General features: G+C 40.9%; 238 protein-coding genes, 1 pseudogene, 1 riboswitch and 2 other annotated features (2 of these 242 running past the window's edge). Of the genes and pseudogenes, 94 read left to right on the top strand and 145 right to left on the bottom strand.

The window, feature by feature from the left end; all coding sequences use genetic code 11:
• The 6 genes from AC3E6G_RS03125 to AC3E6G_RS03100 all read right to left on the bottom strand — a co-directional run.
• Positions 1-157: the 5' portion of a prephenate dehydrogenase gene (locus AC3E6G_RS03125; RefSeq protein ID WP_125330032.1), read on the bottom strand. The gene continues 950 nt to the left of window position 1, outside the view; the window shows 157 of its 1,107 coding nt (coding positions 1-157); its start codon is at positions 155-157; its stop codon lies beyond the left edge, outside the window.
• 12 nt (positions 158-169) lie between these two features.
• Positions 170-1,336 (bottom strand): chorismate synthase, encoded by a 1,167-nt coding sequence (aroC, locus tag AC3E6G_RS03120; RefSeq protein ID WP_285338744.1) that lies wholly within the window; start codon positions 1,334-1,336, stop codon positions 170-172.
• A 20-nt stretch (positions 1,337-1,356) separates the two neighbouring features.
• Positions 1,357-2,421: a 3-dehydroquinate synthase gene (gene aroB / locus AC3E6G_RS03115; protein ID WP_125330034.1), complete on the bottom strand. Its 1,065-nt coding sequence runs from the start codon at positions 2,419-2,421 to the stop codon at positions 1,357-1,359.
• 101 nt (positions 2,422-2,522) lie between these two features.
• Positions 2,523-3,398, bottom strand: coding sequence for a shikimate dehydrogenase (gene aroE, locus AC3E6G_RS03110; RefSeq protein WP_061564083.1), 876 nt, complete (start codon positions 3,396-3,398; stop codon positions 2,523-2,525).
• Positions 3,388-4,065, bottom strand: coding sequence for a type I 3-dehydroquinate dehydratase (gene aroD / locus AC3E6G_RS03105; RefSeq protein WP_048716962.1), 678 nt, complete (start codon positions 4,063-4,065; stop codon positions 3,388-3,390). Before aroD ends, aroE begins: the two co-directional genes overlap by 11 nt.
• Positions 4,062-5,225: a class I SAM-dependent rRNA methyltransferase gene (locus tag AC3E6G_RS03100; protein WP_125330037.1), complete on the bottom strand. Its 1,164-nt coding sequence runs from the start codon at positions 5,223-5,225 to the stop codon at positions 4,062-4,064. Before AC3E6G_RS03100 ends, aroD begins: the two co-directional genes overlap by 4 nt.
• A gap of 242 nt (positions 5,226-5,467) precedes the next feature.
• On the opposite strand from AC3E6G_RS03100, the gene AC3E6G_RS03095 reads away from it, so the two are divergent.
• Positions 5,468-7,654, top strand: coding sequence for an LTA synthase family protein (locus AC3E6G_RS03095; RefSeq protein WP_285338743.1), 2,187 nt, complete (start codon positions 5,468-5,470; stop codon positions 7,652-7,654).
• A gap of 183 nt (positions 7,655-7,837) precedes the next feature.
• Here AC3E6G_RS03095 and pulA read toward each other — a convergent pair whose 3' ends face one another.
• From pulA to AC3E6G_RS03075, 4 genes are all read right to left on the bottom strand, one after another.
• Positions 7,838-10,135 carry a type I pullulanase gene (pulA, locus tag AC3E6G_RS03090; protein ID WP_285338492.1) on the bottom strand — a complete coding sequence of 766 codons (2,298 nt, stop codon included), beginning with the start codon at positions 10,133-10,135 and terminating at the stop codon, positions 7,838-7,840.
• A 76-nt stretch (positions 10,136-10,211) separates the two neighbouring features.
• Positions 10,212-11,180, bottom strand: a complete 969-nt coding sequence (locus tag AC3E6G_RS03085) for a diacylglycerol kinase family lipid kinase (protein ID WP_125336048.1) — start codon at positions 11,178-11,180, stop codon at positions 10,212-10,214.
• A gap of 8 nt (positions 11,181-11,188) precedes the next feature.
• Positions 11,189-13,147 (bottom strand): NAD-dependent DNA ligase LigA, encoded by a 1,959-nt coding sequence (ligA, locus tag AC3E6G_RS03080; RefSeq protein ID WP_285338490.1) that lies wholly within the window; start codon positions 13,145-13,147, stop codon positions 11,189-11,191.
• A gap of 142 nt (positions 13,148-13,289) precedes the next feature.
• Entirely contained in the window at positions 13,290-13,799 is a 510-nt protein-coding gene (locus AC3E6G_RS03075; RefSeq protein ID WP_125330041.1) for a QueT transporter family protein, read from the bottom strand.
• Positions 13,797-13,932, bottom strand: a riboswitch (PreQ1 riboswitch). Its footprint overlaps the gene before it by 3 nt.
• Positions 13,933-13,960: 28 nt before the next feature.
• Between AC3E6G_RS03075 and AC3E6G_RS03070 the strand changes: the two genes are divergently transcribed.
• A complete protein-coding gene (locus AC3E6G_RS03070; protein ID WP_048688108.1) occupies positions 13,961-14,398 on the top strand; it encodes a GtrA family protein in 438 nt (145 codons plus the stop codon).
• A 55-nt stretch (positions 14,399-14,453) separates the two neighbouring features.
• Here the strand turns inward: AC3E6G_RS03070 and AC3E6G_RS03065 are convergent, their stop codons facing one another.
• The 12 genes from AC3E6G_RS03065 to AC3E6G_RS03010 all read right to left on the bottom strand — a co-directional run bounded on the left by AC3E6G_RS03065 (position 14,454) and on the right by AC3E6G_RS03010 (position 26,114).
• A complete protein-coding gene (locus AC3E6G_RS03065) occupies positions 14,454-15,161 on the bottom strand; it encodes a B3/B4 domain-containing protein (protein WP_285338489.1) in 708 nt (235 codons plus the stop codon).
• Positions 15,158-15,622 (bottom strand): MarR family winged helix-turn-helix transcriptional regulator, encoded by a 465-nt coding sequence (locus AC3E6G_RS03060; RefSeq protein WP_490700438.1) that lies wholly within the window; start codon positions 15,620-15,622, stop codon positions 15,158-15,160. Before AC3E6G_RS03060 ends, AC3E6G_RS03065 begins: the two co-directional genes overlap by 4 nt.
• 116 nt (positions 15,623-15,738) lie before the next feature.
• Positions 15,739-16,707, bottom strand: coding sequence for a YihY/virulence factor BrkB family protein (locus tag AC3E6G_RS03055; RefSeq protein ID WP_048789125.1), 969 nt, complete (start codon positions 16,705-16,707; stop codon positions 15,739-15,741).
• Positions 16,708-16,795: 88 nt separating this feature from the next.
• Positions 16,796-17,656: a methionyl aminopeptidase gene (locus AC3E6G_RS03050; RefSeq protein ID WP_490700437.1), complete on the bottom strand. Its 861-nt coding sequence runs from the start codon at positions 17,654-17,656 to the stop codon at positions 16,796-16,798.
• 18 nt (positions 17,657-17,674) lie between these two features.
• Positions 17,675-18,952: a CBS-HotDog domain-containing transcription factor SpxR gene (spxR, locus tag AC3E6G_RS03045; RefSeq protein ID WP_006596063.1), complete on the bottom strand. Its 1,278-nt coding sequence runs from the start codon at positions 18,950-18,952 to the stop codon at positions 17,675-17,677.
• Complete coding sequence (locus tag AC3E6G_RS03040; protein WP_490700436.1) at positions 18,945-19,496, bottom strand: GNAT family N-acetyltransferase; 552 nt, start codon at positions 19,494-19,496, stop codon at positions 18,945-18,947. The genes spxR and AC3E6G_RS03040 overlap by 8 nt, the downstream gene beginning before the upstream one ends.
• Before the next feature lie 12 nt (positions 19,497-19,508).
• Positions 19,509-20,771 carry a UDP-N-acetylglucosamine 1-carboxyvinyltransferase gene (gene murA / locus AC3E6G_RS03035; RefSeq protein WP_061564092.1) on the bottom strand — a complete coding sequence of 421 codons (1,263 nt, stop codon included), beginning with the start codon at positions 20,769-20,771 and terminating at the stop codon, positions 19,509-19,511.
• A 240-nt stretch (positions 20,772-21,011) separates the two neighbouring features.
• Entirely contained in the window at positions 21,012-21,218 is a 207-nt protein-coding gene (gene copZ / locus AC3E6G_RS03030) for a copper chaperone CopZ (protein WP_490700435.1), read from the bottom strand.
• Positions 21,219-21,266: 48 nt separating this feature from the next.
• Entirely contained in the window at positions 21,267-23,495 is a 2,229-nt protein-coding gene (locus tag AC3E6G_RS03025; protein WP_490700434.1) for a heavy metal translocating P-type ATPase, read from the bottom strand.
• Positions 23,492-23,926 carry a CopY/TcrY family copper transport repressor gene (locus AC3E6G_RS03020; RefSeq protein WP_490700433.1) on the bottom strand — a complete coding sequence of 145 codons (435 nt, stop codon included), beginning with the start codon at positions 23,924-23,926 and terminating at the stop codon, positions 23,492-23,494. Before AC3E6G_RS03020 ends, AC3E6G_RS03025 begins: the two co-directional genes overlap by 4 nt.
• Before the next feature lie 305 nt (positions 23,927-24,231).
• Positions 24,232-25,422, bottom strand: a complete 1,191-nt coding sequence (gene metK / locus AC3E6G_RS03015) for a methionine adenosyltransferase (RefSeq protein ID WP_490700432.1) — start codon at positions 25,420-25,422, stop codon at positions 24,232-24,234.
• Positions 25,423-25,616: 194 nt separating this feature from the next.
• Entirely contained in the window at positions 25,617-26,114 is a 498-nt protein-coding gene (locus tag AC3E6G_RS03010) for a hypothetical protein (protein ID WP_490700431.1), read from the bottom strand.
• Positions 26,115-26,347: 233 nt separating this feature from the next.
• Between AC3E6G_RS03010 and AC3E6G_RS03005 the strand changes: the two genes are divergently transcribed.
• Genes AC3E6G_RS03005 through AC3E6G_RS02990 form a run of 4 tightly spaced genes read left to right on the top strand, consistent with a single transcriptional unit; the run spans position 26,348 to position 29,294 of the window.
• Complete coding sequence (locus tag AC3E6G_RS03005) at positions 26,348-27,028, top strand: amino acid ABC transporter permease (RefSeq protein WP_048688074.1); 681 nt, start codon at positions 26,348-26,350, stop codon at positions 27,026-27,028.
• Entirely contained in the window at positions 26,988-27,665 is a 678-nt protein-coding gene (locus AC3E6G_RS03000; RefSeq protein WP_490700430.1) for an amino acid ABC transporter permease, read from the top strand. The genes AC3E6G_RS03005 and AC3E6G_RS03000 overlap by 41 nt, the downstream gene beginning before the upstream one ends.
• A gap of 1 nt (position 27,666) precedes the next feature.
• Positions 27,667-28,425: an amino acid ABC transporter ATP-binding protein gene (locus tag AC3E6G_RS02995; protein ID WP_129269452.1), complete on the top strand. Its 759-nt coding sequence runs from the start codon at positions 27,667-27,669 to the stop codon at positions 28,423-28,425.
• An 11-nt stretch (positions 28,426-28,436) separates the two neighbouring features.
• Positions 28,437-29,294: a cysteine ABC transporter substrate-binding protein gene (locus AC3E6G_RS02990; RefSeq protein WP_006596048.1), complete on the top strand. Its 858-nt coding sequence runs from the start codon at positions 28,437-28,439 to the stop codon at positions 29,292-29,294.
• Between the two features lie 41 nt (positions 29,295-29,335).
• On the opposite strand, the gene AC3E6G_RS02985 is transcribed toward AC3E6G_RS02990, so the two are convergent.
• From AC3E6G_RS02985 to AC3E6G_RS02955, 7 genes are all read right to left on the bottom strand, one after another.
• On the bottom strand, positions 29,336-30,829 hold the full coding sequence (locus AC3E6G_RS02985) for a hypothetical protein (protein WP_490700429.1): 1,494 nt from the start codon (positions 30,827-30,829) through the stop codon (positions 29,336-29,338).
• Positions 30,830-30,920: 91 nt separating this feature from the next.
• A complete protein-coding gene (locus AC3E6G_RS02980) occupies positions 30,921-31,388 on the bottom strand; it encodes a deoxycytidylate deaminase (RefSeq protein WP_023023644.1) in 468 nt (155 codons plus the stop codon).
• Between the two features lie 133 nt (positions 31,389-31,521).
• Positions 31,522-31,881, bottom strand: a complete 360-nt coding sequence (rplT, locus tag AC3E6G_RS02975) for a 50S ribosomal protein L20 (RefSeq protein WP_000124834.1) — start codon at positions 31,879-31,881, stop codon at positions 31,522-31,524.
• Between the two features lie 49 nt (positions 31,882-31,930).
• Positions 31,931-32,131, bottom strand: a complete 201-nt coding sequence (gene rpmI, locus AC3E6G_RS02970; protein WP_001125942.1) for a 50S ribosomal protein L35 — start codon at positions 32,129-32,131, stop codon at positions 31,931-31,933.
• Between the two features lie 33 nt (positions 32,132-32,164).
• Positions 32,165-32,695, bottom strand: a complete 531-nt coding sequence (infC, locus tag AC3E6G_RS02965) for a translation initiation factor IF-3 (protein ID WP_006597373.1) — start codon at positions 32,693-32,695, stop codon at positions 32,165-32,167.
• Positions 32,696-32,710: 15 nt separating this feature from the next.
• Positions 32,711-32,841: a sequence feature (ribosomal protein L20 leader region), on the bottom strand.
• Positions 32,842-32,861: 20 nt separating this feature from the next.
• Positions 32,862-33,545 (bottom strand): (d)CMP kinase, encoded by a 684-nt coding sequence (gene cmk, locus AC3E6G_RS02960; RefSeq protein WP_061564101.1) that lies wholly within the window; start codon positions 33,543-33,545, stop codon positions 32,862-32,864.
• 10 nt (positions 33,546-33,555) lie between these two features.
• On the bottom strand, positions 33,556-33,999 hold the full coding sequence (locus AC3E6G_RS02955; RefSeq protein WP_048688049.1) for an SAG1386/EF1546 family surface-associated protein: 444 nt from the start codon (positions 33,997-33,999) through the stop codon (positions 33,556-33,558).
• A gap of 45 nt (positions 34,000-34,044) precedes the next feature.
• Here AC3E6G_RS02955 and AC3E6G_RS02950 point away from each other — a divergent pair, with 45 nt between their 5' ends.
• Entirely contained in the window at positions 34,045-34,242 is a 198-nt protein-coding gene (locus tag AC3E6G_RS02950) for a ferredoxin (RefSeq protein WP_006596042.1), read from the top strand.
• Here AC3E6G_RS02950 and AC3E6G_RS02945 read toward each other — a convergent pair.
• The 24 genes from AC3E6G_RS02945 to AC3E6G_RS02830 form a co-directional block, all read right to left on the bottom strand.
• Entirely contained in the window at positions 34,239-34,727 is a 489-nt protein-coding gene (locus AC3E6G_RS02945) for an EbsA family protein (RefSeq protein WP_048688043.1), read from the bottom strand. The genes AC3E6G_RS02950 and AC3E6G_RS02945 overlap by 4 nt on opposite strands.
• A 129-nt stretch (positions 34,728-34,856) precedes the next feature.
• Positions 34,857-37,379 (bottom strand): LTA synthase family protein, encoded by a 2,523-nt coding sequence (locus tag AC3E6G_RS02940; protein ID WP_490700428.1) that lies wholly within the window; start codon positions 37,377-37,379, stop codon positions 34,857-34,859.
• Positions 37,376-39,127 (bottom strand): rhamnan synthesis F family protein, encoded by a 1,752-nt coding sequence (locus AC3E6G_RS02935; RefSeq protein ID WP_490700427.1) that lies wholly within the window; start codon positions 39,125-39,127, stop codon positions 37,376-37,378. Before AC3E6G_RS02935 ends, AC3E6G_RS02940 begins: the two co-directional genes overlap by 4 nt.
• A gap of 1 nt (position 39,128) precedes the next feature.
• The gene (locus AC3E6G_RS02930) at positions 39,129-40,478 is read right to left on the bottom strand and encodes a glycosyltransferase (RefSeq protein WP_490700426.1); all 1,350 of its coding nucleotides are present in this window, start codon (positions 40,476-40,478) and stop codon (positions 39,129-39,131) included.
• 12 nt (positions 40,479-40,490) lie between these two features.
• Positions 40,491-41,714 carry an ABC transporter ATP-binding protein gene (locus AC3E6G_RS02925; protein ID WP_490700425.1) on the bottom strand — a complete coding sequence of 408 codons (1,224 nt, stop codon included), beginning with the start codon at positions 41,712-41,714 and terminating at the stop codon, positions 40,491-40,493.
• Positions 41,714-42,520: an ABC transporter permease gene (locus AC3E6G_RS02920; protein WP_490700424.1), complete on the bottom strand. Its 807-nt coding sequence runs from the start codon at positions 42,518-42,520 to the stop codon at positions 41,714-41,716. Before AC3E6G_RS02920 ends, AC3E6G_RS02925 begins: the two co-directional genes overlap by 1 nt.
• A complete protein-coding gene (locus AC3E6G_RS02915; RefSeq protein ID WP_490700423.1) occupies positions 42,520-43,461 on the bottom strand; it encodes a glycosyltransferase family 2 protein in 942 nt (313 codons plus the stop codon). Before AC3E6G_RS02915 ends, AC3E6G_RS02920 begins: the two co-directional genes overlap by 1 nt.
• Positions 43,458-44,606, bottom strand: a complete 1,149-nt coding sequence (cps2T, locus tag AC3E6G_RS02910) for a beta 1-4 rhamnosyltransferase Cps2T (RefSeq protein WP_490700422.1) — start codon at positions 44,604-44,606, stop codon at positions 43,458-43,460. Before cps2T ends, AC3E6G_RS02915 begins: the two co-directional genes overlap by 4 nt.
• A 107-nt stretch (positions 44,607-44,713) precedes the next feature.
• Complete coding sequence (rfbD, locus tag AC3E6G_RS02905) at positions 44,714-45,565, bottom strand: dTDP-4-dehydrorhamnose reductase (RefSeq protein ID WP_048716879.1); 852 nt, start codon at positions 45,563-45,565, stop codon at positions 44,714-44,716.
• A gap of 64 nt (positions 45,566-45,629) precedes the next feature.
• A complete protein-coding gene (locus AC3E6G_RS02900; RefSeq protein WP_490700421.1) occupies positions 45,630-46,556 on the bottom strand; it encodes a glycosyltransferase family 2 protein in 927 nt (308 codons plus the stop codon).
• A gap of 92 nt (positions 46,557-46,648) precedes the next feature.
• On the bottom strand, positions 46,649-48,163 hold the full coding sequence (locus tag AC3E6G_RS02895; RefSeq protein WP_490700420.1) for a DUF2142 domain-containing protein: 1,515 nt from the start codon (positions 48,161-48,163) through the stop codon (positions 46,649-46,651).
• Positions 48,160-49,314: a glycosyltransferase gene (locus AC3E6G_RS02890; RefSeq protein WP_201037159.1), complete on the bottom strand. Its 1,155-nt coding sequence runs from the start codon at positions 49,312-49,314 to the stop codon at positions 48,160-48,162. The genes AC3E6G_RS02895 and AC3E6G_RS02890 overlap by 4 nt, the downstream gene beginning before the upstream one ends.
• A 4-nt stretch (positions 49,315-49,318) precedes the next feature.
• The gene (locus tag AC3E6G_RS02885) at positions 49,319-50,578 is read right to left on the bottom strand and encodes a lipopolysaccharide biosynthesis protein (RefSeq protein ID WP_201037160.1); all 1,260 of its coding nucleotides are present in this window, start codon (positions 50,576-50,578) and stop codon (positions 49,319-49,321) included.
• Positions 50,571-50,912 carry a DUF2304 domain-containing protein gene (locus tag AC3E6G_RS02880; protein ID WP_070589284.1) on the bottom strand — a complete coding sequence of 114 codons (342 nt, stop codon included), beginning with the start codon at positions 50,910-50,912 and terminating at the stop codon, positions 50,571-50,573. The genes AC3E6G_RS02885 and AC3E6G_RS02880 overlap by 8 nt, the downstream gene beginning before the upstream one ends.
• 1 nt (position 50,913) lies before the next feature.
• Positions 50,914-51,612 carry a glycosyltransferase family 2 protein gene (locus AC3E6G_RS02875; RefSeq protein ID WP_490700419.1) on the bottom strand — a complete coding sequence of 233 codons (699 nt, stop codon included), beginning with the start codon at positions 51,610-51,612 and terminating at the stop codon, positions 50,914-50,916.
• Between the two features lie 160 nt (positions 51,613-51,772).
• Positions 51,773-52,789: a UDP-glucose 4-epimerase GalE gene (galE, locus tag AC3E6G_RS02870; protein WP_490700418.1), complete on the bottom strand. Its 1,017-nt coding sequence runs from the start codon at positions 52,787-52,789 to the stop codon at positions 51,773-51,775.
• 177 nt (positions 52,790-52,966) lie between these two features.
• Positions 52,967-54,037 carry an ABC transporter substrate-binding protein gene (locus tag AC3E6G_RS02865; protein ID WP_342992034.1) on the bottom strand — a complete coding sequence of 357 codons (1,071 nt, stop codon included), beginning with the start codon at positions 54,035-54,037 and terminating at the stop codon, positions 52,967-52,969.
• Complete coding sequence (locus AC3E6G_RS02860) at positions 54,034-54,807, bottom strand: ABC transporter permease (RefSeq protein ID WP_048687979.1); 774 nt, start codon at positions 54,805-54,807, stop codon at positions 54,034-54,036. The genes AC3E6G_RS02865 and AC3E6G_RS02860 overlap by 4 nt, the downstream gene beginning before the upstream one ends.
• Complete coding sequence (locus AC3E6G_RS02855) at positions 54,804-55,610, bottom strand: ABC transporter permease (RefSeq protein ID WP_048687974.1); 807 nt, start codon at positions 55,608-55,610, stop codon at positions 54,804-54,806. Before AC3E6G_RS02855 ends, AC3E6G_RS02860 begins: the two co-directional genes overlap by 4 nt.
• The gene (locus AC3E6G_RS02850) at positions 55,591-56,748 is read right to left on the bottom strand and encodes an ABC transporter ATP-binding protein (protein WP_048789149.1); all 1,158 of its coding nucleotides are present in this window, start codon (positions 56,746-56,748) and stop codon (positions 55,591-55,593) included. The genes AC3E6G_RS02855 and AC3E6G_RS02850 overlap by 20 nt, the downstream gene beginning before the upstream one ends.
• Before the next feature lie 206 nt (positions 56,749-56,954).
• Entirely contained in the window at positions 56,955-57,857 is a 903-nt protein-coding gene (gene murB, locus AC3E6G_RS02845; protein WP_125335874.1) for a UDP-N-acetylmuramate dehydrogenase, read from the bottom strand.
• A gap of 134 nt (positions 57,858-57,991) precedes the next feature.
• Positions 57,992-58,918 (bottom strand): hypothetical protein, encoded by a 927-nt coding sequence (locus AC3E6G_RS02840; RefSeq protein WP_490700417.1) that lies wholly within the window; start codon positions 58,916-58,918, stop codon positions 57,992-57,994.
• 157 nt (positions 58,919-59,075) lie between these two features.
• Entirely contained in the window at positions 59,076-59,951 is an 876-nt protein-coding gene (gene thrB, locus AC3E6G_RS02835) for a homoserine kinase (protein ID WP_061564118.1), read from the bottom strand.
• Position 59,952: 1 nt separating this feature from the next.
• Positions 59,953-61,239 (bottom strand): homoserine dehydrogenase, encoded by a 1,287-nt coding sequence (locus AC3E6G_RS02830; RefSeq protein WP_490700416.1) that lies wholly within the window; start codon positions 61,237-61,239, stop codon positions 59,953-59,955.
• Between the two features lie 246 nt (positions 61,240-61,485).
• Between AC3E6G_RS02830 and AC3E6G_RS02825 the strand changes: the two genes are divergently transcribed.
• A complete protein-coding gene (locus tag AC3E6G_RS02825) occupies positions 61,486-62,376 on the top strand; it encodes a polysaccharide deacetylase family protein (RefSeq protein WP_048687954.1) in 891 nt (296 codons plus the stop codon).
• Positions 62,377-62,434: 58 nt separating this feature from the next.
• Here the strand turns inward: AC3E6G_RS02825 and AC3E6G_RS02820 are convergent, their stop codons facing one another.
• The 8 genes from AC3E6G_RS02820 to AC3E6G_RS02785 form a co-directional block, all read right to left on the bottom strand.
• Complete coding sequence (locus AC3E6G_RS02820) at positions 62,435-63,391, bottom strand: ABC transporter permease (protein ID WP_048687951.1); 957 nt, start codon at positions 63,389-63,391, stop codon at positions 62,435-62,437.
• Between the two features lie 2 nt (positions 63,392-63,393).
• Complete coding sequence (locus AC3E6G_RS02815; RefSeq protein WP_048687948.1) at positions 63,394-64,449, bottom strand: ABC transporter permease; 1,056 nt, start codon at positions 64,447-64,449, stop codon at positions 63,394-63,396.
• On the bottom strand, positions 64,442-65,974 hold the full coding sequence (locus AC3E6G_RS02810) for an ABC transporter ATP-binding protein (RefSeq protein WP_195549969.1): 1,533 nt from the start codon (positions 65,972-65,974) through the stop codon (positions 64,442-64,444). Before AC3E6G_RS02810 ends, AC3E6G_RS02815 begins: the two co-directional genes overlap by 8 nt.
• A gap of 137 nt (positions 65,975-66,111) precedes the next feature.
• Positions 66,112-67,167, bottom strand: a complete 1,056-nt coding sequence (locus AC3E6G_RS02805) for a BMP family lipoprotein (RefSeq protein ID WP_195549970.1) — start codon at positions 67,165-67,167, stop codon at positions 66,112-66,114.
• A 78-nt stretch (positions 67,168-67,245) separates the two neighbouring features.
• On the bottom strand, positions 67,246-67,635 hold the full coding sequence (locus tag AC3E6G_RS02800; RefSeq protein WP_048687941.1) for a cytidine deaminase: 390 nt from the start codon (positions 67,633-67,635) through the stop codon (positions 67,246-67,248).
• Positions 67,622-68,284, bottom strand: a complete 663-nt coding sequence (gene deoC, locus AC3E6G_RS02795) for a deoxyribose-phosphate aldolase (protein ID WP_125329941.1) — start codon at positions 68,282-68,284, stop codon at positions 67,622-67,624. The genes AC3E6G_RS02800 and deoC overlap by 14 nt, the downstream gene beginning before the upstream one ends.
• 22 nt (positions 68,285-68,306) lie before the next feature.
• Complete coding sequence (locus tag AC3E6G_RS02790) at positions 68,307-69,584, bottom strand: pyrimidine-nucleoside phosphorylase (RefSeq protein ID WP_490700415.1); 1,278 nt, start codon at positions 69,582-69,584, stop codon at positions 68,307-68,309.
• Complete coding sequence (locus AC3E6G_RS02785; protein ID WP_414297965.1) at positions 69,581-70,174, bottom strand: class I SAM-dependent methyltransferase; 594 nt, start codon at positions 70,172-70,174, stop codon at positions 69,581-69,583. The genes AC3E6G_RS02790 and AC3E6G_RS02785 overlap by 4 nt, the downstream gene beginning before the upstream one ends.
• Before the next feature lie 95 nt (positions 70,175-70,269).
• On the opposite strand from AC3E6G_RS02785, the gene coaA reads away from it, so the two are divergent.
• From coaA to AC3E6G_RS02770, 3 genes are all read left to right on the top strand, one after another.
• A complete protein-coding gene (coaA, locus tag AC3E6G_RS02780) occupies positions 70,270-71,190 on the top strand; it encodes a type I pantothenate kinase (RefSeq protein WP_236127898.1) in 921 nt (306 codons plus the stop codon).
• A gap of 106 nt (positions 71,191-71,296) precedes the next feature.
• Positions 71,297-71,545 carry a 30S ribosomal protein S20 gene (rpsT, locus tag AC3E6G_RS02775; RefSeq protein WP_023023719.1) on the top strand — a complete coding sequence of 83 codons (249 nt, stop codon included), beginning with the start codon at positions 71,297-71,299 and terminating at the stop codon, positions 71,543-71,545.
• A 65-nt stretch (positions 71,546-71,610) separates the two neighbouring features.
• Positions 71,611-72,141 (top strand): DNA topology modulation protein, encoded by a 531-nt coding sequence (locus AC3E6G_RS02770; protein WP_236127897.1) that lies wholly within the window; start codon positions 71,611-71,613, stop codon positions 72,139-72,141.
• Positions 72,142-72,167: 26 nt separating this feature from the next.
• Here AC3E6G_RS02770 and AC3E6G_RS02765 read toward each other — a convergent pair whose 3' ends face one another.
• Positions 72,168-72,746 (bottom strand): TetR/AcrR family transcriptional regulator, encoded by a 579-nt coding sequence (locus AC3E6G_RS02765; RefSeq protein WP_236127896.1) that lies wholly within the window; start codon positions 72,744-72,746, stop codon positions 72,168-72,170.
• A 127-nt stretch (positions 72,747-72,873) separates the two neighbouring features.
• On the opposite strand from AC3E6G_RS02765, the gene AC3E6G_RS02760 reads away from it, so the two are divergent.
• On the top strand, positions 72,874-73,716 hold the full coding sequence (locus AC3E6G_RS02760; protein WP_490700414.1) for a DegV family protein: 843 nt from the start codon (positions 72,874-72,876) through the stop codon (positions 73,714-73,716).
• Between the two features lie 196 nt (positions 73,717-73,912).
• Here the strand turns inward: AC3E6G_RS02760 and AC3E6G_RS02755 are convergent, their stop codons facing one another.
• The 3 genes from AC3E6G_RS02755 to AC3E6G_RS02745 all read right to left on the bottom strand — a co-directional run bounded on the left by AC3E6G_RS02755 (position 73,913) and on the right by AC3E6G_RS02745 (position 77,973).
• Entirely contained in the window at positions 73,913-75,559 is a 1,647-nt protein-coding gene (locus AC3E6G_RS02755) for a hypothetical protein (protein WP_490700413.1), read from the bottom strand.
• Positions 75,549-76,292 (bottom strand): ABC transporter ATP-binding protein, encoded by a 744-nt coding sequence (locus tag AC3E6G_RS02750; protein ID WP_195563168.1) that lies wholly within the window; start codon positions 76,290-76,292, stop codon positions 75,549-75,551. Before AC3E6G_RS02750 ends, AC3E6G_RS02755 begins: the two co-directional genes overlap by 11 nt.
• Positions 76,293-76,398: 106 nt before the next feature.
• Positions 76,399-77,973 carry a M20/M25/M40 family metallo-hydrolase gene (locus AC3E6G_RS02745; protein WP_490700684.1) on the bottom strand — a complete coding sequence of 525 codons (1,575 nt, stop codon included), beginning with the start codon at positions 77,971-77,973 and terminating at the stop codon, positions 76,399-76,401.
• Between the two features lie 442 nt (positions 77,974-78,415).
• Between AC3E6G_RS02745 and AC3E6G_RS02740 the strand changes: the two genes are divergently transcribed.
• Positions 78,416-79,867, top strand: coding sequence for an alpha-amylase (locus AC3E6G_RS02740; protein ID WP_414288631.1), 1,452 nt, complete (start codon positions 78,416-78,418; stop codon positions 79,865-79,867).
• Between the two features lie 363 nt (positions 79,868-80,230).
• On the opposite strand, the gene trxA is transcribed toward AC3E6G_RS02740, so the two are convergent.
• From trxA to AC3E6G_RS02680, 12 genes are all read right to left on the bottom strand, one after another.
• Positions 80,231-80,545 (bottom strand): thioredoxin, encoded by a 315-nt coding sequence (gene trxA / locus AC3E6G_RS02735; RefSeq protein WP_006595996.1) that lies wholly within the window; start codon positions 80,543-80,545, stop codon positions 80,231-80,233.
• A 93-nt stretch (positions 80,546-80,638) separates the two neighbouring features.
• Positions 80,639-83,710, bottom strand: coding sequence for a CocE/NonD family hydrolase (locus tag AC3E6G_RS02730; protein WP_490700412.1), 3,072 nt, complete (start codon positions 83,708-83,710; stop codon positions 80,639-80,641).
• 112 nt (positions 83,711-83,822) lie between these two features.
• On the bottom strand, positions 83,823-85,823 hold the full coding sequence (locus AC3E6G_RS02725) for a peptide ABC transporter substrate-binding protein (RefSeq protein ID WP_490700411.1): 2,001 nt from the start codon (positions 85,821-85,823) through the stop codon (positions 83,823-83,825).
• Between the two features lie 109 nt (positions 85,824-85,932).
• The gene (gene trpA / locus AC3E6G_RS02720; RefSeq protein WP_490700410.1) at positions 85,933-86,718 is read right to left on the bottom strand and encodes a tryptophan synthase subunit alpha; all 786 of its coding nucleotides are present in this window, start codon (positions 86,716-86,718) and stop codon (positions 85,933-85,935) included.
• Positions 86,719-86,720: 2 nt separating this feature from the next.
• Positions 86,721-87,923 (bottom strand): tryptophan synthase subunit beta, encoded by a 1,203-nt coding sequence (trpB, locus tag AC3E6G_RS02715; RefSeq protein ID WP_490700409.1) that lies wholly within the window; start codon positions 87,921-87,923, stop codon positions 86,721-86,723.
• Positions 87,920-88,501, bottom strand: a complete 582-nt coding sequence (locus tag AC3E6G_RS02710; protein WP_490700408.1) for a phosphoribosylanthranilate isomerase — start codon at positions 88,499-88,501, stop codon at positions 87,920-87,922. Before AC3E6G_RS02710 ends, trpB begins: the two co-directional genes overlap by 4 nt.
• Positions 88,488-89,255, bottom strand: coding sequence for an indole-3-glycerol phosphate synthase TrpC (gene trpC / locus AC3E6G_RS02705; protein ID WP_048714840.1), 768 nt, complete (start codon positions 89,253-89,255; stop codon positions 88,488-88,490). Before trpC ends, AC3E6G_RS02710 begins: the two co-directional genes overlap by 14 nt.
• On the bottom strand, positions 89,252-90,256 hold the full coding sequence (gene trpD, locus AC3E6G_RS02700) for an anthranilate phosphoribosyltransferase (RefSeq protein WP_414297974.1): 1,005 nt from the start codon (positions 90,254-90,256) through the stop codon (positions 89,252-89,254). The genes trpC and trpD overlap by 4 nt, the downstream gene beginning before the upstream one ends.
• Before the next feature lie 64 nt (positions 90,257-90,320).
• Entirely contained in the window at positions 90,321-90,887 is a 567-nt protein-coding gene (locus AC3E6G_RS02695) for an aminodeoxychorismate/anthranilate synthase component II (protein ID WP_006595988.1), read from the bottom strand.
• Entirely contained in the window at positions 90,884-92,239 is a 1,356-nt protein-coding gene (gene trpE, locus AC3E6G_RS02690; RefSeq protein WP_490700407.1) for an anthranilate synthase component I, read from the bottom strand. The genes AC3E6G_RS02695 and trpE overlap by 4 nt, the downstream gene beginning before the upstream one ends.
• 490 nt (positions 92,240-92,729) lie before the next feature.
• The gene (locus tag AC3E6G_RS02685; protein ID WP_490700406.1) at positions 92,730-93,767 is read right to left on the bottom strand and encodes a M42 family metallopeptidase; all 1,038 of its coding nucleotides are present in this window, start codon (positions 93,765-93,767) and stop codon (positions 92,730-92,732) included.
• Positions 93,768-94,092: 325 nt separating this feature from the next.
• Positions 94,093-94,701, bottom strand: a complete 609-nt coding sequence (locus tag AC3E6G_RS02680; RefSeq protein ID WP_490700405.1) for a hypothetical protein — start codon at positions 94,699-94,701, stop codon at positions 94,093-94,095.
• Between the two features lie 236 nt (positions 94,702-94,937).
• Here AC3E6G_RS02680 and AC3E6G_RS02675 point away from each other — a divergent pair, with 236 nt between their 5' ends.
• Positions 94,938-95,633: a VIT1/CCC1 transporter family protein gene (locus AC3E6G_RS02675; protein ID WP_490700404.1), complete on the top strand. Its 696-nt coding sequence runs from the start codon at positions 94,938-94,940 to the stop codon at positions 95,631-95,633.
• A gap of 29 nt (positions 95,634-95,662) precedes the next feature.
• Here AC3E6G_RS02675 and AC3E6G_RS02670 read toward each other — a convergent pair whose 3' ends face one another.
• The 27 genes from AC3E6G_RS02670 to trpX form a co-directional block, all read right to left on the bottom strand.
• Positions 95,663-96,202, bottom strand: coding sequence for an NADPH-dependent FMN reductase (locus tag AC3E6G_RS02670; protein ID WP_048789175.1), 540 nt, complete (start codon positions 96,200-96,202; stop codon positions 95,663-95,665).
• 147 nt (positions 96,203-96,349) lie between these two features.
• Positions 96,350-97,201: a VOC family protein gene (locus AC3E6G_RS02665; protein WP_490700403.1), complete on the bottom strand. Its 852-nt coding sequence runs from the start codon at positions 97,199-97,201 to the stop codon at positions 96,350-96,352.
• A 181-nt stretch (positions 97,202-97,382) separates the two neighbouring features.
• Positions 97,383-98,480 (bottom strand): HigA family addiction module antitoxin, encoded by a 1,098-nt coding sequence (locus tag AC3E6G_RS02660; protein ID WP_490700402.1) that lies wholly within the window; start codon positions 98,478-98,480, stop codon positions 97,383-97,385.
• Positions 98,473-98,811, bottom strand: coding sequence for an addiction module toxin RelE (locus AC3E6G_RS02655; protein WP_490700401.1), 339 nt, complete (start codon positions 98,809-98,811; stop codon positions 98,473-98,475). Before AC3E6G_RS02655 ends, AC3E6G_RS02660 begins: the two co-directional genes overlap by 8 nt.
• 153 nt (positions 98,812-98,964) lie before the next feature.
• Positions 98,965-101,094 (bottom strand): AAA family ATPase, encoded by a 2,130-nt coding sequence (locus AC3E6G_RS02650; RefSeq protein ID WP_490700400.1) that lies wholly within the window; start codon positions 101,092-101,094, stop codon positions 98,965-98,967.
• A gap of 33 nt (positions 101,095-101,127) precedes the next feature.
• Positions 101,128-102,324: a restriction endonuclease subunit S gene (locus AC3E6G_RS02645; RefSeq protein ID WP_490700399.1), complete on the bottom strand. Its 1,197-nt coding sequence runs from the start codon at positions 102,322-102,324 to the stop codon at positions 101,128-101,130.
• The gene (locus AC3E6G_RS02640) at positions 102,317-103,921 is read right to left on the bottom strand and encodes an HsdM family class I SAM-dependent methyltransferase (protein WP_490700398.1); all 1,605 of its coding nucleotides are present in this window, start codon (positions 103,919-103,921) and stop codon (positions 102,317-102,319) included. The genes AC3E6G_RS02645 and AC3E6G_RS02640 overlap by 8 nt, the downstream gene beginning before the upstream one ends.
• Complete coding sequence (locus AC3E6G_RS02635; protein ID WP_490700397.1) at positions 103,921-106,983, bottom strand: type I restriction endonuclease; 3,063 nt, start codon at positions 106,981-106,983, stop codon at positions 103,921-103,923. The genes AC3E6G_RS02640 and AC3E6G_RS02635 overlap by 1 nt, the downstream gene beginning before the upstream one ends.
• A gap of 195 nt (positions 106,984-107,178) precedes the next feature.
• The gene (locus tag AC3E6G_RS02630; protein WP_490700396.1) at positions 107,179-107,544 is read right to left on the bottom strand and encodes a TIGR02328 family protein; all 366 of its coding nucleotides are present in this window, start codon (positions 107,542-107,544) and stop codon (positions 107,179-107,181) included.
• On the bottom strand, positions 107,545-107,922 hold the full coding sequence (locus AC3E6G_RS02625) for a YbgA family protein (protein ID WP_490700395.1): 378 nt from the start codon (positions 107,920-107,922) through the stop codon (positions 107,545-107,547). It abuts the gene before it with no gap.
• Between the two features lie 217 nt (positions 107,923-108,139).
• Positions 108,140-110,008: an ABC transporter ATP-binding protein gene (locus AC3E6G_RS02620; protein ID WP_490700394.1), complete on the bottom strand. Its 1,869-nt coding sequence runs from the start codon at positions 110,006-110,008 to the stop codon at positions 108,140-108,142.
• Positions 109,998-111,746: an ABC transporter ATP-binding protein gene (locus tag AC3E6G_RS02615; protein ID WP_490700393.1), complete on the bottom strand. Its 1,749-nt coding sequence runs from the start codon at positions 111,744-111,746 to the stop codon at positions 109,998-110,000. Before AC3E6G_RS02615 ends, AC3E6G_RS02620 begins: the two co-directional genes overlap by 11 nt.
• Before the next feature lie 284 nt (positions 111,747-112,030).
• A complete protein-coding gene (locus AC3E6G_RS02610; RefSeq protein WP_490700392.1) occupies positions 112,031-113,794 on the bottom strand; it encodes a glycerophosphoryl diester phosphodiesterase membrane domain-containing protein in 1,764 nt (587 codons plus the stop codon).
• Between the two features lie 258 nt (positions 113,795-114,052).
• Positions 114,053-115,198 carry an FtsX-like permease family protein gene (locus AC3E6G_RS02605; RefSeq protein WP_490700391.1) on the bottom strand — a complete coding sequence of 382 codons (1,146 nt, stop codon included), beginning with the start codon at positions 115,196-115,198 and terminating at the stop codon, positions 114,053-114,055.
• A 3-nt stretch (positions 115,199-115,201) separates the two neighbouring features.
• Positions 115,202-115,882: an ABC transporter ATP-binding protein gene (locus AC3E6G_RS02600; protein WP_414325822.1), complete on the bottom strand. Its 681-nt coding sequence runs from the start codon at positions 115,880-115,882 to the stop codon at positions 115,202-115,204.
• Positions 115,879-116,454 (bottom strand): TetR/AcrR family transcriptional regulator, encoded by a 576-nt coding sequence (locus AC3E6G_RS02595; protein WP_490700390.1) that lies wholly within the window; start codon positions 116,452-116,454, stop codon positions 115,879-115,881. The genes AC3E6G_RS02600 and AC3E6G_RS02595 overlap by 4 nt, the downstream gene beginning before the upstream one ends.
• A 148-nt stretch (positions 116,455-116,602) precedes the next feature.
• A complete protein-coding gene (locus tag AC3E6G_RS02590; RefSeq protein WP_490700389.1) occupies positions 116,603-117,526 on the bottom strand; it encodes an aldo/keto reductase in 924 nt (307 codons plus the stop codon).
• Positions 117,527-117,629: 103 nt separating this feature from the next.
• Entirely contained in the window at positions 117,630-118,844 is a 1,215-nt protein-coding gene (locus AC3E6G_RS02585; RefSeq protein WP_490700388.1) for an ABC transporter permease, read from the bottom strand.
• On the bottom strand, positions 118,841-119,734 hold the full coding sequence (locus AC3E6G_RS02580) for an ABC transporter ATP-binding protein (RefSeq protein ID WP_490700387.1): 894 nt from the start codon (positions 119,732-119,734) through the stop codon (positions 118,841-118,843). Before AC3E6G_RS02580 ends, AC3E6G_RS02585 begins: the two co-directional genes overlap by 4 nt.
• 11 nt (positions 119,735-119,745) lie before the next feature.
• On the bottom strand, positions 119,746-120,468 hold the full coding sequence (locus AC3E6G_RS02575; protein ID WP_490700386.1) for a DUF3169 family protein: 723 nt from the start codon (positions 120,466-120,468) through the stop codon (positions 119,746-119,748).
• Between the two features lie 53 nt (positions 120,469-120,521).
• Positions 120,522-120,731 carry a helix-turn-helix transcriptional regulator gene (locus tag AC3E6G_RS02570; RefSeq protein WP_003002675.1) on the bottom strand — a complete coding sequence of 70 codons (210 nt, stop codon included), beginning with the start codon at positions 120,729-120,731 and terminating at the stop codon, positions 120,522-120,524.
• A gap of 13 nt (positions 120,732-120,744) precedes the next feature.
• Positions 120,745-121,053 (bottom strand): hypothetical protein, encoded by a 309-nt coding sequence (locus AC3E6G_RS02565; RefSeq protein WP_048789197.1) that lies wholly within the window; start codon positions 121,051-121,053, stop codon positions 120,745-120,747.
• A gap of 235 nt (positions 121,054-121,288) precedes the next feature.
• Entirely contained in the window at positions 121,289-123,694 is a 2,406-nt protein-coding gene (pheT, locus tag AC3E6G_RS02560; protein WP_490700385.1) for a phenylalanine--tRNA ligase subunit beta, read from the bottom strand.
• A 172-nt stretch (positions 123,695-123,866) separates the two neighbouring features.
• Positions 123,867-124,382, bottom strand: a complete 516-nt coding sequence (locus tag AC3E6G_RS02555; RefSeq protein WP_048691034.1) for a GNAT family N-acetyltransferase — start codon at positions 124,380-124,382, stop codon at positions 123,867-123,869.
• A 2-nt stretch (positions 124,383-124,384) separates the two neighbouring features.
• On the bottom strand, positions 124,385-125,431 hold the full coding sequence (gene pheS / locus AC3E6G_RS02550; RefSeq protein ID WP_048691032.1) for a phenylalanine--tRNA ligase subunit alpha: 1,047 nt from the start codon (positions 125,429-125,431) through the stop codon (positions 124,385-124,387).
• Positions 125,432-125,744: 313 nt separating this feature from the next.
• Entirely contained in the window at positions 125,745-126,164 is a 420-nt protein-coding gene (locus tag AC3E6G_RS02545) for a hypothetical protein (protein ID WP_048714892.1), read from the bottom strand.
• A gap of 123 nt (positions 126,165-126,287) precedes the next feature.
• Positions 126,288-127,268, bottom strand: a complete 981-nt coding sequence (gene trpX, locus AC3E6G_RS02540; protein WP_373689710.1) for a tryptophan ABC transporter substrate-binding protein — start codon at positions 127,266-127,268, stop codon at positions 126,288-126,290.
• Positions 127,269-127,422: 154 nt separating this feature from the next.
• Positions 127,423-127,657: a binding site (T-box leader), on the bottom strand.
• 179 nt (positions 127,658-127,836) lie between these two features.
• Between trpX and AC3E6G_RS02535 the strand changes: the two genes are divergently transcribed.
• Positions 127,837-129,498 carry an Rqc2 family fibronectin-binding protein gene (locus AC3E6G_RS02535; RefSeq protein ID WP_048714896.1) on the top strand — a complete coding sequence of 554 codons (1,662 nt, stop codon included), beginning with the start codon at positions 127,837-127,839 and terminating at the stop codon, positions 129,496-129,498.
• A gap of 35 nt (positions 129,499-129,533) precedes the next feature.
• Here the strand turns inward: AC3E6G_RS02535 and budA are convergent, their stop codons facing one another.
• The 3 genes from budA to AC3E6G_RS02520 form a co-directional block, all read right to left on the bottom strand.
• Positions 129,534-130,250 carry an acetolactate decarboxylase gene (budA, locus tag AC3E6G_RS02530; protein ID WP_048714898.1) on the bottom strand — a complete coding sequence of 239 codons (717 nt, stop codon included), beginning with the start codon at positions 130,248-130,250 and terminating at the stop codon, positions 129,534-129,536.
• 149 nt (positions 130,251-130,399) lie between these two features.
• Positions 130,400-131,638 (bottom strand): tetratricopeptide repeat protein, encoded by a 1,239-nt coding sequence (locus AC3E6G_RS02525; protein WP_023027056.1) that lies wholly within the window; start codon positions 131,636-131,638, stop codon positions 130,400-130,402.
• A complete protein-coding gene (locus AC3E6G_RS02520) occupies positions 131,628-132,797 on the bottom strand; it encodes an AI-2E family transporter (protein ID WP_048691022.1) in 1,170 nt (389 codons plus the stop codon). The genes AC3E6G_RS02525 and AC3E6G_RS02520 overlap by 11 nt, the downstream gene beginning before the upstream one ends.
• A 175-nt stretch (positions 132,798-132,972) precedes the next feature.
• On the opposite strand from AC3E6G_RS02520, the gene AC3E6G_RS02515 reads away from it, so the two are divergent.
• Complete coding sequence (locus AC3E6G_RS02515; protein WP_042361161.1) at positions 132,973-133,983, top strand: lactonase family protein; 1,011 nt, start codon at positions 132,973-132,975, stop codon at positions 133,981-133,983.
• Positions 133,984-134,059: 76 nt separating this feature from the next.
• Positions 134,060-134,245, top strand: coding sequence for a hypothetical protein (locus AC3E6G_RS02510; protein WP_023023803.1), 186 nt, complete (start codon positions 134,060-134,062; stop codon positions 134,243-134,245).
• 103 nt (positions 134,246-134,348) lie between these two features.
• Here the strand turns inward: AC3E6G_RS02510 and eno are convergent, their stop codons facing one another.
• Positions 134,349-135,653 carry a surface-displayed alpha-enolase gene (eno, locus tag AC3E6G_RS02505; protein WP_048691017.1) on the bottom strand — a complete coding sequence of 435 codons (1,305 nt, stop codon included), beginning with the start codon at positions 135,651-135,653 and terminating at the stop codon, positions 134,349-134,351.
• A gap of 186 nt (positions 135,654-135,839) precedes the next feature.
• Between eno and AC3E6G_RS02500 the strand changes: the two genes are divergently transcribed.
• Positions 135,840-136,283, top strand: a complete 444-nt coding sequence (locus AC3E6G_RS02500) for a DUF1694 domain-containing protein (RefSeq protein ID WP_154853371.1) — start codon at positions 135,840-135,842, stop codon at positions 136,281-136,283.
• A gap of 59 nt (positions 136,284-136,342) precedes the next feature.
• Here the strand turns inward: AC3E6G_RS02500 and AC3E6G_RS02495 are convergent, their stop codons facing one another.
• The 8 genes from AC3E6G_RS02495 to AC3E6G_RS02460 all read right to left on the bottom strand — a co-directional run bounded on the left by AC3E6G_RS02495 (position 136,343) and on the right by AC3E6G_RS02460 (position 147,361).
• Positions 136,343-137,461 carry a glycerate kinase gene (locus AC3E6G_RS02495; RefSeq protein ID WP_023027061.1) on the bottom strand — a complete coding sequence of 373 codons (1,119 nt, stop codon included), beginning with the start codon at positions 137,459-137,461 and terminating at the stop codon, positions 136,343-136,345.
• A 96-nt stretch (positions 137,462-137,557) separates the two neighbouring features.
• Positions 137,558-139,282, bottom strand: coding sequence for a septation ring formation regulator EzrA (gene ezrA, locus AC3E6G_RS02490; protein WP_023027062.1), 1,725 nt, complete (start codon positions 139,280-139,282; stop codon positions 137,558-137,560).
• 86 nt (positions 139,283-139,368) lie between these two features.
• Positions 139,369-141,318 (bottom strand): DNA topoisomerase (ATP-hydrolyzing) subunit B, encoded by a 1,950-nt coding sequence (gyrB, locus tag AC3E6G_RS02485; protein WP_023023814.1) that lies wholly within the window; start codon positions 141,316-141,318, stop codon positions 139,369-139,371.
• Between the two features lie 12 nt (positions 141,319-141,330).
• On the bottom strand, positions 141,331-141,894 hold the full coding sequence (locus AC3E6G_RS02480; RefSeq protein ID WP_490700384.1) for an HAD-IA family hydrolase: 564 nt from the start codon (positions 141,892-141,894) through the stop codon (positions 141,331-141,333).
• Between the two features lie 178 nt (positions 141,895-142,072).
• Entirely contained in the window at positions 142,073-142,630 is a 558-nt protein-coding gene (locus AC3E6G_RS02475; RefSeq protein WP_490700383.1) for a DJ-1 family glyoxalase III, read from the bottom strand.
• Position 142,631: 1 nt separating this feature from the next.
• Positions 142,632-143,876, bottom strand: coding sequence for an FtsW/RodA/SpoVE family cell cycle protein (locus tag AC3E6G_RS02470; protein WP_343093773.1), 1,245 nt, complete (start codon positions 143,874-143,876; stop codon positions 142,632-142,634).
• 16 nt (positions 143,877-143,892) lie between these two features.
• Positions 143,893-144,900 carry a YeiH family protein gene (locus AC3E6G_RS02465; protein ID WP_023023822.1) on the bottom strand — a complete coding sequence of 336 codons (1,008 nt, stop codon included), beginning with the start codon at positions 144,898-144,900 and terminating at the stop codon, positions 143,893-143,895.
• Position 144,901: 1 nt separating this feature from the next.
• Entirely contained in the window at positions 144,902-147,361 is a 2,460-nt protein-coding gene (locus AC3E6G_RS02460) for a bifunctional DnaQ family exonuclease/ATP-dependent helicase (protein WP_490700382.1), read from the bottom strand.
• 159 nt (positions 147,362-147,520) lie between these two features.
• Between AC3E6G_RS02460 and AC3E6G_RS02455 the strand changes: the two genes are divergently transcribed.
• Complete coding sequence (locus AC3E6G_RS02455; protein ID WP_490700381.1) at positions 147,521-148,162, top strand: MBL fold metallo-hydrolase; 642 nt, start codon at positions 147,521-147,523, stop codon at positions 148,160-148,162.
• 37 nt (positions 148,163-148,199) lie between these two features.
• On the opposite strand, the gene ftsX is transcribed toward AC3E6G_RS02455, so the two are convergent.
• The 3 genes from ftsX to prfB all read right to left on the bottom strand — a co-directional run bounded on the left by ftsX (position 148,200) and on the right by prfB (position 150,949).
• Complete coding sequence (ftsX, locus tag AC3E6G_RS02450) at positions 148,200-149,126, bottom strand: permease-like cell division protein FtsX (protein WP_048789353.1); 927 nt, start codon at positions 149,124-149,126, stop codon at positions 148,200-148,202.
• Positions 149,119-149,811 (bottom strand): cell division ATP-binding protein FtsE, encoded by a 693-nt coding sequence (ftsE, locus tag AC3E6G_RS02445; protein ID WP_006595938.1) that lies wholly within the window; start codon positions 149,809-149,811, stop codon positions 149,119-149,121. The genes ftsX and ftsE overlap by 8 nt, the downstream gene beginning before the upstream one ends.
• A 42-nt stretch (positions 149,812-149,853) precedes the next feature.
• Positions 149,854-150,949, bottom strand: a protein-coding gene (gene prfB, locus AC3E6G_RS02440; protein WP_111674402.1) for a peptide chain release factor 2 whose coding sequence is annotated in 2 segments (ribosomal slippage) — positions 149,854-150,876 and positions 150,878-150,949 — 1,095 coding nt in all. Because the reading frame shifts where the segments join, the coding sequence is not laid out codon by codon here.
• Positions 150,950-151,146: 197 nt separating this feature from the next.
• Between prfB and AC3E6G_RS02435 the strand changes: the two genes are divergently transcribed.
• Positions 151,147-152,004, top strand: a complete 858-nt coding sequence (locus AC3E6G_RS02435) for a metallophosphoesterase (RefSeq protein ID WP_154853398.1) — start codon at positions 151,147-151,149, stop codon at positions 152,002-152,004.
• Positions 152,005-152,062: 58 nt separating this feature from the next.
• Here AC3E6G_RS02435 and AC3E6G_RS02430 read toward each other — a convergent pair whose 3' ends face one another.
• From AC3E6G_RS02430 to AC3E6G_RS02420, 3 genes are all read right to left on the bottom strand, one after another.
• On the bottom strand, positions 152,063-152,731 hold the full coding sequence (locus AC3E6G_RS02430) for an MIP/aquaporin family protein (protein ID WP_490700380.1): 669 nt from the start codon (positions 152,729-152,731) through the stop codon (positions 152,063-152,065).
• A 123-nt stretch (positions 152,732-152,854) separates the two neighbouring features.
• Positions 152,855-155,539 (bottom strand): cation-translocating P-type ATPase, encoded by a 2,685-nt coding sequence (locus AC3E6G_RS02425; protein ID WP_490700379.1) that lies wholly within the window; start codon positions 155,537-155,539, stop codon positions 152,855-152,857.
• A gap of 194 nt (positions 155,540-155,733) precedes the next feature.
• The gene (locus AC3E6G_RS02420; protein WP_061564180.1) at positions 155,734-156,117 is read right to left on the bottom strand and encodes a YwiB family protein; all 384 of its coding nucleotides are present in this window, start codon (positions 156,115-156,117) and stop codon (positions 155,734-155,736) included.
• A gap of 110 nt (positions 156,118-156,227) precedes the next feature.
• On the opposite strand from AC3E6G_RS02420, the gene AC3E6G_RS02415 reads away from it, so the two are divergent.
• Genes AC3E6G_RS02415 through AC3E6G_RS02400 form a run of 4 tightly spaced genes read left to right on the top strand, consistent with a single transcriptional unit; the run spans position 156,228 to position 160,735 of the window.
• Positions 156,228-157,538: an HD domain-containing protein gene (locus AC3E6G_RS02415; protein ID WP_006595932.1), complete on the top strand. Its 1,311-nt coding sequence runs from the start codon at positions 156,228-156,230 to the stop codon at positions 157,536-157,538.
• On the top strand, positions 157,528-158,337 hold the full coding sequence (yidA, locus tag AC3E6G_RS02410) for a sugar-phosphatase (RefSeq protein WP_219074461.1): 810 nt from the start codon (positions 157,528-157,530) through the stop codon (positions 158,335-158,337). Before AC3E6G_RS02415 ends, yidA begins: the two co-directional genes overlap by 11 nt.
• Positions 158,337-159,551, top strand: a complete 1,215-nt coding sequence (locus AC3E6G_RS02405; protein WP_219074462.1) for an aminoacyltransferase — start codon at positions 158,337-158,339, stop codon at positions 159,549-159,551. Before yidA ends, AC3E6G_RS02405 begins: the two co-directional genes overlap by 1 nt.
• A gap of 8 nt (positions 159,552-159,559) precedes the next feature.
• On the top strand, positions 159,560-160,735 hold the full coding sequence (locus AC3E6G_RS02400; protein WP_490700378.1) for an aminoacyltransferase: 1,176 nt from the start codon (positions 159,560-159,562) through the stop codon (positions 160,733-160,735).
• 232 nt (positions 160,736-160,967) lie between these two features.
• Here AC3E6G_RS02400 and tpiA read toward each other — a convergent pair whose 3' ends face one another.
• From tpiA to ftsW, 4 genes are all read right to left on the bottom strand, one after another.
• Entirely contained in the window at positions 160,968-161,726 is a 759-nt protein-coding gene (tpiA, locus tag AC3E6G_RS02395; protein ID WP_006595928.1) for a triose-phosphate isomerase, read from the bottom strand.
• Between the two features lie 163 nt (positions 161,727-161,889).
• Positions 161,890-163,086 carry an elongation factor Tu gene (tuf, locus tag AC3E6G_RS02390; protein ID WP_048717371.1) on the bottom strand — a complete coding sequence of 399 codons (1,197 nt, stop codon included), beginning with the start codon at positions 163,084-163,086 and terminating at the stop codon, positions 161,890-161,892.
• Between the two features lie 311 nt (positions 163,087-163,397).
• The gene (gene ppc, locus AC3E6G_RS02385; RefSeq protein ID WP_490700377.1) at positions 163,398-166,223 is read right to left on the bottom strand and encodes a phosphoenolpyruvate carboxylase; all 2,826 of its coding nucleotides are present in this window, start codon (positions 166,221-166,223) and stop codon (positions 163,398-163,400) included.
• Between the two features lie 28 nt (positions 166,224-166,251).
• Positions 166,252-167,490 carry a cell division peptidoglycan polymerase FtsW gene (ftsW, locus tag AC3E6G_RS02380; protein ID WP_125329837.1) on the bottom strand — a complete coding sequence of 413 codons (1,239 nt, stop codon included), beginning with the start codon at positions 167,488-167,490 and terminating at the stop codon, positions 166,252-166,254.
• Positions 167,491-167,746: 256 nt separating this feature from the next.
• On the opposite strand from ftsW, the gene AC3E6G_RS02375 reads away from it, so the two are divergent.
• The 3 genes from AC3E6G_RS02375 (at position 167,747) to AC3E6G_RS02365 (ending at position 169,808) form a co-directional block, all read left to right on the top strand.
• A complete protein-coding gene (locus tag AC3E6G_RS02375) occupies positions 167,747-168,610 on the top strand; it encodes a GH25 family lysozyme (RefSeq protein ID WP_048789341.1) in 864 nt (287 codons plus the stop codon).
• A gap of 86 nt (positions 168,611-168,696) precedes the next feature.
• Positions 168,697-169,170: an aminoacyl-tRNA deacylase gene (locus AC3E6G_RS02370; RefSeq protein ID WP_048689458.1), complete on the top strand. Its 474-nt coding sequence runs from the start codon at positions 168,697-168,699 to the stop codon at positions 169,168-169,170.
• A 14-nt stretch (positions 169,171-169,184) separates the two neighbouring features.
• A complete protein-coding gene (locus AC3E6G_RS02365) occupies positions 169,185-169,808 on the top strand; it encodes a histidine phosphatase family protein (RefSeq protein ID WP_490700376.1) in 624 nt (207 codons plus the stop codon).
• 36 nt (positions 169,809-169,844) lie between these two features.
• Here AC3E6G_RS02365 and lysS read toward each other — a convergent pair whose 3' ends face one another.
• The 4 genes from lysS to AC3E6G_RS02345 all read right to left on the bottom strand — a co-directional run bounded on the left by lysS (position 169,845) and on the right by AC3E6G_RS02345 (position 174,695).
• The gene (gene lysS / locus AC3E6G_RS02360; RefSeq protein ID WP_061564191.1) at positions 169,845-171,335 is read right to left on the bottom strand and encodes a lysine--tRNA ligase; all 1,491 of its coding nucleotides are present in this window, start codon (positions 171,333-171,335) and stop codon (positions 169,845-169,847) included.
• A 183-nt stretch (positions 171,336-171,518) separates the two neighbouring features.
• On the bottom strand, positions 171,519-172,859 hold the full coding sequence (locus AC3E6G_RS02355; RefSeq protein WP_140814174.1) for an ABC transporter permease: 1,341 nt from the start codon (positions 172,857-172,859) through the stop codon (positions 171,519-171,521).
• Positions 172,859-173,554 carry an ABC transporter ATP-binding protein gene (locus AC3E6G_RS02350; protein ID WP_006595919.1) on the bottom strand — a complete coding sequence of 232 codons (696 nt, stop codon included), beginning with the start codon at positions 173,552-173,554 and terminating at the stop codon, positions 172,859-172,861. The genes AC3E6G_RS02355 and AC3E6G_RS02350 overlap by 1 nt, the downstream gene beginning before the upstream one ends.
• On the bottom strand, positions 173,538-174,695 hold the full coding sequence (locus AC3E6G_RS02345; protein ID WP_490700375.1) for an efflux RND transporter periplasmic adaptor subunit: 1,158 nt from the start codon (positions 174,693-174,695) through the stop codon (positions 173,538-173,540). The genes AC3E6G_RS02350 and AC3E6G_RS02345 overlap by 17 nt, the downstream gene beginning before the upstream one ends.
• A gap of 200 nt (positions 174,696-174,895) precedes the next feature.
• On the opposite strand from AC3E6G_RS02345, the gene gorA reads away from it, so the two are divergent.
• A complete protein-coding gene (gene gorA / locus AC3E6G_RS02340; RefSeq protein WP_125335995.1) occupies positions 174,896-176,245 on the top strand; it encodes a glutathione-disulfide reductase in 1,350 nt (449 codons plus the stop codon).
• 211 nt (positions 176,246-176,456) lie between these two features.
• On the opposite strand, the gene AC3E6G_RS02335 is transcribed toward gorA, so the two are convergent.
• Together AC3E6G_RS02335 and AC3E6G_RS02330 are read right to left on the bottom strand one after the other, a co-directional pair.
• Entirely contained in the window at positions 176,457-177,188 is a 732-nt protein-coding gene (locus AC3E6G_RS02335; protein WP_048717387.1) for a cyclase family protein, read from the bottom strand.
• Between the two features lie 338 nt (positions 177,189-177,526).
• Complete coding sequence (locus AC3E6G_RS02330; protein ID WP_006597402.1) at positions 177,527-177,739, bottom strand: YdbC family protein; 213 nt, start codon at positions 177,737-177,739, stop codon at positions 177,527-177,529.
• A gap of 90 nt (positions 177,740-177,829) precedes the next feature.
• Here AC3E6G_RS02330 and AC3E6G_RS02325 point away from each other — a divergent pair, with 90 nt between their 5' ends.
• A complete protein-coding gene (locus AC3E6G_RS02325) occupies positions 177,830-178,159 on the top strand; it encodes a hypothetical protein (RefSeq protein ID WP_040803002.1) in 330 nt (109 codons plus the stop codon).
• A 41-nt stretch (positions 178,160-178,200) separates the two neighbouring features.
• On the opposite strand, the gene AC3E6G_RS02320 is transcribed toward AC3E6G_RS02325, so the two are convergent.
• Together AC3E6G_RS02320 and AC3E6G_RS02315 are read right to left on the bottom strand one after the other, a co-directional pair.
• Positions 178,201-179,487 carry a peptidase U32 family protein gene (locus tag AC3E6G_RS02320; RefSeq protein ID WP_048789336.1) on the bottom strand — a complete coding sequence of 429 codons (1,287 nt, stop codon included), beginning with the start codon at positions 179,485-179,487 and terminating at the stop codon, positions 178,201-178,203.
• 162 nt (positions 179,488-179,649) lie between these two features.
• On the bottom strand, positions 179,650-180,579 hold the full coding sequence (locus AC3E6G_RS02315; protein WP_006597381.1) for a peptidase U32 family protein: 930 nt from the start codon (positions 180,577-180,579) through the stop codon (positions 179,650-179,652).
• 131 nt (positions 180,580-180,710) lie between these two features.
• Here AC3E6G_RS02315 and AC3E6G_RS02310 point away from each other — a divergent pair, with 131 nt between their 5' ends.
• Entirely contained in the window at positions 180,711-181,007 is a 297-nt protein-coding gene (locus AC3E6G_RS02310; protein WP_125329830.1) for a DUF3270 family protein, read from the top strand.
• Between the two features lie 375 nt (positions 181,008-181,382).
• On the opposite strand, the gene AC3E6G_RS02305 is transcribed toward AC3E6G_RS02310, so the two are convergent.
• The 7 genes from AC3E6G_RS02305 to AC3E6G_RS02275 all read right to left on the bottom strand — a co-directional run bounded on the left by AC3E6G_RS02305 (position 181,383) and on the right by AC3E6G_RS02275 (position 187,081).
• Positions 181,383-181,814, bottom strand: coding sequence for a YtxH domain-containing protein (locus AC3E6G_RS02305; protein ID WP_490700374.1), 432 nt, complete (start codon positions 181,812-181,814; stop codon positions 181,383-181,385).
• 15 nt (positions 181,815-181,829) lie between these two features.
• The gene (locus tag AC3E6G_RS02300; protein WP_006595909.1) at positions 181,830-182,213 is read right to left on the bottom strand and encodes a DUF948 domain-containing protein; all 384 of its coding nucleotides are present in this window, start codon (positions 182,211-182,213) and stop codon (positions 181,830-181,832) included.
• 11 nt (positions 182,214-182,224) lie between these two features.
• Positions 182,225-183,007, bottom strand: coding sequence for a prolipoprotein diacylglyceryl transferase (gene lgt / locus AC3E6G_RS02295; RefSeq protein ID WP_156676627.1), 783 nt, complete (start codon positions 183,005-183,007; stop codon positions 182,225-182,227).
• Positions 183,004-183,936 carry an HPr(Ser) kinase/phosphatase gene (hprK, locus tag AC3E6G_RS02290; protein ID WP_061564198.1) on the bottom strand — a complete coding sequence of 311 codons (933 nt, stop codon included), beginning with the start codon at positions 183,934-183,936 and terminating at the stop codon, positions 183,004-183,006. The genes lgt and hprK overlap by 4 nt, the downstream gene beginning before the upstream one ends.
• 243 nt (positions 183,937-184,179) lie before the next feature.
• On the bottom strand, positions 184,180-184,455 hold the full coding sequence (locus tag AC3E6G_RS02285; protein ID WP_048689503.1) for a PspC domain-containing protein: 276 nt from the start codon (positions 184,453-184,455) through the stop codon (positions 184,180-184,182).
• Between the two features lie 60 nt (positions 184,456-184,515).
• Positions 184,516-184,968, bottom strand: a complete 453-nt coding sequence (locus tag AC3E6G_RS02280) for a SprT family protein (RefSeq protein WP_490700373.1) — start codon at positions 184,966-184,968, stop codon at positions 184,516-184,518.
• Positions 184,955-187,081, bottom strand: coding sequence for a Tex family protein (locus AC3E6G_RS02275; RefSeq protein WP_490700372.1), 2,127 nt, complete (start codon positions 187,079-187,081; stop codon positions 184,955-184,957). Before AC3E6G_RS02275 ends, AC3E6G_RS02280 begins: the two co-directional genes overlap by 14 nt.
• 119 nt (positions 187,082-187,200) lie before the next feature.
• Between AC3E6G_RS02275 and AC3E6G_RS02270 the strand changes: the two genes are divergently transcribed.
• The 64 genes and pseudogenes from AC3E6G_RS02270 to AC3E6G_RS01955 all read left to right on the top strand — a co-directional run bounded on the left by AC3E6G_RS02270 (position 187,201) and on the right by AC3E6G_RS01955 (position 224,562).
• Positions 187,201-187,347, top strand: coding sequence for an SPJ_0845 family protein (locus AC3E6G_RS02270; protein ID WP_185761534.1), 147 nt, complete (start codon positions 187,201-187,203; stop codon positions 187,345-187,347).
• The gene (locus AC3E6G_RS02265; protein ID WP_490700371.1) at positions 187,344-188,249 is read left to right on the top strand and encodes a permease; all 906 of its coding nucleotides are present in this window, start codon (positions 187,344-187,346) and stop codon (positions 188,247-188,249) included. Before AC3E6G_RS02270 ends, AC3E6G_RS02265 begins: the two co-directional genes overlap by 4 nt.
• Entirely contained in the window at positions 188,246-189,061 is an 816-nt protein-coding gene (locus AC3E6G_RS02260) for a TIGR03943 family putative permease subunit (RefSeq protein WP_048717404.1), read from the top strand. Before AC3E6G_RS02265 ends, AC3E6G_RS02260 begins: the two co-directional genes overlap by 4 nt.
• 165 nt (positions 189,062-189,226) lie before the next feature.
• Positions 189,227-190,693 (top strand): glucose-6-phosphate dehydrogenase, encoded by a 1,467-nt coding sequence (gene zwf / locus AC3E6G_RS02255; RefSeq protein WP_490700370.1) that lies wholly within the window; start codon positions 189,227-189,229, stop codon positions 190,691-190,693.
• A 131-nt stretch (positions 190,694-190,824) separates the two neighbouring features.
• Complete coding sequence (locus tag AC3E6G_RS02250) at positions 190,825-191,469, top strand: Imm43 family immunity protein (RefSeq protein ID WP_140814183.1); 645 nt, start codon at positions 190,825-190,827, stop codon at positions 191,467-191,469.
• Between the two features lie 16 nt (positions 191,470-191,485).
• Complete coding sequence (locus AC3E6G_RS02245) at positions 191,486-192,169, top strand: hypothetical protein (protein WP_490700369.1); 684 nt, start codon at positions 191,486-191,488, stop codon at positions 192,167-192,169.
• A 238-nt stretch (positions 192,170-192,407) separates the two neighbouring features.
• Positions 192,408-192,965 (top strand): hypothetical protein, encoded by a 558-nt coding sequence (locus AC3E6G_RS02240; protein ID WP_490700368.1) that lies wholly within the window; start codon positions 192,408-192,410, stop codon positions 192,963-192,965.
• 168 nt (positions 192,966-193,133) lie between these two features.
• Positions 193,134-193,538 carry an immunity 22 family protein gene (locus tag AC3E6G_RS02235; RefSeq protein ID WP_490700367.1) on the top strand — a complete coding sequence of 135 codons (405 nt, stop codon included), beginning with the start codon at positions 193,134-193,136 and terminating at the stop codon, positions 193,536-193,538.
• Between the two features lie 360 nt (positions 193,539-193,898).
• Positions 193,899-194,528: an RHS repeat domain-containing protein gene (locus AC3E6G_RS02230; RefSeq protein WP_490700366.1), complete on the top strand. Its 630-nt coding sequence runs from the start codon at positions 193,899-193,901 to the stop codon at positions 194,526-194,528.
• Entirely contained in the window at positions 194,528-194,860 is a 333-nt protein-coding gene (gene imm45 / locus AC3E6G_RS02225; RefSeq protein ID WP_490700365.1) for an Imm45 family immunity protein, read from the top strand. The genes AC3E6G_RS02230 and imm45 overlap by 1 nt, the downstream gene beginning before the upstream one ends.
• 402 nt (positions 194,861-195,262) lie before the next feature.
• Positions 195,263-195,934, top strand: a complete 672-nt coding sequence (locus AC3E6G_RS02220; protein WP_490700364.1) for a growth inhibitor PemK — start codon at positions 195,263-195,265, stop codon at positions 195,932-195,934.
• 316 nt (positions 195,935-196,250) lie between these two features.
• Complete coding sequence (locus AC3E6G_RS02215; RefSeq protein WP_490700363.1) at positions 196,251-196,667, top strand: CTP synthase; 417 nt, start codon at positions 196,251-196,253, stop codon at positions 196,665-196,667.
• 194 nt (positions 196,668-196,861) lie between these two features.
• On the top strand, positions 196,862-197,080 hold the full coding sequence (locus AC3E6G_RS02210; protein WP_490700362.1) for a bacteriocin immunity protein: 219 nt from the start codon (positions 196,862-196,864) through the stop codon (positions 197,078-197,080).
• Between the two features lie 126 nt (positions 197,081-197,206).
• Positions 197,207-197,791, top strand: coding sequence for an SMI1/KNR4 family protein (locus tag AC3E6G_RS02205; protein WP_490700361.1), 585 nt, complete (start codon positions 197,207-197,209; stop codon positions 197,789-197,791).
• A 177-nt stretch (positions 197,792-197,968) separates the two neighbouring features.
• On the top strand, positions 197,969-198,052 hold the full coding sequence (locus AC3E6G_RS02200) for a hypothetical protein (protein WP_490700683.1): 84 nt from the start codon (positions 197,969-197,971) through the stop codon (positions 198,050-198,052).
• Positions 198,053-198,073: 21 nt separating this feature from the next.
• Positions 198,074-198,562 carry an RHS repeat-associated core domain-containing protein gene (locus AC3E6G_RS02195; protein WP_490700360.1) on the top strand — a complete coding sequence of 163 codons (489 nt, stop codon included), beginning with the start codon at positions 198,074-198,076 and terminating at the stop codon, positions 198,560-198,562.
• On the top strand, positions 198,555-198,800 hold the full coding sequence (locus tag AC3E6G_RS02190) for a hypothetical protein (RefSeq protein ID WP_045615782.1): 246 nt from the start codon (positions 198,555-198,557) through the stop codon (positions 198,798-198,800). Before AC3E6G_RS02195 ends, AC3E6G_RS02190 begins: the two co-directional genes overlap by 8 nt.
• A 403-nt stretch (positions 198,801-199,203) precedes the next feature.
• The gene (locus AC3E6G_RS02185; RefSeq protein WP_490700359.1) at positions 199,204-200,043 is read left to right on the top strand and encodes a DUF2750 domain-containing protein; all 840 of its coding nucleotides are present in this window, start codon (positions 199,204-199,206) and stop codon (positions 200,041-200,043) included.
• Positions 200,044-200,114: 71 nt separating this feature from the next.
• Positions 200,115-200,240: a hypothetical protein gene (locus tag AC3E6G_RS02180; RefSeq protein WP_490700358.1), complete on the top strand. Its 126-nt coding sequence runs from the start codon at positions 200,115-200,117 to the stop codon at positions 200,238-200,240.
• A complete protein-coding gene (locus tag AC3E6G_RS02175) occupies positions 200,237-200,737 on the top strand; it encodes a hypothetical protein (RefSeq protein ID WP_490700357.1) in 501 nt (166 codons plus the stop codon). Before AC3E6G_RS02180 ends, AC3E6G_RS02175 begins: the two co-directional genes overlap by 4 nt.
• Before the next feature lies 1 nt (position 200,738).
• Complete coding sequence (locus AC3E6G_RS02170; protein WP_296004914.1) at positions 200,739-201,125, top strand: SMI1/KNR4 family protein; 387 nt, start codon at positions 200,739-200,741, stop codon at positions 201,123-201,125.
• Between the two features lie 223 nt (positions 201,126-201,348).
• Positions 201,349-202,200 carry a hypothetical protein gene (locus tag AC3E6G_RS02165; RefSeq protein ID WP_490700356.1) on the top strand — a complete coding sequence of 284 codons (852 nt, stop codon included), beginning with the start codon at positions 201,349-201,351 and terminating at the stop codon, positions 202,198-202,200.
• 175 nt (positions 202,201-202,375) lie between these two features.
• Positions 202,376-202,720 carry an RHS repeat-associated core domain-containing protein gene (locus AC3E6G_RS02160; RefSeq protein ID WP_490700355.1) on the top strand — a complete coding sequence of 115 codons (345 nt, stop codon included), beginning with the start codon at positions 202,376-202,378 and terminating at the stop codon, positions 202,718-202,720.
• 343 nt (positions 202,721-203,063) lie between these two features.
• Positions 203,064-203,492, top strand: coding sequence for a hypothetical protein (locus AC3E6G_RS02155; protein ID WP_490700354.1), 429 nt, complete (start codon positions 203,064-203,066; stop codon positions 203,490-203,492).
• A gap of 358 nt (positions 203,493-203,850) precedes the next feature.
• Positions 203,851-204,309, top strand: coding sequence for an RHS repeat-associated core domain-containing protein (locus AC3E6G_RS02150; protein WP_490700353.1), 459 nt, complete (start codon positions 203,851-203,853; stop codon positions 204,307-204,309).
• Between the two features lie 108 nt (positions 204,310-204,417).
• Entirely contained in the window at positions 204,418-204,870 is a 453-nt protein-coding gene (locus AC3E6G_RS02145) for a hypothetical protein (RefSeq protein ID WP_490700352.1), read from the top strand.
• A gap of 95 nt (positions 204,871-204,965) precedes the next feature.
• Positions 204,966-205,292: an RHS repeat-associated core domain-containing protein gene (locus AC3E6G_RS02140; RefSeq protein WP_490700682.1), complete on the top strand. Its 327-nt coding sequence runs from the start codon at positions 204,966-204,968 to the stop codon at positions 205,290-205,292.
• Positions 205,293-205,350: 58 nt separating this feature from the next.
• Positions 205,351-205,551, top strand: coding sequence for a hypothetical protein (locus tag AC3E6G_RS02135; RefSeq protein ID WP_490700351.1), 201 nt, complete (start codon positions 205,351-205,353; stop codon positions 205,549-205,551).
• 2 nt (positions 205,552-205,553) lie between these two features.
• Positions 205,554-205,955: a hypothetical protein gene (locus AC3E6G_RS02130; RefSeq protein WP_490700350.1), complete on the top strand. Its 402-nt coding sequence runs from the start codon at positions 205,554-205,556 to the stop codon at positions 205,953-205,955.
• Between the two features lie 43 nt (positions 205,956-205,998).
• Positions 205,999-206,361 (top strand): cytochrome C biogenesis protein, encoded by a 363-nt coding sequence (locus AC3E6G_RS02125; protein ID WP_485772181.1) that lies wholly within the window; start codon positions 205,999-206,001, stop codon positions 206,359-206,361.
• Between the two features lie 134 nt (positions 206,362-206,495).
• The gene (locus AC3E6G_RS02120; protein WP_490700349.1) at positions 206,496-207,059 is read left to right on the top strand and encodes a DUF4303 domain-containing protein; all 564 of its coding nucleotides are present in this window, start codon (positions 206,496-206,498) and stop codon (positions 207,057-207,059) included.
• A gap of 169 nt (positions 207,060-207,228) precedes the next feature.
• A complete protein-coding gene (locus AC3E6G_RS02115) occupies positions 207,229-207,477 on the top strand; it encodes a hypothetical protein (protein WP_490700348.1) in 249 nt (82 codons plus the stop codon).
• 303 nt (positions 207,478-207,780) lie between these two features.
• Positions 207,781-208,479: an RHS repeat-associated core domain-containing protein gene (locus AC3E6G_RS02110; RefSeq protein WP_490700347.1), complete on the top strand. Its 699-nt coding sequence runs from the start codon at positions 207,781-207,783 to the stop codon at positions 208,477-208,479.
• A 31-nt stretch (positions 208,480-208,510) separates the two neighbouring features.
• Entirely contained in the window at positions 208,511-209,047 is a 537-nt protein-coding gene (locus tag AC3E6G_RS02105; RefSeq protein ID WP_490700346.1) for a hypothetical protein, read from the top strand.
• Positions 209,048-209,651: 604 nt separating this feature from the next.
• Positions 209,652-209,936, top strand: coding sequence for a type II toxin-antitoxin system RelB/ParD family antitoxin (gene relB, locus AC3E6G_RS02100; protein WP_490700345.1), 285 nt, complete (start codon positions 209,652-209,654; stop codon positions 209,934-209,936).
• Positions 209,926-210,279 (top strand): annotated as a pseudogene (locus AC3E6G_RS02095) (type II toxin-antitoxin system RelE/ParE family toxin). The gene relB and the pseudogene AC3E6G_RS02095 overlap by 11 nt, the downstream one beginning before the upstream one ends.
• A 397-nt stretch (positions 210,280-210,676) precedes the next feature.
• Positions 210,677-211,252: a hypothetical protein gene (locus AC3E6G_RS02090; RefSeq protein WP_490700344.1), complete on the top strand. Its 576-nt coding sequence runs from the start codon at positions 210,677-210,679 to the stop codon at positions 211,250-211,252.
• Between the two features lie 280 nt (positions 211,253-211,532).
• A complete protein-coding gene (locus AC3E6G_RS02085; protein ID WP_490700343.1) occupies positions 211,533-211,883 on the top strand; it encodes a hypothetical protein in 351 nt (116 codons plus the stop codon).
• Positions 211,884-212,111: 228 nt separating this feature from the next.
• A complete protein-coding gene (locus AC3E6G_RS02080) occupies positions 212,112-212,504 on the top strand; it encodes a hypothetical protein (protein WP_490700342.1) in 393 nt (130 codons plus the stop codon).
• A gap of 42 nt (positions 212,505-212,546) precedes the next feature.
• The gene (locus AC3E6G_RS02075; protein WP_490700341.1) at positions 212,547-212,729 is read left to right on the top strand and encodes a hypothetical protein; all 183 of its coding nucleotides are present in this window, start codon (positions 212,547-212,549) and stop codon (positions 212,727-212,729) included.
• A 33-nt stretch (positions 212,730-212,762) separates the two neighbouring features.
• Positions 212,763-213,062 carry a MafI2 family immunity protein gene (locus AC3E6G_RS02070; RefSeq protein WP_490700340.1) on the top strand — a complete coding sequence of 100 codons (300 nt, stop codon included), beginning with the start codon at positions 212,763-212,765 and terminating at the stop codon, positions 213,060-213,062.
• A gap of 225 nt (positions 213,063-213,287) precedes the next feature.
• Positions 213,288-213,545 (top strand): RHS repeat-associated core domain-containing protein, encoded by a 258-nt coding sequence (locus AC3E6G_RS02065; protein ID WP_490700339.1) that lies wholly within the window; start codon positions 213,288-213,290, stop codon positions 213,543-213,545.
• Between the two features lie 69 nt (positions 213,546-213,614).
• Positions 213,615-214,067, top strand: a complete 453-nt coding sequence (locus tag AC3E6G_RS02060; protein ID WP_490700338.1) for a tetratricopeptide repeat protein — start codon at positions 213,615-213,617, stop codon at positions 214,065-214,067.
• A gap of 68 nt (positions 214,068-214,135) precedes the next feature.
• Positions 214,136-214,720 carry a hypothetical protein gene (locus AC3E6G_RS02055; RefSeq protein WP_490700337.1) on the top strand — a complete coding sequence of 195 codons (585 nt, stop codon included), beginning with the start codon at positions 214,136-214,138 and terminating at the stop codon, positions 214,718-214,720.
• A 23-nt stretch (positions 214,721-214,743) separates the two neighbouring features.
• On the top strand, positions 214,744-215,148 hold the full coding sequence (locus tag AC3E6G_RS02050; protein ID WP_490700336.1) for an NTF2 fold immunity protein: 405 nt from the start codon (positions 214,744-214,746) through the stop codon (positions 215,146-215,148).
• A 59-nt stretch (positions 215,149-215,207) separates the two neighbouring features.
• Positions 215,208-215,411 carry a hypothetical protein gene (locus tag AC3E6G_RS02045; protein WP_490700335.1) on the top strand — a complete coding sequence of 68 codons (204 nt, stop codon included), beginning with the start codon at positions 215,208-215,210 and terminating at the stop codon, positions 215,409-215,411.
• Between the two features lie 36 nt (positions 215,412-215,447).
• Complete coding sequence (locus AC3E6G_RS02040; protein WP_490700334.1) at positions 215,448-215,708, top strand: hypothetical protein; 261 nt, start codon at positions 215,448-215,450, stop codon at positions 215,706-215,708.
• Between the two features lie 45 nt (positions 215,709-215,753).
• A complete protein-coding gene (locus AC3E6G_RS02035; protein ID WP_490700333.1) occupies positions 215,754-215,876 on the top strand; it encodes a hypothetical protein in 123 nt (40 codons plus the stop codon).
• Between the two features lie 46 nt (positions 215,877-215,922).
• Complete coding sequence (locus AC3E6G_RS02030) at positions 215,923-216,123, top strand: RHS repeat-associated core domain-containing protein (protein ID WP_490700681.1); 201 nt, start codon at positions 215,923-215,925, stop codon at positions 216,121-216,123.
• A 343-nt stretch (positions 216,124-216,466) separates the two neighbouring features.
• Positions 216,467-216,856, top strand: a complete 390-nt coding sequence (locus AC3E6G_RS02025; RefSeq protein ID WP_490700332.1) for an ankyrin repeat domain-containing protein — start codon at positions 216,467-216,469, stop codon at positions 216,854-216,856.
• Positions 216,857-217,241: 385 nt separating this feature from the next.
• The gene (locus AC3E6G_RS02020) at positions 217,242-217,718 is read left to right on the top strand and encodes a hypothetical protein (protein WP_490700331.1); all 477 of its coding nucleotides are present in this window, start codon (positions 217,242-217,244) and stop codon (positions 217,716-217,718) included.
• Between the two features lie 71 nt (positions 217,719-217,789).
• Positions 217,790-218,104, top strand: a complete 315-nt coding sequence (locus AC3E6G_RS02015) for a hypothetical protein (protein ID WP_490700330.1) — start codon at positions 217,790-217,792, stop codon at positions 218,102-218,104.
• 228 nt (positions 218,105-218,332) lie between these two features.
• Positions 218,333-218,782, top strand: coding sequence for a hypothetical protein (locus tag AC3E6G_RS02010; RefSeq protein ID WP_490700329.1), 450 nt, complete (start codon positions 218,333-218,335; stop codon positions 218,780-218,782).
• A gap of 97 nt (positions 218,783-218,879) precedes the next feature.
• The gene (locus AC3E6G_RS02005; RefSeq protein ID WP_490700680.1) at positions 218,880-219,404 is read left to right on the top strand and encodes an RHS repeat-associated core domain-containing protein; all 525 of its coding nucleotides are present in this window, start codon (positions 218,880-218,882) and stop codon (positions 219,402-219,404) included.
• 19 nt (positions 219,405-219,423) lie between these two features.
• Complete coding sequence (locus AC3E6G_RS02000; RefSeq protein WP_490700328.1) at positions 219,424-219,786, top strand: hypothetical protein; 363 nt, start codon at positions 219,424-219,426, stop codon at positions 219,784-219,786.
• A 350-nt stretch (positions 219,787-220,136) separates the two neighbouring features.
• Complete coding sequence (locus AC3E6G_RS01995; protein ID WP_490700679.1) at positions 220,137-220,205, top strand: hypothetical protein; 69 nt, start codon at positions 220,137-220,139, stop codon at positions 220,203-220,205.
• 198 nt (positions 220,206-220,403) lie between these two features.
• Entirely contained in the window at positions 220,404-220,778 is a 375-nt protein-coding gene (locus AC3E6G_RS01990) for an ankyrin repeat domain-containing protein (protein WP_490700327.1), read from the top strand.
• Positions 220,779-220,847: 69 nt separating this feature from the next.
• Positions 220,848-221,615, top strand: a complete 768-nt coding sequence (locus AC3E6G_RS01985) for a hypothetical protein (protein ID WP_490700326.1) — start codon at positions 220,848-220,850, stop codon at positions 221,613-221,615.
• A 196-nt stretch (positions 221,616-221,811) separates the two neighbouring features.
• A complete protein-coding gene (locus tag AC3E6G_RS01980; protein ID WP_490700325.1) occupies positions 221,812-222,327 on the top strand; it encodes an SMI1/KNR4 family protein in 516 nt (171 codons plus the stop codon).
• Between the two features lie 354 nt (positions 222,328-222,681).
• The gene (locus AC3E6G_RS01975; RefSeq protein WP_490700678.1) at positions 222,682-222,903 is read left to right on the top strand and encodes an RHS repeat-associated core domain-containing protein; all 222 of its coding nucleotides are present in this window, start codon (positions 222,682-222,684) and stop codon (positions 222,901-222,903) included.
• Between the two features lie 60 nt (positions 222,904-222,963).
• Positions 222,964-223,224, top strand: coding sequence for an AHH domain-containing protein (locus tag AC3E6G_RS01970; protein WP_490700324.1), 261 nt, complete (start codon positions 222,964-222,966; stop codon positions 223,222-223,224).
• Between the two features lie 14 nt (positions 223,225-223,238).
• The gene (locus AC3E6G_RS01965) at positions 223,239-223,694 is read left to right on the top strand and encodes a hypothetical protein (RefSeq protein WP_490700323.1); all 456 of its coding nucleotides are present in this window, start codon (positions 223,239-223,241) and stop codon (positions 223,692-223,694) included.
• A 159-nt stretch (positions 223,695-223,853) separates the two neighbouring features.
• Positions 223,854-224,174, top strand: a complete 321-nt coding sequence (locus AC3E6G_RS01960) for an RHS repeat-associated core domain-containing protein (protein WP_490700322.1) — start codon at positions 223,854-223,856, stop codon at positions 224,172-224,174.
• Between the two features lie 55 nt (positions 224,175-224,229).
• Positions 224,230-224,562 (top strand): hypothetical protein, encoded by a 333-nt coding sequence (locus AC3E6G_RS01955; RefSeq protein WP_490700321.1) that lies wholly within the window; start codon positions 224,230-224,232, stop codon positions 224,560-224,562.
• 311 nt (positions 224,563-224,873) lie between these two features.
• Here the strand turns inward: AC3E6G_RS01955 and ftsY are convergent, their stop codons facing one another.
• The 4 genes in view from ftsY to smc are tightly spaced (each overlapping or abutting the next) and all read right to left on the bottom strand, a layout consistent with a single transcriptional unit that may run on beyond the window.
• A complete protein-coding gene (ftsY, locus tag AC3E6G_RS01950) occupies positions 224,874-226,544 on the bottom strand; it encodes a signal recognition particle-docking protein FtsY (RefSeq protein ID WP_490700320.1) in 1,671 nt (556 codons plus the stop codon).
• Positions 226,544-227,365: a Cof-type HAD-IIB family hydrolase gene (locus AC3E6G_RS01945; protein ID WP_490700319.1), complete on the bottom strand. Its 822-nt coding sequence runs from the start codon at positions 227,363-227,365 to the stop codon at positions 226,544-226,546. Before AC3E6G_RS01945 ends, ftsY begins: the two co-directional genes overlap by 1 nt.
• The gene (locus tag AC3E6G_RS01940; RefSeq protein ID WP_490700318.1) at positions 227,362-228,159 is read right to left on the bottom strand and encodes an HAD family hydrolase; all 798 of its coding nucleotides are present in this window, start codon (positions 228,157-228,159) and stop codon (positions 227,362-227,364) included. The genes AC3E6G_RS01945 and AC3E6G_RS01940 overlap by 4 nt, the downstream gene beginning before the upstream one ends.
• Positions 228,149-230,686, bottom strand: partial view of a chromosome segregation protein SMC gene (gene smc / locus AC3E6G_RS01935; protein ID WP_490700317.1) — the 3' portion only. Its footprint extends 1,008 nt past the window's final position; the window shows 2,538 of its 3,546 coding nt (coding positions 1,009-3,546); its start codon lies beyond the right edge, outside the window; it ends in the stop codon at positions 228,149-228,151. The genes AC3E6G_RS01940 and smc overlap by 11 nt, the downstream gene beginning before the upstream one ends.

Here is a 230,686-nt window from a genome sequence, read left to right as displayed (position 1 = left end):
CCTCATCCACTAAGCCATTCTTAAGTGCAATATCCCGTGAGGCCTGACTGCGATTATAGCCTAGTAAAGTCACTTGCGGATGAGCTTTCCGGATCCCCATGGCTAACGAAGCGCCAATCAGTCCTAGACCGACGATATAAACAACCTTTTCTTCCATCTATTTCTCCAGTTAGAAAGCTTTGGTATAGGCCCGATGACGCTCGACAGCCTCCTTCAATTCTTCCAGATTATCAGAAGAGAACTTGTCCAAGACTTCTGTGGCTAAAACCGTTGCCACCACAGCTTCCATGACAACTCCTGCAGCCGGAAGTGCTGTTGGATCACTCCGCTCTACCGTTGCCTTATACGGTTTGTGCGTTTCAGTATCGACACTCATGAGGGGTTTATAAAGGGTTGGGATTGGTTTCATAACACCACGGACGATAATCGGCTCTCCATTGGTCATACCGCCTTCAAATCCACCCAGATGATTGGTTCGACGAGTATACCCATCCTGCTCAGACCAGAGAATTTCGTCCATGACTTGACTGCCTTTTCGACGACCTGCTTCAAAGCCTAGCCCGAACTCTACACCTTTAAAGGCATTGATAGAGACAACCCCTTGAGCGATCTTGGCATCCAATTTCTTATCCCATTGGACAAAAGAACCCAGACCGACAGGCACACCACCTACAATCGTTTCGACGATCCCTCCGATGGTTTCCCCTTCTTTCTTCACGCTATCGATATAGGCCTTGATTTCCTCTTCTCGCTCTCGATTAACGATGGAAACTTCTGATTGAGCGACCGCTTCCTTGATTTGGGAAACTGTTAGATTTTCCGGAACCTCTACTTCGATGCCACCGAAATTGACGATATGGCTAGCTACTTGAACCCCAATCTCTTCCAATAGACGTTTGGCTACTGCACCAACTGCCACTCGCATGGTTGTTTCCCGAGCGGATGAGCGTTCCAAAGAATTTCGTAAGTCATCGAAACGGTACTTGATTCCGCCGACCAAATCAGCGTGGCCTGGACGAGGCTTGGTAATTTTCCGGAGCCCCTTCTTCTTTTCCTCCACATCACTGACAGACATGATCTCCAGCCATTTTTGATGGTCTAGATTGGTGACATTCAAAGTGATAGGACCTCCCATGGTCAAGCCATGGCGAACACCAGAGGTGATCTCGACTTGATCGCTTTCAATCTTCATCCGTGCTCCACGACCGTAGCCACCCTGGCGACGTTTTAGTTCGACGTTGATATAATCAGCTGTCAAAGGGAGCCCTGCTGGCACTCCTTCGATAATAGCTGTAAGTCGAGGTCCGTGTGATTCTCCTGCTGTTAAATAACGCATGGTATCTCCTTTGTCGCTTTCTAGTGTAAGAAGTCTCTCATTTCTTCCAACGGAACTGGATGGATTTGACAAGTCCCAATTTCAGGTACCAAAACGAGTTTCAATTGATTGCCCCTCGCCTTCTTGTCCAAGGTCAAGGCCTGATAAAGCTTTTCCTTATCCCAAGTATGGAATTCTACTGGTAAGCCAAATTTTTGACACATTTGGCAAATAGCCTGCGTTAAACCGGCTTGAACCAATCCCTTGGCTTCTGCAACCTTAGTAACTTGCACCATTCCTATCGCAACGGCTTCTCCGTGCATGACCTGGCCATAACCGGCTGTTGCTTCGATCGCATGACCAAGGGTATGACCGAAATTCAAATAAAGACGAATGCCCTGGTCTAACTCATCTTCGACGACCATCTTGCGCTTGACTTGACAGGAATGGGCAATCAGGGATTCTGCATGCTCATAAATAGACTCAATGGAGCCATCCATTTGATCCAGTTCTTCCCATAAGGCAGGATCTTCGATGAGACCGTACTTAATGACTTCCCCCATGCCCTCGATCAACTCGCGCTTGCCAAGAGTCCGCAGCACTTCAGGGTCAATCAATACCCCATCCGGTTGGGCAAAAGTTCCTACCATGTTCTTTGCATAGAGTGTATTGACTCCGGTCTTACCTCCGATAGAGGAGTCAACCTGAGCCGTCAAACTAGTCGGTACTTGGACGAAATGAATCCCCCGCATATAGGTGGAAGCCACAAAGCCTGCTAGATCACCGACAACACCACCCCCAAGAGCGAGAATGCCGTCTGATCGTGTCATCCCATTTTTCGCTAAAAATTCATAGACTTTCTGAACGGTCGTCAGATTTTTACTAGCTTCTCCTTCTAGGAACTCATAGCTAATCACTGTAAATCCTTCACTTTCAAGGCTTTTTACCACCTGACTTGCATAAAGAGACCCTACATGGTTGTCTGTTATGATTGCTACTTTTTGAGCTTTCCATAATTGACTGAGCCAGGTTCCAACCTTTTGGATCGCTCCATTCTCAATGACAATCTCATAACCATTCTTTGGTAGATCTACATTCACCTTCATAAGGATCTCCTTTCAAATCAATGTGAAAAAGATTACAATTTCACTATTGTATAAAAATAGAAAACAGAGCATACTTGATTAAGTTTTTCTGTTTTCTTCCATCATTTTTCTAATACATAATCTGGGTATTCCAATTTCAAAGCTTGCCAGACTTCCTCTTCTGGGAATGTTTTATCCGTCATCAGTTCAAAGGCAACAGCAGCTTGATGGAAGAGCATTCCCAAGCCATTTAAGGTTTGCGCCCCTTGTTCTTCAGCTAATTGAAGAAATGGTGTCTTGGCAGGAAAATAAGCTAAATCAGCCACTAGACAACCTTTAGGAAAGCTAAACTCTTTCGGAATAGGGAGAGAAGACCCGTCCATTCCTATTCCTGTAGCATTGATCAATAAATCCGTCCCCTCTATCGTTGCATTCAACTGATCCCGACTGGATAAGTCATGAAGGACAATTGAAACATCAAGAGTTTCGGATAGTGGAGCAAAGATAGCCTGATACTTATCTAAACTTTCTGGACGAACAAATAAATGAATCTCGCCAACTCCTTGCCGAATAGCCTCTACAACAATAGCAGTCGCAGCACCACCCGCACCTAAAAGAACGAGTTTCTTATTCATTATCGAAAAAGTCTTAGGAAGACTCTTTAGAAAACCAAGTCCGTCTGTGTTGTAGCCTGTTAAACGACCATCTTTCTGAACAATCGTATTGACCGAACCAATAAGCTGTGCGCTTCCATCTACCTGATCTAAAAATGGCAAGACCTTTTTCTTGTAAGGCATGGAAATATTAGCGCCCAACATATCCAGTACCCGTAACTGTTGAAGACTTTGTTCGACTTGTTCTTCTTCCACTTCCCAAGCAAGATAGACTACATTGGTCGCGGTTAGTTGATAAGCCTGATTGTGAATAAAGGGTGAGATACTATGACGAATGGGCTTGGCAATCACGGCCGCCATTCGCGTATAGCCATCAATCTTCATCTAAGATCTCCCGAATCTTGTGCATGCTGGACAAGCTAATTTGTCCTGGTGCACTTTCCACTCCTACACTAGCATAGGACCAAACAGAACCAGTTAAATCGGCAGCGATGCGAGAGATTCGGCCGATTTTCCCCATAGAAATGGTAACGAACTCTTGTTCTGGATTTAGCGTCTTAAAGCCACGTGTATAGTTCATTAGGTCCAGAACATCCTGCTCGGTATGAGCCATCACTGATACCTTGACCAATTTCGGTGTAAAGCTGGTTAATTCAGACATAATCTCCATCATATTCTCAGGAGTTTCCTGGAAATTATGGTAGCTTAAGCAAAGATTGGAATAATCCATCATCTGATTAAATTCGGCCTGATGACCAAAGTACTCAAAATCGACATAATCCGGATGGTAGATGTTGTTGATATCATGGATAAGCGCTACGTACTCTTCACCAGAAAGCTCAATTTCTCCTCCCTGCTCCCGTGTCCGTAGCGTAAATAAAATTTCACGCCCTGCAAATTTTTCAAAGATGGCAGGCGCCACTTGTAAGATATCATTCTTATCCAAATAATCCGCACGCCATTCAATGACATCTGCATCCTGATAACGACTGGCATCAATGGCCTGTGCTTCTTCAAAATTTCTTGGCATTACAGAAACGACTAATTTCATTGATCCACCTTAATCGTAAAAACTTTCAAGTAATTACTACTTTCTTCCCTTTCATTGTATCGAAAATCAGCTGGAAGTCCCACTTCACTGATAAAGCGATGCTTTTGGCCTTTGAAGCCCTTTTCAATTTCTTTCTTAAATTTATCCCGACTGACATTGGCAGCATTCGTACTTGCAATCAAAATACCTTTTGGTTTCAAGATCTCTAGGGACTGCTCGATTAGTTTGTGGTAATCCTTCGCAACTGAGAAGATACGCTTCTTATTGCGAGCAAAACTCGGAGGATCTAAAACGATCACATCATAAGTCAAGCCATGACGCTTGGCATACTTATAATAATCAAAAACATCCATGACGATAAAGCGGTGCTGGTCCAATGCTAGACCATTTGCCACAAAATGAGCTTCAGATAGTTCGCGACTCCGCTTGGCCAGATCAACAGAGGTTGTTTCTACTGCTCCGCCCATGGCCGCTGCTACCGAAAAAGCCGCCGTGTAGGAAAACATATTGAGTAAGGATTTACCTGCAGCTAAGCCATCTACTAAGCTAGCACGCACATCGTGTTGGTCCAAGAAAATTCCTGTCATCAAGCCATCATTCAGAAAGACTTGGTAGCGAACGCCGTTTTCCAAAATCAAAAACTGCTCTGGAGCTTCTTGACCAAAAAGATGGGCTGACTCGTAACCTGGATCCTTGAAACGGATTTTTTCATATCCTCCCAAGACCTCTGGAAAAACTTCTTGAAAAGCTGCAACAAGCAACTCTCTGATTTGATAAACAAAGGCATTATAGATGGAAAAGACAGCATAATCTCCATAGAGATCAATGGTTAAGCCACCAAATCCGTCGCCTTCTTGATTAAAAATTCTAAAAGCTGTATCCAATTCCGACTGATAATAAGACTGGCGCTTGGACTTGGCCTTAGCAAATAGCTGACTAAAGTAAGCCTGATCCAAGGTGATTTTCTTGGTAGAAATGACCCAACCAAGACCCTTGTTTTGCTCTGAAAGATAGCCTGTCCCTAAAAAATGACCCGAAGCTGTGACCAGCTCAACCACCTCATTGTCAAAGGGGAGTTGCCCAAAATCACTCTTCTCTAAAATCTTATAACCTTTATGGATTTTTTTCTCAACTTGTCGGTTAATTGTCAGCTTTTTCATACTTCTATTGTATCAAAATTTTCAAAAATTCACAAAGTCTCCCACTTAAGAATCCTATTATTAAGGAAGTATTCACCATCTTTTTAAACAATCGCACTTCTTTTGTTTAGCTAATGATTACCAATATCAATCATACTCTTTTTTAACATCATTATTTACTTGCTTTATTTTCAAAACGTTTTAAATTATGGTATACTGTTGTAAGAAAATTTTTAGGAAATAAGGCAAGGAAGTATATTTTTGTGAAAAAAATTACCAAAACGATACTCGATGCTATGAGTACCAGACTAGGATTTGTCTTTACCCTACTGTTGCTTTATTGGTTTAAAACCATGTGGGCCTATGCAGTAGACTTTAATCTAGATATTCAAGGCTTTTATCAGGTTTTTCTTGCAGTGATTAACCCGATTCCACTCAGCCTCTTATTCATCGGTCTCGCTTTTTATATTAAGAGAACCAAACTCTTTTACATGCTATCTTTTAGCATCTATGTTATTTTATTTATCTGGTTGATTTCCAACTCGATTTATTATCGTGAGTTTACAGACTTCGTAACAGTCAACACCATGCTGGCATCTAGTAAAGTTTCTGCCGGTCTTGGAGCTGCAGCCTTAGAATTGTTCCGTCCCTGGGATATTATCTATGTTTTAGACTTCCCGATTCTAGCTTTCCTCTTCTTAAAGAAATTGGTCAAACTAGATCGCCGTCCCTTTAACAAACGGGCAAGTTTTGCAGTGACTTCGCTCTCTGCTATGCTCTTCTCGGCCAATCTTTTCTTGGCGGAGATTGACCGTCCGGAATTGTTAACGCGTGGCTTCTCCAACTACTATGTGGTTCGTGCGCTTGGTTTACCTGCCTTTTTGGGTTACAGTGCCAACCAGACCTACATGGCCAATAAAGAACGCTCAAAGGCTTCTGAGGTTGACTTGAAGCCAGTTGAAGAGTATGTTGCTAGCCATTATGCTCAACCAAACCCTGAAACCTTTGGTCTCGCCAAGGGACGAAATGTTATCTATATCCATTTGGAAAGCTTCCAACAATTCTTGATCGACTATAAATTGAAAGTCGATGGCAAAGAATACGAAGTGACCCCTTTTATCAACTCGCTCTACCATTCAAACGAAACCTTTTCATTTGCCAATGTCTTTAACCAGGTAAAAGCTGGCAAAACATCGGATGCAGAGACCATGATTGAAACGGGCTTGTTCGGTTTGAACCAAGGTTCCTTTATGGTGAACTACGGTGGGACCAATACTCAGCAAGCAGCTCCTTTCATTCTTTCAAAGAATGGCTACCAATCCAGTGCTGTTTTCCACGGAAATGCCGGAAGCTTCTGGAACCGTAATACAGCCTACAAACAATGGGGATACCATTACTTCTTTGATGCCTCTTATTTTACCAAGCAAGATGATACCAACTCCTTCCAGTATGGACTCAACGACAAGATCATGTTGAAGGATTCTATCAAGTACTTGGAACACATGCAACAACCGTTTTATACTAAGTTCATTACCGTTTCCAACCACTATCCTTATACGACGAGTCTGATTGGTGACGAAATTGGCTTCCCTCTTGCAGAAACCCAAGATGAAACGATTAATGGCTATTTTGCAACAGCCAATTATCTTGATTCATCCATCAAGGCCTTCTTCGATTATCTAAAGGCATCTGGCTTATACGAAAATTCTATTATCGTTCTTTATGGAGACCACTACGGTATTTCTAATTCTCGCAATCCAGCTCTAGCTCCTTTGCTTGATAAGAACTCTGAGACTTGGTCAAGTTATGATAATGCTATGTTGCAACGGGTACCTTATATGGTGGTCGTGCCTGGCATGAACAAGGGGAAAGTCATTGAGACCTATGGTGGAGAGATTGATATGCTTCCAACATTGGAACACTTGTTAGGAATTGATTCTAAGAACTTCCTTCAAGTGGGTCAAGACTTGTTATCTCCAAATCATAGCCAAATCGTAGCTTTCCGTTCTGCTAACTACTTTGTGACTCCTGAGTATACAAGTTACAGTGGCCGGACCTATTACACCAAGACTGGTGAAGAAATCACCAATCCAGACGAATCAACGAAAGAGCAACTGGATAAAATCCGTGAGGCAGCTAATTTACAACTCAAGATTAGTGATAGTATCCAAACGGGGGACCTCTTACGATTCTACACTGGAAATGATCTTGGTAAAGTCAACCCGGATGACTACTCCTACAACAACTCGATGAAAGCATTGAAGAAAATTGAAAAAGAAAAAGGGAATTCCTCAACCAGCCTCTATAGCCAAAAAGGCAATCAATCAACGGTTGATCTCTTCAAAGCACCAAGCTATAAAGATCTCCACCCTGAACAGTTCAGTTCTTCTTCTTCGAGTGAGGATTCCAACTCAAGTAGTTCTAGCTCATCTTCATCAGAAAAAAAATGAGAGTGGGACAGAAATCGGTAATTCGTTAGAATTCGATTTCGTCGTCCCACCTCCGCACAGTTGAGTAGGGCTGTAAAAGCTGATGAAATCAGCGTAGTAGAGCCCACTCAACCACTGCGTCTTGCTCGACAATCCAAAGACAATTGAGAGGCTAGGACTTTTGTCCCAGCCTCATTTTTTTATTTATTTCTTCCATTCAAATATGGAAGCTGTTAAATTCTCAACATAGAATGGACGTTTATTTCGACTATTTCCAACAAGGAGCTCAAGATGATCTGCATTCTGGAGATAGAATGGTAGTCCACTGGTGTTAAAAATGACATAGTAGTGTTTGTCCCAATTTAATTCAAAGACAACAACACCACTGCCCATATCTGCTGTATGCACGAAGACATGTTGATAAATCTCCTCATAAGATTCGAGGGACAAGGCAGGTAGGGTCTTCTTCAAATGAATGATTTGACGCACATATTCGATTGTATCCTTGTTGACAGATACTAAATCCCAATCGACTTGGTTGACGGCATCTGGCGCATTATAGGAATTCATAGCCCGTTCTCGATCTTGAGGTGTCACTTCCCCATCTTCGCCCGTTGCAACTAGTTTGGTTCGTAGGAACTCTTGTCCAACCTGCATAAAGGCCATCCCTTGGAAGAGGAGATTCATGGCTGTCGCCATTTCTACCTGCTTCTTAATTTTTTCCTGAGAATCATTTGGGTGGACATAAGAAAGTAAATCGTAGAGGTTATAGTTGTCATGGGCTTCTACATAGTTGAGGACCTGGCTTGGAGTTAGGAAGGATCCCAACTCTGCACTTCCAAGTACGGAGCGCGCAATGATATCTTCTGTAGACTTGCGACTGACATACCCACGTTTGATGGATCCGAAGACTTCAGCTCCCTTTATGGCATCTCGAGAGGTATCATTAAAGAAACCGACTTGGGCCATTTGATAAGCATTGTCCTTTTTGGCCTTATCTTCTGGAGCCAATCCTGTCCCCATATCCCAACCTTCTCCATAAAGGAGAATCCGTGGATCAATTGCGTCCATGGCTTCACGGATTTCATTCATAGTATCCACATCGTGAATCCCCATTAAGTCAAAGCGGAAACCGTCAATCTTATATTCTGTTACCCAATACGTCAAGGAATCAATCATGAATTTGCGGTACATCTCATGCTCACTGGCCGTCTCATTCCCAACTCCTGTACCATTTTGGAAGGATCCATTTGGATTCATCCGGTAGTAATAATCAGGAACGGTTGTTTGGAAAGCTCCATCTTCTGTCGAATAGATATGATTATAGACCACATCCATGACTACCGAAATACCCGCTTCATGATAGGCGTGTATCATTTCTTTTAACTCACGCATGGTGGTCTTAGGATCGTGAGGTTTGGTCGAGTAACTAGTCTCTGGAGCAGAGTAATTCTGCACATCATAGCCCCAATTGTAGAGGACATTCCCGTCTTCATCATAGGTCTTATAGCGGTCGGTCACTGGTTGCAGTTGGACCACATTGACCCCTAATTCCTTGATATAGTCAAAGGCTGTGGCATCCCCTTGGGCGTTCTTCGTCCCAGTCTGGTAAGCTCCTCGGTAGGTTCCTCGATAGGCTTCATCCACACCGGAAGTCGGAGAGATGGTCAAATCCCGGACGTGCATTTCATAAACAACCGCCTGACAAGGATTATCCAGACGCCAGTCAGCCTTTTCATAAGCTTCTGACTGAAAGGCAGGGAAGATGCAATCCTGATGAGAAAGAATGGCAGACTTTTTCCCATTTTCACTGGTAGCGATCGTATAAGGATCACGCGCAATCTCTGTATGGTAATCAAAATAAACCTTATACTGATAGGCTAGTCCACTGAGGTTTCCCATGACATCTGCATACCAGACACCACAGTTATTGCGAACATGGTCGCTAGATTCTCTCAGACCACGAACCATTGGGACAATCTTCCAGACCTTGCTGTCATTGGCTACAGAATCATAGATGAGAAGGTCTACTTTATTGGCAGTAGGCGCCCAAAGTTTAAAGCGGTAATCATCATCTTGCTGGCGATATCCCAACCAACCCTGATAGCCCCATTTGGCATCAAATTCTTGATAGTGCGTCGCCATATCAAAAGCGCGTGGCTTCCGACGGCTGTATTCATGACTGGTCATTGCAGCCTGCAAGGAATAATAAACGGTGTCATCTCCTTGAATCAACCAGACTTCCCGCACTTTCCCTTCTGGTAAAAGCTCAATATGGTATTCATCCGACTGACTAAGCCAGTTTCCTTCCTTGATGATGACATGGCCACTGTGTTGAGGTGTCTCACAGTTATAAACTAGGAGCCCCTCAACTCCAAAATAATCGAGCTTGGAGAAAGAGACTTCCTCTCCCCATACTCCTTCATGCCACTTCCACATATCACGGGCAAAATAATCACCTACGGGATGATGGTAGTGGATTTTCACTTGATACTGATGCATCGTATTGTATTTCCTATTTCCTAATTAACTATGTATGAAGAAACTGGCATTACCCACTCTCAGCAATGATTCTCCATTATTCTTCTGATTTATATTCTGAACGGACCAGAGCATCGTCATTAATTTCATCGATGTTGGCAAAAAATTCTAAGTGATTGTGGAAAACTTCCAGTTCTACCGGTGTATCTCCGCCGTATTCGCCATCTAAATTAATCTTGAACTCTTCTTTCTGATCCAAAACTTCAATTTTTAATTTAGAGGTCTTGAGGTATTCAATATTTGAATCATTAACGTGTTTCCCACCATTTACAGCTTGCATAATGAGAGACAGCATTTCAAATAATTTAGCTGTTTTGACTAAGATCAAGGTAAAGTTCCCATCATCAAGTTTAGCATCTGGTGCCACACTTTCAAAACCACCGATTGAATTGGTCAAAGCCACGAAGACAAGCGAAACTGGTCCAACATAGACCCCATTGTCGTGTTCAATCCGTACCTTGCGGGTTTTATTTTTAGGAAATTTTTTCACAGCTTCGGCCACATAAGCAAAGTAGCCATAGCGTGATTTCACTTCACTTGGAACGCTAAAGGTTAATTCGGACAAGGTTCCTGCGGCAGCAATATTGATAAAATATTTACTTCCGTAAGCACGGCCAATGTCCATTTGAATAGTTTGGTTCTTCTCAATGATCCGTGCAGCTGCGACTGGGTCTCCCATCGGAATCTTCAGAGCACGTGCGTAATCATTGGTTGTACCAGTAGGTATAAAAGCCATTTTTGGACGATGTTCAAGGCTAGCAACCCCATTGACCACCTCATTAATGGTTCCATCTCCTCCAGCAGCAACGATCAAATCAAAACCGGCTTTTGCAGCTCGCTCTGCTTCTAACTGGGCTGATAAGGGCTCAGGAGTGGTCTGATAGGCACTTGTTTCGTAGCCTACATCCTCTAACACATCCAAGACTTCTGCGATGTTCTTTTTAATGATTTCCTGACCAGAAGTCGGATTATATATCACTCGTGCTTTTTTAATCTTATTTTCCATACATGCCTCTATAAACTTTCAAGCCAGGCTTCATCCTGTATTTCAATCGATAATTCCTGCGCTTTGCTTAATTTACTTCCCGCATCGCTACCTGCAACTAATAGGTCTGTTTTCTTGGATACGGAGCCTGTGACTTTAGCCCCTAAGGCTTCTAATTTAGCCTTAGCTTCCGAACGTGTCAGACGTTCCAGTTTACCGGTTAAGACAACTGTTTTACCAGACAATGGTGCATCTGCTGCAACCTTTTGTCCAAGGTAGTCTAAGTTTACCCCAGCATCCTTAAGCTCTTCTAAAAGAAGTTGAGAGCCTTTTTGGGCAAAATAACGCTTGAGACTTTCAGCAACCACCATTCCTAAACTGTCTATCGCCGCAATCTTTTCAACCTCTGCATCTGCTATAGCTGGAATGGAATGGAATTCCTGGAGCAAGAGCTGGCTAGCCTTACTTCCCACATGACGAATTCCCAGACCAAATAATAGTTTTTCAGCAGAATTCCCCTTCGATGTCTGGATAGCATCTACTAATTTCTGGGCAGATTTTTCTTTAAATCCATCCAATTGTAAGAGATCATCCACAGTCAGGCGATAAATACCTGCTACATCTTGAACCAGTTCTTTAGCAAACAGTTTTTCAACCACTGCTGGCCCCAAGCCAGTAATGTTCATGGCATCTCGGCTAGCAAAGTGAGCTAGGCCTTCCTTGATTTGAGCAGGACAACGGGGGTTGATACAACGCAAGGCCACTTCATCTTCAAAATGAAGGAGCTCGCTCTCGCAACTCGGACAGTGACTCGGAATCTCTAATCTCTCTTCCGATACGCGCTTATCCATGACAACACGCAAGACAGCTGGAATAATGTCCCCGGCCTTATAAACAATAACCGTATCGTCCTTGCGGATATCTTTCTCAGCAATGTAATCTACATTATGGAGAGTAGCACGACTAACAGTCGTCCCTGCTAACTGAACTGGCGTCAAATTAGCCGTTGGTGTCACCACTCCAGTCCGACCGACTGTCCAATCAACTGACAAGAGTTTTGCTTCCTTCTCCTCAGCTGGGAATTTGTAAGCCACTGCCCATTTGGGAGCCTTGACGGTAAAACCAAGTTCTTCTTGAACAGCTAGATCATTTACTTTAATCACGACCCCGTCGATATCATAAGGAAGCTGGTCTCGCATGGCTGCCACTTCTTGAATATAGGTCCAAACTTGCTCGATACTAATCGCTGTCTTGTGATGAGGATTGACGACAAAACCGAGTCCGTTTAATTTGGCTAATACCTTCTCTTGGGTCGCTTGGTCAGTAGGACTAGCTTCCTGATAGAGGAAGGTCGCGAGCCTGCGCTCCGCAACAATCTTCGTATCCAACTGTCTTAGAGTACCGGCTGCAGCATTTCGAGGATTCGCAAACTCTGCTTCCCCATTTTCTTGACGGGACAAATTTACAGCATCAAAAGACGCACGGGGCATATAACATTCTCCGCGAACGGTTAATGTAAGAGGTTCCGGTAAAACTAGAGGAATATCGCGAACTCGCTTGAGGTTCTCGGTAATATTTTCTCCAACACTCCCATCCCCCCGCGTAGCACCTGTTTCGAGGACGCCATCCACATAAGAAAGTGAAATAGATAGACCATCTATTTTTAACTCACATACATAGGTGACAGATGGAAATTCCTTTCGAACCCGTTGGTCAAAGGCCACCAATTCTTCATAAGAAAAGGCGTCCTGCAAGCTATAAAGCGGGTAAGTATGCTGGTATTTTTCAAATCCTGTTAGAATCGTCCCTCCTACTCGGTGTGTTGGGCTATTCGCTTGGATCAGTTCTGGATAGGCTTCTTCTAATTCTACAAGTTCTCGGTATAGACGATCATATTCTTGATCAGATACCGAGGGAGCATCTTTGGTATAATATTCTTCCGCATATTGGTTGAGTAGATTTACTAACTCTTTTATTCTGGTTTCCATACTTCTATTTTACCATAAAAACGCTTTACTGTGCCCTGTCTGACTACTTCCCACTAGAAAAAAAAGCATTTTTTTACTACCCGTCCGAAATCCTACTTCAATGAGCAAAAAAAAGCCTGAAGCAAGGCTTCAGACTCTTAATTTATTGAGTTAAATCAATATGATTTGAAATTCTTTTGATCAGAATCGCTCCGACAATCAGAGAAGCAAATTCACCCAAACCAGTAGTCAACCAATTCAAGAAGAATGGTGTTTCGTTTATAATATGCAATTCTAAGGCAATCGTGAACATAGAGAGGGCAAAGAAAATTGAAAATAAGAAATGATCCTTGCGAATCCATCCATTAAAGAGCTCTTCCTTTTCAAATCGTTTAAATAAGTAAACCCCAAGTGTTACGAAGACCAAGGTAGATCCACCACCAACGATCAAATCGACAATTCCGTAACTCATGAAGTTAGAAATCATACACCCAATGGTAACAGACCAAATGTATTTTCGATTGTAGAAAGCCATGAAGTTGAGCATTTCAGAAACACGGAATTGGATCTCATTGCTTCCGATGGCATTCAATGGGGGCGTAATGGTCAAGGCCACATAGAGAGCTGCAACTAGGGCAATCTGTGCCAAGTCACGAACAGTATAGTTTTTCATCGTTTTCTCCTTTAGCGGTTTTACCGCGTCTAATATGCTTGGTGAAAGAAGCTAAGCACCAAGGGTTGATCTTTGCCGATGACCCAAACTAATAGATTTCAAAGCAACAAATCAACTTTATAAGTATAGCATAAATAAGGAAATTATGATAGACTAATTGTATGAAAAAACTACTTAATCGAATCTTTGATAATGAAATCTTAGCCTACCTGATCTTTGGTGTTGCTACAACGATTGTTTCTGTTGCTACTCGGCTAATTGTTTTCCAACTGACAGACCAGGAACAACTAGCTACCTTGATTGGAAATATTGCAGGAATACTTTTTGCCTTTGCTACCAACGATACCATTGTCTTTAAACAAGAAAGAAAAGGCTGGTTGAAACGGTTAATTGTCTTCTCTTTTGCTAGAATGGGGACACTCGTGCTGGACCTCCTGATGACTACCATCTTTGTGACCCAGTATCCACAAATCATTGGTCAGTTTGTCAATATGAATCGGACGGCTATCAATACCATCGAAACCTTTGCCGCCCAATTTATGATTGTCATTTTGAATTATGTTTTCAGTAAACTATTTGTCTTCCGAAATAAGAAGTGACATCTCATTATACACAGAAAAACCGTCAGAACTCTTATGGCTCTGACGGTATTTTTTATACTTCCAGACTAGCTTCTTGGGCGCTCAAATAAGAGATTTTTCCTTCCACACCAAAATACTCCTTGACCAAGCCTTTTAATTCATCCATCGCTTCTTTGGCCCGTTCTGCTTGCTCTTCAGTCACTGCCTCCATCACAAGAATAGCCTGTCGCGTTTCTTCTGTCAGCATGGTTCTTTGGGCTTCCCGCCAGTTTAAACAACGGCAAACAGCACCTTCTTGATCATAATAAATGATCTCTTCCGGCAAAGCCGGAGCATCTTCCTCCGCTCCTAGTGGAAAGAATGGCTCTCCCCCCTTAGCTTTTCCTAAGGATAAGCCTCCAGCTAACTTTTCCATATCCTCACCACCACAGGGGATAGCATAGGCTAGCGAAACACTATTGTAGAGATCAACCAAAGGATTAATGGGATAAAACTCCCGTCCTTGCGATACACGTTTCAGTAATGCTTCGATTGACGAACGAGCTCCTTTTTTGGTCTTAAATTTTGTAAATGCCTGACGCCATTCCTGAACGACTGGACTAGCAGTGAACTGATCTTCATCAATATATTCTTTTGATCGTGCGACTCCCTTGTCGAGCAAATCCTTAAAATATGGATCCTTGCTCTCATCAACATGATTGTCGATACCTTCTACTGTCATCACCACTACTTGTGCTTGGGGAAATAAGTCCCAAAACTCTTGATCTACTGTAAATTTCATTTCTTTTCCTCACTATAGTTTCTTTTTTGACCTTTTTTCACTAGCTCCCAATCCGCTGCTACGTTTTCTCTCATTTTAGCAAGCCATTCTTCTAATTGAAGGATTTCTGCCTTTGAAAAACCTTTTAAGGCAGTCTTTTCAGAATAAGTATGCTCAGCAAGGATAAAAGGATAAAGTGCTTGACCCTTTTCCGTCAGGATCCATTTTTTTATCTTTTGATTGGAAGGATCAGTTAATTCTCGGATAAATCCTTTATCAGCTAATTTTTTAACAGAGCGGGCTACTGTTGAGCGGTCCACTTTTAATAAATCGGATAACTCCTCTTGAATAATTCCTGGTTGCTCCCCAATCCGTACTAAATATAAGTATTGGCCTCTTGCCAGTTCCAAGTCTCGGAACTCAATATTGGCAATCGAATCTAAGGCTCGGGCTATGATGCCAATCTCTCTTAGAACCTTCATCTGCTCCTCCTTTCCTTTATAAGGAGTCTATCACATTTTTATTGCAAATGCAACTAAATAAACATAAAACAAAAAGCCGGCTGAAAACCGGCTTGTTCCTATTTTATTCTTTAACATCACTCCTGATTTTTTCTCAAGTTTTTAAGATGGAAACGACGCTTGAATGACGCCTCTTTTTGGTGAAAAGCTACTTTAGATGACTTGTACTTGGCTACCACATCCCCGTCTTTTGTTTCAAATCTCGCTTCAATGGCATATTGAATACTAGCATTTAAGATACAGCCAATAATCAATACTTTAGCTACCAGGATAAACCAGAACATAATGACCGCTAAAAGGACTGACCCGAAGAAACGAGCATCTAGGAAACTCGTAATGTAGTGATCAACATATTTCCAGAAAATATTCAAGGTCAAATAAAGGACTGCTGTCACAAAGATGGCTCCTGGAAAGACATAGCGAAACTTAGGAATTTTGATATTGGGAAGAGTGTAATAGAGCAAGAGCAAGGTTAAAAAGAGCAGGAAGTAAACCGAAGGTCCTGAAATATTTAAGAGGCGAAGGTAGATACTTTCATCAAACTTGAAAATTTCATAGACGGAACGAATAATCATCCGGCCAAACATAGTAAGAACCAAAGATAGACCAAACAGACCTTGCAGAGCAAAACTAATCAAAATACTGAAGATTCTCGCCCAGATAATCCCCCTCTCCTTCTCCACTCCATAACTTTTATTGAAGGCTCTCTGCAGGTAAGCGATACACTGTGAGGAGACCCATAAAGCCGAAATGATGGAGAAACTAAGCAAACCAGTAGACGGCTTGGTAAGCACCGATGAAATAACTTGCAAGACAATGCGGTACATGGAGGCAGGTAATACTTCACGCAAGGTTAGCAAAATCTGAGTCGGACGAATCTGGAAGTAAGGAAGGATATTGGCTGCAATCAACAATAAAGGGAGAATGGAAATCAATAAATAATAGGCCACTGCTATACTTGTGATGTCCGATTCAGAGGCCATATAAAAGCGCAAGAACCCCTTAATAAACGGTCGTTGGCCTAGCCATTTTAGAAACTTTTTCATATCTATCCTCCCCTAAACAAAGTCATAAAAAGAGAAAAGAGCGAAACCGTTATTTATCTTCAGCTCCATTCTTTCCTCTCTACTTGTTTTAATAGGTTCCTTCTTCGCCTTGACTGGTCAAAATAACCGGTCCATCTTTCGTAATAACAAACTGATGTTCGTACTGACAAGAAAGTCCACCGTCAAGGGTTTTGTGGGCCCAACCTGTCTTCATATCTGTATCAATCTCCCAAGTTCCGGTATTAATCATCGGTTCAATAGTCAAGACCATCCCTTCACGTAAGCGCAAGCCACGTCCTGCACGTCCGTAGTGGGGTACCATTGGTTCTTCATGCATGGTTGGTCCTACACCGTGACCGACCAAATCTCGTACTACACCATAGCCTTTGCTTTCAGCATATTCTTGAATCGCTGCTCCAATATCACCCAGACGATTTCCGACAACCGCTTGTTCAATCCCCTTATAGAGGCATTCTTTGGTGACATCCATGAGATCTTTGACCTCTTGGGAAACATTACCAACTGCATAGGCCCAACAAGAATCAGCCAAACCACCAGAGTAGTTTTCTGTAAACTTTTTCACCTGTGCAACATTATCAAAGTCTAATTTTGAGACATCAACAACAGACTTGTCTAAGGGTTCAGACAAGACCATATCCACCTTTAAGAGGTCACCGTCTTTTAAGACATAGTGACGAGGAAAGGCGTGAGCCACTTCATCATTGATCCCACAACATGTCGCATAGGGATAGTCCATCAAACTTCCTTCTACACCGATCTGAAGGGGCAAGACATTGGCTTCTTTACAGCGACGTCGAACATACTCTTCTACTTCCCAAAGATCGAGACCTGGTTTGATCAAATCCCGAAGGCCAATATGGATACTAGCAAGAAAGTCTCCTGCACGGTCCATGGCTTCGATTTCACGCTGTGATTTCAATGTAATCATCTATTTCCTACTTCCATTCTAATTAATTTTCAAAGTGACGGTGGCCTTCGTAACTAACTGTAAATTCAAATACAAATCAAAATCTATAATAGCCGATCGTCTAGTCTGTCGGACAATACGCGTTTCAATCCGCAAGGTATCGTCCACTTGAACAGCTTGGAGGTAATAGACCAAGAGCTGTTCGATAATTAAATTTTTTCCAGAATTCATCATGAGCTGGCGAGTGACTGTTGTTAGAACTTCAGTGAGAACACCATTCGAGAGAACACCACTCTTTTCTAACATACTTGGTTCAACCGTCAATTCAAAATGATTGGCTTGCAAAACTACTTTTTGACTGATTTGTTCACTAAAGGTTGGCAAGCCCGACAATTGCTCCTTGCTCATCCGGTCCATGACCGCACGACGAGTAATAACCCCTAATAGGGTCTGATTGCTGCGAATAACAGGGATCATCTCAAAATCTTCTGCAATCATGCGTTGACTGACATTGGCGATACTAGAGGATAGGTTTGTCGTAAAGACGCTACGGGACATGACCTTGTCCAGAGTTGTCTGGGGCGTCTTGTCTCCTGCATCTCGCATGGTCACCACTCCAACAACCATCTGGTGTTGATTGACTACAGGAAAACGACTAAACCGGCTTTTTCTTACCAAGTCCAAATAATCTCGTACGGTATCTGTTTCCCGCAAAAAACCGTATTCATGCATGGGCGAATAGACTTGTTCGACCGTTAAAATATCCGTTTTAATTTGCATGTTGGCGAGAGCACGGTTGATCATGGTCGCCACGGTATAGGTATCATGCTTGGTACGTAAGATAGGAGTTTGACCACTGCGACCCAGTTCCAAAATAGAAGGATCGACGTCAAAGCCACCGGTTACAAGAACAGCATTGTCGTGTTGGAGGGCGAGACGTTGGATATTGGTCCGGTCTCCCACAATGAGGAGTCCACCTTCAGAGACATAATCTAAAATATGCTCTTCTGTCATGGCCCCGATATAAAACTTGTTGAACTCTCGTTCCAGCCCTTCTTTTCCTGCCAAGACTTCCGAACCGGTAATTTCTACAATCTCTCGGAAAGTCAGATGTTCTAGGACAGCCTTTTTGGACTTGACACGAACTGTCCCACTACGAGGTCTCGTTTCAACAATTCCACGATTTTCAGCTTCTTTAATCGCCCGATAAGCGGTCCCATCACTCACCTGCAAATAATTCGAGATACTTCTCACACTGACACGTTTGCCAATCGGTAGTTTCTCCAAATAATCTAAGATCGCTTGGTGTTTACTCATTGAGATCTCCTCTATCTATGCAGAACTCGTAATAATCCCGCATCTTTCGGGTATAGCGGTCACTTCCCTTGAATTGCCGTTTCAAACTATAACCGGCATGTAAAGCCACCTGTTGACTGGCAATATTTTCAACATGGGTAATGATTCGGACTTGTTTGAGATGAAATTCCTGGAAGGACAAGAAGGTAATTTCTTTGACAACCTCTGTCATGAGGCCTTTGCCCCAATAATCCTTGTGTAAGAAATAACCAAGTTCAGCTTCTTTCTTAATTTCATCCAATTTTTCAAACTTAATCGATCCAATCACACGGTCTGTTCCCTTGTCACAAATCGCCCATATTCCTAAAGGATTCTTTAGAAAATAATTCGCCAAAACATACTGGCATTCCTCTAGGGACGTTTGTGCTGGGAAAATAAAAGGCAAATTCTCTGGATTGGAGGATATGGTATAAAAGTCAGCGGCATCACTATATAGAAAGGGCCTCAAGAAGAGGCGCTCTGTTTCAAAACATGAAAATGCTGCTAGTTGCGTCCAAATGTTCATAAAAATCGTTCGTTATGCTTCATCAATCAGCTCGATGTCAGCTCCCAATTGTTGCAATTTTTCAATAATATGCGAATAGCCACGAAGGATAAACTCAATATTGGTAATTTCCGTTCTACCCTGAGCCATCAAACCGGCAATCACCAAGGCAGCCCCTGCACGCAGGTCTGTCGCCTTAACTGGAGCTCCTGTTAATTGGTTTGGTCCTTGGTAAACAATGCGATCACCAACTGTTTCAATGGTCGCTCCCATGCGCATCAATTCAGCCACATGGTTGACCCGCTTTTGATAAATGGTATCTACGATGCTTCCCTTTCCATTAGCGGTCAAGAGCAAAGGAGTCAAGGGTTGTTGCAAATCCGTTGCAAAGCCAGGGTAAGGAGAGGTTTTAATGTGAACAGCTTTCAGATTTTCTTGCTTTTCAACAAACACACTATCCTCAGAAATCGTCATCCGAACGCCCATTTCTTCCAACTTAGCGATAAAGCTTTCTAGGTGTTCGTAGAGGACATTCGTAATTTGAATCCCTTCTCCCACAGCAGCAGCAAGAGCGATATAAGTCCCTGCTTCGATGCGATCGGGGATCACTTGGTGACGCGTCCCGTGGAGATAGTCCACTCCTTCAATGGTAATGATATCTGTACCCGCACCACGAATGTGTGCTCCCATATTATTGAGAAGGGTCACGACGTCAATGATTTCAGGTTCACGAGCAGCATTTTCAATAACGGTACGACCTTCCGCTTTAACAGCTGCTAGAATGGTATTAATAGTTGCTCCAACGCTAACCGTATCCATATAGATAGCTGCGCCACGAAGACGCTGTCCATTTGTGGAAAGGTTCATACTCGAACCATCCATAGTCATCTTAGCACCCATCGCCTCAAAGGCTTTCAAATGCAGATCAATGGGACGTGGACCTAGATCACATCCACCTGGTAGACCGACAGTTGCCTGGCCATAACGTCCCAAAAGACTTCCGTAGAAATAGTAAGAAGCGCGAAGACTGTTGATCTTTCCAAATGGCATTGGCATATCTTGTACACCACGTGGATCGATAATAAGAGTCTCCCCATCTCGCTCCACCTTTGCCCCCATGAGGGTCATGATGTCAATCAAGCTAGCCACATCTGAAATATCTGGAACACCATCAAGGGTCACAATTTCGTCTGCTAAAATAGTTGCTGGAATGAGGGCCACCACGCTATTTTTTGCACCACTAATGGTCACCTCACCTTTTAAAGGGCGACCACCATTAATTATAATTTTTTTCATGTAAATTTGTATAAGCTCTTTCAATCATTCGGTAAAAAATTACCGCATCTATTATATCACAAAAACGCTTCATTTTCCACTACTTCTTATCCTTTGATCGGTCAATCCAATCCTTAGAAAACCTCAACTATATGTTTTACTATTTTTTTATATTTTTAGTTGCAAGCCTATTTTATTTATGTGTTCTCTTGTTGTTTTTTTAAAAAAAAGGCAGCCCTTTTCGGACCGCCTTTTCTGAGTTTATTTCACTTCATTTCCTAATTCATATTTAGTTCCTTTTAAAGCTCGACTCAAGGACCATTTCCAAGGTTTCCCTTCAATAGTTACTTGTTTTTTCTCTAAATCAACTTTTACTTCTTCTACACCTTTTACAGCAGATAGTTTTTCAGTGACAGCATTGGCACATCCTTGGCATTTCATTCCAGTAATTTCATATGTTTTTGACATAATTATTTTCCTTTCTTTTACTCGAGGAGGTAATTTTTCTCCTAGTTCTTACAATTTTTTTCTCTTTAATCTTAGAGCATTCAGTACAACCGATACTGAACTAAAACTCATGGCTAGACCTGCTAACATCGGGTTTAAGAGCGGGCCACCAAAGAGATAGAGAAGCCCCATCGCCACCGGAATGGCTAAAACATTGTAGATAAAGGCCCAGAACAAGTTTTCCTTGATGGTCTTAATCGTGTAACGACTAATTTCCAAGGCTCGGACGACATCCATCAATTGCGGTTTCATGACGACGATATCGGCACTTTCCATAGCGATATCTGTCCCAGATCCCATGGCAATCCCGATATCCGCAGTTGCAAGAGCTGGTGCATCGTTGATTCCATCTCCCACCATGATCACAGACTTGCCTTCTGCTTGCAAATCTTGGATCACCCGTGATTTTTCTTGAGGAAGGACTTGACTGATGATCTGCTGGATTCCAGCCTTCTTGGCAATCGCTCGAGCAGTCCGTTCATTATCCCCAGTCAGCATGATGACCTCCTTGCCCATTTTTTCCAGGCTAGCAACCATTTCTAAACTATCTTCCTTAATCCGGTCTGCTACCCCAAATAGGGCCAAGAGTTGTCCATCTTCAGCTAAGAAAATCGGGGTTTGTCCATCCTGAGTTAAGTCCTCCAAGTCAGCCTTGGCAAGATGAATATCGATTCCTTCCTCATCCATGAGCGTTTGATTCCCAGCCAGATAAACCTTCCCACCATAGTTAGCAATGAGGCCCCTTCCTGTTAGACTAGAGAAGTTTTCCATCTCTAATAAGTCTATATGCTCTTCTTTCGCAGCATCCAAAATAGCTTGTCCTAGTGGATGTTCGGACTTGGCTTCCAGAGAAGCTAGGACTTGTAAGGCATGGTTCGTTTGACCATAGGTATAGGAAGAAGACAACTGAGGTTTACCTTGAGTGATGGTCCCCGTTTTATCGAAGACCAAGACTTGCGCTTGGTGAGCTAACTCAAGGACATCCCCCCTCTTGTAGAGGATTCCATGCTCTGCCCCTAAGCCTGTGCCCACCATAATGGCTGTCGGAGTCGCCAAGCCTAGGGCACATGGACAGGCAATGACCAAGACACTAATTGTTACCGTCATAGCAAAGGTGAAGGTCTCACCCATGATGAAGTACCAAAAGAGGCCTGATAAGAGGGCAATCCCCATGACTACTGGGACAAAGACCCCTGCCACTTGATCCGCAATCTTGGCAATCGGTGCTTTGGTTTGTTGGGCATCTTCCACCAGCTGAATGATTTGTGCTAGTAAGGTATCCCGACCAACTTTCTCAGCCCGATAAACCAAACTACCTTGTCCATTAATGGAACCAGCGTAAACTGGACTGCCTTCCGTTTTTTGGATGGGGATAGATTCACCCGTCAGCATGCTTTCATCAATGGCTGATTGTCCGGAAACCACATGCCCATCAACGGCTATTTTTTCACCTGGTTTGACCAGGATCTGATCTCCAACGACCAAGTCTTCTACAGGTAGTTTCACTTCCTTTCCATCACGTAGGACTGTTGCCTCTTTAGCCGCCAGATGCATGAGCTTTTTGATGGCTTGAGAAGTACGCCCTTTTGATAGCGTTTCAAAATACTTACCCAAAGTAATTAGGGTCAGGATCACGGCTACAGATTCAAAATAAAGCTGGTGCACGTGATGATGGTGGCCAAGCAAAATGTGATAAGTCCCATAAAGACTATAAAGAAAGGCTGCACTAGTCGCTAAAGCCACCAAAGCATCCATATTGGGATGGCCTTTTAGAAGGGTTCGGAAGCCATTTTGATAAAAGGCTCGACCGAAAACCATCACAGGGATGGTCAAGGCCAAAAGAACAAGAGTATAAACCACTGGTGCTTGATCAGGTGAAACAAATGCAGGTGCCGGTAGGCCAATCATGGGCCCCATTGCTAGATAAAAGAGAGGCAGGGTGAAGACGGAAGACCAAAAGAGGCGTTTTCGGATCAATTGTAGCTTGTCACCTTCTCGCTCTTCTTGGCTCTTAGCTGTATCTGGATTGTATACTACTGCCTCATAACCGGCATCCGCTACCGCTTTTGAAATAGCCTCTGGACTCAAAGGTTTCCCCTGATATTCAACCGTCATTTTTTCAGTGGTTAGGTTCACTGTCGCTTTTTCAACACCGTCCAGATGGTTGACAGCTTTCTCAACATTGATGACACAGGATGCACAGGTCATCCCATTGACAACAAAAGTTTCTTCTTTCATATCTCTTCCTCCACATGACTGGCACAGTGACACTGGCCAGGTTGGCAATCACATTGAACCCGCTCCACGCTCACTTTCGAAGCCAGGAGGTCTTGCAACCCCTTCATTTGCTCCTCGGTCATAGGAGTTTGCTGGATTAATCGTTCTAATATGTGACCATGCTTGGTCAAGCAGATCTTACTTAAAACTTCATTGACAGCTGTAAAATTTGCCTCTTCTTCATTGAGGATGGCCTGATACAAATAGGTCCGACCTTCTCTTCGGCTTGTCAAATAGCCCTTATCTGCTAACCGTCCCAAGAGGGTTTTCACCGTCGAAGCTGACCAGTCCTGCTTGGTGGAGAGAATCTTGGTTATTTCAGTAGAAGTCGCTCCCCCCTTGGTCCAGAGAACTCTCATGACTTCCCATTCCGCACTTGAAATCTTTGCCATTCTTTTACCTTTCTAGCTCTCATCAAGAACAATTGATTTACATTTGTAGTTTCATTATACACCTTCCATTTTGCTTGTCAATCATTTTGTTTACATTTGTAGATTAATTTCATAAAAAGATAGTGGGACAGAAATCGGTAATTCGTTAGAATTCGATTTCGCCGTCCCACCTCCGCACAGTTGAGTAGGGCCGTTAAAGCTGATGAAATCAGCGTAGTAGAGCCCACTCAACCACTGCGTCTTGCTCGACAATCCAAAGATAATTGAGAGGCTAGGACTTTTGTCCCAGCCTCCTTTCTATCTCATTAGTTAACTGCTTCTTTCAAGGCTTCTACCTTGTCCAAACGTTCCCATGGTAGATCGATATCAGTACGTCCCATATGTCCATAAGCCGCTGTTTGACGGTAGATTGGACGTTTGAGATCCAGCATTTGGATAATTCCTGCTGGACGAAGGTCAAAGATTTGACGAGCTGCTGCTTCTAATTTGCTTTCAGCGACTGTTCCAGTACCGAAGGTATCAATACGAACAGAGACAGGTTGAGCAACCCCAATGGCATAAGCCAATTGCACTTCTGCTTTCTTAGCAAGACCTGCCGCTACGATGTTTTTGGCAATGTAGCGAGCTGCATAAGAAGCAGAACGGTCTACCTTAGTGGCATCTTTACCAGAGAAGGCACCACCACCGTGACGTGAATAACCACCATAAGTATCCACGATGATCTTACGACCTGTCAAACCGGAGTCCCCTTGAGGCCCACCAATAACAAAGCGACCAGTTGGATTGATGAAGAATTTAGTCTCCTCATCTAGATAAGAAGCTGGAATCACTTCTTTGATGACCTTGTTAATCACATCTTCATGAATTTGTTCATTGCTTACTTCTGGATCGTGTTGGGTTGAAATAACGACCGTATCCACGCGCACTGGCTGGTCATTTTCATCATACTCAACCGTAACTTGCGATTTGGCATCTGGTCGAAGGTAGCTAATTTCACCCGACTTACGTAGCTCTGCCAAACGACGAACCAACTTGTGGCTGAGTGAAATTGGTAATGGCATGAGTTCTTCTGTCTCATCCACCGCAAAACCAAACATGAGACCTTGGTCACCAGCTCCAATCAAGTCAAGTGGATCTTGATCCGCATTCCCACGAACTTCCAAGGCTTCATTAACCCCTTGAGCGATATCAGGTGACTGTTCAACAAGTGATGGGTGAACTCCCACCGTCTCCGCTGAGAAACCATACTCAGTATTGGTATAGCCGATCTCTGCAATGGTATCACGAACCACACGGTTGATATCCACATAAGCAGTCGTTGAAATCTCTCCAAAGACATGAACGGAACCAGTATAAACAGCTGTTTCTGCAGCCACGTGTGCTTCTGGATCTTGCTCTATAATAGCATCCAAAATAGCATCTGAAATTTGGTCTGCAATCTTATCTGGATGCCCCTCAGATACTGATTCAGACGTGAATAATTTACGTTCTGACATAAAAATGTCCCCCCTTAAAAAATAATCGTTATAGAGTTACAAAGAACTGGTAGATGCTTTCTACCACCTTATCGGGACCATATAACCTAACTATTATAACACGATTTTGCACAAGTATTCCTTTTTTTATTAAAAGAAAAAGATATAGTTTGAAACTATATCTTTTGAACTTAACTGCTATCCAACTCTAATCCTTACAATAGCAAAGTGCCTATTAAGACAAGAATAGTGGAAATGATAGATGGAATTCGAAATAGGAACCAATCCGGATCACCAGCCAAAAACATGGAGATGAAAAAGAAAGCTACAGAGACAAATAGAATCTCCTTACTGGCGAATATCCTTCCAATGCCAAGCAGGACTGTGGCAATAATATAAGAAATCAGATGTAATCCCAAAAAGAATAGGAAGGCAATTGCCCATCCTCCTACCATCAGAGCACTGCCTATAAACAGTCCAAGATAGCCGATGTTTAGGAAAAATACAAAAGTTAGAAGCCCTGTATTAGGAGCAGGTTTTTCTACACCTGGTGCCATCATAGGTGGCTGAACTGGCTTTTCTTGGCCTTGATCCGTCATTAGTGGCTGAACTTGTTTTTCTGGACCTTGTTCCATCGTTGGTGACTGAACAGCCCCCTCAGGTATATTATTATGCTCTTGGTTTGATTGATACTTTGGATCTTGGTCAGTCATCGGTATTCCTCCTCTTTTACAAGCTTAAGTTATTTGGCGTTTCTTACACCTATTATACCGCATTTGATGATTCATTTCATCGGCTATGATGAGTGATAAATTTTATCTATCAGTTTGATAAATTATCCATATTATTCAAATGATTTTTTTCGTGTTACAATGACTGTATTATTTTCTAATCAGTAAGGTAGCATTTCTTTTTTCCTTGCTCATTAGAGAGGAGGAAATCATTTTTGGATTGGTCAATTGTTGAACAATATTTTCCACTCTACCAGCAGGCCTTTTTCTTGACCTTACACATTGCTGTATGGGGAATTTTAGGTTCATTTCTTTTAGGACTGATTGTCAGTATCATCCGACATTATCATCTACCGATTTTAAGTCAACTAGCTGGCTGTTACATCGAACTTTCTCGAAATACACCGCTCTTGATTCAGCTCTTCTTCCTTTACTTTGGTTTACCAAGGATAGGTATCGTCCTTTCTTCAGAAGTCTGTGCAACCATTGGTCTCATCTTTTTAGGTGGTTCCTATATGGCTGAGTCCTTCCGAAGCGGTCTAGAAGCAGTCAGTCAAACCCAGCATGAAATCGGTCTCTCCATTGGGCTAACACCCAGACAGGTCTTTCGCTATGTGATCCTACCACAAGCAACCGCAGTGGCTCTGCCTTCCTTTAGTGCCAATGTCATTTTCCTGATTAAAGAGACTTCTGTATTCTCTGTAGTCGCTTTAGCTGACCTCATGTATGTAGCAAAAGATTTGATCGGGCTCTATTACGAGACAGACATCGCCCTGACCATGTTGGTCATTGCCTATCTGCTTCTCTTACTACCGATTTCACTTCTCTTTAGTTGGATAGAAAGGAGATTACGCCATGCAGGATTCGGGAATCCAAGTACTCTTTCAGGGAAATAATCTCCTTCGGATACTCCAAGGCTTGGGCGTGACCATTGGGATTTCCATTATCTCTGTCTTCCTATCCATGATCCTTGGAACTTTACTCGGAATCGTGATGACTTCTCATTCAAAAGTCATTCGTCTGCTCACTCGCTTTTATCTGGAATTTATCCGGATCATGCCCCAGTTGGTCTTGCTCTTTATCGTATACTTCGGTTTGGCCCGCAATTTCAACATCAACATTTCTGGTGAAAGTTCAGCTATTATCGTCTTTACCCTTTGGGGAACAGCTGAGATGGGAGATTTAGTCCGAGGGGCTATCACTTCTCTTCCAAAACACCAGTTTGAAAGTGGACAAGCCTTAGGATTAAGCAAGGTCCAACTATATCGCTACATCATCATCCCACAGGTTCTCAGACGATTGCTTCCACAAGCTATTAACTTGATTACCCGTATGATAAAGACAACCTCCTTAGTGGTCCTCATCGGAGTTGTAGAAGTTACCAAGGTCGGCCAACAAATCATTGATAGCAACCGCCTGACCATCCCAACCACTTCTTTTTGGATTTATGGAACCATTTTAGTCTTGTACTTTATTGTCTGCTTCCCTATTTCCAAATTAGCAGGACAGTTAGAAAATCACTGGAGGAATTAATATGTCTGAAACCATTTTAGAAATCAAGGACCTAAAAAAATCCTTTGGAGACACTCCTATCCTCCAAGGGCTTTCCCTCAAGGTTCAAAAAGGGGAGGTCGTAGTGATCTTGGGTCCTTCCGGTTGTGGTAAGAGTACCCTCCTTCGATGTATCAATGGCTTAGAAACTATCCAAGCTGGCGATATCCTCTTGGATGGTCAATCCATTACCAAGAATCAAAAGGACTTCCACCTGGTCCGCCAAAAGATTGGGATGGTCTTCCAAAGTTATGAACTCTTCCCCCATTTAGACGTCCTCCAAAACCTGATCCTAGGTCCGACAAAAGCTCAAGGACGAGCTAAAGAGGAAGTCATCAAGGAAGCAGAAGAGTTACTGGAACGGGTCGGTCTCTTGGAGAAGAAACATAGCTACGCAAGGCAGTTGTCTGGTGGACAGAAGCAACGGGTAGCCATCGTCCGCTCCCTCCTCATGCATCCAGAAATTATCCTCTTCGATGAAGTGACAGCCTCTCTAGACCCTGAGATGGTCCGGGAAGTCCTAGAACTCATCAACGACCTGGCCCAAGAAGGACGGACCATGATTCTGGTGACCCACGAGTTACAGTTCGCACAAGCCATTGCTGATCGGATCATTTTCTTGGATCAGGGCAAAATTGCCGAAGAAGGAAGTGCTCACTCCTTCTTTACCAACCCACAAACCCAACGAGCACAAGAATTTTTAAATGTATTTGACTTTAGCCAATTTGGCTCATATCTATAAAGGAGATTTTTATGAAATTCATTAAACCAATTTTAGTTCTTTTTACCTTCGCTCTCGCTTTGCTCTTTATCACTGCATGTGGCTCTAGCAAGTCATCATCTTCTTCTACCGGCTCTAAAGCACGTACCATTGAAGAAATCAAGAAAAGTGGCGAGCTTCGTATCGCAGTCTTTGGAGACAAAAAACCTTTTGGTTATGTTGATAATGATGGATCCTACCAAGGTTACGATATCGAACTAGGAAACCAATTAGCTAAAGACCTTGGTGTCAAACCGAAATATGTATCAGTGGATGCAGCTAACCGTGCGGAATACTTGATCTCCAATAAAGTGGATATCACATTAGCCAACTTTACCGTTACTGATGAGCGGAAGAAACAAGTAGACTTTGCCCTTCCTTACATGAAGGTTTCACTCGGTGTGGTGTCTCCTAAAGATAAGGTCATCACTGATGTGAAACAATTGGAAGGAAAAACCTTGATCGTAACCAAGGGAACTACTGCTGAAACCTACTTTGAAAAGAACCATCCAGAAGTGAAACTTCAAAAATATGACCAATACAGCGATGCCTATCAAGCTCTCCTAGATGGGCGTGGCGATGCCTTCTCAACAGACAACACAGAAGTCCTTGCTTGGGCTCTTGAAAACAAAGGATACGAAGTTGGAATTACTTCACTTGGTGATCCAGATACGATCGCACCAGCGGTTCAAAAAGGAAACAAAGAACTCCTCGATTTCATTAACGATGACATTCAAAAGCTTGGAAAAGAAAACTTCTTCCACAAAGCTTATGAAAAAACTCTTCACCCAACATATGGAGATGCTGCAAAAGCAGATGACCTCGTTGTTGAAGGTGGCGAAGTGAAATAACAAATAAAAACTCTATCGCAATGATAGAGCCTTTTTTCTTATCAAAAACTATTTTCCTTAGTATCCTTTGGTCGTTTCACCCAAAAGAAAGCACCCAGTAGGACATCGATGGCTAAACAGAAAGAGAGGACCTGTAGTGGCCACAGCAAGCCATAAACAGCTGATAGACCGTAGAAAATACATGCTGATGCCCAAAGTAGTCGAGATCCTATCGCCAAAGCGAACTGGGTTGAGGCAAAGCCTATGGTAAATAAGATCAAATGGATACTCGTTGCATAAAAAATCATGAAGGCAAAAGGGCCGGTCAAGATGAGTCCGACGATGCCCAAGCCATAATAAGCAAGACCTAGCCATTTTGGAAGAGCAAAGAGATAAGAATAAAGAGACGATGCATTTCCTTCCTTGCTTAATTCACCGTTAACAGGCTCTCTGGATGTCTCAAGTGACTGCTGGCTATTGTTGTCTTGCTCAACTGTCACTTCCACTGTAGGCCTTTCTTGCCCAGCCACTAAGCCCTTTGTTACTACTCTTTCACTTCTATCACTCGATTGGTTCCTAAATAACATAACAAGAGGAGCGATGACTAATTTTTCTTTCATCAAGACGAATACATTAGGATAGCCGTATCGTTTTGGGTAAGAAAGTAAATCGGATAATAAGGAAGAAGATTCCTTATTTCCGGAGCTCACTTCATCCGAACCTCTTTGACTTTCTAACCGCTCAGCTACCTCTTCTTCATCCCCACTTGCAACACCTTCTTGGTCCGAAAGGGCGCTTAACCGTGCCCCAAAGAGCTTCTGCAAACTTTCCTTCTGTCTATATACCAGATAAAGAGAAATAACAGAATGGTAAAAAGGAATGAGTGAAGTCGTCTTTAAAACGAGGAGATCTATCAAGACAGAAGGAAGATAGTAACAAGCATAAAGGCAACTGAGCACAAATAGGACCTTCTGATTCTTAATGATGAGGAAACTGGACAACAAGATGACAAGCAGAACTTCTTGGTCCACACCTTCAAATAATCTCCAGTAAAAGTCAGATTTTGAATGATCCAGTATATTCCACAAGCGTAGGACAACAGGAATCCGATCTACCAATTGTAAGATACTGATCTCCAAGGAAACCAACGGAACGATTGGATACCAGGTTCCTTCCTGACCAACCAAAGAACGAAGACGAGGCCACTCCAACTTATTGATCATTATCAGGACAATAACTAAGGTTGGAAGTTGAGAAAGTCTCATCACCACCTCAGTACCAAACAAAGTAATAGGAACCTCTTGTGGCCAAAAGATGCTGAGAACTAGGAAGAGAGCATAGAGAAGAAGCCCTTCCTGCTTCCCCCGGTCTTTCCAGATTTTTACTGTGAGAAAGACTTGAATAAGTAGCCATAAAAGAATCTGAAGGATTGACAACCAGATAATAGGGGGATTCTCTCCGCTTCCAGGCTCTCCGGATAAGAGCATAAATACTTGAAAAAGAGCTCCAAGAACCTGGACTAGTAAGAGAATTGGGTAGCAAATTTTACGGTTCATCACAATCTCCTTCCTCTAGACGAATCAGTGAAGCATGAACTCAAAAACGAGCTTTCTTTTTAATTGTAGCTAGTGAGACAACAAGCCATTCTTAAATAAAGTCTGCCTCTGCAATAGCTTCTTTGACCACTTCCAATGGAAGATGGACTAGCTCTACTTCTTTTTCACGGTAGAGATACTCGGCATACTCATCGATGCGGTATTGATGGATATAAACCACCCGCTTGCAGCCTACTTGAAGCAGCTGCTTGGTACAGTTGAGGCAAGGGAAATGGGTCACATAAGCTGTGAAACCTTTGGGAATCCCTCGTTCCGCTCCCTGTAAAATCGCATTGACCTCTGCATGGAGGGTCCGAACACAGTGTCCCTCCACCATGAGGCAGTCATGATCCAAGCAATGCTCCGTACCAGAGACAGAGCCATTGTAACCCGTCGCAACCACCTTATGATCCTTGACCAATACAGCACCCACCTTGGCTCGCTTACAAGTTGCTCGATTTGATATTAACAAAGCCTGTGCTGCAAAATACTCATCCCAGGCTAATCGTTTATGTCCCACAGTCTTGTCCTCCTTCATAAACATTCTAAATTTTTTTCATTATAGCACGAAATCAGCAAGAAAAAAAGATAACACTGTCACAGCCGATTCCTTCACTCAAAGAAAAAGAGATCCATGCGGATCTCTTTATTAATTATTTACCAAGTTTTGCTTTAGCTGCATCTGCAAGAGCTGTGAAAGCTGCTGCATCGTTAACAGCCAAATCAGCAAGCATTTTACGGTTAACTTCGATCTCAGCCAATTTCAAACCATGCATCAATTGTGAGTATGAAAGTCCGTTCATACGAGCTGCCGCATTGATACGTGTGATCCACAATTTGCGGAAATCACGTTTCTTTTGACGACGGTCACGGTATGCATAGTAGTAAGAGTTCATTACTTGTTCTTTTGCAGTACGGAACAAGATGTGTTTAGCTCCATAGTAACCTTTAGCTAATTTAAGAATACGTTTACGACGTTTGCGTGATACAACGCCACCTTTAACACGTGCCATTTATATTTCCTCCAATATTTCCTAGAATTCTTTACTTACAAATACGCGATTATTTCAAGCGAGTAAGCATTGCTTTGATACGTTTGAAATCTCCTGAATGCACCATAGATGCTTTACGAAGATGACGACGTTGTTTCTTAGTTTTTCCGTGGAAACGGTGAGAAGTGTAAGCACGGAAACGTTTAAGTCCACCAGAACCTGTACGTTTGAAACGTTTAGCTGATGCGCGATGTGTTTTTTGTTTTGGCATGATATTTTCTCCTTTTTTTAACTTTCTGACAGATTATTTCTTGTCAGTTGCTGGTGCCAACTGCATGAACATTTGACGACCATCCATTTTAGCACGTTGTTCGATGATAGCAATATCTTGAGTTGCTTCAGCGAAGTCGGCTAAAACTTTTGCCCCAATCTCTTTATGGGTGATCATACGACCCTTAAAGCGAATGGAAACCTTCACTTTGTTCCCTTTTTCAAGGAACTTGCGAGCATTGCGAAGTTTTGTATCGAAATCACCCTTGTCAATAACTGGGCTCAAACGAACTTCTTTCACGGTCACAACACTTTGTTTTTTGCGTTGTTCTTTTTGTTTCTTCTGGTACTCAAATTTGAACTTACCGTAGTCCATAATTTTCGCAACAGGAGGTTTAGCTTGAGGTTGAATGAGAACCAAGTCCACATTAGCGTCGTCCGCAAGTGCTTGCGCTTCACCAAGTGGTTTGATTCCCAATTGTTCGCCCTCAAGACCGATTAAGCGAACTTCACGTACACGAATTTCATCATTGATGAATAAGTCTTGCTTTGCTATGGTTTTCACCTCTTTTTTTATTTTAGAGAAAAACAAGAGCGGACTTGCTAACGCAAACCCGCACTACATGATTATATTTCATTTCTGAAACTTGATCCGTAGGGGCCAGACAACGTTAGTCGCAAGGCGAGAAGTTCTCACTTCTGCTTTTCTCAACTTTTATATGATATCAAGTTTATGATGGATTGTCAAGGATTTTTTTTGCTTTTTCTTCAATAAATGCAACCACTTGATCAATCCCGACACCAGTCGTATCAAAATGAATGGCATCTGCTGCTGGTTTTAATGGCGAAACCTCTCGGTGACTGTCTTTATAGTCCCGCTCAGCAATTTCTTTTTTCAATACTTCTAAATCTGTTTCAATGCCCTTGCTCAAATTTTCCTTATAGCGGCGTTCTGCACGTTCTTCTACAGAAGCCACTAGGAAAATCTTCAATTCTGCATTTGGTAAAACAACCGTTCCAATATCACGACCGTCCATGACGATTCCACCTTGAGCAGCAATCTGTTGTTGCTGGGCCACCAAGCGCTCACGGACAGGAGCTAAGGCAGATACCCAAGAGACATTGTTGGTCACTTCATTGTCACGAATTGGATGGGTCACATCGACATCAGCTACGAAGACTAATTGCTGGCCGTCTTCAGAGCGACCAAAGCTGACAGGATATTGGTTCAGTAGATCAACCAACTGGTCAACATCTTCTTCAGTCAGATCATGACGAAGAGCTAAATAGGTCGCTGCACGATACATGGCACCTGTATCGAGATAAGTGTAGCCTAAATCTTTAGCAATAATCTTAGCAACAGTTGATTTCCCACTGGATGCAGGACCATCAATTGCGATTTGAATTTGTTTCATAGTCTATCCTTTATCGAATTTTGACCACATCACCTGGATTCGCATACCAGGAACCAGTAGACATGTGAGATGGATTCAATTGCTCCAATTGGGCGATCGAAATTCCAGCACGTGCCGCAATCGCTGCCTCTCCTTCACCAGCAAGAACTGTGATAGTCTCTTCTCCTGACTCATCATCACTTGAAGCTTCTGAACTTTTTGCTACAGGAGCTGCACTACTAGATGAAACGACTGTTGTTTCACCATTGTAGAAACCGCTCATTTGTTTCTTCTTATCGCTTCCACCTGTAGAAAGGTAAACTAAGAAGCAGACCATCGCTACAATAATAATAAAGAAAATAATCGCCAAGATGGTTAACAAGCGATCAGCTTTTATTCCATTCAATTTGTTTGTTCGTTTCAATGTTTCTTCTCCATCATCATAAATCTCTTCTTCCCATGGCTCTTTCGGCATAACTTCCTCCTTGTGTTTTCCTGTTAAAATCATTACAATATAGATATGAAAATAACCTTAATACCTGAACGTTGTATCGCATGTGGCCTTTGCCAAACATATTCGGACATTTTTGACTATCACGATAATGGCATCGTTAAGTTCGCCTCTGAGGATGAACGATTGGAAAAGGAATTTCCTACCGATGCTTCTATCCAAGAAGCGGTTAAAAATTGTCCAACCCGAGCTCTTATCAAAGATTAAGAGCTTTTTTCATTATCTGCATAGTAGAGTTGATAATAGTCCACATGGATAAAGTTATCTGTCAACTCAATCTCACCCTTAAAATGATCATTCAAGGCTAAGGCATTGATAAAGTATTTTTTGGGCCACTTACGCATACAGAAGGTCCGACTTCTTGATCCATCGTTGAAAATCAACTTGATGGAATTCTTTGTAACTTCCACTTTTTCAATCGATGAAATCGGAACTTTTATAGGAGTTAATGGATTTGCCGTGATAATCCGTAAAAACCCATCATCGTATATGGTAAAATAGCGATGCACTCCTACAGCCAGCAAGGCCATAAAGAGAAAGAATGAAAAGAGTACCACCGTCGGGATACTGGAACTCTCATACATCAGAGCTAGTCCAATAAAGACGGGTATAACCGATAAAGACCAATAGGTAATTAGCATGGATAAATCAGGCTGCCAATGGTATCGGATTTTCCCAAAAATCTTAATCATATGCGGAACCCCCTTCTACTAGTTTAGCATAAAATCAACAAAAATAGAACAGGAAAGCCTGTTCTATTTTTAATAATTTTAGTGATCAAATCACTGAATGACAGATTGATGAAAGCTGGTCTCTTTCCATTAATTTTTCGCCGATGGTACCTCGAAGAAATCTTTGGATAGATAGCCTTTACCACTGATCAAATCATATTCCACCATCTTCAAATCTTCAGCAATCTCTCTCGCTTCTCCTTCTAAAGCTTTTTTGTCAACACTTGCTTTCTTCAAAACTTCCGTCAAGAGAGCATAGTAAGGTGAGACTTTAGAGTTGGTCTGTTCAAAGACCATAGCAGAGAAATCACTTGAATTGACTAAAGGATAGTCTAATTTAGGAGTCTCAAAATTACTCCAAATAAAGTAATCCGTTTGGTATTGACCTTCTGGATAGTTCTTAAAGGCAGATTCTGGATACAAACCAGGCAAATGATCCCCATAGAAGACAACTGTAATCTTTTTATCGATTTTGGATAGCTTTTCTAGGAAATCTTGGGTGGCTTTGTCAGTTTGGTATAGTAGACGACTGTAGAAGGTTAGTTTAGAGTTCTCCTCGTCGCTAAATCCATTTCCTTTTGCATCCAAAGTTTCTGGATTAGCTTCTAACCAAGGTGAATGATTCTGCATAGTCATTACTGAAAAGAATTGTCCCTTTTGAGGAGTTATATTTTCTAGTACTATACCGTAGGTAGACTCGTCACTTGGACTAATCCCTTCTTTTCTATATTTGATTCCCTTTGTATTCGTCGTGATAAAATCCTTAAAATCTAGTCGAGAATAGACGATATCTCTCGAATAGTTTGACTTCCCAGCGAGATGGATTGCGATCTTTTTCTTCGTTTCATAAGAATTACTAATTGAGGGAACATTATGAATTTTTGGAAATACCTCCGTATACAAAACAGATACTGTTTGAGAAATATTATAGAAAGGTAGACCCGTCAATGTCTGAAATTCCATATTGGCAGTTCCACCACCATATCCATCTGATTGCATTTGACCACTCGTGTGGTTACGCATAACGTTCTCAATATTAGGAATTGGATTTTGAGTTAATTCAACTCCTTCAATTTTTCTCGGATCTGAAAAACTTTCGCTTAAGACGTAAATAACAGTCTGATCATTCAAATAGTTTTGTCTCTCCTTATTTATACCATTAGCTAATTCATTGTACTTCGCTTCAATCTTAGCTATACGATCTTTTGAATAACCTTCAGGCTTCTGAATAACTTCCGTCGTCAATTGGTTCATCCAAACATATGTAAGTCCTTTATAGCGAGCATTGGAGGTATTCCCTAACCAATCGATATCTTGATAATTATTGAGGGTGCTTATTATCGGAACATTCGATTTAATTTTCCCATTTTCTTTATCAGAAAAAACAGATGATACGTTTATAAATAAGAGAAACATTGATAATACAAGTAGAACTTGTGCTTTCCAAGAAGAAATAATTTTTCCTTTGAAAAAGTACCTCATTCCAAGAAGAGAAAGAACCACAATTGCTACTAATCCACCAATTGCATATATTATTTGAGAAGTATCAACAAAACTGAGTAAGGTAACTGGCTTGGATAACCAATTCAAATCACTTGGTAAAACTGGCTCATTTCTCATCCCAAATTTAATAAAATTTGCAATGACAAAAGATACAGATACCAGTAAAATCAAACAAGAGGCTATCCAATACTGGTTGATAGCAATATAGACAAATAAGATGATTGCTGTCAGCACTAAAATTTGGAACAAGATCGCATCTGGTATTGTAAAATGTATTCCTAAAAATGGTTCTGTTCTTCCTAAACTAAATTGAAGAAAATAATTTAGAACAATTGCAATTGTTACGCTTGAGAAGAACGCTAATGATAAACTAGACTTATTCTTAACAAAGTCTCTCTGACCTTTTGTATAGAAAAAACCAAATATTGAAAGAATCGGGAAAGCAAGCATTAAAAATTCGTTTGTCATCCAAAACTGTTGAGCGGAATATTTACCTATTTCTAATGCTTTATACAAAAAGTTATCAGTTCTATAAATCAATAACGAGAAATTCTTATCTGTTACGATAAATGTTATTAGAATCTGTGACAGTATAATGTATTGATAGTTATCTTTTATTTCATCTAAATTCTTTTTTCTAGAAAACAATCCATCCGAATGATACCTATATAGAACAAGAATCATTGTTATAAAAAATAGCGTACCGACAACTACAAAGGAATTCGTTCTAAAAAATGGATTTTTTTGAAAGTTCCAGACCTTGTATTTGGGATTGTTAAGAAACAAAGTAATTTCCGTAATATAAGAAAGTACATTATAAATTAAGTAACTAATCAGTAATTTTAGAGGAAACCATTTTTTAAAGTTAAAATGTGACATTAATGCAATTAACAATAAAAAACTAATTCCAAACAATAATCCCAAATAGTTGACATACTTAAGTACAGTCCCAGTCGCTTTGTTATGTAAGGCTAAATTATTTTGTGCTAAGTAAAAATTAAAAAAGAAAAATAAGACAAACGTGATTGCATAATAAAATTGAGTCCTTGAAATATTATTTTTCAAGTTTTTTAAAAACCTTTTAAAATTAAACTTCTTTTTTCTTTTCATGCCTTCGCTTTCATAATCATTCTTTTTATAATGTATTTGATTGCCCGTGCTGGCCCGATCACGATATACTTCAATGCTCCTTTAATTCCACCGATTTGATTAAAGTCCACAAAGGTATGTGGTTGGAGATCCTCCCGATTATTCAACTGCTTATTATCGATAAATGATGTGAGAACATGTGGGTTTTGGGAGATCCTAAAATCATACTTTTGATCCCAGGCAATGTAGACTAATAAGCGTTCAATCGCATGAAGGATCGAATTTTGAGGAAGAGGTTCAGCTGGAACATCTGCTGCTGTCAAATTCAAATCAAAGAGTGGTTTCAAAGCATCGTACTTAAACCAAACAAAGGTCCCATAGCTCATAACAAAAGTATTGAGATTTTTGAAATCAATTGTCTTGGTCGCTCCCATCCGTTGCCAGAGCTTGTTCATCTCTGGTGAAATGAGGGCTTCATTCCAGGCTACCACTATTCGATTGTATCGGAAGAAGGTTGGAATATCTGCGATGGTGATTCCAACTTTTGGATTGGCCTCCATATTGGCAAGGATTTGATCCGCTGGCTTCACCAGCATCTCAATCAATTCTTTGCGCCAAGATTCACCCGCCCAAAAATCTGCTTCTTTGGATTTCTTGGTATGGAAATGACCAACATAATCATATTGAGAAAGTTGCTCTTTTAAGAGCAGCATTGGCAACACATCTCGTCCAATGTTTCCAGTCACCACAACCGTCGCATCTTGTGCTCGATTGGAAAGAATTTGCTCAATAGCCTGCTTCTTCTCTTCTACATCCGTCGTGATCCACAAATCGTAAGAGAACTGAAAGGCTTGAAAAACATCTAGAAATTCTTCCAAGAGGTCCACATAAAAGACATGGAGATGAACTGCAACTTTTTTACCGAAATCTCCAGCTAATTCTTGGTTTTTCAAGTACTTACGTGACAAGAGATAGGGATAGTCCGGACGGTCAATCATAGACATGTGGTTGAGAATCAATTCTAATGGATAGTCCGATACACGCTCCAATTCATCAAAAATATAAGGCATGATTCCTTCATTGTTTGCAATGGTTTTGACTTTGATGAAAGGAACCTTATGATTGAGAATCGCTGTAGGATTGTAATAAGAAAAGTCTGGATAGAGCATCCCAGTTGTATCTTCATGTATGGTATCAAAGACCGTCTTATAGTGAAAACCTGCATCCAAGAAATTCGTTGTTACCTTGGTTTCATAGTTATCAATCACATCTTGAACATTGGTGAAGTCCTGAACACCTTGCCAAAATTCATGGAAGGCACTAGATATCAGCACCTGTTTTTTAAAGCTAAGATAATAACTCTGAATATGCTCGTTAAAATCCTTGTCTTTCCGGTAATTGGTCATTCCCCAGAAATCCACTTCATTATCATTTTCAAACCGCTGATAGATTGGTTCTAGATCCCAAAGAGGTCCAAAGCAGGTATCATTCATGAGGGTAACCGAATCAAAATGAGCCAGTTGATCAAAACCGACTGTCTTCATTCCATCCCGCCAAGCAGCGAAATCAAAGCCACTATTTTGACGCTCTAGAATATCGTCTACCAACTGTTGGGAAGACAAATGATCCTTCACATCTTCTGGTAGCTGACTATTAGAGATAAAGACCACCCGTGAATACAAGGGACGAATTTTTTCTAATTGGTAGAGTACATGCCCACTAATAAAATTAAACTTATTGTAGTGAACATATAAAAGTAAACGTTGCATATTATTTCCTTATTCTTAAGAATTTCAAGATCTTTGTTGGAATGGTCCAACGGCGTGAATGGATGACTGTATTATATGCTTCTTTCGTAGCTTGTAACTCTGCCTCAAGATTTTTCAAACTATTTTGACATTCTAACATTTCGGCAGCAAAAACTTTTCCAATATAATCCGGTGCAGAAGGATTATCTATAGAAATTATCTTATAGTTTAGTTGGTATACCTCTTCTGGCTCAACATCATAAATCAGTTGTGGATCAGGCTCGCTAAAAAGATAATAGCCGTTAGAGATGACACCATTCGTATAGACTGGGGAAATAAGCTTCCCTCTTGTATCTCTTAATTCAACCTCAGAGTAGTAACTGGGCCGTTCCGAAAGATCCACACGAATAACCGACGTTCCGTTTGGAATATCGATGTTGAAACTATCTTCTTTTTGAAGCAGTTTGGTCATGGTACGATCTTCCGAATAGGTGTTTTCTTCATCTCCCAAATAAATCGTAACAGATTCCATCCCAATATGTGAAAGGGAGTCCATTGGTTTAGATAAGCGAATCTCGTATGTATTAGTGCGATCTAAGAGAATTTTTGTCATCTCTTTAAAATCTGCATTTGGATATTTATCCAGATAGGTTAATTGAGTTTGCAGTAGCTTATGGAAGCGACGTTCCAATTTTCTAAAATCACAAGGACGAGAATCCGATCCTTGGTTGATAGTATAGGCAACCGTTACTTCATCCAGATAGGCTAAAGAAGTTCGTTGAAAGAGTTCCAGTTGTAGATTAAAGGTATCGTCTGATGTCGTAAGATCTAGCTCTTGATTAACTTCTAGCATCAGATCTCTATCTACTAGCCATGTAGAGGCCATGGTAAAGCCTCTAGTCGCAAGCATTATTTCGTAGGTATCTGCTAATGGAATCGTATGATTAGCAAAGCCAGCCTTAGAAACAAAATTGCCACGCTCATCATAGATATCAAAATCAGTATTGGACCATTTGCAATCCGGTTTACTTTCTAATAAGTCAACCTGTTTCTGCAGTTTTAAAGGCTCCAACCAAAAATCATCTCCGTCACAGCGGGCAATATACTTTCCACGCGCTTCTTTACAGATAGAGACCCAGGTTTTAGAAATTCCCTGATTTTCATCCTGATAAAAAGCACGAATCAAATCAGGATGGCTAGCCTGATAATCAGCTATGATTTTACGAGATCCATCAGTTGAGGCATCATCCACTAAAATAATCTCAAAAGAAAACTCTGTTTGTTGGGCTAAGAAGCTGTCAATTGTCTTCTTTAGCCAGGGTTCTTTATTAAAAACTGTACAAATTATCGAAACAAAAGGCGTCGTTTCCATATCTCCCTCAGTCTAGTCAGTCATTGACCATGTTCCATTGCGTTGGATTAAGCCACTTGCTGCATCCATTGCTGATTTATCATCCAAAGCTATATCATCTCGATTGATAAAGATTAGTGGGGTTTGTGTAGCATCTGAAAAGGCCAGCATCTGTCCTTCAGCATCCCGTACTGTCACTTCTAATTTCATTTTCAAGTCATTCACTGTTGGAAGGGAACAAGTGTAATGAACTGTTTTATGTCCAGCCCCACTCATCAGCTGATCCATAGAATTATCATTATAGATCCAAATGTTCCGATCGATATCTGTTAAAGAAAGTGCGATATAGGTCTGGATATCTTCAAGTACATCAAAATCAATTTGGAAGTGAATCGTATCTTGGGGGCGTAATTTGTTCGAACTTAACAACTGAAGCTGAAAGTTTTCAACCAATACTTGATCTTCATGGTTGGGATTAGCAACTCCACTAGCTTCTCCTCCCTGTTGCAAAGGAGCTGTATTATCAAAACTGTACTGATTGGCAACATTTTCTGGACTGCCTAAAGCCTTCACCAATCCATTTTCAATCAAAACAGCCTTGTTACAATATTTCTTGACGGCCCCCATATCATGGGTAACCAGGATAGTAGTTTTCCCTGATTTTTTGCGTTCTTGGAAGTAATCGTTACACTTGCGTTGGAAGGCTTCATCTCCTACTGCAAGGACCTCGTCCAAAATCAAGATATCGCCTTGGGCCTTAATGGCAACCGAAAAGGCTAGACGAACCTGCATCCCTGATGAGTAGTTCTTTAGCTTCTGGTTCATGAATTCATGCAACTCGGCAAAGTCTACGATGTCATCATACATGGCATCAATTTCAGCTGTTGAGAAGCCTAGCATGGCCCCGTTCATATAGACATTTTCTCGACCTGTCAGTTCTGGGTTAAAGCCCACTCCAAGCTCGATAAAGGACACCAGTTTCCCATCGATGGTGACAGTACCTTTTTCTGGCACATAGATTTCTGAAATAATTTTTAAGAGAGTCGATTTTCCAGAACCATTTCTTCCCAGGATCCCGAAAAAATCACCTTTTTCTACTTCAAAAGAAATATCCTTAAGAACATGTTGTTCTTTGTATCCTTTGATTCCTTTGAAGCGATTGACCAGGGCAGTTCGAAGACTATTGGTTGCCTCTGTTGGCAACTTAAAGTACTTGCTGACATGGTCTACTTTTACTGCAATTTGTTTATCTGTCATTAGAGAATCTCCGCAAATTTCTTAGCATGTTTGTTAAAGTAAGCAAAGCCAGCAACAAAAATAAGAATTGGTAAAACATAAGGAATCAGAACCAAGAACTTATTTTCTACCAAAAGCCAGACTGGGGTGTTGGCCTTATCAATCAAGAAGTATCGCATGTCTTGAATAATTTGGGCCAAGGGATTCATCATGACCAACTTAGCCGCCCATGGATTGCGGTCTGCAATAAAGGTAATCGGGTAGATAATTGGCGTCGCATACAAGCCTGCTTGCAGGAGTACTTCCCATACTTGACCAAAGTCACGGAAACGAACAAAAAATGTCGCTAAGATCAATGCGCATCCTGTCGCCATCAAGAACAACTCAAAGAACAACGGAATCACCATCAAAACTGTCCAAGAAAATGTCACCCCATTAAAGAATGAAAAAATCAAGACCACTACAAGGTTAATAACAAAGTTGATGGCTGCTCCTGAAATTGCAGACAAGACAATGATATGTTTGGAAAAATTCAACTTCCGCAATAGGTCGCCTCGACTAACAATCGACACCATCCCCATGGATGTTGCTTCTGAGAAGAAGCCCCATATTACATTGGCCAACAAGAGGGCAACTGGAAAATGAGGCACATCTCCACCCAAACGTAAGAAGCGGATGAAGACGACATACATGATCGTAAAGGTCATCAAGGGCTTTAAAATCGACCAAAGATAACCGATCGCTGATCCTTGGTAGCGTAATTTAAAGTCTGTTTTGATTAATTCTCTTAATAAAATTCGATTTCTCTGACTAAAAACGTCAAACATTATTTTTTACCTCGATATGCAAACTTTGTCAGAATCAAGCTGGTAAACACAACCGTATGAAAGGCTCGGTTCTTACGGTAACCATACTGACGAATCCGTCTCAGGCGTTCTTTTAGTGGAACATCCATAATGGTGACAAAGTTTTCAATGATTTCTTTAGTTTGGGAACTGACAGGCAGATCCAATAGATTTTTTGCTTGTTCTTGACTGGACTCAATGAGATTCCAATATTTAGCAAAAAGAATATAAGGGCGAACCCAATTTTTAACCCGTTTTCTAAGGGTACGAGCCCCCAGAACATTGCTACTGTGCTGCCGGTACAATTCTGTCGGCTGATCGATATAAATTAGATTTCCAAAGGCAGTTGCCAACAAGGCCAAGTACCAGTCATGCATAAGGAGCGCATGTTTTTCTTGGCCTGTCCATAAGTCAGCCAACGCGTGGTTAATCATGGCTACACCACCCGTTACCGTATTTTCCGTCAGCTCTTGAATCAGTTCTGTATTGGCATGATCAGACTGGGTGCGAATCATACTCTCATGCTGCACGTTCAAGTTTTCATCGACCACTTTTAAATCTGTGTAGACCAGCAAAGGCACTTCTTGAGGGTGCTTGGCCGCTTCTGCTATTTGAAGAGCAATTTTTTCAGGAAGCCAGACATCATCTTGGTCACTGAAGCAATAAAGATCTGCTTTTTCATATTTCAAGAGGGCGTGGAAGCTCTTGATGACACCAAGATTTTCGATAGCACCTTGATTGATAAAGCGAATGCGCTCATCCTGGGCCACCAACTCTTGAATGATCTCCACCGTACCGTCGGATGACCCATCATCCCGGATCAAGAGTTGCCAATCCTGATAAGTCTGGTCTTGGATACTTTTGACCTGTTCTTTTAGATACTGTTCACCATTATAGGTGGACAACAAGATATTTACTTTCATGATAAGAATAATTCCTCGTACTCACCTACAATTTTTTCCCAGGTAAAGTTTTGCTTCATATTGGCCTTGGCACGTTGACCCCATTCAGATACATCTTCTAAAGAATCAACCTGGTTGATCAAATGCGCCAAATTCCCAGCTTCTTTGGTCCAATATTGAGCTGTGTCCTTGGCAACCGTTTGGTTAAAGGAGACTCCTAAAACTAAATTCAGATCCGTGTGAGCAAGAGCCTCTAAGAGACCCGGATTGGTTCCGCCCACTTCATGACCATGGATATAGGCAAAGGCTTCTTTACGGATATACTTCAAGAGGTCTTGATCATAGACCGTTCCAACAAATTTGACGCGTGGATCCTGATCAAATCCAGTCCGAGCTCGCAACTCTTCAAAATAAGAATTGCCTTCATGGTTACAAATAATCACCAAATCCCGCTTGCTTGAAGAGGCTATAAATTCACGAATGGCGGTCTCATAATTATTCTCTGGGACAAAGCGACCCAAAATTAGGAAATAGTTTTTCTCCTGAGTCTGCCACTTGTGATAGAATTCTCGGACCTTATTATCCTGACTGGTCAGGCTGGTCGGAGACAAGTCCGTCCCATAGGCAATATAGGTCGTCTTGGACCAAGGATAGGCTTCCTTGATATAGGACTCAATACCAGGGTTGTCTGAAATCACCAAATCCGCATGGCGTGTCATGATCTTTTCAGAATACTTGAGATAGGCTTGAATCGGTTTAGCCCACTTGGCTCGCTTCCACTCCAGTCCATCTGGATTTATATAAAATCGGCCGCCTATCTTATGGATCTTACGAGCAAAAGGCGCCACAAAGGCTCCGATGGTATTGCCCAAGACGTAAAAAATCGGCTGTTCAATTTCTTGTTTCTTAATGACCTTCAAGGCATAGTTGATGGCCATCGTATCATAGGCGATGACACGCGCAGGCCCAAGCTTGGGGGCTTTAATCGTAAAACAATCGACACCCTTGTAGTCAAAATGTTGATAAGCTTGATCATTAGAAAGGCAGGCAACATGGTACTGGATTTCCGAAGACACTTGATGGGAGACTAATTGGTCCACAAAAGTCTCAAAACCGCCATATTGAGCCGGAAGACCACGACTTCCGATAATAAAAACGTGTTGCATAATATTCCCTTTCTAACAATTTACAGTCTATTCAATTATACCATTTTCTAGGCTTTTTGCCTAATGCAAACAGAAAAGCGACCCTTAAGGGTCGCTTCAAATTTCTCTTATTTCACTTCTTGTTTATAGAACTCTTTCAAGGCATCTTGCCAAGTTGGAATAACGAATCCTGTAGCTTTCGCTTTTGCCAAGCTCATCGTTGAGTTCAGTGGGCGTTTTGCCTTAGCTGGGAATTGGCTAGAATCCACTGGTTTCACTTCAACATCCGTATCTTTGAGGATTTCAACTGCAAAGTCATACCAAGTTGTATCTTCTTTCGCATCGTTAGACAAGTGGTAATAACCATATTCTTTACGATTTTCAGCCAAATAGGTCATAAATTCTGCAAGAGTACGTGTCCAGGTTGGACGACCATGTTGGTCATTAACAACTGTAAGTGTTTTGTGAGTCTTCGCAAGGTTTTGCATCGTAAAGACGAAGTTTTTACCATAATTTCCAAAGACCCAAGCTGTACGGATGATATAGAAGTTCGAAACATGCTTCTCAACCAATTCTTCCCCCATACGTTTTGTACGACCGTACTCAGTTTGAGGATCTGGTTGATCGTCTACTTCCCATTCTTGTCCAACTGGCTTATTCCCATCAAACACATAGTCCGTAGAAATATAGACTAGGGTTGCCCCATGTTTTTCAGACGCCTTCGCTACATTTTCCGTACCAGTCACGTTAATAGCATAGTCCAACTCTTTCCCTTCATCTTCAGCAGCATCAACTGCCGTATAGGCAGCACAGTGATAGACTAGAGTTGGCTTCACTTGCGCAAAAACCTCATCTACTTTCTCTGCATTTGTGATGTCCATTTCAGCTACATCAACAGCTACATATTCTTCATTTCGTTCATCTAACAAATGGCGAAGCTCCGTTCCAAGTTGACCATTTGCACCTGTAATTAAAATCATGGTAATTTCCTTTCAAATGCTTTTTCCCTATCATTATAGCAAAAAAAGCAGAAGTTTTCTGCTTTTACTTGCTTTTCTCTTTGATGACATAGATTGGACGTTTCTTGGTTTCCATAAAGATTTTTCCGATATATTTTCCTAAAATCCCAATGGTTAGCAATTGGAAGCCACCAAGGAAAAGAATCACTGTCATAAGGGATGGCCAACCTGAAGTAGGATCCCCAAAGACTAAGGTTCGGATTACAATCAGAATCACCATGATAAAAGCCAAAATCCAAGATAACAGTCCACCAATAAAGGCAATATTTAGTGGGGCATCTGAGAAGTTAACGATCCCTTCGATCGAGTATTTGAACAGAGACCAAAAATTCCAAGATGTCTCTCCTGCCACGCGCTCTACATTTTTATATTCGAGGTATTCTGTCTCAAATCCAACCCAGGCGAAAATCCCTTTTGAAAAACGATTGTACTCGGATAACTCCATAATGGCATCAACCATGGGACGCCGCATCAAACGGAAATCACGAGCTCCATCAACCATTTCCACTTGGCTGATATGATTAATCAATTTATAAAACATCCGTGCAAAGAAGGAACGAATCGGTGGCTCCCCATCACGTGTCACCCGACGGGTGCCGACACAGTCCAGAATTGACAGCTGATCCAACTTCTGCTTCATTTCGATTAATAGTTCAGGAGGATCTTGTAGATCCACATCCATAACGGTAACATAATCTCCTGAAGCATGCTGAAGTCCTGCATAGAGAGCAGCTTCCTTCCCAAAGTTCCGTGAAAAAGAAAGATAGTGGACACAAGGATTCAAGAGATTGAGTTCTCGTAAAACATCTAAGGTTTTATCAGAAGACCCATCATTAATAAAAATATATTCAAATTCTTCTCCCATCGCTGTCCGAACACGTTCCATCTCTTCATAAAATAATGGGATCGATTCTTCTTCATTAAAACACGGGACTACAACTGATAGTGTCATTTAACTCTCTCCTTGATTTCTTCATCTTCTATTGTAACAAAAAACTAGGGTTTCCCCTAGTATATCATTAAAACAATCAATAAAACAGTAAATTAGTAGTATTGACTGATAGTTGTAATAATTGAAACAAGAATAAATAAAGAAGCAATGTAGGTATAGGTAAATTCTACTTTATTCTTATCGTATTCAATAGGTTCTGATCTATTCTGATTCCAAAACAGCCTTCTTGAAAAATCAGTAATACAACCAAGGAGGACAAAAACACCTGAAAAATATCTGCCCTGAATCCCTTTAATGGAAATATCAGCAACCTCACCCCACATTAGATAAGCTGTCATTAGGATTCCGAAAATAATTCCCATCGAAACAAGTATTACTCCAAACTTTGTAAATGGTTTTATCGGTTTTCCATTTGGAAGCACAAATAGAGCAACAGATAAGAAAATCAAATAGAACCACATAAAAGCTTTCGTATCATAGGTCAGCCAACCAAAAGTAAACAAGGATTGCAGTTTAAATGGAATAAAATTCACAACTTCTTTAATCATCATTCTAATAAAATCTGAGAAATGATGCATTGTAAAAATAATCTTTTTCATTGGATTAATAGCTGGATTCGGATGAACAATCGTTGCATTTATCCCACTTGTCACTTTCAACCAAATCACACTGGTTAAAGCGACAATAAAAATAGAACCAACAATCAAAAGATACTGTTTTTTATTTAGTTTCTCTTTGGGCAAAAAAACTAATAAACAAACTAGTAACACATATGGTAATTTTGAAAAAGCAATTAAAATACATAAAAAAGTATAGATTAATAAATCTCTATTACTCACTCTCTCTTTTTCAAAATAGGACAGGAATAATCCAACAACTAAAAAGATAAGACCATTGGCAAAAGCATCTTGATTAAATGATGCAGAAATATAAATATTGATAGGAATAATAGTTAATAGAGAAAAAATTAATTGCTTATCACCAGATTTTTTTATAGCAAATCTAACAAGTAAGGCAAAAACTAGTAAATTGAAAAATCTACCTAGAAAAATTGAACTGAATACACTTAGATGTAAGAGACGCGCTATAAGAATTCCTAATGTTTGGGGTAAATAACTTACAAATGAATAGCCATTGGTATTACCTAAATTAGAATATACTACCTGTTTGTCAGATAATTGTTTCTCTTCCAAATCAGTTTGTAATAAAGGCTTCTTAAATTCTTCTTCAACTTCAGATATATCCGATGACACTTTCATCTCTTCTACTGATGAAGGCAAATATAAATGTCCATCACTAATATAAAGAGCTCTAGAATAATGAAAATTTTCATCTGGTGTATCCATATTCGGGGTATAGACACAAAAAATTAGTCCAGTAAATAAAACTACTGAAAAAATTTTATTGTATAACTTAATATCTATTAGTGATAGAAGGGTGAAAATTCCTCCAACAATAACAAATGTTTTAATTGGCGCATTATTAAATGGACCATCGAAATAAAAATACGTTCCAAATATCAGAAACCAGATAAGCAAAATATAAAATTTCTTTTGCCAAATATTGTGAAAGAAATCAGAACCATTTTTTAAAAGTAGATTTGTCATGTAACACCTTTCTTTTCTTCTAACTGCTGAAACAGATCATACCACTTTTGAATGATAATATCCTCTGCATAAGTCCCTATGACATATTCACGTCCTCTTCTTCCAATGTCCTCTAGAAAAGCAGGATTGGTTAGAAAATACCGCATTTTAGTTGCTAACTCCTCAATACTTGGATCAAAGAGCATCTCAGGCGTATCAGTTTGAAGTTCAGCAACTCCTTGTGAACAATTATAAGTTAATACTGGAGTACCTAAAACCATTGACTCAACAACTGACATACCAAAAGCTTCAGATTTAGAAGTTAATAAGGTAAACAATGACTCCTGATAAACTTCTTTAACCTGGGTTGTTTTCCCTTTTAAGATAATACGTTTTGTCATTCCTAATTTATCTATGAGTGACTGGAGACTTTCCTTCAAATTACCAGATCCGTATATATTAAAAACAACATCAGGAAATTCATCTGCCACTTGTGCAAAGGCCTGAATTTGATGATCAATTTGCTTGACCGGATCTAGCCGACCTACAAAAGAAATCACTTTTGACTTCTCTTGATAATCATTTTCTGATTCTCCTATATATCTTGGTAGTGGATTTGTAATCGCAACAAATTTTTCCAATGGAATATTGTAATGATTGCTAATCACTTCCGAATAAGAATCCGATAAGAACATTATACAATCCAATTTCGGATATTTATTTTTAATAATATATGGATAAACTTTATAAATTCCCTTACATTCCAATACAAAATCAGCAGAAGAATGCATTTGTCCAATGAAGAAAGCACAATTAGAAAATTTCTTCAAACTTTTTTCCATCAAAAGATAAACAATTGGGTTTGCTAAAATGACCATTGGATTCTTTGATTGTGACAAAAGTACAGTTAATTCTTTTTCTAATTTTTTTGAGTAATACTTTTCTTTTAAGAATAACCACGGCTTTTCAAAGAAAATATCCTCCTGATATAGAAGAATTTCATGATAATTCTTTTGTACCTTCTCATACTTTTCTTGTGATTGAACAGCACAGCCGACAACCGTCACTTTGTTTCCATCTTCAGCAAAACGTGTAGCGAGCTGATCAACTACACGCTGAACACCACCGATTCCACCTAAATGGTGAGTGACAAAAATAATATCTCTTGTCATTTTCCTATTTCTTTCTTGATTTTATAATACTAAAGATTGTAAAACTTCCCATTACATAAACTAACATAGCAATGCAAAAACTAATTGAGGCTCCCATAATCTGATACTTATTAACCAGCTCATTTGTTATCAGTTTAGTAACTATAAACATTAGGGTATACACGGATAATAAATAATAGTGTTTTCTCATGATAATTAAGATATTTTCGAGTATAATCGAAAATGAATACAAGACACCTGAAAAAACGAGAATAGTCAGTTCTATCTTATATTTTAATAGATCTATTCCAAATATTAAACTTAGAACATTGACACCTATTAAATAAGCAAAAAAAGTAATAACTATCCCTATTAAGAGAGTAAAATTCACTATTTTGAAGAACATTTTGTAAAATATCTGAAACTGTTTCTTCTGCCACAGTTCAGCCATTTGAGTAATGAGAGGTCTTACTACCAAAATGCAAAGACTCATAAAAAACACTGGCATAAACAGGATATTGTAATCCCTTTGAGCACCAGTCTCGACTATACCTTTAGCATAAGCACCAGAAATCGATAACTTCGCCTCATTAAAAACAAGTGTCAATAAAAACCCATAAATAAATAATGAGAAACAAATTTTAATAATTTTTAAGGATTCATCAAAAATATCCCTTGAAAAAATATGAATAAAACTCACCCTGTCAAACAATTTGAAATGTGCATAATCATAAACAAATACAAAAAACAGATTGATGAAAGCTAGGACTATCAGAGTCAAAACCATAGAATGAGACAACAAGAGTCCGAATAAAAGAACGAGTACACTTAAAGTATATCGATAAACCATGGCCTTCCCTGCAATATCTAAACGACCATGTTGCTGAAAATAACCTTGGAATAGGTCCGAAAAAGCATCTGCTACACGATACACAATAATCCAAGTAATAATCATCACAGAGCTATTAGTAAAATCATAGTTTATTATCCTCAAGTAAGGAAATAAAGTAATCAACATCAGGACAACAGTCAGCAATCTTGTAAAAAAGTAAGCTGAAAAAGGATGACTTGAGTTGACATCAGTGGCTTGATAGTTTCGAACTTGAAATTGTCCGATAATAATCCATAAATTACCAATTGAGGTAGCTAGACTAAATTGGTCTGCCACCTCACTGGTTTGCATTCTAGATACAATTAACAAATATAATACCGAGACTGCTGCTGCCGCAAAATTTCCTAGCAGGTTCCATATGTAAATACTTTTTTGAGAAGGAGTATTATTCATCTTTCTCCTCATTCTTGTTTAAAGCGATAACTTGGACAAGATTTTTAAACTTGGTATCTAACTTTGACAACCGTACAGTTAATTGGAACTGATTCATTAATAACAAGAAAATAATAAAAAGAAAAATAAAATTAACAGCAGATGCAATTCCTAAGGATGCTGCAATAAACTCTGCTAATTTTGGAAAAATACTAAAAACTAATAAAATTAATGAAAAGAAAATCCAAAACAAGGCATCATTAATCTGTACGCGAGATTTTCTAATGTTCTGAAGGATAAACCCACATGTTCCTAATGAAACAACAACTAATACAACTTGAAACCAGATTGACATTCTATTTTCCTCTCTCTCTAAAATTCTGAATAAATAGAATAGATACAAACATGTGAATCATGTACTTAATGGAGCGTGAAAAAGTTAGATAACTTTCTCCCGCTTGTCTCTCTTCCATTCGAACTTGAACTTCTGAAATTGGAACACCATTCCTTAATAGATAAGAAACAGTATCTGGTTCTGGACCATAGTTAATATTTTTTGCAAAAACTTGTATTAAATCTTTAGAAAACATTCTCATTCCAGATGTCGGATCATTAATGGTTTTTCCAGTTGTCAATTTAATAGCAAAACTTATAAGGGTATTCCCTAACATACGAAACGAATTTGGTCTTTTCTCAGTTACAAAGCGAGAACCGATGACCATTTTATTCCCTTTATCAATTCCATCTTCTAAAGCAGCAATATACTCTGGAAGATGCTGACCATCTGCGTCAAATTGAACTGCTTTTTCATAGCCATTTCGATAAGCATATAATAATCCTGTTTGAAACGCTCCAGCTAAACCGAGATTAACTGGTAAATCAATAATATTATATCCATTTTTATGGCAAATTTCAGAAGTTCGGTCTCGAGAACCGTCGTTGATAATCACATAATCGTACTGAGGATAATTTTGGATAATATTATCCACTACCGTTTGAATAGAACCTTCCTCATTATAAGCAGGTATAATAATCAATAAATCTGAGGATTTCAATCTCCCTCGTCCTCCATTACAATTCTTTTTAACCATTATACAATAAGAGGCCTTTTTTATCTACTAATCTCAGAATTTTATACCATCAATAACAATTATTTTAAGCATAAAAAAGCTTGATATTAGTTACAAATATCAAGCAGTTAGTTAAATTTAGGTTTTATTCAAATCCATTTGGATGTTTACTCTGCCATCTCCAGGCATCTTGGCACATCCGATGAATATCAAATTGAGCACTCCACCCTAGTTCTTCATGTGCTTTGGATGGATCTGCATAACAGGTTGCGATGTCACCAGGTCGTCGATCAACAATCTTGAATGGAATTGTTTTTCCTACAACCTTCTCCATATTTTGAATAATTTCTAACACAGAGTAGCCTCGACCCGTACCCAAATTATAAATGTTCAGACCTGAACCCGAGGCAATTTTTTGTAAAGCCGCAACGTGACCTTTCGCCAAGTCTACCACATGGATATAATCGCGTACACCAGTACCATCTGGTGTTGGATAATCGTTCCCAAATACACTAACAGACTCTAACTTTCCTACTGCTACTTGTGTTACATATGGTAATAGATTATTTGGAATACCATTTGGATTTTCACCAATGTTCCCACTTTCATGAGCTCCAATTGGATTAAAGTAGCGCAATAATACGATATTCCATGAAGGATCCGCTTTGTAAATATCTTGAAGGATTTCCTCAATCATGAGTTTCGTTCTACCATATGGATTTGTAACAGATAAAGGAAAATCTTCCAAGATAGGAACAGTATGTGGATCTCCATAGACAGTTGCTGATGAACTGAAGATGATATTTTTACACTGAACCTCTTCCATCACCTGAAGCAAAGTCAACGTTCCACTAATATTATTTTCATAATAAGTGAGTGGAATTTGAACTGATTCTCCAACAGCTTTCAACGCAGCAAAGTGAATCACACCAGTCGGTTTTTCTTTTAGAAAAATCTCTAGAAGTTTTGATTTATTTCGAATATCCTCATGATAAAACGTAATAGATTTGTCAAGGATTTTTTCTACTTCCTGTATACTTTTCTCGCTACTATTTACTAAATTATCAACGATGACAACTTCATGACCTGCATTGACCAATTCAATGATGGTATGAGAACCGATAAACCCAGCCCCACCAGTTACTAATATTTTATGATGCATATAATCTATCTCCCGTCTGAATCAACTTTTTTCCATTATCCCACATTTATAAAAGAATTTCAAAATTTATCCTATAATAATCTTTTTATTTTCTAGTTTATAAAAAACAAGCTTATAAAACCATAAATAGGCATATAAGCTTGTTACTAGTATATACGACAGAATAGAAATTCCATCCTACTTCCGATACATCTTCACTTGTAGGTAGAGATCGTTATAGACGCCCAACCACTTCTTGCCAAGTTGTTCGTAGACTTCTAAGTTCTTTAGCGTGTCATCACTTGGATAGAAGGCTTGGTCCTCTTGGACCTCTTTTGGTAGCATCTTCTTAGCTTCTTTGTTCGGTGTGGAATAACCAACATAGAGAGCATTCTTATATGCATTTTCTGGGCGAAGCATAAAGTTGATAAAGGCATAGGCTGCTTCTTTATTCTTCACCGTCTTTGGAATGACGATGTTGTCAAACCAAAGGTTGCTGGCTTCTGATGGGACGACATAGCGGAGGTCCTCATTGGCCTCTAGCATTTGACTGGCTTCACCGGAGAAGGTCACCCCAATAGCCGCATTGTTCTGGATCATGTAGCCTTTCATTTCATCGGCTACAAGGGCCTTGATATTGGGCATCAAGGTATAAAGCTTATCAACAGACTCTTGCAATTGCTGAGGATCCTTGGAGTTGAGGCTGTAGCCTAAGCTATTAAGTCCAATCCCCATGACCTCACGCGCCCCATCGTACATCATAATGTCATTCTTGTACTCTGGTCTCCATAGATCAGCCCAGTGTTCTGGAGCTTTGTCGACCATCTTGGTGTTGTATATGATACCAAGGGTCCCCCAGAAGTAAGGAACTGAGTACTGATTGTCCGGATCAAAATCCAGGTTCAAGAAGCGTGGGTCGATATTGTCTAAGCCTTTCAGTTTAGACTTATCTAATTTTTCAAGCAAGTTTTCGTCCATCATCTTGGCGATCATGTATTCACTTGGAATCGCTATATCGTAAGCCGTCCCCCCTTGCTTGATCTTGGTGTACATGGCTTCATTGGAATCAAAGGTATTGTATTGGACTTGAATGCCTGTCTCCTTGGTAAATTCCTTGAGCAATTCTGGATCGATATAGTCTCCCCAGTTGTAGATGACCAGCTTGTCACTGTCTTTTGGATTGGTCTTGGCTTCAAGACGGGCACTTAGTCCCGCTAACACGAGGATGACCACGACAATCCCTAGCAAGAATGAATAGAGTTTTTTCATACTGTCTCCTCCTTCTCTCTAGTGATGAAATAATAGCCGACCACCAGTAAGATACTGAAGAGGAAGACCAAGGCAGAAAGGGCATTGATATTCAATGAAATCCCTTGACGAGCCCGTGAGTAGATCTCAACAGACAAGGTTGTAAAGCCGTTCCCTGTGACAAAGAAGGTCACCGCAAAGTCATCCAAGGAATAGGTAAAGGCCATAAAGTAACCAGCGATGATGGCAGGTGTCAAATAAGGAAGCATGATTTCCTTCAACATCTGTACCTGAGTAGCTCCTAGGTCATAGGCCGCATTGACCATATCACGGTTCATTTCCTTCAAGCGTGGCAAGACCATCAAGACCACGATTGGAATAGAAAAGGCCACGTGACTCATCAAGACAGAGGCAAAGCCCAGCTGGAACTTGATGGTCGTAAAGAGGATCAGGAAGCTAGCCCCGATCATCACGTCAGGTGCCACCATAAGGATGTTATTGATGGACAAAAATGGTCCTTCAAACTTCTTCTTAGACTGGTAAATGTAGATCGCCCCAAAGGTCCCAATAATGGTCGCAATCAAGGCTGACAAGAAGGCTAAGAGGAAGGTCTGTGAGAGGATCAACATGAGACGCGTATCCTCAAAAAGACTCTGGAAATGCTCCAAGGTAAAGCCTGTAAAAGCATTCATATCCCCGCCAGCATTAAAGGCATAGGCAATCAAGTAGAAGATTGGCAGATAAAGGAGAAGGAAAATCAATCCTAAATAGATACGTGAAATCTTTTTCATCGTTCACTCCTTTCTCTCGTTACCCACATGACTAAGAGCATAGCAAGGATCAAGACTACCCCAATGGTGGATCCCATTCCCCAGTTTTGCGTCGTAAGGAAGTGCTGCTCGATGGCAGTCCCCAGGGTAATAACTCGGTTTCCTCCAATCAAACGCGTCAACATGAAGAGACTCAAACTTGGAATAAAGACTGACTGGACACCGGAGCGAACCCCGTTCATAGACAGTGGGAAGACAACTCGACGGAAGGTATCCCACTTGTTAGCTCCTAGGTCATAGCTAGCATTGATGAGGTTTGGATCCAAATCATCCAAGACATTGAAGATTGGAAGGATCATAAAAGGCAACTCAATGTAACTAGCAACAAAGATGAAAGAAAAGTCCGTAAAAAGGATCTGTTGCGGACCAATTCCGATGAAACTTAAGAATTGGTTAATAGATCCCCCTTGACCAAAGATCCCGATAAAGGCATAAGCCTTGAGCAAGAGGTTGACCCAGGTTGGAAGGACAATCAGCATGAGCCAGAGTTGGCGATGCTTGAGCTGGGTCAAAAAATAAGCTGTCGGATAAGAAATCAAGAGCGTCACAAAGGTGACGATTCCAGCATAGAGAATGGAGTTAAAACTCATCTTGAGGTAGGTCCAATTCTGCGCTGTAAAAAAGGTTTGGTAGTTCTCTAAGGAACCCTGTCCCTGGACATTGACAAAGGATTGCCAAATAATCAAAACTACAGGAGCCAAGACAAAGAGGAGGATCCAGAGAAAGTAGGGAACCACAAAGAGGTTAGAGGTTGTTTTCTTCATCTCTTTCCTCCTCGATGGCATTGATCAATCCAGCTTCTTGCTCTTCCACTTCGACGTACTCTTCGATCCGAGCATCAAACTCTTCTTCCGTTTCATTGAGACGCATGACGTGGATATCTTCTGGCTCAAAGTCCAGACCGATTTCCTCTCCTACGATAGCCTTACGGGTTGAGTGGATCATCCACTCATTGCCCAATTCATCATAGGCGATGATCTCATAGTGAACCCCACGGAACAGTTGGGTATCTACTTTCACCTGGAGCTTGCCTTCTTCAGGCAGTGTAATCTGCAAGTCTTCGGGACGAATCACGACTTCGACCGGTTCGTTTGGTCTCATCCCTCCATCGACTGACTCAAAACGTTTACCATTAAACTCTACTAAGTAGTCTTCAATCATGATCCCTGGAAGGATGTTGGACTCACCGATAAAGGTCGCAACAAAATGGTTAATGGGCTCATCGTAGATATCGACTGGCGTCCCTGATTGGACGATTTCTCCTTCGTTCATGACAAAGATCCAGTCACTCATCGCTAGCGCTTCTTCCTGGTCGTGGGTTACAAAAACAAAGGTAATACCCAAGCGTTGTTGCAATTCACGGAGCTCATACTGCATGTCAGTCCGTAACTTCAAGTCAAGGGCAGACAAGGGCTCATCCAAGAGGACTACTCGCGGTTCATTGATAATCGCCCGTGCAATGGCTACCCGCTGGCGTTGACCACCAGAAAGTTTCTGGATGGACCGTTTCTCAAAGCCTCCCAATTGCACCATCTTGAGGACTTCTGTTACTCGTCTCTCGATTTCAGACTTGTCAACTTTCTTCAAACGGAGAGGGAAAGCAACATTCTCAAACACATTCATATGTGGGAAAAGGGCATAGGATTGGAAGACGGTATGGACATCCCGTTTGTTGGTCGGTACATCATTGATCCGAACACCATCCAAGAGGACATCTCCTGTCGAAGCGTCTAACAAACCAGCAATGATGTTCAGAATCGTTGATTTACCAGATCCTGAAGCACCGAGGAGGGTATAGAATTTCCCTTCTTCCAACTCAAAGTTGATGTCTTTGAGAACCACTGTATCACTGTCTTCAAATACTTTTGAGACATTTCTAAACTCAATAATTGGTTTTTTCAATTCACATAAATTCCTTCTTTTTCATGCGTTTCCTTCTGAGACCAACCAACTAGTCTCATAGGCTGACGAGCGAACCCGTCAGACCACCAACACCTCTCGGGGACTTATAAGACTGCCCCACCTATTTTCGGTATCGATAGGCACTCACCCCCCTTCTAAAGTAGGACGGGTCTACCCTAGAGTAGCCCCTATTCCATCTCGAACCGTTAATCTTTCCCAATAATACGGACTTCGCGCTCCAAGGTCACCCCAGCTGATTTTTCAACTGTCGCAATGACATGGGCAATCAAGTCTTCATAATCTTTGGCAGTACCATGATCGACATTGATCATAAAGCCGGCATGCTTTTCAGAAACCTCCACACCACCAATTCGATGCCCTTTCAATCCTGCTTCACTGATCAATTGACCCGCAAAGTGCCCGACTGGTCGTTTAAAGACCGAACCACAAGACGGATACTCAAGTGGTTGCTTAAGCTCACGCAAATGAGTCAGGCGAGCCATTTCTTGATCGATCTGATCATAATTGCCAGGTGCTAAGGCAAACTTAGCCGAAATCACCACGTCACCAGTCTCTTGGATCTTGGAATGGCGATAGCCAAAAGCTAATTCTTCTACTGTTAAGGTTTTAATTTCTCCTTCTGGCGTCAAGACCTTACACGATTGGAGAATATGGGCAATCTCACCACCATAGGCGCCAGCATTCATATAGACTGCTCCACCGATGCTACCTGGAATCCCACAAGCAAATTCAAAGCCTGTTAAGCTATGGTATCGGGCTACATGAGTCACATCGATGAGCTTAGCTCCTGCCTCTGCTTCAATCACATAGCCATTGACACGGATGTCATGGAAATGATCAAACATGATCACAAAACCTTCAATCCCACCGTCACGGACGATAATATTGGAAGAATTCCCCAAGACCATCCAAGGAATTTCCTGAGCATTAGCAAAGGTGACAATTCGTTTTAATTCATATTGATTGCGAGGGAAGGCTAAATAATCTGCCGCTCCTCCAACCTTGGTATAGGTATATTGTTTGAGTGGCTCATTGAACAAAATTTCAATACCAGCCAACTCCTCTTTGATTTGCTTTAGGATTTCCATCTCACAACTCTCTTCTATACGTTATCTTATCCATTATAACAAAAACCAGCTCACTTTTCGACTCAGAAGTAAAAAAACAGAAGCAGTCAAAGGACCGATTCTGTTTTAATTTTTTTAAACAATTGTTAATTTAATTAGCCAATCTTACGTGCAATGCCACGTGATTTTTGAGTAGACAAGGCTGAGCTAATCGCTCCCCATGCTCCAATACCCGTAAATACAGCCAGCAAGAGGAAGTTAATGAAATATTCTTGTGGAGCATCCCCATTTAAGACTGTCGCGTTAACCGCATCAAAAGAATCAGCGAAGCTCAATTCATATTCACTCATAAGATGTAGAGTATAGTCAAATTGGTGAACTAATACAATGGTCAACAACATCAGAACTGTTGAGATCACAGCACCTTTTTTGCTAAATTTCTTTCCTAAGATCTCATAACCTTTGACAACGCAGACACCCAGAACCAAGCCAGCGATATAGGATACATAGCCCATACGAGCGATAAATAGTGCTACTGCCCCTCCAATAATGGCCCCAATAAAAGCTCCTACTGTTCCAATAAGAACATTTTCTTTCTGACTATTATACGAATCGGTTTCAATCTTTAGTTGAGTACTTAACTCTTTAAAGCATTCTTCGTTCATCAAGAAGAGGGAGTCATCGATTTGGTAGAGACCAACCAGTCCTTTTTCACCAGAGTAGCCACAAACAGTGTAGAATCCATTGGTTTGTAGGAATTGCAATATTTCTGTTAAGGCTTGACGAATGTTTTCAATTGTTTTTGCTTTAGTCATTCCAGCTTTAGCAGTGAAAGTTGTGACATATTGGTTGAGGCTGATGCTCTTCAAAACAGAAGAGTCTTTCACCATTTGATGCAATTGAGCAGCTGCTTCTTCTGCATCATCACGCGACACAGAAAGCGCAATGGTAAAAACATTTTTTGTGTCTGTTTCTCTCAGTAAGAAGAAATAACCAGAGTTTTCCCCATAAATAGATGATGTTTCAGGATCATACTGGAATCCAAGTTCCGTAGCAAGTTGATGACGTTCAAAGTCTTTCATTAGAATTACAATCTCCTTTACAATTCTATCTATCTTTCGAATAATTGTTTATTATCCTAAAATAATTTGATAGACAAATGATTTATAGAACTATTTTATCATAGATAAATAAAATTAGATAGACTAATTTAGCCTATCTAATCATTTTTTTATTAAATCAAGATTCGCTGTTCTCTACCTTCACACCAGTTGTGTCAATATTTAAAGAGAAGACCTGACCATTTAAGCCCTTAGATTTTAAGTCTTTGGCAAAGGCTTCTGCATGTTCAACAGGGAGCAAGGTCATAATAGTTGGACCTGCACCAGAAAGGTAAGTGGCATAAGCATCGTGTTGATGTGCAACTTCTTTCACCTGAGGGAACTCTGCAACCAACTGTTGGCGGTAGCGTTCATGGAAGCGATCTGCTTCAATAGCTTTTCCTGCGACTCTCAAGTCTCCCTTAGCAAGGGCAGCAATGGCCACGTTTGCGATTGAACTAGCTGCAACAGCCTCCTTATAAGTCCATTCACTTGGAAGGACATTTCGGCTATCACTGGTCTTGAGTTCGTAATTCGGAACAAAGGCTACCAAAGCACATTCAGGGAAGGAAAGGACCAAATGATTGGTCTGCTGATCCACATAGCTCGCTACGACCAGATTTCCAAAAATGGCTGGCGCTACGTTATCTGGATGGCCTTCGATTTTTGTCGCAATTTCTAGTTTATCTTCATCACTTAGGGATAATTTGCCCAGTTGATTGGCCAACTCAATCCCCGCTACGATAACAGAGCTGGATGACCCCAAACCACGCGCCAAAGGCACTTCACTGGTCATCTTGAGACGATGAGGAGCCATATCTGGCGCAACTTGGAGAGCAGTTTGAAGCAAGAGATTCTCTTCATTGCTTGGTATCTCCTCCCCCAAGTCATGTTCAATCCACCAGTTTTCTTGCGCTTCTAGCACATCAATGGTCAAATAGCGAGTCACGGCAATCCCAACAGAATCAAATCCTGGACCGACATTGGCACTGGTCGCTGGTACTGTAATTCTCATCTTATTCTCCCAATACTTTAAAGGTATTCAACAAGGTAAAGTCAGCTTCAGCATCAATTTTCTCAATGATGTGGTGCAATTGTGTTTGATTCAATTGGTGAGTGATAATCACAACACGAGCCACAGAATCTTTGGCACCTGCTTGGAGAACCTGCTTAAAGGAAACATCTTCTTGGTTGAAAATTTGTGCCAACTTGAGCAATTGTCCCTTCATATCTGGAGTTTGAATAGAGAAGTAATAATCACTCTTCACATCTTCTGGTTTAGCCAATTGCACAGGACGGCTGTATTCGTTAAAGGCTTTTCCAATTGTTCCCTCATTGAGGCGACGAACAATGCGAATAATGTCAGCGACTACACTAGTGGCTGTCGGTTTTTGACCTGCACCAGGACCATAGTACATGGATTCCCCGATTCCAATAGACTCCACATAAACGGCATTCATGACACCATTCACGCCAGCTAGTGGATGTGCTTTTGGTAATAAGGTTGGAGTTACTTCTGCTGAGAGACCAGAGGGAGTTTCTTCGATAGATCCCACCAATTTGATTACATAGCCTAAACTTTGAGCCACAGCAACATCCTCAGGAGTAATGTTGCGGATCCCCTTATGACCTACTTGGTCAAACTGAACGTTCATCCCAAAAGCAAACTGGCTCAAAATCACCATCTTGTAGGCTGCATCAATCCCATCTACGTCATTGGTTGGATCACTTTCCGCATAGCCCAACTCTTGAGCCTTAGCTAAAGCATCTTCATAAGACCAGCCCTCTTCGACCATCTTGGTCATCATAAAGTTGGAGGTTCCATTGACCACACCGAGGACGCGAGTCACTTTATCTGCAGCGAGAGAGTTAACCAAGGTCCGAAGAATTGGAATTCCACCAGCTACTGCTGCTTCATAATAGAGGGCAACGCCATGCTCCTTGGCAATCGCAATCAACTCAGCTCCATGAACTGCAAGCAAATCTTTATTAGCTGTTACGACATGTTTTCCAGCTTGAAGAGCACGTGTAATAAAGGTCTTAGCTGGCTCAATTCGACCCATCAATTCAACAACGATGGCAATGTCTTTGTCTTCAATGATCTCATCAACATTGGTCACAAAGTTATAGTCATGACCAGCAGCTAATAAGCGGGCTTTCTCTTCTTCATCTTTGACAAGAACTTTAGCTACTTCAATTTCAGACTGAGCAGCTTGGAAGATCTTATCACCATTTTCTTTTAATAGAAACGGCACACCACTTGCTACCGTCCCAAATCCTAGTAAGGCAATTTTTACAGACATGTTGGTCTCCTTAAAATCTAATATAGTCTATTATATCAAAAACTAGCCCCTTCTGACTAGTTCTATGGTTCTCTTCCACTAGAAGAATACTTCATTTTCAGATTTAAACCTCCACATCAACTCACTAGCAAACCATGCCTTCAAAAGTCAAGGAGATTTCCCAAAATTTTACTCTATTTGTTACTTTGTCTTGAAGAGATTTCCTGCCCCTATGATATAATGATAATGAATTAGAAAGGGGTCTCTATGAATCACCGAAAAAGACGTGTCCCAAAGAAAATACGATTGCTACTAATTTTAAATGCTTTTCTGCTATCCTGCATCTTTATTTTAGGCTTTCTCCTATTAAAACGAGCTACTAGTACTCCCGTTGCTGACAAGCAAGAAACAAATACAAGTCAGACTGTGAATCAGCAAGGCTCCACCACTAAATGGGTAAAACAAGATCAACCTGTAAAAATTCCAATTCTCATGTACCACGCTGTTCACACGATGGCTCCCTCTGAAGAAGCCAATGCCAATCTCATCGTGGCACCAGAAACTTTTGAGAGTCATCTCAAAGCTCTTAAAGAAGCCGGTTACTATACCTTGACGCCTGAAGAAGCTTATCGGGCACTTACTAAAAATGAACTGCCTGAAGGGAGAAAAGTCGTTTGGTTGACCTTTGATGATGGAATTGCAGACTTTTATACCATTGTCTATCCTCTCCTAAAAAAATACCAAATGACCGCAACCAACAATATCATTACTTCCTTTTCTGACGAAGAAAGACCCAGTGTTTTAACCTTCGATCAGATCAAAGAAATGAAAGCGCAAGGTATGACCTTTGAAAGTCATACTGTATCTCACCCAGACTTGGCTCAATCAGATATCTCTCGTCAGGAATCTGAACTCGCAAATTCCAAACAAGTACTAGATAAGAAACTCCATCAAACCACTACCACCATTGTCTACCCTGCTGGTCGCTACTCTGATGTCACCATGGAACTAGCAAAAAACAATGGCTACAAAATGGGCTTAACGACCAATAATGGACTAGCCAGTCTAGACGATGGCCTCTACTCACTAAAACGCCTGCGGATCTTACCGACTACGACAGCAGAAAACCTACTTGCCGAAATGCAACCTTATCCATAAACATGTAAAAAGCACGAGTCCGAATGACTCGTGCTTTCTTTCTCCATAATGGAGGCTTTTATTTCGATTTGATGTAGTTCACACCATCTGCTTTCGGAGCAACCGACTTACCAAAGAAGGCTGCTAAGACGATGATGGTCAACACATACGGAGCAATACGGAGGTACACTCCTGGGATGTGGGCAAGGAAAGGAATCTGCGTAGACACAACCGCCAAGGCTTGTGAAAGTCCAAAGAATAGACTGGACAGCATGGCTCCGATTGGGCTCCATTTACCAAAGATCATTGCCGCTAGGGCGATAAATCCAGGTCCCACAATGGTAGTGGCAGAGAAATTGACAGAAGCAGATTGTGCATACAAGGCACCCCCAACTCCTCCTAAGAATCCAGAGATGAGCACACCATAGTAACGCATGAGGTAAACATTGATACCGAGAGTATCCGCAGCTTGAGGATGTTCACCAACTGAGCGAAGGCGAAGACCAAATTTCGTTTTAAACATGATAAACCATGCTACAAATGAAAATGCAATCGCTACATATCCCATTAAGCTAGTATTCTTAAAGAAGATATCGCCAATAACAGGAATATCAGACAAGAAAGGAAAATCAAATTTACCAAATGATAAATCGATATTGTTGGTTTGACCTTTTCCGTAGATGGCTTTTACCAAGAAGACGGCTAAGGCAGGAGCCAACAAATTCAATACCGTACCACTCACCACATGGTCAGCACGGAAGTTAATAGTCGCTACCGCATGGATGGCAGAGAAAATAAGACCAACCAAACCTCCTGCAAGGAGAGAAAGCCAGATTGTCATGCCTCCAAGAGAGCCAGCAAAAGTCAAGTTAAACACGACTCCTGTGAAAGCTCCCATAACCATGATTCCTTCCAAACCGACATTAACGACACCAGCATGTTCGGAGTAGGCACCTCCGATACTAGTGAAAATGAGGGGAGCAGCATAGACTAGCATATTCGATACAAGAATCGTTAGTATAGCAACAATATTCATCCTTACTCTACTCCTTTCATTTGTTTTTTAGGCTTGATGTATTTTTCGATAATATAGTGAGCACTTACAAAGAAGATGATCGAAGCTGTCACAATATTGACAAGTTCTGGTGGAATAGTCGCTGTGGTCATACCTGGCGCGCCTGTTTGCAAGGTTCCAAGCAAGAAGGCAGCAAAGACAATCCCAATAGGGGAATTGCTAGCAAGGAGAGCCACTGCCATCCCATTAAATCCAACAGCCAAGGAACCAGCTTGAACATAAACGTTCTGGAAGGTACCAATCCCTTCTACAGCTCCTCCAATCCCACAAAGGGCACCTGAAATCACCATGGAAAGGATGATGGTACGTTTAGCTGACATCCCTGCATAGTCTGAAGCATTCGGGTTAAGACCAACGGAACGGATTTCAAAACCAAGTGTTGTTTTCTTAATAATGAACCAAATAACTGCAACAGCAATCAAGGCGATAAAGATACCGATATTCATCCGTGACTTAGTCAATTCTGTCAAGAACCCGAGGCGGTAACTTGCATTTGCTCCTACTGTGATACTAGATTCAGAATCGACCATGAACTTTTTAGGGAAGTTCCGGATAATTTCATTTCCAGCAAACAGTACGATGTAGTTCATCATAATAGTAACGATGACTTCACTCGTCCCCAAAAATGCTCGCAGAAGTCCTGGAATTAAACCAATGAGACCACCGGCAATTGCAGCCACAAGGACCGTCAAAGGAATCATTAGGATACGCGGAATATCTGGGAAGGACAAAGCAAACCATACTGCCGCAATCCAACCAGCTAAGGCTTGTCCTGGTAAGCCGACATTGAAAAATCCAGCTCGACTGGCTACCGCAAATCCGAGAGCGATCAAAATCAGTGGCCCCATTGTACGGAAAATTTCACCCACATTTTTAATGGAACCAAAAGCTGTCTTGAAGAGTTCTTCATAACCCCAAAGAGCATCATAACCAAAGATCCACATGATAATGGCTCCGAGGATGATTCCTAGGATTACAGAAATAAAAGGAATAGCAATTTGTCTTGTATTTTTATTCATTTGAAGCCTCCTTGATTTCTCCACCAGCCATTAGAATACCAAGCTCTTGTTTGTTGGTCTCAGATGGCTTCACAATACCTTGGATTTTTCCATCATGAATAACAGCAATCCGGTCTGATAGATTTAGAATTTCATCTAATTCGAAGCTGACAACGAGGACGGCTTTCCCTTTATCACGTTCACCAATCAAACGTTTATGGATGTACTCAATCGCACCAACGTCCAATCCACGTGTCGGTTGGCTAACGATCAACAAATCTGGATTCCGATCAACTTCACGAGCAATAATGGCCTTTTGTTGATTTCCTCCTGATAGAGCACTTGCTGGCACAATCTCGTTAGCTGCACGAACGTCAAATTCTTCCATCAACTTGCGGGCATAGGAATTAATTTGATTGTAATTCAAAACACCATTTTTGCTAAGTGGTTCTTTGTAGTAAGTTTGAAGTGCGATGTTTTCAGAAAGCATCATTTCGAGCACAAGACCATCACGATGACGATCTTCAGGCACGTGGCTGACATTCATTTCAGTAATCTTACGTGGGGAAAGGCCAACAACTTCTTGTCCCTTAATTTTGATACTACCTGATTTGACTTTACGGAGTCCGGTAATAGCCTGAATCAATTCACTCTGACCATTCCCATCAATCCCGGCAATCCCGACAATTTCGCCTGCTCGAACATCAAGAGATAGCTCTTTGACCGCAGGAACACCACGGTTTTCATTCACGACTAAATCAGAAATTGCAAGAACCACTTCTTTAGGCTGTGCTTCTTCTTTTTCTGTTACGAAAGAAACTGAGCGCCCAACCATCATTTCTGCCAAATCTTTATTGGTAGCACCTTCGATGCCAACGGTTTGAATAGATTTCCCACGACGAATAACTGTGACACGGTCTGCAACGGCACGAATTTCATCTAGTTTGTGAGTGATAAGGATAATGGATTTTCCTTCTTTAACAAGGGTTTTCATGATATCCATCAACTCCAAAATTTCCGCAGGAGTTAGCACTGCTGTAGGCTCGTCGAAAATCAGAATATCAGCTCCGCGATAGAGCGTCTTCAAGATTTCTACACGTTGTTGAGCACCGACAGAAATATCTTCAACTTTTGCTGTAGGATCCACAGCCAAGCCGTAGCGTTCTGATAACTCAAGGATATCTGCATTAGCCTTTTTCAAATCTAATACACCTTTATTAGTAAGTTCGCTACCAAGAATGATATTTTCAGCAACAGTAAAAGCTTCTACCAACATGAAGTGCTGGTGAACCATCCCGATCCCTAGAGAAGCAGCCTTTGAAGGAGAATCTAGTTTTTCAGACTTCCCATTGACCACAATTTCTCCGCTCGTTGGTTCCAAAAGGCCAGCCAACATATTCATCAGGGTTGATTTCCCAGCTCCATTTTCACCAAGAAGTGCATGAATTTCACCTTTACGCAATTCGAGGTTGATTTTGTCGTTTGCGACAAATTCACCAAAGATTTTGGTAATTTCACGCATCTCAATGACGTTTTCGTGTGCCATTCGAATATTCCTTTCTAGAAAACTATATTTTATTTCAGTAGGACCTGCTAAACAAGTTAGTAAGTTCTATTGAGACAAAATGTCCCAACACCTCATAAAAAAGCGACCCAAGAAGGATGGATCGCTTCTGGAAGGTTTTATTTCTCAGGTGCTTTTACACTACCATCAATAATTTGTTTTTTAGCATCTTCTACTGCTTTCTTAGCATCTTCAGAAAGATTTGAAGTTGTCAAATCAACACCACCATCTTTCAAACCAAATGTAATTACTTTTCCACCTGGGAATTTACCGTCAGCAGTTTGAGTTGCGATTTCTTGAACAGTTTTACCAACTTGTTTCAAAGTAGAAGCCAATACGAAGTTAGATTCTTTACCATCTTTTGAAGTGTATTTACCTTCGTCAACTTGGTCACGGTCTACACCAATAACCCAAACTTTTTCGTCATCATTTTTCTTCTCGTTCAAGTCTTTTGCTTCCTTGAAGACACCAGCTCCTGTACCACCAGCAGCTTGGTAAATGACGTCAGCTCCTGCAGCGTATTGGGTCGCTGCAATAGTTCTACCTTTTTCAGGGTTGTTGAAGTCTTCAGCATATTGGACATCTACTGAAATGTCTTTGTTTACAGACTTCACGCCTGCTTCAAATCCTTTTTCAAAACGAGTGATAACTTCACCACGTGCTCCACCGATGAAACCAACTTTGTTAGTCTTGGTAGTTTTGGCAGCAGCAACCCCTGCAAGGTATGCAGCTTCATTATCCGCAAAAACAGCAGATGCCACGTTCTTCTTATCACCAACAACAGAGTCAATGATAACGTAGTTGATATCAGCATTTTCATCTGCAGCAGCTGTAACAGCTGGAGCAAGTTTGTAACCAACACCGTAAACTAATTTGTAGCCGTTTGTAGCAGCTTGGCTAAAGTTATTCGCAAAATCTGCTTCACTTGTAGATTGGAAATAAGTGAATCCGTTATCTTTAGAAAGACCGTTTTCTTTACCCCAAGCTTGTAGACCTTCCCATGCAGATTGGTTGAATGATTTATCATCAACACCACCTGTGTCAGTAACGATAGCAGCTTTTAAATCAGTTTTTGCATCTGAAGAATCTTTGCGAGACGCACGATTTCCACATGCAGCAAGTCCGATTGCAGCGACAGTTACTAGACCTAGGCCTAACCATTGTTTCTTGTTCATTTCTGAACCTCCTAAATAAGATATGCAACTAAGTTGCGGATTAATGAAAGGGTCAATAGACCGCCTTTACAGATGTTACTAGGTAAGATCTGTAAAGGAATATGGAAGCAATTCCTTGACCGTCATCACGACCGTCGATTTATCTTTGGCTACCAGAGTAACCGGTAGGTCTGGCTCGAAAAATTCAGCCATCACCTGGCGACAAGCACCACAGGGTGAAACTGGTTTTTCCGTCTGACCATAAATAATTAATTCCTTAAATGAACGCTCTCCTTCTGAAACAGCCTTAAAGATGGCTGTCCGCTCGCCACAATTGGTCAAGCCGAAGCTCGCATTTTCAATATTGACGCCTGTATAAATCTTCCCCTCATCTGTCACAAGAACAGCTCCAATTGGAAAATGAGAATAAGGTACATAAGCATTCTCACTTGTTTTTACAGCTAGGTCAATCAACTCAGTAGTCGCCATGGGCTATTTCTCCCTTCATGATGGCTACTCCAGAGGAAGTGCCGATTCGGTTAGCACCCGCTTGGATCATGGCTTGTGCATCCTCATAGCTACGAGTACCTCCAGATGCTTTCACTCCCATATCCGGTCCAACAACCTGGCGCATGAGGGCAACATCCTCAACAGTTGCTCCTCCAGTAGAGAAACCAGTTGAAGTTTTGACAAAGTCTGCTCCTGCCAATTTGGCAATCTGGCAAGCCACTACTTTTTCAGTTTCAGTTAACAAGCAGGTTTCGATTATCACTTTTACCAAGCGATCACCACTTGCATCTACAACAGCCTGAATGTCCTCTTCTACTAATGTCAGATTTTTTGATTTCAAGGCACCGATATTGATGACCATATCAATCTCATCGGCTCCATTTTGGATGGCATTTTGAGTTTCAAATGCTTTAACAGCTGGTGTATTTGCGCCAAGAGGGAAACCAATCACTGTACACACTTTTACATCTGAATCCCGAAGTCCTTCTGCAGCGAAGTTGACCCAGGTCGGTTGGACACAAACACTTGCAAAATCATATTCTTTCGCTTCTTCGATCAAAGCCTCGATTTGTTCTTGTTGTGCATCAGGTTTTAATAATGTGTGGTCAATATATTTGTTTAATTTCATTAATAAATCTCCCCCAAATGAATTACGAAACAATTTCAATAATTTCTGAAACGCTTACAACCTTGTCTAGTATTTTAACATTTTTTTGGAATTCTGCAATGGTTTTTTGACTAATTTCTAAATTTGTATAAATAGTTGCAACAAGGTCGCCTTTTTGAACAGGATCCCCAACTTTCTTAGCAAAAACAATCCCTGTTTCATAATCTAAATCATCTGATTTGACTGCTCTGCCAGCCCCAAGACGCATAGCGAAGAGTCCGTGTTCCATCGCAGGCAAGGCTGCAATATAGCCATCCTCTTCTGCATAGACAGGCACTTGTTCTTTTACCTGAACTGGACGATAGAGATCGTCTAAATCTCCACCTTGAGCAAGGACCATTTCTTCAAACTTCTTCAGAGCTTTGCCGGCTGTCAGATGCTGCTTGATTTCTTCCAAGCTGGCCGTCACCCCACCAAGTTCCAGCATAATTTGAGCCAATTCACAAATGAAGTGAGTCACATCTTCTCTGCCTTTGCCTTGAAGAATATCTAAGGCTTCAAGAATTTCGAGACGGTTCCCGATGCTGGTTCCTAAAGGCTGGCTCATATCTGTCAAGACAGCAATGGTCTTACGACCAACAGCATTACCAAGATCTACCATGGTACGAGCCAGTTCACGCGCCTCTTCAATGGTCTTCATAAAGGCCCCTTCTCCAACGGTGACATCGAGAAGGATGGCATCCGCTCCAGCCGCAATCTTCTTACTCATGACAGAGCTAGCAATCAATGGAATTGTATCAACCGTCGCTGTTACATCCCGAAGTGCATAGAGAAGCTTATCCGCCATGACCAATTGGTCCGACTGTCCAATGACAGAAAGGCCAATCTCTTGTACTTGTTTAATGAACTCTTCCTGGGTCCGCTCAATTTGGAATCCTTTAATGGATTCTAGCTTATCGATGGTCCCCCCTGTATGTCCAAGACCACGACCGCTCATCTTGGCAACTGGGACGCCAAAACTAGCCACTAGAGGTGCCAGTACAATTGTTACTTTGTCCCCTACACCACCTGTTGAGTGTTTGTCCACCTTGATGCCTTTAATAGCGGAAAGGTCGAATTGCTCCCCTGTCTCCACCATCTTCATGGTCAAATCTGAAATTTCTCGGGTCGTCATCCCATTGAAATAAACCGCCATAGCAAAGGCAGCCATTTGATAATCAGGTACTGTTCCAGCCACATAGCCTTCGATCAACCAATGAATCTCATCTTTACTCAACTCAATGCCATCACGTTTTTTCTGAATGATATCTACAGCTCTCATGTGACTTTTTCACTCCTTAAAATATAATAACCTTTGTCTTTTTTGAGGATTTCACAATTCCCAAAGACTTCCTCCATTTTGGCCTTCGCACTTGGAGCTCCCTGTTTTTTCTGGATGACAATGGTTAAGTCTCCACCAGGATTCAAATGGTCAAAACTCCCAGAAAGCACTTCATGAACTACCTTTTTCCCAGCTCGAATGGGAGGGTTACTGATAATATGATCAAAACTTCCCTCAACCTGATCATAAACATTGGATTGGAAGATCTTTGCTTCAACTTGATTTAAATCTGCGTTTTTCTGAGCTAGATCTAAAGCCCGTGTATTGACGTCTACCATAGTCGCATGGATCCCTTGGGCCTTGACCAAAGAAAGCCCAAGTGGCCCATAGCCACAACCGACGTCTAAAATCGACTCCCCTTGCTGAAAAGACAGACAAGACAAGAGGACCTGGCTCCCAAAGTCGATCATTTTCTTACTGAAAACGCCCGCATCCGTCAAAAATTTCATCTGCTCTCCTAGAAGGACCACATCTAACTCGTGGATATCATGTTGGGCATCTGGATGTTCATCATAGTACATTTTACTCATATTAGCATTATAGCATAATTTAACCTATTTTTAAATCGTTTACAGAAGATCTCAAAACTGATATACTAAAGGTCACTATGGAGGAAAGGCTTGTAATGGAAAAAGAATTTCTACACTTCGAAAAAATCAATCGACAAACTTGGCAAAATCTCCACCGGAAATCAACCCCTCCTCTGTCTGAAGAGGAATTGAATTCGATCAAGAGTTTTAATGACCTCATTAGTTTACAAGATGTGACAGACATTTATTTACCGCTGACACACTTAATTCAAATCTACAAAAAAGCGAAAGAAGATTTAGCATTTTCTAAAGGTATCTTCCTCCAACAGGAAAGTAAAAAACAGCCCTTCATTATCGGGATTTCAGGGTCAGTAGCTGTCGGCAAATCAACGACGAGTCGTCTCCTTCAAATCCTTCTTTCTCGGACCTTTTCTGGTTCCACTGTTGAATTGGTCACTACAGATGGCTTCTTGTATCCCAACGCTACCTTGATTGAACAAAACATCCTCAATCGCAAGGGTTTCCCTGAAAGTTATGATATGGAGCTCCTTTTGGATTTCCTCAACCAACTCAAAAATGGTCAAAGCTATCAAATCCCTGTCTATTCTCACGAGATTTATGATATCGTCCCTGACCAGAAGCAAACCATCCAAGCTGCGGACTTTATTATCATTGAAGGGATCAACGTCTTTCAGAATCCTCAAAATGATCGGCTTTATATGACTGACTTCTTTGACTTTTCCATCTATGTGGATGCTGAGGTTGCCAATATTGAGTCCTGGTATATCGATCGCTTTAAAAAGTTGTTAGACCGTGCGAAAGATGACCCAAGCAACTACTACCACCGCTTTACCAAGCAGCCTGAAGAAGAAGTCCTCGCCTTCGCTCATCAGGTATGGGAGTCGATCAATCTCTTAAATCTAAAAGACTATATCGAGCCCACCCGGAACCGAGCTGAACTGATCCTACACAAATCTGCCAACCATGAGATCGACGAAATCTATCTCAAGAGATAAGAGTTTTAAGACAAAATGATCTTTCAAAAATAGCGATTCGAAGAAAAATTAGTTTGGGCTTGTCAAAAGAAAAGTTTTCAGATATAATAAGAGAGTTAGATTATCATTGGAGGTGAAAAAATTGGCAAACATTAAATCAGCTATCAAACGCGCTGAATTGAACGTTAAACAAAACGAAAAAAACTCAGCTCAAAAATCAGCTATGCGTACTGCAATCAAAGCTTTTGAAGCAAACCCATCTGAAGAACTTTACCGCGCTGCTAGCTCAGCTATCGATAAAGCAGAAACTAAAGGTTTGATCCACAAAAACAAAGCTAGCCGTGATAAAGCACGTCTTGCAGCAAAACTTGGCTAATCAAGCATTGCATACAAAATGAGCTCCTCGGAGCTTTTTTTGTTGCTTCCAAATGAGGAGAAGATATGAAAATTATGATTATCGGCTATTCAGGGTCTGGTAAGTCAACTTTGGCGGAAAACCTAGCTCACTACTACTCCATTACTAAACTCCACATGGACACTCTTCAATTTCAACCGGGTTGGATAGACAGTGACCGGGATTGGATGGAGCAAGAAATGAAACAGTTTCTCAGCGAGCATAAAGACTGGGTCATTGACGGCAATTACTCTTGGTGTTGCTATGAGGAGAGAATGGAGCAAGCAGACCAGATTATCTTTCTCAACTTCTCTCGTTGGAACTGCCTCTATAGAGGGTGGAAACGATACCGCCGTTATAAAGGTCGGGTCCGTGAGAGTATGGCAGCAGGCTGCCCTGAACGCTTTGACTGGGAATTCATCCGTTGGATTCTCTGGGATGGACGAACAAAAACTGCCAGAGAGAGGTATCAAAACATCCACTCCACCTACCCCGAAAAATTCATCTCTCTCAAGAATCAAAAGGAACTGGACCGTTTTCTAGATAACGTAAAAAATGATCTACTGGAATCGAAGTAAACACTCGATCTAGTAGATCATTTTTCTTATTTTCTTTTCTTTTGAGGAAACAAGGGAAGACCTAAGGAAGCCATCTTCTCCGCCGGCACCTTCATGCCATCCTTAATCCACTTGGCTAGGACAGAGACAATAGCTGAGCTGAGGAAGGAATTCAGATAACTAGCTGGGCCTTGTGAGGATTTTTGACTTTTACTCCTCTTTTCCAGAAATTCATAAACGGCCTTGGTGAGCAGTTTCTCAAAATTATAATCGACGGCCAAGCTGATAATGCGGGCTTCCTTCTTGGCCTCTTTAAAGAGATAGATCCAAATCTGGTACAAATCGGTCTTAAAATTATAGCCTTCTAAAGACTTGGTAATCTTCGAAACAGTTGATTGGAAGATGGATTCGAGCAATTCTTCTTTTGACTCATAATTTCGGTAAAAAGCTGCGCGAGAAACTCCTGCTCTCTCCACCAATTCTGAAATGGTAATCTTTTTCAAGTCCTTTTTATCCAACAACTGAAGCAAGGAAATCTCCAAGGATTCGCGTGTGATGGCATTGCTTTCTTGGTTAGACCGTTTTAAATTTTCTAAGGATTTTTCGGATATCTTTCTTTCTGCCATAACACTTACTTTCTATCTGTATCATCTGAATGTATCTGCTTTCAGAGAATGCAACTTCATGATATAATTGTAAAAAAAGACTAACTACTTGTCAATGTACAATTTTTTACATTTTGAGGTAATAAAAATGAAATGGAAAATTATTGCAGATTCTGGCTGTGATTATCGTACTTACGAAAGTGCTGCACCAGATACCAGCTTTGTTTCAGTGCCCCTTACCATTCAGATTGGTGAGACCATTTATACAGACGACGCTAATCTGGATACAGATAAAATGATGGAAGATATGTATGCAACGACTACTGCTTCCAAATCAGCTTGTCCTAGTCCTGATGACTATATGAGAGCCTTTGAGGAAGCTGACAATATTATCGTTGTTACCATCACTGGTACTTTGTCTGGTAGCCACAATAGTGCTCAAGTCGCTAAAAAACTTTATCAAGAAGATCATCCGACTACCAACATTCACGTGATTGATAGCTTATCAGCTGGAGGTGAAGTGGATCTACTCGTTCGTAAACTTCATCAACTCATCGCTCAAGACCTTGACTTTGATCAAGTGGTCGAAGTCATCACCAAATACCAAGAAAAAACCAAATTAATCTTTGTCCTTGCTAAAGTCGATAATTTGGTCAAAAATGGCCGACTCAATAAAATTATCGGAACAGTTGTTGGCCTCTTAAACATCCGAATGGTTGGCCAAGCTAGCGATACTGGAACCCTTGAGCTCCTCCATAAAGCCCGTGGCCAAAAGAAAGCCATTTCCACTACTTTTGAAGAAATGCTTAAAGCTGGCTATAAAGGTGGACATATCACCATCGCTCACCGTCGCAACGAAAAATTCGTAGAACAACTCTCTGCCTTGGTCCATGAAAAGTTTGCCAATGCGGATATCGAAGCTCTTCCGACCTCAGGCCTCTGCAGCTTCTACGCTGAAGAAGGTGGCCTCTTAATCGGCTATGAAATTTAAATCAACATAAAAAGAGGCTGGGACAAAAGTCCTAGCCTCTCAATTGTCTTTGGATTGTCGAGCAAGACGCAGTGGTTGAGTGAGCTCTACTACGCTGATTTCATCAGCTTTTACAGCCCTACTCAACTGTGCGGAGGGAGGTGGGACGACGAAATCGAATTCTAACGAATTACCGATTTCTGTCCCACTCTCTTTTTTATTCACCAATTTCTTGGTTAAATTTGTAGAAAGTACCTTTATAAATAAAGTAAGTCGCAAGAGCACCTATACCAGCAATGAGAAGATAAATCACACTAGCAATCAGGGTGGTAAAAGCCACAGCGGATAGATAGAAGGCAAAGCCTATCAGGACTAGCATAACGATAATAAAGACGAAGATCAATAGTCCTCTCAGGGCTGCATTTCCTCTATTACGGTTCATCAGGTCTGTTACAGTCGACCAATTAGTCGTTAAGAGCTTGTAGTCACGTCGAAAAGCAATCACACTCAAGCTCAAACTGGTCAAAAACCAAATCAAAAGCATGGCTAGAAGGGAGAGGGGATGGACACCAAAGTAACAGGACACCCCTACCAAAAGCACAATCGGCAAAGCAGACTGAACCGAAAAGAGAATCCAAAATTTCTTCAAACAATAGCGTTTGAAGTCAATCGGAAGGGCACGAAGATAAGCGAAATTTTCCCGTTCCAAAGAGATCCCAATACTGGTCAAGCTTTCCACAGAGTTGAAGACTCCAATCATGAAAGCGATGAGGGATAAGGGAAGTAAATATTGGGGTGTGACGTAGTTTTCAATTTGAAGGGAAGCTCGCGACGCTCCTAAAAACAAGCCAAATGTGAAAAGATAAGGGAAAATCGCCATCATGAAGATGACTTGCGTCAGCAAGGTACCATCACTTAGAAGCCGTTTATGATAGGAAACAGTAAAGCGATGGAAGGCCTTCTGATCTCCCACCTTCATCTGACTCACCCGCTCCTTAACCGCATGGCTGGAAGAAACCTCAAGGGCAGCATCATAAAAATGAGGCAAGACCTGACTTTTGACCAGCCAAATGAGAACCGATAGAAGCAGAATCCAAGCCAAGATCCCAAGCAGAGCACCTGAATCCAAAGGATTCAAAATAAAGGTATGGAAGACCTCTATTGGAGGAAAAATGCTAGGTTGAGTGACCAAATCACCAGCTACCGAGTGCTCTGACTGGAGCATATTGATATAGAGGTAAGCTCCAATGGAAATGAGACTACTCAAGCCAATGATGAGGTTAGACACCAAACTCGTGTGCTTCTTAAAGATAGCTGATTTGGTAATCAGGTGGGATAAGAACAAGGTGCCCAAAAAGAGGATGGAGAGGAGAATCATGGCACAAAGAAGGCCAAGAAGAAGCCCTACCAGAATATTTCCCCCTGCTTGGATGGGCAGAATGATGAAATAACTGATCATTGGAAGCAGGGCCATCAAGAGCACTAGAATGACCGAGATGCTCTTTCCTGCAATCACTTCTGCATCCGAAAAGGCATAGGGACGATAAAATTGCAAATCCTTGCTCTCGTAAAAGACATTGTAAAAACTCATCAAACCTTGAGATATGGCTAAGAGCGCAAAGAGCGTAATCATATTGACAAAGGGACCAGAGCTAGAGACAAAATCATTGGCACTCGAGAGAATCCCAAAGAGGAAAAGATAAAGGAGACCGATAAAAATATAGGTCCGAATGGACTGAGCGGAAACATTGACCTTCCTAGTCGGATCCTTCTCCTGCTTTTTACGAAATTTCGCTAATTGGGCCGGCTGAGTAGCATAAATGATGTTGACATCCACTAGGCGACGAACCATCTTAAGACGCATCTGGACTCACCTCTTCTCTTCGACCAGCCAGTCCAAGATAGATGGACTCTAGGCTTTGTTCTGGGTGTTGCCCCTTCAGCTCCTCGATAGTTCCATAAAAGATGAGGTTCCCCTTCTTCAGGATGGCAATCTTATCACAGAGTTGCTCTGCCACTTCGAGGACATGGGTAGAGAAGATGACGGTATTTCCCTTATCCGCATGCTCCCGCATCATCTGCTTCAAGTCGTAAGAGGCTTGGGGATCCAAACCAGTCATGGGCTCATCTAGAACCCAGATGTCTGGATCAGATAGTAGAGCCCCGATAACAAATACCTTCTGGCGCATTCCATGAGAGAAAGACTCGATGACTTCATAGCGATGACTAGTAAAGTCAAAAAGGTGGAGCAAATGATCCAAGCGCTGATCACATTCCTGCTGGCTCATATCATAGGACGTGGCAACCAACTCCCAAAATTCATTGGCCGTTAAACGAAGAAAGAGATCTGGTGAATCAGCTACATAGCCAATTTTCTTCTTTATTTCTAGGCGATTGCTATAGAGGTCCTTTCCATCTACTAGGATGCTACCGGTCGTTGGGGTGATGACACTGACTAGGCTCTTAATGGTCGTTGATTTTCCGGCTCCATTATGGCCAATCAAGCCGACAATCTGCCCATCTTCAATGGTCAGATTCAAGTGGTTCAATGCCAGATGCCCATCGTAATCTTTTGTGACTCCTTGAAATTCAATCATAGATTCTCCTTCTCCTATTCCACTTCTCTAATAAAAGAAAATGGTTTATTCATATTGCCTATATTTTATTCCTCTTTTCCTCTTTTGTCAATGGAAAACTCAAGTATTAAAGCAATTCCTCAAAACGGTAGAGAAGGCCAAATAGATAGTTAGGGATGGTCTCCAGGAGATCCCCCTTAAAGACCCGCTCTCCTCTTTGATGGAGTTCTTTGCCCCAAGGCCCTAAATTGACCGCAGGCACTTGGATCTGTGCAATGTTTTCAAGATCCAACTCGTAAACTTGAGAGGGGGTAGCTAAACTATCCAATACGACTTGATAGCTTGCTAGATCTCTCTCCAAGGCACAATAACTGGTGTCGCAAATGCCCATGAAATACTCTTCCACCTTCAGTGACAAGCCCTTGCTTTCTAAATAGTGGCGGTAATCATCTACAAGGCTACCAATTTTTAGACTGGTATTCGGTAAAGACCGACAATTCATAGAAGGGTAATAAGGTGGGGCAAAGCCAATGACAACTAATGGAGCTTTCTCACCTAGGAAGTTTAAGTAACCTTGGATCTGCTGGATAGCAATGGTCTGATAGCCGACTCCGGCTAAGAAATCTTTGTAAGCTCTTTGCGCACACTGGTCTTGGAAGCTTGAAAATCCTTCCTTTATTTGGCAACGATCCAGCAATTCTTGATAGCTAATCACCCTTGGTTGAGAGATCACATGGTCTTGTCCTGCTTGGTCCTGGAGGGACAGGTATTTGACATAAAACTCATCGACCGCTTCCTGGCTCAACTCTATGATGCGTTGCAACAATTCTTGAGGGGTCTTTTTCAGATGTAGCACACTGAAATAGCCAGCAGCATGAAGGACAGTCGATACATCATATTGATCCTTCAAATCTCGCAGATAAGACCAAGAAGGAAGAGGAGATTGCTCTCCCAGCGCTTGGTCGGATAGGTCTGGATGGAGGTCCAATTTCGATGCGACTGCTATGAGGAGAGAGAGGGCGTTGATTCCTTTGAGAGGTTCCTTCATGTGGGATAAGACTCCCTGGGTGACGACGACTGGCATGAGCTTGCCGACCGTTCCGATGTGCAGGACCTTCTCCTTGTCACTAGTGGCTTCAAAAGGCTCTGAATCCACCGCTAAGACATAATCTAAGTCAAACTCTTCTTTTAACTGACAAAGTAGGCCCAAGGCTCCTCTCATCCCACGTGAATAGGACTCCTCATCTCCCACAGATAGGTAGAGGAGGTTGACCTGACCCCCTTCTGGATCGGAGGCGTAGGCTTCTAAGACACACAGTTGGAGCGCTAAAGCCGCCTTCATGTCACAAGAACCTCGTCCAAATTGCCATTGGCCAGAATCTAGGTCCTCCTGCATTTCTGATCGAAAATCAATGCCCTTCAAGGCTTGAACCAGTGCCTCGGAATCCAAAGCTATAGGGGCTAGGGGACCGTAATCTTCTAGATCTACCGTATCGTGGTGGTGAAAAAGGATCACTGTCTTTTTCTTGCCCTTATCGACCAAGGCCCAATTGACACTGCGATGAAGATGGTCATTGGGAAGAGGGTGGCGACCAAAGTGCTGGGGGTGACTCTTGAAATATGGAATAGAGCCAATTCGTTGGTCTAGATAGTCTTCTATCTCCCTTTCTGTCTCGGTATTAGTAAAGCTCGGTATGGACATTGCCTCATGAAAAATGATGGCGATTTGTTCTTGGAAATGTTCTATGGATCTCAATGGAAGCCTCCTTTTAGTAATAATAGATATCTCTCCTAGAATGAGTCTATAAGACCTCAATTATGGGACTTTCAACCAGCATTCAAACAGAATAACAACTAAACTGACAGCAGGGAAGATCCTACAGACATTCCTTCCTGTCAATCAAATGATGAAGACACTTCTTCGACTTATAGTCCCTTTTTAGACAGATTGAATCAACTTGAACAAAACCGAAAAAATAGTTCCTATTCATGAGGGCAAATTCCCCATTTTTCTCATGCGAGAGCTTGTTTCCAGCACATTTTTCTTTCATCTAATAAAGACAGCGTTTTCGAGAGTGCAAACCTTTGCCCTATCCTGTCATTTTTGGTAAAATAAGGCATTATTCACGAAAGATGAGAACAAAATGGAAAATCAAACCTTAATGCAATATTTTGAATGGTACTTACCCTCGGATGGTCAACACTGGTCCCGCTTAGCTGCAGATGCCCCTCACCTGGCAGACTTGGGCATTCGTAAAATCTGGATGCCACCTGCTTTTAAAGCGACATCTGCCAATGATGTCGGCTACGGCGTCTATGACCTCTTTGACCTTGGAGAATTTGACCAAAAAGGGACTGTCCGCACCAAGTATGGATTCAAAGACGACTACTTGCAAGCCATCCATGCCTTAAAAGAAGCTGGAATTCAGCCCATGGCCGATGTGGTGCTCAACCATAAGGCAGCAGCCGATGGCCTTGAAAAATTTGAAGTAGTCGAAGTGGACCCTAACGATCGGACCATCGTCTTGACTGAGCCTTTTACTATCAAAGGATGGACCAAATTTACCTTTGATGGTCGAAATGGAGCCTACAATGACTTCCACTGGCACTGGTACCACTTCACCGGTACCGACTACGATGCTTCCCGCAATAAAAGTGGGATCTACCAGATCCAAGGGGACAACAAAGGCTGGGCTCAGGATGATCTGGTCGACAGCGAAAACGGAAACTACGATTACCTCATGTACGCTGATATTGACTTTAAACACCCAGAAGTGGTCGAAAACCTCAACCAATGGGCTGAATGGTTTATTGAAACAACTGGGGTGCAAGGCTTCCGACTAGATGCGGTCAAACACATTGACTCCTTCTTTATGAAGAACTTCATCCAGCAAATCACAGACAAATATGGAGACGATTTCTATGTATTTGGTGAGTTTTGGAACGGGGATGAACAAAGCAACAATGACTACCTAGCTAGCATTGACTATCAGTTCGACTTAGTCGACGTTGCCCTCCACCAAAATCTCTTTAGAGCTAGCCAAGAAGGGGAAAACTTTGATTTAACCACTATTTTCAATGGTACTCTCGCAAGCAATCATCCAGAAAGTGCTGTAACCTTTGTCGATAATCACGATACCCAGAGAGGACAAGCTTTAGAGTCCACTGTTGGTGAATGGTTCAAACCTGCCGCTTATGCCCTCATTCTCCTACGCGAGGCTGGACTTCCATGTGTCTTTTACGGAGACTATTACGGGATTTCAGGAGACTTTGCCCAGCAGGATTTCCAAGCCGAGCTTGATCAACTCCTTCGTATCCGCAAAGACTTATCCTACGGTGAACAAAGGGATTACTTTGACGATCCTAACTGCATTGGTTGGACTCGCTCTGGAACGGAAGAGTCTGCTCCTATCGCCTGCGTGATTTCAAATGCGGCTGCATCTACCAAACGCATGGAAATCGGCCAAGCATATGCAGGACAGACCTACTACGATGCCCTAGGAAATTACCAAGAATCCGTTCAAATCCAAGAAGACGGCTGGGCTGATTTCCCAGTCTCAGAACGCTCTGTCAGCGTATGGATTTTGGCAGACTAACTAGAAAATTTAATTGACTGAAGAGGCTGGGACAAAAGTTCTAGCCTTTCAATTGTCTTTGAATTGTCGAGCAAGACGCAGTGGTTGAGTGGGCTCTACTACGCTGATTTCATCAGCTTTTACAGCTCTACTCAACTGTGCGGAGGTGGGGCGACGAAATCGAATTCTAACGAATTACCGATTTCTGTCCCACTTTCTTATATTTTATAGCAAACCACAGGTTCATTCTAACACCTTAGGAAAGCACTGTCAATTCCTTATTTTATTCTGTTAACAAATTCATAAAAAGAAAAAAACTCGCCCACTTCCATCATCGGAAATGAACGAGTTTGATTCGCTAAGAAGCCAAGAGCTCCTTTTATCTTAGCTTAATTCCGCAACAATCGCTTTGAGTTGTTCTTTGGTGTGAACACCAGCGACTTGTTTCACCACTTGGCCATCTTTCTTGAACAAGAGTGTTGGGATAGACATGATGCCAAAGTTACGAGCAGTGTTTGGATTTTCATCCACATCCATCTTAAAGATTTTCAAGTCATCTTCATGGATCTCTTCTGCTAACTGTTCCAAGATTGGGGCCTGCATCCGACAAGGACCACACCAAGTTGCCCAGAAGTCGACCAAGACCAAGCCTTGGCTAGTTTCTTGTTCAAATGTTGCATCTGTTAGTACGTGTACCATAGTTCCTCCTTTGATCAGTGCTTTCCACTAATCTCTCATTGATAGTTCTATTCTACACCAAAATTCTAGTTTTTAGAAATATTTGCTACGTTCTCAGCCTTGGACATCTTCTTTCTTTTTCTTCCAGAAAAGAAGGCTAGACAAGAGGAGGGTACTTAGGGCATATAGGCCAAACTGACTTTCTTGCTCACCTGTTTGAGGAAGCTGACCTGCTTTTTCTTGCGCTGCAACAACTGCTTTACCCGTCTCATAGACAAATGTTTGTCCATAAGCAACAGATAGAGATTCTGGTTTTGCAGTTTCTTTCTCAGCCGTTTTGACGAGAGGACGAAGATTTGTACCAGCAGGAATCTCTGATCTACCATATTTTTCAGGCTCTGGAAGGACTGGCAGATGGTATTCTTCGATGGAATGAACCGCTGGTTCTACCAATTTGGCTCCTTGAATCTCTGGAAGGGCAGCATATGCTGTATCAGCTACGTTAGGAAGATAAGTAGCTACTTGCGAACGCGTCCCTTCTACAATCGGAATGCTCGCACGGATCGAATCTGTCTTGAAGGTGACTTCGTATGGATTTTCCACTGTTAGATCTGATGGATCATAGGTATTGAAGACTAGGGCTAGCTTGTGGCCCTTTTTAACCGTGTAGAGGTTTGGTTGGAGATGGACCGTATAGTCGTGGAATTCTCCAACTTTTGGCTCGATACTATTTCTTGAGCTAGCTGAATCATAGCCAGACTCAGGGTTGGCCAGGTTGATCCATCCTTTGGCAATGACCTTGTATTTGGTCTTAATGGTCTCAAACTCTGCTACAGAGAGATTAGAAAGGTTACTTCCCATCCAGAAGCCGTCTGCTTTTTTATCTGCTTTGACGCCACCGTTGCCGACCACATCAAATTCCTCATCAGAGACGTCGACTAAAAGGGCATTGATCTGAAAGTTTTTGCCTTTCCCCTTAGCCAGGGCTGCCTTGAAGTGCACAGGGATATGCCCTTTGATGGTAGTATCTTCTGTCACCTCTGACACAAAGGTCATGTTGGCTTTTGAAGAAGCTTGGCTCACAGTTTCGTTGCGTTTAGCAATCTCTATGCCAGCTCCTGCGTAGTCGCTTGAAATCGTCTCTTCCAAGCGTTTCGACTGGGCATTGAGGAAGAGGCGTTGTGAAGTCTTCCAGTTATCATAAGTGGTCCACTTGCTTGGGTCATAGTTGTTTTGAGCCAAGACAGCTGGTAATTTGTCAACTTGATTCTCTACCCCGTACAAGTAATGACTAAGCCAGGTATTCAAAAGATCATAGAAATCTTGGCCATTGGCCTGAATACCATAACCACGAGACATGGCTGCTGGATAGACGTGGTCTCCCTGGTGGAGATAGAGCTTGACATCTTGGCCTGCCTTCTTGAGGGCATCGTACATGAGTTCAAAATGCTTGGTTTTAACGTTGTCATCATTCAAGCCATGAACCAAGAGGGCACTGGTCTTGAATTTTTCAGGATGAAGGGTATAATCCCGCTCCTTCCAGACATCGCTGTAATTGCGTTCATGCGCATTTTGATCCTTGTTGAGCTGGTTGATATAGTTGGCATAATTTTGCCAAATACCTGCCCAATCGTCTTGATCAAGCATCCGCGTGCTAACGTAGAGGGAGAGCCATGAAAGGTCACTATAAGGTGCATTGCCAAACTGGGTTCCTTGGCTATTGAAATAATCATACCAAGAGGCGATTCCTGCTGCCGGAACGATAGTCTTTAGGCCTTCTACGCCTGTCGCTGCCACACCAAAGGTCGTGGTTCCAGCCCAGGATAGACCGGTCATAGCAACATTTCCTGTAGCCCAGTCTGCCTTGATTTCGACATTGCTGGTCTTATCGGTGTAGGCCTTGCGTTTGCCATTGACCCACTCGATAATATTCTTAAAGGCATTGATTTCGAGATCAGATCCTGTAGTGTTAAATCCTTCTGATCCCTTGGTACCAAGTCCTGCACTGGAGATAAAAGCATAGCCTCTGACCAAGAAATAGTCGTACCAGTTGAGATTTTCGTAGTCATAGATATACTCGTAGGGACTGTAGTAATACCAATCCGAAGCCTTGGCCTTCTTAGCCGCTTCTACTGTTGACGAGTTTCCAACTGCCTGACGTTTAGCCGGTTGCTTCCGCAATTTCTTCATATCATAGGAGCCATCTGTCGGTAAGCCCAAACTTTCAAGGGTCACATAGTTCTCATCCAAGGTTCCTGCTACATAAGGACGTGCTTCCAGAATGGTCGCCGCCTTAAAGTCTCCCCTGGCAACTGCCTTAGGCAACTGGACAATGGCCTTGACTAGGTCAGGCTTGCCATCCGCATCTGTATCGTAATCGGTCTCCACATAGACTGGGAAGCGGACGATTTCGCTATCCTCATAGTGATAGTCTTCATCTGATTTTTCCCCAGTTGTATAAGGGAAGATGGGTTGAGCCCGCCCATTTAAAAAGAGAGGAGCTTTCTTCTCAGAGCGATAGGCATCATAGAGTTTCTTAGCAATGCTATACATATTGGTCAGCTCTTCTTGACTGACCTTGCGGTTCAAGTCCTCTTGAGTACTGATCATTCCTAGACTCTTAGCAAAGCGTTCCCGATCCGCAGCCGATTGACCGACCTGTTTGGAATCCGTCGCAGCCCACTGAAGCAATTCATCAACAGCATTTTGAACCGTTAATTCCTTATCCTTGAGCTCACTATTTGCCAGGCTACCTGTATAAGAAGTTAAGGCTTGTCCTGTAGCTGGTGTTGATGTTCCCGTCGAAGCCGCTGGACTAGCTGGGACACCTGCCCCCTGAGGTGCCTGTGGGTGGTTTGTTTTCTCAGTTACCGTCACGGTCTTTTCTTGTTCGACTGGCTTGTCAGCCTTCTCCGTCTCCGCCGGAGCAATTGGACTCGGTCCTGCAGGTTCAGGAGCCTCTACTTCCTTCTTAGGTTCCACACTTGGAGCGGATGTTGCTTGATCTGCTTGAGATTGGGAAGCTGCTCCTTCAGAGGTTACAGGCTCCGGAGCCACCTGAGTCACCACTTCTTTTGTTGGAGAAAGCTCTGGTAGGTTCTCATCTGCTGCTACCACTTGATTTAAGACAAAGGGAGCTAGCAGAAGGCTTGAAGCCACCATGGACACCACTGTTTTCTTTTTCATAAAAGAGACCTCACTATTTTGTAATCAATACAACTATTATACTATGTAAGCGCTTTTATAGCAAATCCTGAACAAGAAAAAAATCGAGGCAAAGTGCCTCGATAAAAGATGCTTATTTCACATGATCTTTTAATTCTTCTTGAGCTTTTTTGTTTGACTCTGCTTGCTCTTTCTTCCATTTTTCAAGAGCTTTGTTGTAGTCAGCAGTTGTTACAGCCTTGTCTTGAAGCTTCATGCCTTTATAGACAACATTGTCCTTACCTTTACCACCAGTCCAAGCAAATGGTGCTGAGAATGGTTCTACACGAGTCAAGAATGGACGACCAGTCTTTGATGTTGTAGGAATTACCAAGGCACTATCTGTCAACCAAGCTTGAGCTGCAGCATATTTCTCATAACGTTTGTTAAGGTCTTTTGTTTCAGCTCCTGCTTCTGTTACCATCTTCTCAAAGTCGTAGAGACCAACCTTCTTAGCTGCTTCATTGTTTTCACTTGGGTCAAATCCAAGGAAAGTCTTCGTATTTTCACCAGATGAAGCTTTCAAGATATCCATGTAAGTTGATGGGTCTTGATAGTCAGGGCTCCATCCAACGTTATCTGAGATATCCCAGTCTTCGTCTTCTGCTTTAGCAGCAAAGAGGGTTACGTTCAAGAGATCTTCTTTTGATACCATATGGATATCGACAACGACGTTTTCTTTTCCAAGTGTACTTTCAACTGATTGTTTGAAGGATTGAGCACGTTGAACCTTAGATTGAGTCGTTTGGTCTACTGGCATATCCAAGTGGATTGGGAATTTCACGCCATCTGATTCAAGTGCAGATTTCGCTTTGGCAAACTCTTCTTTGGCTTGTTTTTCGTTGTAAAGACCATTTTGACCATCGTCAAGATTTGCATCTTTCCACTCGTCTCCATAAGTCACCAACTCAGATTTAACCATCTCACCGAAGGTCTTGCCATCAGCTTGAACGAATGTAGGTGGGATGTACAAGTTACGGATTAGTTTGCTTGCTCCATCTTTACCATTTGCTTGGGCAGCATAGGCTTCACGGTCAAAGGCAAAACTAATCGCTTGACGGAAGTCTTTGTTCAAAAGGGCTTTCTTAGTAGATGATTTTTCTTCATCTGTTGTTTTTGCAGTGTACTTGTAAGACTGACGATCGATGTTGACACCGATAACGAAGGTGCTGGCATCTTGTGGAGTGTAGATGATTTCATCTTTAAACTTCTTAGCTTGGTCTGTGAATCCAGGTCCAGTTGGGAACAATTTAGCAAGGCTAAGAGCGTTGTCCTCAAATGAGTTCGCCAATTTACTTTGGTCTTGACCATCATAGTATTCTAGCTTAACATCTGTGATGTGAACATTGTCTTTATCCCAGTAATTTTCATTCTTGCTCATCTCGATAGATGATTTAGAAGTGAAGCTCTTCAAGATGTATGGACCATTGTAAAGAAGAGAGCTAGTGTCACTTGCTTGGGCAAATTTATCCCCTTTTGATTCAACGAATTTTTCGTTGATTGGGAAAGTGATCCCAAGAGTCAACTTAGAATTCCAGAAAGGCTCTGCCTGGTTCAAAGTGATTTGAAGGGTATGATCATCGACTGCTTTAATGCCTACATCTTTGAAGTTAGAAGTCTTACCTTCAACATAATCATTCAAGCCCTTGATAGAGTTTTGAATGATGTAGAGCATTTCAGACTTGTGGTCAGCAGCATACTTGATTCCTGCAACGAAGTCATCAGCTGTCACGTCCGCATACTCTTCCCCTTCTGAATCATACCATTTGGCATCATCACGAAGTTTGTAAGTATAAGTCAAGCCATCTTCTGAAACTGTCCAATCTTTAGCAAGTGAAGGAATCAAATTTCCATACTTGTCGTTCTCAAACAATCCATCGATCAAGTTTCCTGTGATTTCGTGGGTTGCAGCTTTACCAGATGTGATGTAGTTCAAGTTTTCAGGTTCTGTCTCATAGACGTAAGAGAATTTTTGACCTGCTTCACTTGATTTTGAGCTTGAGCTTGATGATTTAGAACCACCAGAACATGCTGCAAGAATACCTGCTGAAAGAAGAGCTACTCCTGCAAGAGCAATGACATTTCTTTTTTTCATAGTTTACTCCTAATAAATTTTTAAGGTTGTCTTAAGATTATACCACAAAGATTTTCAGAAGAGAAGTAATTTTCTGAAAATTTATTAAATTTTGTAATTTTTCTTATCCTTAGCATTTATTAACATGTGAACCATAGTCTACAAAGGCCTTGACTTCGCTGGTTTTGCCCTCATGAAGGTCCCGAACAATTTTCGAACCCACGATGACCCCATCCGATACCTGATTAAAGCGTTGGATGTCTTCTTGGGTGGAGACCCCAAATCCTGTCAGAACTGGAATAGTGGCCAGGTCTCTCAAGGCCGCCAAGTGCTGATCCAAGTCGTCACGGTAGTTGCCCATCTTTCCAGTAACCCCATTGATGGCTACCGCATAGATAAAGCCTTCTGCTTCTTGGATTAGAGACTTCTGACGTTCGATGCCTGTGGTCAAGCTGACCAAGGGAACAAGAGCAATATCACTCCCTTCCAAGTAAGGTGCTATCATATCGGCATGTTCATTTGGCAAGTCGGGAATGATCAAACCTTTGACGGAGGTAGAAGCTAATTCTTTTATGAAGGCTTCAATCCCATATTGGTAGACTGGATTGATATAGGTCATGATGACCAGGGGAATCTTGGTTTCTTGTTCTTGAAGTTTTTTTACAATAGCAGTTAAGGTCACTCCCTTGGCCAAACTGCGTTGTCCAGCCATCTCGATGACTGGCCCATCCGCTACAGGGTCCGACCAGGGAATCCCCACTTCAATAGCCGATGCTCCACTTTCTTCCAAGAGCTGGATGGTGTCAAAGAGGCCATCTAGTCCCTTCTCATGATCCCCCGCCATGATGTAAGGGACGAAAATTCCACGCTTGCTGTCTTTAATGGCTTCTAAATGCTGTGTTAGTGTTTTGGTCATCTCTACTTCCCTTCTGCTTCAAACCGTTCTTTCACCTGCATGACATCCTTGTCTCCACGACCAGATAGGCAGATGATGAGAGTTTGGTCCGGAGTCATTTTTGCTGCGACTTTTTGCGCTAGAGCGATAGCATGACTGGACTCCAATGCTGGAATGATTCCCTCCAAACGAGAGAGCAACTTAAATCCTTCGAGGGCTTCTTCATCCGTGATGGAATCATAGCTTGCCCGGCCAATTTCATTAAAATAGCAATGCTCTGGCCCAACACCAGGATAATCCAATCCAGCAGAGATAGAGAAAGCCTCCATGATCTGTCCATGGGCATCTTGAAGCACTTCCATCAAGGCTCCGTGAAGGATTCCTGGACGACCTTTGGCAAAGGTTGCTGCGTGTTTGTCCGTATTCAAACCAAGACCAGAGGCTTCCGCTCCGTACATGGCTACAGATTCGTCTTCTACAAAGGGGTAGAACATACCAATGGCATTGGAGCCTCCACCGATACAGGCTAGGACCGCGTCAGGAAGTTTTCCATCTGAGACTTCAGCAAACTGACGTTTGGCTTCCTTACCAATCACGGATTGAAAATCTCGGACAATCTCTGGGAAGGGAGCTGGTCCAAGGGCAGATCCCATGATGTAGTGAGTATCATCAATTCCAGCTACCCATGCACGAAGGGCTGCATTGACCGCATCTTTCAGCACGCGCGATCCGTCTGTCACACTATGGACTTTTGCTCCTAAGAGCTCCATCCGAAAGACATTGAGGGCTTGGCGTTTGACATCTTCTTCCCCCATGTAGATGGTACACTCCATCTCGAAGAGAGCCGCTGCCGTCGCTGTCGCCACCCCGTGTTGACCAGCTCCTGTCTCCGCGATAATCTTCTTCTTGCCCATCCGTTTAGCCAGCAAGACCTGACCAAGGGCATTGTTAATCTTGTGAGCCCCTGTATGGTTGAGGTCTTCCCGTTTCAGGTAGATTTGCGCTCCACCGATGTGCTTGGAAAGACTTTTTGCATGGTAAAGGGGAGTCTCCCGACCTACATAATTCTTGAGCAAGTCATCCAATTCCGCTTGAAAGCTTGGATCTGCTTTGGCTTCTCGGTATGCCTGATCCAGTTCGATCACGGCTGTCATCAGGGTTTCTGGGACAAACTGGCCCCCAAATTTTCCATAAAACCCTTTTTCATCCGGTAGTTGATAGTTCATGCTTTCGCTCCTTCTATAAATGCTTTTATCTTTTCTATATCTTTGTGTCCGTCTGTTTCGACCCCCGAAGAGACATCCAAGGCATAGGGCTGAAAGGTCTCTCGAGCTTGGTGGACATTGTCCACTGTCAAGCCCCCTGCAATAAAGAAATCCTGCTGGATCTTCTGATCTTTCAGCAAGTCCCAATCAAAGGTTTGCCCACTCCCAGCTTCTGGAGCATCAAAGAGTAGATAATCTGCCTGGCTTGACACTTGGTCTTCCTGATTACTGAGCTGGATCGCTCGAATGACGGGAACTGAAATCTTTGGTATCAGAGCTTCATCAAAATTCCCATGAATCTGAACGATATCTAAGGGAACCTGAGCAATGGCTTGCTCCAAGTCCTCTAGACTGGGTGAGACAAAGACTCCAACAATTTTGGTCTTGCCAGTCACCAGTCTCGCCAATTCGTGGGCTTGCTCCAGACTGACTTGTCGCTTGCTCTTAGCGAATACAAAGCCGATATAGTCTGCTCCTGCTAGGACAGCCGTCTCCACGCCTTCCGCTGTAGACAGGCCGCATATTTTAACCTTTGTCAATTTGTAACTCCTTGACCTTTTCTGCTACATCTCCTGCTGTCATGAGGGCAGTCCCTACCAAGATCCCATTAAAGTAGGGAGCGACAAGAGCCGCATCTTCCCCATCAAAAATAGCAGACTCCGATATATAAACTGGCTGGTCTTTCAAATGCGTGGACAATTCAAGACTAGTATTCAGATCCGTTTCAAAAGTGACCAGGTTCCGGTTGTTGACCCCGATGATGTCCGCTCCGATTCGATGGGCGATTTCGAGCTCAGCTAAGTTATGGGTCTCTACAAGCACTTCCAAACCTAGTCCCGTCGCAAAGTCGTAGAGTTCTTTGAGCCGGGCTTCTGGCAGGGCTGCGACAATCAAGAGAATGACCGTCGCTCCGGCATTACGAGAGCGAACGATTTGCTTCTCATCGATGATAAAGTCCTTGGCCAAGGTTGGAATCGACACCTGGGAAGAAATCTCACGAAGGTAGTCTAGATCTCCCTTGAAAAAGACTTGGTCCGTCAGGACTGAGATCATGGCTGCCCCGTTTTCTTCATAGGTCTTGGCTTGAGCGACAATATCCACATCCAAGTTAATATCCCCCATACTAGGGCTGGCTTTCTTCACCTCAGCGATGATTTGCAAGTGCTCTTGATGACTCTTGAGAAAATCATAGAGACGGTAGGTCTGACGAAGAGGCTGGAGGTCTTCCATGACCAGTTGCGCCACTTCTTTTTCTTTTTGTTCTAGGATTGTCGGTAGAAAGGCTTTACTCATACTTGAACCTCTTGTAAGTGTTGCAATTTAGCAAGGGCAGAACCATCCGCTATCAATTGACGCGCAAGCTCTACACCTTCTTTGATGCTTGCGACTTTTCCATTGGCATAAAAGCCAAGACCAGCATTGAGAACTGTCGTTTCCAGATAAGGGCTGGCCTCATTCTTCAAGACACTGAGGAGAATTTCAGCATTTTCCTTGGCATCGCCACCAGTTATTTCAGACAGCTCCACCTTGTCCATCCCCAGATCTTCATAGGTAAAGATATGCTGGCTGATCTTGCCGTCTTCTAGGAGAGTATAGGTATTGGTTCCATAAAGAGCTGCTTCGTCCATATTGTCAGGACCAGTGATGACGACGGCACGTTTGCGCCCCAACTGCTGGATGGCACGCGCGACAATTTCTTGCAATTCGACACGGTAGAGCCCCATGAGTTGGGTTTCTAGATCTAATGGATTGGCAAGAGGACCGACCAGGTTCATAATAGTTGGAATCCCCATCGCTTGACGAGCAGGGCCAATGAAGCGCATAGCCGGATGCATGGTTTGCGCAAAGATAAAGGCCAAGCCAACCTCGTCCAATGCTTTAGAGAGGGTCTCTGGCGAGGCTGCCACGTTGATGCCCAGCGCTTCTAGGACATCCGCAGATCCTGACTTAGAAGAAACAGAGCGATTGCCGGCCTTGGCCATGCGGATCCCTCCCGCAGCCAAAACGAAGCAAACGGTCGTCGAAATGTTAAAGCTATAGGATTGGTCACCGCCAGTCCCACAGTTACACATGGCATCTGAGAAAGTCTCTGGCAATACCGTCGCATGGGCCTTTAAGGCGCGTACAATTCCGGTAATTTCGTCTGCTGTTTCTCCCTTGGTTTTGAGTCCCATCAAAAAGGCAGCGATTTGACTTTCTGATAGTTGGTTTTGCAAGATTTGATCAAAGACTTCTTGGACTTGCTCTTGCGTCAAGTCTTGGCGATTAGAGATTTGTAAGAATAGTTCTTTCATAAGGGTTTCCTCTTGTCTTTTCTATACGTTTCAATAGAAATTTTAGCTGCTTGGAACTGCTGGTCTAATCTAGGACGAGCTTCACAAAATTTTCGATCATTTTTAGACCATCTGGACTGCCGATACTCTCAGGATGATACTGAAGTCCGTAGATAGGCAAGCTCTTGTGTTGGATGGCCATGATTTCTTGGTCGTCCGTGGTAATGGCTGTTACCTCAAATTCTTCTGGCATTTGGTCAACGACGATAGAATGGTAACGCATGATGGGCACATCATTTTCAATGTCCTTGAAAATGGGAGATGGCGTTTCAAAGGTAATCTGACTTTGTTTGCCATGCATGACATTCTTAGCCAGGCGCAACTTGCCACCAAAGGTCTCCGCCAGGGCTTGGTGACCTAAGCAAATCCCCAACATCGGCTTTTTACCTGCAAAGTCTTTGATCATGGCTTCCATTTTCCCAGCATCTGCTGGCCAGCCTGGACCTGGGGAGAAGACGAGAGCATCTGCCTCTTCCGCCTGCTCATACAAGCGCTCATCATCATTTCGCAAGACCTCAACCTCTGTAAAAGTTCCCAAGTATTGGGCCAAATTATAGGTGAAGGAATCGTAATTATCCACTAATAAAATCATTGAACATCTCCTATTCTTGTCATCGATTTTGCCTTGTTAATCGTTTCGTAAAATTCATTCTCCGGAACACTGTCGTAGACAATCCCTGCTCCTGCTTGGACGAAGGCCTTTTGATTCTTGAGGATCATGGTCCGAATGGCAATGGCGAAGTCCATATCCCCTGTCGCTGATAGGTAGCCGATAGCCCCTGCATAGACGCCACGTTTTTCCTGTTCCAATTCATAGATCCGACGCATAGCCCGAATCTTAGGAGCTCCAGAGACTGTCCCAGCTGGCAAGGTGGATTTAAGGGCATCGAGAGCTGTTAGGTGTGGCAGGAGTTGCCCCTTGACCACACTGGTCAGGTGCATGACATAGCGGAAATACTCGACTTCCATATACTTGGTCACTTCGACCGTCCCGTTTTGAGCGATTTTCCCGATATCATTGCGGCCCAGATCCACTAGCATGCGGTGCTCGGCTGTTTCCTTGATATCGTGAAGGAGTTCATGAGCCAGAGCTTGGTCCTCTTCTTCCGTCGCTCCACGAGGTCGGGTTCCAGCGATTGGATTGGTGGTCACCTCTCCCTTCTTCACCGATACCAGGCTTTCAGGACTGGCCCCAATAATCTGGTAGTCGCCAAAGTCATAGAAATAGAGATAGTTAGATGGGTTGGTCACGCGCAAATTTCGGTAATAATCCAAGGGATCACCTTCAAAATCTGCTGAGAAGCGTTGACTGAGGACACATTGAAACATATCACCTTCACGGATCAGTTTCTTGGCCTTCTCCACCATCTCCATAAAGACTTCCTTCTCGATATGGTTGGTGAAGTGCAGGGCCTGCAAGGCCTGAGGAGTGAACTCGTTGGGCGCTTGGGTTTGCAGATCAGTTACTACTTGACCCAGTGATTGGCGGACCGCGTCATTGCTCCGCCCAGAGTAAATATTGTCTTCTACTACATAGACTTTTTCCTTCTTGTGGTCAAAAATCAAATAAGACTCGTAGATGAAGAAATGCATATCTGGTGTCCCGATGGTATCCTGAGGAATGGATCCAATCTCCTCATAGACTCCAATCATATCATAACCCGCAAAACCGATGGCCCCACCAGCGAAAGGAAGATCAGACGTCAGTCCCTTGACTGTTACCTGGTGGAGGTAGTCAAAAGGATCTTGCTCCAGCACCTTACCATTCTCATACAGGATGCCATCCTGATAGGTCACCTCAAATACTGGATTATAGGCCACGATAGAAAAGCGGGCATTCTCCTTTTCACGCGGGATCGACTCAAGGATGACCTTATGGTCACCTTGGACACGCATGTAGGCTAGAATGGGGGTTAAGGTATCAGCTGGTAAAATTTTTTTCATAGGAATTCCTTTCTTTTCCTAGGGACGAAGCGATGCAAGTCCTGATCCAAGCACATCCAATCCTCTTCGAAGTTAGCAAGCTGACCAACTTCAACAGAATACAAAAAACCTCACAGAGTAACACTCTGTGAGGGCATTAAATCAGGTTTAACACGGTACCACCTCAGTTAATGGTCAAAAGGGTAGAAAGCGACCATTATCTCTATCTCCTCTAACAAGGAGTCGCACGATAAGGGGTGCCTACCGAGAAGAATATGTGTTATCCTCTCCTACTCTAAACAATCAGCCCAATGTTCACTAACTCCGACTACCTGCTCACAATACCCGCAGGCTCCCTGAAAATCTTAGACTAGTTACTTTCTGATTTACTACATATTTTACTACATTTTTTGGGGATGTCAAGAATTTTTTGACAGTTTATCCTAAAAAATCTACCCAGTCAACTGGACCAGGCAGATTCAATCCTATGTTTTAACCTTGAAAACGAAGTTTATTTGACCAAGTCGCTTTTGAGATAGGCGTCGACCATACGCTCTGTCGCCACCACAGAATCCACGTGGGTCCGCTCATAAGAGTGGCTAGACTCGATCCCTGCTCCGAGAAGGCCATGCTTGACTTCTGCTCCTGCGCTCATGGCTGCAGAGGCATCCGAGCCATAGAAAGGATAGATGTCCAGTTTGTAAGGGATGTTTTGCTCCTTGGCCAAGGCCACCAAGTGTTGGCGGAAACCATAGTGGTAAGGACCAGAAGCATCTTTGACACAGATAGAAACCGTGTATTCGTCTGTCTGCTGGTCATCTCCCATAGCCCCCATATCGACTGCCAAATATTCTACCGCTTGAGCTGGGATGCTGGAGTTAGCCCCATGTCCCACTTCTTCAAAGACAGAAAAGGCAAAGTGAGTCGTCACTGGTAGGGTCACTCCTTCTTCCTTGTAGACGCGAAGGAGATTAAGCAAGATGGCAGCGCTGACCTTGTCATCCAGGTGACGAGACTTGATAAAGCCCGTATCTGTGACGATGGTCCGAGCATCAAAGCTGATAAAGTCTCCCACTTCAATCCCCAAATCACGGGTTTCTTTTTCAGAGGTCACTTTTTCATCCAAGCGCACTTCCATATTGTCCTGGGTCCGCTCCACTGTCCCCGCATCCTTGTAGACGTGGCAAGAGGTTTGGTGGACAAGGATGGTACCGGAGTGGGTCTTACCGGTATTGGCTACATGGACGGTACAGTTTTCCCCTTCGATCATGTTCCAAGGGAAACCACCGATGCGATCTAGCTTGAGACGGCCATCTGGTTTCACAGCACGGACAATTGCTCCCAAGGTATCCACATGGGCCGTGATATAGCGATGTTGCTCGTCATTCACACCCTTGAGGACGACGGTTACGCCTCCTTTAGCTGTCCGAACAGGGCTGTAGCCTAGGTCTGTCAAAGTCTTGACTAGGTAGGTCGCCACTTCTTCTGTAAAGCCTGTCGGAGATGCGATGGCTGTGAGTTCTTTTAGATATTCGACTGTTTGATTCATGAATTTCTCCTTCAATAATCTGCTAGTACGATTATAGCACGACTTCTCCTAAAAGACTAGCTCAGATAGAAAGCAAAAAGAGGCTGGGACAAAAGTCCTAGCCTCTCAATTGTCTTTGGATTGTCGAGCAAGACGCAGTGGTTGAGTGGGCTCTACTACGCTGATTTCATCAGCTTTTACAGCCCTACTCAACTGTGCAGAGGCGGGACGACGAAATCGAATTCTAACGAATTACCGATTTCTGTCCCACTCTCTCTTTCTTTATTTCTTTTCAGATCCAATCTGTAGCTGTAGAAACTAAGTCCTCACAGAGAAGACAGGGGCCTTAGCTACTCAAACCTCCAACAAACTTATAAGCAGTTACCAAAGCATTTGTCATGGTATCACGGGTTGCTTTGAAGGCCTCAATAAAGGCTGCACGGTGCTCTTCTGGGAAAAGCGTTGTATCATCTCCAAATTGAGCAAGTGTTTCATTCACAGAAGCCAACTCTTCATCCATCTTCTTGATACCAGGTTCTATGGTCTTGAAGTAAGATTCTTGTTCAGATTTTGGCAACTTTTCTCCCAATTCATTGGCATGCTTCTTATAATTTTCAGCTAGTTTAGCATAAAGCGCCTTGATTTCCCCAATGGTTTTCGCATTTTCAATTTCTTGATCCGTTACCAAAACAACTTCTGGAGCTGTTGCTTGAGCACCAGAGCCTGATGTAGACTGGCTGGAAGAGCTACTTGTATCATCCGTCAACTCAAATTTCTTTGAAGAAAATGATTTCTTCTTAGATGAGGATGTTTTCTTAGAGGAAGAAGATTTCTTTTCCACCTTGCTAGAAGATTTCTCTGAAGAAGCCTCTGGTTTTGCAGTTTGATTTCCCGAACATGCGACCAAGGTCAAGACTGAAAGCAAAGTGATTCCACTTGCGACTAATTTTTTCATGGTTGACTCCTATTCATAATTCATTTATAGAATTATATCTAAAATTATTTCGATTGTCAAAGCATTATAATATCTTAGCTCCTTCTGCTGACGGTACATTTTTTAAGATGAGATAGGCCTTCTATCCTCTATAGTCCTTTCTTAAATTGTCGGACTTTTATCATTTAGGACAAAAGACTTGCTAAACTAATTAATTTTAATTATAATCATTCTAAATAATAAATCAGGAGACAAGTATGGCTGAAACAAAACATGGCATTGATGCTTCATTTAACGATCGCTTAAATATCTTACGGGCTGGAGTGCTGGGTGCCAATGATGGCATTATCTCAATCGCTGGAGTTGTTATCGGGGTTGCCAGTGCGACCAGCAATCTATGGATCATCTTCCTATCTGGCCTCTCTGCCATTCTAGCCGGTGCCTTCTCTATGGCGGGTGGTGAATACGTATCTGTATCCACCCAAAAGGATACTGAAGAAGCTGCTGTGAGCAGAGAACAAGCCCTTCTGGACCGTGATCCAAAAGCTGCACGCGACTCCCTCTACGCCGCCTATATTCAAAATGGGGAATGCGAAACGGCTGCTCAAATCATGACCGAGCGGGCCTTTCTCAAACACCCTCTCAAGGCCTTGGTGGAAGAAAAGTATGGCCTGGAATTTGAAGAATTTACCAATCCATGGCATGCGGCTATCTCTAGCTTTGTTGCCTTTGTCCTTGGATCTCTTCCTCCTATGCTGTCCATTCTTCTCTTTCCCAAAGAAATCCGAATCCCCGCAACGGTGATCATCGTAGCTCTTTCCCTATTTTTTACCGGCTACACTAGTGCCAAGCTCGGAAAAGCCCCTACCAAGCAAGCCATGATTCGTAACTTGGTCATTGGACTACTTACCATGGGTGTTACCTATCTCTTCGGACAACTGTTTAGTATCTAAAAAAGCTGAGACTTCTGTCTCAGCTTTTCTTACGCTTCCAATAAAGCTTGGGCTTGTTTTTCCAATCCTGCGATTGCTTCGTCTGTCAAGACCAATTCACCTGTTGCCCAGGCTTCTGGGTTAACGGTTGTTCCTGTGAAGTCACCCACTACTTGTGTACGAACGAATGGTAAGAGGGCTTGGTAAGCCGCAAACATTGGCTCGTGTCCTGCATTAGCGACCGAAGAGACAGTTACAATCTTGTCTTGGAGGGCAGATGGGCCACGAGTTTCTGATAGGTCCAGGGCACGGCTGAGCCAGTCGATCAAGTTTTTCACTACACCTGGAATGGCAAAATTATAAACTGGAGAGAAGATCCAGATGGCATCTGCAGCAAGGACTGCATCACGCGCCGCTTGCACTGCTGGCAAGGTTGGTGTTTCTAAATCTTGGTTCATCATTGGGATGTCCTTGTAGTCCAAGTAAGTTACTGTTGCTTTTCCTTCAAGAAGGCTTTCTGCTTTCTTAGCCATTTGGTGGTTGAATGATCCTTGACGAAGAGATCCGACGATAAATAAAATGTTTTTCATAGATGTTTCCTCTTTCTGTTGTAAGTTTATTTATTACAAAAACTATTATACACGTCCTAGATGTAATGTCAAGGGTTACAACTTGGATTATCACTAATTTTTACTATTTTTATTTTTTCTCTCAAAAAGACAAATTTATCAAGGTTTCTAACCCTTTCTGACATGGGTCACAATCCCATCTGGGTCTGTGAACTCGAGCTCACTTGAGGTCAACCAGGTGACAGGTGCCTCCTGCTCTTTTGCTCGCTCTGCGATGGCAACCAGGTCTTCTTTCTTTTCTACTTGGACAACGTAATAGGCGAGTCCAGGAAGTTGGGCTTGCCGTTTGGCTAAGTGCTTGCCACCCCATTCATTGACTGCTAAGTGATGGTGGTAGTCTCCAGAAGCAATCCAGCTGGCTGATGGAATAGTGAACTTATCGGTGAATCCCAGCACCTTTTGGTAAAAGGCGGACGCTGCTCGACTATCCCTTACAGAGAGGTGGATATGTCCCATGCGGGTATAGGCCGCTATCTGGAAAGGCTCCACCTTGCGCCCCATTTCATAGATCTCTTGGGCAGATAGTTCCTCTGTCACCCCGATGATGCGACCATCCTCACGGATATCCCACTCCGCCACTGGCTTATCCCGGTAGAGCTCAATGCCATTGCCCTCTGGATCCTCGAGATAGAGAGCTTCACTGTAGCCATGGTCTGCAGCCCCGACAAAGGGAACGTTCAGCTCAGCCATATGCTTGAAGACATCCGCCAAGTCCTCCCGACTAGGTAGGAGAATGGCCATGTGATAAAGACCATAGCTAGCCTTAACGGCTTCGGTCCGGTCCGTTTGGATGAGATGGACCAAGGGCTTTCCTCCAGCCCCAAGAAGGACCTCCTCCTCGGTCTGAGACAGAATCACCAACCCCAGAATTTGGGTGTAAAAAGCAGTCTGGCGAACCAGATCCTTCACATTGAGCACAGCTTCTGCCAAGTAAATCTTGCTATTGTATTCGTAAGTCATAGGTGTCTCCTTTTCGGTTTCATTTTGTTGTAACTTTTTATATTACATCATTATACACTCTTTTTCCAAAGAAGCAAGAAAACAACTCGACAGAAAAACCTCCTTAGAAAACTAAGGAGGGTGAGGGTTTGATAATCTTTGACTAAATAGTTTACAGTCACATCAAGACACAATCCCCTATTCAGTCACCATGTACTTGAACAAAGTAATAGTTCACCTTCAACTCTCTAAACTGCTCATATCCAAGGTACTGATCCTTCTGCAAGCGACCTAAAACAATACTAGGATGAATATCTATCTCCTCAGCAAAGCGTAGAATATCCGATTTATCAAAGTTTCCTTTTTTTACAAAAGCTTCATAGTCTTTGGGGTTAATCAAAAGATCTTTTGCAAACCGATCTGCCTCTTCCTCAGAACGTCGGTAAGATTCACTATTTCCATCATCAGATGAAAAATCATTCTCTAGAATATGTCCTATTTCATGAAAAAGTGAGAACCAGAAAATATCGGATGCTTTGTTTCGATCCGTCAGTAAAAGCAAGGCACTACCATTTCCAAATTTTTTTGTAGCACCATTTAGATTGGCATTTGGTAAAGCAGGTAGACCGACTAGGACAACACCACAGTCTAACAAGATATCAGACAAGCGCTGAGGGAAGACTTCAGGGTCTTGTCTTGTCAACTTTCTCAAATCAGGCAAGCTTCTTTCTAGCTTTCTACGATTAAGCTTGGTAGTTGTTGTATCACGTGCTTTTTTAGACGCCAACTCCAGCATGATATTGGAGTTCACTATACTTTTAGTCGTAAACTCACGCGTATTCCGATAGCTGACTAGATGGTTAAAAGATGTAAGGTTTTCTAAACTTGCCACACCGAGAATCTTGCGAAGCTCGACAATCTTCTCCTTTAAGCTATAGCGTTTATCTGGAACGTAGCCTTCTGCCTTAAAATACTTGAAATCAATCATCTCACAGATTTCTTTCTCACTACCTTCTTCTAGCTCTTTTTGTTCTACAATCTCTGCAACTTTTACATCATAAGCATTCTGAAGATTGAGCCAGGTTTGCATGGAAACTCCGCTTAGCTTGGCTAACTTATGTGCCGTTTCTTTACTAATGGACTCCTCTGCATTGACGAGCTTGCTGACAGTCTTTGCTGAAACTCCTAAACGCTCCGCAAATTCCTTCTGCGTCACATTGTAATCTTCGATTAACTCACTGACATACTGACCTGGATGAAAAGCAATCAGGTCTTTGTACTCAACAATTTTATTACTCATAGTGATTGCTGACCTCCTCTATTTTTAGGATTTCGATTTCAATGGGACTGGAAAAGACCTTTTCTATATCCTCTTTACGAAAACCCACAATCAACCGATAGGAACTTTTCCGACCATCTATATCTATAGCAAACTGTCCCTGTCTCTTTCCCTTGAGTTGGTGAAAGTGGTATTTAGGAAAAGCAGTCACACTGGCCAAAGAATCTGCTGCTTCCAAAAAGGTAATCAACTGATGCAACTTTACAGCAGCCCTATCCGAAAAATCCTTTTTCGCTCGCCTTAGCTCTGTACACTGCTTTTCAACAGTTTTATTTGTAAAGATAAGCTTCATATGTCCCTTTCTGTTCATTTTGAATTACCTTTTAGGTAATTTCATTATACCATCTTTAGACAATAAAAACCAGCCAAAAGTTGATTTAGCTGGGATTTCAAATTTCTATATTTAAAATTAATTAATAATTGAGAGATAATTTTTAAGTAATAGTTATTCTTCATTCGATACTATCCAGTATTTTTCAAAATGTGGCTGTGCATTATTGCTACGGAAAATAGCACTGACTTTTGAAATAATATCTTCCTTAGTTTTTCCATTTAATTCAGCCTCTAAATCGTCAATTGAATGTGAATTAACATCAAATAATTTTTTAGCCTCAGCATCACTTTTAAATAAGACACTAGGAGATATGTTATTGAACTTCGAAAAAGTTTCAAAAATTCGTCGAATAGGATTTAACATAAAATTTGGTTTATCCTGTTGATAAAGCCATCTCAACTCTGTCCAGAGAGCATCATAACTAGTTTTTAAATCTTCATTTTGAGTTTCAATTGGGTCAATTTTACTTTTCCCATTAATCTTTTTAAGATGTAAAGTCAACTTAGTCGAAGGTGCCTTCCTCCACCAATCATATCTTACATTTAGGTAGAAATGAATATTATGAGTTAAAATAAATAACTGTCGATTATCAGATAAATTAGTTATCAAATCTTGCAAATACGATATTATTAAATATTGAGTCGTATCATCATTAGAATTCATAGGATCATCAAAAACTATAACTTGTGGCTTTTCTGACATTTTTGAAGGATTATCCAGATCTGCTAAAAACCACAAAAATGAAACTATATTTTTTTCTCCCGTACTTAATGTATCTACATCTCGTGTGCTACCATCAATATTTTTTATCATATATTGACCTTTTTGTTCACCTGATACTAACGCTAACTGAAAGGAATGGTTGCCTAGACTTCTTAATGTTTTGTTAATTCTCTCTGCAGCAATACTTTCGTCTACAGTCTGGGAAATAAGGTCATATTTTTGCTTTCTTAAAGTAAGCAAATTATTTTGATTGGTTTGCAACTCATCTGCTAATCTATTCTTTTCTATATTTAACTCGTTCAATTTGGATGACTTTTGACTATATTCGTTCTTAGATAACTCTCCATTTACCAAGTTAAGTCTCAACCTTTTTTTAGCATTTTCCTTTTTATTTGATAAATCTTGTCCAAATCGTTTGTTTTCCTCATAAACCTTATCATACTGTTTTGTAATAGATAAAAAGCTATCAGGTAACTCATAATCTATCTCAGGCATTGCTGTAAAGATATCAGATTTGCGTCTACTCAAATTCTCAATAAGGAAATCTAGAAAATAAGTATTTGATTTGGTCAACTCCAATATTGAAGTATTTAAATCTGAAATTTGGTTATGATACTCTGGATAAAAGTTAGATGGATTGATCAATTTAGTTTTGTCAATTTCATCTCTTTGATTTTTTAAACGTACGATAGCATGCAATAATCTTGACTCAAATTTCTTAACATTATCACTAAAGAAATGATTTAATTTGTCCAAACGTTGATCAGAAATTGGATTGTTGCAAAACGCACAAACATCTCCTTTATTATGATAGTTCATACCTTGTCTAACCCAGTTTTGTTCTTCAATTGTTGAAAATTCTAGTATGATACTTTTTGTTAGTTCTGTTGTGATAATTTCATTTGTAGCTTTTAAAAATCCACTTACATTAATATTTGGAAATGATTGTTTTGATTCGTTCTTAATCTCTTCTTGATTAATCAATTGTTGAAGTTGTTCTGTCTCAGTATCACTTAAGGAAACGCTAGTAACACTTTTATCAATACTTTCTATATCCTTTTTGAAGTCTCGAATATCATAATTAACTCCGGTTAAATCAGTATACGTTCTTTTTAGCTTACTAGCTGAGGATCTACAATTATCATTTATAGATTTATTTTGTTCCTCATATTCTTTTTCCTTAGCTTGATATCTAGCGTAAAGATTTTCTGGTCTGCTCTCATTAGCAATAAGTTCATTCTCTAATTCAGAAATTTCAAGATTTACCTGATCAATTTGAGGTTGTATACTTGCATTTTCTTTTCCTAACGAAATAGCGTTTAATACTGAATTTTCCGCCACAGAATCAAATCCTTGAAAAATTCGTACATCATGAGTATCGTGGAATGAATCAGATATTGTTTGAGTGATTGTTGATTTTCCTGTTCCGTTTTTTCCGTAAATGAAATTCTTTTGCTTTAATCCGCTATATGTAGTATCAATAAACCGATCTGAAGGGAGTTGCAATTCGGTAATCATTATTTCTCCTTTATTTACTTATCTACAACTGATCTACTCCACCTTCACCTGTCCATTCATCAGCATTGGTAAGAGCCAATCACGCAGTTGGGTGAGTTCTTGGTTTTCAAAAATATTGTTCTTAATCTTTTCATAAATAACATTTGCTTGTATTTCAAATTTTGACGATACTTCTTTATCAGGAACTATAACAATTTTCTCTTTTAAAAATTTGAAATGCCTAGCATATCCATAATTTGATAAATCAAAATCTTCAATCATGTGATAAAGTAATACATTTGAAATATTCTCATTATTTGAAATTAAGACTTGAGTGCCATCAGCTCCTCTGGCATAATCAAAATTTATATATTTTACAACCCTAGTGTGATCACCAAATATTACATGTCCTTTTTGAGGTTGGATTAAACCATTCTCATTATTCGTAAAACCTGAAATATATTTTTGACTCTGATCGATAACAGGTATTTTTCCTATAAATTCAATAGAATTATTTTCAATTTTTTCCGCTTTAGTAACTTTATCTAATAAGTTACCAACACTCTCCACTCCCCACCCTTCTGGGATTTCGCGTTTGAGTTCTGGGTGATAGACCATCTTTCCGCCAGATGATTTGTAGGGTTTGCCATTCGGATCTGGGAAATCAAACTGCACAAACCAGTAGTCATAGAGGGTCTTAGCCATGGCTTCCAACTCTTGGTTGATTTGGTTGTTTAAAAGAATCTTTTTATCAATTGAAGATAGTAGTTCAACTATCTTATCCTGATACTTTTTTTCAGGAACTTTGATTCTCATTTTTGATAAATAGTCAATATTTATATTATCTTGGATACTTCCACTAGCAGATTTTTGAATTTCTTTCTTAATATATTCAAAAAAATAGTAAACAAATAATTCACTACTTTTTTCAGGATTTGCATTAAATCCCACAATGCTATCTGGGAAACACATTGGATAAGATAAAATTGCTGTTTCAGCAATATTAGCCGCTATAGTGATGCAGAGTGTACCAGCTGGCCATAACTTACTTTGTTTTAACCCAAAATCATTGTAATACGAATCGTTTTTAGTTATATAGAGATTTGCAGCTTTAACGTCACCTGTTTGTACCAAAGGATATGTGCCACCTTCAAATAGTTTAGCATCATTCCTAGGTCTATGTTTCGATTTACCTCTGCTAAATGTCCCTAGTTCAGATAAACTTGTTATTTCCCAAGTAAACTCACTCATACCTAATCCCCTTCATCTGCTTCTCTATCTCCTGCTCCAAGGCATGCGATTCCTGGAAGAGGTCTGAGAGTTTGTTTTGAAAGGCGGTCATCTTAGCTTCAAACTCTTCTGCTGTGATATCTACATAGTCGATCTTGATGTCAAAGTATTGACCTGCGCTGAGAGAGTAGTTTTTCTCCTTGATTTCCTCATAAGAGACAGTGACAGAAAAGTCCTCGACGGCTTCTTTCTTGATAAAAGTCTCGATGATCTTCTGCTCTTCTTCTGGAGAGAGCACGGTCTTTTGGTTCTTGCCTTCCTTGGCCTTGGTTCCCAGGTTTGAGGCATCGATGAGGACGACATCGCCCTTATTTTTCTTATCGATAAAGAGGATAGAGACGTTGGTTCCTGTCGTCGCAAAGATATTAGACGGCATAGAGACAACACCTGCCAGCATTTGATTATCCACCAAGTGTTGACGGATGGTCTTGTCAATCCCTGACTGGGCCGTGATAAAGCCTGTCGGCAAGACAACTGCTGCTTGACCGTCTGGTTTCAGGGAGTAGATGATATGCTGAACAAAGAGCTCATAAATCGCCATCTTGTCCTTAGACTTGGCTGGAACCTTTGGCACACCTGCAAAGAAACGCTCACTGGCTTCTGGCAAGGTTTCCACTTGGTCACGCCACTCTGAAAAGTCCAGCTTGAAAGGAGGGTTAGACACGATATAATCCATCTTTTCAGGATGGCGATTAGCGATGATAGTATTTCCCTGCACGATATTGTGAATCGAATGCTGTAGTCCGTTCAAGATGAGGTTGAGACGGAGGAGATTAGATGATTTTTGCGAGATATCCTGACTATAGACAGTGGTCTTATCCACACCGATACGACTAGCCAGATTCATAAGCAAGGTTCCAGAACCTGCTGATGGGTCATAGATACGCACGTTTGAGGGTTTGTCATCTCCCACCAAGATATCCGCGATAATCTTAGCAACAGAGTGGGGTGTGTAGTACTCAGCATACTTGCCACCACCATCTTTATTGTAGTCCTTGATCATGTACTCAAAGAGGGTTGAGAAAAAGTCAAAGCCTTGTGAAAAAATGGTCTCATCAAACTTAACGCGAGCAAGAAGATTGATGATAGTCTTTGCGACTTCGTTACGTTTACTGCTATCTGAAATGGTATCCGTAATCAGACGCTCATCAAAGAGACGGATAGCTGTGTCGCCGTCTGTATGTACAGAGAAGATATCGTTATTGTCAATAGCGATTTGGTTTAGGCTATTTTCAAAAGTTTCGTAAAAAGTCGGCTCATTTTGCTGACGGTGAAGGGTTTCGATCAACTGGTCTGGCTTGAGCCAAGCGGTGCTGGTACCGATATCCTCCAAGAGCCAGTCGTAGTCTTCCTCACTCATAGCCAACAAATTTTCATAGGTGTTGGACTCATCTAGGACCTTGGCTTGATACAAAAACTTGTCGTTTAAAAATTTGTAGAGGAAGGACTGGGTGAGGAGTTTGTACTCACCCGCTTCTCCTCCTAGTCCCGCGTGGGTAAAGACAGCTTTCAAATCATCTACCAAGTCTTGGACTTGGACTTTGTATGTTTCATTCATTAGTGTTGGTATTCCTCTTCATATCCTTCAAATAGTGACTCGACGATATAATTAAAATCCTCTCTTGTCAAATTACTTGCAGATTGGTTGGTTTTCATTTCAATCCGAGCTTCTTCTCGAATCATTTTTTTGAGGAAGTCCTCGTTATCGAGCACTCCTTGGTTCTGACCAATTTTATAGTCTAGTCTTACTTTAGAACCCTTAATGACATGGTAAATAGCAGGAAAATCGCTAACCGTGGTTGAGTTAGTCACGTGCTTGTAGGAACGAGCTGCCATCTCATCTCCGTTAAAGTTCATGGTCAACCGTCTCATACGAGTATGATAGTCCTCCACAGACTTAAAGAGTTCTTCGTAGTCTTTTTGGGTTTCCTTAATATTCTCCATGGTGAAGCCTTCTTGCCCATGGATCAGGTGTTTTTTCATGATGCGCTGGAATTCTTCGTAGAGAGAGACCCACTCAGGATCCTTTTCATCACGCTGGTTTTTTATCCCACTTGCCACTCGACGTTTCAAGTCTTCCAGGTCATTAGCTGCTAGGCGGAGTTCTTCTTCTGCAATCTTGACAAAGCTAAAGCTGGTTTCAGACATGGCAAGATTTAAAAGAGTCCGGCTAGAGAAGTCATCTGGTTTATCGATCAGAGATAGTGTCAGCATCCGTCTAGAGAGGATATTGAGCAGGATTGCAATCTGAGCGATGTCAATCTGCTGGAGCAGGTGTTCGTAGCCAAGGAGGCGTGCGATATTGTAGTACTGCTTGATAGACTCCAAGGCCTTACGAAGATCGATTAACTGCTTCCTATCCTTGATATCGTTGATGGCTTGGGAGAAGTACTCTAGATTGTCCGTTGGATAGTCGATGAGGATATGCTCGGTCTTGCTCAACTCTTCAGAAATCTCTTCTGCTGACACAAAGAGAGAGCCAAAAACATTCTCGCCCTTTTCTCCTGTCAGGGTTGTATCATATTCTTGGTTGAGCTCTTCCAGATAGGCGCGATTGGTCTTGTCAAACTCCTTGGAAATATCCGCAAAGTCGATGACATAGCCAAAGAGGTAGTCCTTGTAAGGACGATTGACACGGGTTAAAGTTTGTAAGAGATTGTGTGCCTTGATCTTGCGTCCTAGATAGAGACGCTTGAGACGAGGTGCATCAAAACCTGTCAGGAGCATAGAGTAGACGATGATAAGATCAATCTTGCCTTCCTTGTAGGCATCTACCTTGTCCTTCTTCTTTTCCTTGTCTCCCTCATCATGGAGGATGAGAGCGGAAGTCAAGGTGGTTGAGCCAGCTTTGCGTCGTTCTTCTAATTGCTTTTCAAGCTCACGCGCTTGCTTGGACGAGTCACAGACAATCATGCCACCGATGGTCTGGTCATCAAATACCAAATCACGCGCACGATTAAAGTCCTCGATGATAAAGTCTAGCATAGGCTCCACATAGTGAGGATGGGCAAAGATATCTTCCTTGGATAAGTCGCCACGTTGGATTTCTTCGTTGATAGATCTGAGATTATCTTTATACGAAGTCTCGATATCTTCTCGCATCAAGCGTAGGGTAAAGCCGTCATCTATAGACTGGTTGTAGTAATATTTGTGGATATAGTCCCCAAAGATATCACGTGTAGTCGCATGACTTTCCTTGGTCTTGCCATCTTTCTTATAGGTGATCAATGGCGTTCCCGTCAATGCAATCTTAATGGCCTTGGTATCTGCCTGATAGAGATTTGGCAGGTAGGAACCACGTTCATTGTATGAACGGTGGGCTTCATCGATGAAGTAGATATTTTGACGATTGAGATCATAGCCAGAGCGGTCTGTCAGATCTGAATCATCCTTAAACTTATGAATATTGACCACAGCGACATCATAGCCATCTTGTTTTTGATTCAGTTCTTGTGGGTTATTGATGCGCTTAACCTTGAGACCTCGTTTGGTGAATTCCTTAAAGGCTTGGTCTGCCAAGTCCAAACGATCGACAACAAAGTAAAACTGAGGAACGATACCCTCTTTTGAGAAATAGTTGGTTAGATAGCGGATATTAAAGAAGGCCAAGGCAGTCTTACCTGAACCTTGGGTATGCCAGATAACCCCTTTCTTGACACCTTTTGCGATCGTTTCTTCGATAGCGCGTGTCGCAAAATACTGAGGATAGCGCATGACGTGCTTCTGCAATTGGATCTGCCCATCCTTGCTTTCTTCTTCGACATAGACCAGACCAAAACGAAGCATAAAGAGCAGACGTTCCTGCTGATATAAAGAAGTCAGGAAGGCATTGCAAGGAGTATCAGGGTTCAGGTTTGTTGTAAACTCTGGTTGAGACTTAAGGGCAAAGTGCTTCATATCTTCTAGGACAAAGTCGATTTGCTCCTCGGTTAGCGTAGTAAGGGAATGAAGGAAATCTTCTTCTCTTTCTTCCTTGAAAGCATTAAATTTGGTTTTTGAATAGGCGTTTGAACCGTAATAAGAACCCTGTTTTTGCTGACCTTGTCCACTGATATACGCTAAGTTATCAGATAAGGATATCAACTGGGTGATATTGTTAAAACGACGGAATTTACGGTTTTCAAAACGGTATCTGGTTCTGTCCTGCTCTGACTGAATTCCAGTCTTGCCATCACGAATCGCATTGGGCTGTTTCACTTCGATATAAGAAAGAGGCAGACCATTGACAAAAATAACGATATCCGGACGAAATTCATCCTGACCATTTTGACAAGTAACTTCAAGCGCCAGATGGAAGGTATTGGCTTCAGGATGCTCCCAGTCAATATAAATGGCATCTTCCTGACCTTGCAGACGTTTAAAGAAAGAACGTCCCAAATCGTTTTGATCTAGTTCCAACTTGATATTGGCTAGTTCTCTCTCAAAGTCATCCTCTGACAAGTAGTTGTTAAATTTTAAAAATTGTTTCTTAAAAACAGATACAAGAATGTTGGTATCTAGATCTCTTTCTGCAATCTCTTTCCCATTGCGAGGAAGATAGGTATAGCCCATACGCATGAGATGCAGAGCTGCTGGTATTTGTACCCTGGTTAGTTCAGAAAACTCTTTATGTCTTTTCATATATCATCCTATTTAAGCTGTGCTGCTCCGATCTTTCAATCTCAAGTTCTGGAGTTGCTTCTGCCTTCATCCCTCTATCCTTTTCCTGTACATAATCTCCTATTATTATAGCATGTTTGGGAAAGAAATTAACGCTTTCAAAGCATTTTGTTGGTTTTTCGCGTAAAAAAACGAACCTAGTCTGGTTCGTTTTTCTTAGTCTAGTTGGATTCCTTTTTCTGCTAGATTCTCCAGGCATTCTTGGAGGTAAGTAGCCTGGTGCTCGGGATAGATGGGGGTGCTCAAGGCTTCCTCTTCCAGTTCTGAATAAACTGGGCAGGTCTTGCCTCGGTAGGTCGACTCCCACCACTCTGGGCTGACCTTGTAGCCACGAGCCGTCATCTCCTCCATGATCAGGCAGTGATAGGCATAGAGGCGATAGGGCGAGTAGTCAAAGACATAGTTGACCGTCGCGTGCTTCTTGCCCCAGCCATTGCCTCGAAGGGCGCAGCATTCCCGATGTTGGCCCAGGAGCTGGGGACGAGGGAGTTTGGGAATCAAGTCTTGGTGCCAGAGTCTCATCTATTGACCTCCTAGTAGCGTCGAGTCTTGTAAGTAGCGATTAGGATAGCGTTCCAATAGCTTCTGGATCCCCTTGATCAGATCCTCTTGGCTAGCTTGCCCATGCTGGTATTTCTCAAGGAGCAGCATGAAGTCTGACTTTTCCTCTGCAGTCGTCTGCTTTTTGAAATAGCCCCAGATATGCTGAAAGGCATTAGAGACCTGGCCACGATTTTCCGGCAAGGCCAGCGCTTGCTGGATCAGGTCCTCGACGTGGCTGACCTCCACCTGGTCTTGCTTGAGGTATTCCCGGATCTCCTTGTAAATGTTGCTGGAATGACTCAGCACCAGGTATTTATTTTTCGCCCATAGGACTTGACAGTGATGTTTTTGATCCACTCTTGTCTCCTTTTGATCTTCTCTATGAATAGTCCTCCCATTATACCATGGAAATGGGTGAAGTCATAAAAAAGCGGACCAACTGGCCCGTTTTTTCTCTCCGCTTTATTGATTATAGGAAGGCTTTTAACTGTTCTATTTGGTCTTCACCTAAGGAAAGTTTCAGAGACAACATCATCCATAAGCAAAAAGCCTGAGCCAACGCTCAGACTTTTTGTTAATCAATTTCAAGACCACCAGTATAGAGGCGGTAATAAGTCCCACGTTCTGCCATCAAGGAAGCGTGGTTGCCTCGCTCGATGATGCGTCCCTTGTCCATGACCATGATCACGTCCGAGTTGACGATGGTTGAGAGACGGTGGGCGATGACAAAGACGGTCCGTCCGGCCATCAAGCGATCCATCCCCTCTTGGACCATCTTCTCTGTCCGTGAGTCGATCGAAGAGGTCGCTTCATCAAGGATCAAGACCGGCGCATTGGCCAAGGCAGCACGCGCAATGGCGATCAGCTGACGTTGACCATTGGATAGACCGGCTCCATCATCGTTCAAGACGGTATCGTAGCCTTGGTCCAAATGTTTGACGAAGGAATCCACATTGGCAATGCGGGCTGCTTCCAAGATTTCCTCCCGGGTCGCATCTGATCGACCATAGGCGATATTTTCTGCGATGGTTCCAGTGAAGAGGTGGGTATCCTGCAAGACGATCCCCAGCGAACGACGGAGCGAAGCCTTCTCGATCAGCTTCACATCGATCCCATCATAGGTGATAGATCCTGATTGGATATCGTAGAAACGGTTGATCAAGTTGGTAATGGTGGTCTTCCCTGCTCCTGTCGCGCCGACAAAGGCCACCTTTTGTCCCTTGTCTGCGTAGAGGTTGATATCGTAGAGGATTTGGTTCTTCTCATTGTAAGAGAAGTCTACATTGGTAAAGACGACATTTCCGACCAGTTTGACCAGTTCGTAGTCGCCATTTTCCCGAGGGTGTTTCCAAGCCCAGAGGTTGGTCTTCTTATCAGTGATCACCATGCGGCCATCGACCTCTTCATAGTTGACCAAGGTCACTTTCCCTTCATCCACTTCGACTTCTTCATCCAAGAGATCAAAGATCCGATCTCCCCCAGCCAGAGCCATGAGGACAAAGTTTAACTGTTGCGATACTTGGGTAATTGGTCCGTTGAAGGATCGGTTGAGCTGGAGGAAGGCCATGAGGCCACCGATGGTAAGCCCACTGATGCCATTCAAGGCGAAGATCCCTCCGACCAATGAAGTCAAAACGAAGGAGACATTTCCCAGGTTCCCCAAGACAGGCATCAAGACATTGGCATAGCGGTTGGCCTGATAAGATGATTCAAAGAGCTGGTCATTGATCCGCTCAAAGGCTTCGATGCTTTCCTCTTCGTGGACAAAGGCTTTGACTACCTTTTGACCTGACATCATCTCTTCGATAAAGCCATTTTCAATCCCTAGATTCTTTTGTTGGTCAGCGAAATAGCGACCAGACTTACCAGAGATCTCCTTGATGACATAGGCCATGACTCCGACCATCGAAAGAACGAGAAGAAAAAGGAGAGGGCTAATCATGATCATGCTGACGGCTACACCGATGATGGTGATGGCTGACTGCATGAGTTGTGGGATAGACTGCTCGATCGCTTGGCGAAGAGCATCGATGTCATTGGTGTAGATAGACATGATATCCCCGTGCTGGTGGGTATCAAAGTACTTGACAGGGAGCTTCTGCATACGAGCAAAGAGCTGGTTCCGCAGCGAGCGCAGGACATCCTGAGACACTGTCGCCATAATGAGGGAGAAGCCATAGTTGGCCAAAACTCCCACCACTCCAATCACAGCTAATGTCGATAAGAAAGTTAAGAGGGGGCCAAAATCCTTGCTTCCACTATCCAGCATGGGTTGGATGTATTGGTCCACCAAGGCTCGGATGGAGGACGTAATATAGACCGTAGAGAGGGAGGCTGTCACGATGAGGGCAGCTGCTAAGAGAAGGACGAACTTATACTGTTTCCACATATAGTCTAGCAAGCGTACGAGAGAGCCCCAGCTAGCTTTTTTCTTATTCTTCATCTGCTTGTCCTCCTTTCCCTTGGTTTTGCATGTCATAGACTTCACGGTAGATGGCATTGCTCTCGATCAAGTCTTGGTGACTACCGATCGCATCGATCTTCCCATCATTCATGACCACGATCCGATCTGCATCTTGGATAGAAGAGATCCGTTGGCCAATGATGATCTTGGTCGTGTCCTTGAGACTAGTCGCTAGACCTTGACGGATCAGACTATCCGTTTTGGTATCGACAGCTGAGGTCGAATCATCCAAGATCAAGATCTTCGGATTCATCAAGAGAGCGCGGGCGATACAGAGACGTTGGCGCTGACCACCTGAGACATTGGCACCACCACGTTCAATCATGGTATCATAGCCATCCTTAAAGTTCTGGATAAATTCATCCGCTTGAGCGATCTTACAAGCTTCTATGATTTCTTCATCCGTCGCGTTCTTATTTCCCCAGCGCATATTTTCCTTGATGGTACCAGAGAAAAGGACATTGGTCTGAAGCACCATGGCAACTTGCTTGCGCAAATAGTCCAAATCATAGTTTCGCACATCCTGACCAGCGACCTTGACGCTACCAGACTCCACATCATAGAGACGAGGGATGAGCTGGACCAGACTAGACTTACCAGAACCAGTCCCTCCAATGATTCCGATCACTTCACCCGAGCGAATGCTGAGGTTGATATCGGACAAGACATGGGCCTTGTCGCCATTTTCATCTGTGTAGGCAAAGTCCAAATGGTCGAAGGTAATCGATCCATCCGCTACTTCTGTCAGACCATTCTCCGGAGAGACGATGGTTGACTCTGTCCCAAGGACTTCATTGATCCGCTCTACAGATGCCATAGAGATCGAGAGCATCACGAAGATCATCATAAACATCATGAGGGACATAAGGATGGTCATGACATAGGCAAACATAGAGGTCAGCTCACCAGTCGTGAAGCTTCCACCCACAATGAGTTGTGCCCCAATCCAAGAAATCAAGATAAAGGAAGCATACAAGGAGAGCATCATGGCTGGACTACTCAAAATCACGATGCGAATAGCCTTCATGAACATGTTGTAGATCAAGCGAGAAGCTTTCTTAAACTTGACCGTCTCTTCTTCTTCCTTGACATAGGACTTGACCACGCGCATGTTGGTGATGTTTTCCTGGATGCTGTTGTTCAAGTTATCATAGGCATCAAAGACCTTGGTAAAGAGTGGATAGACGATCTTTGTGATCACACCTAAGACCAGCCCCAAGAAGATAGTAATCCCTACAAAGATACTAGCCATTTGCGGATTGATCAAGTAGCTGGCAACAATGGCAAAGATCAGATTGAGCGGTGCACGGACACAGATCCGGATGACCATCTGATAGGAGTTCTGCACATTGGTCACATCCGTCATCATCCGGGTTACCAGACCACCTGAGGAGAAACTATCGATGTTTTCGAAGGAGAAGGTTTGGATCTTCTTGAAGATTGCCTTCCGTAGATTCTTGGCAAATCCTGCTGATGCAAAAGCCCCGTAACGAGCCGACTGCATCCCACAGAAAAGAGAGAGAAAGGCGAAGACCAACATGAGGAGACCATAGGTAAGAACAGTGGTCATATCCCCCTTCTGAACCCCCTTGTCCAGAAGCGTCGCCATAATGAATGGAATAGAAATCTCAAACATGACCTCAAAGACCATATAGAGTGAGGCTAAAATTGAGGGTTTCTTATATTCCTTGATTTCAGCAATCAATGACTGAAGCATAGATACCTCCTAAAATACTAGTTAGTAAAGTTTTCTTTAGCAAGACGTCCATTTCCGAACAAAGAAACAGTCCCTCGGTCTGAAAGGATTGCACCTACAAAAGAAAGCTATAGAAAGAGAAAGCGCCCTGACAGCGTTACTGTAGGGACGACTTTCATTATTTATACTATTTAGTATAGAGGAATATGGGAGAAAAATCAAACATTTAGTCATCCTCTCCACAGAATATTCCGATTTGACCATCTTGAAGCCCAGTTGGCTAGAGTTCTATTTAAACTGTATTCCTATTCACTGGTACTGAGAGATACCAAGCTCAAGAAGCGATCAAAATAGGTCTTGTTCTTCTTCAAGTTTTTCTTCAATCTTTGTGCCTCTGCGACTTCATCCGTGATGATCCCATCGACCGGCCGTTGAAGATAGGCCGTTAACTTTTCTTCGTCATTGATGGTCCAGACATAGAGCTCTTTTTTCATCTCATGGGCCTGGGTTACCAAATCCTCCTGATAAGAAAAGTCTTCGATCGCAAAGAAATCGACTGAGGTGTTTTTAAATTGTCCAAATTGAATCGGAATGACATAGCCGGTCTTGATCTCCGGAGCTTTCTTCTCCACCTTTTCCATCACCGACAGATCCAAGGACATAGCTGGATAGTCCTTATCAACTCCCAACTCCTTCATCTTTTTGACGAAGAGATCCACGTAGTTTTTCGGTTCTGCACCGTGAGGCTTGAGCTCGACCAAAAGCGGCATATGCAGCTCCTTAGCCCGTGTGACAAACTCCTCAAAGGATGGGATGTGACTGGTATGACCATCTTGCTGGATCTTCAATCCCTGCACCTCAGCTAGGGTCATATCTTTGACATCCTTGTCTACTCCAGCCAAGCGTTTGAGATTGTAGTCATGCATGACGACGAATTGATTGTCCTTGGTCAAGAGGATATCCATCTCGACATAAGAAGCCTTCACCTTGGCAGCTGCCTCGAGTGCTTCGAGGGAATTTTCTACTCCCTTGGCCACATAACCACGATGGGCTACGAGTTTGATCTGGTCATTTACCTCTAAGGTCGCTAAGTCAAATGCTGCCATCCCTGACTGAGCCAAGAGGAAAAGTAAGGTCAGGACAAAGAGCCCCTTCATCTTGCGAGAGCCTCGAGTCTTGATGACCGAGCGACTTGGAGCCTCCCAGCCATTGTCCAGGATGATTCCCAAGATTCCCAGTTTAGACATGACAGAAAAGAGGAAAATGTAAAGGCGGATTAAGACCAAAAAGATGGTCTGCACCCAGATATGCTGGCCCGTTTTGTCCAGTTGACTAGACGCAAAGACAAGGCCAAGAATCAAGAGAATTCCTGTCACAGAGAGGATAAACTCAAAGGAAAAAATCCGCAGGATCAGGCGAATCCCACCTTTTCTAGTCATCTCCCAACTCTTGCGCATGGCAACGCCAAAAGGCAACTCTTCAATCACGATATTGGGCACCGTATAGATGAGACGCAGATTGAGATAGATCAGAAGCACTTGGACTAGGAAGAGGCCGATAGCCCCAGCGGTGGTCTTGCTAAACTCCCCTGTGATAAAGTTCGGAATATAGAGACCGTCCGTCAGAGTGGAGCCAATGAAGAGACCCGCTACAGGCAGAGTCAGAACCATATAAAAGAGAAAATGCAACAGGTTCCAACCGCTAAAATCCTTTAAGCGACCAAAAGACTGGCGAAAAACCTTTTTAAAAGAGAGGTGCTGATCCGTACGAGACAGATAGATCAGGGCGATCATGGTCCGCATCTCCAGCATAAAGAGAAAGGCGAAGACAATGGCAAAGAAAATCAATGCCACTAGACTCAATGGATTGGTCAAGGTCGTGAGGATATTGTTCTTGTCAATGTTGGACTCACCCGATAAGAGGAGGGCCAGTTGAAAGACCCAACTCAAGGCCGCAGCTCCTATACCAACCACAAACTGCAAAAGGATACCCACAGAGATAAAGGACCATTTGTTGCGCCAGATTAAGTAAAAGGCCCCTTTCAGGTCCTGCCAATAACTCCGTTTCATGCTGTCTCTCTTTCATTTCTTTTATTCCCCTAGAATAGCGGAAAAGCCTCTCCCTGTCAATGATTCTACAAGAAAAAGGCTGGGACAAAAGTCCTAGCCTCTCAATTATTTTTTGATTGTCGAGCAAGACGCAGTGGTTGAGTGGGCTCTACTACGCTGATTTCATCAGCTTTTACAGCCCTACTCAACTGTGCGGAGGTGGGACGACGAAATCGAATTCTAACGAATTACCGATTTCTGTCCCACTCTCTTTTCTATTTATTCAGCTAAGAGCACTTCTTTGATGGTTTGCTTTTGGAGTTTTCTGTTGGATAGATAAAAGAGGCTTTCATAAACCACAGCAAAGCCAATCAAAGTCCAGAAGCACACATTCCCATCAAAGTGATGCTCAATCTTTTCAGGAACGGTGTCTTTGATCACACCAATCAAAATTTCCATGATGCCGTATTGATAAGCCGTCCCAAGGGCAAATCCTAAATAAGCCCAAAAACGATAGGGAGCGAGAATATGACCTTGGCATTCACGATCAGTGTAGCCAAATGCCTTCATAAGAGCCAAGGTTTCGCGACTTTCAGAGACCACAATTCCCAATGACAAAAAGAGAATCGAGAAAGAAAGGATCAAGCCAATCATGATCATCATGGTTTGGATGATGTCATCTGTGTAATCCTTGAGGCCAAAGGACAATTGAACCATGGCCGCAAAACACATGGAGCCAAAGACCACAAAAAACAAGATAGATTTTCTCCCCCAAATCAGTGATGAGGACAGCTCTTTTAGGAAGGCCTTCTCTTTCTTAGGAGCCCTCTTTCTCCTTTGGGCCTTGATTGGTGTTGGAGATTTTTTCAATAAGCGAAGTGCTGGCGTTTGTAATTGTCTTCTAGCATAGCCAATCGCGAGAACCATAAAGAAGCTCGTTGGCAGGATCACCAAAGCAAGCAAAAGCTGCCAATGAAAATGAATGGTAATTCCTGGCAGGATCCCCTTTTCATTTCGAAAGTCATAAAAATGTCCCATCATGAGAAAGGAAGCAAAATAGCCAAGAAGCGCTCCAGCTCCAAAACTGAGCCCAAAGGCCCAAAACCGTTTCGCCAACTGGCCATTGTTGTATCCCAAAGCCTTTAAAATCCCTAATTGTTCCTTGTGGTCATCGACAAATTGTTTGATATAAAAACACATGAGAAGGATCGACGTCAAGGACAAGACGACCCCACTGACCATGGCCACCATCCAGGAAAGCGAAACCTGGGCATCATAGTAGGTCGTAATCATGGGATTGGTTTTAGAAATCTCCAACTGCTCGATATCCAGATAAAAATTCAAGAAGAGATTGGCCACAAAGACCGCACAAGCTCCGATGATACTGACGACAACTAATTTTCGAATATCTTTTACTGAAAACATGGCTTACCATCCAATCTCATAGGCATTCTGAGGCTGATCGTTGGTCACAACTTGGGTAATCTTGCCACTATTGACGCGAATGATGGTTCTGCCCATATCCGCAATATTTTGGTTGTGTGTCACCATGATTAAGGTAAAGCCTAGCTTTTCCTTCAACTTCCAGATATAGTCGAGAATTTTGCGCCCTGTTTCTTCATCCAGGGCCCCCGTCGGCTCATCTAAGAAAAGAATCTCTGGCTTTTTGGCCAAGGCACGGGCAATGGAGACTCTCTGCTGTTCCCCACCAGACAATTCACTTGGATACTTGTCCAGCTTATCACCAAGCCCCAAATCCTCGATAATCTGCAAAAAATCATGATTGCTTGCCAGGTCAGCTCCCATCTTTACATTCTGTCTAACCGTCAGATTCGGTAATAAATAATACTGCTGAAAAATAAAGGCTATCTTCTCACGTCTAAAGGCTGTCAATTGAGCATCAGTGAGTTGAGACAAATCCTGTCCTTGAATGAGAATATGCCCCTCATCTACCTTTTCTAATCCGGATAATACGTTTAAGAGGGTTGACTTTCCTGATCCAGAAGGACCTAGGATAACCACATCATCCTGGTCTTGAATCTGCAAATCAATCCCTTTTAAAACCTTGGTTTGACCGTAACTTTTGTGAACATTTTCTAGTTGAATCATTTCTTTCCTACCATTTCTTTGATGAGAGATTGACAAACTTCTGTCAATAAACCAATCACTTCTTCCATGCTGAACTGATAAATACCAGAAGCAACCATAGAGGCCATTCCGTGTGAGTAGATAAATAAATGCTGGTACAGGCGACTAGCCTCCTCTAACGTCAAAGGATAGTCTGCGACAATCGAATCCAGAACTAATTGGTAACTATGATCCTTCATGGGAAGAAAATCTTGAAAGCGACGAATCGGATCTTTGCTAGGATTTTGGAAAAGCAATTGAAAGAGTTGGGGCTCTTTTGAGGCGAACAGGATATAAGCAATCCCTACAGAACGGAAGGGCTTCTCATCTTCTAAAGCCTTTCGTATATACTCCACCACTACCATTTCCGCAGCAACAACAACCTCTGCTTGTAACTCAGCCATATTAGCAAATTGCCCAAAAATGACCCTTGGCGTGGCTCCCAGTTTCTCTGCTAAAGCTCGAGCCGTCAAACTAGCCAGGCCCTCTTCTCTCACCAATTGTAAAGCCGTCCCAATGATAGTCTCTTTACTAAATTTAACCTTTGGTGGCATAAGACTCCTTTCGCGCAACAGTTGTTACGCAACATATGTTGCATAAAGAATACCATAACAAATTAAGACTTGTCAAGAAAAATCTGTAAAATATAAAACAAAAAACCAGCCCACTGATAGGAGTGGAGTCTGGTTTACTAACAAGATTCTAAGGCAAATCATTGCCCGCCGCCAAGTAGATTTGGTACCATTCCTTGCGGGTTAGGGTCACTGTTGCTGCTTTCCCCGCTTCAAGGACATGCTGGGGTTTGGTCGTTCCGATGACTGCCTGTATCTTACCCGGATAGCGGAGGACCCAAGCAAGGGCGATAGCTGTCGGAGTGACCTGATATTTCTTCGCCAAGTCATTGAGGACATGATTGAGGGCCGCAAACTCTTCCTTGCCGACAAAGTTCCCCTTAAAATAGCCATGCTGGAGGACAGACCAGGCTTGAATCACCGTATCATTTAAGCGACAATACTCAAAGACGCTGCCATCTCGCATGGCTGCTTTAGGCCCTTCCATATTGACATGAAAACCAGCTTCAAAGCTCGGTGTAAAGGCGGCACTCAACTGCAACTGGTTAACCTTGAGAGGTTGTTTGACTGCCGTTTTGAGCAATTCCATCATCATGGGATTTTGATTGGACACCCCAAAATGACGGACCTTGCCCGCTTGCTCCAAGTGATCAAACGCTGCCGCCACTTCTTCCGGCTCCATGAGGGCATCCGGTCGGTGAAGGAGGAGACTGTCTAAGCGCTCGATCTGCAGACGATTGAGAATACCATCAACGGAATCCAAAATATAATCTTTGGAAAAATCAAAATAGGTAAAGCCGTCTTTGCGAATGCCACACTTGGACTGAATCCACATCTGGTCCCGAAGATCCGGACGACGCTTGAGAACCTTCCCCAGCAGGACCTCACACTGGCCATCGCCATAGATGTCCGCCAGATCAAAAGTGTTGATCCCAATCGACAAGGCCGCCTCCACCAAGGCCTCCACTTCATCTTCACTCAACTGACTGATCCGCATCATCCCAAGGACAATCGTGGACAGACGCTCATTTTCAGCAAACTCAATATAGTTCATGTCCGCCTCCTTTTCATTCTTCCTTCATTATAAAGGAAAGAAGATCAAACAGCAATGATTTCACAAAGTAAAACACCTTCAGCATCTACTGAAGGTGTCTCTTTTAACGATAGCTCAAGGCTTTTTTAACTGTTTTGACCAAGCCTAGGTCATCCGTTTGTAAGATGAGGCTAGAATAGATTTTTCCAATGATCATGGTGCCGAGGAGCGTGAAGGCCAAGGCGATTCCGAATGAACCCCATGATTCAAGTCCACTTGCATAGCCATTGATCGTACGGAATGGCATGAAGAAGGTTGAAATGAATGGAACGTAAGATCCAATCTTCAATAGTGGGACATCTCCTGCGCTACCCAAGGTAGTCACTCCAAAGAATCCAACCATCACCAACATCATCAGAGGAGAGAGGGCCTTCCCTGTATCTTCTGGACGAGCAACTGTTGAACCTAGGAAAGCTGAGAGTACCACGTACATGAAGATTCCAAGAATGATAAAGAAGAAGGTATTCAAGGAAATGGATTGTCCAATATGTTGAGTAATAGGAGAGTCTGGAGATAAAACATCTTTCACAAGCGGAATGGAATCTCTAAAGATCCAAACGCCTCCCAAACCTACTGCATAGATACCAATATGGGTAAAAATCACTCCGAATAGACCAATCATACGAGCATAGAAATAGTGAGTTGCGCGAATGCTTGAGAAGACCACTTCCATGATCTTGGTTCCTTTTTCACTGGCTACCTCTTGGGCAGTGATACTTGAATAAAAGATTAGAATCATGTAGAGAAGAAAACCGATTCCTCCAGCTACCATGGTCTGCACCATTTTCAATCCTTCTTTTTTCTCATCAATTTTTTCAGTCAATGAGACCTGTTGAGAAAGGGCTGTTAACTGCTCCTGGCTTAAGTCTGCCTTAGAAACATTGAGCATTTGTTGCACCTGACTCAATTTTGCCATGACGATTGATTTGAAATCTGGCTTCATGGCATCCTCACTCTGGTAGCGAGCCTCTAGCTGGCCATCCTTTTCTTCAACTGTGAGGATTCCCTTGATTTCTTCCTCTTTCATGGCCTTTTTAGCTGCTGCTTCGTCCTTATAGTCAAAGGTCAAGCCATCGGTGTCTTTCAATCCTTCCTTGACAGGAGCTTGATCTGTAATCAAGGCGATGTTGCTTTTAGCAGAGGTAGAAGAGCCAACGAAGTAGTTTATTCCAATCGTCAATCCAATGAAGAGAAAGGGAGAAAGAACCATCAGGAAAAAGCTCCATGATTTCACTTGGCGTAAATAAGTTTCTTTGATAACAATCAGCATCTGTTTCATACTTCTACTCCTGATTCTAATTTAAAGATTTCATCAATGGTTGGGGCTTGTTGGTCAAAGGTTGCTAGATAGCGACCCTTGGTCAACTGGTCAAAGAGGTCTGGACCTGCTGTCTCATCATCCAATACCAACTTCCATAGACCTTGCTTGGTCATAGTCACTTTAGTCACATGAGGCAAGGCTTCCAACTCCTCTTTACTGAAGTCATTGGATACGAAGAGACGAGTCTTGCCAAAGCTATTACGAACTTCTTGTACGGGACCTGAGAGAATCACTGATCCATCACGGATCATGACCAACTCATCACAGAGTTCTTCTACATTGGTCATGACATGGTCTGAGAAGATAATAGTTGCACCGCGTTCTTTTTCTTCAAAGATGACCTGCTTGAGGACTTCTGTATTAACAGGATCCAGTCCACTAAAAGGCTCATCTAGGATGATCAATTTCGGCTCATGGATCATGGTAATGATCAATTGCACCTTTTGTTGATTCCCTTTTGAGAGGCTCTTGATCTTATCGGTTAATTTTCCTTTTACTTGGAGTTTTTCCATCCAGATTGGAAGTTTCTCCTTGACCTCAGCTGTTGACATGCCTTTGAGATTGGCAAGGTAACGAACTTGCTCATAGATGGTCAACTTAGGCATGAGGCTCCGCTCTTCTGGCAGGTAACCAATTTCCTTATAGGTTTCCTGACTGATTGCTTGGCCATCCAATTGGATATCTCCGCTGTAGTCAAGGAAGCGGAGGATACTATGGAAGATGGTAGTCTTCCCTGCTCCGTTCTTCCCGATCAAACCTAAGATGGATCCTTTTTTCGCAGTCAAGTCAATTCCGAACAAGACTTGCTTCTTGCCAAAACTCTTTTCTAAATTTCTGATTTCTAACATAGAAAACTCCTCTACTCTTTATAATAACGTTTGGTAATCTTGTACTGAGAGACCAAGATATAGACATAAATCAGTGATACAACTACTAATGCTAACAAGATATCTGCCTGGAAAGTAATGCCAACTAAGAATATCACCATCAAGGAAATCGGTAAGACATAATTGCTTAACTTGAAGACAATATCGTAATTCTCCTCATAGCAAATTTGTTTCTCTGCCTCATCCATCATGCTCATTATTAATTCACGGACTTCTGCCCCACTAGCATTGCGTGGGATTGCTTTTCCATAAATCTGTTTGAAGGTTTTTCGAAACTGATGTTCAAGCCCAAAAGTAAGAAGGAGCAAGACAAGGAAAATAAGCGGGATGGTGTATTTCCCAAAAACACCTGTTAGTTTTTCTTCATAGACTAGTTTTTGGCAAGAAAAGTAAATCACTAATAGATAAGGAACAATCATGACGCCTTTGAGAATCGTGGCCATGTCATATATTCTTCTCGTTTGGCTTTCATAACGGTAGGCTTCGTCTTCATCTTCTGTCTCCTCCATCATCTGATAAGACTGGCGGGACAACAAGAGATAAGTAGACGCAATTCCGAAGCTCACCAGATATAAAATGATTGACCCTATATAGAGCATATCTCGATCAAATAGCTTTTGGAATTCAATAGGATGGTCTGAACCAAAAAAACCTATCAAAAAGCCAATGATTAATCCTGAAAGGATCCAGGCCATATTTCTCCAAAAACGAAAACGGGCTGACCTTTCTTTATACTTCTTTTTCACTTTTATTCTTCTCCCTCTACTAGACTAAAAACATTCTCCACCGGTTCCTTGAAAATTTGGGCGATGGTGATAGCAATGATAACCGAAGGGGTGTATTCCCCTCGCTCCAAGAGACTGATGGACTGGCGCGAGACCCCTGCTAGCTTAGCTAGCTCGGATTGGTTGAGCCCATCACGCGCCCTCAGCTCTTTCAGTCGATTTTTTAAGATCATGGCTTTCGCCCCCTTATAGTTGAATACCTTGAATATCTTCGATGCGAACTAATTTGAATTCCTTCTCTTTTTTCTTATTCTCACGGCTCAATTTGACCCAATCTTCATCGATATCCGTAATTTCATATTCGGTTCCAAAACCATTCACTGTAACCGTGACCGTTTGGCCTTTCAATTCTTCTAAAAGTCTAGACATGTCTTGATTTCCTTTCACCTGTTTTTCTAATCTTTTGATGCGCTTGTTCAACCTTTTAATCTTCTTTTCTGAGCTTGTATAAAATATAACCAGAAAAGGGATAATGAGAATCCAAATGGCGTCCATAACAACTCCTCTTCTTCTTTCAACTGAAATCATTGTAACACTTCTTTTTCTTTTTGACAAGTATATTTTTCAAAAAAATAAAAATATTTGTCAAAAATAGAAAGATGTTTGACACAGATATTTTGAGTACTTAAAGGAATTTCTCTATTTTAATAGGGTTTCAAGGCCTATAACTTGCAAATCCTGTAAGAAAAAAACAGCTGAGAAATTCTCAACTGTTTCATCTTTTTACAATTTAACGCACTTCTGCGTCTACTTTTTCTTCAAGTGATGCTTGGATTTTTTCCATGTAGCGTGCGACTTCTTCGTCGGTCAAGCTATCTTCTGGATTTTGGAAGGTCAAGCTATAAGCCATGGACTTCATTCCGATACCCAGTTTTTCACCTGAGAAGACGTCAAAGAGTTTGATATCTGTCAAACGTTTCACGCCTGCAGCTTGGATGGCATCGACCACTTCTTGGTGAGTCACTTCTTCTTTGAGGAGAAGGGCGATATCACGGCTGACTGCTGGGAACTTCGTAATTTCCACAAATGGAGCGGCTGGTTGAAGAGCTGCTTCGATAGCTGAAAGGTTAAGCTCAGCTACATAAGTTTCTGGAATATCATAAGCCTTAGCCGTCACAGGGTGTACTTGACCGAGGAAACCAAGAACTTGATCCCCGAGTGAAATCAAGGCTGTACGTCCTGGATGGAGGCTAGCGATTTCAGAGGTTGCTGTATAAGTCACTTCAAGACCTAAGCGAGCAAAGAGAGCTTCCAATATTCCCTTAGCATAGAAGAAATCAACTGGTGTTGCTGTATTTTGGAAGTCTTTTTCAGCGACTAAACCTGTCAAAGCAAAGGCAAAGCTGTTGATTTCGTTTGGCAAGTCTTCTTTTGGATTACCCGTTTGCTCGAAGACTTTTCCAATCTCATAAAGAGCCAAGTTTTTGTTCTTACGCGCAACGTTGTAGGCAACTGTATCCAAAATACCTGAAACCATATTTTGACGGAGAACTGAACGTTCCACAGTCATTGGCCACATAAGTTCTGTTAGGTTGCTTGGTGCAGTCGTAAATTCAACGGCTTTTTCAGGAGTTGTCAGAGCGTAGGTAATGATTTCAGTCAAGCCTGCCCCTTCAGCAATCGTCCGAACTTGGCGACGGAGTTTTTGTGTCGCAGTCAATTCACCTGCTGTCCCATCGTCTTTTGGAAGACTGGTTGGCAAGCGGTCATAACCATAGATACGAGCGATTTCTTCAAATAGATCCGCTTCGATGGTAATATCCCAACGACGGCGTGGTACGCTGACAGTGAAGGCTTCTGCATTTCCAGAAAGACCAAAACCAAGACGACGGAAGACATCTTCGACATCTGCGTAGGAAAGCTCTGTCCCAAGGACACGGTTGACGTCTGCAAGGGTTGAAGAAACTTCTACATCTGAAGTATCAAGCTGGCCTGCTGAAACGATGCCCTTACGCACGGTTGCACCTGCAAGCTCTGCTATCATGCTTGCTGCCGCATCAAGAGCTTCATTGACTGCTGCCACATTGATGCCTTTTTCAAAACGAGAAGATGATTCAGAACGAAGGTTGAGACGACCGCTGGTCTTGCGGATAGATTTGCCATTGAAGACAGCGGCTTCAAGGACGACACGACTAGAGTTTTCAGAGATTTCCGTCGCTTGTCCACCCATAACACCTGCAAGGGCTACTGGTTTGTCTGCAACCGTAATCACTAAGTCAGTTACTTCCAAGTCACGTTCTTCCCCATCCAAGGTCACCAATTTCTCACCAGCACGCGCTTCACGCACACGGATGTCGTTTCCTTCAAAGGTATCCAAGTCAAAGGCATGCATAGGCTGACCAAAGTAAAGCAGGATATAGTTGGTCACGTCGACGACATTGTTAATCGGACGAATGCCTTCATTCATGAGAAGGTTTTGCAACCATTGTGGACTTGGTGCGATGGTCACATTGTCCAAGATACGAGCAGCATAGTATGGCGCCTTGTCTGTGTCAATGCTGACAGAAAGAGCGTCTGCTGCAGCTTGGTCTGTTTCAGTCAAAGCAAAGTCTTTGAAATTGACTGCCTTGTCATAAATCGCTGCTACTTCGTGCGCTACCCCACGCATAGAAAGAGCGTCTGCACGGTTAGGCGTGATGGAAAGTTCGATGATTTCATCATCCAAGTCTAGGTAAGAGAATACTTCCTCACCTGGTACTGCATCATCCGGCAAGATTTGGATGCCATCTGCAAATTCCTTAGGTACAACGGAATCAGAAATGCCCAATTCACCAAGTGAACAGATCATCCCTAGTGACTCTAAGCCACGGATTTTCCCTTTTTTAATCTTGTAGTTATCCGCGATGCGAGCACCTGGAAGAGCCACCATAACCTTGATTCCTGCACGCACATTTGGTGCTCCACAGACGATTTGACGAGCTTCTTCTTCGCCCACATTGACTTGGCAAACATGAAGATGAGTTTCTGGCACATCTTCGCAAGACAAGACTTCTCCGACGACAATTTTTGAGAGGCCAGCAGCTGGTGATTCGACACCTTCTACTTCAATCCCTGTGGTTGACATTTTTTCAGCCAACTCTTGTGATGGCACATCAATGTCCACCAATTCTTTTAACCATTTATAACTAACTAACATATGTAAGATACCAAGGGCTAAGCAGAAATCTAGATATCTTTCCTAGATCTCCATCCACCCTCGTTTTGATCCTTTCATTTTGTGTTTTCCAGCTCGAGGCTAGCTTAGGAAGGTCTAATAACCTCCCCTTCTCTAGAATGGAAGCTTCCAATTCTGAGACTTCTTGTCCATTCTAGATCAATTTCTTTCTCAACAACCAGTCTGTATCCACGGTATCTCCGGTAACATACTGGTGTTCACTAAATCGTTCAAAACCAAAGCGATAGTAAAAATCTTGCGCCTTAAAGTTGCGTTCCCAGACACCTAGCCAGGCCCACTCAAAGCCCCGGCTCTTGGCTTGATCCAGCGCAAAGATAAACATTTCCTTGCCAAAACCAGCCCCATGAAATTCCTTTTTGACATAGATCCGTTGGATCTCAAAGGACTTGTCCATCTCTACTGGCTCCGTCTGTGCTTGCCCCCAATTGATCTTGAGAAAACCACAGATTTCTTGTTCTTCATTGAGGACAAAATAGATTTCAGATTCTGGATCTAGCAGATCCTTCTCGATTTGCTCCAAAGAGAGCACGGTAGAGAAGTACTCTTCCAAGTCTTCCTCAACAATATAGGGACCAAAGGTCTCCCGATAGGTTTCCACCTCTAGGTCACGTAAGGTCTGTAATTGATCGATTTTTACTCTAACTAACATGATTATTTAAACTGTTCTGAGAAGCGAACATCTCCTTGATAAAAGCCACGGATATCATTGATTCCATAACGAAGCATGGCTACACGCTCCTGACCAAGTCCAAAGGCGAATCCTGAATAGACTGTCGAATCAATGCCACTCATCTCGAGCACGCGTGGGTGAACCATACCGGCCCCCATGATTTCGATCCAACCTGTCTTCTTACATACATTACATCCCGCTCCACCACATTTGAAGCAAGATACATCGACCTCAACGGATGGCTCGGTGAATGGGAAGTAAGAAGGACGCAGACGGATTTGACGTTCTGCACCAAACATCTTTTGCACGATCAACTGAAGCGTTCCTTGAAGGTCCGCCATAGAAATGTTCTTCCCAACAACCAAGCCTTCGATCTGATGGAACTGGTGGCTGTGGGTCGCATCATCTGTATCCCGACGGAAAACACGGCCTGGAGAAATCATTTTCAAAGGTCCCTTGCTAAAGTCATGCGCATCCATTGCACGCGCCTGAACTGGTGATGTGTGGGTCCGAAGCAAGATTTCTTCTGTGATATAGAAGGTATCCTGCATATCACGAGCTGGGTGATCCTTTGGCAAGTTCATGCGTTCAAAGTTGTAGTAGTCTTTTTCGACTTCAAAGCCATCTACAACTTGGTAGCCCATCCCGATAAAGATATCTTCGATTTCTTCACTGGTTTGGGTCAAGACATGGCGATGACCAACTGCGACTGGACGTCCCGGAAGGGTCACATCGATACTCTCACTAGCTAATTTGGCTTGGACTTTCTTTTCTTCCAAGAGCTTAGCTGTTTCTTCAAAGGCAGCCGTCAAAACATCACGGGCTTCATTAACGTGTTTCCCGATGACCGGACGCATCTCAGCAGAGACATCTTTCATCCCTTTGAGGATCTCGGTTAGAGAGCCTTTCTTCCCAAGGACAGAGACGCGTAGCTCTTGCATCTCTTTTTTATTTTCAGCAGAGATCTGCTTCAAGGCTGCCAGCGTTTCTTCTCGAAGCGCTTTTAGTTGTTCTTCAATCGTTGACATATTTCCTCCATCATGGTCCTCACTCAGACATAGAAAAAACCACGCGCCACATCCATATTCGGAGCGTTGACACGCGGTACCATCCGTTTTTTATCTGAAACTCAGACCTTAATTTCTAAATCCTTGCGCAAGTGAATTCACTCAGCTTTCATGCAAAGAGCTTTCAGTCACGGCTCTTCTCCCTGTTGCACTTCCCTTGAGGTACTAGTCTTGCAGATTTCTATTCAATTACTATCTAGTTTAGCAGATTTTTAGTTAAAAAACAAGTTAGATGAGACTAATTTCAATAGACAAAGAAACAAGACCCAGGGCATTATTTATTTGCCTTGTCTGTTTCATCTGCTTTCCTTTTCAATAGAAGAGTTGCTGCTTGGTTAAAACCATCACACCAGTTATACCATTTTGCTTCATACTCATCTTGAGGTAAGATACGATGTTTTAAATCCAAAACAGAGGATATCTTTCTTTCCTCACAAGCTTGCGCATAGAGATGATAAATTTCATCACCACCATCTTTATCAAACTCAGCAGAAATCGTATCCCGACCTGCCAATAAAGACTGATAAGCCCTGTGATGCCCGTTTGTAATCAAGAAGCAATTTCCAAACGCAAGAATACTAATTGGATCCACATTGATGATTTCCGCCGATTGATCAAGCATCTGGATATCATGTAACTTCTTTTCTGATAAATATAGTTGGGTCGGATGAAGATCTGTTATTTTGATTTTCAATTCTTTCTCCTCTACCAAGAGTAAAATAAGCTGGTCCTGGGCACTGGTGAACATTTTTAAAGGTCAGGATTTAAAGACCTGCCAAAGCCAAATTCCTCTGCCGTTCTTGTTATCCGTTTGTTTTTATTCGATGACTTGTCCAGCTTCTTTCAAGACAGATTCTGGAATGGTAATGCCTAATTCTTCTGCCACTTTTTTGTTGATGACAGATTTACCATCTGTGAAGATTTCGACTGGTGTATCACCTGGTTTTTGACCTTTCAAGATTTTCGCAGCCATTTTACCAGTTGCCACTCCAAGATCGTGTTGATCGACAACGACTGAGCCTAAACCACCAGCTTCGACCATGGCTGTCGCACTTGGGAAGATTGGTTTTTTAGCTGTTTTGTTTGCTTCGACTACCGTTGAGAAGGCTGAAGCGATGGTGTTGTCAATTGGAACCCAGATAGCATCCACTTTACCAGTCATGACAGAAACCGTTGAAGCAATTTCATTTGTAGAAGGGACTGAATAAGGAACCACCTTGTAGCCTGCTTTTTCAGCCAATTTTGTAAATTCTTCTACTTGCGTTTTAGAATTATCTTCACTGGTTGAGTAAAGGACACCGATTGTTTTCACGTTTGGAGTCAACTCTTTGATCAATTTCAACTGTTGTTCCGTTGGGTTGTGGTCAGATACTCCTGTGATATTGCCACCTGGTTTTTTCAAATCTTTGACCAAGTTAGCGCCGACTGGGTCTGTGATAGCACCCATGACGATTGGTTTGTCCTTGGTTGCACTAGCCAAACCTTGAGCAGATGGGGTTGCGATTCCGATCAAAACGTCGTTGTTGTTTTGGACCAATTGCTTACTCATGGTAGCAACCTTGTTTTGGTCCCCTTCTGCATTGAGGAATTCAATCTCAATCTTGTCCTTGTCATAGCCTTCTTCAGCCAAGCCATCTTGAATCCCCTTGTAGATTTCGTCTAGCGATGGGTGGCTGACCAACTGCAAGACACCGACTTTTACCTTTTTAGTTCCATCTGCTTTATTAGCTTCATTTTTATTGTTTAACATTGGATAGACTACTGCTACTAAAATAATAGCTAGCAAAGCACCAATCATTCCCAATACACGTTTGTTTTTCATTTTCTTTACCTCAATTATTTATTTTTTCGTTTTTTCGCATCTTTGTTAAAGACTGAGTCGCCATCGTTTCTTCATCTTCTTTTCTCCCTTCTTTTTGAAACAAAAACACGCCCACACATAGCTATAGCTATGTGAGGACGTGTCATCGCGGTGCCACCTCACTTATGGGAAAATGGATATACTCCTCCCATGTCTCTGTCTTGTCTAGCAACAAGTTGCACGATAAGGTGTGCCGACCGAATTTTTATTGTTTCAAATTCATCTCATCATTAGTCCAATTTCATAAATGTCCACTACCCACTTCCACCAACCGTGAGCTCTCTATTAAATTTTCATTTATTACTTTTCTAATTGAATCCATTGTAAATGTTTCCGTAAGCCTTGTCAATACTTTTTTATGTTTTTTTTGAAAACGTTCGTCATTTCCTGAAATTCATTTTCTAACGGATGCTTTTACAAGGATTGAAAACCGCCTTCTTACTGGGTTTTCAGGCACTTTTTTGATATAATTTACTAGAATTAGTCTAGAATGTTGAGGAACCCCATGTCTTTTGATGGATTTTTTTTACACCATATGGTGAATGAATTACAAAGCGAACTCCTATATGGTCGCATCCAAAAAATTAACCAACCCTTTGAACAAGAGTTGGTTTTACAAATTCGTAGCAATCGCAAGAATCAAAAACTCTTGCTGTCTTCCCACTCTGTTTTTGGTCGGATCCAACGGACTCAGACCAATTTTGAGAATCCTGCCTTCCCTAATACCTTTATCATGGTCATGCGCAAGTATCTCCAAGGGGCAGTCATTGAGCAGATCCAGCAACTGGAGAATGACCGTATTTTAGAAATTGCCGTCTCCAATAAAAATGAGATTGGGGATGATATATCTGTAACCCTGATTATTGAAATCATGGGTAAGCACAGCAATATCATTCTTCTGGACAAGGCAACTGGAAAAATCATCGAAGCAATCAAGCATGTGGGCTTCTCACAAAATAGCTACCGGACCATTCTCCCTGGATCAACCTATGTAGCTCCTCCAAAAACCGAAGCGGTCAACCCCTTTACCATTAAAGACGAAGCCTTATTCGCCTTTCTTCACCGAGAAGAGTTGACACCTAAAAACCTTCAAACCCATTTCCAGGGTCTTGGTCGAGATACTGCTCAAGAATTGGCCAGTCGATTAGAAAGCGGAGAAAAATTAAAAACCTTCCGAGCATTCTTTGAAGCTCCAACAGATCCCCGTCTAACGAAAAAATCTTTTGCTGCTCTCGCTTATGCAGATAGCCAGGAGGAGACCTTTGAAACCTTATCAGATCTACTCGACCACTACTACTTGGACAAGGCTGAGCGCGACCGGGTCCAACAACAAGCTGGGGAACTAATCCGCAAGGTGGATAATGAGCTAGAAAAGAACCGGAAAAAATTGGCCAAACAGGAAGCCGAACTAGCAGCGACAGAAAATGCCGAAGAATTCCGTCAAAAAGGCGAACTACTCACTACCTTCCTCCATCAAGTCCCAAATGATCAAGACCAGGTCACCTTGGACAACTACTATACCAACCAGCCTATTACCATTGCTTTGGATAAGGCCTTGACCCCCAGTCAAAATGCTCAACGCTACTTCAAGCGTTACCAGAAGCTAAAAGAAGCCGTCAAACATTTGACCTCTCTCATCCAGGAAACCAAGGAAACTATCTCCTACCTAGAGACGGTCGAGACCGCTCTGGCCCAAGCCAGCCTTTCTGAAGTAGCCGAGATTCGCGAAGAGCTGATCCAAACAGGCTTTATCAAACGACGCAACCGAGAAAAGATCCACAAACGGAAAAAACCAGAGAAGTACTTAGCATCAGATGGCAAGACCATTATTCTGGTCGGCCGGAACAATCTTCAAAACGAAGAATTGACCTTCAAAATGGCTAAAAAGGACGAACTCTGGTTCCACGCTAAGGATATTCCAGGTAGTCACGTGGTCATTACAGGTAACCTCAACCCTTCAGATGAGGTCAAAACCGATGCAGCTGAGCTTGCAGCCTATTTCTCTAAGGGACGCCTGTCCAATCTGGTCCAAGTCGACATGATTGAAACAAAAAAACTCAACAAACCGACCGGAGGAAAACCTGGATTTGTAACCTATACCGGTCAGAAAACCCTACGGGTCACCCCTGAAGAAGAAAAGATCAAATCTATGCGCATCAATGAGTAATAAAAAGGGCTGAGAATCATCTCAGCCCTTTTGTTTTATTCTGATTTGTGGATATCCTCTTTGACCTGGTCAACGTTGAACTTGGCAAAGAGATACTGGCGGTCCTGGACAGGAAAGCGTTGGTCCAATTGATCAATGGCTCCAACTTCGACGATGCCCTCTTTGATGACAAAATCCATAACATGTCCTCCAAAGGTATGGTCATCTGAGATAAAGTGAAGGTGATAGCCTGCTACACTGACCCCATGAAACATCTCTGGCGTCCAAAAACCAACAATGGTTCCTGTAACATTTTCTCGTGTAAATTCTGGCTGATGGGTTGCTACATCTGCAAACTTGGTCTCCGAAGTTGATTTGGGAATCATGCGCACATGCATTTTGGCGAAATCACCGTGAATCTTGATGGAACGAAACAAATTTTCGCCATCGTAATAAGATTCAATGCGAGCCTCTAACTCCTCATCTGTCATTTCAAAGCGTTGTCGAAAAATCACTTCGGCCTGGTGGGGAACAATGGCTGCATAGGGGACAGTCGCATCTGAAGATACTTCCACAATCTCTGGTTCCTCTCCTGAACCCTTAGCTTGATAAGCCTTACCATCTAAGACAATCAATTCGCCATCGATTGAGTCCAGGGTCCCAATTCCTAAATCTCCATGCTCTAGTAATTCTTTAACCGTAAAGGATCCTCCATAGAGACCAGCCATCAAAGCCCCCAAGGTATTGTATTGAAACAATTTCACCGGTTCCATTATCTTCTCCCTCATTCATCTTGTCTTCTTTTTAGCCCTTCCAGTATACCATATTCTCAAGGACAATAACAGAAAGACTGATTAAAAAAGAGCGGGACCGAACCATGATACAAACTTGTTCTGATTCCCGCCCTTCAAGGGTCAAGTAGTTAATCTTCTAACAGGCTCTCATAGAAAGCTTGCATTTGCCCATCATCTGGGACTAGCTGCAAATAGCCTTCTGCCACTTCCCGGGCTTTTGCGATTTGTCCCAACTCTCTCAAGAGGTAACTATAGCTTTCTAAGTACTCTGGATTTTCTTTCAAATCTGGGTAGAGCTCTTCATAGATCGGAGCCGCTTTTTCAACCTCTTCGAGTGCTACCAAGGCACGAGCGATATTCCAACGGGTGACGACATTTTCCACTTCCACTTCTTGCCATTCAAGGACGTCTTCATAACGTTCCTGTTCCAGATAAAGAGTTGTCAGACGAAGGGCGATATCTTCAAGATCCTCAGCAACTTCTTTGGCTTCTAACAAATACTTCTCTGCTTTTTCTGGCTGGTGCAACTCGTAGGCCAATTGGGAGGCTAGAAGGAGGAGATAAGCGTCAAAAGGATTCTTTTGGATTCCTTGCTCTGCTATTGCTAACGCTGTTTCTCGGTCATTTTCAGCTTGAAGAGCCAAGGCATAGCCGTATTCATACCCTTCAAAGTCTGGCGACAGTGTATCAATCTGCTTGAAGTAGATCAGAGAACGTTGATACTCTTCTCGGTCAGAGAGAAGGGTTGCCAATTCATAGGCAATCTGGTCATCAAACTCAATTTCCAAGGCCTTTTCTAAAAACTCAATAGCAGACTCAAACCGACCCAGATTCGCATAAGCATAGCCAATCCGCTGGTATGTGGAAATGCCCGTTTCTTCTAAAATGAGACGGTTGTCTAACTGAGCATACTCTTGAATGGCTTCTTGGTAATTTTCAAGTTCTAAATCAATCTCTGCCAAGCCTAGTTGAATAATAGGGTCATCTGAAAGAGTCGCTGCTTCCATCAGTTTTTCTCGAGCCACATCTGCCAAGCCCTCACTTTGGTAGAGGTCTGCCTTGACTAAGAGACTGGCTAGATACCATTCCGAACTTTCCGGGATTTCTTCCAAATAAGCAAAGGCTTCTTCCATTAGTCCATCTTCCGCTACGATAGTGGCTAGACTCAGATAGACCTCTGGATAATCATCTCTCAGATGCAAGTAGGTTTGCTTGGCTTCTGGGTAAAAACCAATACTTTCAAAATATTGTCCCAATTCTAACAAGGTAGCTGGATCATCTTCTAGCAAAGCCTTATCCAAATAAGCTGGCAGACGATCTAGCTCTTGTTTCTCAATTGCTTCTAGAATTTTTTGACTATTCTTCACTTTGAATTTCCTCAACTTCGTCCTTTTCGTACAAACCACTGACCTCTTTATACCATTCAAATAGAGCACTGATGACTACTTTAGCCGAAGCATAAACCGGGATTCCTAAGAAGACTCCCCAGATTCCAAACATAGAGCCAGAAGTAATCAATACAAACAGAATCGTGATTGGGTGGATATTGAGCTGACTCCCCAAGACAAGTGGGGAAACGAAACGTCCCTCGATTGTTTGCTCAACAATAAAGACAATGACGACTTTGACAAACATCTCTGGTCCTGCCACCAACCCCAAGACTAAGGCTGGGAGCATGGCCAAGAAGCTGCCCAAGTATGGTATCAAGTTCAAAAAACCAGCGGTTACACCGAGTGTCACAGCGTAACGAAGCCCAATGATCTTAAGCAGAAGAATAAACATTAAAGCTACGATGATAGCAACAGTAATCTGACCTCTGACATAATTAGCCAATTGTGTATTGACATCAGACAGTACTTTGTCTGCAGATTTACGAATCTTGGTTGGCAAGAAACGGATGATTTGCCCTTTTAAGTTCTTTCCATCTCTCAAAAGATAGAAGACGATAAAAGGCATAATAATCAAAGCGATAATGACCTGAGAGGCGACAGTAATCAGATTGCTGACCCAGTTGACTGCTCGGGCGGAAAAAGAACTCGCCCAACTGGTAATATTCTGCGACAATTGGCTGGTCCATTCATCCAGCTGAGGCTTGATTTCTGGCGACACTTTGTTGTCTAAGACATCATCGATGGTCCTATTGGCCTTTTCCAAGTAATCTGGCAGGTTCTTCATAAAACTAAGAACTTGATGTTGAATAGCTGGAATAGCGACAGCCAAGCCCCATAAAATGAGAAGCGCGATCAAAATAAAGACGATGGAAATTGCAATGATCCGTTTGACTCGGTGCCTTTCCAAAAAGTCCACGATTGGATTTAACAAATAATAGAGGAGCCCTGAAATAATGACTGGTAGCATGACTGCTGCTCCAAACTCTAACAGGGGTGTAAAAATAAAACTAATCTTGCTGAGAACTAAAATATTCAATCCCATCAGTAAGGTTACTAGAAAAACAGTAATGGCTTTATTATCTACAAACCATTTAAAAAACCAGGATAAACTAAAATCTTTTTCTTTATGTTCCACGGGAATCTCCTTCGTTTTCAATCTGTCTTTATTTTAGCATTTTTAGTCCATAATTTCACGATATAGCTGAAATGTGAGCTTTTTTTTAATGCTTAGCTTGTCAATCCTTCACCTAATCGTTTTCCATCCCCTTCTTTTCTGATATAATGGAGCTATCAACAAAGTCGAGGTGCATGTGATGCAAGATATTTATTTCGGAACCTATACCAAACGAGACTCTAAAGGAATTTATAAGGCTTCCTTCGATGAAAGAACTGGTCAACTTAGCGACTTAGAACTAGTTGCTCAAGAGCCAAACCCAACCTATCTCGCTTTTTCAAAAGCTGGTTTCTTATACAGTGTGGGTGCGGAGCAAGGTCTTGGCGGCATTGCAAGCTTTAGTCCTGATCACCAGTTAATCAATCATGTGGTCGAGGAAGGGGCGCCCCTCTGTTATGTCTCTGTTGATGAGGCGCGTGGCTTGGTCTATGGAGCTAACTACCACAAGGGACAAGTCCTCTCATATCGCATCCATGAAGATGGTCATTTAACCTTTGTCGACCAAGCGACTCATCAGGGTTCTGGACCTCACGAAAACCAAGCGAGTCCCCATGTACATTATGCAGATCTCACTCCCGATAAGCTACTCATCACTTGTGATTTGGGTACCGATCAAGTAGTGGTCTATCAAGTCGATGATCTTGGTAAACTAACGAAGACTCAAACCTATCAAACAGCTCCAGGTGCTGGTCCACGTCATATCATTTTCCACTCTCATTACAAGACCGCCTACCTCATTAACGAATTAAACGCTACCATCGATGTCCTTTTCTATGACGGACTTGGCTACTTTGAACATTTCCAAACCATCTCAACCCTACCTAAAGAGTATGAAGGTCAAAAATGGGCCGCTGCTATTCGCCTCTCAGAGGATGGGAAATTCCTCTATGCCTCAAATCGTGCCCATAACTCCATTGCAGTTTATGAAATCTTGGCAGATGGTAGCTTAGTGCTTCTGGAAATCGTTCCAACCAATGGACTCAATCCACGTGATTTCATTCTTAGTCCGGACCAAGAATATCTCATTGCAGTTCATCAAGATTCAGACAATGCCACTGTTTTTAAACGCGATAAAACGAGTGGTAGATTGACTGAATTAAGCCATGATTTCCACGTACCAGAGGCGGTTTGTGTCCTCTTCAACTAACAATCAAAACGCTTGCTAGTTTGGTTAAAAAGTGATTAAATAGTGATAATAATAAATAGGTTATAGGAGAAAACTCATGAACCCAATGGATTTATTTAACCAAGTCAAAGAAATGATCGAAAAGAAAGATTTCGATGCTGCTAAAAAATTTATCGATGACAACAAGGATAACCTTGGTGACTACTTAGAACAAGCAAAAGCTCTTGTTGCTGGAAACGATCTAGTGAGCGGTGCTGTTGATAAAATCAAAGGCTTATTCTAATCCCTAAAATTCTCAACTACTTGGTTGAGGATTTTTTGTTTAGCTCGATAGCAAAAAAAATCCTTGAGAAAACTCAAGGATCTTTTTAGTCTAGTAAACTAGCTTATTTTTTCAAGTTGTAGAATGATTTCAATCCACGGTATTCAGCTACTTCACCAAGTTGATCTTCGATACGAAGCAATTGATTGTATTTAGCGATACGGTCTGTACGTGAAAGTGAACCAGTCTTGATTTGTCCTGCGTTTGTTGCAACTGCGATGTCAGCGATTGTTGAATCTTCAGTTTCACCTGAACGGTGTGATACAACGGCAGTGTAACCAGCTTCTTTAGCCATTTCGATAGCATCGAATGTTTCAGTAAGAGTACCGATTTGGTTAACTTTGATAAGGATTGAGTTAGCTGCTCCTTCTGCGATACCCTTTTCAAGGTATGAAGTGTTTGTTACGAAGAAGTCGTCACCAACCAATTGAACTTTTCCACCAAGACGTTCAGTAAGAGCTTTCCATCCGTCCCAGTCATTTTCATCCATACCATCTTCGATAGTGATGATTGGGTATTTGTTAACCAATTCTTCAAGGTAGTCGATTTGTTCTGCAGCAGTACGTACAGCAGCGCCTTCACCTTCGAATTTAGTGTAGTCGTAGACTTTACGTTCTTTATCGTAGAATTCTGATGATGCACAGTCAAACCCGATGAATACGTCTTTACCTGGTACATATCCAGCAGCTTCGATCGCAGCAAGGATAGTTTCAACACCATCTTCAGTTCCTTCGAAACGAGGAGCGAATCCACCTTCGTCACCTACGGCAGTTTCCAAACCACGTGATTTAAGGATTTTCTTAAGAGCGTGGAAGATTTCAGCACCGTAACGAAGAGCTTCTTTAAATGTAGGTGCACCAACTGGCAAGATCATAAACTCTTGGAAAGCGATTGGAGCATCTGAGTGAGAACCACCGTTGATGATGTTCATCATTGGAGTTGGAAGAACTTTAGTGTTGAATCCACCAAGGTAGCTGTAAAGTGGGATTTCAAGGTAGTCAGCAGCAGCACGAGCTACAGCGATAGACACACCAAGGATTGCGTTCGCACCCAATTTACCTTTGTTAGGAGTACCGTCAAGAGCGATCATTGCACGGTCAATAGCTTGTTGATCACGAACATCGTAACCGATGATTGCTTCAGCAATGATGTTGTTTACATTGTCAACAGCTTTTTGAGTTCCAAGACCACCGTAACGAGATTTGTCACCGTCGCGAAGTTCAACTGCTTCGTGTTCACCAGTAGAAGCTCCAGATGGAACCATACCACGTCCGAAAGCACCTGATTCAGTATAAACTTCTACTTCAAGTGTTGGGTTACCGCGTGAGTCTAGGACTTCGCGAGCGTAAACATCAGTAATAATTGACATTTCTTACTCTCCTTTGAGTTTAAATTTTTTACACCTCTATGATACCTTAAAAATACGCGTTTTTCAAGAAAAAACGTTATCTTTGTGCAGATTTTCCTTAACTTTATCAAGAAATCGCTTTCTTTTTGTTTGGAACAGCCTTTATTCGTTTGGCATTTTCAACCTAAAGTATGATATACTATTCTTATGACTGATCTATCTAAAGAAATTATGGAAAAGGCTAACGGTGGCCTAAAATTAAATCCTGATGAACAGCGTCGCTTTCTAGGTACATTTGAAGAGCGCGTTCTAGGATATGCCGATTTAAAAACAAGCAATAGTCCTCAGCTTCAGAAGGGCTTTTTGAAGGTGCTGAAAAGCTTGAATGAACAAGCTAACCCTCTCTTTGTAAAGATCTCTCCAAATGTTGATTCTAGCGTCCAGTTGAGCTATCTAAAACAAGCAAAAGAATTTGGTTGCCAGGCTACAATTGTTTCGGAGGAACACGACTCCTCTCCTTTTGGGCTCGTGATTCATACAGATGCACCAGTGACCACTACTGACAAGGACCTCCGAACTGCTTTTTCGGATCTCTGGGAGGAAGAAAAGAAACCGAGCAAACCTTCTCTTTGGAAGAAATGGTTTGGTTGATCATGACTGTCCCCTAGGCATTTATATCAATAGCAAAAGATTACATAGAAAAAAGCGGTTTAACCGCTTTTTTCTATGCTTAATAGATTTCCAATATTTCTAGCTGTAAAGAGAAGATTTTCCCTTGCGTTCTTCAGAAGTTGGTCTAAACTATCAGGGTGTTTCGTTATGGAAAAAGCTCCGACTATATTTTCAAATGGGAGACTTGGTAAATCATCTGCAAGACTTCCACAAATAGCTATGACAGGGATTCCCTTTGGGGTTCGTCTCGCAACTCCTATCGGAGCTTTTCCTGATAGACTTTGATGGTCCAGTCGCCCCTCACCGACAATGACCAAGTCTGCATTTGCTACCTTGGAGTCAAAGTCGATTAGCTCTAAACAAGTTTCAATTCCTGAAACAATCCTTGCATGCGCGAAGGCACAGAGACCTGCCGCAAGGCCACCACCAGCTCCCATCCCTGCTTGGGTCAACACACTAGGACAGTTCTTTTCATAAAAGCTGTAAATAGCTTGATCCACTTTATCAAACATAGTGGGGCTAAGCCCCTTTTGTTTTCCAAAAATATAGGTTGCTCCATCTAGTCCACATAGAGGGTTCGACACGTCTGCTAAGATATGTATCTGGACATCCTCTGGAATCTTTATCGCTTTCTCTTTACGGATGGAATCACACTTTAAAAGACTTTGTCCACAGGCCTTCAATTGCTTTCCTTCTCTATCATACAATTGATAGCCTAGACCTACTGCAAGACCAAGCCCACCATCATTGGTGGCTGTTCCTCCAACCCCGATATAAATATCCTTTTTTCCTTTATTGATCAAATAACAGATCAGTTCTCCAATTCCTCGGGTCTCTATGTCAAGTGGATGACGTTGATCAACTGGAATTTTTCCTAAGCCGATCAAGTCGGCTACTTCAAAGAGAGCCATAGTTTCCTTCTCCACATACCGCATTTCTACCGGCTTTCCAAATGGACCTGTAACAAGGGCAAAGGTTTCCATCAAGTCTAACGAGTATCGGATGGCATCCACTGTCCCTTCCCCTCCATCTCCAATAGGACAAGTAATCGGTTCTACATCGATAATAGACTGTCGCAAGCCTTCCGCAATCATTTCCGCTACTTCTTTCGCGGGTAGGCACTCTTTGAATGAATCTGGAGCAATTAAAATTTTCATGGAGTCACCTCCTTTATCTCTTTCTATGTTGGTATTTCCCATCACATCTTATCTCCATAAAAAAACATCCAGGAATATTCTCCTGGATGTTTTGGATTAGAATCGGATGGATTCTCTTGTTTTTTCATATGAGCTAACAAATCTCTCTGTTACTCCTGGTTCTACTGTTTCCAATGCTTCTGAAATGACTTTGAAGGAAGCAGGATAGTCATACTCTTTTTCAAAAATGTACAAAGCTTCATCAAAAGCTGCTTGGACATGATCATCGAACGAACGATAACGATTTGAGTATTGAAGCAACTGCTCTGTTAGAGTAGCGTATTGTACCAGTTTATAAGTTTCTTCTTCTAACTCTGTCATATCGTTGGTCAAAATATCCAGGAGACGATTGACGTTTTCAATATTGACACGACGACCTTCTAACTCAGCCAAAAGAGCTTCTGTGTTATCACTTGCAGTGAAGAAGATAGTAAGGAAGGATTGAGGAATTCCAGGTAAGTTACGCTTATCCATGTAGCGCTTAATAGCATGTAAACGGTTAGCGTAGATATTTACCTTTTGACGAGCATTCGTATCGTCTTTCTCAATCTTAGACAAGGTTTCGCTCAGTGCAATCTGATCATCTTCAATTTCCTTCAGACGTTCTTCAATCGCTTCTAACTCTTCTTGAAGAATAGAGTAAGCTTTTTGAGTTTCAGATGTATCATTCAAGGCATCCTCTACAACAAGCTCTTGAGCTGTTAATTCAGCTTCTAACTCCTTCAAGTGATTTTCCTTGAGTACTTTGCTTTCAAATATTTTGCTGAGACGTTCAACTTCTTCTGCTAAACTCTTGTTATTTTCCTTAGCATGGGCAAGGTAACCTGGTAATGCTTTGACCAATTTTTCAACCACTTTGTGTGATTCGATTTCACGAGTGAAAATATCATACAAGGCGTTGATTTCTTCTTGAATCTGCTCATTCTCATAGAGTGCATTATCTAATTCAAGAGCAGCAACATTGGCAAGATTGGCTTTCAATGCCGCATGCAGTTGTTGGAAACGTGCTTCCAAGTCGGTCTCTGTAAAATGATAACCAGATTCCAATAGTTTGCGATAACCAGATTCCAAATCTTCCAATTGGTCAGGAAGAGTTGTTTGTAGATCCTTCACAATTGCAGGAACTTTTTCAACAATGTGAGTCAAGGCTACAATATGGTTTTCTGCTGTGTCAAGAATTTCAGCAGCTTCAACAGGGTCACCTGATGAATTCAAGGTTACAAATTTTGAAAACTCAACTTGAATATTTTCAGATTGCTTCTCAATTTCGGGAAGCGCTGGGCCATACGCATCTGGATCAGAAGCCACTTGTTTTTGCAAGTTTTCAAACATATCCAAGGCATGAACAACTCGACCGCTATTCATTTCTTCTTTTTCTTTTAATTCAGATAAAGCTTGACGGATGGCCTTGATATCTTCATCAATTAATTGAACCTGACTCTCAATATTTCCAATTGCTTGCTTGGCTTTTAAAAAGCGGAAAGAATTGTTGTAGCCTTCTGCTTCAAAGAGGTTGTTCTCAATATCAGCAAAAGAATTGAGGGATAGGTCCACCCATTTTTGATTCCATTCACGAAATGCAACTTGACTTTGACCAATCAAATGCATATTCTTCACAGCCTCTACTTCATCATTTACCGGAAGGTTATACAACTCTTCTTTTCGTTCTTCCAGTGCTGCTAGTAAGGCTTCGTTACGCTTTCTCAATAAGACTGCCACTACATATCCTAAAACCAAAAGGACCCCAATGACAATAATGAGAATAATTAGTCCACGAGACATATAAAAACTCCTTCATTAAATTACTTGAAAGTAATCGTAGTTATTATATCATAAATATTCGAATAATTGGCAAATATCGCAGAATTTTATACATCAAGTGTACTATATTCGGCATTTTCTTCGATAAATTCACGGCGAGGTTCTACTCGATCTCCCATGAGCATATCAAAGATTTTATCTGCTTCTGCTGCATCATCCACTGTTACACGAGCCATGAGGCGGTGTTCTGGGTTCATAGTTGTTTCCCAGAGCTGATGATCATCCATCTCACCCAAACCTTTGTATCGTTGAATCGTTGGTTTGGAGCGACCTTCAGAATAGCGTTCTAAAGCCGCAGCCAATTCTGCTTCTTGGTTGACTCCTGGTTGAATGTATTCTTTGATCTCACTACCGACTTTTACACCATAAATTGGTGGTTGGGCGATATAAACATAGCCAGCCTCCAAAACGGGTTTCATATAGCGATAGATCAAGGTTAGGAGGAGGGTTCGAATATGAGCTCCATCGACATCGGCATCCGTCATGATGACTAATTTTTGATAACGGGCTTTTGATACATCAAATTCTGCACCAAAACCGGTTCCCATAGCTGTGAAAAGACTACGAATTTCTTCGTTGGCCAAAATCTTGTCCATGCTAGCCTTTTCCACGTTGAGGATTTTCCCACGAATAGGGAGAATTGCCTGGAACTCCCGGTTCCGACCTGATTTAGCAGATCCTCCGGCAGAATCTCCTTCGACGATGAAGAGTTCTGTCTCAGCTGGATTGTTAGATGAACAGTCTGCTAATTTACCAGGGAGGTTTGAGATTTCTAAACCAGATTTCTTGCGGGTGACTTCTCGGGCTCGCTTAGCAGCAACACGCGCTTTGGCAGCCAGAATTCCCTTTTCAACAATTTTCTTAGCAATCTGCGGATTTTCCAACAAGAAATCAGAGAAAGCATCGCTGAACAAACGGTTGGTAATCTTCACCACTTCAGAGTTTCCAAGTTTGGTCTTGGTTTGTCCTTCAAACTGTGGATTTGGGTGTTTAACAGAAATGACGGCTGTCAATCCTTCCCGAACATCTTCCCCTGTGAGATTCTCTTCATTGTCCTTGAGAAGTTTATTCTTACGAGCATAGTCGTTGATAACACGGGTTAAGGCTGTACGGAAACCTTGCTCATGAGTTCCACCTTCATGGGTATGGATGTTATTGGCAAAGCTCATGACGGTTTCGTGATAACCAGTCGTATACTGCATAGCCACTTCAACCGTGATATCATCCATTTCGCCATCAGTATAAATCGGAGTTTCGAAGATGACATCCTTGTTTTCGTTGATGTATTCTACATAACTAGCAATCCCACCTTCATAGTGGTAATCTTTCGTTTGCTCCTGGCCTTCACGCTTGTCTGTAATCGAGATCCGTAAACCACGGTTCAAGAAAGCCAACTCTTGAATCCGTTTGTTCAATTTCTCAAAATCAAATTCAGTTGTTTCTGTGAAAATTTCTGGGTCTGGAGTAAAGTGGACTGTAGTACCAGTTCGATCTGTTTCACCGATCACTTCAAGATCTGCAACGACTTGACCGCGTTTGTATTCTTGGTAATGAATTTGGCCATTCTTATGGACGTGTACATCTAGCTGAGTCGACAAGGCATTTACGACGGATGACCCAACTCCATGTAGTCCTCCAGAAACCTTGTAACCACCACCGCCAAATTTTCCTCCTGCATGGAGAACGGTAAAGACAGTTTCTACTGCCGGACGGCCTGTTTTTTCTTGAATATCAACCGGAATTCCCCGTCCATCATCGATGACTGTAATCGAATTATCAGCTTCGATAAAGACTTCGATATGGCTAGCAAAGCCAGCAAGGGCCTCATCGATAGAGTTATCGACGATTTCCCAGACCAAATGGTGAAGACCTTCTTTAGAAGTGGATCCGATATACATCCCCGGACGCATCCGAACTGCTTCTAAACCTTCTAAAACCTGGATCTGACTGGCATCATATTCTTGGCCAGTCGTTTCTTGTTTCAATTCTTCTGTCATTCTTTCCCTTTTCTAATTAAAAATATAGGCACTTAATTGATCCATTGAGTCAAACAAATAGGTCGCCATGCCAGCTCTCTGGCCAGCTTCAATATCGATCGGGCGATCTCCAATCACCAAGCCTGACTCAATTGCATACTTGTCTTTTAAATACAACATGGAAGTAGGATCTGGTTTACGTGGAAAACCGTCATCAGCTGTCACTACTTCTGTAAAGTAATGACGAATCCCTGTTTTTTCTAGGATGGTCTCTACATGATGGTCACGGTGAGAAACCAAAAAATGACGGGCTCCGTCTGCTGTCAGACGATCCAATAACTCCTCAGTCCCCTCGAATAAGCAGGGGATTTCAAGAGCTTCCTTCTCTCGCTTTTTATACTCTCCCAAAAAGTCTGGAAGGTCTGAGGCAAATTGCTGAACAGCATAATCCGTTGAAACCTTTAAAGCTGCATAAACAGAATCATGATCAGCCTCCCTTTGGAAATAATGTAAGGTCGCTACAAAAGCTTTTGTAGAGGTCTCATAATTGTCCAATAAAGTCCCACCAAGATCCCATATAAAATCATGATAATCCATAGCTTCAATTATACCATAATTTTCGAAAAATTGCTTGTAAAGTCAATGTTTTCACGGTTTTTTTACAGTCTTCTCCCTCCTATTTTACTTTCATTCAAAAAGCATTTATATTTTAAGAAATCCAGACGATAAAAAAATGAAGGCAGGAAATTTCTACCTTCATTTTTCTTCTCACCATCTAAGGTGCCGACGTTCCAAAAACATCTTGATAGAGCATGCCTTCTCTTAATTTTGTTGCATCTCCACCAAAATGCTTGACCAATGCATATGAAAAAGCAAGTGCCGTTGCAGGGCCCCGACTGGTCAAGATGTGACCATCCTGAACCACCGCTTCTTTCACATAGTGTCCTCTTCCAATTTCTTTTTCAAAGCCATCATAGCAGGTGTAGTGTTTTTTATCTAGTAGACCTGCCCGATCCAACACAATCGGGGCTGCACAAATAGCTGCAAGGCTTTTTCCTTGTTCATGGGCTTCTTTTAAAGACTGAATCAAGCCTTCATGGTCGCGTAGATTCGCCGCACCTGGCATCCCTCCTGGAAGGACAATGCCATCAAAATGATCCAATGAACCGGACCAGACCTCATCTACCTTCACTGTGATGCCATGGGAACCTGTCACTTCTTGATCAAATCCAACCATCTGACACTCGATTTCTGCTCTTCTCAAGACATCGACAACGGTCAAGGCTTCTATTTCCTCAAACCCACTTGCTAACATAACTGCTACTTTTGCCATATCAAATGATTCCTTTCTCGTGTAGTCGACTGAGTTGTTTTTGCCTCAATAGTCGACTTTCTTTTTTTCGTTCTTCACTTACCCGATTTTGATGGCTCATCGATAACAACAAGCCAATCCCAATGAGGTTACTAACAATAGCTGATCCCCCTTGTGAGATAAAAGGCAAGGGAATTCCAGTTAGAGGCAATATTCCTGTTACAGCCCCAATATTTTCAAATATGTGGAAGACTAACATCATAATAAACCCAGTCGAGATATAAGTATAAAACTGGTTATTGGATTTCAGAGTAATCCGCAACATTTTATAGACTAAAAACATGTATAAGAGGAGAAGAACCAAACCTCCTACAAAGCCAAAATCTTCCGCAATGACCGTAAAAATCATATCACTCTCTCGGACAGGGATCAACAGGTTGGACACATTAAAGCCTTGCCCCAATAAACCACCGCTTGCGATTGCCAACTGTCCTTGAGCCTGTTGAAAAGTCATAGTTTGAGCATAGTCAAAAGGATTCAACCAGGCTAAAATACGATTCATCTGATAGGTAGGCATCCCCAGAGTTTGATGGAGAAAGGCCCGCCCACCGTCGGATAGAAAGACGGCCAAAAAGAGAGCAATTCCACCTGCGAGGGTCAAAAAGACTGGTAAAATGATTTTCCAAGAGACCCCTGAAATAAGGACTACTCCTGAGAAGATAGCCATAAATACCAAGGAGGTTCCAAAATCATGTTGAAAGGCTAGAAGCCCTAGGACCGGTATGGTATAGGCAGCAATTTGGAGAATGAGAAAAAAGTCTTTTTTTAGCGTCCGATCTTCTTCCCTATTGTTTCGTAAAAAATGAACAATCGCACGAGAGACCATCAAGATATAAGAAATTTTCATAAACTCTGATGGCTGAAAAAGGCTGATCCCCTTGTAAGCCACCCAGTTTTTAGAACCGGTCGAAGCAACCAGGGTTGGGTTGTAAAAATAAAGGGGCAAGACCATTAAGACCAAGCCAAAGACATACAAATAGGGCGTTACTTTCCATAAAAATTCTGTATTAAAGAGCATGACGACAAAACTAATCATACATCCTAAAACAATCCAGGCAACCTGTTGGCCTAAAATTGACCAAACCAAGTCAGGATAATCATTCGAAACTGCAATGTAGACTGCCACCACTCCAAATGCCAATAATAACAGAACAGTGGTGATCAAGGAGAAATCTCCTCTAAGTTTGAAAGACTGACGTCTCTTCATTTCATCTCCCTTTCATTTAGATTCCTAAAACGTGTTGAAGTAGCAAACTAGAAATGGATACAGCTACCCAGGCAACAAGGCCGATGAGGAGAGGAGCCACCCCCTGCTTACGGAAGGCCTGAATAGACACTTGACTTCCAATGCCAACCAAGGCCATGGCCATCAAATATTGTGACAACCATTTACAGAAGGGAATCCAAGAACTTGGAAACCAGCCAAAGGACGTCACTAAAGAAGCCAAAAGGAAGTAAAAAATAAACCAAGGAACAATTTTACTCAATGCCACTTGCTTGCCTTCTCGATCCTGTTTCGACCGTCCTAGAAGTTTTAGTCCCAACATCCCAAAACAGATAGGAATTATCATCAGAGCTCGGGTCAACTTCACAACCGTAGCCACTTCACCCGCTGCTTTACTATAGGAAAATGCGGCCGCTACAACAGATGAGGTATCATTAATAGCTGTTCCTGCCCAAAAACCAAATTGCCGATCCGTCATAGCAAGGAGGTGACCAAAGAAAGGAAAGAGGAAAACCGCTAGGATATTAAAGAAAAAGATGGTCGACATGGACAGAGCGATGTCATTTTCATCAGCTTCTAGAACGGGAGAGGCTGCCGCGATTGCAGACCCTCCACAAATAGCTGTCCCCATTCCAACCAAGGCAGTTAAGATCTTTGGAGCTTTTAAGAGGTAGCCCATTGCAAAAGCAGAGAGAAAGGCAATACTGATGGTCGGTAAACTAATGACCAAAGAAGAAAGGCCCAATTGGGTCACCTTTTGAAAGGACAAGGTAAAGCCCATCAAGATAATGGAATATTGCAAGAGTTTTTTCCCTGAATAGGCTAGTCCCGGCCTGCTATTTTGAGGCAAGAGTTGACTAGCATTCAAGAGGATCCCACATAGGATAGCAAAGAGACTAGAGCCAAGGATAGGTACTGCTTTTCCTAACACCATAGATAGTCCTGCTGTGAGAGCGGCTAGCAAGACACCGGGAACATACTGAGTTCCATTGGGTTTTTGATTCATGTTAACTCCTAAATTGTTCAACAACTTCTTTTACTTCTCCTGTCTTAGCAATGACAAGAGGAGCTATTTTCTCTAAACTAGCTTGAATCTGCGAACCATATTGACGATTTAATAAGCGTTGATCTAATAAAATGACCAGAGATTCTTGCTCGCTCGAACGACTCGAGCGTCCAAGAGCCTGCTTCAAGCGTAAGATAGCTAGTGGCAAACTATAATCATAGAAAGGATTTTTCCCTTCTAGACGCAAGGTTTCGTGCAGCTTTTGTACAAAGAAATCACTTGGATTATCAAAAGGAATGCGAGGGATGACTTGAATGATTTTTGCTTGCTGGGCAAAATCGACCCCTTCCCAAAAACTACCGGATCCTAAAAGGACGGAAGCTTCCCCTCTATCAAATCGGCGTTTAATAGTTGCTGCTTCACCATTCTTATACTGAGCCAGATGACCCACTGTCATCAGCTGAGAAGTTGCTAAAAGCAAGTCCTTGGAAGTGAACAAGGCAAAGAGAGGCAAGCCAGTAGCTGCTAGATCATCCAAATAACTTGCTAAAGAGCTAGCTAATTCCTCTTGCGTCAAATTGGTCAAATCAGGAAATTCTCGATCGATGAAGATGGTTTGTCCTTGATGATAGGACAGTTCTTTCCCAATGAATTGGTAATTCTCAATTCCTAAAATCGAGGCTAGATTGACCTTTTTACTAATGGATAAGGTAGCTGAGACCAAGAGAAGTCTGGTAGTTGTTGGAATAAAGTCTTGAAGGGAAACCAAGCCCTCTCTTCCAGACTGCAAGCGAATTATCGGATGCTGATTCTCTTGTGTACGATCAATCCAAAAAATTTGAAAACGAGGATCAAAGACCGTTTTTAATGCAGCCAAGACTGGACTATCTAGTTCAGATAAATCCTGGCGAATTTTTTTCACCTGTTCCGCTGTTAGTTCGATCTTTTTACTACCCGATTCAAGATGTTTAAGTAAGGCATTCAATTCAAATTGGAGACTTTCAAGGATCCGCCGTTTCAACAAGGATTTTTCTATTTCTATCTCACGCTGCAGATCTAGCATAAAATCTGATAATGATAAGGAAGCCCTTGAAAAGTGCTCCAATGAAAAATACAGTTTTTGTGCTTCATCCACCACTAGGGTTCGATTTTCTACCAATGAAGGATCGTCTTCTAAACGAGTCAATAAATAGGCATGATTGGTGAGCAAGACTCGGCTCATTTTAGCTTTTTCTTGACCAAGACGCCAAAAATCTTCTGTGTAAAATAAAGATTTTTTTGATAGGTTTCCATCATGACGGATCCGTTGAACAAAGTTCCCGTAGCGATGAAGCTGCCCCACTTCGTTTAGATCACCTGTCCTTGTTTGAGCCAACCAGACCAGTAATTGCATTTTGAACCGATTCAAGAGACGATTTTCTTCTGGTTCATGAAGCATTTTAAAGAACTCATCCAACTTTAAATAATTTTGAGGACTTTTTAAACTATGAAAAGAGGTCTGAAAAACGGCCTCAATTTTCTTTGCTTCCTGTTGCATGATTTGGTCTTGCAAGACCTTGGTCGGAACACTAACAACAATCTGGTCCTTTGTATGCGCTAGTATAGGAAGAAGGTACCCATAGGTTTTTCCAATCCCAGTAGGTCCCTCGACAAAGGTGGCTATATTTCTAGAGGACTGAAGACTTTCTTCAATCGACTGAGCAAACTCTTTCTGCAAGGGGCGGGGCTCCATCCCCATTAACTGGATATTAATATCAAACTGATCAGAAAAATTCTTAGCATCTCTTCTCTTAAGAGGCTTACGAAGAAAAATCCCATGGTGGGATGTCAAGTCCTCATCATGAAAAGCTAGCGTATCCTCGAAAGCATCCTCCATCAAGAGTCTCGATTCGTAAATTAGATTATCAGAAAATGATAGCAAGGTTTCCACCAATTCTCTTGGTAGGGAAGCAATCGTTTCACGAATCTTAAGAAATAGCTTGGCGGTTGCTTGAGCATCTGAGATGGCTGAATGAGCATGGTCTAAGGGAATCGCAAATTCTTCACATAAGCTACTTAAATTGTATCTTTCTAAAGTTGGGAAAAAGACTTGAGCCAATTCAACCGTGTCGATCCGGGGTGTTATGAGTTCAAATCCTTCCCAAAACAAAGATTCTGCCAAGAGATTAGCATCAAATTTGACATTATGAGCCACAAAGACAGCATCTTCTATCAGTTCATAAACTTCCCTGGCTACCTGAGAAAAATCCGGTGCCTTTTTTAGTTGCTGATTGGTAATTCCAGTCAGTTGGCGAATATGTTCATCTAGTTCCTCATGCGGGTTGACGTCTGTCTCATAGCTCTCTACAATCTGCCCATCTTGAATGATGACAATCCCGATTTGAATAATTTTTGCATTGCTGCTTGCACTGGTCGCTTCCAGGTCCACGACAGCATATTTTCTTTTAACATTCGTCGTCATAGCACTTAAAATTATATCATTTTCCGACTCGCTTTGCTTGGTATTTTAATGACATTGAAGGAGCTAAATCTAACCAAGCGATAATTCTTCGGTCTCTAGAGGCGTTTTAGTCAGCTATTTTACCATATTTTTGATAGACTAATAGAGAAAGGAGCTCTTATGAAAATCCACCGCATTGTCAACCCCATCGCTTATGAAAACACCTACCTACTTGAAAATGAAAATGATCTTCTCGTTGTTGATCCTGGTAGTGCCTGGGAAAATATTCGAAACCGCATTGATCAGCTCGCAAAACCAATTGTTGCTATTCTCCTCACCCATACCCACTACGACCATATCATGAGTTTAGAGAAGGTGCGGGAAACTTATGGCTATCCACCTGTTTATGTAGATGCTCATGAAGCGACCTGGCTCCAAAGTCCTGTGGACAATCTTTCAGGACTAGACCGCCATTCTGATTTAATGGATGTGGTCTGCCAGCCAGCAGAAGAGCATTTTGACTACCGAACAGATTATCATTTGAAAAACTTCCATTTTTATGTCCTTCATACACCAGGACATTCCATTGGAGGGGTCTCCTTTGTCTTTCCTGATGACCACCTCGTCTTGACAGGTGATGCCCTTTTCCGAGAAACCATTGGAAGGACTGATTTGCCTACAGGAAGTGGCCCTCAACTTCTTGAAAGTATTGAGACACAATTACTCACCCTTCCATCCTCTTACGCAGTATACCCAGGACATGGGAATGATACCACTATCGGTCATGAAAAAATGTTTAATCCCTTCTTTCAAAATCGTTAAAAAGGAAGTTCAGATGAACTTCCTTTTTTGTATATTCTTAAATCTTCAAGAAACGTCTCATTGAAATTGATGAGCCAATCGCTCCGATTAAAATACCGAGACCAAACAGTCCTCCGACCATAATCGGAACAAGAAGGTTTGGACTATATAAGAACAATTTCTGATCTTGTAGGGTATTGTACATAGACTTGTAGACAATATTATAGACATAATAAAGCAAGAGAGCTGGTGGAATTGCACCAATCAAGCCAATCCAGGCACCTTCCAGAAGGAATGGAGCACGAATATAGCCACTCTTAGCACCTACCAGACGCATAATCTTGATTTCTCGACTTCGTGAAATAATGGTAATCCGAATCGTATTAGAAATCAAGAAGACCGCGATAAAGATTAGTAAACCAGCACCAATCAAGCCCCAAATACGGATGAAGTTCCCGAGAGCAAAGAGACGTTGAGTATCAACTCCCCCATCTTTTACTTCAGATACCCCTTCGATTTTCTTAGCGGCCTTGGAAACTTCTTTTACATACTTAGGAGCCGTTGTCTCTACAAAATAGGCATCATAGAGTGGATTGGCATCACCGTCAAAAATTTTCCAGTTGTTACCGGCAGTCTTGATCAAGTTTTCATATTGTTCTTCCTTGCTGGAGAACTCAACCTTATCAACATTCTTCATGGCTGTCAACGCATTATAGACTTTCTTGTAGTCCTCATTATCAACCATCTGGCCTTCTTTTTCAATCTGCTGGCTTTGATCTTGGATATCCTTGCGCATATAGACAACAATCCGTACACTATTTTGAATATCATCTGATAGCTTGATCGTATTCGCAATAACTGAGGCAAAAATCGCTACAAGTCCAAGTGTAATCATCACCGAACTAACTGCAGCAATGGTCATCCAGCCATTCCGTTTTAAACTTTTAAATGATTCAATGAGATGGCGGAAAAATCTTCTAATCATCGTATCCGTACTCTCCTTCCGCTTCATCCCGTACAACACGGCCATTTTCAATGGCGATAACACGGTGACGAAGTGTATTTACAATTTGGCTATTATGAGTCGCCATCAAAACAGTGGTACCTTGCAAATTAATTCGCTCTAAGAGGTTCATAATTTCCCAAGAGTTATCTGGGTCCAAGTTCCCTGTTGGTTCGTCCGCAATCAATACTTTAGGATTGTTGACGATGGCACGCGCGATAGCGATCCGTTGTTGCTCACCACCTGAAAGCTCATTTGGGAATGAACGAACCTTGTGTTTCAAACCAACAAGATCCAAAACTTCCATAACGCGTTTTTTAATGTTGCGACGACGCTCTCCAATTACTTCCATTGCGTAGGCAATATTTTCATAAACAGTCTTTTTAGGAAGCAATTTGTAGTCTTGGAAGACTACCCCAACGTTCCGACGCAACATCGGAATATCGCGTTTTTTGATTTTATCTAAATCAAAACCAGCAACTTTCAAGCTACCTTTATCATGCTTCACCTCACGGTAAAGTAAGCGAATAAAGGTTGATTTACCTGCACCAGATGGTCCTACAATATAGGCAAATTCTCCTGGTTCAATATGAACGGTCACTCCTCGAAGAGCTGTCGTTCCGTTGTCATATTTCTTGACAACATCTTTCATTTCAATCATTGACATGTATTGAAAATTCCTTTCCACATTTTATATAGAAGGAGGACTTTAATTGAGACGCCATTTTAAATAGGCATCAATAAAGCCATCAATATCTCCGTCCATTACTTTATCAACTTGGGCTACTTCATAGCTTGTACGGTGATCCTTCACCATGGTATATGGTGTAAAGACGTAGGAGCGAATCTGACTTCCCCAGGTGATTTCTTTTTTATCACCCTTTAAGGAATCCACTTCAGCTGCCTTCTTTTCTTGTTCCAATTGATAAAGTTTCGCCTGCAACATTTTCATTGCACGGTCACGGTTTCCGTACTGAGTCCGGTCAACTGTCGAAGCAACCACAATCCCTGTTGGGATGTGAGTCAGACGAACACCTGTTGAAACCTTGTTGACATTTTGTCCACCAGCTCCACCCGAACGGAAGGTATCCATCTTGATATCATCATCTCGGACTTCCACTTCAATGGTATCATCCAATTCTGGCATCACTTCAACTGACGTGAAGGAAGTATGGCGACGTTTGGCTGAGTCGAATGGCGAGATCCGTACCAAACGGTGAACGCCCATTTCAGATTTCAACAAACCATAGGCATGCGGTCCTTCAAAAGACAAGGTAACGGATTTAATCCCAGCCTCGTCTCCTGCCTGGTAGTCCAAGACTTCCACCTTGAAGCCATGAGCATTTCCGAAGCGGGTATACATCCGAAGAAGCATATCTCCCCAGTCCTGAGCCTCAGTACCACCAGATCCCGGATGGATTTCCAAAATTGCATTATTATTATCATAGGGTTCTGATAAGAGAAGCGTCATTTCATAACTGGTCATCATCTTATCCAACTCTATCAACTTCTCTTCTAGCTCTTCGTGAACGGATTCATCTTCTGAGAGAAACTCAAGAAGGATTTCGGATTCATCAAACAAGTCTGTCATTTGATGGAAATTCTCATAGGTTTGTTTCAACTCATTTAATTCCTGAGACGTTTTTTGCGCCGCAATATTATCATCCCAAAAATCAGGTTCTGTCATTTTGTTTTCCAAAATGGCAATTTCTTCTTCCAGACCCTCTAAGTCAAAGAGACCCCCTGAAAGAAGCTAATTTTTCACGATTCGCGTCAATTTTCTGACGGATTTCTGAAATATCCATAAGTACCTCTTTCTAAGTATCAGTCTATTATACCACAAACCCCGTCATTTGCACATAATAAGAGATAGTAAGAATGGTTTACCCTACAAAAATCGCATAAAACCAGGCCGTTGTCACTTCCCTTGTTACATAATTGTTAGATTTGTTACATGTTGGTTAACTTTCTTTTTCTTATCAACTTGTGATACACTAGTGATATGACACGTATTGGTTTTATGAGTGACCTGCACCTGGATTCCAATCAGTTTGGCGAGGCCGAACGCATGCAACTCCTTCAGGTCCTACAAGAAGAACAGATTGATCACCTTCATCTAGCTGGCGACATTTCCAATGACTTTAAGCAGATGAGTCTCCCCTTTATTCAGGACCTCCAAACCCAGCTCCCTGTTTCCTTTAATCTGGGCAATCACGATATGCTATACCTCTCAGAGGAGGAAATCTATCAGTATGATTTTCAAGTCCAGACCTTTGGAGATAGCCATTTAGTCAGTCTTGCTGGTTGGTACGATTATAGCTTTGTCCCTGAAAAGAGCAAGGAGGTCCACGTACGTACCAAAAATACTTTCTGGTTTGATCGAAGATTGGAACGTCCCTTAGACGACCCAACAATCACGCAAGAAGTTCTCTCCCAATTGGATCAGGTACTAGCTTCTTTAGATGGTAGAATCATCGTCGCTCTTCACTTTGTTCCCCACAAGGATTTTCTCGTTAGCCACCCCTACTTTCAGAAATTCAATGCCTTCTTAGGTAGTCAAGCTTTTCATGATCTCTTTGTAAAACATGGGGTAAGAGATGTGATCTTTGGTCACTTGCATCATCGCCATTCTTCCAGAGTCATCGATGGCATTCACTATCACATGCGGCCCCTTGGCTATATTCGAGAATGGCAATTGACGGAGAATTTTTTCAAGTCCTTCCCTCAGTACAAGATTTCCCAAATGTACCGCCTTCATAAACGCTACAATGCTGTGAAGGGCTTACCTGAATTTCATCAATACAAAAGACAACATTTAGCAAATGAATTTCGTCAAGCTTTAACCATCCTTGACTGCTAAAAAAAATAAAAAGATTTCGATCCCATAAGGAGTCGAAATCTTTTTTCGTTAAAATAGCTTATTCTTCTGTTTCAAGGAGATTCTTTGCAACAAGAGCTGCCAAGATACCACCAACGATTGGAGCAAGGATAAAGATCCAAATTTGTTGGAGGGCTGCACCACCTACAAAGAGTGCAGGAGCCAAGCTACGAGCTGGGTTAACAGAAAGACCTGTAATGTTCAAACCAACAAGAATGATCAAGGTCAAGCTCAAACCGATCACAAGACCAGCGATTTTCCCGTTTCCTTTAGAAGCTGATGTCACTGTCATGATGACCAAGATAAAGATAAAGGACGCAATCACTTCAAACAAGAAACCGCCAAATGGAGTCACTCCTTTAGCCAAGGCATTTTCACCAAGACTAGCGGTTGCCATACCGGAATTGGACAAAAGGAAGAAGACAGAAGCAGTTGCAAGGAAAGCTCCTACTACTTGCGCTACAATGTAGTTGACTAAGTCTTTTGAAGACAAGCGTTTGTTGACAAACATAGCAATAGAAACAGCAGGATTCAAGTGAGCACCAGAAACAGTCCCAATAGAGTATGCAGCTGCGACAATTGACAAACCAAATGCCAAGGCAATTCCTAAATGCCCAAGACCTTCAGTCCCATTTCCAAAAACAACCGCGCCAGTCCCGATAAAGACAAGCATAAATGTGCCGATTACTTCAGCAAAAAACTTTTTCATAATATAAATTTCCTTTCTTCAAACTGTTGTCTAGTTTATCAAAAATCCAGTCTGGGCTCAAGAAATATGCCCAGACATCTCTGCACACAAAAAAGCCATCCGAAGATGACTTTTGATATGCGTTTAAATAGCGTTTTTATCTTTTCCAAGTGCTCGTTGGATTGCTTTGACAATCTCAACAAGGACTACAATCATAAGCGCTCCTACAGCGACCACCATCCATTGAGTCAAACTCAAATGTGACACGTGGAAGAGATTATTAAATCCAGGAACCAAAATTGTCACCACAAAGAGAACAAAGGCAACTGGGATAGACCAGTTAAAGGTCTTGTTGGTAAAGAGTCCCACTTTAAAGATCGATTGGTAAACCGACTTAACGTTAAAGGCATGGAGCAATTGGATCAAACCGAGAGTTGCAAAAGCCATGGTAAGGGCATCCGCATGGATTTCAGTATGACTTTGGTGCTCTGGGAAGAGAAGAGCCCAACCATAAACACCTAAAACTAGCATCGTTTGGAAGATCCCTTGATAAATGATAGCTCCGAAGACACCGCCATCAAAGAAGTTAGACTTACGGCCACGAGGCTTGTGGGTCATGACACCTGGTTCAGCTGGTTCCACACCAAGGGCGATGGCTGGTAGCGTATCTGTTACCAGGTTAATCCATAGCAAATGCACTGGTTGAAGCACATCCCAACCTAACAATGTTGCAAAGAAGATGGTGAAAACTTCAGCCATATTGGCAGACAAGAGGTATTGGATTGATTTTTGGATATTTGAGAAGACCTTACGTCCTTCTTCTACCGCTACGATAATGGTTGCAAAGTTATCATCAGCAAGGACCATATCAGAAGCTCCCTTAGAAACTTCTGTACCTGTAATCCCCATACCGATACCGATGTCAGCTGTCTTAAGTGAAGGCGCATCGTTAACCCCGTCACCTGTCATAGCAACAACCTTACCTTCTTTTTGCCATGCTTTCACGATACGAACCTTGTGCTCAGGTGATACACGAGCGTAAACAGAGTATTGCTTGAAGACCTTTTGGAATTCTTCATCAGTGAGTTCATTCAACTCAGCACCAGTGAAAACATGGTCTTCTGTATCATTTGGATCGATGATACCGAGACGTTTAGCGATAGCTTCCGCTGTATCTTGGTGGTCACCAGTGATCATAATCGGACGGATACCTGCTTCTTTAGCGACACGTACAGCTTCTGCAGCTTCTGGACGCTCAGGGTCAATCATGCCGACCAAACCAGAGAAGATGAGGTCAGACTCAACAATTTCAGATTCCAAGGTTGGAATTTCCTTACTTGTCTTGTAAGCCATCATCAAGACACGAAGGGCTTGTTTAGCCAAGTCTTTATTGATAGCAAGGATAGCTTTCTTATCTTCTTCTGTGATTGGGCGAACTTCCCCATTGACTTCAATACGAGTCACACGTTTGAGCAATTGGTCAGGGGCACCCTTGACAGCGATAAAGTAAGAGCCATCTGCTTCCTTATGAATGGTAGACATGAGTTTTCGGTCTGAGTCAAATGGCAATTCAGCCACACGTGGCTCATCCTTCAAGACTTCACGAACATCGAAGTTGTGATCCAAACCAAACTGTACAAGGGCTGTCTCTGTTGGATCCCCAATCAACTTACCAGATGGGTCCACCTTTGTATCATTGGCAAAGTTCATGATACGGAGGGTATTATTGTTAGCAGTAATCTCAGTTGCAGCACTTTGCAATTGACCGTTGGTATAAACTTTTTCAACCGTCATTTGGTTCATGGTCAAAGTACCTGTTTTATCAGATGCAATGATTTCTGTTGAACCGAGAGTCTCAACCGCTGGCAATTTACGGACGATTGAATTCCGTTTGGCAAGGGTTGTAGTTCCCAATGATAGAACGATGGTTACAATGGCAGGAAGTCCTTCTGGAATAGCCGCAACCGCAAGAGCAACCGCCACCATCAAGCCTTCTAATGGATGTTCACCACGAACGAATACACCAACCAAGAAGGTAATCACTGCAATCACAATAATCAAGTAAGTCAAGACCTTAGATAATTGTTCCAAGCTTTGCTTCAATGGTGTTTCAGTTTCGTCTGCGTTGGCTAACATATCCGCAATCTTACCAACTTCAGTATACATACCAGTATTGGTTACGACACCGATACCACGACCGTAAGTTACATTTGAGTTTTGGTAACCCATGTTAACACGATCCCCGATACCAGCATCTGCTTCAACAAGTCCTGTCACATCTTTTTCAACTGGGACAGACTCCCCTGTAAGTGCAGCTTCTTCGATTTTAAGAGACGCCGCTTCCAGCAAACGCATATCGGCAGGCACCACATCTCCAGCTTCTAGCAAGACGATGTCCCCAGGCACCAATTCTTTTGAGTCAATCTCAATGACATGACCATCACGACGAACACGAGCCATCGGGCTAGACATATTTTTCAACGCTTCAATAGCTGCTTCAGCTTGACCTTCTTGGTAAACACCAAAGGCTGCATTCAGGACAACTACGGCCAATATGATAAGGGCATCTGTTAAACCATCCATTCCTTCTGTAATGACAGACAGTGCCGCAGCCGCAAGCAAGATGATAATCATCAAATCCTTAAATTGATCAAGGAATTTAGCTAGTAGGCTACGTTTTTCGCCCTCTTCCAACTCATTTCGACCATAAGTCGCTAGGCGTTCTTTAGCTTGAGCAGTTGACAAACCTTCGATAGATGAGTCCAAATTCTTTAGGACTTCTTCTGAGGTCTGTGTATAAAACAAGTCTTTATTTTGTTCTTTTGACAAAATAGTCTCCTCCTTTTCGGCCTCTTTTTACAAAAAAAGAGACCTGTTTTTTAAAAAAACAAGTCTCGCTGTTTAATATAGTGCCGGAAATAATTCGGAATGACGACACTATCGCGGGAAATCCGCCAGCTACTCCCTTGAGTGGTTTCATTATACCACACCTTGTAGAAAAATCAAGAAAAACTACTGATAAACTAGTCTCCCCATGTCAATTCTAAGCGATAGGTTGCGAATTGTTGACTTCCATCTGCCGTTAACAACTGATAGGACAAACCAAGCTTATTTTGCTCCAATCTATATTCCTGAGTATCAATCACAAACTGCTGCATGCCTAGGGGAGTTGGAATGAGCGCATGACCTTTCTCTGAAACTATAAATTTCATAATGGATTTTGGCGTTGAAAAGCGAGTCATAGTCAATTCTTGATCATGAAATTTCAAAGCGACTTTTTCTCCTTCTTCGTTGGTGTAGAGCAGATAGTGATAGCCGCCTTTTTCCTTCCATTCACCTTCGTAATATTGGTCCATCACTTCCAGTTGATCATCAAATTGAATCTGATTTTGTATTCTAATCTTCAAAAGTTCCCATCCTTTCCCTCTTTCCTTTATTTTACCAAAAACTTCTTTCTTTTTCCTATTGCAACCATCTCTCGATACCAATTTAGGCCGTTTTCTGCTATAATAGAGGCATGAATGAAAAAGTATTTCGGGATCCTGTGCACAACTATATTCACGTGGATCACCCAGTCATTTACAAGCTCATTAATACGAAAGAATTTCAACGACTACGTCGCATCAAACAGTTAGGAACCTCTGGGTTTACCTTTCATGGGGGCGAGCATAGTCGTTTTTCGCACTGTCTAGGAGCCTATGAAATTGCTCGGCGCATCCTATCAATCTTTGATGAGAAATACACCGACCAATGGGACTCAAGCGAATCCCTTCTCACCATGGTTGCCGCCTTGCTCCATGATATCGGACACGGCGCTTATTCGCATACCTTTGAAGGGCTATTTGATACTGATCATGAAAAAATGACCCAGGAAATTATTACCTGTCCTGAAACAGAAATCTACCAGATATTAATTCAAGTAGCACCTGATTTTCCTCAAAAGGTAGCTAGTGTTATCGACCACACCTACCCTAACAAACAGGTGGTGCAGTTAATCTCTAGTCAGATTGATGTCGATCGCATGGATTACCTTCTAAGAGACGCCTACTTCACTGGGGCTTCTTACGGGAATTTTGATTTAACTCGTATATTGCGTGTTATCCGCCCAGTAGAAAACGGAATTGCTTTTCAGGTCAATGGGATGCATGCGGTTGAAGATTATGTTGTTTCTCGCTACCAAATGTATATGCAGGTCTACTTTCATCCAGCCACCAGAGCAATGGAAGTCCTATTGCAGAACCTGCTCAAGCGGGCACGTCATCTCTATCTTGAGCACAAAGAGTTCTTTCAAGCGACTTCTCCTCGACTGATTCCATTTTTTGAACACCAAGTTAGCCTGGCCGATTACTTGGCTTTGGACGACGGCGTTATGAATACCTACTTTCAATCTTGGATGGAGAGTCCGGACTCCGTACTCTCTGATTTGGCCCAGCGTTTTATCAATCGCAAGGTTTTCAAATCCATTCTCTTTCAAGATAAGGATGAAGAACAATTAGCTGCTCTCAAACAACTGATTCAAGAGGTCGGTTTTGATCCAACCTATTATACGGCTATTCATCGAAACTTTGACCTTCCTTACGACGTTTACCGACCAGATTCAGAAAAACCTCGTACTCAAATTGAGATCATCCAGAAGGATGGAAATTTAGCTGAGCTATCCCTTCTTTCTCCTATCGTTGCTTCCTTAGCCGGTAGCAGGCAAGGGGATAACCGCTTCTATTTCCCAAAAGAAATGCTGCTTGAAAACAGCTTGTTTACACCACAGCTGCACTTATTCCAGTCCTATATTGTTAACGATACCTTCACAGGAGAAAAAGATGAACATTAAACTTGTTGCACTTGATATCGATGGGACCCTTTTAACATCTGACGGCCAAGTAACCCCCGAAGTTTTCCAAGCTATCCAAGATGCAAAAGCTCAAGGAGTCCATGTTGTCTTAGCAACTGGTCGTCCTCGTTCTGGTGTCCTTCAATTGCTAAAAGAACTTCACTTGGATCAAGCAGGTGATTTCGTCATCACCTTCAATGGTGGGCTCATTCAAGACGCCCATACTGGAGAAACACTTTATGAAGAACACCTCTCCTACCAAGATTATTTGGATATTGAAGCACTAGCCCGTAAATTAGCTGTCCCTATGCACGCTAGTACCAAGTCTGGCATTTATACAGCCAATCGTAACATTGGGGCCTATACCGTCCGTGAAGCCAAATTGGTTCACTCGGATCTTTTCTATCGGACTCCTGAAGAAATGGAGCAGCATACGATTCTCAAGTGTATGTATGTCGATGAGCCGGAAATCTTAGGAACAATCCTCTCAACTATTCCGGATAATTTTTACGATCGTTTTACAATTGTGCGTTCCGCACCTTTTTACCTTGAGATATTGCCCAAAACAGTAAATAAAGGTCAAGCCCTCTTACAGTTAGCGTCCAAGTTAAACCTAAGTCCAGATCAGGTTATGGCTGTTGGTGATCAAGAAAACGACCAAGCCATGTTAGAGGTTGCTGGTCTTCCTGTCGCGATGGACAATGCCAGTCCTGAATTAAAAAAGATTGCTAAAGTTGTCACGCGATCCAACGATGAGTCGGGTGTTGCTTACGCCCTTAGAAAGTGGGTACTCCATTAATGTATAGTTACAAAATCGGTATTACAGCCGAAGAACATGATGAATTTGTGAAAAAGAGCCCCCAAACCAATTTGCTTCAAAGCTCAGATTGGGCAAAGATCAAAGACAACTGGGGCAATGAGCGCCTTGGCGTTTACCAAGATCACAAACTAGTCGCTGTCGCAAGTATTTTAATCCAGCCACTTCCACTTGGTTTTACCATGCTCTATATCCCACGTGGACCTATTATGGATTATCAAAACAGCGAATTAGTAGCCTTCATGCTCCAATCCATCAAAACATATGCTAAAAGCAAGCGTGCTGTCTTCGCCAAGTTTGATCCCTCTCTTTTCCTAAGAAAAGGATTAATCGGCCAAGAAACAAGTGATCAAGAGGCTACTTTGGCGATTATCCAATCCTTAAAAGAATGTGGAGCCGAATGGGTTGGACGGACAGAAGACATGGGAGAAACGATTCAACCACGTTTCCAGGCCAATATCTACAAGGAATACTTCACTGAGGACCAACTGTCCAAATCTACCAAGCAAGCCATTCGTACCGCTCGAAATAAAGGAGTTGAAGTCATCTTTGGAGGCACTGAACTCTTAGACGAATTTGCAGCTCTGATGAAAAAAACAGAAGCGCGAAAAGGTATCCATCTTCGAGGAAAAGACTATTATGAGAAACTGCTAACAACCTATGCGGGGCAATCTTACATCACTCTATCAAGAATTAACTTAGCACAACGTCTTGATTCACTCAAAGAGCAACTGGAAAAAAATCAAGCGGAAGCTAGTCGTTTTAATGAAAAAACTAAACCAGGCAAAATCGACAACAACCGACAAGAAAAAGAACGTTTGGAAGAAGAAATCCAATTTCTCCATCAAGTGCTAAAAGCTGGCCAGGAGATTGTTTCTCTTTCTGGAACCTTAACTCTTGAATTTGGAGGCACTTCAGAGAATGTCTATGCAGGAATGGATGAGAATTTCCGCCGCTATCAACCAGCCATTTTGACTTGGTATGAAACAGCCCAGCATGCCTTTGACCGTGGAGCTGTTTGGCAAAACATGGGCGGAGTTGAGAACCATTTAGATGGAGGACTCTACCACTTCAAATCAAAATTTAATCCAATGATTGAAGAATTTGTTGGCGAATTCAACCTCCCAACAAGTATTCTTTATCCCCTTGTTAACAAGGCCTATCAATTACGAAAAAAACTAAGAAATAAACAGTAAGGTGACCTATGACATTCAATATTATTAGTAGGGAAGATTTTTACCAACACTCTCTTACTACTTCCAATCACTCTTTTTTACAGAGTATTGAAATGGCTGATTTGCTTCAAAAAAGAGGCGCAACCATTCAATATATTGGATGGGAAGAGCAAGGAAAATTAGTTATCTCAGCCATTTTATACAGCCTACCCATGACTGGAGGCTTGCATTACGAAATCAATAGTGGACCAATCGTGACGGATACACGCCATCTACCAGATTTTTACAAAGCATTACAGGATTATGTAAAAGAAAATGGTGGTATCGAATTCATTTTAAAGCCCTATGACCACTATCAAACTTTCGATAGCAATGGAAATCCGACTGAAGAAGAGCAAAAACAGCTTATCCATCCCCTACTGGATCTAGGCTATCAATTTGATGGCTTACAAGTGGGCTATCCAGGAGGAGAACCAGTTTGGCATTATCTGAAGGACCTAACTGATTATGATGCGAAATCTCTCCTAAAATCTTTCAACAAGAACTGTAGTCGTAATATTACGACTGCCCTCAACTATGACATTTCCATTCGAAATATTAATAGAGATGAAATTCCTCAGTTTAAACAAATTATTGAGGAAACTGGAAAACGTCAAGGTTTTGAAGATAAGAGTCTAGACTACTACTACGATCTCTATGATACCTTTAAAGAAAATGCAGAGTTTCTCATTGCTGAAATCAATACAGCTGATGCACTTGCTTACTTAGACCAGAAGATCTCTTTGCTGAATCCTTCATCTAAACAATATGAGCAACAGCTGCAAAAATTAGAGAAACAAAAGACAATTGTCCGGGAAACCTTGGCTAACGAAACAGTTGAAACAGTGCCCTTGGCCTGTGCCCTGATCATCTATAATCCATCAGAAGTGACCTATTTGTTTGGCGGTTCGTATACCAAATACCAGAAATTCTCTGCAGCCTTCTTGATTCAATACCATGCCATGAAGCGTGCCCTAGAAAAAGGAATCACCTTATACAATTTCCTAGGTATTCAAGGGGTCTTCGACGGCTCAGACGGCGTTCTTCGTTTCAAACAGAACTTTAATGGTTACGTAGTCCGTAAGATGGGAACCTTCCGTTATTACCCAAATCCTCTGAAATTCAAAGCCTTGTCCTTGATCAAACGAATCTTAGGACGCTCATAAAAAAACAAAGAGGTTGGGACAAAAGTCCTAGCCTCTCAATTGTCTTTGGATTGTCGAGCAAGACGCAGTGGTTGAGTGGGTTATATACGCTGATTTCATCAGCTTTTACAGCCCTACTCAACTGTGAGGAAGTGGGACAACGAAATCGAATTCTAACGAATTACCGATTTCTGTCCCACTCTCTTTTAATACAAGAAAAAGACGAGAAATCTCTCGTCTTATTCTTGTTCGATTAGTTTACGAAGTTCAACAATGCCAAGAAGCTTTCTGGATCAAGTGATGCACCACCAACAAGAGCTCCATCAACGTCTGGACAAGCCATGTATTCAGCAACGTTTTCAGGTTTCACTGAACCACCGTATTGAACACGTACTTTGTCAGCTACTTCTTGACCGAAGTCAGCAGCTACAACGTCACGAACAACTTTACACATTTTTTGTGCGTCGTCTTGTGAAGCTGATTTACCAGTACCGATCGCCCAGATTGGCTCGTAAGCGATAACTGATGCAGCAACTTGCTCAGGAGTCAATCCAGCAAGAGCAGCAGATACTTGAGCACCTACGAATTCAGCCGCTTTACCTGCTTCGTAAGTTTCAAGACTTTCACCACAACAGATGATTGGAAGCAAACCATTAGCAAAGATAGCTTTTGCTTTTTTGTTGATGTCTTCGTCTGTTTCATGGAAGTAGTCACGACGTTCTGAGTGACCGATTACCACGTAGTCCGTACCGATTTCTTTCAAAACTTGTGGGCTAGTTTCACCAGTGAAGGCACCAGCGTTTTCAAAGTAACAGTTTTGAGCAGCAACTTTAAGGTTTGAACCTTTAGCAGCAGCAAGAACAGTTGTCAAGTCAAGTGCAGGAGCTGCAATCCCAGCTTCAACAAGATCAGATGAAGGAAGTTTTGATGCTACTGCTTCAACAAATGCTTTTGCTTCTTCTGGGTTTTTATTCATTTTCCAGTTACCAGCAATAAATGGTTTACGTGACATTTCACATACCTCGTTTTTCTAATTTTATACTAACTATTTTACCATAATTTTCGTGATAATGAAAGGTTGCACAAACTCTTTTACTTCTTAAAACAATAAAAACCCCGTCTTCACGGGGTTTTCTGTCTGTCTATATAATTGTTAATCTGGGAACTAGATCGAATTAAGCTTCGATTTCAGTAACCATACCTGAACCAACAGTACGTCCACCTTCACGGATAGAGAATGTAGTACCTTGTTCAACGGCGATTGGGTGGATCAACTCAACGTCGATAGTCACGTTATCACCAGGCATTACCATTTCAGTACCTGCTGGAAGTTCGATAGATCCAGTTACGTCAGTTGTACGGAAGTAGAACTGTGGACGGTAGTTGTTGAAGAATGGAGTATGACGTCCACCTTCTTCTTTAGTAAGGATGTAAACTTCACCTTTGAATTTAGTGTGTGGGTTGATTGAACCTGGTTTAGCGATAACTTGTCCACGTTCGATTTCATCACGTTGGATACCACGAAGAAGCACACCAACGTTGTCCCCTGCAAGACCTTCGTCAAGTTGTTTACGGAACATTTCAACACCAGTAACAACCGCTTTTTGGATTTCTTCTTTAATACCAACGATTTCAATTTCGTCGTTGACTTTAACGATACCACGGTCGATACGTCCTGATGCTACAGTACCACGTCCAGTGATTGAGAATACGTCTTCGACTGGAAGAAGCAATGGTTTGTCAGTATCGCGTTCTGGTTCTGGGATGTACTCATCAACAGTGTTCATCAAGTCCATGATGATGTCTTCGTATTTAGAATCACCTTCAAGAGCTTTAAGAGCTGAACCTTGGATAACTGGAAGGTCATCACCTGGGAAATCGTATTCTGAAAGAAGGTCACGGATTTCCATTTCAACCAATTCAAGCAATTCTTCATCGTCAACCAAGTCAACTTTGTTCATGAAGACGATCAAGTGTTTAACACCAACCTGACGTGAAAGAAGGATGTGCTCACGAGTTTGTGGCATTGGTCCGTCAGTTGAAGCTACTACAAGGATAGCTCCGTCCATTTGAGCGGCACCAGTGATCATGTTTTTAACGTAGTCCGCGTGTCCTGGAGCGTCGATGTGAGCGTAGTGACGTTTTTCAGTTTCGTACTCAACGTGCGCAGTGTTGATAGTGATACCGCGTTCGCGTTCTTCTGGAGCAGCATCGATAGACGCATAGTCTTTAGGTTGGTTAACTGATGAAGGCAAGCGACGTGCCAAAACAGTTGTGATAGCTGCAGTTAGGGTAGTTTTACCGTGGTCAACGTGTCCGATAGTACCAATGTTAACGTGTGGTTTACTACGATCGTATTTTTCTTTTGCCATTTGAGTAAAAGCCTCCAATAAAATATATTTTATAGATAGACAGTAGGCAATACAGTCTAACTTTCCTTACTATTTTATCAAATTTCGTCTAAATTGCAAGTGTTTTACTAGCTTTTTTTCTTATTTCTTTTTTCTTAAAGGAATTTATCCAAATGAAAGTTTGTGAAATCTCCTTTCCACTTCTTTTTTGAAATAAACAGCTAGATATTTCATTCTTTGTGACCTATTTTACGTTTTTTTCACAATCATTTTCACTTTATTCCAGTAAAAAACCAATCCCTTTAATCGAGATTGGTTTTAAGGGTTCACGATTAACCAGAATTACGCAATCCTGTCGCGACACCATTGATCGTGATATGAATCAATTTGTCCTGATCAGTAGGCAATTCGCCACGTCTCTGGCGTTTAATTAATTCTAATTGAATATAGTTCAGAACATTAAAGTATGGCATACGATAATCTAAACTATCTTTTAGATAAGGGTTCTCAGCTAAGAGTTCATCATGACCTTCAATCTGTAAAATAACATCCTTAGTCAATTGCCACTCGTCCAGGATAATATTGAAGATGTCACGAACCTCCTCTTCCTCACACAGCTTGGCGTATTCAAAAGCAATGTTCATATTGGCTTTTGAGAGCACCATGTCTACGTTTGAAAGAAGAGACTTGAAGAATGGCCATTTTTGGTACATATAACGCAAGGTTTCAATGTTTTCAGGATCTGCATCAATAAATTCTTTAAAGCTAGACCCTACACCATACCAACCAGGGAACATCACCCGGCTCTGTGACCATGAGAAGACCCAAGGAATGGCACGCAAGCCACCGATTTCTTTGATAGTCTTTCGGGCTGCTGGACGAGAACCAATATTGAAACTAGAAATAGCCTTAATCGGACTGGATTCGAAGAAGTAATCATAGAAATGCTCATTGCCAAACACCAGTTCACGATAAATATCGTAGCTACGATTGACAATCTGGTCCATTATCTCATTGTACTGCTCGGACATGCTCTTTTCACTCTTCTGCTTAGCAATCATCCGGTTAATCGTTGCAGATACCAACATTTCCAAGTTGTAATAAGCTGCATCCTTGTTCCCATATTTATTGCCAATGACCTCACCTTGCTCCGTCAAACGAATGCGGTCATTAATGGATCTCAATGGTTGTGAGGTGATGGCTTCATAGGTTGGACCGCCCCCACGACCAACTGTTCCACCACGGCCATGGAAGAAGGTAATCTTCACGCCAAACTCGTCACCAATCGCTGTTAATTGTTGCTGGGCCTTATAAAGAGTCCAACAAGAAGATAGATAACCACCATCTTTGTTACTATCTGAATAACCAAGCATAATTTCTTGGTAGTTATTCTTAGAAGCAATCCAGCGTTTAGCAATTGGAAGTGATAGATACTTTCTCATTGTATCTTCAGATTGATCCAAGTCTTCGATCGTCTCAAAGAGGGGAACAATTTGCACACGTGCGCTTTCCTTGTCAATCAGTCCCACTTCTTTCAACATGATAGCCAACTCAAGCATATCCGATACACTGGTTGCATGAGAAATAATGGTTTGGCGAATAACATCTTCTCCTAAGCGGTCTTTTAATTCACGCGCTGTTTGGAAAATAGCTAATTCTTTTTCAAGCAATTCTGATTTTTCTGCATGGGTAGCAGATAAAATACGAGGATCTTCTAACAACTCTTGTAAAAGCAACTCGCACTTTTCGTCTTCTGACAAATCACTGTAATGGTCATTGATTCCAGCTTCTTTGAGAAGTTCCGCAACACAAGCTTCATGGACACTCGAATCTTGACGCATATCGATCGAAGCCAAGAAGAATCCAAAGACTTCTACTGCTTCTAATAACTCAGCAAACTCCCCTGAGATTAAAGCTTCTGCCTTATTTTCAATCAATGACTCTTGGATAAGGGTCAAATCCTGTTTAAATTCTTCAACTGTTTCGTAATAAGGAGGGCGATCTTCTGCCAACTCTTGGATCGCACCACTGATTCGGGTACCGATATAATCGGAAACCACTCCTTGTTGATGGGTGTGAGCACCGAGAAGACGCTCAACCGGATGACGGTCATCTACTGTTGAGCCAACGACAGACCATTCCTTGATATTCAACAAGGTTTGGACCAACTTGGATTGAATATAATGGAAGGCCCGACGGTAGGGCTCCTTCTCTCTAAAGACAGATGTATCACTGGAACGGGCTGCCATCTCTTCAACCGCTTGACTGGTTTTTGAAAGATTGGTAGAGAGGGAGAAGTTCCGATAAAGACTAGAGATTTTCTGAATATAATAGTTCAGAATGACTTCACTTTGAATCGTAGCTGATCGCTTCAAGGTCTCTGCGGTTACAAAAGGATTCCCATCCCGGTCTCCACCAATCCACATTCCCATCGTAATCGGTTTGGGTTGTTGCAACTCAATCCCTTGCTCCTTGGCAAGACGTTTGTATTCCAACATTAAGTTAGGAACAGCCTGAAGGAAGGAACTATTATAGTATTCCATGACATTGGTAATCTCATTGGTTACCTTGAGTTTCTTTTCACGGATCATATCGGTTTGCATCATAATTTCGATATTACGCCGCAAATTATTGTACCATTTGGTCTCGTTCATCAAGCCAGCTTTTACATCCCGGTGTTGGCGCAAAAGACTGTGAATGTGAGTGGTTAAATCCAACATAGTTTTCCGTTGCACTTGGGTCGGATGAGCGGTTAATACCGGTACCACATTGAGGTGTTCCAAGATTTCCTGAGCATTTTCAGTCTCAGCCACCTGGCGAATGGTGGACGACAGCTTTCCAAGATAGTCTTGTCCCACATTATTTTGATGATTGATTTCAAAAGCCAGATCGACGTCTTCAGAGATATTAATCAACAAGGGAAGAATGGCAAAGTAGCGAGAAATCACAGTCATCTCTTCATTTGATAGCTCTTTGACAATTTGATCCAATTTTAAATAATCTTTTGAAACAGATAGTTTTTTCAATTCAAGAATCTTATCAAAGGTTTCTGGACTCACCAAATTTTTAGCAATATCTTCTAAAATAGTGGTTAAAATCTCAGCTTCTTCTTTGATAATCTCTTTGTTGGTATAGCTCTCTAGTTTTTGTAAAGTCATGATAACTCCTTTCTTTACTCACTCCGATTTAGTAATAGCTCTGAATTTTCTGAGGCTTCTCGTAAGAAGGGGCCTCTTGAGTAGCTAGGGCGCGCTTTTCACTCGCATCAATATTCAAGACAAGAGCAATCGCAATGGATAAGACCCACAAACTATTTCCTCCTTGTGAAAGGAAGGGGAAGGTCACCCCTGTCGAAGGAATCAGCCCAGAAATCCCACCAATGTTGATGAAGGTTTGGGTCAGGAGCATCCCTCCTATACCAATCGCCATCATTGAATTAAATGGATCTCTTGCCCGAATCCCGACAAGAATAATGCGTAAAATTAAGAAGAACAACAAGGCTAGGATGAGACTAGCTCCCACAAAACCAAGTTCTTCAATAACGATTGAAAAGACAAAGTCTGTATGAGCTTCTGGCAAGTACCCTTGCTTTTCAATCGAATTTCCAAGTCCAAGGCCAAACCAGCCCCCATTACTCATGGCGTAATAAGAATTGGCTAGTTGATGTCCCGAATCTGATAAATCATTAAAGGGGTTGTAAAAAGCACTGAATCGTTTCGCTACATATCCAAAGACAGGGATTTTAGAGAAACGCTCTACCCCGATAAGCTGAATAGAATAAAGAAGAATGGTTGAACCTCCTACTAGGATAGCTAATAGGCTTGAAAACCAGCGGTAAGCTATACCACTTGCACTAATCATAATTAAGGTTGTCAGTGCAAGAATGGTCGCATTTCCTAAGTCTGGCATGATGACCACAATAGCAATCAGGAAGAGCACCATCCAACGCCAATCCGACAAATCTCGAGGCAGCCATTGATTGTGGGTTAACGCTTGGTAATCATATCGTTGAATTTCTTCCTGCTTTTTAGAGAAGACCAAGGCCAAGTACCAGACGATGATAATCTTCAAATACTCAGCTGGCTGAATAGAGAAACCTCCAAAACTCAACCATCCATGCGCACCATTCACCGTATCTGTGATGAAACGCGATAGCAAAAGAAGGATCGTCTCAGCTATAATAAAAATTCCGATGAAGCCCTTTTTCTTAAGGACATTTAATTTCACCTTATAGGTAATCAGAATAGTGATCAAACTTAGAACAAAAAAGATCCCCTGACTTCTGATCATCCCGAAAGGACTAAGCCCTTTTTGGATGGCTAAGGCACTCGTTGTCGAGTAGACTACTATCAATCCCAATACTGACAAAAGGAGGTAAGGGATCAGGATCGAATAGTTTAAAAAATGACGTTTTTCTAATTTCATGTAACACCCATACTTCTAATTTTCAAATTTCATTATATCACCTTTCAATAGTAAAAAAAAGGAAAGACCAAATAAGATTCGGTTTTCACTTTCAAAAGATGATCAAACAAACCAGTCTGACTCTTATTTCTACTCCAACTATTGTGAGGAAGCAAAGAAAATCGATCCTCTGATTCACTATCATATCATCTTGTTTTTCCTGTTTCCGGGTCCTTTGTTTTGCCTTTTTCCGTCTTTTACGGTAAAATGATTCTGTATGAGAAAAAGGATTAAACCAATTGTCCTCTTTGTCTTTTTCGCAAGTATCTTTTCCTTTTTGGTAATTTCTAAAACAGTAGCAGATATCCAAAGAAATCAACTTGCTAAAAACAAGACCCTACAAGAGGCAAAGAACACCAATCAAACAAAAATCCCATCTTCCTCTTCTTCTGACTCAGTTGAAGAATTAGATCAAGAATTTTTGAATCGACCAATTATCGATATCTCTGGTTGGCAATTGCCAAGCGAGATTGATTATGATCTCTTAGCACAAAATGTTTCCGGAGTCATTGTTCGAGTTCATAGTGGAGCTCAAGCTAAAAAAGAAAATGCCGCGACTTATTTAAATGGAATAGACAAATCATACGAAACTCATATTAAAGAGTTTCAAAAACGAAATATTCCAGTTGCGGTATATGCTTACGTAGCTGCCAAGGACAAAAAAGAAATGGAAAAGGAAGCAGAAGAGTTCTATCAGGCATCCAAAAAATACAAACCAACCTATTATTGGCTGGATGTAGAAGAAAAAACGATGGGTGATATGAACGCTGGCGTGGAGGCCTTCCGTGCCAAGCTAGAATCATTGGGAGCCAAAAATATCGGAATCTATATCGGGACCTATTTCATGGAAGAACATAGTATCTCCACTGATAAATTTACCGCCCTCTGGATTCCAACTTATGGTCATGATGACGGCTACTACAATGCAGCACCATCTACTGATGACGAGTATGATCTTCATCAGTACACCTCTCAGGGACAATTGAATGGTTTCACCCACTACTTGGACTTGAACCAGATTGCTCCTACACAAAATCGAGAAAAAATCTACCGAAAACTATTTACTGTAGAAAAGAATTAAAAGAGGCAACTGCCTCTTTTTCTCATGAACGGAAACTCAAATAGTATGATATAATGTTAGGAAATTAAGAGAAAGAGAAGAGTGAGATGGCAAAAAAACAAAAAGTAAAAAAAACATTGGTTGAACAAATACTGCAGAAAGCAAAAATCGACCATACAGGATTGCAAATCAATGCTCTTGAGGGAATCATCCCAGAAGGGATTACGACTGATCAAATCTATAAGACACTGGCTCTAACAGGTGATAAAACTGGTCCCGTCATTGGGATTGTTCCCATCTCTGCCCACTTATCCGAAAAAAAATTGGCTAAACTATCTGGCAATAAAAAAGTTAGTATGATTCCACAAAAAGACTTAGAAAAGACGACGGGCTATGTTCATGGGGCCAATAATCCTGTTGGTATCCGACAAAAACACAACTACCCTATTTTTATTGACCAGTCTGCCCTGGAACTCGATCAGATGATTGTCTCTGCAGGTGAAGTTGGTCATAGCATTCAAATCAAGGCGCAAGATTTAGCTGATTTTGTCAAGGCTAGTTTCGAAGACTTAGTCGAGTAAAGGATAAAACCAATATGAAATTATATTTTGTCCGTCACGGACGTACTGAGTGGAATGAAGAGGGACGTATCCAAGGGGCAAATGGTGACTCTCCGCTTTTAGAATCTTCCATCCAACAGTTAAAAGCCTTGGGCCAGCATATATCTCAAACATACTTTGAAGCAGCTTATTCAAGTGACTTGCCTAGAGCTGTCCATACTGCTCAAATCATTCTCGAGCAAAATCAACATCCTATCTCCCTCCAAGAGACTCCTGCTCTACGGGAATGGCGGCTTGGTAGGTTAGAAGGTAGAAAAATTGTGGAGTTGAAGGCTCTCTATCCGGAGGAAATGAAGGCCTTTCGTCATAATTTAGCTGAGTTTCACCACGATATTTTCGGAGCAGAATCCGTTGAAGAAACCACCCAACGGACCGAAAATTTTATCAAAAGTTTAAAAGACAAGTCTGGCGAGGCCATTCTAATCGTTGGCCATGGCGCTAATTTAACAGCTTCTATTCGGACTCTTCTAGGCTATAAACCAGAGGAACTCCGTAAAAATGGCGGACTCAATAATGCTAGTGTGACGATTCTAACAACAGATGATTTTGAGCACTATCACTTAGATACTTGGAATGATACTTCTTATTTAAAAGACTAAAAAACACTGATCTTGTGATCAGTGTTTTCTTTTAGCTTATTTCATAGTTGGGAAGAGCAATACGTCACGGATAGTAGTCGTATCAGTAAGGAGCATGCAGAGACGGTCGATACCGATTCCCAATCCTCCTGTTGGTGGCATACCATATTCAAGAGCTTCTACATAATCGTAGTCAATTCCAGTTGCTTCGTCGTCTCCCAATTCTTTGGCGCGTGCCTGCGCTTCGAAACGTTCCAATTGGTCGATTGGATCGTTCAATTCTGTAAAGGCATTAGCATATTCCTTTGTCATGATGAAGAGCTCGAAACGATCTGTGAAACGAGGATCTTCGTCATTCTTCTTAGCCAATGGTGATACAGCTACAGGGTGTCCATAGACAAAGGTTGGTTGTGTCAAGGTTTCTTCCACATATTCTTCGAAGAAGGCATTGATAATATGCCCCACTTCAGTGTAGTGTTTTTCAACTGGCACATGTTTTTCTTTAGCAAGGGCTACTGCTTCTTCAAAGCTCATTTCCTGCCAGAAGTCAACACCAGCAATTTCCTTGATCGCATCCACCATGTGGACACGTTTGAATGGTTCATTGATCTTGATTTCAGTTCCCTGATAGTCAACTGGACCATCCCCATGAATGGCTTTCGCAGCATGTTGGATAATCCCTTCCGTCAAGTCCATAATATCTTGGTAGTCAGCGTAAGCTTGGTAGACTTCGATGGAAGTAAATTCTGGGTTGTGGGTAGCATCCATTCCTTCATTACGGAAGATACGTCCGATTTCATAGACGCGTTCCATCCCACCAACGATCAAGCGTTTCAAGTGAAGCTCGGTCGCAATCCGAAGTACCATGTCAATGTTTTGAGCATTATGGTGAGTGATAAACGGACGCGCAGATGCTCCACCAGCTTCATTGTGAAGAACAGGGGTTTCTACTTCAAGGAAGCCTTGACCATCCAAGTAACGACGGATTTCTGAAATGATTTTCGAACGGGTTACAAAGCGGTTAAAGCTTTCACGGTTCGAAATCAAATCCAAGTAGCGTTTGCGGTAGATGGTTTCCACATCAGACAAGCCATGGAATTTTTCAGGCAAGGGACGAAGGGCTTTAGACAAGTGTGTGATGTGAGTAGCTTTGATGGAAAGCTCACCCATATCGGTCCGCATCACTTCTCCTTCTACCCCAAGGAAATCTCCAAGGTCAGCCTTTTTGAAAATTTCATAATTTTCTTCACCGACCGCATCTTTACGAACGTAAATTTGGATTTGACCTTCACGGTCTTGAAGGTGGGCAAAGCCAACCTTCCCTTTCCCACGTTTGGTCACGAGACGGCCTGCAATAATGGCCGTTTCGTTCAAGTCATGAAGTTGTTCTTTATCTAATTCTGAATATTTTTCTTTCAATTGACCAGAATCTGCAGTTCGTTCGAATCGCTTTCCAAATGGGTCGATTCCTTGTTCACGAAGGGCCGCCATCTTTTCGCGACGGACAATCTGCTGGTCATTTAATTCTTCCATATGTTCAGTAGTCATTTGGAACCTCCTAAGTTATTCTCCCCTATTTTATCATATTTGACGGGGAAATACACTATTCTTGAGCAGGAAAAATGAAAAAAGGAATGGAAGGAAAGGGTTCCTTCTCCCTTTTCCATCACATTCCATTCATTCATAATCAAATTTTACTTCATCCGAGTCAACTATATAGGTCATTCATCCTTATTCATAGCGAAGAGCTTCAATCGGATCGAGTTTTGATGCCTTGCTTGCTGGTAAGATACCGAAGACAATTCCAACGCAAGCTGAAAAGATGATACTTCCGATAGCCACTGACATGGAGACGACTGGTGGTCCTTCTAGAGCACCTGCGGCAGCTGTGGCGATGAGGGCATTGACACCATAAGCCAATCCCAGACCGAGAATTCCTCCCATCATGGTCAAGACCATGGATTCGATGAGGAATTGAATCAAGATTTTTCCACGAGTAGCTCCAAGAGCTTTTCTCAGACCGATTTCACGTGTCCGCTCGGTCACAGAAACCAACATGATATTCATGACCCCAATCCCACCAACGAGAAGGGAAATTCCTGCAATCGCACCAATGACTGTTGTCATAATACTGAGCATTTGATTGGTCTGCTCCAAGATACTATCCATGTTAAAGATTTGGAACTCTCCTTGGCGAACTCCCGACAACTCTGTTAATTTTTTCGCCGCTTCTATCCCAGTTGGTTTAATCTGTTTGACATCTGGGATATGCACCACAATAGTAGAAATTTCTTCTGTTCCAAATTCTGAAGCTACTTGGGTATTGGCCATCAAGGCACTTCCTCCAGAAGAAACCCCGTATAATGCAGATCCAGCATTTGGATCCTTGAAGATCCCTACCACCCGATAGTTGTTGTCTCCGACAGCAACCACTTGGTTGAGGGCACTTTCCGTCCCAAATAAGGTCGAAGCTAAACCTTCATCCAACATGATGACCCGTGAGAAACTCTGATAATCTGAAGGATTTAGTTTTCTTCCTGAAACCAATTCAAATTTTCTTACTGAGAAATAAGTATCATTGACCCCCATGATATTGACCCCTTCAGATTTTTTCTTCTGATAGGAGATAGTGGCATTGGCCGTATTTCCAACATAGTAGCCATCAATGCCAGGAATCTTGGTCAATTCCTTGACCCATTCTTCTTGAACGACGGGTGGTGTTTCAAGGATTGGGTTGTCAACGTCCTCGCTAGTTTCCTCTCCATAGCCAGCTGGCGGTGACATTCCTTGGTCTCCTTCACTAGCAACACCGCCTTCACCACCACCTTCTTCTGAGACAGGTTCTGGCCCAAGATTAAAACCAGTCATGTAGCCACTCTTTCGGGCGGAATAGGAAATCTGAACATATTGTTGATCCTTGGTAAAGGTCTTAGTCACTCCCGCTTTCATCCCATCTCCGAGAGCCATGATGACAACGACTGAGGCAACCCCGATGATAATCCCTACCATGGTTAAGAACGATCTCATTTTATGTCCCATAATGGAACTAATAGCGAATTTCCAGTTCTGCATCAGGCCCTCCTTTCATTACGGCTATCCGAAGATATCACTCCATCTCGAATGACAATCTGACGTTTGGCATAGGCAGCAATCTCCGTTTCGTGGGTCACCATGATGATAGTTTTCCCTTCTTGATTGAGGGCTGTCAAAAGCTCCATAATCTGATCGCCGGTCTTGGAGTCAAGAGCTCCTGTTGGTTCATCCGCTAAGATAATAGAAGGATGATTGACCAAAGCACGCGCGATGGCCACCCGTTGTTTTTGCCCTCCGGACAGTTCCGAAGGAAGGTGGTGCATCCGCGTATCTAGCTCAACTTTCTTTAAAAATTGTTCAGCTAATTCCTTTCGTTTAGAAGGATTTACTCCTGCATAAATCAAAGGAAGCTCGACATTTTGAAAAGCATTGAGTTTCGATAGAAGAAAGAATTGTTGGAAGACAAAGCCTATTTGCTCATTGCGAACCTGGGCTAATTTCTTCTCACTAAGATTTCCTACTTCTTCCCCCTCTAGCCTATACTCACCGCTGGTCGGACGATCCAGAAGACCAATGATGTTCATTAGGGTAGATTTCCCAGACCCGGAAGGTCCCATGATAGCTAGAAATTCCCCTTCTTCCACATCTAAATGGATATCCTTTAATACCTGTAGGGTTTGATCGCCATTTTGATAACTTTTATTGATGTTTTTCAGCTCAATCAATTTTGTCATATTTTCCGACCTCTTTCCCATCTTCCAAATCGCCAGAAGGGTTGGTGATGACTTGAGCATCCTTGTTCAAACCAGATAAGATTTCTTGATTTTCTGCATCTGCATTTCCTAAGGTAACATTGACTTTTTTAGCCTTGCCAGCTTCAATCGTCCAAACATAGCTTTGATCGCCGTCTGATAAGACACTTGTCATAGGAACCAAAGGATGGATGGTTGAACTTTTTACTTCAATATTGACAGAGAAACCTTGTTTCAAATCACCAATCTCACTGGTAATATCTACCGTAAACGGATACTTAGCTCCCCCTGTTCCTTGTCCAGAACCTGCGGCATTTGCACCAGCCTGACCAGCTTCTGTCGGATAATTGGCAACGTAGCTAATCTTTCCAGTCCATTTTTTCCCAGGATAGACCTTAGAGGTTAAGGTCACTTCCTGACCAACTGAAATGTTGGCTAGATTGTACTCAGACAACTCACCTTTTACTTGAAGGTTACCGTTGCTGACAATATGAACAAGGGTTTGGTTGGTTCCGGTTGTTGATTTGGAGACATCTTTATTGACTTCTACAACCGTTCCATCTGTACTACTTTTTACAGTTGTAGCATCCAACAAAGCTTTAGCTTTTTCCATATTGGCTACAGCATCCGCACGGGCATCGCGCAAATCACCCACTTGTGTGTCCAAAGAGCGTTGGGCTTGAGAGGCTGATTTGCCATCTGCTTCCTCATCCCCTGTTGTATCAATGGTCACTCCATTGGTCATGAGATCGTTCAATTGACGATCTGCCTTATTGACCGCACGTACCGCCGCGTCATAGGCAGATTGCGCTTCTGTACTACTATATTGAACAATAGCTTGGCCGGCGGTTACTTGATCCCCGACATTCACTAGGATGGATTGCAAATCTCCTTTGGTTCCGTCAAAATAAATATATTGTTCTTGATTGGCTGTGACCTTACCTGTCAATAAAACAGAGGAAGCAATCGAACCTTCTTTCACGGTTTGTACCATAGGTGTCATATTGACCATTTCTTCAGGGCCACTACCTGATTTTCCAAAAGCAAGCCAGCTCCCCATTCCTACAACTGCTATAGCAGCACCAGTCGCTGTAATAATTTGCCATTTTTTAAATTTCTTCATTTCTTTCCTCCAATATTCGAAAGCGTTTCAAAGTATAAGTTTAGTATATCATATTTCCTCATTTTTCAATTCAGAATCATCTGTTTTGCACGTTTTTTTTGCTATCTTGTTTTCTCCTCCTATTCAACGATGGCAATTTCTTGATTTTTGTAACCTTTGTTGTTACAATGAAAGTGTAAATCAACAAAGGAGTACTAACCATGAAAGAATTTGATATTATCTCCATTGGTGGAGGTAGCGGAGGGATTGCTACCATGAACCGAGCTGGAGAACATGGAGCCCGAGCTGCTGTTATTGAAGAAAAGCAACTAGGTGGGACCTGTGTCAACAAAGGATGTGTCCCTAAAAAAATTATGTGGTATGGCGCCCAAATTGCTGAAGCCATTCGTGATTACGGTCCAGATTATGGGTTTACTTCTGAACAGACCAATTTTGATTTTGCGACCTTAAGAAAAAATCGCGAAGCTTATATTGATCGGGCTCGTTCTTCTTATGATGGCAGTTTTAAACGAAATGGTGTGGAGTATATCCAAGGTCGCGCTCGCTTTGTCGACGCCCATACAGTCGAAGTCAACGGGGAAACCATCAAGGCTAAACACATTGTGATCGCTACAGGGGCTCATGCTTACATCCCAGATCTACCTGGAGCAGACCTAGGAGAAACCTCTGACGATGTCTTTGCTTGGGAAGAACTACCAAAATCAGTTGCCATTATTGGCGCTGGCTACATTGCGGTAGAACTAGCCGGTGTGCTACATGCCCTTGGTGTTAAGACAGACCTCTTCGTTCGAGGTGATCGTCCTTTAAGAAAGTTTGATTCTTACATTGTCGATGGCTTAATGGAGGAGATGGATAAACAAGGATTGCCTCTCCATCCTCACAAGGTTCCTGTCCGACTCACAAAGGAAGAAAATGGTCAAATCCGAGTCTATTTCGAAGACCAAACATCTTTTGTTGCTGATCATGTCATCTGGGCGACTGGGCGCAAACCAAACATCCAAGACCTTAATCTAGAAGCTGCGGGTGTCACCTTAAATGAAAAAGGATTCATTGCAGTGGATGAATACCAGAATACAGTTGTTCCTGGCATCTATGCTCTTGGAGATGTCACGGGCGAAAAAGAATTAACTCCTGTCGCTATCAAGGCAGGGCGTACCCTATCCGAACGTCTCTTTAATGGAAAAACCGATGCTAAAATGGACTACGCAACCATTCCGACCGTTATCTTTTCCCATCCCGCTATTGGTACAGTCGGTCTCACTCAAGAAGAAGCCGAAAAACAATATGGAAAAGACGTCATCAAGGTCTATACTTCAAGTTTCGCCTCTATGTATTCAGCTGTGACCCAGCATCGTCAGTTGGCTAAATTTAAACTCATCACTGCAGGACCGGAAGAAACCGTTGTCGGTCTCCATGGACTTGGGTATGGGGTAGATGAAATGATCCAAGGATTTGCTGTTGCTATCAAGATGGGAGCCACAAAAGCTGATTTCGATGCGACAGTCGCTATTCATCCAACTGGATCCGAAGAATTCGTTACCATGCGCTAATATCAGAAAAGGTTTGTTCGACAAACCTTTTTCTTCTGTTTTTATTTTAATGGATCATCATTGGAGCTACCATAGTCTAATCTTTCATTTTAACTTTCTTTCCTTACATTTTTGTAAGATAACAAGGTTTGACAAGATATCTTTCAGATTCACTAATAGATTTCAACATCCATATAAAAGAGCCTGAAGATACGCTTCAGGCTCTGTTTTTTTAAGGCAAGATAGCAATGGCACGAACAGGTGAACCAGTTGCCTTGTCCCAGTGAGGGAAAGCAATTGAAATCAAGGCACCTACTGCTGGCACTTGATCCAAGTGGTTCAAGACTTCTACTTGGTAGATATTTTGTTCCAAAAGGTAGTATTCATTGACCAAGCCATGCTCTGCTGCTGGAATACCAGCATCTGTGTCAAAGGTTTCATGACCCACAGCCTTGACATGGCGTTCATGAATCAAGAATTCCAAGGCTTCACGGCTCCATCCTGGACTTTGTTGAACCCCATTTTCATCGAGGTTACGCATAGCATCTTGATCTGGCCAACGTTTTGACCAATCACTACGGAAAGCAACAAAAGCTCCTTCTACAATTTGTCCATGTTCAGCTTCAAAATCTAAGATATCTTGTTTGCTCAAGATAAAGTTTGGATTGGCTGCAACTTCTTTAGACTTGTCGATAACATAGAGTGGCAAGAGGAGATCTTTGAGGTCAATCTCATCCAACCAACGACCACCTTCTACAAAGTGAATCGGTGCATCAATATGTGTTCCGTATTGACCAACTACTGTAAATTTTTGAACATGGAAACCATCTTTTAATGTGAAAAGGTCTTCTTGTTGCAAAGCAGGAAGGGCTGGGAAGTGTGGACTTTCTGCATTGATTTGGTGACTCAAGTCCACCCATTTTTTAGCTTGCAATTCTTTATAAATACTTAGTAAATCTGACATATGGATTCCTTTCCTATAAGTGCTACATGAGATAAACGAATAAGGTTATTATAACAGTCTATCCCATCATCCACAATGATTTGCGTTAATCTTGTTTTCTTGAATGGGATATAGTTTCAAACTATAATTATAGAAAGCATCAAAAAAGAGGCTGGGACAAAAATCCTAGCCTCTCAATTGTCTTTGGATTATCGAGCAAGATGCAGTGGTTGAGGGGGCTCTACCACGCTGATTTCATCAGCTTTTACAGCCTTACCCAACTATGCGGAGGTAGGACGACGAAATCGAATTCTAATGAATTACCGATTTCTGTCCCACTCTCTTTCTTACTCAGCCTATTACTGTTTAAATGCATCTAGCAGAACTTGGAATTCTTCGTTGGTGAGCGTGATCCCCTTGCCCATCTTCGTATGGTCTGGGCTCCAAGTTCGGATATCATACTTGGCAGGTGCTCCATTAAAGCTAACCCGGTTTAACTCCTTGGTCCATCCTTTTTCATTTTCAGATAAGACCAAGAGTTGTTCTTCAATTTCAAAACTAAAATCTGCCATTTCATACTCCTTTCAATGTCTTTCACCTTAATAATTCGTAAAAAATTTTACAAAATGAATGAAATTTTCTATAATATATTGTATCAACTTATGGAGAATTATGCTATGAAAAGATTTCTTGAGCTTCTCAAGGACCGAGCCAATGAATTTTTCAACGATAAAACCTCTCAACCAGCTCCTTTAGAGGATGGTAAAACGATTCAGATTATTGAACTGGCCCTTCGAAAAAAACAAGGAGTCCATGTCATCTTCCAAAATAAGAGTTTTACAGGCGATATCGTGAAATATGATCAGGAACGAAAACAACTCATTGTCAAGAATTTTAAAAAGAGTATGTCAACCATCATTCGAATTTCTGACATTCAAAAGATTAGTCTCGTTCCACATACGATTCGAATCGCACAACAAAAAACACCGTAAACTTCCAAGCTTGGGAAGCATGCGGTGTTTTTTTTTACGTTTTAGGCACGAACCGTTTGGCTGGTTCCATCTTCTTTATAGAGGTTGATCAAGCCTTCTTTGAGTGCACGGATCATATCACCTGGTTCAACTGGTGTTGGCATATGAATAGTCAATAACTCCATTGGATTTGGAGCCCGATCAATTTTATTACCCTTGGCATCATGCAAATCTTCAATGACTGTTTCAAAATGACGGAACCCAGGTCCGTAAAATTCTACTTGGTCTCCTTCATTGATGACATTCCGTTGTCGAATGGTCGCAATTTGCTTGTCCGCATCATAGGCTACCACTTCTCCGACAAACTTGTACTCTGGAATCTTCCGACGAGCCCCAAACAGTTGCTCGTTTTCAGATGGTGTTCCGTAATAGAATCCTGTAGCCAACTCACGTTGGGCTACCTTCCACATTTCATCTACTAGATCTTGCTTAATCGCTTCAAACTTCTCAGGACTTTCCAAATAAGCATCAACAGCTGCCTTGTAGCAGTTCGTTACGGTAGAGACATAGTGAATGGACTTCATCCGACCTTCAATCTTGAGGCTGTCCACTCCATTTTCAATCATATCAGGGATATGGTCAATCATCGACATGTCCACAGCTGACATCGAGAATTCTTCAGGGATTTCCCCTTTGAGACTCTTACGTTCTTGGCCAAATGGCATATCGTAGAGATCGTACTTCCAACGACAAGATTGGGAACATCCTCCACGGTTGGCATCACGCATACTCATATGATTGGACAAGGTACAACGGCCAGAGTAGGAGATACACATTGCTCCGTGAACAAAGGCTTCAATTTCAACATCCGTCCGCTTACGAATTTCCGCTAGTTCTTCCATCGAAACTTCGCGAGCCAAAACGACCCGTGTCAAGCCCAAGTCTTTCCAAAACTCTAGAGTTTCATAGTTGGTGGCACTAGCTTGGGTAGAGAGGTGAATTTCCAAGCCAGGAGCTTCTGTCGCTGCGATCGTAATCAAGGCAGGGTCTGAAACAATGACTGCTGCGATTCCAATATCCCGTAAGCGACGGAACCATTCACCAGCTCCAACTTCATTTCCTTCATGCATGACCATATTGGCTGCAACATAGACCTTGGCACCATATTTGGCCGCAAATTGGACTCCTTCTTCCATTTGCTCGAAAGTGAAGTTCCCTGCACGGCTACGAAGACCATAGGCCTGACCACCAATGAAGACGGCATCCGCACCATAGCGCACAGCAACCTTTAGTTTTTCAAGTGTTCCCGCAGGTGATAGAACCTCAGGACGTTTCAATTGTTTTGTCATCATATCTCCTAGTATATTACAAGTATATTAGTTAGATTATCAATCTTGTCTATTTTATAGCAAATCCAGTCGAAAGGCAATGGTTTGGGAATTGTTTTGACAATTCTCATTCTTTACCATCACTAAAAAGGAAGGCCCGCACTCCTGGCAGGCTTTTCTCCTTTATTTAACCATGTCTGGATCGTAATCATAAAATCCAGTGTCAAGGAAACGATTCTTAGGATGCAATTGGTGAATCTGCTCATCCAATAAGAAGGCTTGATCAGATGTGAAGGTCCCAGCTTCTAGAAGCTCACGTGCTTTCACAAAACACTTGGCAATTTCCACAAAGTTTTGACCAGGTGTATAAATCCCCTCTAACTTCCAGTGGGTGAAACCATGCTCGACTAACTCAGAGAGTTTGGTCATCAAATCCAAGTCATTATTGGCAAAAATATGAGTTCCATGCTTGTCCTCAAAGATAGAATAGTGGCTTTCTGGATCTCCTGGTTCTGCCAAAAAGAGATCGCGCTCTCTCGTCTTTTCGTCATCGATGTGAGTAAAATTATAATAATTTTGTAGAAGAGGACGTTTAGAATGGTGAATCACACTGGCACCATAAACCAATACTTCAGCAGGAATCTCTAAGATTTCTGGCATCTTGAAAAGCTCTGCAGATGGGATTTCTCGAGCAAGAACAGCTTCTGAAGCACCAGCCTTTTGTCCCCAGAAATTAATCTGACGGCTACTTGTCACCATAGTTGAAGCATCATAAATGGTTTTAAAGCTGTAGCCATCCCGCTTCAATACATAAAAGACGCCTGCATCTCCTACCGTGATATAATCGACGTTAATCGAAGCAAGGAAATCTAAAAATGGTTTGATACGATCCATCATGTCTTGGTGCATCAAGGCATTGACAGCCACTGTCATTTCCTTACCTGCCGCATGGACTAGATCAGAAATTCGACTTAATTCGTCATACGAGAAAGTGTGAGGAAGTCGTAATCCAAATTCCTTTTCTCCGACATAAATACGGTCCACACCTACTTCTAGAAGGGCTTGAACCTGTTCAATACTTTCAGCTGTAGCTGTAATAATTATCTTTTTCATGAAAACTATTATACCAAAAAAGTCATTTTGCTCTCTAAATTTCTTAATTTTGTAAAAATTGTAACAGTTTTGTAACATTTCTATGCTTGAAAACGTGTTAAAATAATAGAGTACTGTTAGGAGAGAGAAATATGCCCGCAAGAAAACTTAGAGTTGTTGAAGAATACGACTATGTCGAAATCCCTCTTCAACAAGAGAATACAACAACTAATTATGATTTTAACCTTGATACTGAACCAGCTCCGCAATTAAGTGAGCTACTATTTTTCCTTAATATTGCTGTGTTTTGTGTCTTAACTGTTTTATTTAGTTTCGTCTTTTTATCAATGAAGATGAATACCTTCTTTGCTTTTGCCTCAGCAATTGCTTGTAGTTTGGGAAGTATCCAAGCTTTCCGCATTTTCCAGTTAAAACGGAAACAGGACTAAGATTACATTTTTAGCCTCCTTCGGGAGGCTTTTTGGCATTTCCCATCCTCGTTTGTCATTTCATAAAAGAAATCCCTCACCATTGGTGAGGGATTATTGAATATTGACTAACCATTGTGTTACATAAAACAGCTTAACGATTTTCAAAAAATGACTTTTACTTTTTTAGCCATTTGAGAAGATTAAAAACTTTCCGCTGTGAGAAAAGTGCCTGAAACAAAGTTGTTTCAGGCACTCGGGAGTTTTGAGACCTTAGGCTCAAAACTAAGTCATGGAACTTCTTCGAAGTTCGCTGACGTCCGTACTCACCTAAGGGAAGTTTTTCAGAAGACTTTATCTTCAATCTGAATCCCTCACCAATGGTGAGGGATTATTTTATTCTTCTTCTACAGCTGTTTCTTCTAATTCAAGGACAATCTCTTCACTTTCTTTTTCCTGTTTAGGCTGGAAAGGACTTGCTTGATTGCCGGTCTTTTGCTGGATTTTTTCCTTAATCGTTTGGATAGCATCTTGTGAAAATTCTACCACATCCTGCGTCTTATCTTTCACTGTCTCGATAACAGTGTCTTTGTTGATCTCACCACTTTCAACTTTTTCCTTGGTTTGCTGAATAGCGTCTGATGCTTGCTTGGATAGTTCAATCGCAGATTGTTTCACAGAATCATGAACTTCTTGTGGATTTTCTTGGTATTCTTTTACAAAACCTTTGACTTTCCCAGTCAACTCTTTCCCTTTTTCTGTTGTCAGGAAGTAGGCAACAGATGCGCCAGTGATCGTTCCAATTAACAATGATGATAAACGTCCCATAAGGTACCTCTTTTCTTATTTAAATAATTTCATAGCCATGCGAGCTGCCTTTAATCCGACAGATGTTTTAACGGTTTTCCCACCAACTACGACAGCTTTTTTGCTAATCTGACGCGCTTGATCATTCAGATCTGATACAGATACAGACAAATCTGCCACTGCTGTGAAGAGTGGATCAATGGTTGCAACTTTTTGATTCAAATCTTCTGTCAAAACATTCACTTTTGCTAACAACTCATTGGTTTGGTGTAAGGTTACATTCACATCTGATGTCAAGGTCTTAATCGTTACCTGAGTCTCATCTACAACTTTTCCAATCTTTGAAAACAAGATAATCAAGTAGATGACCAAAACTACTAAAGCTAACCCTAAAAGCCCATAGGCAATTTCAATAAACATTTCTTTTCTCCTTAATCTATTTCCGTTCTATAAAATGGTGCATTCTTTTTTCGTTGATAGATCATGATGCTGATTCCAAGTAGGATGAGGATCAGGGAAAGCCATTGTGAAACTCGAATTCCCAAAAACATCAAGCTATCTGTCCGCATTCCTTCAATAATCATTCGACCAAAGCCATACCAGATCAGATAGAAAGCAGTAACTTCGCCCTTTCTCAAAAGTTTCGGACGACGACGCAAGTAAAGAATCAGCACAAAACCAAGCAAGTTCCAACAAGATTCATATAAGAAGGTCGGTTGACGGTAATGTCCATCAATAAACATCTGATTCCGAATGAAAGAAGGTAAATAATCTAAATTCTTAACAATGGCTCCGTAGGCTTCTTGGTTAACAAAATTGCCCCAACGGCCAATACTTTGAGCAATCATGACACTCGGTGCAGCGATATCTAAAAAATCAACTGGATCAATCAAACGACTGCGTGAAAATAGGTAGAGGACCAGAGCTCCTGCCAGGAGTCCACCATAGATAGCGATCCCACCGTTCCATACGGCAAAAATCTCTCCTGGATTTTCCCTGAAATATGACCATCGAAAAATAACATAGTAGAGACGGGCCCCTATGATTGCTACTGGAAAAGCAATCAGAATGAAATCAATGATATCGTCTGACTCTATCCCTTTACGAGGTGCTTCTTTCATAGACAGGATGACTGCCAAAAGGAGACCGAGGATAATACAAATCGCATACCAACGGATACTAAAGGGACCGAGTTGAATAGCTACTGGATTCATACTTTCACCTCATTTTGATCAATCAACTGGGTCAATCGATCTTCAAAGGTTTTAGTAGCATCATATCCCATTTCTTTGGCGCGGTAATTCATCGCTGCTGCTTCAATGACAACGGAAATATTGCGACCTGTCTTAACAGGGATGCGAATTCTTGGAATGGTTACTCCACAGAATTCAATTTCTTCCGCATTATTACCAAGACGATCGTAGGTTTGTTCCTTGGTGTAGTTTTCCAAGTAGACAGCGATTTGAACCTGTGAAGAATCCTTCACAGCACTGGCACCATAGAGACTCATGACATCAATGATCCCTACTCCCCGAATCTCTAGCAGATGGCGTAGAATTTCAGCAGGCTCACCCCACAAGGTCATCTCATCACGGGCGAAGACATCTACCCGGTCATCTGCTACCAAACGATGGCCTCGTTTGACGAGCTCTAACCCAGTCTCACTCTTCCCGATTCCACTATCTCCTTGGATCAGAACCCCCATGCCATAGATATCCATCAAGACACCATGGACACTAGTTCTTTCCGCAAGGAGAGAATCTAGGTAGCTTGATAGTTCACCAGACAAACGACTAGTTGGAACGCGACTGCTTAAAATCGCGATTTGCTTTTCCTCTGCAGCACGGAGCATTTCTTCTGGAATCTCCAAATCACGCGCAATAATGATAACTGGTGTTTCCGGCTGGAACATCTTTCTCAAAACTTGGTGACGATTGTGGGATGTCATCTTGATGAGGTAAGACCACTCTTTCATCCCAACCAATTGAATTCGTTCTGGAGTATAGTAATCAAAATATCCTGTCATTTCAAGTCCAGGACGTGAAATATCTGCCGTTGTGATTTCTTTTTCAAATAGGCTTTCATTGCCGTACACAACCTTCAAACGAAGCTTATCAATTAAATCTCGGACTGTTATTGCCATAGGCTTCTCCCTTTTTGTTTTCTCTTACTATTATAGCAAATTATCCCAGGTAAGACTTGCTCAAGCATCTTTTTTTGGTATCGAAACTGATGCTATTATTCTCACACTTATTCCAGTACTCTTTGATGTTTCTCTTTATCCTTCTTATCCCATTTTTCCATCGTCCGCTTTTTAAGTTAAAAAAACAAAGATGGAGAAAGGCCTGACCCTTCTCCACATTCTTATTTGATTCATGAAAACTCTTTAAAAGAATGGATCATCGTCTTTGATTACTTGTGCATCCTTCCGTTTGCGAGGTCCGAGGCCATACTTTTCTCTTTCAAGGTCTTCTTTATACGGCAAGGAGAAGGCACACAGGCAATAAATAGCCAAGCCTACAAGCCCATAAGCATGAAAGATACTAAAGAGCACAAAGAGAAAACGCAATAGGTTTGCATCGAGCCCAAATCGATCCGCTAGTCCAGCAAATACTCCGAAAACGATTCTGCCTCGACGTAATTTATAAAAAGTTGGATTCAAGGGCCTACCTCCTATTATTTTAGAACAGTATATCCCGAAATCAAGTCACTGTCATCCGACTCAAGGCCGATTTCCTGGATCAATTGTCCCTTGATACTTAAGTAGTCCTCGACACCGCCCACAGCGATACTTTTGCAGATCAATCCGCCGCTTTCTCCGGAATTCTTGTCCACAGATTGTACAAACATAAATCTTATAGTTTCCCTTATCAACTGAAGGGGCATACCGCAAGCCGTCTACCTTTTTGAGTAAGGCCTTGAAATCTTGATCCTGATGGCGATAGCCCTTTTTCATGTAGTAGAGATGGTAGTGACACAATTCATGGCGGACAATCTTTCGAAAAATCTCCCAGCCAAATCTTTCTAGGATTCTGGGATTGAAATCCAGATGGCCATCTTTAGGAAAGAAGCGACCGCCGGTCGAACGCAAACGAGGATTCCAAATCGCTTGGTGGAGAAAGGGGCGGCCAAAATCTTCCAGCGATACTTCTTGAACGTATTTAGTCAGATTCATGTGGTGCCAAGAGGGAAAGATTTACCTTTTCCCGTTCTAAATCAATCTTGTAGACCCAAACGGTCACTAGGTCACCAACTGAAACAACTTGACTTGGATGCTTGATAAATTGCTGACTCATCTGTGAAATGTGGATCAAACCATCTTCATGAATCCCAATATCGACAAAGGCTCCAAAGTCAACAACATTGCGGACAACTCCTTCTAGTTTTTGACCAATCTTCAAGTCTTTCAAATCAAGAACATCCTGACGAAGGACAGGAGCATCAAAAGAATCACGTAAATCGCGACCTGGTTTGAGAAGATCTGCGACAATATCTTTCAAGGTTTCAGGGCCAATTTCAAGTTCCTGGGCCATAGAAACCGTGTCAATTTGTTTCAATTTAGCTTGGGCCTCTTCATCCATTTCCCGAATCCCTAGTAAGGTAAAGAGCTTCTTCACTGCAGGGTAACTTTCTGGATGGACCCCTGTCCGATCGAGGAAATTCTCACTTTCTGGAATCCGTAAGAAACCAGCTGCTTGTTCAAAAGCCTTGGCTCCCAGACGAGGAACCTTTTTAATCTGTGCCCGAGAAGTGATCAACCCTTCTTCTTCCCTGTACTTCACGATGTTCTCAGAAATGGTTTTATTGAGACCAGCCACGTGAGACAAGAGGGCTGGACTAGCAGTGTTAATATTAACTCCGACTTGGTTTACCACGGTATCAACTACGAAATCAAGGCTTTCAGATAATTTCTTCTGGCTGACATCATGTTGGTACTGGCCGACTCCGATGGATTTTGGGTCAATCTTAACCAACTCAGCCAGTGGATCCTGCAAACGACGGGCAATGGAGATGGCTGAACGCTTTTCAACCGTCAGTTCTGGAAACTCATGGCGAGCCAATTCACTAGCTGAATAGACGGAGGCACCACTTTCGTTCACAATGACATAGCTGACATTTGGAACTTCCTTGAGGACTTCCGCAACAAAGGCTTCGCTCTCTCGACTAGCTGTCCCGTTCCCGATCGCAATGATTTCCACACCGTATTGACGAATCAGCCGTTTCAGTTCTTCTTTGGCTGCTTCAATTTGTGCTGGTTTAGCCGGCGCAACAGGGTAAATCACCTGGGTGGTCAACATCTTTCCTGTCTGATCGACAACAGCTAATTTAGCTCCTGTCCGAAAAGCTGGGTCAAATCCCAAGACCACGCGCCCCTTGAGGGGAGCAATCAGCAAAAGGTGACGAAGATTTTCAGAGAAAAGCTGAATGGCTCCATCTTCTGCCACTTCTGTCAGTTCTGTCCGAATTCGACGCTCCATAGCTGGTAGCATTTTCTTTTTCAGAGCCTGGTTAATGACTTCTTCAATGTAGCTATTCTTCGATTTAAATCGGGCTTCAAAGTGACGAATCAAACGGTCTACAGGATGCTCAAATCCAACCTTTAATACCCCTAATTTCTCTCCACGGTTTAAGGCAAGGGTTCGGTAGCCCTGCATGTTTGCAATCTTCTCAGAAAAATCATAATAGATTTGGAAGACTTGCTTCTCGTCTTTGCTTTCATCCTTCAAGCTAGAGGTGATCAAAGAGTGTTTGCGAATCTCCTGGTAGGTAAGGTTGCGCAATTGTGGGTCTTCTGCAATGGCTTCGACCAAAATATCGATTGCTCCAGAGATTGCATCCTTTACAGTTGGAAATCCTTCTGATAAGAATTCTTCTGCTGCTGTTTCCAAGTCCTTTTGATCTTGCAGAATCATCCGAGCAAGTGGAAAAAGTCCTGCCTCACGCGCAATGGTTGCCTTGGTCCGGCGTTTTTCCTTATAGGGAAGATACAATTCTTCCACATCCGCCAATTTTTCAGCTTGCTTAATCGCTTCTTTTAAGGCTGGGGTCAGTTTCCCAAGCTCTTCAATCTTAGCGAGAACCGTTTCTTTCCGATCGGCTAAGGCTGTTAAAGACTTGTCCATGTCGATAATAGCTTTGATGGCTACTTCATCTAAATTACCCGTAGCATCTTTTCGATACCGAGCGATAAAGGGGATGGTGGATCCCTCTGCTGTTAAGGTCAAAACAGTATCAATTTGTTTGAGACTGACGCCCAATTCTTGGGCTATTTTTTCATATTTTTCCATAGCTTCTATTATACCATAGAAGGCCTTCTATACTTCTTTTTCATCTTACTTTTGGACTTGATTTTCCCCTCTTTTTTGAGAATTTGATATAATGAGGAAAAAAGAAAAGGAGACCTATCATGGCGATTAAATTTTCAAAAACAGACGATTTAGACAAACTCTTTGAGGAATTTGCTGTCTTCCCAGATCCCCCTCAAGTCACTTTACCAGATGACAAGAAGAATGAAACAGCAGGGGAAAACGTGCAGAAGGATTCTAACAAATGAGTTTCTTCCAACAGTTGCCAACCAGTGTCCTTCAGGCTGGAGCGATTTTTCTTTCGATTATGATTGAAGCCCTTCCCTTTGTTTTAATTGGAAGTATCATTTCAGGGGCGATTGATGTCTACATCACCCCTGAAAAAGTCTACCGAGCCCTTCCCAAAAATAAATGGGGGAGAATTCTGTTTGGGACCTTGATTGGCTTTATTTTTCCTTCCTGTGAGTGTGGCATCGTCCCTATTATCAATCGTTTTTTAGAGAAGAAGGTGCCTAGCTATACAGCTGTGCCCTTTCTAGTGACAGCCCCGGTTATTAACCCCATTGTCCTCTTTGCCACTTATTCTGCCTTTGGAAATTCTATTCAAATGGCTCTCTTACGAGCGATCGGCTCTATCCTGGTAGCGACTGTTCTGGGGATTTTCCTAGGATTTTTCCAAACAGCTTCTATTCAACGGGCCAACCGCAAGGAAGTCCATCTTCATGACTTTTCAAAACTATCTGCCAGTCAACGCTTCTTCCAAGTATTTGTGCAGGCCATTGACGAGTTTTTCGACACTGGACGCTATCTGGTCTTCGGTTGTTTATTTGCCAGTGTGGTTCAGGTTTATGTGCCAACTCGCGTGCTAACTTCTATTTCAGCGACGCCACTCCTAGCCATTCTCCTCCTCATGCTTCTCTCCTTCCTCCTCTCCTTGTGTAGTGAGGCGGACGCCTTTATCGGCTCTTCCCTTCTCTCTAGTTTTGGCTTAGCTCCCGTTTTAGCCTTTCTGGTTATCGGACCTATGTTAGACGTCAAGAACCTCTTAATGATGAAGAATTATCTGACCAATCGCTTTATTGTCCAATTCATTAGCATCGTCAGCCTCGTTGTCTTGGTTTATGCTTGGCTTGTGGGGGTGGTCCTATGATTCGATTTCTCATTTTAGCAGGCTATTTCGAAATTACTATGTATTTGCAGCTTTCTGGTAAGCTCAACCAATACATTAATATGCATTATTCCTATTTAGCCTATATCTCTATGATTCTTTCCTTCCTCTTGGCTGTCGTCCAGCTCTATATTTGGATGAAGAATCTGCCCGTTCATAGTCACCTCACCAGTAAAAAAGCTAAAGTCATGAGTATTCTTCTGCTCCTGATTCCCTTGATTGTAGGGATTGGCTTCCCGACAGTGACCTTGGATTCCCAAACGGTTTCAGCCAAGGGCTATCATTTTCCCATCGCGGCTGGCTCTTCCAAAGATATTCAAAATGATGAGGGGACAACCAACCAATACCTCAAGCCAGATACTAGCAGTTATTTTACCAAGTCTGCTTATGAATCTGAGATGAGGGCTGCAGCCAAGAAGTATCTCAAGCAAGATCATATCCAGATCACGACAGAAAACTATATGGAAGTCATGGAAGTGATCTACGACTATCCAGATGAATTTGCTGGAAAAACTTTTACCCTAACCGGCTTCATTTATAAGGATCCCCAGGATCCGGGCAGTCAGTTCCTTTTCCGTTTTGGAATTATCCACTGTATCGCTGATTCAGGAGTCTATGGTTTGTTAACCAAAGGAGCCTCCCAAACCTATGACGATAACACCTGGGTCCAGGCTACTGGAACTCTCAAGATCCAATACCATAAACAACTTGGCCAAACCCTTCCTATCCTAGAAATAAAGGAAGCCCACTCAGTAGAAAAACCTACGAATCCTTATGTCTATCGGGTCTTCTAAGGGCCGTTAAACATCTCTCGGTTGTGACCTTTCGGTCCAACCTTTTTTTATAGCGTCATACATTTAACCTGCAAGATGAAAGTCCGAATACTTTTACTTTCAAAGGGAAATTATCTGAATTTTATGGTAAAATATGGTTTATCAAGTTAGAAAATAGGTATGATCATGTCATCTAAAGTTATTGTAACAATTTTCGGTGCTAGTGGAGATTTGGCTAAACGCAAGCTCTACCCTTCACTCTTTAGACTTTATAAATCAGGTAATCTATCTGATCATTTTGCTGTTATTGGAACTGCTCGTAGACCATGGAGTAAAGAGTACTTCGAATCTGTTGTTGTCGAATCTATCTTAGACTTGGCAGATAGCGCAGAAGAGGCTCAAGCATTTGCTAGTCATTTTTACTACCAAAGTCACGATGTTAATGACACTGAGCACTATATTGAATTACGTAAGCTTCAGGCTGAGTTAAATGAAAAGTATCAAACTGAACACAACAAGCTCTTTTTCCTCTCTATGGCACCTCAATTTTTTGGTACCATTGCTAAACACCTCAAATCTGAGCAAATCGTTGACGGTAAAGGCTTTGAACGTTTGATTGTTGAAAAACCTTTCGGTACAGATTATGAGACTGCAAGCAAACTAAACGAAGAGCTCCTAGCTACTTTTAACGAAGATCAAATCTATCGTATCGACCACTATCTCGGTAAAGAAATGATTCAAAGTATTTTTGCCATTCGCTTTGCCAATATGATTTTTGAAAATGTTTGGAATCGTGAGCACATTGATAACGTTCAGATAACCTTTGCAGAGCGTCTCGGTGTTGAGGAACGTGGTGGCTACTATGATGAGTCTGGTGCCCTTCGTGATATGGTTCAAAACCATACTCTACAACTTCTATCACTCCTAGCTATGGATAAGCCCGCAAGCTTTACCAAGGATGACATTCGTGCGGAGAAAATCAAGGTCTTCAAGAACCTTTACCACCCTACAGATGAGGAACTCAAAGAACAATTCATCCGTGGCCAATATCGTTCTGGTAAAGTCGATGGCATGAAATACATCTCTTACCGTAGCGAACCAAATGTCAACCCTGAATCTATGACAGAAACATTTGCTTCAGGTGCCTTCTTTGTAGATACTGATCGCTTCCGTGGTGTACCTTTCTTCTTCCGTACAGGTAAACGCCTAACAGAAAAAGGAACACACGTGAACATTGTCTTCAAGCAAATGGATTCTATTTTCGGAGAACCACTAGCACCGAATGTGCTTACCATCTACATCCAGCCAACCGAAGGATTCTCTCTCAGTCTTAACGGTAAAAAGGTAGGGGAAGAGTTTAGCCTTGCGCCGAATTCTCTTGACTATCGAACAGATGCGACTGCTACAGGTGCTTCACCAGACCCATATGAAAAACTCATCTATGATGTTTTGAACAATAACTCAACCAACTTTAGCCACTGGGATGAAGTAAGCGCATCATGGAAATTGATTGACCGTATCGAGAAACTTTGGGCAGAAAATGGTGCTCCACTCCATGACTACAAGGCTGGTAGCATGGGACCTCAAGCTAGCTTTGATTTACTTAAAAAATACGGAGCTGAGTGGACCTGGCAACCAGATACAAAGCTCTAACCAAAGAAGCGACGTACTCCATTACGTCTACGACAAAATCGGACAGATTGAAAAAACGTATGAGTAAGCCCATATCTGTTGGAGGATGTTCATCTGCCAATTCACCAAAACGATTATCTTAAGAGGGTATTATGAAAAAGTTATTAGTATGGGGATATGCTCTGCAAAGTATGGATAAAGCAGGAAAAATGGGGTTGCCACGAGTAAGTAGTGGAGTCCTAGGGATATCAGAGGAATTCAACCCTAAAAAAACGCATCCTGATTTTGACTTTCCATGGAGTTGGTTCGTAAAGGGGCAAGAAATTCCTCCGATGCCTGAAAAGGTTTATGTCTGCTTAAAGAAAGCAAGAGGTGTTACTTTTGATTTTCTTCCATACAATGATTTCTTTATCATGTCAGCGCGCTTTTTGGAATTTATAAAAAAATATGGGTTTGATCATGATTTTGGTATGAGCAAGGCAATTATTGTCAATACAAAAGGTGAGCTATTGACGAATGAAGTCTATTATTTGGTAAGAATAGTTAGCTGGGAAATTGAGGATGAAATTGTTTATCCAGATTTAGGAAGAGATGAAAAAGGTTTTTCGCTGGAGGCATATACTAATTCAGATAAGGATATTTTGCTGTCTACCAATTATAATTATTCAGGAACGCTTTTGGTCTCAGAAAATTTAAAAGAAAAAATATTGGAAATGTTCTCCTTACCTTTTCTTTATACTTTGAAGGAATGGAAGGAGCAAAATTATTATGAATTTATTGGATTTGATGAATTATAGCAAAAAGGAAATTTAAATGTCAAAATTACTTTTTACTTCTTCTAAAACACCACATAGTATTGGTTATATTGGAGGAGGAGCTGAACATATTCCGTTAGAATTATGGCCTAAAGTTCCAAATTCTGATGCCTATCAAACGCATCTATTTACTCTTTATTCTGACTTTTTACCTGAAAATGTATTCCCTCGTAGAAATTATTATATCTCTGTTTTTATTTCTATAGAGGAGCATGTACTGGGAGGAGTAAAAGACTCTATTTCATCTAAATATACTGTTAATTGTCAGGATGATTTGATTTTACTAAATGATGGTTTTAGTTGCGTTATCCTTTATGAAAGGGAACAAGCTATCAACAAGCAAGATTTAGGAAATATTTCTTTAGAAAGAAAATTTTTTGAAAGGCTTGATGAAGTTAATAACGAAGCTGATGCAAAATATAATGAAGATGAACATTTATTCTTTGAAGATAATGGGATGGGCTTGGATGTATCCAAAATTTTTGGTAATCCTTATTTTGAACAAGATATAATATATCCTTCTCCTAAGTTTAGTTTTTGCTTGCAATTATTAGAAGAAGATATAGATAAAAAGTTACATATTTTTCAGAATGGTATTGGTTATTTTTATTATGACCAAAATATTAAGAAAAAACTTCTATCTGGAAGTCAAGCAGGTATTTTCTTTATTCAAAATACTTAATAATTAACATGAAACCTTCAGTTTCAACTTAGCAAGCCGTAGCCTGCACAAAACCTCCAATCCCGACGTGGGGTATGTGCGGAACGCACGCACGCAGTTTCCGCTTTTCAGACGACCTCAAAACCTTCTTTGAGGTTGTCTGAACCATCTGTTCTTTAACAATCTCATCTAAAACTAGCCATGAATTGGCGAAAGTTGATGGAAGCGGTAAGCATCCATATTTCCCAGTAGATAGAAAATGCGTTTGATAAGGATAGAAAGCAATATTGGAAAGATAGGGCGAAAGCAGAAAAAAGACGCAGAAGAAAAGCTGGAAAATGTTAAGGTCAATTTACTTATATTTATATCAAAGAGGTTTGTTATGTTTGATACTAATTTTAAAGAATATCTTGATGATGAATTTGGTAGAATATTCCCAGAAAGTCAGGAGGAATATCGTAAATTATTCAAAGGGTTAGGTTTTGGGGAGCTAAATCATGACTTCATTGAATTTTGGGCGACATATAGTGATGAAATTTATGGGAAAATTGGATATTTGGTTGATTTAGCAATGGACTTAGAGGATTTTTCAAGTAGCCAAACAGAAATTTTGAGAAAAAATATTGGCTTACCTGATAATTATTTTTCCCTGTTGAATAATGAGTTGGATGATTATATCCTGTATGATAAAAATACCGATGAGGTTTTTTATGTAGAGGCTCCCACTATTCAAAAGTTTATAGAAAATAAACAATTTAGCAAACATTGGGATAACTTTGAACATTTTATTAAAGATTATCTAAATTATAATGCTTAAGATGTTTAATTTTTAAGCGATTAGCAAGCCGTAGCCTGCAAAACCTCCAATCCCGACGTGGGGTGTGAGCGGTACGCACGCACGCGGCTTTTTTTGGTTTATTAGACGGCCTCTGTAATGAAATAAATTTTAAATTAAATTTTCAATAACTGAGAAAGGACGATTAAAATGCTTGATTCAGATACAAGAAATATGATTTCTGTATGGATAGGAACATCAAATAAGACGTTAGATGAATTTAATAAATACACTGAAGGAATGGAAGATTCAGATTCTCAATGTCCAGCATTTGCAGATTTTGGGGTTTCATTTATTGATTCAGACTTTTTTGTAGCTTTTCGTACCAAAAACGGAGAGATTGTTCCAATTGAAATTTTAGCTGAAGAAATTGGTACGCATTCGAAAAAAGCCACAGAAGAAATTATAAGAGCATCTAAAGAAAAAGGTGTGAATGAAGGGAATTCTTTGTATTATTATGCAAATGCTACTTTTGAACCCGATGATCCAGAAAAACTTTATAATGACTTAAAATTTATAGGAACGTTTAAAGATCCTAGAAAAAAATATCGCTAGTGATAGTGAAACATTAGTCAGGATAAAGGCCGTCTGAAAGTTTTTTTCAGATGGCCTTAAACAAAATTAGATTAACGGCAATCTGATGGTTGCACCATCGACTACGCCTACGACCCTTTCGGCAGACGCCTTTCCAAAGAACGGCAAGACAAACTCGCCTGGACGAGTACCGAACCGAAACGCACCCACTTCGTTTGGGACGGCGCCACCTCTTGCAGGAAGTCCAACCGGACGGCAGATGTACCTATATCTACGACGCCGATCCCGACAGCTACGAACCTTTACAGGTCCGCTGCTGAAGGCGAAAGCAAACAGAAAATCCACTACTTCCACTGCGACCAAATCGGCATCCCGAGAGAGATGACCGATAGAGACGGTAACCTCTTGTGGTTCGGCAACTACACCGGTTGGGGCCGTCTGAAAGAGGAAACCAACATATCCGGCACTGCTCACCAACCCTTCCGCCTGCAAAACCAGTATTGCGACCGTGAGACGGGGCTGCACTACAACTTCTTCAGGTATTACGAGCCTGAGGCCGGGCGGTTTGTGAATCAGGACCCGATTGGATTGGATGGTGGAGATAATCTTTATTGGTTTGCACTGTATACACAAAAGTGGATCGATTCATTGGGATTATCAAGATGCGATCCTTGCGGTAAAGATAAAGATAAGCTTCCAGGTGGCACAACAGTTAAAGATTTTAAAGCTTCTCTTGTTAAATTACCACCAGGAGAAAGGGTTGCAAAAATAAAAAGCATGGCGGAGCAAGTAGCTAGTTCTCGTAGTTGGACAAGAGCAAAAAATATTGAAAGATTAAATCCAAAGAGGACAATATATACTGATGGTACAAACTTTTATTCTTTAGATACACAACATGGAAGGTTTGAAAAACTAAATAAGAAAGGTAAAAACATGGGTGAAGTTGATATGTGTTTAAATGAAAAAGGTAAACAAGATTCTAGTGGTGGACACGATATAAGGATTAAATGATGCAGAAATTAGTAAATTATAATAGTAATTTGGCGCATGGTACCGTTTTTAGATTTCCAGGTTCATATCCACATGAAAAATATGTTGATCTGATGTTAGTTGAATTTCCAGATAGTGATAAAAAATTCGGTCTTGTTGTATCTACTGGTCATAAAGCAGGATTGATTTTGATTAAACTTCCAAAGGAAGCTGAATCAAATCACTTTGCTGGAATAGATAGACAATGGGTAATAGATAACTGGAATAAATGGATATATGAGACTTGTAATATTGATGATGTCTATGTAATTCAAAACTACCCAATTCCTGTTATTGATTACAGCAAGCCGTAGCCTACATGAAACCTCCAATTCCGACATAGCATGGGTGCGGTAATCATGCTGTTTCTGCTTCTCAGACGACCTCAATCCTTTTTCGAGGTCGTCTGAATAATCTCATTATCGTTCACTCTTGCTCTATATCTTACATACGAATACGGCCTGATATAGCCGCAATGAAAGATGGGAAAATCTATTTTATTGAGGTAAAAAATAATATAGACGATTAACGAAAGGTCAAAAGAGATCAGGGCTATTCAATTTGAAAAAACCGCACAATGCTGGGGGAAAATGTCCGAAGGCTGCATATATGGTTTTAACAAAAAATAAGGATAAGCAAACGGATGTGGGTTCCTCTAAAGGTGTTGCTCGCTTTATGACATTAGTATTCAAAGATTGATTTTAAGAAGGATAATTATGAAAAGTAAAGAATTTATTCAAGGCCTTATTGAATATTTAAAAAATAATTTAAATATTCCTGATGCTAATTTTCTAAAAGATAGGATTAAATTTAAAAAAGGAAAATATGTTTATGGTGAAATATCCTTTAGCAATTCTCGTACTTTCGAGGGGGTCATACTTCACCTATATGCATACAATTCTGAAATGGGAAATTTTTTCTCCCAAAATGTTCCTCCTTATGATAAATCGTCAAATCCATATGATTTAGTATTTGTACAACCATCTATATCGCAGGCGCATTTTTTTAAAGCTCCCCCTATTACCTCATTTCCTTATGGAGATGCCATTAAATTACCTGAATCTGAGAATGATGCAAAAAACATCTATCCAGATGTATTAAAGCATTTGCAGCAAAATCATATTCCAATCATTATGGCCTTCCATTCCGGTAGCAAAGAAGTTTTAAAATATTTATCACTTTATCCAGAGGCTTTTCGTTTTAAAGCGTTAACCGCTATTTATATTATAAATAAGAATGAATTACCACTAAATGATCCTTTAATACAGAATATTTTATTGTTTGATAAAAAAGTATTAGAAAATGATAATGGCTTGTTTAGCAAGGATGATTTGATCTTCCTGGAAAATTCTTTTGACCAAAAATTAAAACAACATATTATGCAATAATTAGTCCTTATAACAAGCCGTAGCCCGCACAAAACCTCCAATCCCGATGTAGGGTGTGTGCGGTACGCACGCACTCGGTTTCTGTTTTTCAGACGGTCTTCATCTTATTTTGTTAAAAATGTGCGCACGAAAGGGTTTTTATATCATACTGCTGCCTTTGAAATAGAATAAAAGGTGTATATAAAATCATGTGAGAAAATGATTTCAGAAACTAAACAGCAGGGATTAATTTCAAGGAAACAGGCAACAAGATTTCGTAGAATTATTGGTAAATGTTCCTAATTTTATTAAAGTAAATATATTGGAAAGGGTTAATATGAACTACTTGATTAAGCCATATGAATCAATTGGTGATTTTGTATTTGGTACTTCTCTTGAGGAAGTACAAGAAAAATATGGAAAACCAGCAAGAATAGTTGAAGATAATATTATGAATAATAAGGTGGAATATAGGAATGCTTGTGAGTTAGTTTATGAAAACGATAAACTGGTTTATGGATATTGCTTAAAAGATTCTAATCCCATATTAGGAGATATTGATATATTTAAAAATTCAATCGAAGACCTTAAAGCCATCGATTCAGAATTTATTGAAGGAAAAAAATATATTCTTTTTAAGAACCTCGGAATTTGCATAGGTGGTATGACAGGGAAAAAAATTCCTGAAGGCAAGTTATTAATTGCATTCGATAAAAATCACTTTGATTTTTTTGAATGTTTTATCGAGGTGTAATCGAACTGTAGCCAATGAAACTTCCAATTACGATGTAAAGTAAGCCGTACCCCTGACAAAACCTTCATTGCTGACGTAGGGTGTGTGCGGTACGCACGCACGCGGTTTCACGATCTTTGTCGTACTGTGTCCAATAGCCGTATTCTATAAAGAGATACTAGAACCGAAATATTATTTTAGAAGAGGATAGCATTATGTTAGATAGATTATATTTAATCAAATTGATTAATCAGTTGAGGAATTTTGAAGGATCAGAAGAGGATGAAGAGGTACTCCTTGAAAAATTAGAAAATTTGGTCACAGATCCAAATATATCAGATTATATATATTGGACAAACATGGGCTCCGAGGAAATAGTTGATAAAGTACTTAGTTACAAGCCTATTATCCTCCCTGATTCAAGCAATTTCTAGTCTACATGAAATTTTCAGTTTTAATGTAACATATGTGTGGAATGCATACATGTACTATGCGTAATAAACGACCTAACAAGAAATGTTGATTATTTGACGAAATTATAACTAAAAGGAGTAATGAAAATGAAAATTAAGAGTTTAGTTGAGAAAATGGGCGGAGTTCAAAGGTTTACATTTGAACCACTGATTCCTACATCTAGAAAATTAATGTCCAAATTTTTAGATATTACTAAAGAAGAGTTTTCAGATTATTTGGATTACCTTGAATTATTTGGTGGAGAGACGGGGTTTATAAAAGAATTTAAGTTAACACCATATAGTAATTTGCCTGAATATTGTTATCCTGATGACGATATTCCTGTGGGTGGTAATATCGAATGGAATGGTGGTGATTTAGGTTTTTTTTATGGTGAAAATATAAACTACTTAAAAAACTCCCAAATTAGCGAAAGGCTTGAAAAATACAAAAATAGAATACCAGATAATTTTCTACCAATATCAAGTAATGAATTTGGTGATTTGATTTGTCTATGTACTCAAGGAGAAAGAATTGGGCAAATTTTCTATTGGGATCATGAAAATGAATGGGATGAAGAAGATTATTTTGATGAATTTGGTGTACAAATGCCTGAAGAAGTAAAATTCCAAAATATCTATTTAATTGGTAAAAATCTATATGATTGCTTTAGCAGAATGATTCCAGTTTAATAAATGAAGCAAGCCGTAGCCCTTATAAAACCTTCAGTCCCGACGTAGAGTATTGACGTAGAGCATTGTGGTACGCACGAAAGCGGTTTCTCCTGTCTAAACCACATCAGCGAAGACGGCGAAAGCCGACAACAAACCCACTACTTCCACTGCGACCAAATCGGCATCCCTAGGGAGATGACCGATAAGGACGGCAACCTCCTGTGGTTCGGCGATTATTACGGTTGGGGCAAACTAAAGAGCAAAACTAACACATCCTGAACTGCTCACCAACCCTTCCGATTGCAAAACCAGTATTGCGACTGTGAAACGGGGCTGCATTACAACTTCTTCAGGTACTACGACAGTAGAATCGGACGGTTTAACAATCAAGATCCCATAGGATTAGTGGGCGGGGAGAATTTTTATGCTTTTGCGCCTAATGCTCAGGTGTGGGTTGATCCTCTAGGTTTGAATAAATGCTGTGAAAATAGCAAAGTTAAAACAGAACCAAACACAGCATTTTTTTGGTCAGGTAGAACAGATGGTATTGCTGGACAACATATTGCTGCCGATATTGCCAAATCTAAAGGAGGAACAACATTAGAAATGTTAATTGAAGCTAGAAAAATTATCATGCCTACGTGGGATCAAAATAACCAAGCAAGCATTAAAGCATGGGAAGATATTTCATCAGAGTATGCAACATGCGCTTCTGGTACTGTAACAGGCGTTATTGGCAAAGATCTGCGACCAGGAAATATATGGGAAAAAGGTAATTACTATGGATGATTTCGTAATTGAAAAAATTTCAAGAGGTATGTTAATTGTTTCTTTAAATGGAAATGAAATTTCATTTGAAGGAGAAATGTTCTTTCCAAATAATGAGTTTCACTTTTCCCTATATGCGAAAACAGCAAAATTTACTAAGACCAACCAAATTTTAAGCAAGGAAGAGTTAGATAATATTTTAGAACATTTAAAAAAAGAATTTATTTTAAAAAATAGAGTATTAGACATAATTTTCTAAATTTAATTATCAACTGTAAAGTAGCCCAAGCAAGCCGTAGACCACATGAAACTTCCAATTACTATGAAAAGCAAGTCGTAGCCTGCACAATGCCTTCAGTCCTGACGTAGGGGGTGTGTAGTACGCATGCGGTTTTTGTTTCCAGCCGATCTTAATATCTTTTTTGAGGTCGTCTGAACTATTTATTCGTTAAAATCTCATTACCATTAGTAATGGCATTCTATCTAGAGGTCGTTTTCCTGATAGCTGAAAAACTAATTGACATAGACAAATACAGGAAAAAATATATATTATGTTGAAAATATCAAATAATTCGTTAAATGGGATTGTATTGGGTCAAAAAAATGTGGTGGAAAATCTGAGCAAAAAACAAAGATTCACGAAAGTAGAAAGGATTTAAATAATGGGCCTGCCAAAACAAGCAATTGATTCAATTGTTAAATTATCAGCTAAAGAAAGATTGGATTATTCTATTAAAACTATATCTGGTATTGAAACTTTATACCTACTAAATGGAAAGGATGACTGGATATGTTTGCAAGATGATGAAGGAAAAGAATATCTAATGATTTTTCCAGAATCTGAGTTTGCGGAGTTAGCTCTCCAATGGAATCCTCAAGCATTGAGAATAGATGAAATGGAACTAGAGAACTTCTTAGAAGATACCGTTCCTTTAATGTCTGAAAATAATATTAGATTAGCTATTTTTCCTATTGATGAAAAAACAGAAACTATTATTTTGGATCCAATTGAATTTGCTAAGATGATCAATGATTATTTTTATGAGTGGTATGGGGAAGAATTTGATTTACCTAATTTGTCGATGGTTTTACATCAAAAAGCAATCAATGCAATTCTTAATTTGTCCAGTCAAGAACGTTGTGAGCATACTTTAAAAAGGATAGCTGACTCTGGAGTTCTATATGTTTTAGCAGACGAAGAAGAAGATTGGATATTATGGGGAGATGAGAAAAATTCATCTTTAGCCATATGGCCTGAATTAGAATTCGCAAGAATTATGGCAAATTCTGAAGATAAGAATTCTGATATTTATGAAATTGAGATAGAAGAATTTTTAGAGGATGGGATACCATGGTTGATAGAAAATAATATAGGTATAGCTGTCTTTCCGATTCCTGACAATCCTGAAACTATTGATATGAAGGCTATTCAGTTTGCTGCCACAGTCAATAAAATCTTAGATGAAAGTTATGATGAGGCCTTAGATTTGCCTTATCTTTAAACGAATAGTCAGTTCGAGATCTAACCAAACCGTAAGGTCGTCTGAAAAAGGATGAGCGGGTTTATAAGCATGTGCATCAGCCCTTCCGCCTGCAAAATCAGTATTGCGACCGTGAAACGGGGCTGCACTACAACTTCTTCAGGTATTATAAGCCTGAGGCTGGGCTGCATTACAACCTGAAGCCGGGCGGTTTATGAATCAGGATCCGATTGGCTTAGGGGGGAAGAATCTTTATTGGTTTGGGCCTAATGCGCAAGTTTGGGTGGATTTCTTAGGACTTGCAAAAAAACATCCTCCAGCAAGAAGACCTGGAGGTTATAGAACCTATGACATGGATTCTCATGGCATATTGAGCCTCGAAGCAAATCGTGCGCCAGGACATTGCAACAAAAAAGATGATGATAGGGTACAATCACACCATACCATTCAACAAGAATGGGCAAAACAAAATATAAAAGGTTATGACTCCCAAAAAGTACCAGCAATTCTAATACCTTTTTCATCAGGAAAAGCTCATGCTATTATTTCAGCAATGCAGCGCGCCTTTAGGAAACAAAATGAATTTAACACAAGTATTCGACAAGAATTTACAGAATCAGCAAGACAATTAAAAGCTGCTGGCTTATCATCCAAGCAAATTAAACGAGCACTAAGTCAAAGTTACAAGTATTTCAGAGAACTAGGAGCACTTTAAAATGAATAGACATGAATTAGAAGCCTTATATACTTTAAATAATCCTGCTACTAGCCAAGCTATAAAAATGTTACCTCCAGAGTGGTATATTTTATATCCTTCATATCTTCAATTTTTAGAACTAAGCAATGGATTATTTGGAGATGAGATAACCCTTTTGGAAGCCGAGGATATCCAACAAAGGAATATTGACTATGAAGTAAAAGAATATTTGCCGAATTTTCTTATGATTGGAGATAATGGTGGAGGGGTTGCCATTCTAATGGATAATAAAAATCAAAATATTTTTGCTGTCGGCATGGGAGTAATGAGTGAAGACTCCTTAGAAAAAATATCATCTTCTTTAGAAGACTTTCTATTAGTAAAAAAAGGAATGTTTAATTATTAGCAAGCCGTAGCCCGCACAAAATCTTCAATCCTGACGTAGGGTGTATGCTGTATGCACGCGGTTTCTGTTTTTCAGACTACCTCAATCCTTTTTCGAGGTCGTCTGAAATATTTATTCTTTAACAATCTCATTACCATTAACAATGGCATTCTATCTATTGGTCGTTTTTCCTGATGGCTGAGAAGCTAATTGACATAGACAAATACAGGAAAGGATATGTATTATGTTGAAAATATTAAATAATTCTTTGGATGGAATTGTATTGGGTCAAAAAAAGGCTGACTTTGATGATGTTATTTTAAATAATCCTAATTATTCATTAGAGTTTGATAAAAAACACAAGACACAATCTGATTCAGAATTGATTACTGTATCCTCCTTGAGGAATTGTGATGAATTTTGCTTAGATGGGAAAGTTATTAACTTTTCAAATCTTGAAAAATTTTTAGAAGAGGAGAATCCTCTAATAGAAGTTTCAGATGAAGAAAATTATTTTTATATTTTTCCAAAATATAATATAGTTTTATATGTTGACTATAAGGATAATTTGTTTCTGCAGATATTAATTTACGATAAGAGTATAAGAGATTTATATGATAATAAAGGTAAAAAGTATTCAGACTTTCAAAAAAGTAAACTTAAAAACCCAACTTTAAATCATGATAAATTAATATTTATTCCTTATAAGAGCGTAGGCGATTTTGAATTAAATTGTTCTCTATCAGATGTTATAAGAAAATATGACATATCAAACAATGTTATCCCGAAGGTAAAAAATATTATAGAGATAAACAATTTTGTACTAAGGTTTGATAATGAAAAGTTAACTGAGGTTACAATTTTCAATGATAAGAAAGTAGAGCTTTCAATATACTATAATGAAATAGATATATCATCAAAAAAAGGGCTTACTGAGTTATTAAGTCAATATGATGTTATCGAGAGAACGAAATCTAAATATCTTTTCAAAGAATTAGGTCTAGTTGTAGAAAAAGATCTGTCCGAATTTCGTTTTTTTGAACAATCATTATTAAAATTTTGGTTAAATTTGCATAGACCTATTACTAGCTGGTAATCACAAGTAAGCCGTAGCAAGCCCGTATCCCCATACAAAACCTTCAGTCCTGACGTAGGGTGTGTGCAGTACGCACGCACACGGTTTCGCCTATCAAAACCACATCAACGAAGACGAAGAAAGTTGCCAGCAAACCCACTACTTCTACTGCGACCAAATCGGCATACCGAGGGAGATGACCGATAAGGATGGCAATTTGCTGTGGTTCGGCGATTATTACGGTTGGGGCAAACTAAAGAGCGAAACTAAGACATCCGGAACTGCTCACCAACCCTTTCGATTGCAAAACCAGTATTGCGACCGTGAAACGGGGTTGCACTACAACTTCTTCAGGTATTATAAGCCTGAGGCTGGGCTGCATTACAACCTGATGCGGTATTACGAACCTGAGGCCGGGCGGTTTGTGAATCAGGATCCGATTGGGTTGATAGGTGGGGAGAATTTATATGCTTTTGAACTGAATACGAAGGCGTGGGTGGACCCATTAGGCCTTGCTTCAAAAGCAACTTCAAAAATGTAACCATATAGATTTTCGGATGTTAGTGTTAAAGGACCTCATGCTGATATTTTTGTAGGAAATAAAAAGTAACAGAAGCCCTTTTAACCTTAGATGATAACGGAGAAATTGTATGGAAATGTTTTGGTGATATGAAAAGTGCTACTTCCAAAAAATTGAAAGTTGCTGATGACATAATTTCTGAACTGAAAGACAACTCACAAAATATGTAATCAGCAAAAGATCAGCTTAAAAAGGCTCTGACTGATTTTGAAGGTGTTTTAAATGACCCAAAAAGTAGCACTAGAAGAAAGGATATAGCTAAAAGAGGAATTAAAAAATTTAGGAAAAAGTTAGTGAGGTTATTATGGATATCACATCTTTCTTAAAAACAGGCAGATTTGAAGATTTGTATGTGGGTATGTCATATAGTAGTTTTCAAAAGCGGAAACAATTCAAACATTCGTCTAAATGGTTATACGATGACGATAATATAGAAAGTGGTTTTTCTATTTTTTGGAAGGGATTAGAAATTGGTTTTATGGATGAAGTTATTTATTTGCTATCAATAGATCCTTATTTCAAAGGTGTAACTATTGCTAAAAAATATAAAATTAATAGGAAATTAACTATTGAAAAATTTGTACAATATTTGTTTTTTGCCGATATTAAATGGAAATTTGTATCAAGGGAGGAGTGGGAACATGAGTGTGAGATAAAAACAGAAGGAGGAGTTTCTATTATTTTCACATTTGAATTAGATGGTTTAAGAATCTCTAAATTTTCAGTCTCATAAAAATAAACGTAATTAGGTCGAGCCTTCCCCACAAGGTCCCCTTTTTTCAAATACAGAAAACTCTAAAATCTAAATCTTTCAAATATTTAGACGTTTTATATTGCTCATTAATTTATGCAAAACTAACAACAGGCGTAGGTTGGGTCTAGCAAGCAGTAGCCCGCACAAAACCTTCATTCCTGACGTAGGGTATGTACGGAACGTACGCACGCGGTTTATGTTTTTCAGACGACCTCTACCAAATTGCTACGACTGCGACGACTACGGCTGCATTACCGTAGAATGCGACCCCCTCGGACGCGAAAGTTGCCAGCAAACCCACTACTTCCACTGCGACCAAATCGGCATCCCTAGGGAGATGACCGATAAGGGCGGCAACCTCCTGTGGTTCGGCAGATACACCGGCTGGGGTCGTCTGAAAGAGGAAACCAAGGTAACGGATAACGCCTACCAACCCTTCCGCCTGCAAAACCAGTATTGCGACCTTGAAACGGGGCTGCACTACAACTTCTTCAGGTATTATGAGCCTGATGCGGGTCGGTTTGTGAATCAGGAACCGATTGGGTTGTTGGGCGCAGGGGATAACCTTTATCAGTTTGCTGTAAATGCTCAAAGTTGGATTGATCCGTTGGGACTTTCTCGTAACAGGTTGGCTACAGTAGGTAAAACGCCATCAAAAGTGAGTCCCACTGGTAGGGCTGTAATGCAGCGCATGTTAAGCGCTAAGGAGCTACGTGGTATGTCGGCTGATCAGATTAGTAATTTAAGACGTGTAAGCGATATTCCTAGCTCTGCCCAATTTTGGGATACTCCATAGGTATGATATGGATAAACGAATCGTGCCTAGGCAGAAATCTGATTATGGCCATTGATATTATAGAATCTACACTTAACATTGTTTATTTTAATTGAGGAGTTGTATGCTATGAATTTAGATGCAGTTAATCCAGAATTGGAATCAAAAATTAATGATTTAGTTTGCGAAGCTTATAATAAATCTTTTTCGGAACAAGAAAAATTATTAAAAGAAGCATTTGAGCTAATACCTAAGCCAGTAACTCAATGGGCGCATCCAACTACAATGGTTACGATTGCCTTATTTGAGTCATATTATAAACATCAAAAATATGAACAGGCTGAGGAATGGCTGACTATTGCTTTGAGTGTTGCCGATTTAGGAACAACTAATGCAGGAACATATCTATTAGGCGGTATTTTTTATTATGACCTTGAAAAATATGATGATGCTTATAAATGTTTCGATATAGCTTATAACGATGCTGGATATTATCCATTCAGTATCGAGGACAAAAAATATTGGAAGTTTTATAAGCAGCGTAAAGAAGAACTAAATCCTAAGAAAAAAAACAAAAAGTAAGATTCGCTATTTTCAGACGACCTCACAATCTTCTTTGAGGTCGTCTGAACCATTTGTTCTTTAACAATCTCATTAGCAGTTAACATAGAGGTCATCTGAAAGAGGAAACTAAGGTAGCGGATAGCACTTACCAGCCATTCAGGTTGCAGAACCAGTATTGCGACCTTGAAACTGGGTTGCACTATAACTTCTTCAGGTACTACGACCCAAACTGCGGACGATTTATCAATCAGGACCCGATTGGATTGTTGGGTGGAGAGAATTTGTATGCTTTTGCGCCTAATACTGGTTCTCGGATTGATGTTTTAGGTTTAGCAAGTATTTTTGAGAACCTTAAAATTACAACTTCTGATGAAATTTTGTTTAAAGGATTTACTGTTAAGGCACCATTTAACATACCTGTACAGAGATTTGCATCTTAATTCAAGTCGTGGAGATTTTTGGGGGCTACGTATAGGAACTAACAAATTCATAAATAGAATGTTTGCTGCTATTCTCCCTTCTTGGAACCCTTTAACAAATTATAATTCAGGTATTATGCCTAAAGGAACAAAAATGAAAGTTGGTATTATTGGTCCACAGGGTCTTAAATATCCAGGAGAATCATTACAATTTATAGTGCATTCAGAAGAAGTTCAAAAAGTAAAATCGAAAAAAATTAAAAGAAATAGAAAGTATTAGAAATGTCTAAGTTAGAAATATTTAATGAAACTCCTTTAGACTTTCAAGAAAAATTTTTGTTTGACAATTGGGAAGTCAGTTACCTTGATTTGATGGAAGTAAATCAAGGTTCTCCTTTAGTTGGAAGTCTATCCATTAACGGTCAAGTTATTATTCAAGAACAGGGGGTTGGAGGGCCTTTGTTGTATTTCAATAGAAAAATATATATTCCAGTTTTCATTAGACGATTTTTGGTTGTTGGATTTAGGCTTGCAATATTAAATTTAGATGATTTATCCATTGAGTATATTGGTGGTATCGAAGACTTGGTTTATCTGAAAGAGATAAAAGATAATAGAATTTATTTCTATACAGATATATATAAAAGCACAGAAAAGAATTTAACTTTATATGAACAAATATAACTCAAGAATATGCTGTAAACATCATAGCCAAAGGAGGACTTCCATGTTAATTAAAGTCAAAGAATTTATTCAAAAGTATTGGATTAGTATTCTAATTTCATGGATTTGTTTTTGGTTATGGATGGCCTATTATGGAGATAACACGATAGTTAAGTTGGTCGTGTTTCCGATCATCTCTTTCTTTCTAGTTATTTTATTTCATTTGGAATTAGAAAGAAAAAATATTAAATATCTATCCATAATTCAAATGTTAATTGGGATGCTGCTGGGATTAGCTATACAAATCGAAAGTGAGAGTTTTATGCTCCTTGAAGGATTGATATTCGGAGGAATTTTGGGATTAACAACACCCTTTTGGATTAAAATATTTTTATTTTTAAGAAAAAAGATAGGAAATTATGTATAATAAAGCTCAAACAGATAGATACATGAGTAAGCAATTAACTAGAATTGGTAGTAAGGTTTTTGGAAAATACGGATCACGTAGTAAATGTGCATAGAAACTGATTGATAACAAAAATTTATAAAAGGAAAATAAAAATGAGTATTTTAAGTAATTATATAATTCAAGATTTAATCCAGAATGTATCTAAAGGAGTTACAGAGACATTTAAATTTGTATTAGAAAGATATAATTCTAATGAAGTTTTTGCCTATACATTATATATTGATGACTATTGTTCATATCTGGGTTGGGCTGCTAACACTATTTCTCACTTCGAAATAGAAAAAGTAAACTACCCAAAAGAAGATCAGCCTTTTATTAAATGGTATTACCCTCAATTTGCAATAGGACTTGGAGAGGTTCCTGAGAAAATAGATAGTGTATTCAATAATGAGATTCAAAATATTCTTAATGATGCAAATACATTAATATCAGAAGGTAATTTTGAGCAATATCAGGCGGAAGTATATGATTCAATTATAGAAGGATTTAAAAAAGCAATAGAAAATATAGATAAGAAAAAAACAAAGAATGTCATATTTTTTGTTTCTATTGTAGATAGTGATAATGCTGAAATTATGGAAAATTATTCTGCTGAACAATTGAATTCATATGAAAAGTTCATTACGTTCAAAAACAGATTTCAAAGTAAGCCGTAGCCCGTATGAAACCTCCAATCCCGACGTAAAGTCTTCGCGGTACGCACGCGGTTTCTGTTCTTCAGACGACCTCACTATCCTCTTTAAGGTCATCTGAAATATTGGTTCTTTAACAATCTCATTACCAGTCATTTACAAAATGTAGTTTCTCGAGGAGCATTATAATATTATGGAAATTAAAAAAGAGTCCAACGACTATATTATTAAATTAAACAACTATGAAGTATTAGTTTTTTTTGAATGGCTTGTTAAGTTCGTTGAAAATAATGAAATTATTGATGAAGCTGAGCAAAAAATATTACATGACTTAGATTGCTTATTAGAATCCACATTAGAAGAACCTTTTATGGAAAATTATAAAGATCTAATACATATAGCTAAAAAATCTATTATTAATAATAAGCAAGCTGTAGATTGAGACGAGCCTCAACAAATTGGTTAAAGCCAAAATCTTCAAGAAAGACGGTACGAAAGAAACTTGGGCGTACACTACGATGCCTTAGGCAGACGGATAGACAAAGGTCGTCTGAAAGACGGAGAAGCTTCAGACGGCCTCGAAGAGAAAACTGGATTCGTTTAAGACGGCAGATATATCTATATCTACACCAATCTGGATTCCTACGATCCTTTAGCACAGGTTCACGATTGGACAACCGAAGACGGAGAAGGCGTCCAACAAGCCCACTACTTCTACTGCGACCAAATCTGCATCCTACGTGAGATGGCCGATAAGGACGGCAATCTGTTGTGGTACGGCGAATACACCGCCTGGGGGCATCTGAAAGAGGAAACCAAGATAACGGATAGTGCTTACCATCCCTTCCGCTTGCAAAACCAATACTTCGATGAAGAGACCGGACTGCATTACAACTTCTTCAGGTATAACGATCCTGATGCGGGGCGGTTTGTGAATCAGGATCCGATCAAATTAAAGGGTGGGAATAATCTTTATCAATTTGCGCCGAACGTGCAGGGATGGGTTGATATTTTTGGTTTATATAATGCTCAGAAATGTGCATCAATTGCAGCTAAAATAGAAAATCTTAAATACGAAATATATGTAAAACGTATTCCCGCACTTGAGAGTAATCCAAATAATTTACCGTGGCGAATTGGTCCAGGAGAAGCTCTTAGAGATACTGTCCGAGGTCATGTAAAGCTACTGAATGCTGCGTATAGTAAACTAGCTAAAGCCGAAAAAGAGTGGGTAGATAATGGTTGCGACAAACCACCTCCTCCTTCTTCTCCCGTAACAAAATACACTAATTGCTCCACTGAAGACAAAACATCTACTAATAATGATGCTTTAACAGCAATCGCCCTTGTTGGAACTGTTGTGCTAGTTAGTGTTTGTATATATTCAACGGCGAGAGTATGTGGTGCTTTTGTGGTAGGAGGAAGTCTTGTAGGAGCAATGTGAAGTTTAATATTGATATAGGAGCATGATAATTATGCGCAATAGTGATTTTTATATACAAAATATGATTGAAGCTTCTTTAGAACAAGAAGATTTCAGTCAAATAATTATACTACTAGATTCGCTACCATCTAAAAATATACGTAGAGCATTGTATTTATTATCAGAAATATTTCCAAATAAAATAGAAATTACTGAGAATGAATTTAAATTTATTAAATATATATTATCCAATAATAAATTTATAGTAGTTCAAAGCATCTCTGATTTTCTGAGAGCAATATCTATACTTAACTTTAATGACCTACAAAAACAGGAAATTGCTGATTTGATTTTTCAAAATCTAAATATTTTAAGCAAAAATTGTGATTTTGAGTTAAATGTACTAATAACAAAATTAATAGAACCCAATAAATTTTTTATGCTAATTGAGAAAATTAAAAATAATTTAGATGATTATTCAAGAAAATATTTATTAGATTTTATTTTTTATGAGAGAGAATATCTTGAAAATAGCTTTAATGAAGATGAAATAAATGATTTCATAAAATTTTTGAGCTACCCTAGATAAAATAGCAAACCGTAGCCTGCATGAATTTTCAAAAACACAGGTATGGTACGGCGAATACACCGCCTGGGGGCGTCTGAAAAAAGATGAGTGGGCTTACAAGAACTCACATCCCAAGAGGTCCGTATAAAAAATTCATCTCAGGGATAACTATAACATCCATCTAATATAAAAAATCGCCTTATATTCTTCTTGTTATTGAGGATATTGCTACCTTTAAAACTGGAGTTATTAACCTCTTTCATGACTTACTTGATCCTGATAAAAAGCACCAGATTTATCGTGATTTTATCAAAACATATCGCAATATGACTCCGATTGAAAAAATTGAATTTTTCAAAAAGAAGACCGTCGAGGAAATCGCAGCTAAAAAATAAGCTGTGGTATATATTTAGTGATGAGGCAACGCTATGAGAAAAACACTTTTTGGTTGGAGGCTCGCATTTTCTGTATTATGCTTTCTTGACCGCTCAGTACGTCAGTCAACTAAAGTACTACGACGTCTATTGAAATAACTTAGTTCTGTTATCAAACAGAACTTCTTTTTTTGATTAAAATCTATATCTAATATATAATCAATCTATAACGTATAGAACGGAGCTATATCATGGCTATAACTTTATCGAAACAATACAATTTTAAACTGAATGAAGCCACTATGGAACAAGCTCGAAAAATTATCAAGGAAAAGGGCATGACAATGACAGATGCTATTTCTTTATTTGTGGAGCAAATAGTCCTGGAGCAAGATTTACCTATTAAGACGTCCGAAGATCTACATAGAGAACAGTTAATTGAAGAATTACAAGCCCAATCTGAGCGTGCCTTGAGAGAATACGAGGCAGGCGAAGGAACTTCCCTAGACGATATGAGGGTACGTTATGGCTTATAAAGTGATTGCTTCAAAAGAGGTCGAGGAAGCTATCGACAATATACACGACTATATAGCTACGGTACTTCTATCCCCTCAATCCGCCAAAAATACTGTGGCTAAAATCTTAGACAGCTTAAAAAGTTTAGAGATTTTTCCTGAAGCATGATTTGACGCTGATGAGAAAATCGGAGTAAAAATTAACAGCAAGTATCCCTCACGAGGAAAAATTATAGACCAATATGTTTTGCTTTACTTCATTGACCAAAACCGAAACACTGTTTTTTTATCTCACCTATTCCACACTAAAAGTGACTACGTCACTTTGTTACAAAAAGAAAATAAAAAAAGGCCAAATACTTGAGACAACTTTCTTAAGTTTATAAGCTCCGAAACCTTAATTTTTGGTACCGTCTTGGTTTAACAATACGGTATATATGAAATATTTTACAGCTATATCCCCTTTAGAAACGTTGATTTAATAAAGATTTAAACACTATAGACTATATCTTTGTAAAATAATATACTACCTAAGGTTCAGAGAACTTGAGCCGAGTCTAAAGGTATTACTGTTATAAATATGAAAGATGCTCACGCAGAAGAATCTTTAATCAAGTCAGAAAAAGGAATTACAGAAATTGAGACCTCAGGTCCTGTATGTCTTGATTTTAAAGATTTGATGAATGAAAAAGGTGTTAAAAGTAAAACTCCTCGTTCTAGTAAGAAAAGTAGATAAAGACGTAACATAGGAAGGTGCTAATATGGAAAAATATGAAGAAAATGTAAAAAAGGAATTGGAAAATTTAACAAATACACAAAGATTACTTTTTGGAGCATGTTGCATCGATAGAATTTTACATCTCATAGCAGGTTTTGATTATTTTTTAGAAGAGAATCATATTAAAAGAATAACTAAGGAGCCATATCTTTCTTTATGTACTGATTGGCTAGATAGTATCTTTTTATATATTAATATGAATAAAGATATTTCTTCTGATGAAATTGAAAAAACTCTGAATACATTAAATAAAATCATCCCCGATACAGAGGAGTTTCCAGATAACGTAGTTATCTTTACACAAAATTCTATGATAGGGTTATCATATCTATACGAGTTTATAAATAAAAATGAACTAATTTTTATTACGAATTGTAGTGATAAGGTAATTGAAACAATTGATGTTATGTATTACGAAACAGATTATGAACGGCTTGATATACATTATGAAGAAGATTACAAAATACAATTTAATTGTATTGAAATGATTAAAGCAGGAAAAGACATAACTGAATTACGTAAATATAATCAATTAACTAGAGTGAATAACAAGCCATAGCTCGCATGAAGCCTTCAATCTCGAAGTAGGATGTGTGCAGTACGCACATTTTCAGACGACTTCAAACCTTCATCAGGATCGTTTGAGAGATTTGTTTTTTGACAAACTCGTTAATAATAAAGATACAGAAACTTATGGATATAATTTATGAAATCGACAGTGTGCAAGTTTTGCATATGGGGCAAGTCAAGCTGCTGATATTAAAGAAATGAAAATGTCTGGTTGGGTTATTCCTGCTTCGTTCGCTAAGAAAATTAATAAATTAAATGGTAAATAAATTATGAAATCTATTTTAAGTACAATTTTATCTCTAATAGGATCCTCCTCTTCTAAATTACCTTATGTTTCACATCACTCGTATGATTTTCAACATGGCTGGTTAAATATAATTGTATCAGAATATAATAGTCAAAAAACTTGTGGAGACATAGGTATAAGTAATAATGAGTTACAATATAAGCTTTTTTGTGGGAAAGAAAATGGAAAAGGAATGATTCCGTTAAGTAAAATAAAATTCAAATATGAGAAAGATATTTTCTCTGCTCAAAGTATTATAAGTGGAAAAATACTTTTTTCAGTTAAATGTACACAAGAGCAATACAGATATATTGAAAAATATATTAAGAAATAAAACGGCAAAAAGACAATTAAATTCTGTACAAATATAGAATTTGTAATAATCTGAAGCAATCCGTAGCCAGTATGAAACCTCCAAGACATAAAGTGTGTGCGTTACGCGCGAACCCTTGGCACAGGTACACAACTGGGCCAACGAAGAGGACCATTAATCCAAACATCTCAAGTACAAGCCATATTCAATAAAGTTGGTCAATTAGTTTCAATTTTGGGGGAAATTTAAATGAATAAAAAGTATAAAGTCAGTCCTGAATATATCAGACTTTTTCTTGGACTATTACACGAAGGTATAGATAGCAAACTTGAAGACTTATCAGGTCTAAATTTGGTTAATCGAGATAGCGTAAAGAGATTAGTCAAAGAATATCTGTACCCCGAATATCAAAATTTTACAATATCAACCCAGTTCAGAATTAAAGAAAGTTTGAGATTTGGATTAAATTTCTGGACAGAAGAACGACTACATAATCAATTTCCTAGTACCGACGCAGCCATTGAAATACCTCAACAAATGACCGCAAAAGAACTTTATAAGCAAATTTGGGATGATATGTTTAATAATGAAGATATCACTATTTCTGATATAACAAAATATCAGGAATCGAACCAAAATTAGCAATCCGTAGCCCGTACGAAACCTCCAATCCTGACGTAGGGCATGTGCGCGGTTTCCGCTTTTCAGACAGCTTCAGACGGCCTCGAAGAGGAAACTGGATTCGTTTGGGACGGCATCCACCTCTTCCAAGAAGTCTCCTCGGACGGCAGATATACCTATCCCGACAGCTACGAACCCTTGGCACAGGTACACAATCGGACCAACATGGTAATAAATACTCTTTAAAGAATGCACATAATTTTATTTGAGGAATTAGTTATGAAAAGAAAAGAAATTATTTTAAGTATGCAAACGGCTTTTCTTGGGGCAATTTGTAACAAAGTCAGACTTATTGCATTTGATATAACTGAAGAATTATTTACTCTTTATGTATATATTGATTCACCACTGACAGATGATGAGTATGAAGCAATAGATAGTGCAGTTACAGATGTATTGGCTGATTTCCCAAATTTTCTATATGAGAAAATATACATTATTGAAAATAATGATAATATTCATTCATTAAATATATATAAGGGATGTTTTTTTATGAGATTTGAAAATAAATTTGATTAAATAACTCGTTTACCCAACCGTTCCAGACAACCGTCTGAAAACCTACAACGGCACAAGTTACTACTACGACGACCTCGGCAACCTCATCCACCGCTAACTGACCGACGACGAAGTGTAGAACTATTTCTACGAACTGCATGACCAACTGGTTAAAGCTGAAATCTTCAAGAAAGCGGCTAACAAACCCACTACTTCCACTGCGACCAAATCGGCATCCCGAGAGAAATGACCGATAAAGACGGCAATTTACTGTGGTTCGACAACTACACCGGCTGGGGTCGTCTGAAAGAGGAAACCAAGGTAACGGATAGCGCATACCAACCCTTCCGCCTGCAAAACCAGTATTGCGACCTTGAAACGGGGCTGCACTACAACTTCTTCAGATATTACGAGCCTGATGCGGGTCGGTTTGTGAATCAGGACCCGATTGGGTTGGATGGCTGTGATAACCTTTATTGGTTTGCACCGAATGTATCTATTTGATTAGATCCTTAGGGTTTAAATTGTAATAGCCGAAAGAAAAATCCTAGGTTTAGGAAAAGGAGGAAAAACATGTATTTATCTGATATTAATCCTGAGTTAAATAGTGAAATTAATAATATTATATGTGAGTCGAGACAAGCTAAAACTCTTCAGGACAGGATTGATGAGTTAATGAGGGCTTGGGATTTAATTCCAAAACCTGCTACTCAATTCGTAACCCCAACTAGTGGGCTATGTTCTGAAATTTCTGGTAGATTTAAAGAGTTAAAGGATTATTCTAAGGCACTTGAATGGATAAATATTGCATTAGAGGCGCGAAAAACAGTTCCTGATGGCAGTACATTTCTATGGGCAGGTATTATCTATTACGAACTAGGTGATATGGAAAATGCCTATAAATATTTTGACCTAACTTATAATGAGCTACGTTACACACCTTTCTCTATGGAAGACAAAAAATATTGGCAATTTTATAAGCAACGTAGAGAAGAAATAAATCCTAAGAAAAAAAACAAAAAGTAAGATTGCACTGCACCCAAAAATTAAAAAAAGCAGGTAAGAAACGCCCTTAAATTTTTAGGAGAATTTAAATGAACAAAAATGGATACGTTAATTTTAACTTTTTAGATAGTAAACCCAATATAAATAATATATTAGTTGGGCTAGATTTAGACTATTCAAATAAAGTGATAGCGCCAGATGGTCATGAGTTAGCATTGATTGCTTTTATGCCAATTGAAAATTTATTGACTATTGCACCTCAATTTAAAACAGATTTTCAGAATAAGGAATATAAAGATAAAGTAATTTACGTTTTTTCTTATTATGATAAAGAAGATTATTTTCTTGACTACATTACTGAAATTGACGATGCTATTCAAGGATACACGAAAGTTATCATCGGAGATAAAAATCAGTTCAAGTTTAACCTAGATAATTTTTATCCAATTAATCCTATTGAGAATTTAGATGAAATGAGTTTTTTAGGAGGACAACCTCAATATTTACAACAAGAGAGTGATGATTTTCTAGAAAAATATATTTTCATAGGTCAAATCTTAGGAATGGATCTACCTGAAAAAATAAATGAAATTTTTTATCTAACTGAGAACATAGGATATATTTTTATAAATCGAGATTTATCTGGTGGATTATTCTTCGTACAAACAACTTAAACAAAACTAAAAAGGATTAAATTATGAATGAAAGTATTGAAACTATATTAAATAGTTTTCTGATGGAAATGTATAAATGGGAAGACAATGCTAATAAGCATATTGATGCAGGCACAGATATTCCTGATGAGATATTGAAACAAACACTAAAGGAAATATACGATAAATACCTAACAGATAAACCAAGAAAAATGGGAAAGTTAGAAAGTATGACTATTAACTACCCTCCGACATTCAATCCAAATAACGAGGAAATCATTGAAATAGAAGAAAAAGGTAGCTCTATAACTGTAAAAAGTGCTGTGCTGTACGCTGGAATGGAAGCGCAAAGACTTTATAAATTCAAAAAACAGGCAGAATTCTGGAAATTAGATAATGTAAAAGAATTTGATAGTTATGATGGGAAATGGCATTCTATACATATCTAAATTAAAGTAATTAGCAAGACGTAGCCTGAACAAAAACTCTCAGTCCTAAGGAGAATTTTATGAAAATCAAAGAATTAATTGAAAAATTAGAACAAAAAAGTAGCCATCAATTTTTGAAAGCAGTATCAAAACCAGAATTTGCTTTTTCTTTGCCAAAAGATTTAGAATTCTTTTATGAAAATTATGAATATGCTATTCTCATTATTGATACTTCTTGTGAGATAAGAATCAGTTCACTTTCAGAATTGCAACCAACAAACTAAATTCTATATCCAGCTGATGATGTTATTTGGGAGGAGTTGGCAGATGATATCAGTAATGATTGGTTCATGATTGCATCTTCTCAAGAGCTTAGTCAATATATCAGTATAGACTTAAACAAAAAAAGATTTGGTTTTTGTTATGATAGTTTTATAGAAACTCATGCTACACCTGATGAGTCTCCCATTATTGCTAAATCATTTACAGAACTACTGGAAAAATTAGTTTCCAATGAAAAAGAATGGTTTTGGTTAGATTCTTCTTTTCAAAGCTATGGTGATGCTTATGAAGATGAATAAGTAAGTTGTAGCCCGCATGAAACTTCCAATCCTGACATAGGGCATGTGAGGTACGCACAGGTACACAACTGGACCAACGAAGACGGCGAAAATCGCCAACAAACCCACTACTTCCACTGCGACCAAATCGGCATCCCGAGAGAGATGACCGAGAGAGATGACCGATAAAGACGGCAACCTGGTTTGGTTCGGCGATTATTACGGCTAGGGCAAACTGAAGAGTGAAACCAACACATCCGGAACTGCACACCAGCCCTTCCGCCTGCAAAACCAATATGCCGACCGTGAAACGGGGTTGCATTACAACTTCTTCAGGTATTATGTGCCGAACGTCGGGCGGTTTGTGAATCAGGATCCTATTAAATATTTAGGAGATACAAATTTTTATACTTATGCATTTAGTATCGTAAATTAGGTAGATTTTCTAGGATTAAATCCCTTTAGAGTTTTTGCAAAGTTACAACAATTGTTTAACAAAGCAAATAAAAAAATAATAAACCTGATAAACGTGATCAAGAATATCAACTAGCGAAAAGGTTTTGTGATACTCCAGTACCACCTCAAGCGTCTATATGCGCAACTCTAAGTGCGCAAATGAATCATGCCAAAAGATGTATCGAGTTATATACTAATTGGGATAGAAAATGGCAACCCGGGAGACATACAATCAAAATAAATGGTTGGAAAAATAGGCTAGATGCTTTAAAAGAAAAAGCAAAATCTGAATGTACTAAATAAATTCTTTATGAGAGTAAATTATGAATAATTCTTTGAAAAATCTTTTTTTAAAATATCAGGATTACCCTAGTCTTTTGAATCAGAGTCCTATAACCTCCGTACATGACTTAGGATCTATGGGAGAAACATTATTAAATTTAGCAGTTAATTCCCAATCTAAAAAAGATATTATTCTATTAATAGAAAACGGAGCAAATGTCAATCAACAAGGTGAATTAAATTTCACTCCTATTCAAAATGCTTGTCTTCATGGAAATCTTGATATTATTGAAATTCTTTTAAAAAATGGAGCTAAAACAAATATAAAAAATGAGTTTGGATATGATGCAAAACATTATACATCTGAAGAATATCACGATAAAAAGAAATCTAAAGAAATTAGAAACCTAATGAGATATTACAAACAATAAGTTACATATTTAGTAGAAACCTGATAAAACATTAAGGCCGTCTGAAAAACGAAGAAGTTTCAGACGGCCTCGAAGAAGAAACCGGATTTGTTTGGGACGGCAGCCACCTCTTGCAGGAAGTCCAACCGGACGGCAGGTATACCTATCTCTACACCGATCCCGCCTAGTTTGGGAATCATTACGGTTGGGGTACCCTAAAGAGTGAAACCAACATATCCGGAACTGCTCACAATCCCTTCCGATTGCAAAACACCCTTGTCCACGCTGGCATGTAGCTACTGCCAAAACGGATGGAAATCTTAGTCAAAAAGAAATAATGGGAATGGTACATTTTCTTGGGAATAATACAAAGATAATGTAACCGTACAACATAGGAAATAGTATCATGACAACTTTAGAAGATAAGATCTTTACTTTAAAACAGAATAATTTAATGAAAAAAATGAAAGAAATTCATTTTTTAAATAATTTAATTTCAGATTCTGAAAAAATCATTCCATATCCACTCTCATGTGAAATAATAAATCGTACTTTTACCCCCTATAGAAATATAGAATTATCAAAGGAAAATTTTAGTTTATCGATAAAAAATGAAATATTAAATTTTCTTGCACCAGAGGAAAATGACATTGCTTATGTATACTTTTATGGAGGAATAAATGATTCGTCTGAAATACCAATAGAATTATTCCCTTTGTTTATTATCAAAATAAAAAATATTAGCAATTGGCTAGAATTAATAAACAAACCTAATTTTTATTGTTTAAAATTATTTAGTCATAAAATAGATAAAGTTATCGATATATCTCTACTCGACAATGAGGAAGATGTGTTATCTATTTCTATTGGAGTGAACGATTAACTATTATAAAAATAAATAAACTATTCCAGCAGAAGCAATCCTTTGCTTTGTATAACTGAAAGGTATTTAGCATGAAAGAATTATTAGAAAAACTAGAAAACTCACCCTCTATTTTAAGTATTGAGGATGAATTATTTTTTATTGATATATTGCAAACATTACCTATTGATGAAATTAGGGAAAATAAAGAAATATTTAAGAGAATTATCTCAGCTATCCAAGAATCTCACCAAGACAACGGGATATTTGAGATAACAGATGAAAATATTAAGATTTTCTTTGAATTTGTTATCTGGATTAGAAATTTAAAAAAACTATATCACCTTGATTTTGAGAAATATATAGATGGGTTTGATACAAATTTTGATGGTTCACAACAAATTTGATCCTCAAATAAAAAAACTATACAGCAAGACGTAATGCGTAAAACTCGTGGAGGCAATAAAAGATTTACATTAAGAGAATTAAATTCACGAGGTAATAAATTTACTATTCGTTACATTCAATACCACCTAGGGAGCAGTAGGCATTATGAGGGAGCACCTTATTGGAAAATATCTTCTGGTAAAGGTGGAACACAAAGATTTCCTTCAGAATAATACGAAAGGTTGATTATGAATATTTATGATGAAATTATCCCCGCGAAGAGTTTAGGGGGAATCAGATTAAAAGACAATATTAAAAATTACTCCAGTATCATTAATAAAAATATGTTAAATGGAAAATTAAAATTTTTTCAAACTAGTGTTTATTCATGCAGATATATATTTACTGATATCCCAATTGAAATTAACGTAGATATTACTTCAGGAGAAATTTATAAAATTTCTGCATTAGAAGGATATCAAGGCAAATTCAGAACTATTAAAATAGGAATGCCTATTAATGATATCTTAAATTCTAATTTAGGTTTCTATTACGATGAATGTGAAGAAGCTTTTTTTTCAAAAATTATTGAAGGAATTGCACTGGAAGTTTCTGAAGATGACCCTCCGTTCGAAGAAGCTATCAAAATGAATATAAAATATATCTCTGTTTTTGATCCAACCGCTTTTGATAAATAAATCTAATTAAGCGTTGAATATTAATTGATTATGACTAAACAGAAATTCAAATAGTTGTCCTAGGTTAGGTTGAGACTCAATGTTCCAGTAAGATTGTCTGAAAGAGGAAATCAAGGTAACGGATAGCGCATACCACCCCTTCCGCCTGCAGAACCAGTATGCCGACCGTGAGACGGGGCTGCATTACAACTTCTTCAGGTATTATGAGCCTGATGTAGGTCGGTTTGTGAGTCAGGATCCGATTGGGTTGTCGGGTGGGGAGAATTTTTATCAGTTTGCACCTAATGTTCAAGGATGGGTTGACCCTTTGGGGTTAGCAAAAAATAGAGGACGCGTTCAGGCACAAAGAACGCATTTAGAAGAATCTGTTTCTTGGGATACAGATAAGCCTGTTACTGTAAAAGATGCTCCAGATAAACTCGAAGAACTAAAAAGAGAACTCTCAAAGAGAGATCTAAAAGATAGAGAAGAAGCTTTTAAGAAAGCCAAAAATTTTATAGAAAATGGAAACAGTTGCAATGGATTAGATGCCCCTATATCAAAATCTTTCATGGTAAAAGGAACTAAACATGAACGTGTTGATATTGAAATTATTTCAGGAAGAATTGGCCCAAATTCTTAAATATTTAGAAAGTTTAAACATGATGAATAAATATGAAAATTGGTATGAGAATATTGATGAATATAGTAAATTAGAACAGTATATTGAAAATATATTTGTAAAATTACTTAATATAAATTCAATCAATAGAGAAAAATGGATTTTTCCATACTTCAAAACTACGTATTCTGATGGCACGTCATTTATGGATGGGAATCCCATTTTTTCAGCACATGCTCCCAATGAAAAAAAAATTATAAAAATCATTGTAGATGATAATTATAATGCTATATATGATTTTAATAGTTCATTTGATGAAAATTTACTGTATACAGTGATAGTTCCTATTAAATTAATTGATAATATAGATGTTTTAATAACAAGTTTTCTACTATCAGAATAGCAAGCCGTCACCCGCATGAAACCTCCAATCCCGACGTAGGGTGCGTGCGGTACGCACGCGGTTTCTGTTCAAATGACCTCAGTCTCTTCGGATTACCTGAAAAAGTGCAGGCTACTTCGACCCCGCGCATAATATCCTGTCCGACAACAATATACCTACCGTCCCGGACGACCGCCTGAAAACCTACAACGGCACGACACCTATTACTACGACCACTTCGACAACCTGATCCATCGCAAACTGACCGACGACGAAGTTCAGAACTATTTCTACGACCTGCATGACCAACTGGTTAAAGCCGAAATCTTCAAGAAAGCGGCCAACAAACCCACTACTTCCACTGCGACCAAATCGGTATACCGCACGAGATGACCGATAAGGATGGCAATCTGGTTTGGTTCGGCAACTACACCCGCTAGGGGCGTCTGAAATATTTATTCCGTAACAATCTAAGGCAAAACCGCCTATGAATACGGCTAGGACGGTCATGCTCAAAAAATACAAGAACGTAAAAACAGATTAAACAATAAAAAAAGGAAAATAAAGAAAATTGCGTCACGTGTAATAAATAAGATCAAGAAATTAAATTTATCAACTTACAACTATAGGTATTATTAATGGAAAAAGAATTGTTATGTATTTTAAAAAAATATGAAACGCATCCTGATTTCTTGGGTGACACTATTAAAGATATAAATCAAGTAGGAGGTATGGATGATACAGTTTTACATATTGCAGCTAGAAATAATTCTTTAAATGATGCTCTTGTATTTCTTCAAAATGGGGCATTGGTCGATCTTAAAGGAGACTTAGGATACACTCCCCTACATTATGCATGCATGTTTGGAAATATAGAAATGGTGAATTTACTCCTTGATAATGGATCTGATAAAAATATACAAAATGAATTTGGAGAAAATACTGTTAAAATTGCAATTAACTCATCCAGCGAAAATAAAGAGAAGATAGTAAAACTATTAAATGATTTTTAAAAACGTAAATAAAAAATAGATAATAAATCAATCAAATGGTGCCCTATCTTAAAATGGAGAAAGTAAGACATGAAAAAAAACAATCTAATGTTATTAATTAAAAATCAAATGTCAGATAAACAAAAAAATGAAAATGCCTTACATTTAAATACACTTTTACTAAGCTCAATAGAAAACCCTAGTATAGATAATGATTGTTTCATAGAATTATTTAGCTATTATTCTAACATATCCCAAGGAGAAGTAAGTGAACTATTTGATTTACTGCAATCTTTAACCCAAGATGAAATCAATATAATTTATGATTTTTTAGAATATATTTCAAAGTTTGTCAAAGACTTAGGAGTATATTGTGAATTTGAAAAATTTCTTACGGAGATAAAATATATACAGGAACGAAATTATCTAGAGGAAAAAATTAGGACTACTTTTCCAATTTTCAAAGTTGATAAAAATAACATCATAAGTTTTGATGATAGTGATGACTCTTATATATTTTCTATAATGCAACTATCTACTAAAACTTGGATTGAGATAACATACGATGATTTTCTCTCAATACTTGAATCACTAGAGTGGCAAGCCTTTACTAATAAGGCTTTATTATATTTTACTCCTTGCTGTTTAAAATATATTTTTTCTAATTTATCTAAATTTCATTTATATGGTTACGTTGTTGAACTTTTATATGTTGCTCTACGAAACAAAAGTACGATTTTTAACACTACTCAAATCAACTTAATCATTGATTTTTTAAAATTAATCCAAAATTTTAACCAGGAAATTAGTGTCGAAACACAAAAAAAAATAACAAGTACTATTCAACTTTATTTATAACTTTCCGGCCATAAAGGGTGCGGCGGGTGGTGACCGGCCGGTCAATCCGATACATGGTTTGAAATTTTTGGAGGGTGAAACCAACTTTGCTTTTGAAGGCATTTTGCCATTAAATTCAAAAGCAGTGAAAAGAATGAAAAAATATTAACGATATGGTATTGAACTATCAAGCAAAAAAATTATGGAGTATACTTTTATGTTCAAATCAAAATTATTTCCCGAGGATTTTTTTAATATATGTATTAAGCGTAAAGTAGAAATTAAAAAGTTAGATAAACTTCCTAAACTGGATAATAACTATTTGTTATTTATTACTAAATATCAGGAGGTAGAGATAATACCTGATATTTCTCTTTTTAATTATGAAGAGGCTTTAAATGAAAATAGATACTTAGAGTGTAATTATCCCGAAATATCAAGGTGTTTTTGGAGTATTGGACAAGCAGGACAGGGAGATGGATGGTTTCTAAATAAAATAGATAATACCATTTTTCATTATAATCATGATACTGGAGAATATACCAAATCTGGATTTACAAATTTAGGGATAGATTTCTCACAATTTATCCAATTGGCTTTGTTATACCGAGATTTAGAACACTTATTAGATGAAGGCGAGACACTTACGGATGATATAAAAACTGAGTTTATAAATTCAGTAAATAGTATAAGTAATAATTTATTTAATGTTTATCCATTTAAATATTTTTAATTGGAATATTCAATAAATTTATTAAGTAAATCGTAGCCTGCACAAAACCTCCAGTTCCGATGTAGGGTGTGTGCGGTACACACTCGGTTTCTGTTTTTCAGAAACGTCATTCCCGCATGATTTAGGCGGGAACGCCCCCGAAAACCAACCCCACTTCGTCTGGGACGGCAGTCATCTCTTGCAGAAAATCCACCCGTACGGCAGATATACCTATATCTACACCGATCCAAGTAGCTACGAACCGCTGGCACAGGTTCGCGATTGGACAACCGAAGACGGAGAAGGCGTCCAACAAGCCCACTACTTCCACTGCGACAAAATTGGCATACCGCGTGAGATGACCGTGCAACGAGACTGCATTACAATCTGTTCAGGTATTACGAGCCTGATGCGGGTCGGTTTGTGAATCAGGATCCGATTGGATTGTTGGGTGGAGATAATTTGTATGCTTTTGCGGCGAATGAGCAGGAGTGGGTTGATGTTTGGGGGCTTAAAAATAATTCTCAGCTGTTGGGAGAAGCAATTACTAAATCTACTCGGTGGTCTGGTCGTCAAGCGCATCATAAAATTCCTTAGAGGTGTTTAATAATTCTCCACTGTTACAACGCCTAGAAAAACAAGGATTATTTAAACTTAATGGAAAAGGTAACAGAATTATGTTACCGGAAACTCTATCTAAAGGGACTTACCCGTTCTATACATAAGGGCTATCATAGAGGATATAACCAAGTAATTATGGATATAGTAGATAATATTGATAAAAATTCTAAATGTGATAGAGAAAAGGCTAGAAAAATTCAATCATTACAATCTAAAATTCATAAGGAACTAAAGTCAGGAAGTATGTCTTTATATAAATCGACAACAAAACAAGATTGGATTAATTGCTTAACATAATAAGGAGTAACATTATGAATAAAATCTTAGGATTTATAAAAAATAATTTATTAGAAGTATCAGGTAATTTTCAAAACAGCCGATGGAAAATTATTCAAGATATTTCAGTAGCACAAAGATATGCATATCAGCAGTATGATTTAGAGACTGTTTGGGAGGATTTGCGTGAATCCAACTCACTAATTTTAAAGCTATCTACAGATGAAGATGACAGTTTTTGGGATGAATATGCTGTTCCTGCAATTGAAAAAAAGTTGAATTCCTTGCACTTAGAGGAGGGATTAAAAGATAGTTTATTTAGTGATATAGATGCAGATTTATTTAATTGTTATTTAAACAACAAATATAAGAAAAATCATCCTATTTGGAATATGATAGAGGATGCTTATTTTAACGGGTTTTGGCCTTGTGGATGGGAAGGTAAATATCCTGAGGGGAAGCTTGTTGTTTTTAAATTAAACTATGCTTAAATAAAAAACATGATAATCGCCATCTAGATAAAGCACTGAATCCAACGCAAGGTTTTCAGACGATCTTTGTTGTATTGCGTTCAACCGCCACTATACCTACAACAAAGCCACCAATAAACCCACTACTTCCACTGCGACAAAACCAGCATCCCACGTGAGATGACCGATAAGGACGGCAATCTCTTATGGTACGGCGAATACACCGCCTGGGATCGTCTGAAAGAGGATGAGCGGATTTACAAGAACGCGCATCAGCCGTTCAGACTTCAAAACCAGTACTTTGATGAAGAGACCGGCTTGCATTTCAACTTCTTCAGGTATTATGAGACTGATGCGGCTCGGTTTATCAACCAAGACCCGATTGGGTTGTGGAGCGGGGCTAATTTTTATTGGTTTGCACCTAATGTTCAAGGATCGGTTGACCCATTGGGGTTAGCAAAAAATAGATGGGCTTACTATTCACTACATGGCAATATTTGATAAAGCTGGAAAAATGAAGAATGTAACTGACTTCAAATTCAAATAAGAGGATTATATGAATAAATTTATTTATAAAAAAGATCAAAACTATACTGACCACTGGGAATTTTGCAATCAAAATAAATATCCATTTATTACAATTAATAATATTGATAATGGCTTTAGTGAACTATTTTTTGACATAACTAATATAAGTAATAAATTAGAAGATATTTCTAATTCAATAAAAGAAATATCTTCTTGCTATAATAATTTTTTTCTAGTTCCTAGCTACATATTAGAAAGATATGAATCTCAATATTATTACTTTAAATTTCCCGTTATAAATACCCACTCAGAACTTATTGCGAACCAGTTATTTGATTATTTAATTGAAAACATAAGTTAAAGCTTACTGTTACGAAAGAAGATCAACCATTTTACTAAGCCAAAGCGAGCGAATTAGATTAAGATCTAATAAACAAGTCATAGCTCGTATAGAGAGATTCTCCTAAAGCACACAGTTAGCTTCATAAAACAAATCGCCGCACTTAACGACCTGACGCAGACCTAGATAGGTAAGAACACAGTAGCATCAGCTTAGGCTGTCAACCGCAGCTATGCCTACGAAGAAGCCGCTAACCAGATATCGCCTATCGTAAAGACGGTCATTTAGAATAATCAAAAACAATCCTGCAAGAACTCTTGCAGGATTTTCTTTTATATCAAGCCTTCTAACAAGCCACGCATAAAGTTTTCAGAATTGAATTCACCGATGTCATCAATTTTTTCACCAAAACCGATTAATTTCACTGGAATATCCAATTCTTCTCGAATGGCAAGAACCACTCCTCCTCGAGCTGTTCCATCAATCTTAGTGAGGACGATACCAGTAATCGGCGTGATCTTAGAGAATTCCTTGGCTTGGACCAGGGCATTTTGTCCTGTAGACGCATCCAAGGCCAAGAAGGTTTCATGAGGGGCTGTAGGATCCACGCGCTTGATAATGCGACCGATTTTTTCTAATTCAGCCATCAGATTGTCTTTATTCTGAAGGCGACCAGCCGTATCAATCATCAAAACATCGACTTGTTCTGCCACTGCTCGTTCCATCCCATCAAAGACCACACTTGCAGGATCTGATTTTTCAGGACCTGTGACAACGGGCACATCCACACGACGTCCCCATTCAGCCAACTGAGCAACAGCTCCTGCCCGGAAGGTATCTGCTGCGACTAGCATCACTTTTTTCCCTTCCTTCTTGTACTTATGAGCTAGTTTTCCGATAGAAGTGGTTTTCCCAACGCCATTCACTCCGACGAAGAGCATGACGGTCAAGCCGTCCTTAAAGTTGATTTGCTCATTGTATTGGCCATCTTTTTCATAGAGATCCACCAATTTTTCAATGATCACTCGACGCAAGGCATCCGGCTTCTTGGCATTTTCCAAGCGTGCTTCATAGCGGAGCTCTTCCGTCAGATTCGAAGCGACTTGGACTCCGACGTCACTCATGATCAAGAGTTCTTCTAAGTCTTCAAAGAATTCTTCATCGACAGAACGGAAGTTAGCAAAGAATGCATTTAGGGCAGCACCAAAGCCAGTCCGAGTTTTCTTCAAGCTTCGATTGTATTTTTCTTGAACCGTTTCTGTTGGTTGAGCAAGCTCTGGCTCACTTGTCGTTTTTTCTACTAAAGACTCTTCTTCAACTTCTTCTGAAATTTCAGGTTCGCTAGTAGGTTCCTCTACTGACAATTCAGCTTCAAGCTCTTCTGTATCTTCAGGTTCGCTAGTTGTTTCTTCTACTGGAGTGTCTTCTTCAAACTCTCCTGTTTCTTCCTCTGAACTTTCAGTAGTTGCTTCTTCAATTACTTCCTCGGGTTCTTTGGAAAGACTTGAAGTCTCATCCTCTGTTTCATTCTTTGCAAAAACATCCTCATCAAAGGCTTCTTGGACAAGATCTGATGAAGAATTCAGAGGCTCTTCTTCAAGATTCTCTTCTTGCAACGTTTCTACTTCTATAGTCTGTTCTTCAGGAACAGGAGCAGGTTCGGTTACTTCCTCAGGAGAGGTAGCTTGCTCTAGTTGAGAAGAGCCCTCTTCCTCAATAGCTGTTTCCTGATTTACAGGCTCTTCTGAAGGAACTTCTTCTTCAATAGATGCTGTCGACTCCTGCGATGATCGCGCTGATTCGGTAGCCATCCGCTCTTTCAATTCCGCATAGTAGGCTTCCATTGCCGAGATCTTAGCTTCATCACTTTGTGAAGCCTTTTGTGATACCTGCTCAGCTGGCGAACTTGCTTCTTTCTCGCTTCCCCCAATCTCTTCTGTAAGTTCTTGGGCTTGTGGTTTTGTTTCTTCTTTTCTTCCAAATAGTCGGTCAAATAATCCCATTATTGACCCTCCTTCAATACATATTCTTCAATCGCTCTTCCGACTGCATCTTCATCATTGGTGTAGTCCGAGACTAGAGTAGCAATCTCCTTCACCTCATCCACCGCATTGGCCATGGCGATTCCTAGTCCTGCCCATTTTAACATGTTGGCATCGTTGGCTTCATCTCCACAGGCCATGACTTGGCTAGCATCGATTCCTAAATACTCCACCAAAGCTTCCAAGCCTCGATCCTTTTGCACTCCTTTGGGGCACCATTCCAAGAGCATGTCTCTGGATTTAAAAATCTCAAAACGCTCCCTTAATTCAGGAGAAATCTTTGGAATAGCGCCATCCAAATAGTCCTGTTGAAAGGCCGTTACACATTTATTGTAGGAAATCTGACTGGACAAATCTTCAATAGAAACGGGAATAAAGTTCAAGTAAGGATTATAGAGAGGGTAAAGAGATTCTTGATCAGATACAAGTGTATAAACAACCCCTTCGCTGATGGCATCTAGGGGCAAACCAAGGGCCTCTGTCTCCTCATAAATGCGGACGACATCATCTCGAGAGAAAACTGTCTTCGCAATGATCTCCCCTGTATTCTTTTGTACCAAGCCACCATTAAAAGTAATGGTGTATTCATCTGACAAGCCGGCAGTCCCGATCTCTTGAAGCAGAAAATCCATAGCCTTGAGGGGACGACCCGTCGTCAAAACTACCTTGACCCCTTTTTCTTGAGCTGCACGAATGGCAGCTAAGTTCCGAGGGGAGATTTTCTTCTCTGAGTTTAAGAGAGTACCGTCCAAGTCTAGTGCGATAACCTTAATCTGACTCATAATTCTTCCTCCATGAAGCGAAGGACAGATCCTGTCGAATGGTGAGCTAATACTTTTTCAGCCAATTCCAAAATCTCTGGACGGGCATTTTCTGGCGCAATTGGATGACCAACAACCTGCATCATATGAAGATCATTGAGGTTATCCCCAAAAGCTAGGACTTGATCTCTACTAATGCCTAGCTGATCCATTAGGGCCTGGATGGCGACTCCCTTGTCCACATAATCCAAGACAATATCAATGCACTCATAGCCAGTGGTCATAGCCTTAACGCCCTCAACATTTTGGGTAACCCAGGCTTCCCCTTCCGCTAATACTTCTTGGTCAAAATTGGTGGTCATCTTAAAGACAAGATCATCAATTTCTGAAAAATCTGACACCATTTGAATATTTTCATTGTAGTTTTGCGAAGCAGCTAGATAGTCTGGATCAACGGTCTTTAAAACATAGCTCCCGCGTTTTCCCGTTAACAAGCACTTATTTTTATCGAAATAAGGACTTTCTTGTAACTTGGCAAACAGAGCTTGGTAAAATTCAGGACTCATGGTCGCTTCATAGACATCTTCACCATGAAACTCAACAACACTGCCGTTTTCAGCTATAAAAATAATCTGATCCTGAACCTCTTTAAAGATTGTCTTCAAAGAGAGGAGAGGCCGACCACTTGCTGCCGCAAAGTAGATCCCTTTTTCTTGAAACTTCTTTAATACCTTTAGGAATAAAGCTTGATCAAATTGATGATTTTCATCCAAAAAGGTCCCATCCATGTCTGTTGCGACTAATTTAATTTCCATTATCCATTCCTTCTATATCTTTCAGCTTCACAGATACAATCTTAGAGACTCCAGATTCTTGCATGGTCACTCCATAGATGGAATCTGCTGCAGCCATGGTTCCCTTACGGTGGGTGACCACAATAAACTGACTTTCCTTATCAAAACGATTGAGGTAATCCCCAAAACGTTTAACATTAGCCTCGTCTAGAGCCGCTTCTACCTCATCCAAGATGACAAATGGAATAGTCTTGACACGAATGATTGAAAAGAGCAACGCCAATGCTGACAAAGCTTTCTCCCCACCACTCATCAAATTCAAGGATTGAATTTTCTTACCTGGCGGTTGAACAGAAATCTCGACCCCAGCTGACAAGAGATCCCCATCCGTCAAGATGAGATCTGCTGATCCTCCCCCAAACATCTGTTTAAAGGTTATTCGGAAGGATTCACGAATCGCTTCAAACGTAGACTTAAAGCGTTCTTTCACCTCATCATTCATGTCATTAATGGTTTCAAGAAGAAGATTCTTCGCTGCCAAGACATCTTCTCGTTGACTGGAAAGGAAATCAAACCGAGTCTTGACCTCATCGTATTGTTCGATAGCATCAATATTGACAGGTCCTAAGGCTTTAATCGCTTTCTCCAAGTCTTTTAAGACTTGCTCAGACTGGGCTAGATTTTCTAGTTCGTTGGCCTGATTAGATGCCTCTTCAAAACTCATCTTGAATTCATCGGTCAGAGCTAACATCAATTTATTTAGCTTATCCGCCAATCGATCGCGATTGGATTCTGCTTTGGCCTGTAGGCGAATCCACTCCTCATTTTGACGACGGGCTTGCTCCATATGACCCGCTACATCTTCAGACTGGCCTTCCAAATCCTCTAATTCAAATTGCTTACGAATCACAGCTTGCTCCAGAGCGGTTTTCTCTTGAAGGGTTGCTTGCAATTGTTTTTCAAGGACAGAAACATCGATTTGCTCATGTCGATCTTCTCCCTGCTCAATCGCATATTGGAGAGCTTGGATTTCCCGTTCAGTAGAAGCCAACTCTTGCTGCAAGCGTTCGGCATCTGTCTGGTCATAGGTCAATCGACTCTTCAACTCTGTTTTCTGTAATTGGAGCTTGGCAATGGCTGCTCGTAAATTTTCAATTTTCTCGACAACGACATCTTTATTGAGCTTGACTTCTTCAATCTCAGCAGTGACTTGCTCTTTTTCCGCCTCAATTTCTTTCAGTCGCGCTTGCAAGTGATCCCGTTTTTGGAGGAGCTCCTGGTCGCTACCTTCATCCAGCTCTGTACGGATAAGTTCTAACAGTTCTTGGGCATCCAAGAGTTGCTGGTGAGCTTGCTCAAAAGCCAATTGAAGTCGTTGCTCTTCTAGTCGCGCCCCTTCTCCTTGGCTTTTCAAAGATTCTAGTGTTTCTTGTGATTGGCTTACTTGATCCTGTTGCTCTTGAACATGCCCTTCTACTTCTCGCAAGTTCTTCTGAAGAGAGGCCAATTCTTGGTGCAAGCGATCCAGTTCTGGCTTGATGAAAATCGAATTATTGCTTCGATTTGCACCACCTGCATAGGAACCACCTGTGCGCAGTTCAGTTCCATCCAGCGTCACGATACGAACTTGGTAGGCAACCTTGCGAGCAGCCGTCTTGGCGTGCTCAATCGTATCAAAAATAGCTGTGACACCCAAAAGGTTTTGGAAAATTGACTCGAGGGAAGGATCATAGTCCACCAAACTGCTAGCCATCCCTAGGAATCCTGGACAGGCTTCAATCAGTTCTTGATTCTTTCCTGCAAGGTAGCGTGGTTTAATGGTTGTCAATGGAAGGAAGGTTGCCCGACCCGAGCGATTCTTCTTCAGATGTTCGATTGCCCGTGTTGCTGCTCCTTCGTCTTTTACGATAATATGCTGACTGCTGGCTCCTAGAGCAATCTCTAAGGCAGTCTGATACTCTGGTGAGAAGGAAAGTTTTTCACTGACAGCTCCGACGATCCCACCTAAGCGAGCCGCTTCTTGTAAGACACTCTTCACACCCGCATAAAAATTACTATGATTTTTTTGAATCGCCTCTAAACTGTTAATGCGAGCCTGTTTTTCCTTGCTTTGATCCAGTAAATCAAACATCTTGGCTTGCGCTTCTTGATAAGCCTGGCGAGCTTCCTCAAACCGTTTTGCCTCTGACTGATAGGTCTCAAGCAAGAGTTTCAGATGCTCTTGAGCTCCTTTATAAGCTTCTTGAGCAACCTGCTCTTTTTCTTGCAATTCTGTCACCATTTGGATTTGATTTTGGTAATCTTCCTTTTTACTTTGTGACAATTGAGCTGAGGCTTCCAATTGATTTTCAATGGTTGTTAATTCGTTTGATCGCTCCGCTTCATCCTGCATCAAGGCCACGTATTTTTCACGTAAATAATCGATCACCTGATCTGGATCTTCTGAGAAGCTGGCCAACTCTTTCTCCAGACCTTCCAGAGCTACTTGGCTCTTTTCCAGTTCTTCTTGAAGACTCTTTGTATTGGCTTGTTTTTCTTCCAACTGGTT

The sequence above is a fragment of the Streptococcus sp. SCPM-O-B-23252 (M501) genome, from assembly GCF_058200355.1.
Note: the sequence above shows the minus strand (reverse complement) of the source record. Positions and strands in the feature narration are given on the sequence as shown.

Bases quoted from the DNA above. Each gene is read 5' to 3' on its own strand.
- AC3E6G_RS02790 (WP_490700415.1), bottom strand. From the start codon at position 69,584: ATGAGAGCTGTAGATATCATTCAGAAAAAACGTGATGGCATTGAGTTG.
- AC3E6G_RS02115 (WP_490700348.1), top strand. From the start codon at position 207,229: ATGGAAATTAAAAAAGAGTCCAACGACTATATTATTAAATTAAACAAC.
- AC3E6G_RS02595 (WP_490700390.1), bottom strand. From the start codon at position 116,454: ATGCCACCAAAGGTTAAATTTAGTAAAGAGACTATCATTGGGACGGCT.
- AC3E6G_RS02610 (WP_490700392.1), bottom strand. From the start codon at position 113,794: ATGAAACGGAGTTATTGGCAGGACCTGAAAGGGGCCTTTTACTTAATC.
- ligA (WP_285338490.1), bottom strand. From the start codon at position 13,147: ATGGAAACCAGAATAAAAGAGTTAGTAAATCTACTCAACCAATATGCG.
- AC3E6G_RS02830 (WP_490700416.1), bottom strand. From the start codon at position 61,239: ATGTCTGTAAAAATTGCCTTACTAGGATTTGGGACGGTAGCAAGTGGT.
- AC3E6G_RS02770 (WP_236127897.1), top strand. From the start codon at position 71,611: ATGAAAATTATGATTATCGGCTATTCAGGGTCTGGTAAGTCAACTTTG.
- aroB (WP_125330034.1), bottom strand. From the start codon at position 2,421: ATGAAGGTGAATGTAGATCTACCAAAGAATGGTTATGAGATTGTCATT.
- murA (WP_061564092.1), bottom strand. From the start codon at position 20,771: ATGAAAAAAATTATAATTAATGGTGGTCGCCCTTTAAAAGGTGAGGTG.
- AC3E6G_RS02130 (WP_490700350.1), top strand. From the start codon at position 205,554: ATGTCTAAGTTAGAAATATTTAATGAAACTCCTTTAGACTTTCAAGAA.
- AC3E6G_RS01985 (WP_490700326.1), top strand. From the start codon at position 220,848: ATGAAAAAAAACAATCTAATGTTATTAATTAAAAATCAAATGTCAGAT.
- AC3E6G_RS02190 (WP_045615782.1), top strand. From the start codon at position 198,555: ATGGATGATTTCGTAATTGAAAAAATTTCAAGAGGTATGTTAATTGTT.
- AC3E6G_RS02990 (WP_006596048.1), top strand. From the start codon at position 28,437: ATGAAATTCATTAAACCAATTTTAGTTCTTTTTACCTTCGCTCTCGCT.
- coaA (WP_236127898.1), top strand. From the start codon at position 70,270: ATGGAAAAAGAATTTCTACACTTCGAAAAAATCAATCGACAAACTTGG.
- AC3E6G_RS02750 (WP_195563168.1), bottom strand. From the start codon at position 76,292: ATGATTGAATTTCAAGGAGTCACAAAAGATTACGATGGGCATCTGGCA.
- lgt (WP_156676627.1), bottom strand. From the start codon at position 183,007: ATGAATCCAGTAGCTATTCAACTCGGTCCCTTTAGTATCCGTTGGTAT.
- AC3E6G_RS02080 (WP_490700342.1), top strand. From the start codon at position 212,112: ATGAATAAAAAGTATAAAGTCAGTCCTGAATATATCAGACTTTTTCTT.
- AC3E6G_RS02805 (WP_195549970.1), bottom strand. From the start codon at position 67,167: ATGAACAAGAAACAATGGTTAGGCCTAGGTCTAGTAACTGTCGCTGCA.
- spxR (WP_006596063.1), bottom strand. From the start codon at position 18,952: ATGAGTAAACACCAAGCGATCTTAGATTATTTGGAGAAACTACCGATT.
- AC3E6G_RS02755 (WP_490700413.1), bottom strand. From the start codon at position 75,559: ATGCGTCTTAAGATGGTTCGTCGCCTAGTGGATGTCAACATCATTTAT.
- AC3E6G_RS02600 (WP_414325822.1), bottom strand. From the start codon at position 115,882: ATGATTCAACTAGAAAATGTTCACAAAAGTTACGGTCAAACCAAGGTT.
- AC3E6G_RS02330 (WP_006597402.1), bottom strand. From the start codon at position 177,739: ATGGCAGATTTTAGTTTTGAAATTGAAGAACAACTCTTGGTCTTATCT.
- AC3E6G_RS02150 (WP_490700353.1), top strand. From the start codon at position 203,851: ATGACCGATAAGGGCGGCAACCTCCTGTGGTTCGGCAGATACACCGGC.
- thrB (WP_061564118.1), bottom strand. From the start codon at position 59,951: ATGAGAATTACAGTACCAGCGACCAGTGCCAATGTCGGTCCAGGATTT.
- AC3E6G_RS03010 (WP_490700431.1), bottom strand. From the start codon at position 26,114: ATGACTGACCAAGATCCAAAGTATCAATCAAACCAAGAGCATAATAAT.
- AC3E6G_RS02655 (WP_490700401.1), bottom strand. From the start codon at position 98,811: ATGAAGCTTATCTTTACAAATAAAACTGTTGAAAAGCAGTGTACAGAG.
- AC3E6G_RS02025 (WP_490700332.1), top strand. From the start codon at position 216,467: ATGAATAATTCTTTGAAAAATCTTTTTTTAAAATATCAGGATTACCCT.
- trpE (WP_490700407.1), bottom strand. From the start codon at position 92,239: ATGAAAAAAATTTTACCAGCTGATACCTTAACCCCCATTCTAGCCTAC.
- AC3E6G_RS02175 (WP_490700357.1), top strand. From the start codon at position 200,237: ATGAATCAGGATCCGATTGGCTTAGGGGGGAAGAATCTTTATTGGTTT.
- AC3E6G_RS02950 (WP_006596042.1), top strand. From the start codon at position 34,045: ATGAAAATAACCTTAATACCTGAACGTTGTATCGCATGTGGCCTTTGC.
- AC3E6G_RS03020 (WP_490700433.1), bottom strand. From the start codon at position 23,926: ATGGCAAAGATTTCAAGTGCGGAATGGGAAGTCATGAGAGTTCTCTGG.
- AC3E6G_RS02085 (WP_490700343.1), top strand. From the start codon at position 211,533: ATGAAATCTATTTTAAGTACAATTTTATCTCTAATAGGATCCTCCTCT.
- AC3E6G_RS02000 (WP_490700328.1), top strand. From the start codon at position 219,424: ATGATGAATAAATATGAAAATTGGTATGAGAATATTGATGAATATAGT.
- murB (WP_125335874.1), bottom strand. From the start codon at position 57,857: ATGGAAATCCTAAAGCAAATCAAAGAGGAGTTGGCTGGTATTGAAATT.
- AC3E6G_RS02400 (WP_490700378.1), top strand. From the start codon at position 159,560: ATGACATTCAATATTATTAGTAGGGAAGATTTTTACCAACACTCTCTT.
- AC3E6G_RS03050 (WP_490700437.1), bottom strand. From the start codon at position 17,656: ATGATTACATTGAAATCACAGCGTGAAATCGAAGCCATGGACCGTGCA.
- trpD (WP_414297974.1), bottom strand. From the start codon at position 90,256: ATGAAAGAACTATTCTTACAAATCTCTAATCGCCAAGACTTGACGCAA.
- galE (WP_490700418.1), bottom strand. From the start codon at position 52,789: ATGCATCATAAAATATTAGTAACTGGTGGGGCTGGGTTTATCGGTTCT.
- AC3E6G_RS02210 (WP_490700362.1), top strand. From the start codon at position 196,862: ATGTTAGATAGATTATATTTAATCAAATTGATTAATCAGTTGAGGAAT.
- AC3E6G_RS02245 (WP_490700369.1), top strand. From the start codon at position 191,486: ATGTCAAAATTACTTTTTACTTCTTCTAAAACACCACATAGTATTGGT.
- AC3E6G_RS02680 (WP_490700405.1), bottom strand. From the start codon at position 94,701: ATGAAAAAATTAGTCGCAAGTGGAATCACTTTGCTTTCAGTCTTGACC.
- AC3E6G_RS02315 (WP_006597381.1), bottom strand. From the start codon at position 180,579: ATGAAAAAGATAATTATTACAGCTACAGCTGAAAGTATTGAACAGGTT.
- AC3E6G_RS02230 (WP_490700366.1), top strand. From the start codon at position 193,899: ATGACCGATAGAGACGGTAACCTCTTGTGGTTCGGCAACTACACCGGT.
- AC3E6G_RS02745 (WP_490700684.1), bottom strand. From the start codon at position 77,973: ATGTCCATACCGAGCTTTACTAATACCGAGACAGAAAGGGAGATAGAA.
- AC3E6G_RS02665 (WP_490700403.1), bottom strand. From the start codon at position 97,201: ATGACTTACGAATACAATAGCAAGATTTACTTGGCAGAAGCTGTGCTC.
- AC3E6G_RS03055 (WP_048789125.1), bottom strand. From the start codon at position 16,707: ATGAAAAAGTTTCTAAAATGGCTAGGCCAACGACCGTTTATTAAGGGG.
- rpmI (WP_001125942.1), bottom strand. From the start codon at position 32,131: ATGCCAAAACAAAAAACACATCGCGCATCAGCTAAACGTTTCAAACGT.
- trxA (WP_006595996.1), bottom strand. From the start codon at position 80,545: ATGGTACACGTACTAACAGATGCAACATTTGAACAAGAAACTAGCCAA.
- AC3E6G_RS02375 (WP_048789341.1), top strand. From the start codon at position 167,747: ATGAGAAAAAGGATTAAACCAATTGTCCTCTTTGTCTTTTTCGCAAGT.
- ftsY (WP_490700320.1), bottom strand. From the start codon at position 226,544: ATGGGATTATTTGACCGACTATTTGGAAGAAAAGAAGAAACAAAACCA.
- AC3E6G_RS02105 (WP_490700346.1), top strand. From the start codon at position 208,511: ATGCGCAATAGTGATTTTTATATACAAAATATGATTGAAGCTTCTTTA.
- AC3E6G_RS02585 (WP_490700388.1), bottom strand. From the start codon at position 118,844: ATGAAACAGATGCTGATTGTTATCAAAGAAACTTATTTACGCCAAGTG.
- AC3E6G_RS02800 (WP_048687941.1), bottom strand. From the start codon at position 67,635: ATGGCGACTACTGAGTTGATTGACCTAGCTGTAAAAACAAGTGAGAAT.
- AC3E6G_RS02300 (WP_006595909.1), bottom strand. From the start codon at position 182,213: ATGTTTATTGAAATTGCCTATGGGCTTTTAGGGTTAGCTTTAGTAGTT.
- AC3E6G_RS02825 (WP_048687954.1), top strand. From the start codon at position 61,486: ATGAATCACCGAAAAAGACGTGTCCCAAAGAAAATACGATTGCTACTA.
- AC3E6G_RS02345 (WP_490700375.1), bottom strand. From the start codon at position 174,695: ATGAAGAAATTTAAAAAATGGCAAATTATTACAGCGACTGGTGCTGCT.
- AC3E6G_RS02620 (WP_490700394.1), bottom strand. From the start codon at position 110,008: ATGAAGAATAAGAAAAAAGCTAGCTGGGGCTCTCTCGTACGCTTGCTA.
- tuf (WP_048717371.1), bottom strand. From the start codon at position 163,086: ATGGCAAAAGAAAAATACGATCGTAGTAAACCACACGTTAACATTGGT.
- AC3E6G_RS02890 (WP_201037159.1), bottom strand. From the start codon at position 49,314: ATGACAAGAGATATTATTTTTGTCACTCACCATTTAGGTGGAATCGGT.
- AC3E6G_RS02010 (WP_490700329.1), top strand. From the start codon at position 218,333: ATGAATATTTATGATGAAATTATCCCCGCGAAGAGTTTAGGGGGAATC.
- rplT (WP_000124834.1), bottom strand. From the start codon at position 31,881: ATGGCACGTGTTAAAGGTGGCGTTGTATCACGCAAACGTCGTAAACGT.
- AC3E6G_RS02060 (WP_490700338.1), top strand. From the start codon at position 213,615: ATGTATTTATCTGATATTAATCCTGAGTTAAATAGTGAAATTAATAAT.
- AC3E6G_RS02365 (WP_490700376.1), top strand. From the start codon at position 169,185: ATGAAATTATATTTTGTCCGTCACGGACGTACTGAGTGGAATGAAGAG.
- AC3E6G_RS01960 (WP_490700322.1), top strand. From the start codon at position 223,854: ATGACCGATAAGGACGGCAATCTCTTATGGTACGGCGAATACACCGCC.
- AC3E6G_RS02810 (WP_195549969.1), bottom strand. From the start codon at position 65,974: ATGGCACACGAAAACGTCATTGAGATGCGTGAAATTACCAAAATCTTT.
- AC3E6G_RS02865 (WP_342992034.1), bottom strand. From the start codon at position 54,037: ATGAAAAAACTCTATTCATTCTTGCTAGGGATTGTCGTGGTCATCCTC.
- AC3E6G_RS02265 (WP_490700371.1), top strand. From the start codon at position 187,344: ATGAGTTTCTTCCAACAGTTGCCAACCAGTGTCCTTCAGGCTGGAGCG.
- AC3E6G_RS02155 (WP_490700354.1), top strand. From the start codon at position 203,064: ATGGATATCACATCTTTCTTAAAAACAGGCAGATTTGAAGATTTGTAT.
- AC3E6G_RS02405 (WP_219074462.1), top strand. From the start codon at position 158,337: ATGTATAGTTACAAAATCGGTATTACAGCCGAAGAACATGATGAATTT.
- AC3E6G_RS02235 (WP_490700367.1), top strand. From the start codon at position 193,134: ATGCTTGATTCAGATACAAGAAATATGATTTCTGTATGGATAGGAACA.
- AC3E6G_RS03065 (WP_285338489.1), bottom strand. From the start codon at position 15,161: ATGAAATTTACAGTAGATCAAGAGTTTTGGGACTTATTTCCCCAAGCA.
- AC3E6G_RS02250 (WP_140814183.1), top strand. From the start codon at position 190,825: ATGAAAAAGTTATTAGTATGGGGATATGCTCTGCAAAGTATGGATAAA.
- AC3E6G_RS02465 (WP_023023822.1), bottom strand. From the start codon at position 144,900: ATGAATCAAAAACCCAATGGAACTCAGTATGTTCCCGGTGTCTTGCTA.
- AC3E6G_RS02205 (WP_490700361.1), top strand. From the start codon at position 197,207: ATGAAAATTAAGAGTTTAGTTGAGAAAATGGGCGGAGTTCAAAGGTTT.
- AC3E6G_RS01970 (WP_490700324.1), top strand. From the start codon at position 222,964: ATGGAAAAGGTAACAGAATTATGTTACCGGAAACTCTATCTAAAGGGA.
- AC3E6G_RS02215 (WP_490700363.1), top strand. From the start codon at position 196,251: ATGAACTACTTGATTAAGCCATATGAATCAATTGGTGATTTTGTATTT.
- AC3E6G_RS02145 (WP_490700352.1), top strand. From the start codon at position 204,418: ATGAATTTAGATGCAGTTAATCCAGAATTGGAATCAAAAATTAATGAT.
- AC3E6G_RS02500 (WP_154853371.1), top strand. From the start codon at position 135,840: ATGACTGATCTATCTAAAGAAATTATGGAAAAGGCTAACGGTGGCCTA.
- AC3E6G_RS02930 (WP_490700426.1), bottom strand. From the start codon at position 40,478: ATGGAAACGACGCCTTTTGTTTCGATAATTTGTACAGTTTTTAATAAA.
- AC3E6G_RS02860 (WP_048687979.1), bottom strand. From the start codon at position 54,807: ATGAAAAAGATTTCACGTATCTATTTAGGATTGATTTTCCTTCTCCTT.
- AC3E6G_RS02065 (WP_490700339.1), top strand. From the start codon at position 213,288: ATGACCGATAAAGACGGCAATTTACTGTGGTTCGACAACTACACCGGC.
- AC3E6G_RS03025 (WP_490700434.1), bottom strand. From the start codon at position 23,495: ATGAAAGAAGAAACTTTTGTTGTCAATGGGATGACCTGTGCATCCTGT.
- AC3E6G_RS02090 (WP_490700344.1), top strand. From the start codon at position 210,677: ATGGAAAAATATGAAGAAAATGTAAAAAAGGAATTGGAAAATTTAACA.
- AC3E6G_RS02350 (WP_006595919.1), bottom strand. From the start codon at position 173,554: ATGACAAAATTGATTGAGCTGAAAAACATCAATAAAAGTTATCAAAAT.
- budA (WP_048714898.1), bottom strand. From the start codon at position 130,250: ATGGAACCGGTGAAATTGTTTCAATACAATACCTTGGGGGCTTTGATG.
- AC3E6G_RS02855 (WP_048687974.1), bottom strand. From the start codon at position 55,610: ATGAAGAAAACAACCTCTAACCTCTTTGTGGTTCCCTACTTTCTCTGG.
- AC3E6G_RS02020 (WP_490700331.1), top strand. From the start codon at position 217,242: ATGACAACTTTAGAAGATAAGATCTTTACTTTAAAACAGAATAATTTA.
- AC3E6G_RS02555 (WP_048691034.1), bottom strand. From the start codon at position 124,382: ATGTTAGTTAGAGTAAAAATCGATCAATTACAGACCTTACGTGACCTA.
- AC3E6G_RS02605 (WP_490700391.1), bottom strand. From the start codon at position 115,198: ATGTTTTCAGTAAAAGATATTCGAAAATTAGTTGTCGTCAGTATCATC.
- AC3E6G_RS02335 (WP_048717387.1), bottom strand. From the start codon at position 177,188: ATGTCAGATTTACTAAGTATTTATAAAGAATTGCAAGCTAAAAAATGG.
- AC3E6G_RS03075 (WP_125330041.1), bottom strand. From the start codon at position 13,799: ATGAAAAACTATACTGTTCGTGACTTGGCACAGATTGCCCTAGTTGCA.
- AC3E6G_RS02370 (WP_048689458.1), top strand. From the start codon at position 168,697: ATGGCAAAAAAACAAAAAGTAAAAAAAACATTGGTTGAACAAATACTG.
- metK (WP_490700432.1), bottom strand. From the start codon at position 25,422: ATGTCAGAACGTAAATTATTCACGTCTGAATCAGTATCTGAGGGGCAT.
- AC3E6G_RS02075 (WP_490700341.1), top strand. From the start codon at position 212,547: ATGTGCGCGGTTTCCGCTTTTCAGACAGCTTCAGACGGCCTCGAAGAG.
- AC3E6G_RS02640 (WP_490700398.1), bottom strand. From the start codon at position 103,921: ATGAATGAAACATACAAAGTCCAAGTCCAAGACTTGGTAGATGATTTG.
- AC3E6G_RS02995 (WP_129269452.1), top strand. From the start codon at position 27,667: ATGTCTGAAACCATTTTAGAAATCAAGGACCTAAAAAAATCCTTTGGA.
- deoC (WP_125329941.1), bottom strand. From the start codon at position 68,284: ATGAAATTAAACAAATATATTGACCACACATTATTAAAACCTGATGCA.
- AC3E6G_RS02280 (WP_490700373.1), bottom strand. From the start codon at position 184,968: ATGAATCTGACTAAATACGTTCAAGAAGTATCGCTGGAAGATTTTGGC.
- AC3E6G_RS02650 (WP_490700400.1), bottom strand. From the start codon at position 101,094: ATGATTACCGAATTGCAACTCCCTTCAGATCGGTTTATTGATACTACA.
- AC3E6G_RS01965 (WP_490700323.1), top strand. From the start codon at position 223,239: ATGAATAAAATCTTAGGATTTATAAAAAATAATTTATTAGAAGTATCA.
- AC3E6G_RS01990 (WP_490700327.1), top strand. From the start codon at position 220,404: ATGGAAAAAGAATTGTTATGTATTTTAAAAAAATATGAAACGCATCCT.
- lysS (WP_061564191.1), bottom strand. From the start codon at position 171,335: ATGACTACTGAACATATGGAAGAATTAAATGACCAGCAGATTGTCCGT.
- AC3E6G_RS02815 (WP_048687948.1), bottom strand. From the start codon at position 64,449: ATGAATAAAAATACAAGACAAATTGCTATTCCTTTTATTTCTGTAATC.
- imm45 (WP_490700365.1), top strand. From the start codon at position 194,528: ATGCAGAAATTAGTAAATTATAATAGTAATTTGGCGCATGGTACCGTT.
- AC3E6G_RS02495 (WP_023027061.1), bottom strand. From the start codon at position 137,461: ATGAAAATTTTAATTGCTCCAGATTCATTCAAAGAGTGCCTACCCGCG.
- AC3E6G_RS03040 (WP_490700436.1), bottom strand. From the start codon at position 19,496: ATGAACATTTGGACGCAACTAGCAGCATTTTCATGTTTTGAAACAGAG.
- AC3E6G_RS02165 (WP_490700356.1), top strand. From the start codon at position 201,349: ATGTTGAAAATATTAAATAATTCTTTGGATGGAATTGTATTGGGTCAA.
- AC3E6G_RS02535 (WP_048714896.1), top strand. From the start codon at position 127,837: ATGTCTTTTGATGGATTTTTTTTACACCATATGGTGAATGAATTACAA.
- AC3E6G_RS02220 (WP_490700364.1), top strand. From the start codon at position 195,263: ATGAAAAGTAAAGAATTTATTCAAGGCCTTATTGAATATTTAAAAAAT.
- AC3E6G_RS02135 (WP_490700351.1), top strand. From the start codon at position 205,351: ATGTTTGCTGCTATTCTCCCTTCTTGGAACCCTTTAACAAATTATAAT.
- AC3E6G_RS02925 (WP_490700425.1), bottom strand. From the start codon at position 41,714: ATGACAGATAAACAAATTGCAGTAAAAGTAGACCATGTCAGCAAGTAC.
- relB (WP_490700345.1), top strand. From the start codon at position 209,652: ATGGCTATAACTTTATCGAAACAATACAATTTTAAACTGAATGAAGCC.
- AC3E6G_RS02935 (WP_490700427.1), bottom strand. From the start codon at position 39,127: ATGCAACGTTTACTTTTATATGTTCACTACAATAAGTTTAATTTTATT.
- AC3E6G_RS02170 (WP_296004914.1), top strand. From the start codon at position 200,739: ATGAATAGACATGAATTAGAAGCCTTATATACTTTAAATAATCCTGCT.
- AC3E6G_RS02185 (WP_490700359.1), top strand. From the start codon at position 199,204: ATGGGCCTGCCAAAACAAGCAATTGATTCAATTGTTAAATTATCAGCT.
- ftsW (WP_125329837.1), bottom strand. From the start codon at position 167,490: ATGAAATTAGAAAAACGTCATTTTTTAAACTATTCGATCCTGATCCCT.
- AC3E6G_RS02740 (WP_414288631.1), top strand. From the start codon at position 78,416: ATGGAAAATCAAACCTTAATGCAATATTTTGAATGGTACTTACCCTCG.
- gorA (WP_125335995.1), top strand. From the start codon at position 174,896: ATGAAAGAATTTGATATTATCTCCATTGGTGGAGGTAGCGGAGGGATT.
- AC3E6G_RS02900 (WP_490700421.1), bottom strand. From the start codon at position 46,556: ATGACACTATCAGTTGTAGTCCCGTGTTTTAATGAAGAAGAATCGATC.
- AC3E6G_RS02635 (WP_490700397.1), bottom strand. From the start codon at position 106,983: ATGAAAAGACATAAAGAGTTTTCTGAACTAACCAGGGTACAAATACCA.
- ppc (WP_490700377.1), bottom strand. From the start codon at position 166,223: ATGACTTTACAAAAACTAGAGAGCTATACCAACAAAGAGATTATCAAA.
- pulA (WP_285338492.1), bottom strand. From the start codon at position 10,135: ATGCATCAGTATCAAGTGAAAATCCACTACCATCATCCCGTAGGTGAT.
- AC3E6G_RS02575 (WP_490700386.1), bottom strand. From the start codon at position 120,468: ATGGCCTGGATCCTTTCAGGATTAATCATTGGCTTTTTGATAGGTTTT.
- AC3E6G_RS02730 (WP_490700412.1), bottom strand. From the start codon at position 83,710: ATGAAAAAGAAAACAGTGGTGTCCATGGTGGCTTCAAGCCTTCTGCTA.
- AC3E6G_RS02510 (WP_023023803.1), top strand. From the start codon at position 134,060: ATGAACCCAATGGATTTATTTAACCAAGTCAAAGAAATGATCGAAAAG.
- zwf (WP_490700370.1), top strand. From the start codon at position 189,227: ATGTCATCTAAAGTTATTGTAACAATTTTCGGTGCTAGTGGAGATTTG.
- AC3E6G_RS02240 (WP_490700368.1), top strand. From the start codon at position 192,408: ATGCGTTTGATAAGGATAGAAAGCAATATTGGAAAGATAGGGCGAAAG.
- AC3E6G_RS02590 (WP_490700389.1), bottom strand. From the start codon at position 117,526: ATGAACTATATTGAGTTTGCTGAAAATGAGCGTCTGTCCACGATTGTC.
- rfbD (WP_048716879.1), bottom strand. From the start codon at position 45,565: ATGATTTTAATTACAGGTGCAAATGGTCAACTTGGAACGGAGCTTCGC.
- AC3E6G_RS02110 (WP_490700347.1), top strand. From the start codon at position 207,781: ATGGCCGATAAGGACGGCAATCTGTTGTGGTACGGCGAATACACCGCC.
- AC3E6G_RS02475 (WP_490700383.1), bottom strand. From the start codon at position 142,630: ATGGCAAAAGTAGCAGTTATGTTAGCAAGTGGGTTTGAGGAAATAGAA.
- AC3E6G_RS02880 (WP_070589284.1), bottom strand. From the start codon at position 50,912: ATGTCAATCTGGTTTCAAGTTGTATTAGTTGTTGTTTCATTAGGAACA.
- AC3E6G_RS02565 (WP_048789197.1), bottom strand. From the start codon at position 121,053: ATGGACGCCATTTGGATTCTCATTATCCCTTTTCTGGTTATATTTTAT.
- AC3E6G_RS02840 (WP_490700417.1), bottom strand. From the start codon at position 58,918: ATGAAAGACTTTGAACGTCATCAACTTGCTACGGAACTTGGATTCCAG.
- AC3E6G_RS02955 (WP_048688049.1), bottom strand. From the start codon at position 33,999: ATGCCGAAAGAGCCATGGGAAGAAGAGATTTATGATGATGGAGAAGAA.
- AC3E6G_RS02675 (WP_490700404.1), top strand. From the start codon at position 94,938: ATGGCTGAAACAAAACATGGCATTGATGCTTCATTTAACGATCGCTTA.
- AC3E6G_RS02765 (WP_236127896.1), bottom strand. From the start codon at position 72,746: ATGGCAGAAAGAAAGATATCCGAAAAATCCTTAGAAAATTTAAAACGG.
- AC3E6G_RS02470 (WP_343093773.1), bottom strand. From the start codon at position 143,876: ATGAAGAGACGTCAGTCTTTCAAACTTAGAGGAGATTTCTCCTTGATC.
- pheS (WP_048691032.1), bottom strand. From the start codon at position 125,431: ATGTCAACGATTGAAGAACAACTAAAAGCGCTTCGAGAAGAAACGCTG.
- AC3E6G_RS02615 (WP_490700393.1), bottom strand. From the start codon at position 111,746: ATGCTTCAGTCATTGATTGCTGAAATCAAGGAATATAAGAAACCCTCA.
- AC3E6G_RS02945 (WP_048688043.1), bottom strand. From the start codon at position 34,727: ATGATTAAGATTTTTGGGAAAATCCGATACCATTGGCAGCCTGATTTA.
- ftsX (WP_048789353.1), bottom strand. From the start codon at position 149,126: ATGATTAGAAGATTTTTCCGCCATCTCATTGAATCATTTAAAAGTTTA.
- AC3E6G_RS02570 (WP_003002675.1), bottom strand. From the start codon at position 120,731: ATGATCTTAAAAAATCGACTGAAAGAGCTGAGGGCGCGTGATGGGCTC.
- AC3E6G_RS02455 (WP_490700381.1), top strand. From the start codon at position 147,521: ATGAAAATCCACCGCATTGTCAACCCCATCGCTTATGAAAACACCTAC.
- AC3E6G_RS02940 (WP_490700428.1), bottom strand. From the start codon at position 37,379: ATGAAAAGAAAAAAGAAGTTTAATTTTAAAAGGTTTTTAAAAAACTTG.
- AC3E6G_RS02760 (WP_490700414.1), top strand. From the start codon at position 72,874: ATGAAATGGAAAATTATTGCAGATTCTGGCTGTGATTATCGTACTTAC.
- yidA (WP_219074461.1), top strand. From the start codon at position 157,528: ATGAACATTAAACTTGTTGCACTTGATATCGATGGGACCCTTTTAACA.
- AC3E6G_RS02685 (WP_490700406.1), bottom strand. From the start codon at position 93,767: ATGAATCAAACAGTCGAATATCTAAAAGAACTCACAGCCATCGCATCT.
- AC3E6G_RS03100 (WP_125330037.1), bottom strand. From the start codon at position 5,225: ATGAAAAAGCTGACAATTAACCGACAAGTTGAGAAAAAAATCCATAAA.
- trpB (WP_490700409.1), bottom strand. From the start codon at position 87,923: ATGAACTATCAACTACCGGATGAAAAAGGGTTTTATGGAAAATTTGGG.
- AC3E6G_RS02670 (WP_048789175.1), bottom strand. From the start codon at position 96,202: ATGAAAAACATTTTATTTATCGTCGGATCTCTTCGTCAAGGATCATTC.
- AC3E6G_RS02070 (WP_490700340.1), top strand. From the start codon at position 212,763: ATGAAAAGAAAAGAAATTATTTTAAGTATGCAAACGGCTTTTCTTGGG.
- AC3E6G_RS02820 (WP_048687951.1), bottom strand. From the start codon at position 63,391: ATGAATATTGTTGCTATACTAACGATTCTTGTATCGAATATGCTAGTC.
- AC3E6G_RS02050 (WP_490700336.1), top strand. From the start codon at position 214,744: ATGAATGAAAGTATTGAAACTATATTAAATAGTTTTCTGATGGAAATG.
- AC3E6G_RS03070 (WP_048688108.1), top strand. From the start codon at position 13,961: ATGAAAAAACTACTTAATCGAATCTTTGATAATGAAATCTTAGCCTAC.
- AC3E6G_RS03060 (WP_490700438.1), bottom strand. From the start codon at position 15,622: ATGAAGGTTCTAAGAGAGATTGGCATCATAGCCCGAGCCTTAGATTCG.
- AC3E6G_RS02305 (WP_490700374.1), bottom strand. From the start codon at position 181,814: ATGGGACGTTTATCATCATTGTTAATTGGAACGATCACTGGCGCATCT.
- AC3E6G_RS02275 (WP_490700372.1), bottom strand. From the start codon at position 187,081: ATGGAAAAATATGAAAAAATAGCCCAAGAATTGGGCGTCAGTCTCAAA.
- AC3E6G_RS01940 (WP_490700318.1), bottom strand. From the start codon at position 228,159: ATGGAAATTAAATTAGTCGCAACAGACATGGATGGGACCTTTTTGGAT.
- AC3E6G_RS02480 (WP_490700384.1), bottom strand. From the start codon at position 141,894: ATGGATTATCATGATTTTATATGGGATCTTGGTGGGACTTTATTGGAC.
- hprK (WP_061564198.1), bottom strand. From the start codon at position 183,936: ATGGCAATAACAGTCCGAGATTTAATTGATAAGCTTCGTTTGAAGGTT.
- AC3E6G_RS02415 (WP_006595932.1), top strand. From the start codon at position 156,228: ATGAATGAAAAAGTATTTCGGGATCCTGTGCACAACTATATTCACGTG.
- AC3E6G_RS01980 (WP_490700325.1), top strand. From the start codon at position 221,812: ATGTTCAAATCAAAATTATTTCCCGAGGATTTTTTTAATATATGTATT.
- trpC (WP_048714840.1), bottom strand. From the start codon at position 89,255: ATGAGTAAAGCCTTTCTACCGACAATCCTAGAACAAAAAGAAAAAGAA.
- AC3E6G_RS02695 (WP_006595988.1), bottom strand. From the start codon at position 90,887: ATGATTTTATTAGTGGATAATTACGATTCCTTCACCTATAATTTGGCC.
- AC3E6G_RS02055 (WP_490700337.1), top strand. From the start codon at position 214,136: ATGAACAAAAATGGATACGTTAATTTTAACTTTTTAGATAGTAAACCC.
- AC3E6G_RS02320 (WP_048789336.1), bottom strand. From the start codon at position 179,487: ATGACAAAACAATTGAAACGTCCTGAGGTTCTATCACCTGCGGGAACA.
- AC3E6G_RS02310 (WP_125329830.1), top strand. From the start codon at position 180,711: ATGCCCGCAAGAAAACTTAGAGTTGTTGAAGAATACGACTATGTCGAA.
- AC3E6G_RS02120 (WP_490700349.1), top strand. From the start codon at position 206,496: ATGAGTATTTTAAGTAATTATATAATTCAAGATTTAATCCAGAATGTA.
- AC3E6G_RS02260 (WP_048717404.1), top strand. From the start codon at position 188,246: ATGATTCGATTTCTCATTTTAGCAGGCTATTTCGAAATTACTATGTAT.
- AC3E6G_RS02270 (WP_185761534.1), top strand. From the start codon at position 187,201: ATGGCGATTAAATTTTCAAAAACAGACGATTTAGACAAACTCTTTGAG.
- trpX (WP_373689710.1), bottom strand. From the start codon at position 127,268: ATGATTGGTGCTTTGCTAGCTATTATTTTAGTAGCAGTAGTCTATCCA.
- AC3E6G_RS02355 (WP_140814174.1), bottom strand. From the start codon at position 172,859: ATGCAGAACTGGAAATTCGCTATTAGTTCCATTATGGGACATAAAATG.
- AC3E6G_RS02460 (WP_490700382.1), bottom strand. From the start codon at position 147,361: ATGACGACGAATGTTAAAAGAAAATATGCTGTCGTGGACCTGGAAGCG.
- ftsE (WP_006595938.1), bottom strand. From the start codon at position 149,811: ATGTCAATGATTGAAATGAAAGATGTTGTCAAGAAATATGACAACGGA.
- AC3E6G_RS02015 (WP_490700330.1), top strand. From the start codon at position 217,790: ATGAAAGAATTATTAGAAAAACTAGAAAACTCACCCTCTATTTTAAGT.
- AC3E6G_RS02125 (WP_485772181.1), top strand. From the start codon at position 205,999: ATGTTAATTAAAGTCAAAGAATTTATTCAAAAGTATTGGATTAGTATT.
- AC3E6G_RS02160 (WP_490700355.1), top strand. From the start codon at position 202,376: ATGACCGATAAGGATGGCAATTTGCTGTGGTTCGGCGATTATTACGGT.
- AC3E6G_RS02885 (WP_201037160.1), bottom strand. From the start codon at position 50,578: ATGAATAATACTCCTTCTCAAAAAAGTATTTACATATGGAACCTGCTA.
- AC3E6G_RS02200 (WP_490700683.1), top strand. From the start codon at position 197,969: ATGACCGATAAGGACGGCAACCTCCTGTGGTTCGGCGATTATTACGGT.
- tpiA (WP_006595928.1), bottom strand. From the start codon at position 161,726: ATGTCACGTAAACCATTTATTGCTGGTAACTGGAAAATGAATAAAAAC.
- AC3E6G_RS02785 (WP_414297965.1), bottom strand. From the start codon at position 70,174: ATGAGTAAAATGTACTATGATGAACATCCAGATGCCCAACATGATATC.
- AC3E6G_RS01945 (WP_490700319.1), bottom strand. From the start codon at position 227,365: ATGAGTCAGATTAAGGTTATCGCACTAGACTTGGACGGTACTCTCTTA.
- pheT (WP_490700385.1), bottom strand. From the start codon at position 123,694: ATGTTAGTTAGTTATAAATGGTTAAAAGAATTGGTGGACATTGATGTG.
- AC3E6G_RS02435 (WP_154853398.1), top strand. From the start codon at position 151,147: ATGACACGTATTGGTTTTATGAGTGACCTGCACCTGGATTCCAATCAG.
- AC3E6G_RS02630 (WP_490700396.1), bottom strand. From the start codon at position 107,544: ATGAGACTCTGGCACCAAGACTTGATTCCCAAACTCCCTCGTCCCCAG.
- AC3E6G_RS02915 (WP_490700423.1), bottom strand. From the start codon at position 43,461: ATGAAAGTAAATATCTTGTTGTCCACCTATAATGGTGAACAGTATCTA.
- aroD (WP_048716962.1), bottom strand. From the start codon at position 4,065: ATGAAATTAGTCGTTTCTGTAATGCCAAGAAATTTTGAAGAAGCACAG.
- AC3E6G_RS02580 (WP_490700387.1), bottom strand. From the start codon at position 119,734: ATGTTAGAAATCAGAAATTTAGAAAAGAGTTTTGGCAAGAAGCAAGTC.
- cmk (WP_061564101.1), bottom strand. From the start codon at position 33,545: ATGAAACAAATTCAAATCGCAATTGATGGTCCTGCATCCAGTGGGAAA.
- AC3E6G_RS03085 (WP_125336048.1), bottom strand. From the start codon at position 11,180: ATGGAAAATAAGATTAAAAAAGCACGAGTGATATATAATCCGACTTCT.
- AC3E6G_RS02985 (WP_490700429.1), bottom strand. From the start codon at position 30,829: ATGAACCGTAAAATTTGCTACCCAATTCTCTTACTAGTCCAGGTTCTT.
- eno (WP_048691017.1), bottom strand. From the start codon at position 135,653: ATGTCAATTATTACTGATGTTTACGCTCGCGAAGTCCTAGACTCACGC.
- aroC (WP_285338744.1), bottom strand. From the start codon at position 1,336: ATGCGTTATTTAACAGCAGGAGAATCACACGGACCTCGACTTACAGCT.
- trpA (WP_490700410.1), bottom strand. From the start codon at position 86,718: ATGACCAAAACACTAACACAGCATTTAGAAGCCATTAAAGACAGCAAG.
- aroE (WP_061564083.1), bottom strand. From the start codon at position 3,398: ATGAAGATTGATGGCTATACGCGAATGGCGGCCGTGATTGCCAAGCCC.
- ezrA (WP_023027062.1), bottom strand. From the start codon at position 139,282: ATGTCTCGTGGACTAATTATTCTCATTATTGTCATTGGGGTCCTTTTG.
- AC3E6G_RS02325 (WP_040803002.1), top strand. From the start codon at position 177,830: ATGGAGAATTATGCTATGAAAAGATTTCTTGAGCTTCTCAAGGACCGA.
- AC3E6G_RS02920 (WP_490700424.1), bottom strand. From the start codon at position 42,520: ATGTTTGACGTTTTTAGTCAGAGAAATCGAATTTTATTAAGAGAATTA.
- AC3E6G_RS02045 (WP_490700335.1), top strand. From the start codon at position 215,208: ATGAAAATCAAAGAATTAATTGAAAAATTAGAACAAAAAAGTAGCCAT.
- AC3E6G_RS02645 (WP_490700399.1), bottom strand. From the start codon at position 102,324: ATGAGTGAGTTTACTTGGGAAATAACAAGTTTATCTGAACTAGGGACA.
- cps2T (WP_490700422.1), bottom strand. From the start codon at position 44,606: ATGCAACACGTTTTTATTATCGGAAGTCGTGGTCTTCCGGCTCAATAT.
- AC3E6G_RS02430 (WP_490700380.1), bottom strand. From the start codon at position 152,731: ATGAAAAAGTTTTTTGCTGAAGTAATCGGCACATTTATGCTTGTCTTT.
- AC3E6G_RS01955 (WP_490700321.1), top strand. From the start codon at position 224,230: ATGAATAAATTTATTTATAAAAAAGATCAAAACTATACTGACCACTGG.
- AC3E6G_RS02660 (WP_490700402.1), bottom strand. From the start codon at position 98,480: ATGAGTAATAAAATTGTTGAGTACAAAGACCTGATTGCTTTTCATCCA.
- gyrB (WP_023023814.1), bottom strand. From the start codon at position 141,318: ATGACAGAAGAATTGAAACAAGAAACGACTGGCCAAGAATATGATGCC.
- AC3E6G_RS02725 (WP_490700411.1), bottom strand. From the start codon at position 85,823: ATGAAAAAAAGAAATGTCATTGCTCTTGCAGGAGTAGCTCTTCTTTCA.
- copZ (WP_490700435.1), bottom strand. From the start codon at position 21,218: ATGTCAAAAACATATGAAATTACTGGAATGAAATGCCAAGGATGTGCC.
- AC3E6G_RS03000 (WP_490700430.1), top strand. From the start codon at position 26,988: ATGCAGGATTCGGGAATCCAAGTACTCTTTCAGGGAAATAATCTCCTT.
- AC3E6G_RS02895 (WP_490700420.1), bottom strand. From the start codon at position 48,163: ATGACAAATCTACTTTTAAAAAATGGTTCTGATTTCTTTCACAATATT.